Here is a 228,255-nt window from a genome sequence, read left to right on the forward strand (position 1 = left end):
TAATCCCGAAATATCCTCGGGGGGTGAGTTGGCCGCAGGCCAAGAGGGGGGCAGACAGCCCCCCTTTTTCCGCGATTGGGCTTGCCTCGCGCGGGTCCGCGCGCCAGCCTGTCGGGGCAACAGGAGAACGCCATGACCATCCCGCACCGCATTCAGGACTTCGCCGACGACCTGACGGCCATCCGCCGCGACCTGCACGAACATCCCGAACTCGGTTTCGAGGAAGTCCGCACGTCGGGCATTGTCGCGGCCCAGCTTGAAAAGCTGGGGATCGAGGTGACGACGGGTATCGCAAAGACCGGCGTGGTGGGCGTGCTCAGGGGCAACCGCCCCGGCCGCACCATCGGTCTGCGCGCGGATATGGATGCGTTGCCCATCGACGAGCAGACCAATCTGCCCTGGGCGTCGAAAACGCCGGGCGTGATGCATGCCTGCGGCCATGACGCGCATACCGCGATGCTGCTGGGCGCCGCGCGCTACCTGTCGGAAACCCGTGATTTCGCGGGCACGGCGGTGTTCATCTTCCAGCCCGCCGAGGAAGGTCTGGGCGGGGCTCGCCGGATGATCGCCGAGGGCCTGTTCGAGCGATTTCCCTGTGACGAGGTTTATGCGCTGCACAATTCCCCTTTCCACGCGCCGGGCGAGATTGGCCTCAAGCCCGGTCCGGCCATGGCGGGGGCGAATTTCTTCGACATCCGCGTCAACGGCAAGGGCGCCCATGCAGCGATGCCCGAAGCCTCGATCGACGCGCTGATGATTGCCGCCAGTCTGGTGGGCCAGATCCAGTCGGTCGTATCGCGCAACGTCCCGTCATCCGAGCGGATCGTCGTTTCGGTCACGCAGATCCATGCAGGCGCGGCCTATAACGTGATCCCCGAAAGCGCGCATCTGGCGGGCACGGTCCGCTATTTCAACCGCGACCTTGCGCAGTCGGTGACCGAGCGTCTGCAGGCGCTCTGCGACGGCGCGGCGGCGTCCTATGGCTGCACCGTCAGCCTTGAGATGCGCAATGTCTTCGACGTATTGGAAAACCACGCCGAGCAATCGCGCGCGATGCTAGAGGCCGCCGCCACGCTGGTGGGCGACAGGGCGGTCGAGCGGACAGAGGCAGTGATGGGATCCGAGGATTTCGCTGACATGCTGCAGGTCGTGCCGGGCGCCTATTGCACCGTGGGCCATGGCAGCGGTGTCGCCGTGCATAATCCGGGCTTCGTCTTCGACGACGCGACGCTGCCGCTGGGGGCCGCGCTGATGGCGCGAATGATCGAAACCCGGGGCACCGTGGAGTAAGGCGGGCCTTCGCCGCAGAACGCCTCCGCTGGCGGATGAGAGAGAAGGGGGGGCCGTCTGCCCCCCTCTTGGCCTGCGGCCAATTCACCCCCCGAGGATATTTCCGGATCAAAGATGCGGTGTGTGGGCGTGAAGAGCCCCCGGCAGGGCTTTCCACCGGGGGTGTTCCGAAGGGATATCCGGATCAGGCGGCGAACAGGACGCGGGCTTCGGCGCCCGACAGGACCGGGCGCGCGGCGTTGTAGGCGGCGCGGCCTTCCTCGGTCGCGAGTTCGGGGAACAGCGCAAGCAGCTCGGCGCGGATCTCGGCATCCATGGAATCGAGCACTGCTTCGGCGGGCTGGAAGCTTTCGGTCCACGAGCCTTCGGCGCGGATGATCTGATGGGTGTCGCACATCACGTGGACATAGCTGACCGGCCCCTTGCACATGCGGCTCACGCCGGGCAGGCCCAGCAGGTCCATGGCGCAGATCAGCACCTCGCTTTCGCCGAACATCAATTCGGCACGCGGGCCGCTGATCAGCATCCGGTGGCGCGGCGAGACGTAGAGGTCACGCTCGGGCAGGCCCTTGCCCAGCGCACCGGCTTCGATGCGGACCGGGACCACGCTGGGATGAGCCAGCGTTTCGGACATCGTGAAATCGTGGCGTCCCGTCCAGGCCAGCGGCTGGTAGCCGTGATCGCGGGTCAGGACCTTGTCGCCGGGCGTCAGGTCTTCGACCGCGACGCGGCCGCGCAGCGTGTCGATGCGGGTTCCGGGCATGAAGCAGATGATCTTCTCGAAGCTCTCGAAATCGAGCCGCGAGCCGTCGTCGAAGATCACGTATCCGTCCTGCGAGACGGTGCCGTCGGGATTGGTAACCGAATTGGTGATGAAGACTTCGGGGGCATCGTCGCCCTCGGGCAGGACCAGCTGGTCGAAGCCCGAGCCGCCATGGATATAGCCGGTGGTCGAGCTGATCACCTCGGCCTCGTCATCGCCCGAGCCCAGATTGATGCGCTCGATTTCTGTGAAGCTGGCGGTGTTGGCGCCTGACGCCATCGTGCCTTCTTCATCGCCGGTATAGGTGACCTTTGTGCTTTCGGTCATCAGCGTGGCGTCGATCTTGTCGCCCACGGTTTCACCGGCCTCGCCGCCGGTGATCTGGTGATTGCCGAACGTGTCGAAGACGCGGAAGGAATCGTCACCCGAGCCGCCATAGGCAGTGTCGTCGCCATTCCCCATGACCAGCGTGTCGTTGCCGAAGCCCGGTTCGGGCGAATCGCTCGGCGACCAGCCGCCGGTATCGCCGAAGGCGCTGTCGCCATACATCAGGTTGTCGCCTTCGCCGCCGATGATCAGGTCGTTGCCCTGACCGCCGATCAGCTTGTCGTCGCCTTCGTTGCCATAGAGCGTGTCGTCGCCCCGGTCGCCCCAGATCGAATCGGCGCCGTCATTGCCCGACAGCCAGTCGTTGCCGTCGCCGCCGAACAGCCAGTCATTGCCCGAGCCGCCCGAGATCGTGTCGTCGCCCAGTCCGCCATAAACCGTGTCGTCGCCGCCATTGGCCTCGATCACGTTACCCGAATCATCGACCGCGTCGCCGTCGCCATCGGTGTAGCCTGCCGACATCGATTCGGCGCCGTCGCTGCCATCGACGATGCCCGGCAGAGACAGCGACACCGTCTCGTCGCCCGAGACATTGTCGAAATCGATCTGCGTCAGCCCGGGATTGGTGTCGAGCGCGGTGATCTCGATCGCGCTGATATGGACGATATCGCCATTGGCATCGAGCGGCAGCAGCATGGTCGAGGTCGCGCCGCTGACATTGTCGGTGACTTCGACCATTACAAGCGTCATCGCCGCCGTGACATCGCTGCCCAGCGCGTTGGAATAGGTGACATTCGCCTGCAGCGTGCTGAGACCGGTGATGCTGCCGGTCGATGAGTTAAGATAGAGCGTGTCGCCCTCGGCCAGAACCGCGGGGTCCGTCTGCGCGGTGACCACGCCGGAATCCGAGACGCCCGTCAGGCCCGCACCATTCGTGAGCGTATCGCCGACAGAAAGGCTGGTGACATCTGTCAGGATCAGGTCGTTAAGCACGTTACTCATCAGAACAACTCCAGACGGGGGCATAGGACGCGTTTGCCCCGGTCTAGGACCGGATTGTGGGCATCAATGGTTCGAATCGGGGCAATTGTTGGGCGCGTGGAAACGGGGTGTTCCGGGGCGGCCCGCCGGTTTCAGGCCTGTTCGAGCGCGGCGCGGCAATGGCGCAGCATGAAGTCGATGAAGCGCTGAACCTTGGGGTCCTGCAGCTTGCGATGGGGATAGAGACAGCCCAGCATCGCGGCCTGTGGCGGCGTCTGGGGCAGGATCTCGACCAGCGCGCCGCTTGCCAGATGCGCGGCCACCTCGAAACGGGGTTTCATGACGATGCCCCAGCCGCCCAGCGCCCAGTCGAGGAGAACGTCGCCTTCATCGGTGTCGAACCGGCCCGAGACTTCAAGCTTCATCGGGCCGTCGGGGCCATCAAGCACCCAGAAATATTCAGGCGAGCGCGGGAATCTGAGCAGCAGGCAATTGTGGCCCAGCAGATCTCCGGGCGCTTTCGGCATCCCGGCCCGCGCAAGATAGTCGGGCGCGGCGCAGAGCACGCGCGGGCAATCGGCGATCTTGCGCAGCTTCAGCGTGGAATCCTGCGGCTGACCAAGGAAAAAGGCCACGTCCTGCTCGTCTTCGAACAGATCGACCCGCCGGTCCGACAGCCGCAGCCGAATCTCGACCTCGGGATGGGCCTCGCAAAACAGCGGCACCAGCGGCGCGACCAGCCGCCGGCCGACGCCCAGCGGCGCGGTCACCCGCACCGTGCCGCGCGGCTTCCCCTCAAGCCCCGCGATCGCTGCTTCGGCATCTTCAAGCGAGGCCAGCATGCCGCGCGCGTGATCGTAGAACAGACGCCCGGCCTCGGTTGTCACCAGCTTGCGCGTCGTGCGGTTCAGCAGCCGCGTGCCCAGCCGTTGCTCAAGCTCCTTGATGCGCTTCGAGGCCACCGCCGGCGTCAGCCGCAGGTCGCGCCCGCCCGAGGTGATCGAGCCCAGCTCAACCACCCGTACGAAGACCTTGATGCTTTCCAGATAGGGCAATTTTCGCTCCAATGCCCGGCGACTCGCCCGTTCCGTTGACAATCAAGCCCCGCGCAGCGCCCATTTTCAACAGAACGCGCAAACTCTGCCACGCTTTTCTGCGATTGCCCCCCAGCATGGCAGGGATAGGGTAAGGCGCGGCAAACAGGAGCGCGGGAATGACGGAACAGGTTTTGCGGGGTCGGGTTCTCAGTTTCCGCCGCCGTCCCGAGGGGCCTGCGGATCTTGCCGCCTGCGACTGGTTCGAAGACGGCGCGGTGCATATCCGGGACGGGATGATCGTCGCCACCGGCGATTTCGCCACCACCGCGCCCGCCGGGGTGAGTGTGACCGACCATCGCCCGCATCTGATCACGGCCGGTTTCATCGACGCGCATATCCATTTTCCGCAAGGCGAGATCGTGGCGAGTTGGGGCGCGCAGCTTATGGACTGGCTTGAAACCTATACCTTCCCGGCCGAGACCCGGTTCGCCGATCCGGGCCATGCCGGGCGCATTGCCACGGCCTTTTTCGACCTTCTCCTGATGAACGGCACCACCACGGCGTCGGCCTTCTGCTCGGTCCACCCCGCCTCGGTCGATGCCTATTTCACCGAAGCCGAGGCGCGTGGCCTGCGGATGCTGGGCGGCAAGGTGCTGATGGATCGCAACGCGCCCGTGGCCCTTCGGGACACGCCGCAATCGGCCTATGACGACAGCGCGGCGCTGATCGCGCGCTGGCACGGGCGGGGGCGGGCCTCGTATGTGATCTCGCCGCGCTTCGCGATCACCTCGACGCCCGAGCAGATGGCAGCCGCGCAGGCGCTGATCGCCGCCCATCCTGACCTGCATATCCAGACCCATCTGAGCGAAAACGACGCCGAAATCGCCTTTGCCTGCTCGCTCTATCCTCAGGCCAAGGGGTATCTCGATATCTACGACCGCTACGGGATGCTGGGCCCGAACGCGCTTCTGGGCCATGCGATCCATCTCTCGGATGCCGAGCGGGACCGCATTGCCGAGACCGGCGCGCATGCGGTCCATTGCCCGACCTCGAACCTGTTCCTCGGCTCGGGCCTCTTCGACGAGGCGGCGCTGGCGCAGCGCGGCGCGACATCCGGAATCGCCACCGATATCGGCGCGGGGATGAGCTGGTCGATGCTCCGCACCGGTGGCGCGGCCTATGCCATCGCCCAGCTTCAGAACCGCAAGCTCGACCCGCTGACAGGCTTCTGGTGGATCACGCGCGGCAATGCCGATGTGCTGGGCCTGACCGACCGGATCGGCACGCTCGAACCGGGGAGCGAGGCCGATCTCGTCGTCCTCGACAGCCACGCGACGCCGGAACTGGCGCTGAGGATGCAGGCGGCGCAGGATCTCAAGGACGAACTCTTCGCGCTTCTGATCCTCGGTGATGACCGGGCCGTGGTCGAAACCTATGCCAATGGCCGCGCCGTCAAACCGAAAGCGCCCCTCGCGGCCTGACCCTGACCCCCGGATCGGCTCAGGCAATGCTGCATTCCAAAGCAGGCCGCTTAACCCGTTGTTAACCCATCTTTAATCCGGAAATATCCTCGAGGGGTGAATTGGCCAAAGGCCAAGAGGGGGGGCAGACAGCCCCCCGGCCGTGCGGGCCCAGCGCAGGTCCTCAGTCGAAGCGCCGCAGGCCGTCCTCGGTGACGATCCCGTCAAGTCGCTGGTCATAGCCATCGATCGGCACCTCCGCGATTTCCTGCGCGCCATAGGCGAAGCCAAGCGCGGTGACCGGGCCCGCCTTGCGCAGCATGTCCAGCGTGCGATCATAGAAACCGCCGCCATAGCCCAGCCGGTAGCCGCGCGCGTCGAAGGCAAGAAGCGGCACGATCAGCACGCGGGGGATCATCGCGACGCCGTTCTCGGGCACGCGCGCACCGAACGGGCCGTCGACCAGCACCGCCTCGGGCGTCCACAGATGGAACAGAAGCGGCTGTGCCTGTCCCGGGATGACCGGCACGCCGACCGGCCCGTCATGGGCGGCCATGGGGGGGCGGGGGTCGATTTCGGTGCGGATCGGCAGATAGCCTGACACCGGCGCGCCGGGATACCCGGCCAGAGCCGCGCTCAGATGCGCCTGCGCCGCCGCGTCGAGACCCTTACCATGCGCGACCTTGCGCGCGGCGAAAGCGGCTTTGCGGGTTTCGGCCTTGATGTCGTCGATCATGGAAGCCTCGTGCGTTGGGCGGGTCAGAGCAGGATCGCTGAGGCGAGCCCGAGGAAGGCGAAGAAGCCCACGACATCGGTGACGGTGGTCACGAACGGCCCCGAGGCCAGCGCCGGGTCGACCTTGATCTTGTCCAGGATCACCGGCAGCACGATGCCGCTGAGCGCCGCCGCCGTCAGCGTGGCGACCATGGCCAGCGCGATGACCAGAGCCAACATCGGCACGCCGAACCAGACCCCGGCCACGCCGGCCATGATCAGCCCGAAGGCCGAGCCATTGATCAGCCCCACGATCAGTTCGCGCCAGATGACGCGGCGGGTATTCTGGCCGGTCAGCTCGCGTGTGGCGAGCGCGCGCACGGCGACTGTCATCGACTGGGTGCCCGCATTGCCCCCCATCGAGGCCACGATCGGCATCAGTACGGCCAGCGCGACCATGGCGTTGATCGCCTCTTCGAATTGCGCGATCACCGCCGAGGCGAAGATTGCCGTGATCAGGTTGATGAACAGCCACAGGAACCGGCTGCGCGCGGTGTCGATGATGCGGTCGCTGAGCGAGCTTTCCTCGTTCACACCGGCCATCCGCAGCATGTCTTCCTCGTGCTCTTCATCCAGCACGACCATGGCGTCGTCGATGGTGATCACGCCCACCAGCCTGCCCGCGTCATCGACCACCGGGGTCGAGATCAAATGGTATTTATTGAACATCAGCGCGACTTCGGTTTCGGATTCGCTGGCCTCGAATGTCCGGAAACTGTCTTCGGTGATGTCTTTCAGTGCCACGTCGCGTTTCGAGGCCAGCACCCGGCCCAGCGTCGCGTGGCCGGTCGGGCGGTGGCGTTCGTCCACAAGGATGACGTGGTAGAACTGGTCGGGCAGCCAGTCGATAGTGCGCAGATGGTCGATGGCTTCGCCCACCGTCCAGTCCTGCGGCGCGCTGACGGTTTCCGACTGCATCAGGCGACCGGCCGAGTATTCCGGCCAGGCGAGCGAGCTTTCGACCGCAGCCCGATCATCGCTTTCCAGCGAGCCGAGGATGAAGGCCTGATCGTCGTCTTCGAGATCCTCGATAATATCGACGACGTCGTCGGTATCGAGTTCGCGCATCGCCTCGGCCAGCGCCTCGCGCGGCAAGGCCTCGATGATTTCCTCGCGCAGGTTCTCGTCGAGTTCGGACAGAACCTCGCCATCGATCCCGGCAGGGTACAGGGTCAGAAGCGCGTGGCGCTGCTGGCTGCTGATCTGTTCCAGAAGGTCCGAAATATCGGCGGGGTGCAGGGGTTCCAGCGCTTCGGCCACCGCTCCGGCATCGCCCGCCTCGACGGCATCGAGGATCGTGTCGATGCGGTCGCTGTCGAGCTCGGAATGGCTCGATTCGTCGGACGGGTCTTCGGCACGCAGGAGGCGGAGTTCGTCGTCGGCGGGGTTTGTCATCGGCGCCTCGTTTGTGTCGTGCTTCTGGGTCGCGTTCTGTGCTCGTCCGGTGACGGACGCTGCCGCCCGTGCCCTTGGTTGTTATGCGCAAACGGCGTTTCGATAAAGGCCCGAGGCGCGGGTCTACGCGGTTGTGTCCGGGCTTATCTGTGGCGCGCGCAGCAGGTGGGCACCGAGGTGCTTACTCTGCCAGCAGGGCGAGCGCTTCGGCATGGATCGCCGGGTTCGCGGCGGCGATGACGCGGCCGCCGCGATGGGCGGGGCCGCCCGTCCAGTCGGTCACGATGCCGCCCGCCGCTTCGATCACCGCAAGCGGCGCCATAATGTCGTAGCTTTTCAGCCCGGCCTCGATCACCAGATCGATCTGCCCCGCTGCGAGCAGGGCATAGGCGTAGCAATCCATGCCATAGCGCGTGAGCCGGGCCCGGGACGAGACGCGCTCAAAGGCTTTGCGGTCCTCGGGGGTGCCGATCTCGGGGAAGGTGGTGAACAGGATGGACTGATCCAGAGGCCGCGCGGCGCGGGTGCCCAGCGTGTGGGTGCCGGTCGGGCCGGTGACGCGGGCGATGCCGAAGCCGCCGCAGAACCGCTCGCCGATAAAGGGCTGGTCAACGATGCCCAGCCGCGCGCCCTGATCGTCGGCCAGCCCGATCAGCACGCCCCAGGTCGGGGTGCCGGACAGGAAGCCGCGCGTGCCGTCGATCGGGTCAAGCACCCATGTCAGGCCCGACGTGCCGGGTTTGTCGGCTTGCTCCTCACCGAGGATCGCGTCCTGCGGGCGCATCTGCGCAAGGATCTCGCGCATTGCGGCCTCGCAGTCGCGGTCGGCCACGGTGACCGGGTCGAAGCCCTCGGCCTCTTTGTTGTCGGCGGTCAGGCCACGGGCGCGGAAGTGGCGAAGCGTCACGTCACGCGCGGCATCGGCCAGTGCGTGGGCCGTGCGCCAGAGTTCGGCGCGGGTTTCGGGCGAGAGATCGGCAGAGGGAGTCGTCGGGCGAGTCATCGGGCAAGTCCTCGGTCCAGGTCGGTGGTCGAGCTCGGCCGCCCAGATCGGCGGGGCTTGCCGAGGGTGTAGACGCGCCCGGCGTCAAAAGCCAGCGCCGCAAAGTATCAGCGCCGCCACACCCACGGCGGAAGCCGGGACATGGCGGCGCAGAGCACTCGTCACTACAACCGACGCAAGCATCCCGCGCCGGACGCGTCGCTTACAACGATGAACGGCTCACAGCAAGGCTGGATTTTGGGAAGGCTCGGTACGGGGTGAACGATCAGGCAACTGGTACTGTACGAGAAAAATACTGACTAAACTGGCTGTTACCGATCATGAACTGGTACAGATCACAGCGACGCAACCCCCCGTCAGGCGGCGTCGGAAAGAACCCGAGCGAGGTCGAACAAACGTTTTCGTTGCGCTTCGGGGATGGCGTAGTAAGCGCGGACAAGCTCCATCGCTTCCTTGTTTGCCAGAATGTCGGCTTCGACATCGGCGGCGTTTTCATCTTCGCTGAGGCCCTGAAAGAAGAACCCGATTTGCACACCGAGAGTCCGCGCGATGTCCCAAAGACGCGACGCGCTGACCCGGTTCATGCCGGTTTCGTATTTCTGGATCTGCTGGAACTTGATGCCGACAGAATCGGCCAGTTGCTGCTGCGTCATGCCGACCATCCAGCGTCTGTGCCGGATTCGCTTGCCGACATGCACGTCAACGGGGTGCTTCACGTCGATACTCCTTCGTATTCTGGCTGCCGAGCCCATGAGCGGACGTGCAGCCGACATCCGTCAAACAAGTACAAGCAATAACCGTGCCAAGTTTCGCGCACGGGAGATTTTTCTTCGACGCTCGAGTGAAATTCATCTTCTGGACGAAACATTTCCGCGGGTTCCCTCGCTGATCGTCTCTTCAAAGGTAAACATTCGTCCTTCACACGCGCTGAGGGAGTGTACCCCCCGGTTAGAGAAAGACCCGAAAACCCGGTTTCTAACATCGGAATATTTTAGCCGGTCGCTGCACGTCATCAAGTGTGATTTGCAAATTGCACCTCTTTTTGCATCAACCTTAACGTGTATTCGCATTTTGCGAAGGTATTCCCGGGTGATAAGGCCGCCACTTGACAGGGTTACAGGGCCTTCGCGGGTCCTATCTGGGTGCTTGTCCTTCGCGGCGGTCCTGTCCATTCTCGCCCCGGAGAGAGGAAATCCGCCCCATTTCGCAACCCATTGCCCCAGGAGCCCCCATGCGCGCCTTCGTTCTTGCGTCGACAGAGACACCGCCCGCCCTGACCGAACGTCCGGTCCCCGAGCCGCAGCCCGGCGAAATCCGGGTGCGTATCCGCGCCTGCGGTCTGAACTTCGCCGACCTGCTGATGGCCAAGGGCACCTATCAGGACATCCCGCCGATGCCCTTCGTCATGGGGATGGAGCTTGCGGGCGAGGTCGACGCGGTGGGCGAGGGGGTGTCGCGGCTCAGCCCCGGCCAGCGCGTCGCGGTCTTCGCAGGGCAGGGGGGGCTGGCGGAATACGGCTGTTTTCCCGCCGCGCGCTGCCTGCCGATCCCCGATTCCATGCCCTTTGACCACGCCGCCGGATTCATGGTGGCCTATGGCACCTCGCATATCGGGCTGAAGCACCGTGCGCGGCTGAAGGCGGGCGAGACGCTTCTGGTTCTGGGCGCGGCTGGCGGGGTCGGGCTCACGGCGGTCGAGATCGGCGCCAAGCTGGGTGCCCGCGTGGTCGCCGTGGCGCGCGGGGCGGAGAAGCTGAAAGTGGCCAAGGCCGCCGGGGCCTCCGTCCTGATCGACAGCGAGGGTGAAGACCTGAAAGCTGCGTTCAAAGCGCTGGGCGGCGTCGATGTGGTCTATGACGCGGTGGGCGAGCCCGCCGCCTCGGCCGCGCTGCGCGCGCTGCGGCCCGAGGGGCGCTACGTGGTGATCGGCTTTGCCGGGGGCACGGTGCCGCAATTCCCGGCCAATATCCTGCTGGTCAAGAATATCGACGTGATCGGCCTGTATTGGGGCGGCTATTCGGGCTTCGCACCCGAGGCGCTGACCGACTCGCTGGCCGAGCTGATGAAGATGTATGACGAGGGCGGCCTGCATCCCCATGTCAGCCACGCGTTGCCGCTCGAGAAAACGGCCGAGGCGATGGAGCTGATGCGCTCGCGCGCCTCGACCGGCAAGGTCGTCATCACGATGGGCGACTGAGTGCTTAACCGGCTGCGACGTCCGGCTGCGGGGCCGGGCGCTGCACGGGCTGGAGCGCGGGCTGCGCAAGCGGCTGAGGTTTGATCTCGCCGCCCCAGGCCTTGCGCAACAGTTCGGCCAGCGCGGTCACGCCGGGAATGGTGTTGCCGGGCCGCACATAGAGGTTGATCAGGAAGCTCGACAGATCCGGCAGCCCGCAACCGGCGGGGATGCGCTCGACATGCGGCGGTTCGGTGCCTGCCAGCAATGCATGGACCGCCATGTCGCAGCTCACTGCCGCTTCCAGCGTGCGGTCGGAATCGCTTTCGACCGCCGTTTCCCACGGCACCCCATCGCGGTCGAGCGCGGCGATGATGCCTGCACGGAACGCGCAGACCCGCCCCTGCGCCAGCCGCAGCGGTCGCTGGCGGAACGCCTGTCCGCCCGGAGCCCCGATCCAGACCAGCGGCAGATGCGCCAGCGTCTCGCCGCCCGCATCGCATTGCATCTCGGTCGTCAGGATCAGATCGCATTCGCCGCGCCCGAAAGCTTCCTTGGCGCGGATGGTGTTGAGCGTCTGAAGTTGCACATTCATGCGCGGAAACAGCGTGTTGAAATGACGCAGCACCTGCGGGATATGCGGATAGATGATGTCATGGGGCAGTGCGAAGCGGATCTCACCCTCGTATTCGCTGTCGGTCAGTCGCTCGACCGCCTCGTCATTAAGCGCAAGGATCCGCCGCGCATAGGACAGCAGTTGATCGCCCGCATTGGTCAGCGTCACGCCGCGCCCCGACCGGTCGAGCAGCGTCAGCCCGAGGCTTTCCTCGAGCCGCTTGATCTGCATCGAGACGGCGGATTGCGTGAGGTTCAGAAGCTGCGCCGCCTTGGTGACGCCGCCGAAATCGGCGATCGCGGCAAGGGCACGCAGGGCGGCAAGGTCGAGATTTCGGCGCATATCAAGATCCGTGAACATACCCATCAGAAACATTCGTTTCCCTTATACACCGGCTCTGGCTATCAGATCAACATCCGTGATGAACGGACGCCGACAGATCACGAAATGCGAGAGGATGTCCCGATGACCTGTGTCGATAGCCAAATGCAAGCGCCCGCCAGCCTGCACACCCAAGCCGCGCCGACGCGTCTGGGCCGGCTCGTCCGCATGGTTAAGGACGCGCCTGCGCTGGTGCGTCAGCGTGTCGCGCTGCGTCACCTCGACGACCGTCTGCTCAGGGATATTGGCCTGGACCGCGCCAGTGCCCGGGCCGAGGCTGAACGCCCTTTCTGGGATGGCCCGAACTGGTGGCGCTGAGCCGCCCGAACGCCGGTCGCCGACCCTTGTGACGGCCTCGCGCGCGTGCCCGGATACGGGCGCGCGCCGCTTGCCTGCGGGATGAATCGCGCGCGTACCCGACCACCGGATCTTGAAATGCGAGTCTTCCTTCCCGATATTGAAGGCAAGTCTGGTATCCGATGACGGGTGCCGTTCGTCCAACATCTTTACGGAGGGATACATGGCCAACTATCAGTCGGTGCGCACGTCCGACGCTGGCGCGCTTGGCGCACGGATCGACGAAGGCCTGCGCGCGCATATGAACAAGGTCTACGGCACGATGTCCGTAGGCATGCTGATCACCGCCGCGGGGGCCTGGGCCATTTCCGGTCTCGCCACGACCTCGGACCCGGCCGCGGCCGCGGCCCAGCTTCAGAACGGCCAGTACCTGTCGCAACTCGGCTATGCGCTCTATGCCTCGCCGCTGCGCTGGGTGGTGATGTTCGCCCCGCTCGCCTTCATCCTGTTCGGCTGGGGTGCGATGCTGCGCAATGCCTCGGCGGCGGCGATGCAGATCGCCTTCTATGTCTTCGCGGCGATGATCGGCGTTTCGCTCAGCTCGATCTTCCTGATCTATACTGATGCGTCGATCGTTCAGACCTTCCTTGTCACGGCCATCGCCTTCGCGGGTCTCAGTCTTTACGGCTACACCACGAAACGCGACCTTTCGGGCTTCGGCACCTTCCTTGTGATGGGGGTGATCGGGCTGATCGTGGCGATGGTGATCAACATCTTCCTGCAGTCGGCGGCGATGACCTTCGCGATCTCGGTGATCGGCGTGCTGCTCTTCGCGGGCCTGACCGCTTTCGACACGCAGTCGATCAAAGCCAATTACGTGGCCCATGCCCAGCAGGGTGACACCGAATGGCTGCAGAAATCGGCGATCGCCGGTGCGCTCAGCCTGTATCTGGACTTCCTCAACATGTTCCAGTTCCTGCTGATGTTCCTGGGCAACCGCGAATAAAGCGTTTCCATTCGTCTTCGAAAGGGCCGGTCGTAAGACCGGCCCTTTTTCGTTGCCGGCATCTTTGTTCCGAAAATATCCCGGGGGGTGCGGGGGGGCAGCGCCCCCCGCCCGGTCGTGCGAGACCTCGGCGCCGGAGGCGTCGCGGGCGAGGGCGAAATCCCTCACCCGGACGCTCATGGGCCTGAGGCGATGGTATTGTGGCGCACCAGCCTGTGTGCGTCTCAGGCGCTGTCATGGGCCCGCCGAGCGCTCCCAGCGGGAGCGCCAGGGCAGCGCGCCGCCGGGCCGGGCTCGTCACAAACGAAAAAGGCCACCCGCGCGGGGTGGCCCAATTCCGATACGGAGGACAGATCTTACTTGATCTTGCCTTCCTTGTACTCGACGTGCTGACGCACAACCGGATCGAACTTCCGGATGGTCATCTTTTCGGTCATCGTGCGGGCGTTCTTCTTGGTCACGTAGAAGTGGCCGGTGCCCGCCGTCGAGTTCAGACGGATCTTGATCGTCGTCGGCTTCGCCATGGGTGTCTCCTGCGCACGGCCGCCGCAGGCTGGCCGGTGAATTCCTTTGAAGCCCGCCTTTTACGCATCCCCGGGCCAGAGTCAACGCCCCAAACGCGGCAATTCGCTCAATAGGCGTTTTTCGTGGTCACAAGGCTGACCGGCGTCATCATCACGATCTTCAGATCCAGCCACAGCGACCAGTGTTCGATGTAATAAAGATCGTGTTCGATGCGCTGGGTGATCTTCTCCATCGAGTTCATCTCGCCGCGCCAGCCCTTGACCTGCGCCCAGCCGGTGACGCCCGGCTTGACCTTGTGGCGGGCCGAATAGGCCTGCTCGATCTGGTCATAGACGATGTCGCCGGTGCGCGCGGCGGTGGCGTGGGGGCGGGGGCCCACCATCGACAGATCGCCCATGATGACGTTGAAGAATTGCGGGAATTCGTCGATCGAGGCCCGGCGGATGAAGCGGCCCACCTTTGTCACGCGCGCATCGCCCTTGCGCACCGCCTTGACCGCCGTCGGATCGCACAGGTCGGTATACATCGAGCGGAATTTCAGCACAGCAATGGGCTTGTTGTTATAGCCGTGCCGCTTTTGTCGGAACAGGACCGGGCCGGGCGAGTCGAGCTTGATGGCGATGGCGGTGATCAGCATCACCGGCGACAGCAGCACGATGGCGAGCGAGGCGAAGAACAGGTCGAAGATCCGCTTTTCCACCGCCGCGAAACCGCCGATCGGGCGTTTGTAGATCTCGATCAGCCCGATCGGACCGATTTTCGAGCGCTTCTTGCGCGAATAATCGGGGATCTCGGTGCCCTCGGTCACTCGGATATCGACCGGCAGCACGAAGAGCCGCGCCAGCAATTCACGGATCCGCGCCTGCGAGGCGCCGGGGATCGCGATGATGACCGTATCGATTTTGGCCAGCCGGGCGAATTCGACCAGGTCGTCGACATCCCCGGTCTTGTGATAGCCCGCAAGCATCGCGGGCGAGCGCGGGTCCCTGCGCTCGTCGAAAAAGCCGCACATGCGCCGTCCGCGCCCGCGTTCGCGGTCGATCTCGCGGATCAGCGGTTCGATATCGGCGCCGCCGCCGACCAGCACGATCCGGTGTTCCAGAATGCCCGCCCGTACAAGGTGGTGGACCCGCGCCCGCATCGCCACGCGGCTCAGGCTCATCAGGCCGCCCGCAGCGAGTGTCCAGTACAGGCCCCATTCCTGCAGCGTGGTTATCGGCAGGCCCGCCCAGCCAAGGGCCACCAGCGTCAGCGCCAGCCCGCCCACGAGGCTGATCAGGCCGACTACGAGCCCCTTGCGCAACGAGCGCATGCGGCGAAATCCGTAGCCGCCCAGAAGCTTGGTCAGGAAGCTGACGATCAGCGCCCCCATCCATGCCGCGCCGACCGATTGCATCTGGCCCAGCATCGTATCCGTGACGAGGCTGTGCGCCAGCATCCCGGTCAGGCCGATGCAGAGCATGTCGGCGACGAACTGGATATAGCCCAGCACGCGCGGCTGCATGGTCGAGCGCGACAGCCGCTGCGCCGCCGCCAGCGCCTGTCCGCCCAGAAGCCGCGGGCGTGCGGTGCCGGTATGCGGACGGCGGCGATGGGTTTCCGTGAACAGGCGTTTTCGCGCGAAGGATTCATTCATGACTGTACCGACCGGCTTCCCAGATTACACGACCGGCGGTCTGGTGTGACGCGCCGGTTCGGGATCACTCTAGGGGCCGGGTCGGGCACAATTGTGGCACTTTGGGGCCAGACTGTCCCGTTTTCGGGATTTCCCCTATGCATTTTGCAATCAGCGCGTGTGCTGGGTGACTCGCGCCTCACACGCCGCGTGGCGTGGCGTGTTTCGGGCGCGTCGGCGGCTCGTTCTGATGGCGGGGGCAGGGGGTATTTGCGCGGATGGCCTGTAAGCCGGATTCTGTTCCGGGTTGCCCCGGCGACGACCATTCATCTGCCCCGTCCGTTACCGGCGGGGTCAAGCTGCCAACCCGGGCCTCTGGGCTGAGACGTCCCTGCGGCGATATCGGCCCGCCCGAAGACGAAACCGATCATGCCCGCGCGAGGCCCCTATTCGGCATTGCTCCCGGTGGGGCTTGCCATGCCGGTCCGGTTACCCGTCCCGCGGTGGGCTCTTACCCCACCGTTTCACCCTTGCCGCGGCCCATTGCCCTTGCGGGTGCCGGGCGGTGCGGCGGTCTGTTCTCTGTGGCGCTTTCCCTCGGGTTGCCCCGGCCGGGCGTTACCCGGCACCGTTGTCTCATGGAGTCCGGACTTTCCTCGGACCTTTCGGCCCGCGGCCGTCCGGCCATCCGCGCGACGGGTGTCCTACGCCGCGCATGGGCAGCCGTCAACGGGCGTCTATTCGGTGCACAGCGTCTCGCGGCGACCGCGGGCCGTGTAGACTTCCTGACAGCCGAAGATCGGCGTCAGCGGCGCGCAGGTGCCCGAGCGGGCAAGGCACAGCCCCTCGCAATCGCTGCCCTCGTCACAGGCCTGCCCGCCGTCGCGCGTGGTCTCGACACAGGCGAAAAGCCCGCTCGTGCCGCGCGCCATCAGTTGACCGCCCCGTTCTTGGCACAAAAGGCGCTGCTGGGCGAGGAAGGGGGGCTCGGGCGGCGGGGCGGGTTCCGCCTCTGGCGCGGGGGCTGGAATGGGGTCCTGAACGGCGGAAAGGTCGGGCTCAGGCGCGGCCGGACTGTCTGCCGGCCCATCGACCACGGCACCCGTATCTGTAGCCGCTTCCGCCAATGCGGCCCCGTCCCCTGCAGCAGGTCGATCCCCCGCGCCACAGGCGGCGAGGGTCAGGCAGAGCAGTAGGGCTAAGGCGCGCGTCATGTCGGTGCGGCGGCTCAATACGGCATCGGGTGTGCCTTGTGCACACCGTCGATGGCTTGCACCAGACCGTCGGGCAGCGTGGCCTCAAGCGCGGGAAGCTGTGCCTCGAGCTGCGCTGTATGGGTCGCACCGAGGATCGGGATCGAGGTGAAGGGCCGCGTGCGATGCCAGGCCAGCGCCATCACCACCGGGTCGATCGACCAGTCGCGCGCAAGGCCCAGATAGGCCGAGACGGCCTCGAAGACGCGCGGCGTGATCCGCCCGCCCAGATCGCCGGTGACCGAGCGACGCGAACCTTCGGGCGTGACATCGCCCGCGTATTTGCCGGTCAGAAGCCCCGCTGCGAGGGGCGAATAGGCCAGAAGGGGGATGTCCTCCTGCACGCTGGTTTCGGCCATGTCGGTGTCGAAGATCCGGCAAAGCAGCGAATATTCGTTCTGCACCGAGACAAGGCGCGGCAGGCCGCCTTCATCGGCCACCCGGCTCCATTGTGCGAGGCCCCAGGCGGTTTCGTTGGACATGCCCAGATGGCCGATCTTGCCTTCATCCATTAGCGCCTTCGCCTCGGTCAGGATCGCCCGCATATGCGCACGGGTGGCCTTGGCGTCGAAGGGCGCGTCGGATTTGGGCACGAAGCTCCAGTAGCGGCGGAAATGGTACGAGCCGCGATTGGGCCAGTGAAGCTGGAACAGGTCGATATGGTCGGTCTTCAGCCGGGTGAGCGATTCCTCGACCGCCGCGCGCAGGCGGGCGGGGTCGATCATCGGCGTGCCGCCCTCCATCGCGTGCGATCCTTCGCCGGTGACCTTGGTGGCAAGGATCATGCGCTCGCGCCCGCCATGCTTGGCGATCCAGTTGCCGATCACCGTCTCGGTCCCGCCGCGCTTGTCGGCCGAGACCGGGTTGGTGGGGTACATTTCGGCAGTGTCGAGGAAAACCAGACCGTGATCGAGCGCGAGGTCGATCTGGCGATGGGCGTCGTCCTCGGGCGTGTGGCGGCCCCAGGTCATCGTGCCGAGACAGATATCGGGAACGCGGGGGCCGTCGGGGCCGAGGGTCAGGGTTTTCATGCGAGGTCCTTTTTGCGCGGAAGGTAACGTCTCGGGACTGAAAGACAAGCCGCCAGACGGGTGGGAGGATTTGAGAACATAAAGAGAACATGATAGGCTGCGGGTATGAGCCGCAGCGTCGATTCCCCCCCGGTTTCCTTTGATTCCGATCCGGATCCCAATCCCGGCGCCGGGACTGGGGCGGCGCCGGATTCCGGGGCCGAGACGCCGCCGAGCCTCGATGCCCTGCGGCAGGCGCTGCAGAAGGCGCCGAGCCTTCTGGACGGGATTGACGGGGCCCCGCCCGAACCGCTCAGGCCGCTGCCGCAGATGGCCCTGTCGCGGGGCCGCGTGCACGAGGCGACGGGCCGGTCGCGGCGCCGTCTGGCGGCGCTGGCGGCGGGGGCGGCGCAGCCCGAAGGGCCGGTGATGTGGCTGCGCCCGGCCTGGCGGATCGAGTCGCTTTATCCCTACGGGATGCTGACCCTGATGCCCGATCCCGGCGCGCTGATCTTCGTCGCCTGCCCGAAGCCCGTCGATATCCTGTGGTGCATGGAAGAGGCGCTGCGTGCGGGCTGCGTGTCGCTGGTCGTGGCCGAGATCGTCGGGATGCCGGATCTGCGGCAGGTGCGCCGGTTGCATCTTGCTGCCGCCGAGGGGCTGGCGCGCAACCGCCGGGCCGGACGGATCAGCCCCGCGCCGCTGGGCCTGATGCTCGAGGCCGAGCGGGCCCAGAGCCGGGTGCCGGGGGTCGAGAGCCGCTGGGCGCTGCATCCGCTGCCGGGGCCCGAAGGGGTGACGCCGGTCGGACGCTGGCGGCTGGAGCGGCAGCTGGCGCGCGGCGAGCCGCCCCGCGACTGGGACATTCTGGAGACCCGGCTTCCCAGCGGCGCGCCGGGCCGAGAGCGGGCCTGAGTATTTGAGGCAGAATGAAGGGGCGCGGAGGCGCCCGGCGTCAGGGCTCCGCTATCGTCTGCGTGACGCCCCTTGGACGCGCGATGTGACAGGGCTGTCGCGGCCCTTGGCCATCCCGTCATTGGGAGGGGCGGGTTGATGCGCCGGACGGAAGAGGCGGCTCCTCAGACGCTTGCGCTGCAAGGGATGCAGAAGGGGATCGGTCGGTAGGGGAAACTCTGCCTGTGGCCCGCATGGACGCCGTCCGCGCGGAGGGCTTTCCTCAAGCGGAAATCCACGCCAGAGTGGCATGATCCAGGCTTATGGGAAGGGCGCGCATGGCGGGCTTTCGGCGCGAGGTTTCATCGCTGGGGGCGCTGGCCACCTTCGAGGCGGCGGCGCGGTTGCAGGGCTTTACCCGTGCCGCCGAAGAGTTGGGCGTGACGCAGGCGGCGGTTTCGCGCCAGATCAAGCTGCTCGAGGACGAGCTGAACATCGCGCTGTTCCTGCGCGGGCATCGCAAGGTCGCGCTGACGCCCGCCGGTCTGACGCTGTCGCGCGCGCTCACGGGCGCCTTCGATCAGGTATCCGAGGCGCTCGACACGATCCGCCGCCCCGCCGAGGGCAAGACGGTCACGGTGGCCGCGACGCTGGCCTTCACGCATTTCTGGCTGTTGCCGCGTCTGCCCGCCTTTCGCGCCGCGCATCCCGAGGTGCAGCTGAGACTGGTCTCGCAAGACAGCGGCTTTGACCTGCGGCGCGATGCGGTGGACGTGCTGGTGCATTATGGGCGCCCCCCGGTCGACGGCGCGCGCTGCCTTGCCACGCTGGCCGAACGGGTTTTTCCGGTCTGCGCGCCGGACCTTGCCGGGCAGCCGCTGGAAGCTCTGCCGCTGATCTCCTGTGAATGGACCGAGCCCACATGGATGGGCTGGCGCCGCTGGGCGCAGCGGGCGGGCATGGCGCCGGTGACGCGGCGCAGCGCGCTGCGGTTCAGCCAGTATTCCGACGCGATCTATGCCGCGATCGGCGGCGAGGGGGCGGCGCTGGGCTGGCAGGCGCTGGTGGGGATGCATCTGGAGGACGGGCGGCTGGTGCGGCTGGGCGAGGCCGAGGTCGTGCCAGACGAGGTGAACATGCTGCTGGTGCCGGTGACGCGACGGCCCGGCAAGCCCGCGCAGGTCTTCATCGATTGGCTGGTAGGGGCGTTTGAGCGCGCTCAGACATAAGCGCAGATTATTCAAACCCGGCTGATTTCTGGGCGTCACAGCGCCGGGGCGCGAGCGTAGCGTGGAAAGGTTCCACAGAGAGGTGCGCCATGAGCCTTGATGAATCCTTTCGTTCCGCCGCTGATTCCGGCCCCGCATCGGGCCCCGCCCGCCCGCGCGGCGGTCGCGCCGCGCGCAGGGCCGAGCGGGCGGCGCCTTCGGGCCCGCACACGCCTTTTATCGTCCGGGGCATCCCGACCTATGATGTCTTGTCCGACGAGGCGCTGTTGCGGATCGAAGAGGCCGCCGACCGCATTCTGGCCGAGACCGGGATCGAGTTTCGTGACGATCCCGAGGCGCTGGCGCTGTGGCGCCGGGCCGGGGCCGAGATGGACGGTGTGCGGGTGCGGTTTCCCAAGGGCATGCTGCGCGAGATCCTGAAAACCGCGCCGTCCGAGTTCACCCAGCACGCGCGCAACCCCGCCAACAGCGTTCAGATCGGCGGCAAGAACGTGGTCTTCGCGCCCGCCTATGGCAGCCCCTTCGTGATGGATCTGGACCGCGGGCGGCGTTTCGGCACGCTGGAGGATTTCGAGAATTTCGTGAAGCTCGCGCAGTCGAGCCCGTGGCTGCACCATTCCGGCGGCACGATCTGCGAACCGACCGATATCGCCGTCAACAAGCGGCATCTGGACATGGTCTATGCCCATATCCGCTATTCGGACCGGGCGTTTCTGGGCTCGGTCACGGCCGAGGAACGGGTCGAGGATTCGATCGACATGGCGCGGCTGGTCTTCGGGGCCGACTTTACCGACGCAAATTGCGTGATCATGGGGAATTTCAACGTCAATTCGCCGCTGGTCTGGGACGGGACGATGACGCGCGGCATGCGGGCCTATGCGCGGGCCAATCAGGGCGTGGTGCTGGTGCCCTTCATTCTGGGCGGGGCAATGGGGCCGGTGACGAGCGCCGGCGCCATCGCGCAGGCGCTGGCCGAGACGATGGCGGGCTGTGCGCTGACGCAGCTTGTCCGTCCGGGCGCGCCGGTCGTGTTCGGCAATTTCCTGTCGTCGATGTCGCTTAGATCCGGCTCGCCCACCTTCGGGACGCCCGAACCCGCCATCGGCTCGATGGTGATCGGCCAATTGGCGCGCAGGCTGGGCCTGCCGCTGCGCTGCTCGGGGAATTTCACCAATTCGAAACTGCCTGACGCGCAGGCGATGATGGAAGGCACGATGTCGATGCTGGCGGCGGTGCAATGCGGGGCGAATTACGTGCTGCATTCGGCCGGGTTCCTCGATGGGCTCCTGTCGATGTCGTACGAGAAATTCATGCTCGACTGCGACCTGTGCGGGGCGATGCATTCCTATCTGAAAGGCGTGGTCGTCGATGACGACCATCTGGCGGTCGATGCCTTTGCCGAGGTCGGGCCGGGCAACCATTTCTTCGGCTGCGCGCACACGCTGAAGCATTATGAAACCGCGTTCTGGGACAGTGAGCTGAGCGATAACGAGCCATTCGAGAAATGGGAGGCCAACGGATCCGAAGACGCGGCGTCGCGCGCAAACCGGCTGTGGAAGGCAAAGCTGGCGGCGTATAAGGCGCCCGCGCTCGATCCGGGGATCGACGAGGCGGTGCGCGACTTCATGGCCCGGCGCAAGGCGCAGGTCGCCGATCAATGGTACTGATCCGCGCCGTGTTCTTCGCCCTTGACCGGGCGGAGGCGCGCGCTTGATGGCCTCTTGGCGGCGGGTGCGATACGAGGCATCTTGCCCGCCAGCCAAGAGGGAGATCCGGCATGACAAGACCCTGGGCAGCGCCCGGGCAGGTGATCGGCTTGTTGGGCGGGTCATTCGACCCACCGCATGAGGGCCATGTGCACCTGACGCGCGAAGCGCTCAAGCGGCTGGGGCTGGACCGGGTGTGGTGGCTGGTCAGCCCCGGCAACCCGATCAAGGCGAACCCGCCCGCGCCGCTGGCCGACCGGGTTGCGGCCTCGCGCCGGATCATGCAGCACCCGGCGGTGACGATCACGGATCTGGAAGCCTCGTTCGGGACGCGCGCCACTGTCGACACGCTGGCCGCCCTTCAGCGCGCCTATCCGCTGGTGCGCTTCGTGTGGCTGATGGGGGCGGACAATCTGGCCGGGTTCCATCAATGGGACCGCTGGCCCGAAATCGTCGCCCGTGTGCCGATCGCCGTCTTCGCACGGCCCGGCCAGCGGATGCGGGCGCTGCATTCCCGTGCCGCACAGCGATTCGAAAATGCCCGGATCCGGGGGGGCGGGATCCGGCGATTGGGGCAGGCCGAGCCGCCGGCATGGGCCTATCTGGATATGCCGATGCGGCATATTTCCTCGACCCAGCTGCGCGCCGCGCGCAAAATCGCCCCCTGACCGACAGGAATCCGCCCAAGAATAATCGCTTTGAGCAGGCAGATTTGATGTAAGGTAAGACCGGATTAAGGTTGTGACCCAGCATTTGAATGAATCAGGTTTGACGATGGTTGGTAACGGTCGCGGTTTGAGCAGGCGCGGAATGCTGGCAGGTTTGCTGGCGGGCGCCGCATCGCCCGCCTTGGCCCGGGCGCCCAGCCGCTCCCCGCTCCCGCCCGCACGTCCGGAAAACAACCGGTTTGCCGCGCTGGCGCTCGATGAGCCCATTGCGCAGGCGCCGCTCAGTTCGCTGTCCTCGGTTCTGGAGGCCGCGAATATCAGCGGCGAGACGGCGGTGATCGCCGTCGATGCCCAGAGCGGCGCGGTGATCGAAGAGCATCGCTCGAACCTGCTGGTGCCGCCTGCGAGCACCGCCAAAGCCCTGACGACGATGTACGCCCTGCAGACGCTGGGCGCCGAGTATCGGTTCATCACCCGCGTTGAGGCGCGGGGCGGGCAGATCGAGGCGGGAGTGCTGAACGGCGATCTGGTGCTGCGCGGCGGTGGCGATCCGACGCTGCAGACCGCGCATCTGGCACAATTGGCCGACGAGTTGATCGACCGCGGGCTGCGCCGGGTCGAGGGGCGGTTCCTGCTCGATGACGGGGCGCTGCCGGTGCTCGAACAGATCGACCCGACACAGCCGGTCGCGGCGGGTTACAACCCGGCGGTGGGCGGTCTGAACCTGAATTTCAACCGCGTTTATTTCGGATGGGAGACGCTGAACGGTCGCGCCGCGCTGTCGATGGATGCGCGCTCGGGCTCGGAAGTGCCGCCGGTTTCGGTGATTGGCATCGAAGCGGTCTCGCGCGATTTCCCGGTCTACACCTATACCAGCCGGGGCGGGCGCGAGACGTGGACGGTCGCGGCCAGCGCTCTGGGCCGGTCAGGGTCGCGCTGGTTGCCGGTGCGGCATCCGACGGAATACGCGGGCGACGTGCTGCGTGTGATGCTGCAAGCGCGCGGCTGTATCGTTCCCGAGCCGCGTCGCGCAAGCGTGCCTGCCGGGGCCATTCTGGCCGAGTACCGCTCGTCCACCTTGCCGGGCGTGCTGCGGGAGATGCTGCGCTATTCGACCAACATCACCGCCGAATGCGCGGGGCTCAGCGCGTCGCTGCGGCGGGGCGGCTCGGTGCGGACGCTGTCGAATTCCGCCGATCGGATGAATGGCTGGCTGGCCGAGCGCTATGGCGCGCGCGGGCTGGCGCTGGTCGATCATTCGGGGCTGTCCGACGAATCGCGCGTCTCGGCGCGGGCGATGGCCGAGTACCTGGTCGCCGCAAGGCGCGAGAATATCCTGCCCGGTCTGCTGCGCGAGCATCCGATGCGGGATTCGAGCGGCGCGCCCATGGCCTCGCACCCGGTGCAGGTGCATGCCAAGACCGGCACGCTCAACTTCGTCTCTGCGCTGGCGGGCTATGCCCAACCGCGCGGCGGGCGCGAGATCGTGTTCGCCATCGTCAGCGCCGACATGGCGCGGCGGCGCGCCATCCGCGACGAAGATTCCGAGCGTCCGCCCGGAGCCCGGTCGTGGACCGCACGCGCCCGCAACCTGCAACAGACGCTGATCGAACGATGGTCGGCACTGCACGGGTGAGACGCCCGGTCACGCGCCGTCTCAGCGGGCTCGGGGTGCTGGCGCTGGGGCTTGCCGCGCTGGGCGCGATTGCATGGCGTGTGTATCTTCCCGGTATCGAAACCGAGATCCGAACGCGCGCGCAAATGGTTACCGCGCTCTCGCGGCAGGAGGCCGGGATCGAGGTTTCGGGCCGGGACATCCGTGTATCGGGCTCTGCCGACAGTGCCGAGGCGCGCGCGGCGCTGCTTGCCGCGCTGCATGCCGTGCCGGGGGGGCGGGTGGTGGGTGATACGCTTTCGGTCCTGCCGCACGCCGCGCCGTATATCCTGAACATCGCGCGCAGCGATCAGGGCCTGCATGCGCGCGGGGTGGTACCGTCGCGCGCAGCGCAGGATCGGCTGGCGGCGCGGGGGATAAGCGGCGTGACGCTGGCCTCGGGCGCGCCGGACGCAGCTTGGATCGACGCCGCGCTGGCGGCGGTGACGGGGGCCGAGGGGCTGCTGGCCGGGCAGGCCGAGCTGCGCGACCGCCAGCTGGTGGTGCTGGGCACGGTACTGACGCCGGTCGAAGGCGCGGCGCTGCAGCAGGCGGTACGCGCGGCCTTGCCCGAGGGCTACGCGCCGCGTTTCGAGCTGAGCTATCGCGACGACCTGACGCTGCCCGCCTACCGGCTGCATTACGATCCGGTCTCGGGGCCGTGGCTGGATGGCAAGCTGCCGGTGGGCGTCGGGCCGGGAGACGTGGCGGCGGCGCTGGGGCTTGAGGATATCGATACCGGCGCCGACCGCGCGCAGCTGGGCGAGCCTGAAGAGCTGACGCCGGTCATCGCCGCGCTGCGGCCTTGGCTGCCCCGGGTCGCGGTGCTGGATGTGCGGGTTGCCGCAGACAGCGTGCGGGTCGAGGCCGGGTTCGGGCCGGGTGCCGACTTGGCGCGCAGCGAGGCCGACTTGCATGCCGCGCTGGATGCCGTGGCACCGGGTGCCGAGCTGCGGGTGTTCCGCGTGGATGAGCAGGAGGAGACGCGATGATGCAGGGATGGGCCTATCTCTTGGGCGAGATCTGGCTGTTGCTGGCGCTGGCGGCCCTGCTGGGTCTGTTCGCGGGGTGGTTGATCTGGGGCCGCGCGCCCAAGGGTGATTGAGCGCGCGACGGAATTCCGGGCCGGCCTCGCCGGATCAGGGCTGCGCGAAACGGGCGCGCGCGCCGCGTTCGATCGCCGCCGCGTGCAGACGGTCGAGATCCAGCTCGAAGCGCATTTCCTCGAGCATCCGCAGCTCGGTCTGGCGCAACTGGCCGTCCGATGCCGCCACGTCGCACGAGAGCGCATAGGCGGTCTCGAACAGCCGTGGGGGCAGATTTTCACGGATCAGCCCGAACAGCGCGTCGAGCCCGTCCTCTTCTTCCATCAGGTCGAACACGGTCTGCGAGACGATCTTGATGCGGTCGGCGTCATAGCCCGAAAAGACCGGCAGATGCGCCACGATCTGTTCGATGGCCAGCAATTCCTCGGTGCGGATCGCACTGTCGGCGACAGAAGCCATGAGCATGACCGCCACAAGGCAGTCCTGCGGGGACAAGGAAGAGGGAATGTCGGTCATGGCGCGTCCTGTAGTGGTTCGGGTGCAGAATATTGACTGGAACCGGGCCGGGCAATAGGAAGCCCGGGTTCAGATGGGCCGCAGGTGCGCGCCCGACAACACGAAAGAGCGAGACATGACTTCTCTGCGCGATGCTGCGATGACTTCCAAGGCCTGGCCCTTCGAAGAGGCCCGCCGCCTGCTGAAACGCTACGAGAAGAAGGCGCCTGAAAAGGGCCATGTGCTGTTCGAGACGGGCTATGGCCCCTCGGGCCTGCCGCATATCGGCACGTTCGGCGAGGTTGCGCGCACGACGATGATCCGCCGTGCCTTCGAGGTGATCTCGGACATCCCCACCCGGCTGATCTGTTTCTCGGACGATATGGACGGGATGCGCAAAGTGCCGGAAAACGTGCCTCAGCAGGATCTGCTGAAGGCCAATATCCAGAAACCCCTGACCGCGGTCCCTGATCCGTTCGGCGAGTATGAGAGCTTCGGGCACCACAACAACGCCATGCTGCGGCGGTTCCTCGATACGTTCGGGTTCGAATACGAATTCTACTCGGCCACCGATTTCTACAAGACCGGCCAGTTCGACGCGGTTCTGCTGCGCGCCTGCGAGCGCTATGACGACATCATGGCCGTCATGCTGAAATCGCTGCGCGAAGAGCGTCAGCAGACCTATTCCTGCTTCCTGCCGATCCACCCCGAAACCGGACGGGTTCTCTACGTGCCGATGAAAGAGGTGAACGCCAAGGACGGCACCATCACCTTCGACGATGAGGACGGGCGCGAATGGACGCTGCCGGTCACGGGCGGTCAGGTGAAGCTGCAATGGAAGCCCGATTTCGGCGCGCGCTGGGCCGCGCTGGATGTCGATTTCGAGATGTACGGCAAGGATCATAGCACCAACACGCCGATCTACGACAAGATCTGCGAGATCCTCGGCGGCAAGAAGCCCGAGCATTTCACCTATGAGCTGTTCCTCGACGAGAATGGCGAGAAGATCTCGAAATCCAAGGGCAACGGCCTGACGATCGACGAATGGCTGACTTATGCCTCGTCGGAAAGCCTGTCGTATTTCATGTTCCAGAAACCCAAGACCGCCAAGCGGTTGTGGTGGGATGTGATCCCCAAGGCGATGGACGAATATCACCAGCAGCTGCGCGCCTATCCCGGCCAGAGCGTCGAGCAGCAGCTGGCCAACCCGGTCTGGCATATCCATGGCGGCGACGTGCCTGAATCGGACATGGTGGTGCCGTTCTCGATGCTGCTCAACCTTGCCTCGGTCGCCGGGGCTCAGGATGCGGCGGGCCTGTGGGGCTTCATCAAGCGCTATGCGCCCGAAGCCACGCCGCAGACGCATCCGCAGCTCGATCAGGCGGCCGGCTACGCGGTGCGGTATTTCAACGATTTCGTGGCGCCCAAGCGGGTGTTCCGCCTGCCCACCGACTCAGAGCGCGCGGCGATGGAAGATCTGGCGGCGCGGCTGCGGGTCTGGGATGGCGGTCTCGATGCCGAGGCGCTGCAATCCGAGGTCTTCGCCGTCGGCAAGGCGCATGGGTTCGAGAACCTGCGCCAATGGTTCCAAGCGCTCTACGAGGTGCTGCTGGGCCAGAGCCAGGGTCCGCGCTTTGGCGGGTTCATCGCGCTTTATGGCGTGTCCGAGACGGTAGCGCTGATCGACAAGGCTTTGTCGGGCGAGCTGGTGGCCTGAGGTCTGACTGTTTTTCACTGCAGCGCCCCCGCAGGTTTCTGCGGGGGCGTTTGCGTTTTACGCCGGACGCCTGCGTGCTAAGCCGCGTGCATGACAGATCAGCCCGCCTACGCCCCGCTCAACACCCTGAAACCCGTGGCCGACGATATCTGGATCGTCGACGGCCCGGTGATCCGGTTTTATGGCTTGCCGTTCACCACGCGGATGACGGTGATCCGGTTGCCCGATGGCGGGCTGTGGGTGCATTCGCCGGTGGCGATCGAAGCGGGGCTGATGGTCGAGATCGACGCGCTGGGGCCCGTGCGCCACCTGATCGCGCCGAACTGGATCCATTACGCCTATGTGTCGGACTGGCAGGCGCGCTATCCCGACGCGGTGACATGGGCCGCACCGGGTGTGCGCGAGCGGGCGCAGTCGCGGGGCAGGGCGTTGCGGATCGACCATCTGCTCGACAGCACGGCGCCGGATGACTGGGCCGGGGTGATCGATCAGGAACTGGTCGCGGGCAGCAGCATCCATCACGAGGTGGCGTTCTTCCACCGCCCCTCGCGCAGTCTGGTGCTGACCGATCTGATCGAGAATCTCGAGCGCCGGGCCGTGCCTGCCTGGCTGGTCCCGCTGCTGATGATGGCGGGCAATCTGGACCCCGACGGGAAGACCCCGCGCGATATGCAGAAGACCTTTCGCAAGGGCCGGGACGCAGCGCGGGCCTCGGTCCGGCGGATTGTCGGCTGGGCGCCCGAGCGGATCGTTCTGGCGCATGGCCGCTGGTACGCGCAGAATGGTGAGGCCGAGCTGAGGCGGGCGTTCCGCTGGATCCTATGACGGCGCAGGGCCGGGCAGGCTGAGCGTGCCGATCATCTGTTCCGACAGCTCGCGGATCAGTTTGCGGCGGAAGGTTTCGGCGAAATGCCGATGCGTGGGTGCGTATTCCACGAAAGCCCCCGGACCGTGGCGGACATACCGCTCGAACCACATGCGGATCGCGCTTTCATGCCCGCCGATGGCCAGCCCGTTGACGGTGATCTCGGAGAAATCCGTGTCGCGATAGACCACTTGCGGATGGGGACCGGCATTTGTCTGTCCGTCGCCCGACAGGTCCAGCGTTTGCCATGTGCATTCGGGCGCTGTCTCGAAGAGTGAATGCGCATAGGCCAGCGCCGGACCGACCGCAGTCAGGCTGTCATAGCGCCGCTCGCTCAGAACGATGCGCTGGGCGAGCCTGTCGATATCGGCGGCGCTTTCCAGCAGCGTCCAGTCCGCCAGCAGCCGCTGTTCGCGCAGCCCGGCCCATTCGAACACCGCCAGCGCCACCGGTTCGGGCGGATCGAGGATCAGGCGCCGGATCGTGGGATCGAACAGGGCGGCGACAATGCCGTCGATCTGGATCCGGTAATCCGCCGCGTCGACCGAGCGCGAGACGTCGAAACCCAGCGCCAGCGCGAGCCGACATGCCTGCGCGGGCAGGGGCAGGGTCAAAAGCGCGGCGATGATCGTGGCGCGGAACACACCCCGCCGCGCGCCGCCGGATCGAGGGATCAGCGAGCCAAGCGTCATGGCAGAAACTCTGCCACACAAGGGACGGGCTGTCGCGAATATTGGTTTTCTGTGATCCGGTCAGGCTGCCGCAGCGTAACCCATGTGACACAGGAGGTTGCCATGATCCGTTCCCGCCGACTTTCCCTGCTCATGCCGCTTGTGGCGCTTTGCTTGCTCGCCTTGCCCGTCGGCGCGCAGACCCGTACGCCGCCACAAGTGATTGACGCCCAGATCGACGCCTTTCGCGACGGTGATTTCGTCACCGCCTTCGGCTTCGCCTCGACCGAGTTGCGGGCGATCTTCGGCACGCCCGAGGTCTTCGGGCAGATGGTGCGGCAGGGTTATCCGATGGTGCTGGACCCTGCCGAGATCCGCTATCTCGATCAGGGAGAACGGGGCGGCGCATTGGTGCAACGCGTGCTGATCCTCGACCGCGACGGGCGCTCGTATTTGCTGGAATATCTGATGCGCGGCGCGGGCGAGGGGATGCGCATCGCGGGCGTCAGCATCCTGCCCGAAACCGGCACCGGGGTCTGACCGTCAGTATCGCCACAGCGTCCACCATTCGCCCCAGCGCGCGGCAAGTGCCTCGCCCGGCTCGGCCAGAAGCCGCCGGGCCAAGGGCGCGGCGCGATCCGTCAACGCGCGCGCCTGCTGTGTCGCCAGTGTGACGACCGGCGCGGCTTTCGGGTGGTCGGCCAGCCGTTCAGCCAACAACATCCGGTCGCGCGCATCGCCGAACAGCTCGCCCAGATCATCGGCGACCGCGCGATGCGGCGCGATCAGCCGTGGCCAGACGGGTTCCAGCAACGTGGCATGATACCAGTGGGTTTTCAGCCGCTTGCGGGCGGTGTGGAAGGCGTCCTCCCGTCCCGTTTCAAGCCATGCGTCCAGCGCCGCGCGCGCCTCATCGACACCGCGGGCAAGACCCGGCGCAACCAGGCCAAACCGGCGCGCGTCGAAGCGCCAGCCGGGCAGACGGGCGCGTATCTCTGCGATCAGCGCGCGGTGCCGGGCGAGGGCATCGTCGGGTGAAGGGCCCTCGGGCGTCAGTTGCCGCGCAAGGGCGTCGCGCAGCGCCTCGGCATGCGCGCGGGGCAGTGTGGCCTCGGCCGCGAGACGGTCGAAAAGCGCCAGCATCACGTCGCGGTCGCGCAGCGCCGAGACACTCTGCCCGGCCTTGCGCAGCGCGCGGTTCTCGCGCTTGTAGCCGCCGAAGCGGGGCCGGATCAGCCGCAGCAGCGCGCGGGTCTTCTTCGCATTTTTGCGCAGCTCGTGCAGACCCGCCGCGTCCACGTTCCCGGCATCGATCAGAGCCAGCGAGGCGTCGAGCCGCTTGCGCGCGATACGTTTGACGCCGCGCGCCGCATCGCGGTCGCTGCGTTTGAACCTGTAGGCCATACTTTCCTCTTTTGTGTCCGGCCGTCGCCTTCAATCTAGGCGGCTCGGCGTGGCGTGCAACGCGCGGTGGCCTCAAACCGGTTTAAGCGCGCCCTGATACCCCCCTGTCCCGGACAGGCCGTTTGCGCGGTCTGGCGTCGAGCATTTCTAGACAGGGGTCTGACATGAACAAGGCAGTGACCGAGGGGCTGATCCTGATGCCGCCTCCCTTCGCGGACGGACTGGGCGTGTGGTCGAGCGGCGACGGCACGCCCGGCTCGCCCACCTATGACGGTGCGGCGAACGCGGCCTTCGTGCCCTCGGACCCGGATTTCGAGGGCTGTCTGGAGCTGCTGAAGACCGACAGCACGCAAAAGCTGCGCTGGATGGGGCAGATGCCGGTGCTGAACGGGCTCTATCTACGCGTCACCGCGCGGGTGAAGGCGATGTCGGGGGCGCTGCCGAATGTGCGGATCGCGGGATTTGCGGCGAATGCCAATAACACGGCATATGGCGGCGTGGTGCTGAACGGGCCGGCCACCACGCTGACCACCTATGGCGAGATCGCCGAGGTCAGCGCGATCATCGCCACCGCCGCGCGCACCGGTGTCGACATGAACTGGCACGGCGTGCATCACGGCTTCGTCGGGCTGGATCTGACCGGGCCGAATGGCGGGATCGTGCGGGTCGACGACATCATCATCGAGGACGTCACCAGCTTCTGGCTACGCGAGATGATGGACTGGGTCGATGTGCGCGATTACGGCGCGGTAGGGAACGGCTCGACCGACGATTCCGCCGCTTTCGTCGCGGCGCGCAACGAAGCCGTTAATACCGGGCGCACGCTGCTGGTGTCCGAGGGGAACTTCTATATCGGCGACACGCTGACGCTGGAATGCCCGGTGCGGTTTCAGGGCACGCTGTCGATGCCCGCGGCGGCGCGGCTGCAGATGACGAAGAATTTTGACTTCCCCAGCTATGCCGCCGCTTTCGGCAGCGAGGGGCTGGGTCTGCGCAAGGGCTTGCAGGCGCTGTTCTGGTATACCGACCACGACACGTTTGATCTGAAGGGACGGCGGATCATCCTAGATGCGCCCATCGATCTGGCCGAGACCACGGGGCTGAATTACTACGCGATCCGCCGCGTGGTGCGCAACGGCCTGATCGAAGCCAACGACCTGTCGACATGGGACACGGTGACGGTCAATTCCCAGGCCACCTATTCGCCGGGACAGCCGACCACGCTGACCAATGTGGGCAACGTGGCCAACGTGCCGGTGGGCGCGCGGGTCTCGGGTTCGGGCGTCGGGCGCGAGGTCTATGTGCGCGCGCGCAATATCAGCGCGGGCACGCTGACGCTTAGCCAGCCGCTTTATGGCGCGGCGGGTACGCAATGGTACTCGTTCGAGCGGTTCCAGTACATTCTGGACATGTCGGGATTTGGCACGCTCGAACGCTTCGAACTGGCCGATATCGAGTTCCAGTGCAAGAACATCTGCTCGGCGCTGAACCTGTCGACGCAGGGGCCGATCTTCAGCCTGCGCAACTGCACCTTCAACCGCCCCAAGGACAAGGCGATCACCTCGATCGGGCGCGGCTGTCAGGGGATGCTGGTCGACAATTGCATCTTCCTGTCGTCGGAAGCCGCCGTGCGGTCGCAGGACCGGAACTCGGTCGCGATCAACGTCAATGCCAACGACGTCAAACTGCGCGCCAATCTGGTGCAGCGCTTCGGGCGTTTCGCGGTGATGGCGGGCACTTATCACCTGATCGAGAACAACCACTTCTATCACGGCGACAACGAGCAGAACGCGATCCGACAGGCCGGGATCGTTCTGACCTATCCCAATACCGTCACCTCGATCACGGGCAATTACGTCGATAACAGCTTCATCGAGCACACCAACGAATACGACCCGACGCCGAATTTCGGCAACGAGTACAGTTTCGGCGGGTTGTCGATCACCAACAACATCTTCCTCGTGTCGAACGTGATCTCTAGCTTCCGTTTCATCGTCATGAAGCCCTATGGCAGCGGCCATTTCGTCTCGGGGCAGGTGGTGACGGGCAACGTCTTCCGCACGGTCAACGCGACGCCGACACGCGCGGACGGGGTGAACACGACCCATGCCGATTTGAATTACGGGCTCTCTCGCAACGTGATCTGGCAGCACAACACCTATAACGGCATCCCGGTCCAGACCGAGAGCCCGATGACGATCCGCCACGATCAGAACTCGGCCGCGACCAACTGGACGATCTATACCGGCGGCAAGCTGCCCTATGGCGGTTATGCCCGCACGGTCAGCGCCCTTGTGATGGAGGGGCAGGCCAGAGGTCCGGCCAATGAGGTGCGCACCGGTATGCCCTATGTGAACGTCCAGCAGGGCGCCAACCGCAACGAGGTCCGGCTGATATGGCCCAGCACCACGCGCGGGCGGGCGGTGATCACCATTCGTGGCGATAACCCGCTCTGAGCAACCCGTGCAGCGCGAAGACCAAGGCCGGCACCCGAGGGGTGTCGGCCTTGTTTTGTTGGCGATAACGGCTGAGTCGGCAATGGCGCGAATCACGGGGCGCGCGGCTGACGTAACCTGTGGTTGTGTCGCGCGGGGACGGCATCGCGGTGAACGCTGCGTCAACCGGTCACGCACGCGTTGATCCGGGCACGCTTCACGGCTTTGTCAACGAGCGGCCTTGCTTTGACTTTTCCGCGATGCCCACGGTGCTGAAAAACATGGCGGAATTGCGGCCTGGTTTTTCGAAATTTACAAATTGCCACGTTCCGGGTTAACAAATTTACAAAAAATCCGTTGTTAAAAAAAGAGTTACCAAAAAATTGACCGATACGCTAAGATCCCGGCAGGAGTGAGGACGGCTGTTTCCGCGACGCATACCGCAGGGTCGGGTGCATCGGGGCGGCCCCAAGGCAGGAGGATCGCAGATGTCGGATCTGGCACAGGCGGGCGTGTACCCCGCGTCGGCGGATTTCACCCGGAAGGCGCATATTGACGCCGAGAAATACGAGGCGATGTATGCCGAGTCGGTCAGCAACCCCGAGGCCTTCTGGGCCGAGCACGGCAAGCGGATCGACTGGATCAAGCCCTATACCAAGGTGAAGAACACCACCTTCGATTTCGGCAAGGTCGATATCAAGTGGTTCGAGGACGGCGTGCTGAACGTTGCCTATAACTGCGTCGACCGCCATCTGGCGACGCGCGGCGATCAGACCGCGATTATCTTTGAACCCGACGATCCCAAGGATCCGGCGCAGCATATCACCTACAAAGAGCTGTCGGAAAACGTGAACCGGATGGCCAACGTTCTGCTGTCGCAGGGCGTGATGCGCGGCGACCGGGTGGTGATCTATCTGCCGATGATCCCGGAAGCTGCCTATGCGATGCTGGCCTGCGCTCGGATCGGCGCGATCCATTCGATCGTTTTCGCGGGCTTCTCGCCCGACGCGTTGGCCAACCGGATCAACGATTGCGGCGCCAAGCTGGTGATCACCGCCGATACCGCCCCGCGTGGCGGGCGCCGCACGGCGCTGAAATCGAATACCGACGCGGCGCTGCTGCACTGCTCGGACAAGGTGCGCTGCCTTGTCGTCAAACATACTGGCGATCAGACGAGCTGGATCGACGGCCGCGACGTGGACGTCAAATACCTGATGAAACACGCGTCGCCCGATTGTCCGCCGCGTCCGATGAATGCCGAGGATCCGCTGTTCATCCTGTACACCTCGGGCTCGACCGGCAAGCCGAAGGGCGTTGTGCATTCCTCGGGCGGGTATCTGGTCTATGCGGCGATGACGCATGAACTGACCTTCGATTACCACGAAGGCGACGTTTTCTGGTGCACCGCCGATGTGGGCTGGGTCACCGGCCACAGCTACATCATCTACGGGCCGCTGGCGAACGGGGCTACGACGCTGATGTTCGAAGGCGTGCCGACCTACCCGGATGCGGGCCGGTTCTGGGCCGTGTGTGAAAAGCACAAGGTCAACCAGTTCTACACCGCACCGACCGCGATCCGCGCGCTGATGGGGCAGGGGACGGAATGGGTCGAGAAATACGATCTGTCGTCGCTGAAACTGCTCGGCTCGGTCGGCGAGCCGATCAACCCCGAAGCGTGGAACTGGTACAACACCCATGTCGGCAAGGGGAATTGCCCGATCGTCGACACGTTCTGGCAGACCGAAACCGGCGGCCACATGCTGACGCCGCTTCCGGGCGCCATTCCGGCCAAACCCGGCTCGGCCACCAAGCCCTTCTTCGGTGTGAAGCCCGTGGTTCTGGATCCGACCAGCGCCGAGGAACAGAAGGACACCAAGGCCGAGGGCGTGCTGTGCATCGCCGATAGCTGGCCGGGCCAGATGCGCACCGTCTGGGGCGATCACGAGCGGTTCCAGGACACCTATTTCAGCCAGTACAAGGGTTATTACTTCACCGGCGACGGCTGCCAGCGCGACGAGGACGGTTATTACTGGATCACCGGGCGCGTCGACGACGTGATCAACGTCTCGGGCCACCGGATGGGCACGGCGGAAGTCGAAAGCGCGCTGGTCGCGCATGCCAAGGTCGCCGAGGCCGCGGTGGTGGGCTATCCGCACCCGGTCAAGGGGCAGGGCATCTACGCCTATGTCACGCTGATGAACGATATCGAGCCGTCGGAAGAGCTGCGCAAAGAGCTGGTGAAATGGGTCCGCACCGAGATCGGGCCGATCGCGTCGCCCGACCTGATCCAATGGGCGCCGGGTCTGCCGAAAACCCGCTCGGGCAAGATCATGCGCCGCATCCTGCGTAAGATCGCCGAGGACGATTTCGGCGCGCTGGGTGACACCTCGACGCTGGCCGATCCGTCGGTGGTCGAGGACCTGATCGACAACCGCATGAACAAGAGCTGACGGGGGCCGGGCGCATGAACGAGACGATGACCAAGACCGCCGTGCTGATCCTGCTGGGGCCTCCGGGCGCGGGCAAGGGCACGCAGGCCCGGATGCTGGAAGAGCGCTTCGGCCTCGTTCAGCTGTCGACGGGCGATCTGCTGCGCGCGGCGGTCGCCGCGGGCACCGAAGCGGGGCTGGCTGCCAAGTCGGTGATGGAGGCCGGCGGGCTTGTCTCGGACGAGATCGTGCTGGCGATCCTGAAGGACCGCATGGCCGAGCCCGACACCGCGCGGGGCGTGATCCTTGACGGTTTTCCCCGCACGCCGGGGCAGGCCGAGGCGCTGGACGCGCTGCTGGCCGAACAGGGCCTGAGCATCTCTGCCGCGATTTCGATGGAGGTCGATGACGCGGCGATGGTGACGCGGGTTTCGGGCCGCTACACCTGCGCCGCCTGCGGCGAGGGGTATCACGACAGCTTCAAGCAGCCGGCCAAGGCCGGGACCTGCGACAAATGCGGCAGCGGCGATTTCAAGCGCCGGGCCGATGACAATGCCGAGACGGTGGGGGCGCGTCTGACCGCCTATCACGCGTCCACGGCACCGCTGATCGCCTATTACGAGCAGCGCGGGGTTCTGCAACGCGTCGACGGCATGGGCGCCATCGACACGATCGCCGCCGATCTCGGCGCCATCGTGAAAGACGTCACGGACTGACCGCCGCCTTCCCCGCTCGCAAGCCGGGGACCGGAGGGACATTGACAGGCGGGCATCCCATGGCGGGGTGCCGGCAGGAGGAAAAACCGGGAGGACATCATGTCTGACAAATCGGCCAGTGCCTACTGGGCGGCGAATATTCGGCTGATCACCATCTGTCTGGTGATCTGGGCCGTCGCCTCCTTCGGGCTCGGTATTCTATTTCGCCCGCTGCTTTCGGGCATCGCCGTCGGGGGCACGGACCTCGGCTTCTGGTTTGCCCAGCAGGGCTCGATCCTGACCTTCCTGGTCCTGATCTTCTTCTATGCCGCGCGCATGAACAAGATCGACCGGGAATTCGGCGTCGACGAGCAGTAAGGGAGCGGGGGACATATGGATCAATTCACTCTCAACCTGATCGTGGTGGGGCTGTCATTCGCCCTCTACATCGGGATCGCGATCTGGGCCCGAGCCGGGTCCACGTCGGAATTCTACGCCGCCAACCGGGGCGTTCACCCGGTTCTCAACGGCATGGCCACCGCGGCCGACTGGATGTCGGCGGCCTCGTTCATCTCGATGGCCGGGATCATCGCCTTTGTCGGCTATGACAACTCGACCTACCTGATGGGCTGGACCGGCGGCTACGTGCTGCTGGCGCTGTTGCTCGCGCCTTACCTGCGCAAATTCGGCCGCTTCACGGTGCCGGATTTCATCGGCGACCGTTTCTACAGCCAGACCGCGCGTATCGTGTCGGTCATCGCGCTGCTCGTCATCTCGACCACCTACGTGATCGGCCAGATGGCCGGTGCCGGTGTCGCCTTCTCGCGCTTCCTCGAAGTGTCCAGCTCGACGGGTCTGTGGATCGCCTCGGCGGTGGTGTTCTGCTACGCCGTTCTCGGCGGCATGAAAGGCATCACCTATACGCAGGTCGCCCAGTATTGCGTGCTGATCGTCGCCTATACGATCCCGGCGATCTTTATCTCGCTGCAGCTGACCGGCACCTTCCTGCCGCAGATGGGCCTGTTCAGCGCCGATGCGTCCGGCACGCCGCTGCTGGCGCATCTTGACGGTCTGCTGACCGATCTGGGCTTCCGCGCCTATACCGAGCACCATTCGAACACGCTGGACATGGTGCTGTTCACCATGGCGCTGATGATCGGGACCGCGGGTCTGCCGCACGTCATCATCCGCTTCTTCACCGTGCCGAAAGTGTCGGATGCCCGTGCCTCGGCTGGCTGGGCGCTGGTGTTCATCGCGCTGCTCTACACCGTGGCTCCGGCTGTGGGGGCGATGGCGCGCTACAACATCACCACGCAGATGTGGCCCGATGGCGTGACCGGCGAGGCGGTGTCGCTCGAGACAATCGAGACCGGCGAGCAATACAACTGGATGCGCAACTGGCAGACCACCGGCCTGCTGGGCTGGGAAGACAAGAACGGCGACGGCCGGATCCAGTACTACAACGACGCCAGCGCGGACATGCAGGCGGTTGCCGCAGAGCGGGGCTGGAACGGCAACGAGCTGACCAACTTCAACCGCGATATCCTCGTGCTGGCCAACCCGGAAATCGCCGGTCTGCCGGGCTGGGTGATCGCGCTGATCGCGGCGGGCGGTCTGGCGGCGGCACTGTCCACGGCGGCGGGTCTGCTGTTGGCGATCTCGTCGGCGGTGTCGCATGACCTCATCAAGTCTGTGCTCAATCCGGGCATCAGCGAGAAAGGCGAAATGCTGGCCGCGCGGATCTCGATGGCGGTTGCCATCCTGATCGCGACGATCCTGGGCCTGAACCCTCCGGGCTTCGCGGCGCAGGTGGTTGCTATCGCCTTTGGTCTGGCAGCGGCCTCGCTGTTCCCGACGATCATGATGGGGATCTTCTCGAAGACCATGAACTCGGCCGGTGCGGTCGCGGGCATGCTGGTCGGCCTTGTCGTGGAGATGGTCTACATCTTCACCTATGTCGGCTGGTTCTTCATCCCGGGCACCAACATGCTGGCCAACAACGCCGATAACTGGCTGTTCGGTATCCAGCCGGCCTCGTTCGGTGTGGTCGCCGCGATCCTGAACTTCGTCGTGGCCTATGTCGTGCTTGCCATGACCAAGCCCGCCCCGGCAGAGATCCAGGATCTGGTGGAATCGATCCGCGTGCCGCGCGGCGCCGGTGTGGCCCAGTCGCACTGACCCCAGTCGCACTGAGCCAGACGGCAGGACACAATAGCGGGGGGCGCGGTCGTCGCGCCCCCTTTCCCCCCGCACCCCTTGCACCAGGTGTCACGATGGAACCGCAGATCGAGACGATCATCGCTTTCCTCGAAACGGTGCATCCTTATGACAGCCTGCCGCGCAACGAGCTGGTGCGAGTCGCCACTTCGTTCGGCCGCAGGGAATACCGCGCGGGCGACCCCATCTACGAAGCTGACGAGCCGCTGAAGGGCCTCTACCTGATCAAGCGCGGCTCGGTCGAAGTGACCGACCGCAACGGCGTGCTGGTCTCGATCCTGGGTCCGCGCAACACCTTCGGGGAGCGGGGCCTTCTGCGCGACGGTCTGGCGGTGACGACGGCGGCGGCGGTCGAGCCGTCGGTCGTGCTGCTGCTGCCCGAGGCCGAATGGCGCAGGCTGATCGCGGGCGTTCCGGCCTTCGAGAGGTTCTTCAACCGCTCGCGCCCGGCCGAGACGCGTGGCACCGATTTGTCGACGCTCAAGGTCTCGGACCTGATGGCGCGCATGCCCGTCACCCTGTCGCCCGAGGCCAATGTGACCGAGGCCGCGCGGATCATGCGCGACCAGCATATCAGCTCGATCGCTATCATGCGCGACGAGGCGCTGCTGGGTCTTGTCACCACGCGCGACCTGACCGAACGGGTGCTGGCCGCCGAATTGCCGGGCACGACGATGCTGGAACAGGTGATGACGCCCGATCCCATCACCCTGACGCCCGATGCGCTGGGCTCGGATATCCTGCACACGATGCTTGAGCGCGGGATCGGCCATGTGCCGGTGGTGCAGGACGGCAAGCTCAAGGGGATCATCACGCAGACCGACCTGACGCGGTTTCAGGCGGTCAGTTCGGCGCTGCTGGTCCGCGACGTGGCGGCCTGCGAAACCCCCGAGGAAATGGCCGAAGTCACCGCCCGCATCCCGCGCCTGCTGGTGCAGCTTGTGGCGGCGAACAACGCGCATGAAGTCGTCACCCGGCTGATCACCGACATCGCCGACACGGTGACGCGGCGGCTTCTGAAACTGGCCGAGGCGCAACTGGGCCCCGCGCCGGTGCCCTATCTGTGGCTCGCCTGCGGCAGTCAGGGACGGCAGGAACAGACCGGCGTTTCCGATCAGGACAATTGCCTGATCCTTGACGATGCCGTCACGCCCGGGGACCGGGACTATTTCAAGGCGCTCGCGCGCTTCGTCTGTGATGGGCTCAATACGGCGGGCTACGTCTATTGCCCCGGCGACATGATGGCCACGGCCGAGCGCTGGTGTCAGCCCAAATCCGTCTGGCGGCGCTATTTCCGCGGCTGGATCGACACGCCCAGCCCCGAGGCGCAGATGCTGGCCTCGGTCATGTTCGACCTGCGCCCGATCGGGGGCACTCCGGCGCTGTTTCGCGACCTGCAGGAAGAGACGCTGTCGCTGGCGTCAAAGAATTCGATCTTCGTGGCGCATATGATTTCCAACGCGCTGAAGCATCACCCGCCCTTGGGCCTGCTGCGCGGCTTCGCGACCGTGCGGTCGGGCGAGTACAAGAACCATATCGACATGAAGCATAACGGCGTCGTGCCGGTGACTGATATCGCCCGCGTCTATGCGCTGCGCGGCGAGCTGACCGAGGTCAACACCCGCGCGCGGATCGAAGCCGCCGAAGATGCGGGCGTCGTTTCGGTCTCGGGCGCGCGGGACCTGATCGAAGCCTATGACCTGATTGCCGCGCTGCGGCTGGAAAATCAGGCGGCTCTGGTCAAGGCGGGCAGAAAGCCCGACAATTACCTTGCGCCATCGGACCTGTCCGATTTCGAGCGCAGCCATCTGCGCGACGCGTTCGTCGTCGTGCGTACCATGCAATCGGCCCTGAGCCAGCGAAGCGGTGTGCTGGGGTGAGCGACGGAGACGCCTCATGCTGATCGACCTGATGGGAGCACTGGCGACGGGCTTCGGCCTGATGGGGCTGGTGCTGATGGTCAACCGGCTGGTCCTGCGCGGCGCGCTGGGGCGGTGGATCTATCCCGCCAGCGTCGCGGCGGGGATGATCCTGTACACGGTCTGGGCGGAATACACCTGGGCCGACCGCACGATCGACGCGCTGCCGCAGCTTACGCTGGTCTCCGAGGATGGCGACGCGGTGCCGTACCGGCCCTGGACCTATCTTTGGCCGCAAACCACGCGCATGGTTGCCATCGACCTGTCGCAGACGCGCACCCATCCGCAGCAGCCGGGGCTGGTGATGACCCGGATCGTGCTGATCGGGCGCTGGCAGCCGATGCGGGCGGTCACGGTGGTTTATGATTGCGCGGACCATCGCCGCGCCGATCTGCGCGAGGGCGTGGAACTGAATGCGGACGGGACGCTGGAAGGGGCGGACTGGACATCGCTTGATGCCGAAGATGCGGCCCTGCGCGCCGCCTGTTCGGTTGTGGAGGAGGAACCCGATGAGCAAGGCAGCGGAGCCTAAGCGAATCCTCGTCGTCGAGGACGAGGACAACATCGCCGTCGCGCTGGATTACCTGATGACGCGCGAAGGCTACAGCCAGCAGCGCATCGCCACCGGCGCCGGCGCCGTCGCGCTGATCCGCGAGACCCGGCCCGATCTGGTGCTTCTGGATGTGATGCTGCCCGAAGTGTCGGGCTACGAGATCTGTCAGGACGTACGCATGGACCCCTCGCTCAACGATGTGAAGATCCTGATGATGACCGCGCGCGGCTCGGCGATGGAGCGGCGCAAGGGGCTGGCGATGGGGGCCGATGGCTTCATCTCGAAACCCTTCGAGCTGAAGGCCCTGCGCGCCGAAGTGCGGCGCATCCTTGCCGGCGAGGCGCCCGGCGATCTGGAGGACGGCGCGCGCGGCGAGGCGCGCCATGCGTGACCGGCTGACGCTGCGGCTGCGGATCCTGTTGTTCTTCGCGCTGCTGGCGCTCGGTTCCATCGCGCTGGTCGCGGCGGGCCTGTGGGTCGCCGCGCGCGAGACGGGCTTTGGGGCGCTCGCCCCCGAAGTGGTGCAGGGCGCGCTGGTGGCGGGGTTTGGCATCGTCGGGCTGGTCGTCTGGGTCTGGTTCCTGTTCGACCACAATGTCGCACGCGCCATCGACGGGCTGGCCTCGGGGATCCGCGCGCGGGTCCATGCCGGGATCGAGCACGATCTTGCCGCCGAGGCCCGCGCCGCGCGCTATCTGGGCGATCTGGCCCCCGCCGCCGAGGCGGTGACGCGCTCGCTGATCGAGACGCGCAGCGCGCTGGCCGAAAGTGTCGCGCGCGAAACCACGCGGCTGGCGGCCGAGAAGTCGCGGCTGGAGACGCTTCTTGCCGATGTGCCGGTGGCGGTGCTGCTGTGCTCGGCCGAGCATCAGCTGGCTTTCTATAACGGGCAGGCGGTAGACATTCTGGGCGGCGGCACCGCGCCGGGGCTGGATCGAAAGCTGCTCGATTACCTGCGCGAGGGACCGATCCGCCATGCCTATGACCGGCTGGCGGGCGCGGGAGATCCCGACGCGGCCTCGGACCTGCTATGCGCGACGACCTCGGGCGGTCGGCTTCTGGCGGGGCGGATGCGGGTTCTTCGGCGGCGGGAAGAGGGTGTCGAGCCGGGCTACGTGCTGACCCTGCGCGATGTCACCGCCGATATCGCCGCGCATACCCGCCGAGACGCGCTGCTGAGCGAGATTTTCGACCGCGTACGGCGCCCGGCGGCCAATTTGCAGACGGTCATCGGCGTGTTGGCCGAGCTCGACAGCGCGGCGGAGATGCCCGACCTGTCTGCGGCCCTGCGCGCCGAGATCGAAACGCTGACGCGCGCGATCACCGAGCTGGGTGCGCGTTATGACGCGATCCAGTCGGATTGGCGGCCCTTGGTCAATACCCGCTCGGGCGATCTGCTCGACGGTCTGGCCGCACGGTTTCAGGCGCATGGCCTGCAGTTGGAAACCGAGAGCCTCGATCTGATCCTGCAGGTCGACGGATTCGAGATCATCGCCTTCTGGACATGGCTGGCCGATCATATCGCGGGCGAGGGGCTGGCGCGCCAGTTCCGCATCGTCATCGAAGAAGAGGACGGCCCGGGCGCGCTGATGCGGCTGTGCTGGCGGGGCGCGCCCTTGTCGGTGGGGCGGCTCGACGGCTGGCTGTCGGGCTCGCTGGGGCGCGATACCGGCGAGCTGACGGCGCGCGCGGTGCTGCAGACGCATGGCAGCGAGGCCTGGCCCGAAGCCTTCGACACCGGACATTCGGTGGTGATGCCGATCCGCTCGGTCCGGCGCGCGGGGCGACGGGTCGCACCGATCGCGCGCAAGGTGGTCTACGATTTCGAGCTGCTGGGCAAAGCACGCAACGCGGCGGTGGCCGAGACGCGGCTGGAAGACCTGACCTTCGTCGTCTTTGATACCGAGACCACGGGGCTCTCGCCGTCGAGCGACAGCATCGTCCAGATCGCGGCGGTGCGGGTGGTGAACGGTCGGCGGCTGGAGAACGAGGTGTTCGACACACTGGTCGATCCGAAACGCGCGATCCCGCCCTCGTCGACCGATGTGCACGGGATCACCGACAGCATGGTGGTGGGCGCGCCCGATATCGTCGAAGCCGGGCAGCGGTTTCACCATTTCGCCGAGGGCGCGGTGCTGATCGCGCATAATGCGCCGTTCGACATGGAATTCCTGCGCCGGCAGGAAGCCGAGATCGGGCGTGTCTTCGATCATCCGATCCTCGATACGGTGCTGTTGTCGGCGGTGCTGTTCGGCCAGCTTGAGCAGCATTCGCTGGATGCGCTGACCGCGCGGCTGGGGATCACCATCCCCGACGAGGCGCGCCATACCGCGCTGGGCGACGCGGTCGCCACCGCCGACGCTTTCCTGCGGCTGGTGCCGATGTTGAAGGCCCGGGGGCTGTCGACATTCGGGCAGGTCGTGGCCGAGATGCGCAAGCACGGGCGATTGCTGAAGGATCTGAACGGCTGACGGGTCGCCGTCGCGCAGGGGTGCGTGGAATCACGCACCCTACAGCCGCGCGCGGGGCGGGTTGCGTCCTGACTTGCCCGAAGCGGGGACAGGGCGGTAGCCTTTGCGGATGGATCACCACATCAATCCCGACCGCACCCGCTTTGCCCGTTTCAAGGACCTGCCACGCGATGCGCCGGTCGAGATGCTCAACCTTGTGCGGCTGCGCGACAGGGCGGTCTATGAGGACGGTGAAGATGCACCCGGCACCTTTACTGGCACCCTCACCGGCGCAGAGGCCTATGCCGCCTATGGCCGCGAGAGCGGACCTATCTTCAGGGCCTTGGGCGGGCGGATTCTCTGGAGCGGCGCGCCGCAGCTGATGCTCATCGGCCCCGAGGACGAGGCATGGGACATCGCCTTCATCGCAGCCTATCCCAGCGGGCAGGCCTTTATCGACATGATCCGCAACGCGGACTACCAGCGCGCGGCGCGTCATCGCACTGCGGCGGTCGTCGATTCGCGGCTGATCCGCATGGCGCCGGGGAAAAAGGGCGCGGGTTTTGGCTGAGGCGGATAAAACAAAGCCCCGCGCGGGCGGGGCTTTGTCGGCAAACTTGGGGCGCGCGCTCAGTCGTTCGACGCCGCCAGCGTGACGGCGGGCTTCGGCGCGGCCTTGTTCTTCCGCTCGGCATGGGTGTCCATGAAGCTGAACACCAGCGGGCGGATATTGTTGCGCCAGCTCGACCCCGCGAAGATGCCGTAATGGCCCGCGCCGGGTTCCAGATGCTGCGCCTTGTAGGCGTCGGGCAGGCCGGTCAGCAGGTCGAGCGCGGCAAGACACTGGCCGGGGGCCGAAATGTCGTCCTTGGCGCCCTCGACGATCATCGTCGCGACATTGGTGACCTTGCCGATATCGACGGTCTTTCCGTTCACCACGAATTCGTTCTTCGCGATTTCGCCGTTCTTGAAGATCCGCTCGACCGTCGAGAGGTAGAATTCGGCGGTCATGTCCATGACGGCGAGGTATTCATCGTAGAAGCGGTTGTGCTGGTCGCGCTCGCTGCCCTCGCCCCGGGCCTCGGTGGCGATCTTGTCCGAGAAGGCCTGCGCGTGGCGGTCGAGATTCATCGAAATGAAGCCCGCAAGCTGCAGAAGGCCGGGATAGACCTGACGGCCCACGCCCGCATATTTGAAGCCCACGCGCTGGATCGCCAGATGCTCGAGCTGACCCATCGTCACCCGGCGGCCGAAATCGGTGACTTCGGTCGCGGCGGCGTCGGGGTCGATCGGGCCGCCGATCAGCGTCAGGGTCAGGGGCTGCGCGTCGGGCTCTTCCTCAGCCAGCATGGCGGTGGCGGCCAGAGCCAGCGGCGCGGGTTGGCACACCGCGATCACATGCGTGTCGGGACCGAGGAATTTCATGAAATCGACGAGGTACTGGGTGTAATCCTCGATATCGAACTTGCCTTCCGAAACCGGGATGTCGCGCGCGTTATGCCAGTCGGTGATCCACAATTCCGCATCGGGCAGCAACGAGGCCACGGTCGAACGCAGCAGCGTCGCGTAATGGCCCGACATCGGCGCGCACAGCAGGATGCGGCGGCTTTTCTCGGGGCGGCCATTCACATTGAAACGGACGAGATCGCCGAACGGGCGCTTCATCTCGGTCTCAAGCTCGACAAGGTGGTCCTTGCCGTCTTCGCCGACCACGGTGCGGATGCCCCAGGCGGGCTTGGTAACCATGCGCGCAAAGCTGCGCTCGGTCACGCGGCCCCACGCTTCGACCATGTCGAACATCGGGTTCGACGTAAGGCCGAACACCGGATAGGATGCCATGGCACGGGCCGTTGCGCCGAGCCACTCGTTGGTGTTGCGCATCGTTTCCATGAGGTCGTACGTGGCCATTTGTCGCATGGGACTCTCCGTGATGTGACCGCTCACGCGCACAGATCGGCGGTTCCACCAAGGGCGCTGCCAGTCTATGCTGCAGTGCAGGAGTGTAGGGGGGAGGTTATTCAATGGCAACTTCTGAATGCGAAAATTCAGATAAACTGGACGCCTTGAATGAAAACTTGGCAAAGATTGAGACCCTGACACAACGTCTGATTGCTGCGTTTGCGAACAAGCAGCCGCAGCGTCCCGAGTTGCAGGCGCCGGATCCGTCGATCTATCTGCGCGCCGCGTCGGCCTATTGGAACGAGATGGTCAATCACCCCTCGAAGGTGATCGAGCAGCAGGTGGAATACTGGGGCAAGACGCTGAAGCATTTCGCCGAGGCGCAGGAAGCGCTCAAGCACGGTCAGCTTGTCGCGCCCGAGGATCATACGCCCGACGACAAGCGCTTCACCAACCCGCTGTGGAAGACGCATCCCTATTTTAACTACATCAAGCAGCAGTATTTGATGTCCTCGGATGCGATCGAGAAAGCGATCGAGGAGCTCGACACGCTGGATCCGCGCGAAAAGCGGCGGCTGGAATATTTCGGCAAGCAGATTATCGACATGATGGCGCCGACCAATTTCCTCGGCACCAACCCCGATGCGCTGATGCGCGCCGTCGAGACCGAGGGCGAGAGCCTTGTGAAAGGGCTTGAGAACCTCGTGCGCGATATCGAGGCCAATAACGGCGACCTGCTGGTGACGCTTGCCGACCGCGATGCGTTCAAGGTGGGCGGCAATATCGGCACCACCGAGGGCGAGGTCGTCTATCGCAACCGGATGTTCGAGCTGATCCAGTACAAGCCGACGACCGAGCAGGTGCACGAAACGCCGCTGATGATCTTCCCGCCCTGGATCAACAAGTTCTACATTCTGGATCTGAAGCCGCAAAACAGCCTGATCAAGTGGATCGTCGATCAGGGCTACACGCTGTTCGTGGTGAGCTGGGTCAATCCCGATGCCAATTATGCCGATGTCGGCATGGAGACCTATGTCGAAGAGGGCTATCTGGAAGCCGTCGCCAAGGTCAAAGAGATCTGCAAGGTCAAGCAGGTCAATGTCGTGGGCTATTGCATCGCCGGGACCACGCTGTCGCTGACCCTGTCGCTGATGCACAAGCGCAAGGACAAGTCGATCAAGTCGGCGACGTTCTTCACCACGCTCACCGATTTCTCGGATCAGGGCGAGGTCGGCGTGTTTCTCGAGAACGATTTCGTCGACGGGATCGAGGCCGAGGCGCAGGATAAGGGCTACCTGCCCAGCTATTACATGACGAAGACGTTCAGCTACCTGCGTTCGAACGATCTGATCTACGGACCGGCGATCCGCAGCTATATGATGGGCGAGGCACCGCCCGCCTTCGATCTGCTGTTCTGGAACGGTGACGGGACCAACCTGCCGGGCCGGATGGCGGTGGAATACCTGCGCGGGCTTTGCCAGCAGGACAAGCTGTGCACGAGCGGCTACGAGATGTTCGGCGAGACGCTGAAGATCGCGGATGTGAAAATTCCGCTCTGCGCCGTTGCCTGCGAAACCGACCATATCGCCGCGTGGCGGTCGAGCTTCCGGGGCGTGTCGAAGATGGGGTCGACCAACAAGACCTTCATCCTGTCGGAATCGGGCCATATCGCAGGGATCGTCAATCCGCCCTCGAAAAAGAAATACGGCCACTACACGTCGGAGCATCCGATCGACGGCGATCCCGACGCCTGGCGGGCCGACGCCGAGCGGCATGACGGCTCGTGGTGGCCGCGCTGGGAAGAGTGGCTGCGCAGCCGCTCGGGCAAGCTGATTTCCGCGCGTGAGGTGGCCGATTCGGGGCTTGGCGCCGCGCCGGGCAGCTATGTGCGCGCTAATCCGAACGCTACGTCAAGCACTTAGCAGAAAATGCTGCAGCGCAGCATATCACTCTTGATTTTCTGCGCTGCAGCATACATATTGTCTCTCAGATGCACGGGTCCGGTTGTTCGGGCCACGGACAAGGAGAGAACAAATGGCCAAGACCAACGATTTCAGCAAAGTCATGCAAGACATGATGGGCGCTTTCCCCGTCGACACCTCGGCGATGCAGGACGCGTTCAAGACCCAGGCTGCGATGGGCGAGAAAATGAGCAAGGTCGTGCTGGAAGCCGCCGAGAAATCGGCCGAAGTTTCGAGCAAGTGGACCAAGGACACCCTGGCGAAGATCGGCGAAGTGTCGACCGTCAAGGAAGAGCCCGCGGACTACGCCAAGGCCTATACCGATTTCGCCTCGGCTTCGGCTGAAATGGCTGCCGAGCACATGGCTGCCTTCGCCGATATCGCCAAGCGCGTGCAGATGGACACCGTCGAGCTGTGCCTCGCCGCTGGCAAGGACATGTCGGCCGACGCGACCGCTGCGATGCAGAAGGCGACCTCGGACATGACCGCCGCCGCGAAAAAAGCGTCGGAAGATGTCACCGCTGCCGCCAAGAAAGCCAGCGCGACCGCGAAATAATCCGTCTCGCGGGGATTGCCCCGCAGGAACGGCAGAATGTCCCCGGCTTTGTCGGGAACGGAAAAGGGCGGCCTTCGGGTCGCCCTTCTTCGTTTCCTGATGGAAATCCCTTCATTGATGCATGGAAATTCATCGAATTTCTGTCACGCAGCGAAGAAACCTGTTTTCCGAACGCGTTTCGGGGTCTAGGCTCGCTGCAATGCAATATCGACCCGAGGGAGCAACGGACGTGTCCGAGACTGATAAACCGCTTCTGATCAAGCGCTACGCGTCGCGTCGTCTCTACAACACCGAAAGCAGCGACTACGTCACACTGGAAGACATTGCCGGTTTCATCCGTGCCGGTCGCGAAGTGAAGATCGTGGACCTGAAGACCGGTGACGACCTGACGCGGCAATACCTGCTGCAGATCGTGGCCGAGCATGAGAGCCGGGGCGAAAATGTCCTGCCGCTCGATGTGCTGACCGATCTGGTGCGCAGCTATACCGCGCAGGCGCAAAGCGTCGTGCCGCAATTCCTGGCGATGTCGTTCGAGATGCTGAAAGACGGCCCGAAACTGGCCGAGCAGATGACCGCGATGAACCCGATGATGGCCCAGATGCAGAAGATGCCGGGCTTTGCCGAGATGCAGCGCCAGCAGCAGGCCTTCATGGAAAACATGATGGCGGGCTGGAAATCCATGCCCGGCGCGGCCCCGGGGGCCGAGGGCGAAAGCACCGGCGAAGCCGCCTCGGACGAAGAGGATCTGACCGCGATCCGCCGTCAGCTTGCCGCGCTGGAAGCCAAGCTGAGCAAGATGGGCAAGTAACGCCCGGGCGACGTGATACGAAAGGGGCCGGTCCGTGGGACCGGCCCTTTGCCGTTCAGCGCCGCCGCCGTCTGCCGCCTTCGCCCCCGCCGCCGGTATTGAAGCTGACATCGGGCAGCGTCACCACCGTGGACAGGTTGGGGAAGCTGTCGACGGCGTGCGGCATGGCCGAGGCATTGACGAAATGCTCTTGAAACCGGGGTTCGATGGCGGTTTCGACCTTGTGGATCCGCGTCACCTGCGTCTCGATCCCCGCCCGCGCGGCGATGTTGCACAAAGCGATCCGCGCGCCGGTGCCGGCGGCGTTGCCCGCGCTGGTGACCTTGTCCAGCGGGCAATCGGGGATCATTCCCAGCACCATCGCGTGTTTGGCGCTGATATGTGCACCGAAGGCCCCGGCCAGAACGATTTTCTCGACACGAACCGCGCCCATCTCGTCCATCAGCAGGCGCGCGCCCGCGTAAAGCGCCGATTTCGCAAGCTGAATCGCGCGGATATCGCTTTGCGTGACGGTGATGCGCGGCCCGTTCCGGGCGGTGCCGTCATGGATCAGGTAGCTATGCGTGCGGCCCTCGGGCTGGCAGCGGGCGGTGCCGGTCTGATCGGGCCCGCCGATCAGGCCCGCCGCGTCGACGATGCCTGCCATACGCATCTCGGCCACCGCCTCGATGATGCCCGAGCCGCAGATGCCGGTGATGCCCGTGCCCGCAATCGCCGTCTCGAAACCCTCATCGTCGGACCAAAGATCGCAGCCGATGACGCGGAAGCGGGGTTCCTTGGTTTCCGGGTTGATCTCGATCCGTTCGATGGCACCGGGCGCGGCGCGCTGGCCGCTGGAAATCTGCGCGCCTTCAAAGGCCGGGCCCGTCGGCGACGAGCAGGCCAGAACACGCGTCTTGTTGCCCAGCAGGATCTCGGCATTGGTGCCGACATCGACGATCAGTGTCAGGTCGTCTTGCTCCTGCGGGGCCTCCGACAGCGCGACGGCGGCGGCATCGGCGCCGACATGGCCGGCGATGCAGGGCAGGGTGTAAAGCCGGGCCTCGGGGTTGATGGCAGTCAGGTCCACGTCGCGTGCGGGCAGCGATAGCGACGACGAGGTCGCCAGCGCGAAGGGCGCCTGTCCCAGCTCGACCGGGTCGATGCCCAGAAACAGGTGGTGCATCACGGGATTGCAGACGACGACCGTCTCCATGATCGCTTGCGGCGGGACCTTGGCGTCTTCGGCCACCGAGACTGCCAGCGCGTTGATCGCGGCGCGCACGGCCTTCGTCATCTCGACATCGCCGCCGGGATTCATCATCGCGTAGGAAACCCGGCTCATCAGATCCTCGCCGAAGCGGATCTGCGGGTTCATCATCCCGCCCGAGGCCAGCACCTCGCCATTGCGCAGATCGCACAGATGCGCGGCGATCGTGGTCGATCCCAGATCAATCGCCAGTCCCGCCAGGGCGCCTTCGTAGAGGCCGGGGAAGATGTCGAGAATCCGCGTGGCGCCGCCATGGTGATCGCGGAAGGCGGCGATGGTTACGCCCCAGTTTCCCTTGCGCAGAACGACCTGCAGCTTGCGCAAAACGGCGGGGCCGGCCTCGATCCGGTCGATATCCCATTGCGCCTGCAGCGCCTGCGCCAGCCGTTCCAGATCGCCCGACGGCTCATGCATGTCGGGCTCGGCCACTTCGACGTAGAAGAGCCGCGTGGCAGGGTCCATTTTGACCGCGCGGATACTGGCCGCCTTGCGCACGACCTGACGGTGAAGCTGGCTCTCGGGCGGGACGTCGATCACCACGTCGCCCATGATCTTCGCCTGACAACCCAGACGACGGCCGTCGATCAGCCCGCGCTTGTCCTTGTAACGCTGCTCGACGGCGTTCCACTCGCTCAGCGCGTCGGCAGACACCGTCACGCCATGCTTGGGGAAGGACCCGACGCCCGGCGTGATCTGGCATTTCGAGCAGATGCCGCGCCCGCCGCAGACCGAATCCAGATCGACGCCCAGCTGGCGCGCGGCGGTCAGAACCGGCGTTCCGTGGGCGAAGCGGCCCCGCTTGCCCGAGGGCGTGAAAATCACCAGCGCGTCGCTTGTCATGGCTGTCCCGTCCTTTGCCGTCGCGCGCCACCATAACCTGCCCGCCTGCGGCGAAAAGAGAGAAGGCGACCAGCGGCTGCGGGAAAGCGACGAAGGGTCAGTCAGCGTCGACGCGATCCCCGGCAACGGCAAGCGGGGTCAGGGCGTGGCTGAGCATTCGCGCCTCGCAGATCAGGGCGATCAGCACATCGATATGACGCGCCGCGCGCCACGGATCGCCGACCTCGTGCGGCGGGCGGGTGCGCAGGGTGTCGATCTGTGCTTCGAGATCCAGGATCTGGCGCAGCGTGGCCGGTCCGGGCGGCGGCGTCGCGGGCAGCCGCAGGATGCGGCGCAGGTCGGTGTCGCGGTTGTAATCCGCAGTGCCGAAGCGTGCCGTTCTGAGCAACAGCGCCGGACGTCTGAGGGTGCTGATCTCGGCCAGCAGGCTCAGCAGGGTCGAAGATTTCTGGCAGGTCATGACGGTGTCCTTTCGCGTTCTTCGCGTCGTGGCGAAAGGATGGCACAACCCGGGCGGGCGTTGCGTGCGGCGCCGCACGCGGCGTACGGGCCCTTCAACGCTCGTTACGGTTTCTCAACCAGTCTGGTGGGCCGAACGATTAACAATCCCGTAACGAATGCACGCATAAGTTGGCGTTTGTTCACGAATTCGCAACAGACCGGTTGGGGGGCTGCGGACGAATCGGACCGTTCCCCCGTGCGCGCAAGAGGGATGACACCGGCATGGGGGAAACCAATGACTGCCAACATCTCGCCGCTTGACCGCCTTCCGGAATGGGTGCCTTCGGCCGTCCGCCTGTATCTGACGCATACCGAAGGCGGGCGTTCGCTGCGGGAGATCGCGCGCGAAGAGGGCGTGCATGCCTCGACCGTGATGCGGCAGGTGCGGCGTTTCGAGAACCGGCGCGACGATCCGCTGGTGGACGGGGCGCTGGGCTGGCTTTGTGGCGGTGTGCGAAGGGCGGCACAGGCGGCACAGACAAGGATGCGGCCCGAAGCGATAGCGGGCGACGAGATCGCCGGGATCTGCCCGATCGCCAATGACGCGCTCGAAGCCGAAGTGCGCCGCGTGCTGCCGCGTCTGGCCGAGCCGGGCGCGCTGCTGGCAGTGGCGCCGGATATGGACCGCGCGGTGGTGCTGCGCGAACAGGCGGGCAAGACGACGCGTCTGGCGGTGCTGGATCGCCCGGTGGCCGAGGCCTTCGCGCTGCGCGACTGGATCGAATGCGTGCAGCCCGGCCGGGTGCTGCGCTACGAGCTGACGATGTCGGGGCGCGCGGCGATCCGCCAGCTTCTGGGCGACGATGCGCTGCCCGACGCCATGCCCCGGCCCGACCTGCCCGACGAGGATACGCGCCGCACGCGGCCTGTGACCGTCGACAGCCCGGTTACCGCATTGGCGCGGCGGCGCACGCGCGATGGCGAACCCTTCCTGACGCCGGATCTGGTTTCGGCAGCCGAGCGCCTGCGCGAAGATTTCGAGGCCGCGCAGGCGGGTGCGCCGGTCGCGCAGAACTGGGACCGCTTCCTGACCGGCCCGTCGCAGGCCGCGCCCGGCTCAGGCCTGCCTCGCGGCGGTGCGGGGCCGCGCGAGCGGGTCGAGGCGGCTTTGCACGACCTCGGGCCCGGGCTGGCCGATATGGCGCTGCGCTGTTGCTGTTTCATGGAAGGGCTTGAGACCGCCGAGCGGGATCTGGGATGGTCCGCGCGCTCGGGCAAGATCGTGCTGCGCATCGCGTTATTGCGCCTGAGGCAGCATTATGACGCGCTGGGCGACGCGGGGAAGATGCTGGGATAGTCACGAAACCCATGAATGTCAGGCAAATCGCAGATGTTCGATTTATGACATTCACTGGCCGATTGACGCCGGTCTTCTGGTCCGAAACGTTGAATTTGTCCCGGTCTTCAGCCCTTCTTAACCGGCTGCAGCCGGGCGAGGTCACTGACCTTCTGAGCCGCAGCGCCGGATTCCAGCGCCGCCCGCGCGATCGCAACGCCGTCTTTCAGCGTCTCGGTTTTGCCCGCTACGACAAGCGCCGCCGCCGCGTTCAGAAGCACCGCGTCGCGATAGGCCGGGCGCCCGCCGCCGGTCAGCACCGCTTTCAGCTCGGCCGCGTTCTGGACCGGATCGCCGCCCAGAAGCTCGTCGAACGGATGCGAGGGCAGGCCCGCATCCTCGGCGCTGACGGTGAATTCCGTGAGCATTCCGTTGTCGAGGGCCACGACCTGCGAGGGTTCGGCAATCGACAGCTCGTCGGTGCCGTCGCCCCCATGCACAAGCCACGCTTTTTCGGATCCCAGCGCGCGCAGCACCTCGGCCATCGGGCGCAGCAGGGAGGACGAAAAGGCGCCGGTAAGCTGCCGCTTGACGCCCGCCGGGTTGGTCAGCGGTCCGAGGATGTTGAAGATCGTACGCGTGCCCAGCTCGGCACGGACGGGACCGACATGGCGCATCGCCGGGTGGTGCATCGGCGCCATCATGAAGCCCAGCCCGACCTCGGCCAGCGCGGTCTGCACCGCCTCGGCGCCAACCATCACGTCGATGCCCAGAGCCCCCAGCGCATCCGCCGCGCCGGATTTCGAGCTGAGATTGCGGTTGCCGTGTTTGGCCACCGGCACGCCCGCGCCCGCCACCACGAAAGCGGTCGCGGTCGAGATGTTCAGCGTGCCCTTGCCGTCGCCGCCAGTGCCGACGATGTCGATGGCGCCCGCAGGGGCCGTCACCGGCACGCAGCGCGCGCGCATCACCGCAGCGGCAGCGGCGTATTCGTCCACCGTCTCGCCGCGCGTGCGCAGCGTCATCAGCAGCCCGCCCATCTGCGCGGGTGTGGCGTCGCCCGCGAACAGGATGCCAAAGGCCTGCTCGGCCTCGGCGCGGGTTAGCGGGCGGTCTACGGCGGTTGCGATCAGTGGCTTCAGCGCGCTCATGCCGGCACCCCCTCGGTGATCCCCGAAACCCCGGCTTCGACAAGGAAATTACGCAGCATTGCGTGGCCGTGCTGCGAGGCGATGCTTTCCGGGTGGAACTGTACGCCCTCGATGGGCAGCGTTTTGTGGCGCAGACCCATGATGATCCCGTTGTCGAGCCACGCGGTGATCTGCAGGTCGTCGGGCAGCGTCTCGCGCTCGACGATCAGCGAGTGATAGCGCGTGGCTTCCAGGGGCGAGGGCAGGCCGGTGAAGACGCCCGCGCTTTCGTGATGCACGCGGCCCATCTTACCGTGCACGATCTCGCCCGCGCGCACGACCTTCCCGCCGAACGCCTGTCCGATCGTCTGGTGCCCGAGGCAGACACCCATCAGTGGTGTGCGAGTTTCGGCCGCAGCGGCGACCAGCGGTAGGCAGATGCCCGCCTGATCGGGATCGCAGGGGCCGGGGCTGAGAACGATGGCCTCGGCGCCCATGCTCATCGCTTCCTGCACATCGAGCGCATCGTTGCGCCGGACCACGACATCGGCGCCAAGTTCGCCGAAATAATGCACCAGATTGTAGGTGAAGCTGTCGTAATTATCGATCAAGAGCAACATGCGGCGCATCCTTCGCGTGATCCCGGGCGAAGGACCCGAGCAGGCGATCCCTACATGCATCCCCGCGCGGGAGATGGTCAAGCCCGCAGCCTTGCATCGCGCGCTGTCCTTGGGGTTCATGCGGGCTCACGGGGGTGTACCGTGTTAACCATCAAGGTATAGTGCCGGAAAACACGGGGGCACCGAGGGCAGATGACCGGATTCATCAAGGGAATCGTCGTGGGCGTGATCAGCTTCGTGCTGGGTTTCGCGGTGTTGTCGCTGGCCGTTCCGGTCGAGGCGCCGGAGGCCGGCAACACGCCCGAACCCGCTCAGGTGGCCGAGGCACCAGCGCCGGAAGCCCCCGCTGCTCAGCAGCCCGAAGCGCCGGTTGACGAGGAACCTGAGGGCGTAAGCCTGTCGGCATCCGAGGGCGACGTGTCCCCGGTCGAGCCGGAAGCGGTTGCCGACGAGATCGCGCCCGTTCAGGGCGAGGCGTTGCCCGACTCCGTCGAACTGGTGGGCGAGCCGTCACCCGGGACGGTGGCCGAGACAGAAACGCCCGTCGAGGGCGATCCGGTTGCGCCTGAGACGACGGGCGAGACCGCTGCCGCGCCTGCGACGGTTGCGGCGGATGAGCCCGCTGCGCCTGAGGTCAGTGCTGTGCCCGCTACGCCCGCTTCCGAAAACGTCGCGCCGGACGAGGCCGCTCCCGAGGCGCCCGCTATGGTTGAGGGGGAGGCTGACGCGCTTCCTTCCGAAGCGGCGGAAGACGCGGTTGTCGGGATCACGGATGAGACCGAGGGCACCACGGAGACTCCGGTAGTCGAAATTAGCGCGGTTGATGCTGAGGCGTCCGAGAGCGCCACGAATAGCGAAGTCGTCCCGGACGACGAACCCACGGAATACAGCGCGGAACAGCCGGTCCCGACTGACGCCGCCGCGACGGACGCAACGCCCGACGTCAACGCGTCCGATCTCGGCGTGCCTGAAGAGGCTCCGAGCGTCGGGGCCGAGGTCGCAAGCGCTGTCGACGATGGGGCGCCGGTTGCCGAGCGCGCGGCCGACGTGCAGGAACCCGAGGCCGAAGCCCCCGAACCGGCCCCGGCAGAAGAAACCCTTGGCGAAGATCCGGCACCCGGGACCGTGCCGTCGGACACCACCCCCCGCGAACCGGCGGACGACCTCGCGCCCGTGGCCGCCGAAAGCACGCCGGATAACGAGCCGCTGCTGGGCGACGAGACGCCCGCGACCGGCCTGCCGCGCGTGCGGGAGATGCCTTCGGGGACGCCCGATGTCACCGTGCGCCGCCCCGGCGCCGGGGACCCGGCGGTGCGGCGGCTGGGAAGCGGCGGCGGGCGGCTGCCGACGGTGGGCGAGACCATCGTTGTCTCGCCCGACGCGACCGACGGCGCGGCGCCAGAGGCCGATCCGAACGCCCCCGCGATCCTGCGCAATGCCGCCACGCCCGACATGCAGCCCGACCAGCGCCCGCTGGGTGTTGTGCTGATCGACAGCGCCGAGGCCGAAACCGGGGTGCTGGCGCTGCCGGTGCCGGTGACGATTGCGCTCGATCCCTTCGATTCCGATGCGCCGCGCCGTGCTCGCGCCTATCGCGCAGCGGGCCACGAGATCGCCCTGCGGGCCGCAAGGCTTCCGGCGCTGGCCAGCGATTCGGATATCGCGCTGACGCTCGATTTCTGGCAGCGCGAATTCCCGCAAACGGCGTTGTTCGTGGATGTGCCGATCAACGGGCTGGGGGCGAATGCACCGCTGGCGCGTGATTTCGCCGGGATGATCGCACCCTATGGCTATGGCGCGGTGTCGCTGCGCAACGGGCTCGATGCCTTCTTGCAGGCGGCGCGCGCCAACGGACTGCCCGCGACCTCGGTCTACCGCGCGCTCGACGACGAAGATCAGGGCGAATTCACCATCCGCCGCCTGATCGACCGCGCCGCCTTCGAGGCGCTGCGTCAGGACGGGATCGTCGTCATGGGCGACGCGGCCAACCGCGCGACGATGACCGAGCTTGCCGATTTCGCCGCCGGTTCCGGCCGCGCGGGTGTGGCCCTGACCCCGGTCAGCACGACGCTGATCGCCCCGCAATAAGGCCGCGCCATGCATGACGCTTCTCTCGCTCCGGTCTTTCTGGAGATCGCGCTGCTGGTGCTCATGGCGGCAGGGCTGGGCCTTGTGGGCCTTGCCCTGCGCCAGCCACTGGTCGTGGCCTTTATCGCGGCCGGGATCCTTGCCGGGCCCGAGGCGCTGGGGCTGGTGCAATCCGAGGATTTCATCGCCCTTCTGAGCCAGATCTCGATTGCGGTTTTGCTGTTTCTGGTCGGGCTGAAGCTGGATGTCGGGCTGATCCGCTCGCTGGGCGCTGTGGCCATCGTCGCGGGGCTGGGACAGGTGGCGCTCAGCACCGGGCTGGGCGCGGTGCTGGCGCGGCTCATGGGCTTTGACTGGACGACGGCAATCTACGTGGCGCTGGCGCTGGCGTTTTCCTCGACCATCATCGTGGTCAAGCTGCTGTCGGACAAGCGCGAGATCGACGCGTTGCACGGGCGCATCGCGCTGGGCATCCTGATCGTGCAGGACATCGTCGTCGTGGCGGCCATGGTCGTGGTGGCGGCCAGCGGTGCAAGCGGCGCGGGCGCGGACGGGCATGGCGTCAGTCCGCTGGCGATGGCGGCGGGCGCGCTGGCGATGATCGGTGTGGTCTGGGTCTTCGTGCGCTGGCTGGCCGCGCCGCTGCTGGCCCGGATCGCGAAGGCGCCCGAACTGGTGGTGATCTTTGCCGTGGGCTGGGCCGCGGGATTTGCCGCCGCCGCGGACATGGTCGGGCTGGGCAAGGAGCTGGGCGGGCTGGCCGCCGGGGTGTCGCTGGCCTCGACCCCGTTTCGCGACGCGATCGGCGCAAGGCTGGCGCCGCTGCGCGACTTCCTGCTGCTGTTCTTTTTCCTCAGCCTCGGCGCGGGGCTGGATCTGGACGGGCTGGCGGCGCAGGTGGCGCCCGCGCTGGTGTTGTCGGTCTTCGTCCTGCTGGGCAAGCCGGTGATCGTGCTGGGGCTGACCCATGCCATGGGCTACCGCACGCGCACCGGGTTTCTGGCCGGGGTGACACTGGGACAGATCTCAGAATTCGGGCTGATCTTCGTGGCGATGGGCGCGGGGCTGGGGCTGGTGAGCGACGAGGCGGCCTCGCTCGTGACGCTGATCGCGCTCATCACCATCGCCGTTTCGGTCTATGGCATCGCTTACGCGCACCGATTGCACCGTCTGGTCGAGCCGCTGCTCAGGCCGCTTGAGCGCCGGCACGAGACGCGCGAAGAGGCCGAGGACAGCCCCGACCGGCCCGGCGCGGGTTACGATATCCTCGTGCTGGGGCTGGGCCGCTATGGCTGCCGGATCGGCGAGGGGCTGAAGGCGCGCGGCTACCGGCTTCTGGGCGTCGATTTCGATCCCGAGGCGCTGCGCAACTGGCAATCCAAGGGGCTGGACGCGCATTTCGGCGATGCCACCGATCCGGAATTCGTGGCGCATCTGCCGCTGCGGGGGGTGAGGGCGGTGATCTCGGCCGTACCACCGGGGCGCGGGGGGCTGAGCGAGGCCTCGGCCCATCCCGCGCTGCTGCACGCGCTGCGTGAGGCAGGCTATGACGGGGAAATCGCCGTCACGGTGAACCATCGCGGCGAGGCCGACACGTTCCGCGTGCTGGGCGCCACGCTGGTTCTGTCGCCTTTCGAGGATGCGGCGGAACGGGCGGCGGAAAAGATTGCCGAGAGTTGCCGGTAGGCGCCCGAAGCCCGGCCTTGCGCCGGTTGTGAGCGCCGGGGGCTTTGCCCCCGGACCCCCAGGATATTTGGGGATTAAAGATGGGGCGCGGTTTCGGGGCGAAGGCTTGGGGCCCGTGTTCCGGGCGGTGGCGCTTACATCGAGAAGCTGATGCCGCAGCCGCAGCTTGAGCTGGCATTGGGGTTTTCGATCACGAAGCGCGCGCCGATGAGTTCCTCGGTGAAGTCGATGACCGCGTTTTCGAGGAAGGGCAGCGAGACGGGGTCGATCACCACCTGCTGACCCTTGCCTTTGAGCACGAGATCCTCGTCCTCGGGCGCGTCGAGCGTGATCTCGTATTGAAAGCCCGAACAGCCGCCGCCCGAGACGGCGACGCGCAGAACCTGCGGTCCGCCGGCGGTCTCGGCGATTTCGGCGAGGCGGTCGAAGGCGCGGTCGGTGACGCGGGGCGGAAGCTTGAGCATGGGCGGGGCCTTTTCGGCATGGGGAACGTCGTTACCGGGCAAGGTAGTCAGACTTGGCCCGGCTCTCAAGGGGAAGGGGCGATTGTCGCTTCCCATGGCCCCCCTCGTCTTGGCGCGCGCGCGCTGTTATAGGCGGGAAAAGGCGGCCGTCGCGCCGTCATCCATGTATCGTGACAGGAGCCGGGCACCCGCCCGTGGACATTGTGACCGCCCCATTCGCCGCCGACCCGGCCCAGAGCCGGGGCCGACTGTTCCCCGAGCGTATCTCGACCTTCCGCTCGCCGTTTCAGCGCGACCGCGACCGGATCATCCATGCCTCGGCCTTCCGGCGCCTCAAGCACAAGACGCAGGTCTTCATCGAACATGAGGGCGATTATTACCGCACGCGGCTGACCCATTCGATCGAGGTGGCGCAGGTGGCGCGCACGCTGGCGGGCGCGCTGGGGCTGAATACCGATCTGGCCGAGGCGATCGCGCTGGCGCATGATCTGGGCCACACGCCGTTCGGCCATACCGGCGAGGATGCGATGTCCGAGTTGATGGCGCCCTATGGCGGGTTCGATCACAACGCGCAGGCGCTGAGGATCGTCACCTCGCTGGAGCGGCATTACGCGGATTTCGACGGGCTTAACCTGACATGGGAGACGCTGGAAGGGATCGCCAAGCATAACGGGCCGATCCTTGCCGCCGATGGCAGCCCGCTGAAAGAGGCGCTGCCGGTCGCGCTGGCCGAGTATAACGCGCAGCACGATCTGTGGCTGCAGACCTATGCCAGCGCCGAGGCGCAGGTCGCGGCCATCGCCGATGACGTGGCCTATAACCATCACGACCTGCATGACGGGCTGCGCTCGGGGCTGTTCTCGGAAGAGGACCTGATGGCGCTTCCGATCACCGGGCCCGCTTTTGCCGAGGTGGACGCGCAATATCCGGGGCTCGACAAGATGCGGCGGCGCCACGAGGCCTTGCGGCGGGTCTTCGGCGTGATGGTCGAGGACGTGATCCTTGTGGCCAATACGCGCCTGCAGGCGGCAGAGCCCGCCGATGCGGATGCGGTGCGGCATCTGGGGACGAAGATCATCCGCTTTTCCGACCGGCTATTCCGGGAGCTGAAGGTGATCCGGCACTTCCTGTTCACCCGGATGTACCGCGCCGAGCGAGTGGTGGCGATGCGCGCCGAGGTGACGGAAGTGGTGCGCGATCTCTTCACGCTCTATATGAGCGATCCCGCGACGCTGCCCGAGGAATGGCGCGGCGATGTGGCCCGCGCGGGCGACGAGGCGGCGCTGGCGCGGATCGTGTGCGATTACGTGGCGGGCATGACCGACCGTTTCGCGCTGCAGGAACATGCCCGGTTGCTGGGCTCGGATTCGGCGCGCTTCACGCGGTATATCGTTTCGGGGTGACGGGCGGGTCGGGGTGACGGGTGTGGACTTCAATCCGCCGGTCGCGCCTGCGGGAACCGCCGGATGAGTATTTGCAGCAGAATGAAACGAGGAGCGCGCCGGGGGCGGGGCCGGGGCCCGTGTTGACCTTGGCGGTTTCCATGGTAGTGCAGAGCCAGCAAAGGACGCGACGATGAACCTCTTTACCGATATCCGTGAGCTGGTGCTGGACTGCCTGAAGGCGATGGTCGAGGCGGGCGATCTGCCTGCGGGGCTCGAGACCGCCAACGTGACCGTGGAGCCGCCGCGCGACGCGGCGCATGGCGATATGGCGACCAATGCGGCGATGGTGCTGGCCAAGCCTGCGGGCCGCAAGCCGCGTGACATTGCCGAGGCGCTGGCGGCAAGGCTGTCAGGCGATCCGCGCGTGGCCTCGGCCGAGGTCGCGGGGCCCGGGTTTCTGAACCTGCGGCTTGTGCCCGGCGCATGGCAGAAGGTCGTCGGCGCAGTGTTGTCGGATGGCAGGGATTTCGGTCGCGCGCAGCTGGGCGCGGGCATCAAGGTGAACGTGGAATTCGTCTCGGCCAACCCGACGGGGCCGATGCATGTGGGCCATACGCGTGGCGCCGTGGTGGGCGATGCGCTGGCTGCGCTGCTGGATTTCGCGGGCTACGCGGTCACGCGCGAATATTACATCAACGATGGCGGCGCGCAGGTCGACGTGCTGGCGCGCTCGGCGTTCGAGCGCTACCGCGAGGCGCATGGCCTGAGCCCCGAGATCGCCGAGGGCCTTTATCCCGGCGATTACCTGATCCGGGTGGGCGAGGAGCTGAAAGAGAAATTCGGCGACCGGTTCTTGCATATGCAAGAACACAATTGGCTGCCGGTGATCCGCGAATTCGCCACCGAAGCGATGATGGCGATGATCCGGGGCGATCTGGATGCGCTGGGCGTGAAGATGGACGTCTATTCCAGCGAGAAGGCGCTTTACGGCACCGGCAAGATCGAAGCGGCGATCGACCGGCTGCGCGGCATGGGCCTGATCTATGAGGGCGTGCTGGAGCCGCCCAAGGGCAAGACGCCCGAGGATTGGGAGCCGCGCGAGCAGACGCTGTTCAAATCGACCGCGCATGGCGACGACGTCGACCGCCCGGTGAAGAAATCGGACGGCGCCTGGACCTATTTCGCGCCCGACATCGCCTATCACGACGACAAGGTGCAGCGCGGCTTCGATATGCTGATTGACATTCTGGGCGCCGATCACGGCGGCTATGTCAAGCGCATGAAGGCGGCTGTGGCAGCGCTGTCGGATGGCCGTGTGCCGCTTGACGTCAAGCTGATCCAGTTGGTGAAGCTTTACAAGAACGGCGAGCCGTTCAAGATGTCGAAGCGCGCGGGCACCTTTGTCACGCTGCGCGACGTGGTTGACGAGGTGGGCGCCGATGTGACCCGTTTCGTGATGCTGACGCGCAAGAACGACGCGCCGCTGGACTTCGATTTCGACAAGGTGCTGGAACAGTCGCGCGACAACCCGGTCTGGTATGTGCAATACGCCCATGCTCGCGTGGCCTCGGTGCTGCGCAAGGCGGGCGAGGCGGGGCTCGATACCTCGGATGCCGCACTGGCCGGGGCGGATCTGTCCAAGCTGGATCATCCCGCCGAGATCGCGCTGATCCGCAAGCTCGCCGATTGGCCGCGTCAGGTGGAAATTGCCGCGCGCGCGCATGAGCCGCACCGCGTCGCGGGCTACCTGACCGAGCTGGCCGCAGACCTGCACGGACACTGGAACAAGGGCAATGACGAGCCCTCTCTGCGCTTCGTGCAGGACGATCGTGCCACAATGGCCGCCAAAATCGCTCTGGCACGCGCGACTGGCGTTGTTATTTCTGCCGGTCTTGCTATCCTTGGCGTCACTCCGGTCGAAGAAATGCGCTGAAAATACAGGCTGGCGCTCGGCTGGGGACCCCGGACAGGCACATCCGTGCAGGGGTTTTTCGAATGTAGGCCAAGACCGGGAAAATCCGGCGGGTTTGTGAGGCGAGCATGGCACATGGGTTTTACGAGGGGTATGCACCCCCCGGTCCGCAACCGAATCCGTATTCGGGTAACGGGGCAGGGGTGATGCGCACGCGCGATCCCGTGGCGGGCTATGCCCCGGCGCCGCCCGCGCAACCCGGCTATCAGGGACATCCCTATCCACCGGCCTATCCGGCCGCGCCGGCGCCTTCGGGCTATGCCCGCGCGCCGCACCCGGTCCCGCAGCACGCGCCTCAACACGCCCCGCAGCCGCAGGGCTATGCGCAGCCCTATCCGGCGGCGCAGCCGGTTGTGCATCCCCCCGCGCGTCCCATGGCCGCCTATCCGCCGCAGGGTATGCCCCCGGTCGAGCCGCCCTATGCCGGTCCGGGCGCGGGGTCTTCGATGCCGCCTTCGGGTCCGCGCCAGAACCGCGCGGTGAAAGCCGTCAACGTCATCGGCGCTTTGTTGTCGGTGGCGCTGGTCGCCGGGGTCGGGATCTGGTCCTACCGCCTGATGGTGCGCGATGTGACCGGCGTGCCGGTGATCCGCGCGCTGGCCGGGCCGATCCGGTCGTCGCCCGACGATCCGGGCGGACGGCAGGCGAATTATCAGGGCCTTGCGGTGAACGCCGTGGCCGCGCAATCCGACAGCGATGGCAGTGCCGAGAATATCGCGCTGGCGCCGCCCCCTGCGAGCCTGGCCGAGGAAGACCGCGCCGGGGAAGAAATGACCGCGCGGCGGGCCTCGTCCGGCGCATCGGCGCCGATCACCGCGCCCGATGCGGTCGGTGCAGCGGTTGCGGCGGCGATGAGCGACGCGGCGCCCGCCACCGTGCAGACCGCCGCTGCGCAGCCCGCCCCGCTGGATCTGGTGCCCGCCTCGGTGCCCGGCGTCTCACGCTCGCCTATGCCGCGTGCGCGCAACGCGCAGGCCGTGGCGCAGGCAGCAAGCCGCCCGGCGCAGCCCGTGGCGCCCGCCGCACCGACGCAGGTGGCGTCGAACACGGACGGATCGGGGGATCAGCAGGCCGAGGCGCTGCTGCAAGAGCTGGTGACACGGCTCAGCGCGCCCGATGTGACCGATATCGACCCCGATTCGCTGACCCCCGGCACACGGCTGGTGCAGCTCGGCATCTATCAGGACGAGGATTCGGCGCGCCGGGCCTGGGATACGATCAACCAGCGCTTCCCTGCGTTCCTTGAAGATCGCGGGCGCGTGGTCGAGGCGGCAACCTCGGGCGGGCGGGTGTTCTACCGGCTGCGCGCGGCGGGGTTCGCCGATGAGCCCGAGGCACGGCGGTTCTGCTCGATGCTGATCGCCGAGAATCTGGACTGCATTCCGACGCTGATCCGGTGACCGGCTGATGCGTCGGGCGGTCATTCTGGGGTTGGCCGGCACGAGCGTCCTGCCGGACGAGGCGGCGCTTTTCGGCGCGGCAGACCCGTGGGGCTTCATTCTGTTTCGCCGCAATATCGAGGACAGCGCGCAGCTTCGCGCGCTGACCGACCGCCTGCGCGAAATCGTCGGCTGGGACGCGCCCATCTTCGTCGATCAGGAGGGCGGCACGGTGCAGCGCCTGCGCCCGCCGCTGGCGCGCGACTGGCCCGACGCCTCGGCACAAACGGGGGGCATCGCGGCGGTACGGCTCAGACATCGGCTGATGGCCGATGAATTGCGGCGCCACGGTGTTGACGGCAATTGCGCCCCGGTGATCGACGTGGCGGGGCCTGAGACGCATCCCTTCCTGCAGCGCCGGATCTGGGCCGGGACGCCCGTGGCGGTGTCCGAGACGGCGCGCGCGGCGGCCGAGGGGATGCTGGCGGGCGGCGTTTTGCCGGTCATCAAGCATCTGCCCGGCCATGGCGCGGCGAATGCCGACAGCCATGTGGACCTGCCGCGCTGCCATGCCTCGCTGGCCGATCTGGACGCGCGGGATTTCGTACCCGTGCGCGCGCTGGCCGATCTTCCGCTGGGGATGTCTGCGCATGTGGTTTACGAGGCGCTCGATCCGGATGCGCCGGGGACGCATTCGCCGGTCGTTCTGCGCCATCTGCGCGACGTTCTGGGATTTGACGGGTTGTTGCTGACCGACGATCTGAACATGAACGCCCTGGGCGGCACGATCCCCGAGCGGGCCGCGCGCGCGATTGCGGCGGGCTGCGATATCGCGTTGCATTGTTCGGGCGATCTGGCCGAGATGGCGGGCGTCGTCGGGGCGGTCGGCCTGTTGGACGGGCAGGCGGCAAAGCGTGCCGAGCGGGCGCTCGCCGCGCGCCATGCGCCCGAGCCGATTGACATCGCAGCCGCCAATGCCGAATTTGAACGCCTGACCCGCACGGCCTGAGCATCAGGGCCCGAACACCGGAAGGCACCACGCCAGCATGACCGACGCCGCGCCGCAGACGGGCGATGCCATTGCCGCCCGGCTCGACGATGAGGCGCTCATCGTCGATGTCGATGGCTATGAGGGGCCACTCGACCTGTTGCTGACGCTGTCGCGCCGCCAGAAGGTCGATCTGCGCAAGATCTCGGTGCTGCAACTGGCTGAGCAGTATCTGCGTTTCGTCGAGGCCGCGCGCGCGCTTCGGATCGAACTGGCCGCCGACTACCTCGTGATGGCCGCGTGGCTCGCCTTCCTTAAATCGCGTCTGCTGCTGCCGCCTGATCCCACGGAAGAGGGCCCGAGTGCCGAGGATCTCGCCGCGCATCTGGCCTTCCAGCTGGAACGTCTGGAAGCGATGCGCGAAGCCTCGGGGCGGCTGATGGGGCGCGACCGGCTGGGGCGGGAATTCTTCGCGCGGGGTGCTCCTGAGACGCACGCAATCGAGAAACGCACCCAGCATACCGCGACCTTGCTGGAACTGGTTCAGGCCTATGCCCGGCTCAGGACGCGCGACGATTTCCGGCCCTATGCCTTTGACCGAACCGATATCTACCCGCTGGAAACCGCGCTGGAGCGCCTGCGTGGCATGATCGGCGAGGCGGTGAACTGGTCGGATCTGGCAGGCTTCCTGCCGCCGGGCTGGCGGCTGGCAGGATCGCGGCGGCGCTCAGCTCTGGCCTCGACCTTTGCTGCGTCGCTGGAACTGGCCAAGCAGGGGCGGCTCGATATCCAGCAATCCGAGACCTTCGCGCCGATCCGGGTGCGCGTCCGGCAGGACGGGCGCCGCGACGACCGGACACAGGATCCGTCATGACCGAAAACGACCCGACCGAAACCCAAGTCACGCCCGCCGAAAAGCGCGACCCCAACGACACGCCCGGCCTGTTCCCGGTGCCGCCCATCGCCGAGCAAGAGCGGATGATCGAGGCCGTGCTGTTCGCCTCGGCCGAGCCGGTAACCATGGCCGAACTGACCAAGCGCCTGCCCGAGGGCTGCGACGTGGCCGAAGCGCTGGTGCATCTGCGCAACCGCTATGCCGGGCGTGGCGTACATCTGGTGCGGGTGGGGGATGCCTGGGCCATGCGCACGGCGGCGGATCTGGGCTGGCTGATGCGCACCGAGCAGGTCGAGCAGCGCAAGCTGAGCCGCGCCGCCATCGAAACCCTCGCCATCATCGCTTATCATCAGCCCGTGACCCGTGCCGAGATCGAAGAGATCCGGGGCGTGTCGCTGTCGCGCGGCACGATCGACCTGTTGATGGAGATGGGCTGGATCCGCTTCGGTCGGCGGCGGATGACGCCGGGGCGGCCGCTGACCTTCGTGGTGACGGGCGATTTCCTCGACCATTTCGGGCTGGAAACGCCGCGCGATCTGCCGGGGCTGAAAGAACTGCGCGAGGCGGGGCTTCTGGACAGTCGCGGGATGCCCGGCGCGACGCTGTCGGATGACGACGACGAACCCGAAGATCCCGGCCAGACCGAGCTTTTCGAGGATTGATCGGGGCTATCGCCGCCCGCGACGCCGCGCAGCTGCGGCGAGCATCCGCCCGGCGCCAATCCGCCCATGCGGGCGCGTGTCGCGGCTTTGCGCTCGATAGTGTGATTGTTTCGTGGAACTTGTTGGATCAGCGCGCGTTTACGCCGTGTTCACGAATAGGAGACCATCTATGAAATCCATGATCCTCGCCACCGCCGCGATCGCCAGCCTCAGCCTGGGTGCTTGCACCATGTCGAACAACGAACGTACGGCTCTGGGCGGTCTGGCCGGCGCTGCGGGCGGGCTCGTGCTTGCCGACGCGCTGAACGCGAACCCGAACTGGACCATCGTCGCGGCCCTCGGCGGCGCTGCCGCCGGTGCGCTGGTCGCGCGTAACCAGAATACCGGACAGTGCGCCTATTCGAACGGCGACGGTACCTACTACACCGGCGCCTGCGTCTGATCGCAGGGCGGTTTGTTTGGACCGGACCGCGTGTCCGGTCAGAATAGGCTGAGTTGATCGCCCGCGCGCGGCGGCTTGCGGAATTGCCCGCAATCGAGGTCCGGCTGGATCTGGATATAGCCAAGCCGCGCGCGGGCTTTTCCTATCCGCTGGGCCAGCAGCTCGGCATAGGCGCCGCGCCCCCGGAACCGGGTGTGGAATTCCGGGTCGTAATCGCGACCGCCGCGCATTTCGCGCAAGAGTTTCATCACCTTGGCCGCGTGGTTCGGACGGTGCTCTTGCAGCCAGTCCTGAAACAGCGCGCTGACCTCGCCCGGCAGCCTCAGCAGCGCCCACCACGCCGAGCGTGCCCCGGCGTTGCGCGCGGCTTCAAGGATCGCTTCGGCTTCGTGATCGGTCAGTCCCGGGATGATCGGCCCCATCATCAGCCGCACGGGGATCCCCGCTTCGGCCAGCGCGCGGATGATGGCGAGCCTGCGCGCGGGGGTGGGCGCGCGGGGCTCCATCGCGCGGGCGAGGGCCGTGTCGAGCGTGGTCACCGTGATCCCCACATCGACCAGATTGCGCCGCGCCATGTCCGACAGCAGGTCGATGTCGCGTTCGATCAGCGCGCCGCGCGTGGTGATCGTCACCGGATGGTTCCAGTCGCTGAGCACCTGCAGAATTGACCGGGCGATGCGGTGCTGTGCCTCGATAGGCTGCCACAGATCGGTATTCGTCCCCAGCGCCATCGGCTGCACGCGGTAGCCCTTGCGCCCGATCTCGCGCGCCAGAACCTCGGCGGCGTTGGGCCGGGCGATAAGCCGGGTTTCGAAATCCAGCCCCGGCGACAGGCCGAGATAGGCATGGGTCGGGCGGGCATAGCAATAGATGCAGCCATGTTCACAGCCGCGATAGGCGTTGACCGCCCGATCGAAGCCCAGATCCGGCGACTGGTTCCACGAAATCGCGCTGCGCGGCTCTTCAAGGCGAACCTCGCGCGCGATGTCGGGGGCGTCGTCGGGCAGGTCCCAGCCGTCATCCTCATAGTGGCGGCTCTGCGCATCGAATCGCGGCGCGGGTTGCGCCAGCGTGCCCCGCGCCCGTGCGCGGCGGGTCGGATTCTTCATCAGATCGGTCTGCGACGCAGTTTTCGGCGATTGGGACATGAAAATCATCTGAACATAACATGAACAATTTTCAAGTCTTTGCCGCAAAGCACCTCTTGTTGTCGCCTTTCAGACGGCGCATGTCGTGAATGGCGCAGTGACGAGTCATGTTCTGCCGCAATCAGTGAGGAAAGACCTCTATTCAGGGAAGCATGCCATGGCCGAGGACGACGACATCATCCTGTCGGAACTCAGTGACGAAGACCTTGTCGCGCAGATGATGGACGACCTCTATGACGGCCTCAAGGACGAGATCGAAGAGGGCGTCAATATCCTTCTGGAACGCGGCTGGACGCCTTACGACGTGCTCACCAAGGCGCTCGTCGCCGGCATGACCATCGTCGGTCACGATTTCCGCGACGGTATCCTGTTCGTCCCCGAAGTGCTGCTGGCCGCCAACGCGATGAAGGCGGGCATGGCCATCCTGAAGCCGCTTCTGGCCGAGACCGGCGCGCCGCGCATGGGCAAGATGGTGATCGGCACCGTGAAGGGCGACATCCACGACATCGGCAAGAACCTTGTCGGCATGATGATGGAAGGCGCGGGCTTCGAGGTTGTCGATATCGGCATCAACAACCCGGTCGAGAAATACATCGAAGCGCTGGAATCCGAAGGGGCCGATATCCTCGGCATGTCGGCGCTGCTGACTACGACGATGCCCTACATGAAAGTCGTGATCGACACGATGAAGGAAAAGGGCATGCGCGACGATTTCATCATCCTCGTGGGTGGGGCGCCGCTGAACGACGAATTCGGCCGGGCCATCGGCGCGGATGCCTATTGCCGCGATGCCGCCGTCGCGGTCGAAACGGCGAAGACGCTGGTCGCGCGCAAGCATAACCAGGGCTCGGCGCATCCCTGATTGCGACGCTGCCCGGCAAAGGTGAAAGGCCCTCGCTTCGGCGCGGGCCTTTTCCTTTGGCGCCGCGCCCCCTGCAGGAACGGCAGGCCGGGGCAGGGACGCCGCGTCCTTGGGCGGGAAGGCGCCGCGCCCCCTTTCGCCCGGCCCTGAGCCTGCCTATCCTCGGCGCGCAATGAGATACCGGAGAGTCCCATGACCGATCTTTCTTCCGCCACCGAGATCCTCGCTTCCTGCGGGTTCGACGAGGCCGAGCTCAAGGGCGGCACGCTCGCCGTTACCAGCCCCATAGACGGCGCGGTGATCGCCGAGCTGACCGAGACGCCGGTCGGCGACATGCCCGCGATCATCGCGCGCGCAAGCACGGCCTTCGACGCGTGGCGCCGGGTGCCCGCTCCGCGCCGGGGCGAGCTGATCCGCCTGTTGGGTGAAGAACTGCGCGCCTCGAAAGACGCGCTGGGGGCGCTGGTCACGCTGGAAGCCGGCAAGATCGTGTCCGAGGGCCTTGGCGAAGTGCAGGAGATGATCGACATCTGCGACTTCGCCGTGGGCCTGTCGCGGCAGCTTTACGGGCTGACCATCGCCTCGGAACGTCCCGGCCACGTGATGCGCGAAACGTGGCATCCGCTGGGGCCGGCGGCGGTGATTACCGCTTTCAACTTCCCCGTCGCGGTGTGGTCGTGGAACACGGCGCTGGCGCTGGTTTGCGGCGATCCGGTGATCTGGAAACCGTCCGAAAAAGCGCCGCTGACCGCGCTGGCCTGCGCAAAGATCTTCGCCCGCGCGCTTGAGCGGTTTGGCGACGCGCCCGAGGACCTGTTGCAGGTGGTGATCGGCGGCGCCGATCTGGGCGCGGCTCTGACCGCCTCGCCCGATGTGCCGATCGTCTCTGCTACCGGCTCGACGCGGATGGGGCGGATCGTCGGGCCCGAAGTGGCCAAGCGGTTCGGCCGCTCGATTCTGGAGCTTGGCGGCAACAATGCGATGATCGTTGCGCCCTCGGCCGATCTGGACATGGCGGTGCGTGCTATCGTGTTCTCGGCGGTGGGGACGGCGGGCCAGCGTTGCACCTCGCTGCGGCGGCTGATCGTGCATAACTCGGTGCGCGAGGCCTTGGTGGACCGTCTGGTCGCCGCCTATGCGACGCTGCCCATCGGCGATCCGCGCAAGGCGGGCACGCTGGTCGGCCCGCTCATCGACGCCGAGGCGCGCGAGCGGATGCAGGCCGCGCTGGAGCGGGCGCGCAAGGATGGTGGCACGGTGCATGGGGGCACGGACGCCACCGATGCGCCCGAAGGCGGGGCCTATATCGCGCCCGCCGTGGTCGAGATGCCGGGCCAGACCGATGTGGTGCGCGAGGAAACCTTTGCGCCAATCCTGTATGTCATGGGCTATGACGATCTCGACGACGCGATCACGCTGCAGAACGCGGTGCCGCAAGGGCTGTCGTCGTGCATCTTCACGCTGGATCTGCGCGAGGCGGAAGAGTTCCTGCAACGCTCGGATTGCGGCATATCCAATGTGAATATCGGCCCGTCGGGGGCCGAGATCGGTGGCGCGTTCGGTGGCGAGAAAGAGACCGGCGGCGGGCGCGAAAGCGGTTCGGATGCGTGGAAAGGCTATATGCGGCGCGCGACCAACACGGTGAACTACTCGGCCGAGCTGCCGCTGGCGCAGGGCGTGAAGTTCGACGTCTGAGCGGCCTCAACAGCTTGATACGTCATGAAAAAAGGCGCCCCGAGGGGCGCCTTTTGCATTGGCGAGGGCCAGAGGTCAGTCCGCCGTCAGAAGCGGCGGCTTCGAGCCCGAAAGTCGGGGCTTGTCGGATTCCTCGATCTCGAGCGCGATCTTGTCGTCGCGCACGATCACCCGGACCAGACCGCCCTTGGTCAACCGGCCGAACAGCAATTCCTCGGCCAGCGGCTTCTTGACGTTCTCCTGGATCACGCGGGCAAGCGGGCGGGCGCCCATCTTGTCGTCGTAACCCTTTTCGCCCAGCCAGGCGGCGGCATCTTCCGACAGCTCGAAGGTGACGTTGCGGTCCATGAGCTGCGCTTCGAGTTGCAGCACGAACTTCTCGACGACCTTGAAGATGGTCTTCTTGCCCAGCGGGCCGAAGCTGATGACCGCGTCCAGACGGTTGCGGAACTCGGGCGTAAAGGTCCGCTCGATGGCGGCGGTATCCTCGCCCTCGCGCCGGTCGCGCCCGAAGCCGATCGCGGCCTTGGCCTGTTCGGCCGCCCCCGCGTTCGAGGTCATGATCAGGATCACGTTGCGGAAATCGACCTGACGACCGTTATGATCGGTCAGCTTCCCGTGGTCCATGACCTGCAGCAGGATGTTGTAGACATCCGGGTGGGCCTTTTCGATCTCGTCAAGCAGCAGCACGCAATGCGGATGCTGGTCGACGCCATCGGTCAGAAGCCCGCCCTGATCGAAGCCGACATAGCCCGGCGGCGCACCGATCAGGCGCGAGACCGCGTGTTTCTCCATGTATTCCGACATGTCGAAGCGCAGCAGTTCGACACCCAGCGTGTTCGCCAGCTGTTTCGCCACCTCGGTCTTGCCGACGCCGGTCGGACCCGCGAACAGGTAGTTGCCGATCGGCTTTTCGGGTTCGCGCAGACCTGCCCGGGCCAGCTTGATGGCCGAGCTGAGCTGTTCGATGGCCGAATCCTGACCGAAGACCACGCGTTTGAGCGTCGTTTCCAGATCGCGCAACATCTCGGTGTCGTTCTTGGACACGCTTTTCGGCGGGATGCGGGCAATCTTGGCGACTACGGCCTCGATCTCCTTGGGCGACACGGTTTTCCGGCGCTTGGTGGGGGCCAGAAGATGCTGCGCCGCGCCCGCTTCGTCGATCACGTCGATCGCCTTGTCGGGCAGTTTGCGGTCGTTGATATAGCGCGAAGCCAGTTCAACCGCAGTGCGGATCGCATCATTGGTGTAGCGCAGATCGTGGTGCTTTTCGAAATAGGGCTTCAGCCCCATCAGGATCTTCACCGAATCCTCGACCGAAGGTTCGTTCACGTCGATCTTCTGGAACCGGCGGCTGAGCGCGCGGTCTTTTTCGAAGTGCTGACGGAACTCCTTGTAGGTGGTCGAGCCCATGCAGCGCAGCTTGCCGCCCTGCAGCGCGGGCTTGAGCAGGTTCGAGGCATCCATCGCCCCGCCCGAGGTCGCGCCGGCGCCGATCACGGTGTGGATCTCGTCGATGAAAAGGACGGCGTCCTCATGCTCTTCTAGCTCTTTCACCACGGCTTTCAGCCGCTCTTCGAAATCGCCGCGATAGCGGGTGCCCGCCAGCAACGCGCCCATATCGAGCGAATAGATGGTCGAACCGGCAAGAATGTCGGGGGTTTCGCCATCGACGATCTTCTTGGCCAGACCTTCGGCAATCGCGGTCTTGCCCACGCCGGGATCGCCCACCAGAAGCGGGTTGTTCTTGCGGCGGCGGCAGAGCACCTGAATGCAGCGCTCGACTTCCGACGAGCGGCCGATCAGCGGATCGACATCGCCCTTGCGGGACTTGGCGTTCAGATCGACGCAATACTTGGCCAGCGCCGAATCCTTGGGATCGGTCTTGGCCTGTTGTGCTTCGCCCTGACCCTCTTCAGCGCCCGAAACGGGGCGCGCTTCGGAGAAGCCGGGATTCTTGGCCACGCCATGGGCGATGAAGTTGACCGCGTCGTAGCGGGTCATGTCCTGCTCTTGCAGGAAATAGGCGGCGTTCGATTCGCGTTCGGCAAAGATCGCGACCAGCACATTGGCGCCGGTCACTTCGTTGCGTCCCGAGCTTTGCACATGAATCGCCGCACGCTGGATCACGCGCTGGAACGCGGCGGTGGGCACCGCTTCCGAGCCTTCGACATTGGTGATCAGTGTCGAAAGGTCATCGTCGATAAAGTCGTCGAGCGTCTTGCGAAGCTCGTCGATATCTACGTTACAGGCCTGCATGACGCGGGCGGCTTCGGGTTCGTCGAGCAGCGCGAGCAGCAAGTGCTCGAGCGTGGCAAGCTCGTGCCGGCGGGTATTGGCCAGGGCCAGCGCGCCGTGGATCGCCTGTTCGAGGGTCGCGGAAAACGAGGGCACGGTCTTGCTCCTTCAGCTTGCGCGGCGTGTCAGCCGCAGGGGCGGATCGGTGGGTAGCGTTCCACCGGGTCCGGGCCACCACAAGGTGGGTCCATCTAATTAAACTTTGGTTTTCCCGGCGGCGCTTCAAGTGTTTTCTGCTACAGAAATGCGTCACGATTCAGTTTGATGCCTTTTGAGGCGTCATAATCGCTCCGGTCAGCGCCTGAATGTGCGGCAGTTTCCGACCATATCGCCCCGGGGCGCCAAGCGGGCGCCGCAGGGCTGAACTTATTGTGCGTTGACCGAATGCTCTGCCATTTCCGCCACCAAGGTCGCGCAGCACGGCGACCAGCAGTTACGCGTTGTCTTTCTGCCGCCGGATCGCGGCCAGAACTTCGCGTGCAGAGGCACCGGGAACGCCAGCCGCCTCGGCCACCTTTGAGAGGTGACAGCGCAAATATGGGTTCAGAAGCCGCTCACTTTCAAGGGTGGTGCCGGTTGTGGGCAGTTTTTTCTCGGCCAGAACGGGCAATTCGGCCTGCCGCGCGGCGAGCGCATCAGCATCGGGCGCGTATTTCGCGGCGAAGGTCAGATTCGCGGCGGCATAGTCGTGGCCCGACAGGATACGGGTCTGGTCGGGAAGCTGGTTGAAGCGCTCGATCGTGTCGAACATCTGGTCGGGCGTGCCCTCGAACAGCCGCCCGCAGCCATGGGTCATCAGGCTGTCGGCGCTGAACAGCGCGGCGCGGTCGGGATAGTGGAACGCGACATGCCCGATCGTGTGGCCGGGCGCGTCGAGGACCTCGGCCCCGCCGGGCAGGGTGTCGCCGGGGGCGAAGGCGTGGTCGAGCGGTGGCAGGCGATGGGCATCGGCCTGCGCCCCGTAGACCTTGGCGCCGGTTTTCTCGACCAGTTCGGGCACGGCGCCGATATGATCGTTGTGATGGTGGGTGATGTAAATTCGCACCAGCGACCAGCCGAGGCGGTCGAGCGCGGCAAGGATCGGCGCGGCTTCGGGGGCGTCGATCAGGGTGGTGTCACCCGAGGCCGCGTCGTGGACCAGATAGGCGTAATTGTCCTGAAGGCAGCGGACGATCTCGATTGTCATGGGAACTCCTGCGTCAATCGCGGCTTTGCAAAGTGGATGCGATGGGGCAGGGTGCAGTCTCGCACGCGCCCGTCAAGGGCCAAACACAGCGCAGATACCGAGGGCTATGCATCTCGACGTACACCAGTTGCGGGATTTCTACTATCGCAGTCAGCTCGGGCGCGCGGCTCAGAAAGGCGTGCGCGACCGGGTCGTGGCACGCTGGGGCGATGTCCGGGGGCTGAACGTCGCGGGCTATGGCTTTGCCGTGCCGCTTCTGCGCCCGTTTCTGGGCGTGGCCGAGCGGGTGATCGGGCTGATGCCCGCGCCGCAGGGGGTCATGCACTGGCCCGCCGAGGGGCCCAATCACTCCGTTCTGTGTGACGAGGCGCGCTGGCCGCTTGCCAATGACAGCATCGACCGGCTGGTCCTGATGCACGGGCTGGAAACCTGCGATACGCCGCTGGCGCTGCTGGACGAGATGCACCGCGTGCTTGCGCCGCAGGGCAGGGCGCTGATCGTGGTGCCCAGCCGGGGCGGGTTGTGGGCGCGCTCGGATCTGACGCCGTTCGGCTTCGGGCGGCCCTATTCGCGCGGACAGATCGAGCGGCTGATGCGCGAGGCGGATTTCGTCTGTTCGGCGCATACCTCGGCGCTGTTCTTCCCGCCGTCGTCACGGCGTTTCTGGCTGCGTTCGGCGCGGGCGCTGGAGCGCGCAGGCGGGCGCTGGGGGCCGGACCGCTTGGGTGGCGTGCTGATGGTCGAGATCATGCGCCGCGACACAGCCGCTCCGCGGGGGCTGCGCATGGCCGAACGTCCCCCGCTCCGGGTGCTCGAAGGCATTCCGGTGAGCGGCGCGCAGCCCGCGTGGCGACGGCCGCAGGACACTGACCCGGGGCGGTGACGCAGGGTCGCGGCGGGGCCGGGGCAAGACCGAATCTGTTGCGAATCTTTAACGCGCGAAATCAATGTGCCGGAGGGTGATAATAAACATGGACAGTATGGATTAGGCGTTGACATGCGGGGCTTTCTGCGCCGCGGCGCCGTTCTTGCCCGGGAAAGGGTCCGGGCTGCGACAATCTGACTTACCGCCCCCGCGCTAAGCGCTAACAAGGCGGCCATTCACGTCTCGTTGATGGTTGCTAGACCGGGAATGCTCTGCTACATCCGCACCGAATTTGAGGTGCCGCGCACTATCTTCGAGCACCCAGACCACGCCCCGGCCTAGCGCGAGGCCAAAGGGCGTACAAACTCGAAAGGGTGGACGTGTCCGAACCTGCTTCGATTTCCACCGGCATCGCTGTGCGCTATGCCACCGCCGTCTTCGAACTGGCGAAAGAGAACTCGGCACTTGCCGGGCTCGAAACCGATCTCGACACGCTCGAAGCCGCTCTGAATGACAGTGCCGACCTGCGCGCGGCCCTGTCGTCGCCGGTCTACAGCCGTGACGATCTGCGCAGCGCGATCACCGCGCTGGCGTCCAAGATGAACCTGTCGCAGATCATGGCAGGGACGCTGGGCATGATGGCCCAGAACCGCCGCCTGTTCGCGCTGCCGGCCCTGATTGCCGAGCTGCGCCGCATGGTCGCCGAGGAAAAAGGCGAAGTGACCGCCGATGTGACCTCGGCCAGCGTGCTGACCAAGGCGCAGGCGGATCAGCTGGCCGAGACGCTCAAAGCGCGCGTCGGCAAGAATGTGAAACTGAATGTCGCCGTCGATGAAAGCCTTATCGGTGGTCTGATTGTCAAAGTGGGCTCGAAGATGATCGACACGTCGATCAAGTCAAAGCTCGCGGCCCTCCAGAACAGCATGAAAGAGGTCGGATAATGGGTATCCAAGCAGCTGAGATCTCTGCGATCCTCAAGGAGCAGATCAAGAACTTCGGCCAGGAAGTCGAAGTGGCCGAAGTCGGCCGCGTTCTCTCGGTCGGCGACGGTATCGCCCGTGTCCATGGTCTGGACAACGTCCAGGCTGGTGAGATGGTGGAATTCCCCGGTGGGATCCGCGGCATGGCGCTGAACCTCGAAAGCGACAACGTCGGCGTCGTTATCTTCGGTTCGGACCGCGACATCAAAGAAGGCGACACCGTCAAGCGCACGCAGTCCATCGTGGACGTGCCCGCCGGTGAAGCCCTGCTCGGCCGCGTCGTCGACGCTCTGGGCAACCCGATCGACGGCAAAGGCCCGATCGACGCCTCCGAGCGCCGCATCGCCGACGTCAAGGCGCCGGGCATCATCCCCCGGAAATCGGTGCACGAGCCGATGGCCACCGGCCTGAAATCGGTCGACGCCATGATCCCGGTCGGCCGTGGCCAGCGCGAGCTGATCATTGGCGACCGTCAGACCGGCAAGACCGCGATCGCGCTCGACTCGATCCTGAACCAGAAGACCTATAACGATGCCGCCGGCGACGACGAGAGCAAGAAGCTCTACTGCGTCTATGTCGCTGTAGGTCAGAAGCGTTCGACCGTTGCCCAGCTGGTCAAGAAGCTGGAAGAAAACGGCGCGCTGGAATACTCGATCATCGTCGCCGCGACCGCTTCGGATCCCGCGCCGATGCAGTACCTCGCGCCCTATACCGCGACCGCGATGGCGGAATTCTTCCGCGACAACGGCCGCCACGCGCTGATCATCTACGATGACCTTTCCAAGCAGGCCGTGGCTTATCGCCAGATGTCGCTGCTGCTGCGCCGTCCGCCGGGGCGTGAAGCCTATCCGGGCGACGTGTTCTATCTGCACTCGCGCCTGCTGGAGCGTTCGGCGAAGCTGAACGAAGACAACGGCTCGGGCTCGCTGACGGCGCTGCCGATCATCGAAACGCAGGGTGGCGACGTGTCGGCCTTTATTCCGACCAACGTGATCTCGATCACCGACGGCCAGATCTTCCTGGAAACCGACCTGTTCTACCAAGGTGTCCGCCCGGCCGTGAACACCGGTCTGTCGGTGTCGCGTGTGGGCTCGTCGGCTCAGACCAACGCGATGAAATCGGTCGCCGGTCCGGTCAAGCTCGAGCTTGCCCAGTACCGCGAAATGGCCGCCTTCGCGCAGTTCGGTTCGGACCTCGACGCCGCGACGCAAAAGCTGCTGAACCGGGGTGCCCGTCTGACCGAGCTGATGAAGCAGCCGCAATACTCGCCGCTGACCAACGCCGAGATCGTCTGCGTCATCTATGCCGGCACCAACGGCTATCTCGATCCGATCAAGGTGTCGGATGTGAGCCGTTTCGAGAAGGGTCTGCTGGCCCATCTGCGCGGTAACCATGCCGATCTTCTGGCCGATATCACCAACAACGACCGTAAGGTGAAGGGCGAGCTGGAAGACAAGATCAAGGCTGCGCTGGACGAATACGCGAAAGACTTCGCCTGAGGGCGGGGGAGAGGACAAGGTAGATGCCAAGCCTCAAGGACCTGAAAAACCGGATCACGAGTGTCAAGAACACTCGGAAGATCACGAAGGCGATGCAGATGGTCGCGGCGGCTAAACTCCGCCGCGCCCAGGAAGCCGTGGAAGCCGCGCGTCCTTATGCCGAGCGCATGGATGCGGTGGTGAGCGGGCTTGCAAGCTCGGTCGCCGGGTCGGACAGCGCGCCGCGCTTGCTGGCCGGCACGGGTGACGACAAGGTTCAGCTTCTGGTCGTGATGACCGGCGAGCGCGGCCTTGCCGGCGGGTTCAACTCGTCGATCGTCAAGCTCGCGCGCAACAAGATCATGGAGCTGCGGGCTCAGGGCAAGACCGTCAAGATCCTGACGGTCGGCAAGAAGGGCCGCGAACAGCTTCGCCGCGATTACGCCGACCTGCTGATCGGCCATGTCGATCTCAGCGAAGTGCGCCGGATCGGCTATGACAATGCGCGTTCGATCGCTCAGGAATTGCTGAGCCGCTTCGATGCGGGCGAGTTCGACGTCGCGACGATCTTCTTCAACCGCTTCCAGTCGGTGATCAGCCAGATCCCGACGGCGCAGCAGATCATCCCGACGATGGTTGAAAGCGCGGACGAGGATGCGGACAGCACGATCTATGATTACGAACCGTCGGAAGAGGCGATCCTCGCCGATCTTCTGCCGCGTTCGGTCGCCACGCAGATCTTTGCCGCGCTGCTCGAGAACAACGCTTCGTTCAACGGCGCGCAGATGTCCGCGATGGACAACGCAACGCGGAACGCGGGTGACATGATCGACAAGCTGACCATCGAATTCAACCGTTCGCGTCAGGCCGTCATCACCAACGAACTGATCGAGATCATTTCGGGCGCCGAGGCGCTCTGAGGAACCGGAGAAACACACAATGGCCAATGAAAAAGCCACCGGCAAGGTCACCCAGGTGATCGGCGCCGTCGTCGACGTGCAGTTCGACGGGACCCTGCCCGCGATTCTGAACGCCCTGACGACCACCAACGACAACAAGACGCTGGTTCTGGAAGTCGCCCAGCACCTCGGCGAGAACACTGTTCGCGCCATCGCCATGGACGCGACCGAAGGTCTCGTGCGCGGTCAGGCCGTGACCGATACCGGCGCGCCGATCCAGGTGCCCGTGGGCACCGCCACGCTGGGCCGCATCCTGAACGTCGTGGGCGAGCCCGTCGACGAAAAGGGCCCGGTCGAAGCCGACGAGTACCGCCCGATCCACGCCGTGGCGCCCAGCATGGCCGACCAGGCGACCGAGGCCGAGATCCTCGTCACCGGCATCAAGGTCATCGACCTGCTGGCGCCCTATTCGAAGGGCGGCAAGATCGGCCTGTTCGGCGGCGCCGGTGTGGGCAAGACGGTTCTCATTCAGGAACTGATCAACAACATCGCCAAGGTGCACTCGGGCCTCTCCGTGTTCGCCGGTGTGGGCGAGCGGACCCGTGAAGGGAACGACCTCTACCACGAGATGATCGAATCGGGCGTTCTGACGCCGGACAACCTGACGGATTCGAAAATCGCTCTGGTCTTCGGCCAGATGAACGAGCCGCCGGGGGCCCGTGCCCGCGTTGCGCTGACCGGCCTGACGCTGGCCGAGCAGTTCCGCGATGCCACCGGTACCGACGTTCTGTTCTTCGTCGACAACATCTTCCGCTTCACGCAGGCGGGTTCGGAAATGTCGGCGCTTCTGGGTCGTATCCCCTCGGCCGTGGGCTACCAGCCGACGCTGGCCACCGACATGGGCGCGATGCAGGAACGCATCACCTCGACGAAAAACGGCTCGATCACCTCGATCCAGGCCGTCTACGTTCCGGCCGATGACCTTACCGACCCGGCGCCTGCCACGACCTTCGCCCACCTCGACGCGACGACCGTGCTTAACCGCGCGATCTCGGAACTCGGCATCTACCCCGCCGTGGACCCGCTCGACTCGACCTCGCGTCTCATGGACCCGCAGATCATCGGCGAAGAGCATTATCAGGTTGCCCGCGACGTGCAGGGGATCCTGCAGCGCTACAAGTCGCTTCAGGACATCATCGCCATTCTCGGGATGGACGAACTGTCGGAAGAGGACAAGCTGACCGTGGCCCGCGCCCGGAAGATCCAGCGCTTCCTGTCGCAGCCCTTCGACGTGGCGAAAGTGTTCACCGGCTCGGACGGTGTGCAGGTCCCGCTCGAGAAAACCATCGCGTCCTTCAAGGCCGTTGTCGCGGGTGAATACGACCACCTGCCGGAAGCCGCCTTCTACATGGTCGGCGATATCGACGACGTGGTCGCGAAGGCGCAGCGCCTGGCCGCCGCGGCCTGATCCGACCATAGGAGGGCCTCATGGCCGATACGATGCAGTTCGACCTCGTCTCGCCTGAGCGGAAGCTGATGTCCGCCCAGGCCTCCGAGGTCCGGATCCCCGGCGCGGACGGGGACATGACGGCGATGCCGGGGCATTCGGCGACGATCACGACGCTGCGTCCCGGTGTGCTGGCGGTAACGGCGGACGGTCAGACGACCGAATTCGCCGTGACCGGCGGCTTCGCCGAGATCACGCCCGAGGGCATCTCGGTGCTTGCCGAGCGTTCGCTGCCCAAGGGCGAAGTCACCCAGTCCGTCATGGACGAATGGGTCGCCGAAGCGCACAAGGCGCATCAGGAAGCCCATCACACGGTGGTCGACGATGCGGCAAAGCTGCTGTCGGACATGGTGGCGATGGGGTCGCATATCGGGCTCGACCCGAACATGCCGAGCCTCTGATCGCCGATCCGGAGAAATCGCAAGGGCCCCGCCGATAAAGCGGGGCCCTTTGCTTTGGCCCGACCGACTGTTCACGGCGAGCCGGGCAGGGGCGCGTTGCCCCCCTCGGCGCTTGCGCGCCTCACCCCCCAGGATATTTGGAGAACAAAGATGGGCAAATTTGAATAAAATTGTCCGCGCTTCCCGGGGGGAAGGAGGCTGCTGTTTCACTTTGCCAGAAATACTCACGCATCGCTTGCCACGCCGCGCAGGTAGCCGGGGGCAGAGCTGCGCAAAACAAAAGGCGCCCGAAACGGGGCGCCTTTCGATCTTGCCTTGCAGGACCGGGGCTCAGCGCGAATAGAGCCCTTCGTAGATCGGCGTCAGCGTTTCCATGTCGAAGAGCGACGAGACCGACGTGCCGTTCCAGGTATTCAGGATCGCCTGAGCGAACATCGGCGCCGTGGGGACGATGCGGATATTCGGCGTGGCCTTGACCGCGTCGGTGGCCTCGATCGAATCCGTGATCACCAGCGATTTCATCACCGAGGTCTTGATCCGCTCGACCGCCGGGCCCGACAGGACGCCGTGGGTAATGTAGCTGTGCACTTCGGTGGCGCCGGCATCCATCAGTACTTCGGCCGCCTTGCACAGCGTGCCCGCGGTGTCGCAGATGTCGTCGACGATGATGCAGCTCTTGCCGGTCACGTCACCGATCACGGTCATCTCGGCGATCTCGCCCGGTTTCTCGCGGCGCTTGTCGACGATCGACAGCGGCGCGTTGATGCGTTTGGCGAGTTCGCGGGCGCGGGCCACGCCGCCGACATCGGGCGAGACCACCATCACGTCCGACAGCCGCTCGCGGAAGGTGTGGAGCACGTCGAGTGCGAAGACCGGTGCGGCGTATAGGTTGTCGACGGGGATATCGAAAAAGCCCTGGATCTGGGTCGCGTGCAGATCCAGCGTCAGGACGCGGTCGATACCCGCTTCGGAAATCAGGTTCGAGACCAGCTTGGCCGAAATGGGCGTGCGCGCCTTGGTGCGGCGATCCTGCCGTGCATAACCGAAATAGGGGATGACGGCGGTGATGCGGGCGGCTGACGAGCGTTTGAGCGCGTCGGCGATGATCAGCAGCTCCATCAGGTTGTCATTGGCCGGGTTCGAGGTCGGCTGGATGATGAACATATCCTCGCCGCGCACATTCTCGTAAACCTCGACGAAGATCTCCTGATCGTTGAAGCGCTCGACGCGGGCTTCGACCAGATTAACGCTCATGCCGCGGTGCAGAGACATGCGCCTTGCGATGGCCTTGGCCAGCGGCTGGTTCGCATTGCCGGCAATCAGTTTCGGTTCGGTCATGGCGGGCATCGGGACCTCGGTTGGGCGGGGAATCGCGCGGTTGACACCGCTTAGCACCCCGCTAGGGTCTTGCAAAGTCGCAGGCCCGGGGGATGTGCTCATATGCAACAGATTGATTACTACCTGACAATCATCTCTCCCTGGACCTATCTGGCGGGCACCCGGCCTGCCGAGATCGCCCGCAAACACGGGGCGAAACTGCGCTACAAGCCGGTGGATCCGGGCGCACTGTTCCAGAGGACAGGCGGCCAGCCGTTGCCTGAGCGGCATGAAAGCCGCCGTGCGTATCGCCTGCAGGAGCTCCGCCGCCAGTCGAAGAAAGCGGGCGTGCCGCTGACCTTGCAGCCGGCCTTCGCGCCGACCAATCCCGCACCCGCCGCCTATGCGATCATTGCCGCGCAGGAGGCCTGCGACAAAGGCGCGGAGGGCGATCTGGACGGGCTGGTTCAGGCGCTGCTGAAGGCCTGCTGGGTCGAGGATCGCAACGTCGCCGAGGACGAGGTGATCACCGGCGCGCTGAAGGCTGCGGGCTTCGATCCGATGCTGTCGATGAGCGGGATGCTGATCGGTGCCGAGCTGTATGGCCGGTATCTGGAAGAGGCGGTCGCGGCAGGCGTGTTCGGCTTCCCGTTCTTCGTTGTCGACGGCAGCGAGCATTTCTGGGGACAGGACCGGCTGGACGATCTGGATCTGTATCTGTCGGGCGCGCTATAATGAAGATGACGGACAGGCGGCTGGGGTCCGGTGACGGTTTGCCCGCGCTTTTCGCGCATTGCTTCTTGGGCCATGGCGGAAGCTGGAAGGCACTGGTCGAGGCGTTGCCGGTGCCGCTGGACGTGATGGCGCCCGATCTGCCGGGCCATGGGCGCAGCCCGATGCCAGCCGATCCCGGCGATTTTCATGCCGGTGTTGCACGGGCGCTGGGGGCCGTTATCCGCCGCCCGTCGCTGCTGGTCGGGCATTCCTTTGGCGCGGCCTCGCTTTTGCGCCATGCGTTGCACCACAAACAGGATGTGGCCGGTCTGGTTCTGATCGAGCCGGTCTTCTTTGCCGCCGCTGCCGGGTCCGACGCCTTTGCCCAATATCGGCGCGAGACCGAAGAGATGGAGGCCGCCCTGCAGCGGGGCCGCCCGGACCAGGCCGCACGGCTGTTTCTGGCGGGCAATCCCGGCTCGCCCGATTTCGACGCGCTGCCCGCCCCGGCGCAGTCGGTCATGGCCGCGCAGATGCAGCTGGTCAAAGCCACGGATGCGGGGCTGTTCGAGGATAGTGGCAACCTGCTGGCGCCGGGGCTCATGGAGAGCTTCGACAGGCCCGTGCTGATCATCGTGGGCAGCGAGACCGCGCCGATCTTCCCGGCCATCCAGCGCGGGCTCATGGCGCGTCTGGCGCAGGCCGAGACGGCCGAGATCGCCGGGGCGGGCCATATGGCGCCGCTGTCCCATCCGGGCGCGGTGGCGGCGGCCATCCATGACTGGATGCAGCGTCACGGGCTGGCCCGCCCGGCACAGAAGGCTCTGGCACAGAAAGCCGGGGCCGGACTGCAGGACTTTGCCTGAAACGACCCTGAAATGACTGAAAGCCCCTCGTACCATGGGGTACGAGGGGCTTTCAGGCTGGCCCGGCTGAAGCGCCGGACGGGCAGGGGATCAGGCCGCTTCGGCGTCCTGAAGCGCGGCCATGCGGCGCTCGCTTTCCTCGCGCGACAGCGCGACCGAGGTGCGCACACCGGCGGCGACGAATTGCATCAGACCCGAAACGACACGTTCGTTGGGGTCGATACCTGCACAGCTCAGAACTTCGCGACCATCACGCGAACGCGCCCAGCGGGCGATCTGTTCGGGACCGTTGCCGTATTTCTTGTCGTCGGCGATCGCATCGTCCAGCGCGGCCAGCACCACGGCCGCGAACAGCTTGCGCGCGCGCTGGCCCTGCTCGTGGTTGTAAGCCGTGCCATCCACGGAGTCGAACATGTTACCGTCCTTATTCTTGGTCTTGCATTTTCTGGCGTCCGCCTCTTTACCGATAACGGCGTGCGATTCGCTACCGATCTTTTGCATGACCGTCATGCAAATTTTGCATAACGGACTTATCATTGTGCCTTTGTTTGGTTTGCTTGCACGGCCGGACCCTGCAAGATATAGGCAGGCACAAGACGATCTCAACGCTTTCTGAAGAGTTTTCTCCATGCCCAAGATCAACGGCAACGAAATCAAGCCCGGCAACGTGCTGGAACACGACAACGGCCTGTGGGTTGCCGTGAAGGTCGGCCATGTGAAGCCCGGCAAGGGCGGCGCCTTTGCTCAGGTCGAGATGAAGAACCTGCGCGACGGTCGCAAGCTGAACGAGCGTTTCCGGTCGGAAGACAAGGTCGAGCGCGTGCGTCTGGAGCAGAAGGACCAGCAATTCCTGTTCGAAGCCGACGACATGCTGACCTTCATGGACAACGAGACCTTCGAGCAGATCGAACTGCCCGCGGACCTTCTGGGCGACCGCCGTCCGTTCTTGCAAGATGGCATGACCGTCACCATCGAATATTACGGCGACGAGGCGCTCAACGTGTCGCTGCCGCAGAAAGTCACCTGCAAGGTCGTCGAGACCGAGCCAGTGGTGAAGGGCCAGACCGCCGCCAACAGCTACAAGCCCGCCGTTCTGGATAACGGCGTGCGCATCATGGTGCCGCCGTTCATCGCGCAGGACGAGGATATCATCGTCCACACCGAGTCCTTCGAATATTCCGAGCGCGCCTGAACCATGCGTCGCACAGCCCGAGCCTTCGCCGTCGCGACGGGCTTTGGCCTGACCACGCTTTGTCACGCTGCCTTTTTGGGGGCCGTCCTTTCGGGGGCGGCCTTTGCACAACAGGGGGATGCCATGACGCCGCCACCCCGGCCTGACGGGCAGTGGAGCGTGCGGCTGCTCGACGGTATCGCGGTCAGCGCCGACGACGACGTGACGCTTACCTTCGAAGAGGGGCGGGTCAGTGGCTCGACCGGGTGCAACCGCGTCTTCGGCGGCTACAGCCTGATGCCGGGCTTCGCCTTCGAGGGGCTGGGCATGACGCGGCGGGGATGCTTCGGGCGCATGGCCGAGCTTGAGAGCGCTTTCAACCGCGCGGTCGAGAGTGTCAACGACTGGCGTATCGATGCCGAGGGGCGGCTTGAGCTTCTCAACGGCGAGCAGCCGCTTTTGCGCGCCGTGCGGCTGCCCTGACATGGCCCGCCGTCGGGATGCTTGACCGTTACCTGCGCCCGCTGATCGACCCGCCGCTCAACCGGGCGGGACGCGGCCTTGCGCGGATGGGCGTTCGCGCGAACACGGTCACCGCTCTTGGTCTCGTGCTGGGGCTGGGGGCCGCCGGGGCTTTGGCGCTGGGGGCCTATGGCTGGGCGCTGGCGCTGATCCTTGCCTCGCGGCTGGCGGACGGGCTGGACGGCGCCGTCGCGCGCGCGGGCTCGATCAGCGATATCGGCGGCTATCTGGATATCGTGGCCGATTTCGTCTTCTACGCGGCGATCCCGCTGGCCTTCGTCTGGGCCGACCCGGCGGGCAATGGCTGGGCCGGAGCGGCGCTGCTGGCGGCTTTCTATGTCAACGGCGCGTCGTTTCTGGGTTACGCAATCCTTGCCGCCAAGCACCGGCTCGAGACCGAGGCGCGCGGACGCAAGTCGTGGTATCACGCGGGCGGGCTTCTGGAAGGCAGCGAGACCATCGCCTTCTTCGTGGCCTTCTGCCTGTGGCCCGGTGCCTTTCCTGCGCTGGCGCTGGTTTTCGCGGGGCTCTGCGTGCTGACGGCGGTAATCCGGGTGGCGATGGCGGCGGATCAGTTCCGCAAGGACTGAGCGCTCAGCGGTCCGATTGCTGTAGTAACGGCCGCACGATGCCAAGCGTCCAGATCAGCGCGTAGGTGGCAAGCGCCGGGATCGCCACGCCGGTCGCGGTCAGAAGCCAGACATTGTCGATCCCGATAGAGAGCATGGTCAGGATGACGATGTAATGCAGGAAATAGACGAACATCGAAATCATGCCCAGCGGCGCGCGCGGCGCGGGCAGGGGGGTGCGCATCATCGCCAGCAGCAGCGTGGCGCAGAAGGCAACGGCAAGGGGTGGCAATTCGGGTGGCGCGGCGGGGCTGAGTCCCGCGTAGTGCAGCGAGAACGCCGCTTCGATCAGCCGCAGCACGGCCAGCCCGGCAAGGATAAGCCAGAGCACCCGGGCGCGCGGTAGCCAGTCGAGCCCCTTCTGGCGGATCAGTCCCGCCAGCAGGTAGCCCATGGCGACGAACGGATATTCGACGAAGGCGCCGTTGCGATAGCTGTTCAGCGGCATGTCGATGCTGGTATAGAAATCCACCGACTGGATTGCGCTCCCGGTAAGCAGAAGCACCACGGCGGACCCGGCCAGCCAGTATTGCGCCACTCTCTCGGACGAGGCGAGCCGCAGGACGGCCATGACCATCGCCACGGCGACGACAAGGGCCGCCATGTACCAAAGGTGAAGCGGCCCGAAGATCAGCTGATAGATCAGGTCGCGCATCGACATGTGGCTGTCGTCCAGCCAGATCGGCAGGTAGACGAGACACCAGAACAGATAGGCGCAGCCCAGCACGGTCAGCCAGCGCGCGGTGCGGCCCTTGCGGTGGGTCGCGTGCAGCAGGAAGCCCGAGATCATCGCGAAGACCGGCACGGCATTGCGCACCAGCCCCTGACCGAACAGGTAGGTGGGCACGTGGAAATGGCCGCTCAACAGGACCGCATGCGCCCAGACCACGCAGCTCGCGATCAGGAATTTCAGATAATCTATCGAGTGTATCCGTGTCATACGCCCGATTCTTGCGGCGAATTCGGGCGGAAATATGCTCGGGGCGCGGAAATTGCCGCGCGAAATCGGACGAAATACCCAGCATTCTGGCGTTTTCGTGGGCGCCTGCTTCGGCCTGCCGAGCACAGGCGGCGGGGCTCAGCTGGCGGGGCACAGGCGGCGGGGCCGTTTAGCGGCCCCGCCCTGTCGCGATCAGGCTTCGCCCCAGATCGCCTCGGCGGTTTGCACCACCAGTTCCAGCTTGCGGCGCTGGTCGTCCTCGGTCAAGTCGTTGCCTTCCTCGGTCGAGGCAAAGCCGCATTGCGGTGCGATGCCCAGCTGGTCCATGTCGACGAATTTCGACGCCGCGTCGAACTGGCGCTTCAGATCGTCGATGCTTTCCAGCTGCGGGGTCTTGGTGGTGATGAAGCCGGGCAGCACCCGCTTCTTGCCCTTGGGCAGCAGGCCCAGAGGTTCCAGCCCCCCGGCGCGATCGGTGTCGTATTCCATGAAATACACATCGACGCTGGTCTGGTTGAAGATCGCGTCCGCCGCCGCGTCGTACCCGCCCGTCGCCACGAAGGTCGAGCGGAAATTGCCCCGGCACATATGCATCCCGATCAGCATATCGGCCGGACGGTCCTTGATCGCCTCTTCCAGCATCCACGCGTATTTCTTGATCAGGCGGTCGGGGTCCTGACCCATCTGGCGGCGGATCTCGCGCTGGTTTTCGTCCCCGAGATAGGCAAAGAAGATATCGTCCAGCTGCAGGTAACGGCAGCCCGCATCATAGAAGGCCTGAACGGCTTTCTTGTAGGTCTTGGCGATGTCGGCCATGAACAGGTCCTGGTCGGCATAGGGCGCGTGCTTGTTGGTCGCGGGCGTCACGCGGAAATGCACCGCCGAAGGCCCGGGGATCGAGATCTTCGGGCAGACCTTCGTGTTCTTCGCGACGAAGCGGAAATGCTCGAGCATCGGGTGATCGGCGGGGAAGTCGAGCGGGCCGTTCACTTCGGCGATCTGCTTGATCGTCGCGCCCTTGAAGCCCAGCGTGTCCTCGGCCAGTTCGACGATGTCGAGCCCGTCAAGCATCCCCATGAAGTCGAAATGCCAGAAGGCGCGGCGCGCCTCGCCATCGGTGACGACCTTGAGACCAACCTCTTCCTGCATCCGGATCAGGGCGGGGATTTCCTGATCCTCGATCTCGCGCAGCGCGTCGCCGGTCAGCCCGGCCTTGCGGGCCTCGGCGATCTTGCGGGGGCGCAGAAGGCTGCCGACATGATCGGCGCGGAACGGGGGGGTAAGGTTCGTCATGGTTTGTCCTGCAGGGTCATGCGGCGCGGCGGCCGCGAATAAAGGGAGAGGTCCGCAACCGCGCCTGTCCGGCGCCATGCCCGGGGACCGTACGGGCCGGTCGGCAACGCGGCAGGGCGGGTGCCGCGCGGGCGGACCGGCTGTTGGGGCACACGGTTGGTCATGCGCATGGACTTACCCCATGGGCAGGGCACATGGAAGGCACCGCCGGGGAGGGCGCGCGCCGTGGTCCCGGCAATCCTGTGGTTCAATTCGTCGCGAAAGATGGGCTATCACCGGGCGACAACGAAAAAACGAGGATGCGGATGAGCGGGCAGGACAACAGAACAGCGACGGAATGCCAGTGGGAGGTGGACGGGCTGCGTCTGACCGGGCTGGCCTGGGGCCCCGAAGACGGGCTGCCGGTGCTGGCGCTGCATGGCTGGATGGATCACGCCGCCAGCTTTCAGGAACTGGCCCCGCGACTGACCGGCTGCCGGGTGGTGGCGCTGGATCTCAGCGGGCAGGGGCTGAGCGCGCATCGGGCGGCCCATGCGACCTATAACATCTGGGACGACCTGCCGCAGATTGCCGGTCTGCTGGACCTGCTGGGCTGGCGCGATTGCGTGCTGATGGGCCATTCGCGCGGGGCCAATATCGCTGCGCTTTTCACAGCCGCCCAGCCCGAGCGGGTGCGCGCGCTGATCGCGCTCGATTCGCTGGTGCCGGTCCCGTCGGACGCCGGCATCGTCGCGACGCTGAGCGCTTTCGTGAACGATACCCGCGCGCAGCAGAAGCGCCCGCCAAGGACCTTTGCCACCCGCGCCGACTATATCGAGCGCCGCCGCGCACAGGGCAACGCCCCGCAGGTCTCCGAGGCCTTGGCCGACCGCGCGCTCGAACCGGGGCCCGATGGCTACCGGATGCGCGGCGACCGGCGTCTGTTCGCCAGCTCGGCGGTCAAGCTATCGCGCGCGGATGTCGAGGCGGTCCTGCGCGCGATCCGCTGCCCGGTGCTGAACATCTGGGCCGAGACCGGCATCGCCGCCACCCGTCGCGAAACGGCTGTCCTGCCGGAACTGGGCCCGCTGATCGCGGATTACGAAAGCCTTGAGCTGCCGGGCGATCACCATTTCCATCTCGACCCCGCCGTTGCCGCGCAGATGGCCGGTGTGATCGGGGACTTCCTGTCGCGGCGTCTCGCGCAATAGGTTCCGGGTCTTCCGACTGGCATCCCCGCGATCGGTTCTGATCGAACCGATCGCGCAGGGCTCCACGCTGTCGCAAAGGTCGAATAATCAGAACTTATAAGACCAATACTATTCATTCATTTGACATATAATGCACCGCGCCCCTACGGTCCGCCCGTCTGGGAGGCACGAGATGTTGGAAACCACCGGTATCGACGCAACGGAAAACGCGGCTGAAGACGTCCTGCACGTCGATGCCGCCTCGGTCCGTTATGGCGCGACGACGATCCTCGATCAGGTCGATCTGACCTTGGAAAAGGGTGAATTCGTCTGCGTGATCGGCCCCTCGGGCAGTGGCAAGACAACCTTCCTGCGCCTTCTCGCGGGGCTGGTCGCGCCGGTGCAGGGCCGCGTTCTGTTCCGCGGCACCGAGCACCGCGCGCCGTCGCGCGAAATCGCCATCGTGTTTCAGGATTACGCCAACGCGCTGCTGCCGTGGCGCGATGCCGAGGGCAACGTGTCGCTGGCGCTGGAAGCCGCGGGCGTCCCCCGGTCCGAACGCAGCGACCGCATTCACACTCTGCTGCGCACCGTCGGGCTGGCCGGCAGCGAGAAGAAATTCCCCTCGGAAATGTCGGGCGGGATGCAGCAGCGCCTGCAGATCGCGCGCTGCCTTGCGCAAGACCCCGATGTGCTTTTGATGGACGAACCTTTCGGCGCGCTGGACGCGATGACGCGCCAGAAGCTGCAGGACGAGTTGCTGGGCATCGTGCGCGAAAGCAATGTCACCGCGTTCTTCGTCACCCACGATCTGGAAGAGGCGATCTACCTGTCCGACCGCATCATCGCGCTCGAACCCAATCCGGGTCGGGTGAGCCAGATCTTCGACGTCGATCTGCCCAAGCCGCGCAACCAGCTGACCACGCGCGAGATGCCGGAATTTCTGCGTCTGCGCCGTGAGCTTTTCGACTTCATCGAGCGTTTCGAGCAATGACAGCGCTCAAGGGTCTGGCCCTTCCCGCAGCCTTGCTGTTGGCGTGGCAACTGGCGGTCATGCTGACCGGGCTGCAAAGCGACACCATCGCCGCGCCGGACGCGATTTTCGCGGCCCTCGGGCGCGGACTGACCGAGCCCGCCTTCTGGGCCGATACCGGCGATACGCTGGCGGCAGGCGGCATGGGGCTGGCGCTGGGTTTCGTGCTGGGGACGATGTCGGGCGTTCTGTTCGGGCTGATCCCGCCGGTTGGCCGCGTGATGCGTGTGACGGTGGAATTGCTGCGCCCGCTGCCCGCCATCGCCATCCTGCCCATCGCGCTGCTGATCTTCGGCTTCGGCTATCGGCTCGAGGTCGCCATCGTGGCCTTCGGCACCTGTTTCCCCGTCCTCGTGCTGACCGAAGCGGCGGTGCGCCAGATCGAGCCCCGGCTGTCCGAGGTCGCGCGGGCGCTGGCGCTGAGCCCCGGAGCGCGGGTGCGCAAGATCGTCCTGCCCGCCGTGCTGCCGCGCCTTTTCGTGGCGCTGCGGCTGGCTGCCGGGATCGGGCTGATCATCGCCATCACCGTCGAGATTGCCGCCAACCCGATCGGGCTGGGCGCGCGGCTGATGCAGGCGTCGAACTCGCTGCGGCCCGCCGATATGTACGCGACGTTGTTCTGGATCGGCGCCATCGGCTGGGCGCTGAACTGGGGGATGCTGCGGCTGCAGCTCTGGCTGTTCCCGGCCACGAAAGGAGCCGCGCAATGAGATATCTGCATCGCGGTCTGTGGTTTCTGGCCTCGCTGGCGCTGCTGGTCGGGCTGATCTGGGTCTGGCAGCTTCTGGCCGATGCGCGCATCCTGCCGCGCGCCTTCTTTCCCGGCCCCGACCGGACGTGGCGCGCGCTGAGCCGTGGCTTTGCCTCGGGCACGCTGGTGGCCGATACGCTGACCACCCTGCGCCGTCTCGCACTGGGCTGGGCGCTGGCCTCGCTGCTGGGGGTGGGGCTGGGCGCGCTGGTGGGCACGTCGAAATGGGCGCAGGCCTGGATCGCGCCGATCTTCGAGGTGCTGCGCCCGCTGCCTGCCTCGGCCATCGCGCCGGTTCTGCTGCTGTTTCTGGGCCTGACCGACAGCATGATCCTGACGCTGATCGCCTTCGGCGCGCTCTGGCCGATGCTGCTGACCACGGTGCACGGCTTTTCCAACATCCATCCGCGCCGCAAAGAGGTCGCGCGTTCGCTGGGCATGGGGCGCGGCGCTTTCATCGCCAAGATCGCCCTGCCGGGCGCGCTGCCCGACATCATGGGCGGTCTGCGGCTGGGCCTGACGGTGGCGCTGATCCTTGTCGTGGTGGGCGAGATGATCACCGTGCAGGGCGGGCTCGGGGCCCGGATCCTGCTGGCTGCGCGGGCCTTCAATGCCGCCGAGATCTTTGCCGGGGTCGCCCTTCTGGGCGTCATCGGTCTGGTGACCAATGCCCTGCTGGGGCTGGTCGAAACACGGGCATTGCGCTGGCAGCGACGCTGAGCGCGCTGCCCGCAGAAATGCTAACCATGTCGGGAGGACCTGGAATGAACCGCAGAACCTTGATGATGGGCACCGCTGCCCTGATGATGACCGCCCTGCCGCTGCAGGCGCAAGAGCGCACCCAGGTGACGCTGCTTTACACCGCGACCACCGGTTTCATGACCGCCTGGGTCGCGGCGGATCAGGGCTTCTTTGCTGATCACGGCGTCGATGTCGAACTGCAACTGGCGCAGAACGGCTCGATCATCGTCGCGGGCGTGGTCTCGGGCTCGGCGCAGGTCGGGCTGCCCACGCCGACGGTCGCGCTGCAGGCCATCGAGAACGGTCTGGACCTGCGCACCTTCGCATCGACCAACATCTTCCCCGAGACGTCGAATGCCGGCGTCGTGGTCGGGGCCGAGAGCGGGATCGAGGGCGCGGCGGATCTGGTCGGCAAGACCGTTGGCGTGCCGGGAATCGGCGGGCTTCTGGACGTGACCATGCGTCAGTGGCTGATCTCGCAGGGCGTTGATGTGGGCGATGTGAACATCGTCGAAATCGCGCTGCCGCAAACGGGCGACGCGATCCGTGCCGGGCAGGTCGATGCCGTGGCCAGCGTCGATCCGTTTTCGAGCCGCGCGGTCGATATGGGCGTGGGGCGCCTGATCGGCAACTATCTTGACGTCATCCCCGATGGCTCGGCTGCCGGGATCTTCGTCACCACCGCCGACTGGGCCGAAGAACATCCCGAGGCGATCACCGGCATGCAGCTTGCGCTGGACGAGGCCGCCGATTTCATCCGCGAGCACGACGCCGAAGCGCGCGAGAGCATCACGCGCTACACGACGCTTCCCGCGCCGGTCGTGGCGCATGTGCCCTTCCCGAATCTGGGCGGTGCGCTTGAGCCGGAAACGAGCCTCGGCTTCTGGAACGAACTGGCGGTCGAACAGGGTCTGATCTACGAACCGGTTGACCTCGAGACGTTCGTGATCCCCTTCCCGACCGAATAACCGGACGGGGCACGCGATATCCGGCGGCGGGGCCCGGTCCCGCCGCTTTCTTTGACGGGAGACCAAGCATGAAACTCGCAACCCTCGACAACGCGACGCCGGACGGGCGCCTGCATGTCGTCAGCCGCGACCTGTCGCGCTCTGCCCCGGCTCAGGCCGTGACGACGATGCAGGCCCTGATCGAAAGCTGGGACACCTACGCCCCGGCGCTTCAGGCCGAGTATGAGGCGCTCGACGCGGTGGGCGGCCAGCCCTTCAACCCCGCCAAGGCTCTCGCGCCGCTGCCGCGCGCGTGGCAATGGCTGGACGGGTCGGCCTATGAAAGCCACGGTACCCTGATGGCCAAGGTGTTTGGCATCGACAACCACGCCGACAAGGAACGGCCGCTGATGTATCAGGGCCTGTCGGATCATTTCCTTGCCCCGAGCGCCGATGTCCCGCTGCCGACCGAGGATGACGGCATCGATTTCGAGGGCGAGTTCGGCGTGATCTGCGACGCGGTGCCGATGGGCACCGATGCGGCCACTGCGCGCGGGCATATCCGGCTGCTGGTACAGATCAACGACTGGTCGCTGCGCGCGGTCGCCCCCATCGAGATGCGCACGGGCTTCGGCTGGGTGCAGGCGAAACCGGCCTGCTCGATGGCCCCCGTGGCTGTCACGCCCGACGAACTGGGCGATGCATGGCGCGACGCGCGCATCGACCTGCCGCTGGTGGTCGACTGGAACGACGAGCGTTTCGGCGCGGCGGGCGGCTATGACATGGGCTTCGGATTCGATCAGCTTGTCGCCCACGCCGCGCGCACCCGCAAGCTGGTGGCGGGGACGGTGATCGGCTCGGGCACCGTGTCGAATGAGAATTACCGCGAGATCGGCTCGTCTTGCATCGCCGAGCGGCGCGGTATCGAGATGCTGGACGAAGGGGCCGCGCGCACCGGGTTCATGCGTTTCGGCGACCGCGTGCGGATGGAATGCCGCATGGCCGATGGCACGCCCCTGTTCGGTGCCATCGACCAGCAGGTCGTCAAAGGCTGAACAGCGCCTCGGCATTGCCCCCCATGATCGCCGCGCGGTCATGGGCGGGCAGGGCCTCGGCCAGCGTGTCGGGGCGGCAATCCGCCATGTCGAACGGGTAATCCGTGCCGAACAGGATCCGTCCCGCCCCCATCCGCGCCACAAGGCTACGCAACTGCTCGGGGTCGAAAACGACGGTATCGACCCAGATCCGCGACAGGTAATCGGACGGCCGCTCACGGCACTGACGCGCCTCGGGCCGCACGCGCCATGTGTGATCGAGCCGCCCGATATAAGCCGGCAGATACCCGCCCCCATGCGCGCCGATCAGCTTCAGGCCGGGGAAGCGATCCAGTACGCCCGAGATGATCAGCGAAGACAGCGCGATGGTGGTTTCCAGCGGCTGACCGATCGTGTTTGACAGATAGAACGACGACAGCCGCGACCCTAGCGAGGTGCCGAGCGGATGGATGAAGACCGGCAATCCGGTTTCTTCGGCCGCGTGCCAGACCGGATCGAAATCCGGGTCCGACAATTCCCGCGCGCCGACCGAGGCCGAGATCTCGATGCCCTTGAGCCCCGTCGCCCTGGCCTGCCGGATCTGATCGGCGGCCAGGTCGGGATGCTGCATCGCCACCATGCCCATCCCCGCCAGTCGCTCGGGCGCCCGCGCGACCAGCGCGGCAACGGCGGCGTTGGTGGCGGCGACCAGATCATTGGCCAGCGCGGGATCGGCCCAATAGGCGTAGAGATGCGGCGAGGGCGAGACGACCTGCAGGTCGATGCCCATCAGGTCCAGATCGGCCAGCCGCTTGTCCAGTGACGCCATCCGCGCCCCGGCGGCAGGCAGCATCACCGCGCGGTTATGCGCCATCGAGGCGGCGCCGGTGCCCGCCGCCTGCGCCTGAAACTCGGCCAGCCGTTCGGGGCGTCCGTCGAGCAGGGCCTCGGCATCGGGGGCGCCGCAATGGCCGTGCATGTCGATCACGCGCGGAACCGCGACGCGGGGCAGGGCGGTGTCGGGCAGCGGGTTGAGCGCGCTCATTCGTCGAAGATCGCGACGGCGCGCACCCAGCCGGCCGAGCCTTTCTCGACCTTCACTGGAAAGGCGCAGACGGTGTAGCCCGTGGCCGGCAGCGTTTCGAGATTGGACAGTTTTTCCATGTGGCAATAGGCGGCTTCGGCCCCGGCCTTGTGGCCTTCCCAGGCGAGCGCCTTGTTGCCGGTCTCGGCGATCTGGCGCTTTTGATGGACCAGCGGGGTGTCCCAGCTCCAGGCGTCGGTGCCGCAGACCCGCATCCCGCGTTCGGTCATCCACAAGGTCGCCTCGCGTCCGATGCCGCAGCCCTTGGACAGGTAATCGTCATGGCCATAGCGCAACCCGGCCGAGGTATTTACCAGCACGATATCGCCCGGTTGCAGGTCGTGGCCGATGCGTTTGAACTCGGCCTCGATTTCGGCGGCGGTGACCACATGGCCATCGGGCAGGGCGCGGAAATCCAGCTTCACGCCCGGCCCCATGCACCAGTCCAGCGGCACCTCGTCGATGGTGATCGCTCGCTCGCCGTTATTCATCGTCGGGTGGTAATGCCACGGCGCGTCCAGATGCGTGCCGACATGCGTGGTGACTTCCAGCTCTTCCGAGGCCGGGCCCGCGCCGCCCAGCATTTCCGACGGCTCAATACCCAGCATCGCCGCGAAATCCGTCGCCCCGTGCGCGTGATCGAGATAACGGATCTTCGGGACCAGAGGCGGCGGGTCCGACTTGATGCCCGCCTTCAGCGTTACAGACAGATCGACAATACGACGCGGCATGCTCATTCCCCCCGGCATCATTCTTTGCGGGGACCGTATTTTTCGGCTAGGCATATGTCTAATGAATACAGTCAATGACTTTCATAAGGCAGGTGCATAGTGCGTCTGAACCGTCTCGACATGAACCTGATCATCGCGCTTGAGGCGATCTTGCGGCTGCGCTCGGTCACGGCGGCTGCGGGTGAGCTGAACCTGACCCAGCCCGCCGTCAGTCAGGCGCTGCGCCGCCTGCGCGAGCATTTCGACGACCCCATCGTCAGCCTTGCCGGGCGGCGGATGCGCCCGACCGAGTTCGGCGAGCAATTGTTCGTCGCGGCCACGCAGCTTCTGAACGAGACACGCCATTTCTCGCAGATGCGCCCCGGCTTCGATCCGGCCTCGACCGAGCGGAAGTTCTCGATCATCGCGTCGGATTTCGTTCTGAAGGTGCTCTTTGCGCCGCTTCTGCCGGTGCTGGCGCGCGAAGCGCCGGGCGTGACCCTGCAGATGGTGCCTATCGACGCGCCCTCGGACGCACGGTTCCAGCGTGGCGAGGTGGATTTCGCGGTGATCCCGGATCGCTTTCTGTATGACGGCCATCCCCACAGGTTGCTCTTCACCGACGATTTTGTCTGCGTCCTGAGCGAGGACCATCCCGACATCGCCGACAGCATGAGCGCCGAGACCTATCTGTCGCTGCGCCATGTCATCACCGAGTTCGGCGGCACGTGGCGCGGCAGCCATTTCGAGCAATGGGCGCTCGATACCGCGATCGAGCTGAACGTCGCCTGCAGCGTGCCCAGCTTCGCGATGCTGGCCGATTGTCTGGTCGGCACGCCCTATGTGGCCACCATGCATCGCAGCCTGTGGAACAGCCTGCCGCCGGGAACGGGGTTGCGCGCGGTGCCGCATCCTTTGCCGGTCCCGCGGATTTCCGAGAACCTGCAATGGCACGAGATCCGGGAATTCGACAGCTCGGTCCGCTGGTTTCGCGACCTCGTGATCCGCGTCGCGCGCGAGCAGTTTCCGGATACCGAAGCAGAGCCGGTCAGTGGGCCCTAGTTCGCGGCGCCCGCGATCTGCCCCGAGGCAAAGGCCAGAAGCGCTGCCGATGACCGCGCCGTGCGCTGCGCCTCGACGCGCGAGATCTGCGCGTCATAGAGCATCCGCAAAGCGGTATCGACCTCACCCACCGTGGCCAGCCCCCGTTCGGACATCGAACGCGCCGCGTCATAGGTCGTCTGCGCGGTCGACACCATCTCGCCCGCTGCGGCATTGGCGGCGAGCGAGGCGCGCAACGCCTCGTAGGCGGCGATAATCTCGCCTTCGGCCATGGCGCGCAGGTTCTCGGCCTCGGCCAGCGCGGCTTCGTGTCCCGCCTGCGCCTCGGCCAGTTGCAATTGCCGGGCATTGCCGTCCCAGATCGGGATCGAGACACCCAGATACAGGCCCGCGACCTGTTGCGACCGGTCGTAGCTGATGCCGCCCGCGCCGGTATCCAGCGCGCCCGACAACATCCGCCGTCCCAGCGTTGCCGAGGCGACGATGCGGGGCCGGAACGAAGCCTCGACCGCGTGCACATTCGCCTCGCTCGCGCGGGCACGGGCGAAGGCGGCCTGCAGATCGGGGCGGCGTTGCAGCGCGTCATTGAGGAACGCATCGACCGCCTGAGGCGGACGTGACGGCAGGCGCAGGGTGCTGGACAGATCCACGCGGATCGGCTGACGCGGCGACAGACCGCACAACGTGGCCAGCCGGACCGAGGCGGCGCTGGTTTCCGACCGTGCCCGCGTCAGGTCGAACCGCGCCTGCGCCAGCACCTGCTCGGCCTGCGCCAGTTCGGTCACGGTGGCCAGCTGCTGGCCGCGCCGGGCGCGGGCCATCGAGGCGATCTCGTCAGCGGCGGCAAGGCGGCGGCGCTGGATATCCTCGCGCTGGATGGCGGCCTGAAGGTCGTAGAACGCCTGCGTCACATCGTGGATCAGCGTCTGATGCGCGCCGATGAAATTGACGTTGCTGGCGAAAGACAACTCTTGCGCGCCCTCTCTGAGCGCCGAGCGCCGCCCGAAATCGAAAAGCAGCCATTGCACCGACAGGACCGCCGCATCGACCCCGGTGCCCGCCCGCACATCGCCGCCGGGCAGCACGCCCAGCGGGTCAGAGACCGGCGCGCTGTCCGAGGTATGGCGGCCCGCGAGGATCTCGGCGCTTAGCCGGGGCAGATAGGCCGCCTCCACCATTCCCACCGCCAGCGCCGCCTGCCGCGCGCGCAGCCACGCGGCGCGGGTGACGGGGTTGTTGGTCTGCGCGATGTCGATCAGCGTCGTCAGGTCATAGCGTTGTCCGGGCACCGGCGCGCGGCTGGCGGTGCCGCCGGGCACGCGGGCATCGGCGGCCAGCGTGAAGCCATTCATCCCCGCCATCGGCGCCGACGGATCGGCAGGCGCCAGCGCGGCGCTGTCGAGATTGGCGCAGGCAGCAAGCAGAACGAGCAGGGGAAGGGCGTTAGGCCGGGGCATGGCGGCTCCGATGCAGGAAGTCGTGATAGCGGGTTTCCGCAAGGGCGATGTCGGCCGAAAGATCGGCCTCGCGTTCGTACCGGGCCATGTCGGCCAGACGCCGGGCGCGGGCAAGGGGCGCGCGCAGCCGGGCCATTGCGCGACCGCTGTCGGGGGGCGGGGCTGTGGACAGAGCGGTATCCATCTCGGCAATGGCGTCGCGCGCGTCGTCGCGGGCCGATTCCGGCCACAGCGCTGCGAACACGGCCCAGATCACCGCGCTGCCGAACAGGATGCCGATGATCCGGCTGGTCGCCGCCGAGATCCCCGAGGGCGGGCCGAAGCCGGACAGTACCACAAGGAAGTAACACAGCGCCAGTTGCCAGCCCGCATAGGCGATCCGCTCGCTGCCCAGCCCGATCCATGCGGCGATGAACGTAGGGGGCGCGAGCAGCAAGAGCAACCCGCCGATGTCATCCGCGCGCGGCATCAGCCAGAGCATAACCGCCATGCCGATCGCGGCCCCGATCAGCGCGCCGGTAAAGCGCAGGACGATGCGGTGATGCGTCTCGCCCCGTGTCCCCAGCGCGACGTAGAAGCAGGTGATCATCGCCGTGTGGATCTGGAACAGGCCGAAAGCGGTGTAGAATCCATAGGTGATCATCACCGCCGCCAGAACCTTGAGCGCGAACCTTACCGGGCGCGGATCGCTGAAGGCGCCGGGCAGCAGAAAGGGCTCGCGCTCGGGCGGTGGGGCGGCGCGGGTCGGGGCGGGGATCAGGCGGGCCTCGGCCAGCGCCAGCCGGTGATAGGCATCGTCCGCGCGCCGCAGAAGGCGGGCGGCCTCTTCGCCCCGCGCCTCGCCCAGCATCCGGGCGAATTTGCGGTATTCGTCGAGCGGATGCAGTCCTTCGTCCAGCAGCGCCTTCGCTTCTTCGCCATGCGGGTCCAGCAGCGCGTGATTGAGGGCCGCGATATGCTCTTCGGCGCGGGCGAGGGGGCGCGGCCCGGCCAGCGCCGACCAGAACGCCATCAGGCCCAGCGGCAGGACCAGCACCACCCAGATCCATTCGAAGGCGCGGTTGATGAGTTCGGGTTCGGGGATCACATCGACCAGCGTCAGCATGAAAGCGAAGACGAAACCCGCTGTGCCCGCCAGCGGCCCCAGCTTGGACGCCTGCGACAGGAACATGCCGACAAAGGTAAATCCCCCCAGAGCGGCAAGGCGCAGCATCGGGTCTTCCAGCACGCCGCGCAGCAACAGCACCCCCAGCCCCACCGCCAGCGAGGCCGCCGCGATCAGCTTGATCGCGGTGAAGATCGTGTCGCCCGCATTGTCGCGAAACGCAAAGAAGATCAGGTAGCACGACAGCGCCGCCTCGGGCACTCGCAGGGCCATGGCCAGCGTCGTGGTGACCAGAACAAGCCCGGTGATGGTGAGCGCGTCGCGCATACGCCCCGGTTGCGGGGCCAGCTCGGCCAGCAGAGAGGGCGCGGCGAGCGGGGTCATGGATGCCCGGCACTCTCGGTCTCAGGGCCAAGGATGCGCACCGAGGCCGACGCGCCCAGCCGCAACAGCCCTGCCGGCGCGTCGTCTAGCTCGATTTCCACCGGGAAGCGCCGCGCGGCGCGCACCCAATCGAGCTTGTTGGCGACCAGCGGCAGGCCCAGAAGCTCGGCCTCGTCACTCGCGCGAACCCCCCAGCCGATGCCGGTCACATGCCCCTCAAGCGGTTGGTCGGGCGCGGCCAGCAGGAAGACGCGGACGCGGTCGCCCTCGGCGATCCGGCGCAGTTCGGTTTCGCGAAAAAGCGCGCTCACCCGCCATGCGCTGTCGTCGATCAGCGAAAAAAGCGGCGCGGCAGTGACGACGAATTCACCCTCGGTCAGTGTCAGCCCGGCGATATAGCCCGCGCGGGGCGCGAAGACTTCGGTGTTGCGGCGGTTGCGCTCGGCCAGCGCGACGGCGGCGCGGGCGCTGTCGACCTGCGCGCGGCGGGTATCGAGCGTGCCGACAAAGGCGTCGGTGCCGCTGGCATGGCTTTGCGCCTGTTCCAGCGTGACCTCGGCGTCGCGTACGGCGGTGCGGGCGCTGTCGACTTCCTGCGCGGTGACATAGCCCTGTTCCAGCAAGGGTTCGAGCCGCTCCAGCGTCTGCCGGGCCAGCGCCAGATTGGCCTCGGCCCGGTCGATCTGGCCCGAGGCGACATCGGCATTCGAGCGTTCGAGCGCGCGGTTGCCTTCACCCTGACGCAGTTCCGATTCGGCCGAGGCCAGCGCCGCCTGCGCTTGTGCGAGGGCGAGGTCATAGGCTTCGGGGTCGATGCGGAACAGAAGATCGCCCGCTTCGACATGCTGGTTGTTCTCGATTGCGACCTCGATCACCAGTCCCGGCACGATGGCCGAGATCTCGACCACGGGCGCGTCGATCGTCGCGGCATCGGTCGTCGGGTGGCTGTCGGATTGCGACCACGCCCAGCCGGCCAGAGCGATGGCGGCAAGCGCCAATACGGCCACGACGATCCGCAAGATTGCGCGCGTGTTCATTGGTAGCCCCCGATCCACAGCACATAAAGCCCGACACCGGCAAGCACGGCGACCGAGAGGTGAAACACCGCCGGCGCGGGCAGATGCCGCGCAAGGCCGGTGACGATCAGCACTTCGCGCAGGATCAGGGCCAGAACAAGCCCCGCCAGAGCGGCGAACAGCCAGACCGGGAAGGACGAGCCATAGATGACGATGACCGGGGATCTCGGGGTCATGGGGCCTCGGGGGAATGGCGGGCACCGGGCCCGTGATGGGGCGATTTTCGGCGCATCGCCGCGCGGCTGCAAGGCATTACGTTCCGGCAGGGGAATGCACGACGCGGCGTAGCGCGGGGGCAACGGGACCGGGGCCGGGCGCAGTTGCGGGACTTGCGTCATGGGGCGGGATAAGCGCGCCTGCATCGCTTTCGTCAATGCATGGAATTTAAACTATCAATTAGACTGATGACATGTCGCCCCTTAGCGTGGCTCCGCGCGCAGGGGCCGTCAGGGCGGTCCCGGTTCAGCGTGCGCGGGGGAGGGACATGCCGCAGATTATCGGTGACCGGACCATGACGCGGGCCTCGGACGGGGCCTCGCGGCTGATCGCGGCGATCATTTTGGCGATCATTTTAGGCGGTCGACAGGGCCGCGTCGCCCCAATCATTCACCATAAGAACAAGCGGGCCGATGCGGACCCGCTTTTCGCTGCCGGACGTCGCCTGATCGGGATGCGTAACGGCTGACGGGCGCGAGGATCGGCTCGGAGGGAGGAGCCTTGGATGCAGAGCGAAACGAATAACCCCGAGCCTTTGGCACGGGCGATGGAGCAGATCACCGGCCTTGTGGCGGTGATCGCGGTGACGGGGATTCTGGCCGGGGCGGTCATCGTGGTCGGCGACGTGCTGGCGCGCTGGCTGTTCGGCACCGCCATCGTCGCCCTCAACGAAATCATGTCGAGCGTCTTTGCCGTCGCGGTGGCCGCGACGCTGCCTGCTGGGGCGGCACGCAGGGTCAATCTGCGCATCGACCTGCTGGGTGCGCAGACCGGGCCCCGGATGACTGCGTGGCTGACGCTGATCGGCTCGCTGATGCTGGCGGGGTTCTTCGCTCTGCTGGCGTGGCGGCTGTCGGTGCTGGGGCTGCGCTATCATGTGCAGGGCCGCTCGACTTCGATCTGGAACTGGCCGCTGGCGCCCACCTATTTCGCGATGGCGGGGTTCATGGCGCTGGCGGGTCTGGTGCAATTGGTCAATGCCGCGCAGGATCTGCGCCGGGCGCTGAGCACCCGGCGTGGGGCAGGGACGCGCCCGGTCGTGATCGTGCTGGCCGTGGCCTTGGCGATCCTTGCAGGCGGCGGGCTGATCTGGGGCTGGACCGATTTTACCGGGCTTTCCTCATGGGCCGGTGCCAATCCGGGGGCGGCGGTGGCTGCCGCGTTTGTCGTGCTGTGGCTCGGCGTGTTGCTGCAATTGCCGCTCGCCACAGTGACGGCGGCGATCGGGCTGGCGGGAACGATGCTGTATCTCGGCGGCGCGACGGCGGGGAATGTGTTTGCCGGGGACAGCGCCGATTTCCTGCGCGATCCGCAGGTGGCGACGCTGCCGCTGTTCCTGATCATGGGCGCCTTCGCGGTGGCTGCCGGTGTGTCGGATGACCTGTTCCGCGTGGCGCAGGCCTTTCTGGGCGGGGTGCGCGGCGGGCTGGCCTATGCCACCGTCGCGGGATGCGCGGGCTTCGGCGCGGTGAGCGGCAATTCGGTCGCGACCTCGGCCACGTTCGGGCGGCTGGCCTTGCCCGAGATGACGCGGCGCGGCTATGCACCCTCGCTCTCGACCGCGACGGTCGCGGCGGGGGGAACGCTGGGCGCGCTGGTGCCGCCCTCGGGGGTGATTATCCTGTTCGCGCTCTTGACCGAGGAATCCATCGCGGCCCTGTTCGTCGCGGCGATGATCCCGGCGCTCGTGGCGCTGCTTTTATACTTCGCGACGATCTGGCTGACGATCCGGCTGACCCCCGGTCTGGTCCCCCATGTCGAAACGGGTGCGCGCAGCGACCTGATCCCGGCGCTGATTGGCGCGTTTCCGGTGATCGTGCTGTTCGCCGTCGTGATCGGCGGGCTTTACGGCGGGGTGTTTACCGCGACCGAAAGCGCCGCGGTGGGCGCGGTGGGCGCGTTTCTGCTGGCGCTGGGGCGCGGTCGGCTGAACCGCCACGCCCTGCTGCGGGTGTTTTCCGAGACGACGGCCTCGACCGCGATGATCTACGCGCTGATCTTCGGCGCGCTGATCTTCTCGTTCTTCATCAATCTGGGCGGGACGCCGCAGATGGTCACCGATTGGATCGGCGGGCTCGACGCGCGACCGCTGGTCATTCTGGGCGTGCTCATCGTGTTTTACCTGCTGCTGGGCTCGGTCATGGACAGTTTCGCGGTGATGGTGATTACCGTGCCGGTGGTCACGCCGCTGGTGCTGGATCTGGGCTATGACATCCTGTTCTGGGGCGTGCTGATGCTGGTGGTGGTCGAAACCGGCATGATCACGCCGCCTTTCGGCATGAACCTGTTCGTTCTGAAAGCGCTGCAGAAGGATGTGAAACTGGCGACGGTGATGCGCGGCGTGGTGCCGTTCATTCTGGCCGATCTGGTGAAGATCGCGCTGCTGGTCGCGGTCCCGGCGTTGTCGCTGTGGTTGCCATCGACCATGAACTAACACCAGGCCGGAGACCTGACACGAAAAAGGGCCCCGCGAGGGGCCCTTTGCTGTTGCTCTGCCGAAGGGATTACTCGGCCAGCGTTGCCGAGGCGTCGTCGAGCGCCTGACGGTAGATTTCAAGCGCCTCGGCGCCGCCGGGCGTGCGTTCGATATAGGACGCCTCGATCGGGCCGCCGACGCGGTCGACCAACTCGGCCACCTGTTCCTCGGTCATCGTGTGGAAGCGCCGTTCGCCGTCGCTTTGGACGAAGGCCAGCGCCTCGGCTTCCCACGCGTCGATCGCCGCGCCGGTTTCGCGCGAGGTCTCGCAGGTCGAGTGCCGTTCCAGAATCTCCTGCGCCGCTTCGGGCAGGGCGTCGAACCGGTCGCGCATCATGAAGACCAGACCCAGACCGCCGCCCAGCGGGGCGATCAGGTGGTCGGTCGTAACCTCGTTCAGACGGAAGCCGGGGAAGGCGGTGAAGTTCATCACCAGCCCCTCGGCGGTGCCGCGCTGCAGGGCCTGATACATCTCGGGCACGTTGATCGACAGCGGTGTGCCGCCATAGGCCTGGATCAGCCCCGAGACGACCGGGCTGCCGGTCATCACCTTCATGCCCGCCATATCCTCCATCGAGGTGGCGGGATGGTCCTGAAAATGCAGGCTGGCTTGCGGAAACTGCACGAAGAGCAGCGGCACGATATCGGCGGTTTCCTCGCCGAAACCACCGGCTTCGTAGAACAGGCAGGCCGCCAGCGCGCCCTGTTCGGCGCTCTGGACCATGAAGGGCAGGGTGGTGACCAGCGAGCGCGGGAAGCGGCCCGGATCAAAGGCGGTGATGCCGAACACCATCTGCACCACGTCGTCCTGCACACGGTCGAAGAAATTCGTGTGGTTGACGATCATCGGCCCGTTGCGAAGCTGGATCTCCAGCACCGAGGGATCCTCGGCGTTGATCGCCTCGGCCCAGGGGGTCAGGATGCGGGTGACGAGCGGGTGCTGTTCCGGGTTCGCGGTGCCGAAGCTCAGCGTTTCCTGCGCGATGGCGGGTCCGGTTGCGAAAAGGGCCGCGCTGGACAAGAGCGCGGCGAGAGTGCGGCGGATCATGGGTTCCTCCCCTAATAACTTTGCAGACCCCGACGGGCGGGGGCCGTGAAAGACCGTAGCTGCGGCTCATGTTTTTGAAAATTTGATTGGTTCAATGGAAGGTATTGATGGAATTCATACCTCAGCGGCCACCGAGTCCAGCAATCGCGTCCGCAGCCAGACCAACGCCGGGTCGGTGTCTCGCATGCTGTGCCACTGGATCACCTGTTCAAGCGGCGCCAGCGTGAGAGGCGGCTCGACCACTGCCAGCCCGGGATCCTGTTCCGCCATCCGCCGGGCCAGCCGCTGCTGAACCAGCGCGATGCGGTTCGAGCCGCGCACCAGATCGCCCAGCGACGAAAAGGAAAAGGTCGTCACCGCCACGCTGACCGCGACCCCGGCGTCACGCAAGAGATGCGCGGCATAGCTCTGCCCGCCGACAGGCGGCTCCATCGCGACATGTTCGAGCGCGGCGAATGTGTCCAGATCGAGATGGCGCGCCGCCGGGTTGGCCGCGTCGAGAATGCAGACCATCGCGTCCTTGAGCAGCGTCTGCGACGGATGATCGGGCGAGGAATAGACGCGCGGTGCGATCAGCAGATCGGTATCGCCGCGCTCAAGCTGCAGGCCGGGATAGGTGCGCTGCGGCTTGATCGTCAGCCGCATGGACGGGGCCTCGCGCGCGACCTGCTGCACGAAAGGCGGCACCACGGTGGCAAGGCTGTAATCGGACACCATCAGCGCCACGTTGCGGGTGCTGGTGGTCGGATCGAACGCGGGCGGCGTGGCAACGGCCGCCTCGATCCGCACCAGAATGTCGCGCACGGGGCCCGCCAGCGCCTCGGCGCGGGGTGTCAGTTCCATGCGCCGTCCGACCTGCACCAGAAGCGGATCCTCGAAATACATCCGCAGCCGGTTCAGCGCGTTCGACATCGCCGACTGGGTGATCGACAGCTCTTCCGCCGCGCGGCTCACGCTTTGCAGGCGGATCAGCTTGTCGAGCGCCGCAAGCAGGTTGAGGTCGAGATTTTGAAAACGCATCGCCGGATTTCCAGTAATCAGGTGAATACCATACATTGATACTTACAATTTCATCAATGTTATTTCCCTCGCTATTGTCGCCCCGAACGAACGGCTAAGGAGGGTGCGCGTGTTCCGCTATTTCCCCACGAATTACGTCTGGGACCTGTCGATCAACCTGTCGATCGAGATGGGGGGCCGTCTGGGCGAGATCGACGCGATGTGCGCGCCGCTGAAGGAAGCGGCGCTGACGCCCGAAGACGGCGGCACGTTGGCCTTCCGCAAGGTCTGGTCCGAAGGCGCCGACAACCTGATCGACCTTGCGCAGGACGATCTGGCCCGGGGCCGCAGCCTGTCGGCCTCGAACAAGCTGATGCGCGCGGCGAATTACCTGATCACCGCAGAACGCCTGCAGGCGCATGGCTCGGAGGGGCGCATGGCGCTTTACCGCAAGCATCTCGCGACCTTCTATCAGGCGCTGGGGCTGGGCGCGACCGGCGCGTACCGCGTCACGATCCCCTACGAGGGCAAGCATCTGTCGGGCATCTTCATGCCGGCCGAGGGCGTCACCGGCCCGCAGCCGGTGCTGGTGCAGGTCAACGGTTTCGACAGCACCAAGGAAATGCGCTTCATGGCGCAGCTGCCGGGGATGCTGGCCAAACGCGGGATTGCGTCGCTGGTGCTGGACCAGCCGGGAACGGGCGAGGCGCTGCGTCTGCAAGAGCTGACCGCGCGCCATGACAGCGAGCATTGGGCGACGCCTGTCTATGAATGGCTCGCTGCGCGCGCTGATGTTGACGAAAAGCGCATCGGCATGGAGGGGGTCAGCCTTGGCGGTTATTACGCGCCGCGCGCCGTGGCGTTCGAGCCGCGCTATGCCTGCGGTGTCAGCTGGGGCGCCAACCACGACTGGCGCGACGTGCAGAAACGCCGGCTTGAGCGTGAGGGCGAGTTCCCCGTGCCGCATTACTGGTCCCATGCCGCCTGGGTGTTCGGCGCCAAGGATACCGACGATTTCATGCAAAAGGCTGAAGGAATGCATCTGGACGGCGTTCTGGACCGCATCCGCGTGCCGTATCTCGTCATGCATGGCAAACACGACAGCCAGATCCCGCTGAAATGGGCCTATCGCAGCTATGAGCAGCTGGTGAACAGCCCGCGCCGCGAGCTTGTCATCTTCGACGAACGAACCGGCGGCGTGCAGCATTCCAGCATCGACAATTCGGGCCCCGCGCTCGACTGCATCTGCGATTTCGTGGCCGAGTCGCTCGGCGGCCGGATCGCCTGAGGAGGACGCAGACATGCAGATCATCGGACCCGATCTTCTGATCTTCGGCGTGGACGACGTGCCCGCCTGCCACGAATTCCTCACCGCCTATGGGCTCGAGACCACGGATTACACGCCCGAGAAGGGCGGCACCTTTCTGGCGCTCGACGGTACCGGGCTGGTGATCCGCGCGCGCAACGATCCCTCATTGCCGCCCGCGCTGAAAACCGGCAGCACCTTGCGTCTGCAGGTGCTGGGCGTGGTGGACGAGGACGCGCTGAACGCGGTCGAGGCCGAGCTGTCGCGTGACCGTCAGGTGCTTCGGCTGGCCGATGGCAGCCTGCGCACGCAGGACGATCAGGGCTTCGAGCTGGCCTTCCGGGTCACCACCCGCAAGCCGCTCGACCTGCCGGGCGAGAAGGTGAACGCGCCCTATGCGCCCGCCCGTGCGGCCAATGCGCTGGGCGTCACGCAGGATATGCCCGCCAAGCCTCGCACCCTGTCGCATCTCGTGCTGTTCGTGCCCGATATCGAGGGCGCGGTGGGTTTCTACCGCGACCGGCTGGGCTTTCGCATCACCGACACGCTGACCGGCGCGGGGCCGTTCCTACGTCCGCAGGCGAATGCCGATCATCACACGCATTTCTTCATTCGCACGCCCCCTTACATGCAGGGGATCGAGCATCTGGCCTTCCATCTGGGCGGCCCGACCGAGCTGATGCTCGCGGGCAGCCGGATGATGGAGCAGGGCTATGAAAGCTTCTGGGGGCCGGGTCGCCACAAATTTGGCTCGAACTGGTTCTGGTATTTCAAGAGCCCGCTGGCCTGCAATGTCGAGTTCGACGCCGACATGGACACCCATGACGACGACTGGGCGCCCCGCGAAGCCCCGATGGGCCCCGAGGCCAGTCAGGCCTTTTTGCTGCAATGGCGCGCGAAATGGGCGCCCGGCGGCGGACCTGGCGGTCCCGGCGGGCCGAAGGACTGAGCCGCGCCTGAGGGGAGGAGAGGCTCATGTCCGAGGTCACGGATAGCGGCTTCCTATGCCGGCTGGACGATCTGGCTGAGGGCGAGGCGCGTGGTTTCGACGTGCCGGGCCTGCGCGCCAAGGTGATCGTGGTGCGCCGGGGCGGCGGCGTTCACGGCTGGCGCGACCTGTGCCCGCATTACGCGGGCGGCACGCCGATGGCGTGGAAGCGCGACGCCTATCTGAACGGCGCGCGCACCCATCTGGCCTGTCACGCGCATGGTGCGTGGTTCGAAATCGAGACGGGGGTCTGCGTGCAGGGGCCCTGTCTGGGCAAGCGGCTGACCCGCGTGCCGCTGAGACTTGACGACAAGGGCGGGATCCATCTGGAGCGGCCGCCAAAGGGGAGAGAGATATGACGGACAAACGGCGCATTCTGGTGGTCGGCGGCGGCTTCTCGGGCATGAGCGCGGCGATCCTGCTGGCTGAAGCCGGTAACGCGGTGGATCTGGTCGAAATCGACGCGGGCTGGCGCAGCTACGGGGCGGGGATCAGTCTGAACGGCGCGATCTTCCGGGTGTTTCACCGGCTCGGCATCCTTGAGCCGTTCAAGGACGTGGGCGCGATGACCGACGGGGTCGAAATGCGCAACCCCGCCGATGCAGTCGTGGCCCAACTGCCGACGCCTGCGCTGCAAGAGGGCGCGACCGGCAATGGCGGCGTGATGCGCCCGGTTCTGGGCAAGCTTCTGTCCGACAAGGTGCGTGCGACCGCGACCAATGTGCGTCTGGGGATCAGCGCCACGGGCTTCGACAACCGCGAAGACGGCGTGACCGTCAGCTTCAGCGACGGCACGACGGGCGAGTATGACCTCGTGATCGGCGCCGACGGGCTCTATTCCAGCACCCGCGCCGCGATCTTCCCCGACGCGCCCGCGCCGCGCTATATCGGTCAGGCCGTCTGGCGCGCCGTGCTGCCGCTGCCCGAAGGGGTGAACACCGTCACGATGTGGATCGGCTCGAAGCTGAAATACGGGGTGAACGCGGTCTCGGACGGGCAGGCCTATCTCTTCGTTACCGAGGATCGTCCGACCAATGAGCGCATCCCCGAAGAGGCGCAGCTTGGCATGCTGAAGGAACTGCTCGAGCGGTTCCCTGCCAAGACCGTGCAGGACATCGCAGCAGGCCTTAACGAACACAGCCACGTCATCTATCGCCCGCTCGAACAGATGCTGATGCCGCGCCCGTGGCACAAGGGGCGCGTGGTGCTTATCGGCGACGCGGTTCATGCCACGACCCCGCATATGGCGGCAGGCGCGATGATCGGCATGGAAGACGCCGTCGTGCTGGCCGACGAGCTGGCCTCGGGCGATATCGAAACCGCGCTTTCAGCGTTCCAGGACCGGCGGTGGGAACGCTGCCGCATGGTCGTCGAGAATTCGGGCCGTTTGGCCGAAATCGAGCAAGGCCACGGCACGCATGAAGAGCACACGCGCCTGATGGGTCAAACGCTGGGCGCGCTGGCCGCGCCGATCTGAGGAGCAGAGACATGGATTTTCCCGCGATCACCCGCGTTGTCACCGGCCATGATGCAGAAGGCCGCGCGGTGGTGTCCGAAGTCGGTCCGCTGCCCCATGTCGCGCAGATCGAAGCCATTCCCGGCACTGTGTTTCATGAGATCTGGGCGACCGAGGGCGCGCCCGCCGCAGTCGGCAACACGCCCGACCCGACGCGCGGCCCCCTCATGCTGCCGCCACCCCGGAACGGGACGCGCATCCGCATCGTCGACATCCCCCCGGATACCGAGGATTTCCTGCAGCAGGGCGCAAGCCGGATGCAGGACGCGTTCACTCAGATCGGCGATGCCGCCGCTTCGACCGTGGCCGCGGACAGCCCGCATCCGCTGATGCACCGCACCGAGAGCGTCGATTATGGCGTTGTGCTGGCGGGGGAATGCACGCTGGTGCTGGATCGCGGCGAGGTCGTGCTGAAACCCGGCCATGTTGTCGTCCAGCGCGGCACCAATCACGCCTGGGCCAACCGCTCGGGCGCGATGTGCCGGATGCTCTTCGTGCTGGTCGATGGTGCGTATGATCCCGACATTCCGCCCGCGCCGTAACCGCGCGCCCGGCCTTCTCTTTCTGATCTGTCTTTCGTCTTAACACTCAAGGACCGCGCCCCATGTCCGAAGCGTCCCAGTCCCAAGCGGCCAAATCCCCGGCGTCCATGCCCCGCCCGTCGAGCTTCACCACCCTTGGCACCGGCGGCGGGCCGATGCAGAACCCGCTTGCCTCGCAGCCCGCGCATCTGGTTATGAACGGCGAGCGCCCGGTGCTGGTCGATTGCGGCGAGGGGGCGATGGGTCAGCTCAAACGCGCGGGCGTCGAGTTTCGCGACGTGCAGCAGATCTTCCTGACGCATCACCATTTCGACCATATCGGCAGTCTTTTCGCCTGCCTCGGGCTGAACATGATGACGATGCGCCCCACGCCGCTGACGATCTACGGCCCGCCGGGCACCAAGGCGATCCTCGACAACCTGATCGCCGCCTGTGACGTGCCGCAGGCGATCGGATTCGGCGTGAAGGGTCAGACCATGCCGCATCCGCGCGATTTCGTCCGGGTCGAGGAAATGACCGACGGGGCACGGATCGAACTGGGCGAGATGGTCGTCACCGCCTGCGAGAACACCCATTACCGCCCGGAGCACGAACTGCTTGAGCCCGGCCCTGTCTCGCTGTCGCTGCGCTTCGATCTGCCGGGGCGCAGCCTGTTCTTCACCGGCGATACCGGCCCTTGCCTGGCGGTCGAGACGCTGGCGCAGGGCGTCGATTTGCTGGTCAGCGAAATGATGGATCTCGACATGACGATGGGCCGCGTGCGCGCCAGCAACCCGCATATGCCCGACGCCGCCATCGAGAAGATCCGCACGCATCTTGCCCTGCACCATCTCAGCCCCGAGGATGTCGGCGATCTGGCCAGCCGGGTTGGCGCGGGCCATGTCGTCGCCACGCATTTCGCCCCCGGCTGCGCCACGCCCGACACCGCCGACAGCTATGCCGCCCGCATCGCCGCGCGGTTCGGCGGTCAGGTCTCGATTGGCCGCGACCTGCAAAGCTACTGACGCCTGCCGAGGCGCGCGCCGGAGAGAGACCGGCGCGTAACCCCGGTCCCGAGTGTCGAGCGCGCGCCATCATTGTGAAACCAAGCGGTATCGGTCACTTTGCTGGAATGTCTCGAATGGGAAACGATGGCGAGTCGACTGATATATGAAAGCGAACACGTCCGGATAAAGCACGATGTGCTGGACGGCGCGTCCAGCGTCATCGTGTTTTTCTCGAATTTCAAGGAAGCGGATTGGCAAGCCGTTGCCTCGCGCGAGGACAATATCCGGTTCCGCGGGCATTCGGCGGTTTTCGTGTTCTCCAAGTACAACCATTGGTGGCAGATCCCCGAGCTTGACGAGATGTGCGCCTGTATCCGCGCGGCGACGGAAGGCTACGCGCAGCGGATCGCCTATGGCTCAAGCAAGGGCGGCTTCGGAGCGCTGCTGTTGGGGGCGGACATCGACAGCACGCGAATAGTCGCTATCGCCCCGCAAACCACGATATCGGATCCGGCGATCCCGCTTCGGTCTGTGTGGAAAGAAGAAATCGCCAAGCGGCCCATCCTTCGCGACAATGTCGCAGACAGCCTGAAAATCCTGCCCGAGGTTTTGTACGATCCGTACAAAGAAACCGATCTGCCTCATGTGAACCATCTGAAAGCGCGGGCCGAAATCGAAGAACTCCGATTTCCGCACGGCGGGCATAAATTGCTCAAGACGTTCAAGGAATGTGGCATTCTCGGCGATGTAATGGGCAGACTTTTCCGCGAGAAAACATCCGAATCCGAGCTTCTGGAGATCTTCGACCCAGTGAAACGGCGCTCGTCGAGCTACATGCTCAATCTGGTTCAGTGGCTCGCGCTAACCGGCGCCTATGCCCAGGCGACGCTTGAATTCGAAGCGCTTGAGGCGCTCGATCCGTCTTCGGTGGCGTCGTTTCGTGAAGGGGCGGCGGTTCGTCTCCAAACGCGTGACGACCTTGCCCCGACTTTGGTCGCTTGGCTCGAGGGCGTCGTCATGCACCGCCAGACAAAGGTATAGCTGGCACTGTCAAAGCCGGGGGGCGGCGCGGCGGAGAAAACGCAGGGGCTGCAACGATGTGAAACACATCGGCCCAAATCCAACAGCTCCTGCAAACCCTTGTTTTTCGAAGAAATGAAAGGGATGGTGATCCCGAGAGGAAGCGGGAAAGCACTACGGATCAATTCGTTGGTCTGTAAAACAAGTGCGATGGCCCTCAAGCAATATCAATGGCTTGCATATCGGCATGTAAAACCGATCGTCGGCAGTAGACGACGTCAAAGCCCGCAAGTGAACCCGTGCATGTCACTGCGCAGATAAGCCAAGAGCAGCACCGAGAAACCGTCAGCTCGACCAGAATACAGTTTCAGCCGGAGATCCGAGCCAGAGCATACCAGGTCGCACAGGGTGCGCCCAAGGGCGAACCGGATCGCCAGGTGTCCTTGGGCAACTCTCTGAAAAACGTTTATTAAGGCGCCGGGGCAGATGCTCCGGCGCCTTTTTGCGTATGGAAGGGGATGCGCGGTTCGTGGCATGAAGCCGCGGATCTGGCGAATGGCCGTTGCGCCCTCTCTTTATGAGCCTGAGCATGGCGCAGTGGGGCTGGCTTGCGACGGTGAGACCCTGGATACGAGGTCGCTTGGAAGCGGTGGGAACTCCGATGAAGACCATGAAGCCGACGCAAGCTGTGCCAGACGAAAGGCGGCTTTGGAGAACGCGGCGAAGCTGAATCCTTAAGAGACGTTCGTCGGCTGAGGGTCGTTCGTGCTCCCCGACACAAAGGGCGGAAAGCGGACATCTATCTCGGCCTCGACGAAAGCAACGCAAACGTATTTCGCAACCACGACTGCTGGTACACCCCAGCAAACAGAAAAGCCTTGTCTGCCACACACTGCGCAGCGTGAAGCCGGAGGCGTCCATGATGACTTAGGCCGGCCCCTCGAACGGGCCGGCCATTTCTTTGCGGCACTTCAGTTCTCGCCCGGACTTATGCTGCCACGCGCCGGCGGTTAACACTCATGACACCGACGGTGCCGGCGATGATCACGAGGAAGACAAGGCTCGTCACCACGGTGCCCAGTCCCAACCCACCGAACTCGGCCGGTTGCGCCAGCAAGTCCCCGAATGACGCACCCAGCGGACGGGTGAAGATGTAGCACAGCCAGAAGGCCCAGATCCCGTCCAGTCCCAGCGCGAAGTATCCCAGCGCCAGCGAGGCGATGATCAGCCCAAACAACACGCCCGTCCCGGCGAAGCCGACGCTGAAGGCTTCCGAAATCAGGTCACCCGCCGCCGTCCCCAGCGCGAAGGTGAACAGAATCGCCAGCCAGTAGAAGGCTTCGCGGCGGAAGGTGTAGACTTCGTGGATCGACAGCGTGCGCTCGGCGGCGAACCACAGGGCGAAGGTGCCGGCCAGCAGGGCCGAGAAACCGAGCGTCGAATACAGCAGCGGGATACCGAGCGCGTCGGTCATGTTGTCGGTGATCAGCGTGCCCACGACCGAGATCAGCACCACGTTCAGCCAGTAGACCATCGGGACATAGGCTTTCTGGCGGAACTGCCAGAGCATCGTCGCAACAAGGATCGCCGACATCATCACCGTCGTCGCGCCCAGTCCCAGCCCGAGGTTGACGGCAAGGAAGTCGGCGGCGGTCTCGCCCATGGTCACGGCAGTGAGCTTAATCAGCCAGAAGCCGGGCGTCACCTCGGGCACGCGGTTCACGGCGCCGTCGAGCAAGGGACGTTCGGGGAAATCGGCAAGGGATGCGGTGGTCATGGTCTTATCCTCTCAGCTGAGCCAGAGCCTGCGCGGCGAAGGCATCGGAATGGGCATCGTCATCGGCATTGCAGCGTTCCAGCGCGCGGGCCTGCAAATCGGCGACACCGCTCGGCGCGGCACGGCCGGCCAGCTCGGTGCGCAACTGGCCGATCAGCGTCTCGCAGGGCAGCGCGCGGCCCGAGGCGTCGGTGACGGCGATGCCGGAAACCATCTGCACCACGCCCCCTTGGGCTCCGGGCGAAACGGGATTGGCCAGCGCCTCCTGCAACGCCGTGAGCGTCGACGTGACGCGGGCGGCGTCCGGCGTCCGGGCCCGCAGTGCCGCGAAGGCGTCATCCGCCGCGCCGTCGATCGTGCCCCAGGCATTGGCATCCATGGCGCGCAGGGCGCTGGCATTCTGGTCCCAGAGCGCCTCGAGATCGGTGAGCCGGGTCTCGGCGGCGGTCAGGTCGCCGGTGGCGGCGATCCTCTGGGTGTCGGTGACGATGGTCTGATAGGCGCTCATGTCGCCCAACGGGGCGGCGCTGGCAGTGGCGGCAGCCGGGGCCGAGGCCGGCGCGATCCAGGCTTCGGCGAGCGCGAAGCCACCGGCCGGGACGGCAATCAGCGCCAGCGACAGCGCGAGGTTTCTGAGGGGCGATGTCATCGGGTTCTTCCTGTTCCTACTGTCATCGGGGCCATTGCGGCCTCATGAGCAGGGGAATGACGGTCAGATCCCGGATCGGTCTGGCGGGGTTCTTACAAGCGTGTAAGAACCCCGCTTTCTTGCTCAGCGGGTGACGAGGGTCACCGGCGTCAGGGTCACATCGCCGCGCGTGACCGGGGCATTCGCGGTCCCATTGGCGTCGAGCGCCTGCACAAGGGCGGCCTGAGACCCGTCAATCGCTTGCGGGGTTCCCGGCTCGGGCGTGGTATCGGAGCCCACGCTGGCCATGAACAGCCGCAAGCCGTCTGTGGTGACGAACTCGGTCCGCCAGAACCGGGCGTGGACCGCAGGTGCCGACGGCGCCGCAAGGGTCACCGAGGGTGTCATGCCGCGCCAGAAATGCGGGGCGATCTCGACCGTGGGGTCGGCATCGGCCTCGACGGCGGCGTTCAAGGCTCCGATCAAGGCGCGCGGTCCCTGCAACCCAGTCACGACCCAACCCTGCACCGAGAGGGCGCTTTCGATGCTGGCGGCGTCCGGGGCGAGAACGGCAATGCTTAATTGCCGGACCTCTGTTCCCAGGAGCGAGAGGGTCCGAAAGTCGATGCCCGGCCTAGACAGGACCTCCTCGACACTGATGATCTGTTGGTCCGCAAGCGTTTCTACGGGCGTATTGCGCGGCGGGGCGTATTGGCTGACCTCGAAGGCGGCGAGCAGGAGCAGCGCGACGACAAGCCCCTGTCCGACCCAGTTCCGCCAACCGAGGACCGGCCCGCGAGGCGCCGGCTGGCGGTCGATCAGCCATTCGCTGACCGCGATCGCACTGACCAGCGCCAAGGCGCCGACCAGCCAGCCGCTGAAGACGTCACTGGCGTAATGCTCGATCAGGTAGATGCGGCTGCCGCCGATGGACAGCGCCACCAGCCCCGCGCCCAGAAGCGCGGTCTCGACCCGGATCTTGCCGGTACGCCAGAGCACGTAGAACATCATCCCGAAGGCCCCGATGGAGCTGCCGGCATGGCCCGAGGGGAAGGAGTTCGAACTCTCGGCAAAATAACCCAAAGGCGAGCGCGGACGCTGGAACACCAGCTTAAGCGCGGCAACCGCGGCGGCGCTGCTGGCAACCGAAACCGCCAATCCGATGGCCAAGGCGATCTGGCGGCGCAGAAGCAGCCAGACCAGCAGCGCAGCGCTCAGCGGGATCACGACATGCTTGCCGCCGATGGCCGAGAGCAAGGTCGCCACACGCAACGGTATCGGCGATTGCAGTGTATGAATCCATTGCGCGAGGCGGGCGTCGATCTGCAGGACGGGATCTCCGGCGACGAAATCGACCGCCGTATCCAGCCAGACCACGCCGATATAAACGAAGATCAGCGACAGCAGGGTCAGCGGCAGGCCGGTGAACTGGTGGCGATCAAGCCGCGCCTCGACCCAGCGGGTGGGGCGGGGATGGGCCGCGATCAGCCGGGCGACCGGAGGCATCGCCGCGAGGGCGCGCCCGACGACGCCGAGGATCACCAACGCCAGCGGCAAGAGCTTCAGCGCCGCGTAGAGCAGAAGCCACAACACCGCCAGAACCGCCGCCGCGAGCCCGGCGACCAGCGCGGAATGGCCCAGCGAGCCGCCCAGCCAGCTGGCCGCATCGCCCATGACATAGCCGAAGGCGACATGCCCCAGCGCATAGGGGACGCTGCCGATCACGTTCCAGATCAGGAACCGGCGACGCGCCATCCCCGACATCGCGGCGGCGAGCGGCACCAGACCCGCGACCGGCCCGAGGAACCGCCCCATCACTAGTGCCAAGCCGCCGCGACGCTCGAACAGCGCCTGCGCGCGGCGGAAGACGGTGGAGCCTTCGATCTTCTGGCGTCCGGGGATGCGGTGCAGGGCCAGCCGTCCGGTCCAATAGCTAAGCTCGGATCCGAGGATCGAGCCGATGGCAACGAACCAGCACAGGTCGAAGAAATCCATCAGCCCCTGTTGGACCAGGAGCCCGCCCGCATCGACGACCAGCGTGCCGGGAATGACGACGCCGGTGAGGAAGAAGGCCTCGAGGGCCGAGGCGAGCCCGATCAGCCAATAGCCGAGGACTCCGAGCGCCTGAAGCGAGGGCAGGATCTGGTCAATCGAGGGGAACATCGGAGGTCTTTCCACGGCTGGCGGGTTGATCGAAGGCGCTGCGGAAGGGCAGCAGAAGCAGGGCGCCGAGACCGAGGAACAGGGCGTTCTCGACATCGAAGCCATCGACCAGCGCGAGGCCCGAGCCCCAAAGCAACAGGCCGACGCTGGTAAGGAAGGCCGCGCGCAACCGGCGCACCAGCCCGAAGGACAAAGCAATCAGCGCAAGGCCCGTCAGACCCGAGGTCAGCGCGCCGCCCTCGGACAGGATCATCCCCGCAAGATCGCCCTCGGCCAGCGCGGACGAGCGTAGCGCCGGGACCAGCGAGACCAGCCCCAGATAGAGGCCGAAGCCGCAGGCGACGGCGGCAACCAGCGCCGGGGCCAGCCCGTGCAGCGCAGAAAGAGCGGGCTGCATCGGCTCGGGCGCGCGGGGGAGCAGGCGGCGGGCGATGCGGTTGATCGCGCGGGCCTCGGTCAATGCGACGAGGACGAAGCCCAAGACGAAGGGCACGAGGTAATAGATCAGCCGGAACAGCAACAGCGCCGCCGCCGCATCGCTGACCGCGACCGAGGCGGGCATGACGCCCAGCACCACGGTCTCGAACACGCCGACGCCGCCGGGTACGTGGCTGAGCACGCCGATCATGATCGCGGCGGAATAGACCGCGAGGAAGGTCGCGAAATCGGGCTTGCCGGCTGGCAGCAAGATCCACAGCGCGAAGGAAGCCATGGCGATGTCGATCAGCGTGACGAAGACCTGGCCCGCCAGATCGCGCGGCGGGGGCATGTGCAGGGTGACGCGGAACAGGCGCAGGTTGCTCTGCCGGATCGAGGCCGCGAGGATCGCGCCGAGCGACAGCAGCAACAGCCCGCCGGCGACCATCCGCACGGTCTCGGGCGCATAGGGGAGGTAGGCGGCAATGGCATGCGGATGGATCGCCAAGGCAGCCAGCCCGACCAGGGTGAGCCCGGTGCCGAGCGCCACGGCGACATAGGCCGATACCGCCGCGACCTCGATCCCGGTGAGGCCCATCGCGGAATAGAGCCGGTAACGCACCGCACCGCCGGATATGGCGCTGACGCCGATGGTGTTGCCGAAGGCAAAGGCGAGGAAGCCGCCAAGCGCGATCACCCCGCCCGGCAGGCGCCGCCGGATGAAGCGCATCCCATACCAGTCGTAGCAGACCAGCGCCGCATAGCCGATTGCGGTCGCACCCAGAGCCAGCGCCAGCGTCGACAACGGCATGGCCTTGATCTGCGCCATGATGTCAGCGGGATTGACCGGGCGCAGCAGATGCACCAGCGCATAGATCCCCATCGCGAACAGCACGGCGGCCAGCACGATCGGGCCGTAGCGTTTGAGGGCGGAGAGGATCGGTCTTGGCACGGGGCATTCCTGACGGCAGGCAAACGCGAGGCGAATGGGGCTTTCGGGGGCTCGATACCCCAGCCCGGGCGGATGGCAAAACCGTTTCCGCCCGGAAATCCGCTTCTTACGGATTTGTAAGACCCTCCCAAGACGATCCCGGAAGGCGGTCCCCATTTCTGTTTGGCAGGCAACGGGCCTGTATCCAGAAAGGAAAGACCGATGACCAAGACCAAGATGATCCTGATTCCCGCCGCGCTGATCGCCTCGCTCCCGCTGGCCGCGATGGCCGCCGAACGTCTCAGCCCCGCCGAGGTCACCCAGTTCCAAAGCGCCGCCGTCAGCCTCGATCAGGCCGGCGCCACCGCGCTGCAGGACCACCCCGGCGCGCTGGCCTCGGTGACCTATGGCGACGAGGACGGGCGCATGGGCTACGAAGTGGTCGTGATCAGCGCGGATGGCCAGCCCTGGACGGTGCTGGTGGATGCGCAGACCGGCGATGTCTTCGCCTCGGCCGCCTCTTCGGCTATGAATGATCACGAAGATCAGGCCCATGGGCAGGACGATCACGAGGATGGCGAGGAAGACGACGACTGATCTGACACCTGAACGATCCTCGAACAGCCTCGGCCCCCTCGCGGGCCGGGGCTCAATGCCGAAAGAGCGACGCTGAGACATGAAGATCCTGCTGGCCGAAGACGACCACGATACCGCCGAGTACATCGTCAAGGGATTGACCGGCGAGGGCCATGTGGTCGATGCGCTCGACAGCGGGCGCGAGGCGCTGACGCAGGCGATGAGCGGCAGCTACGAGTTGGTGATCCTCGACCGGATGCTGCCGGGGCTGGACGGTCTGTCGATCCTCAAGGCCCTGCGCGCGGCCAAGATCGGCACGCCGGTGATCCTGCTGACGGCGATGGGCAGCGTCGATGACCGCGTGGCCGGGCTGCGGGCCGGGGCAGATGACTACATGGTCAAGCCCTTCGCCTTTGTCGAACTCCTCGCCCGCATTGACACCCTGCGCCGCCGGCCGGCGCTGAAGGATGAGGTGCTGGAACTGGTGGTCGGTGACCTGCGGCTGGACCTGCTGACCCGCGACGTCACCCGCGAGGGGCAGCGCATTGACCTGCAGCCGCGCGAATTCCTGCTGCTCAAGCATTTCATGGAGCGCCCCGGCCGTGTGCAGACCCGCACGGTCCTGCTGGAAGCGGTCTGGGGCCTGCATTTCGACCCCAAGACCAGCGTCGTCGAGACCCATATCAGCCGGTTGCGGACCAAGATCGACAAACCTTTCGAGCGCCAGCACCTGCAGACCCTGCACGGCGTCGGCTACGTCCTGCAACCATGAGCGCGCCGATCTCCTGGTCCATGCGTTTCGCGCTGGCGCTGTCGGCGGTCTTCGCCATCGGCGCACTGTCGGCGGGCGGGTTGTCCTATGTCTTTCTGTCGCATGAGATGGCCCAACGCCTCGCCGCCGATACGCGGGCCAGTGCCGAAAGCCTCGGCCGGATCGCCGCAGCGGGTGACCGCATCGATTTGATCGAGCAGATCGACGCCCATGTCGTCTCGAACACCGACCATGCGAGCCTTTATGCCTTCTTCGATGCGCAGACGGGCGAGCGGATCGGGTCGCTGATGCTAAGCGCGCCCTTCGAAGGCGCGCGACGGCTGATCGTGGGTGACGATCTGCCGTCGATGCCCGAGCCTGCCGACATGGCCGACGCCTATCAGGCCTATGGGGTCCGCACCGACCTCGGCTGGGTAATCGCCGCACGCGATGAGGCTTGGGTGGCCGAGAGCGGCGAGCTCCTGATCCAGACGACGGCATGGGCCCTGGCCCTCGCGCTGGCCTTGTCGGTCGCGCTGGCCTTCGTCGTGGCCCGGCGCAATGAACGGCGGATTGCCTCAATGGAAGCGGTGCTTGATCGCGTCGGCGCCGGCCGTCTGGACGAGCGGATCGCCGATCATGGCCGGGATGACCTCGCACGGCTGGGGCTGCAGATCGACCGGATGCTCGGCCGGCTCGAAGCGGGTGTGGCGGCAATCACGCAGGTCTCCACCGACGTCGCCCATGACCTGCGCGCACCGCTGTCGCGGCTTAGGATCCGGCTGGAACCCTTGGCGCTGGATACCGATCTGCCGGAACGGGCCCGGCACGAAGCCGGCTCGGCGCTTGAGGAGATCGACGCAATCTCGGGGATCTTCGACGCGATCTTGCGCCTGTCGCGACTGCAATCGGGTAGTGTCGAGCTGCGTCGGGATGTCGTCGATCTGACGCGCCTCGCGCGAGATGTGGTCGAGCTTCTGGAACCTGCTGCCGAGGATGCCGGGCACCGCCTGACCCTCGTCGAACCGAAGTCAATCGTGACCATGACCGGCGACGCCGAACTGCTGATGCAGGCGATGGTGAATCTCGTCGACAACGCCTTCCGCCATTGTCCCGCACCCGCCGAGATCACATTGGCCATCAGCGGCATCGAGGGTCGGGCACAGATCACCGTAAGCGACAACGGTCCCGGCATTCCCGCGCCCGATCGACAGCGCGTGCTGGAGCGTTTCGTGCGCCTCGATACCAGCCGCAGCGTTGCCGGATCAGGATTGGGCCTAAGCCTCGTCGCCGCCATCGCCGAGCGGCACGGGATGGAGATCGCGCTGGAAGACAACGCCCCGGGCCTTCGGGTTTCGCTTTTCCAGTTCGCATAAGCCATAAGGATCTCAACGTCGCGAGTTGTTCGCGCCTTTTCTACCTAGGGTCCGCTTTGGGCCGGAAACTGCCGCGATTTTCCGCCTGCATAGCCCTGCGTGGCCATCTTCAGGTCGCGCCACGGGCATTCTTTCGTGTATGGCGCGGAAGCATTTGAGGCGGTCGAAACAGAATATACTGGCCCTGTTGCGCAAAGCCTCTGATGTCCAAGGTTCTCCTTTCCCTGGACGGATTCATCCCATGGCTTCTGTGACGGGGATGCGGAGCGCGGTGTAGCCGTTCAGAACGGCGATACGGACCTGAAGCTCGGCGACCTGTCGGTCGAAGTCCCGTGCCATGAGGCGCTGCCCCAGCAGTTACACACAGTGCATCTTCGTTTCAACGCGGCTTCGGGGGTGGTATCCGCTCCATCGCCGCCAGAGGGCACGACCGAGGTATTTCGATGCCCACAGGGCTTTGTTTGGTGCGACAGCGCCGGCGGTGACGGTCTTCCACGGTTTGGCGTTCTTGCCGGGCGGAATGACAGCGTGGGCGCCGCGGTCAGCGATGGCATCGTGGCATTTGCGGGTGTCGTAGGCACCGTCGGCGGTGACGCTGCCGATCTTCTCCTGCGCCGGGATCTGTTTGAGCAGGTCGGGTAACACTGGCGCATCGCCGATCTGGCTCCCAGTGATCTCTACGGCCCGAACCTCCAGCGTTTCCTCATCAATCCTCAGGTGGATCTTGCGCCAGACCCGCCGTTTCGGGCCGCCATGCTTGCGGGCGTGCCACTAGCCTTCGCCCTCGACCTTGATGCCAGTGCTGTCGATCAGCAGGTGCAGCGGCCCCTTTGACCCGCGATATGGTAAGTTCACATCCAGGGTCTTCTGGCGGCGGGACAAGGTGCTGAAGTCAGGCACCGTCCAATCGAGGCCAACCAGCTGCAGCAGGCTCTCGACGAACCCGGTCATCTGCCTGAGCGCCATGCCGAATAGCACCTTCATCGAAAGGCACGTCTGAATGGCGGCATCGCTGTAGGTCTGCTGGCGGCCAAGCCTGCCTGACGGCGCGGCATACCAGCTCATCTCGGGGTCGAACCAGATCGTCAGCGAGCCTCGGCGCTTGAGCGTTTCGTTATAGGCTGGCCAGTTCCTGGTCCTGTAGGTCGGGGATGTGGGTCTGCTCATGCACGCCAGCTACCGCACTGGTTTCACGAGATGAATCTCTCACAGGATTTGTGCAACAGAGCCCTTCTGGACCTCAACAGAGCCCGCCATGGGCGGCAGCATTCGACTTGCACTGATGAGACGACGTTCAGCCGAGGACCATGATCGTCGGGAATGAGATCAACAGGACGATCACCACCATATCGGCGAATAGGAACGGAAGAATGCCCCGGAATACCCCGTTTAGCGTCGTCAGGTTCCCAACCACGCCCTTGATGACATATACGTTCATGCCGACCGGCGGCGTGATCATCCCGATCTCTAGCATTTTCACCAAGAAGACGCCGAAGAACACCATGTCGATACCGTAGGCGTGCAGGATCGGCGTGAAGATCGGCAGTGTGATCAGCATCGCGCCGAAGGCGTCGAGGAACATCCCTAGGATTAGATAGATCAGCACTATGATCGCCATAAGCTGCCAATAGCTCAGCTCGAGCCCGTCGACGAGGGCAGAGATCTGACTGCCTAGGCCGGTGAGCGACAGAAGCCGGGTCAGCATCGTCGCACCGACCCCGATCAGGAATATCGAGCCGCAGGTCGTGATTGTGTCTGCGAGGCTGCGGAGAAGGATCTCGCGTGTTAAAACCCGCTTGCCGGCAGCATAGATCAACGACAATAGCGCACCGACTGCTCCTGCCTCGGTCGCAGTGAAGATGCCACCGAATAGGCCTCCGAACACACCGGCGAGGATGAGCAAGATCGGCGCCGTCTCAAGTAGCGCGGGTTTTAACTGCGGGACGAAAGACGGGTCCAGCTGGCGCGGGACCGAGCCAGGGCGCAACCATGCGCCGATCAGGATCACCAAGATATAGCTCGCGGCGGTAGCAAGCCCGATGCCGATCCCGGCAAGGAACAACCTGATGATCGAGACCTGCGCGAAGACGCCGTAGACGATCATGATAATCGACGGCGGGATCAGAGCGCCGATCGTGCCTCCTGCCGCGATCGCGCCGCAGGCGAAGTTGCGATTGTAGCCCACCTTCACCATCTCAGGGATGGCGATGCGGCCCATCGCGGCGGCGGTGGCAATCGACGAGCCGCACATCGCGGCGAAGCCTGTACAGGCCAGCGTCGACGAAATTGCCAAGCTGCCAGGCAAGCGGCCGAACAGCGCCTTGGCCAAGTTAAACAGACCAGTCGTAATGCCTGCGTGATAGGACACGTAGCCCATGAGCAAAAACATCGGCACCGAGGATAGTGTCCACGAGGCGGCGAATTCGAAGGGAGCGGATTTCAGCGTGCCCCATGCGGGTGCCCAGCCGAACGAAGTCCAGAGCCCGACAAAAGACACAAGCACCAACGCGATGGCAACGGGCAGCCGCCAGGCAAGCAGCGCAAGCAACACAAGAATGGCGAGTGCCCCGATCCAGATCATCGACATGGGTTAGTCTCCTTCGCCAACCGCGGCCATATCCTTCGTCGAGGGGCGGACAGCCGAGGGACCGAATATCGTACGCAAAAGGGTGGTCAGCGTGGCCAGCGCGAAGGCCACGGGCGGCAGGAAATATGCGGGCCAGCTGATCAGCGCATAGGTCGACGTCAGCACATAGGCGCCGTCGTGCATCTTGCCCCACGCGAATTCCCAAGTGGCAACGGTCAGCACAGCATAGACCAGCACACTGGTCAGCCCGTTCGACCAATTCATCGCGCTATTGACGCGGCGGCCCGCGATAGCGCTGAAAACATCCATCGCGATCATGTCGCCACGCTGCTCGATCTGACCCAGCGGCAGATAGGCGATTCCAACGATCAGATAATAGGTGATGATCTCGACGCTGCCGGGAATATAGCTGCCAAACAGCCGGAAGATGATCTCGCCCGAGACCAGAAACATCGCGGCGAGGACGGACAAACCCGCAAGCCAGGTCGAGGCCAGTTCAAGTGTACGCACGACAGGGCCCCTTGTATTAAAAGGTGAATCGAAGCTGCGTGCGGGATTGCAATCCCAGCCCGCACGCAGCCATGGCTGGCATCAACACGTCGCGGTCACTGACCGAACGTGGCGAAATCGATATTCGCCCAAAGCTGGTCGTAGATCGCGGTTCCGACTGTTTCGGCGTCATGGCCATGTTCGTCGAAATAGGCGGTCCATTTCTCGACCAGCGACAGGAAATAAGCGATCCGGTCTTCGGGATCGGCGATGCCGTAGCGCTCGCGCCCGATCTGCGCCACGGTTTCCAGCTCGCTTTCCAAAAAAGCCTCATGCGCGGCGAGCAACTCGGCCGAGGGGGTGACGACCTCCAGCCCGTATTCCGCACCCGCGTCAATTACCGCCTGCGCACCATCGGCTACGGCCAGCGGATGGTAACTCGCCTCTGCCACCGAGGCCACGCGCACGAATTCGCGGCGCTGCTCAGGCGTCAGCTCGGCCCATGTCTGGGCGCGCATTGGGAAAGGCATAGCCGCGTGGAACGTCCCGATCGGCAGATCGGTGACGTAGCGCACAACCTCGCCAAGCCGGTAGCCCACCAGCGAGCTGTCGGGATTCAGCGTTCCGTCGAGCAGACCATTCGAGATCGCCTCGTATTGGTCGTTCGAGGACATCTGCACCGGAACCGCGCCCATCGCCGTCGCCCATCGCGAGAAGGGCGAACCGCCCGAACGCAGGCGCAGGCCTGACAGGTCCTCAGGCGCAACGACGGGCGAGGTCGACAAAATATGGTAAGTCGGCGTCGCCACATGGCCGGTATAGACCAGCCCCAGATCGCCGAGCTCGGACAGGCATTCTGGGCAGTTGAGCATATATTCGGTGACGGCGGCGGCCATCACCTGACCGTTTTCGCCAAAGCCCGCCAATTCGGACACAAAAACGGCGTTCGGGAAATCGGCCGGCGAGTAGAGCGTCAGTACGTGAGCCGCGTCGATAATGCCGCTTTGCAGGGAATCGATCGAGTTGGACAAGTTCACCACTTCAACACCGATGTCGCGGGTCGTCAGCGCGCCGCCGGTCGCCTCGGGCAGATGCTCGTGCAGATAGCGATAGGGTTCGTAGGTTTCGGCGCTCGGCGGCACGCCCGGACCCATGCGCAATTCGCGCGCCCCGACGGCCGTGATGCCGATCCCCAGCGCCAGCGGCGCGATCAGGGCAATTCTGGTGACAGTGTTCATATTATCTTCCTCCCTCGACAAATGAGACCATGAAACTCTGCGCGTCCCCCCTCCTCCGGGGTCCGTACACTCGGATCAAACCGGCTGTTGTTCTGCTAGCGCCTTAGTGCGCAGCGTGACCTTGTCGACCTTGCCTGACCCCAACGTGGGCAGGCTGCGCTCGACGAGGAAGCGCTTGGGCACTTTGTAGTTGGCCATCCGTTCGCGGCACCACGCGCGCAGCTCCTCCGGGCTGGGCGGGGTCGCGGTTTCGGATTCGGGCAGCACATAAGCCAGCCCGACCTCGGAATAGAGCGCGTGCGGCAGCGCGATCACCGCGGCGAGGCCGACCTTTGGGTGCTGTTCCAGCACTGCCTCAATCTCACGCGGGTAGATGTTGTATCCGCCCGACTTGAACATCTCGGACTTGCGGGTGCGGAACTGCAGATATCCGCGTTCGACCACCTCGGCCACGTCGCCGGTGCGAAAAAAGCCATCCTCGGTAAAGGCCGCGGCAGTCGCTTCGGGGCGGTTGAAATACTCAAGCATGCAGCGCGAGCGTTCGATCTGGATTTCGCCCAGCTCGCCCGGACCCGCGAGCGTGCCGCTCTCAGTCACGACCCGCACCTCTCCCTCGTTAAGCGACAACCCCATCGTGCGCGCGAGCAACGCCACGCTGTCCTGACCATCCGCATGGCTGAAGGTCAGGCCGCCGCAGGCCTCGGTCAGGCCGTAGGTTGGGCTGAAGCGCATGCCAAGATCGGCGATCTTTTGCAGCAAGTCTTCGGACATTGCCGCGCCGGAATACAGCAGCCATTCGACCGACGCATAATCCGTCGGATCGAATTCGGCCCGCGACAGCAGCATCTGATACAGCATCGGCGGCCCCTGCAGAGCGGTGATGCGTTCTTCGCGGATCGTGTCGCCATAAGTCTCGATGTCGAAGCGCGGCGCAAAATAAGTCGTGCCGCCGCCAACGAGACCATAGCCGAGCACCCAGCCCAGGCCACCAACATGATTGAGCGGGTAGAAATCGAAAACGCGGGGATAATCAGGCGCAGGCCAGTTGCGGTTGTAAGCGCGGCCACGCTCCATCAGCCCGTGATTTGGCAGCACCGCCCCCTTGGGGTTGCCGGTCGACCCCGAAGTGTAGACGATCGCTGCCGGATCGAAGCGGCGATCACGACCTGTTTCCATCTTGAACGGCGCGCGGGGCTCGGCTGCAAGATCGCTCAGTTTCAGACCCAGATCGCCTTCACCTTCCAGGCAGACCGCGTGTTTCAGACAGGGGTTTTCGGTCAACAATTGCCGAAGGTCAGGGTGATAATCGCGTCCCTCGAACTCGGCGATGTAGAACAGGATTGAGGGCTGGGCATCTTCGATCGTGTACTGGAATTCACGCAAGCGGTATTGCGGGTTCAGACAGATCCAGATTGCACCGACCATGTTCATGGCGATGAACAGCATCGCAGATTCAGCGCGCGGCGTGGTCAGGACCGCCACCCGATCGCCCCTTTTTACTCCCAGATCGCGCAGGATAGCTGCGTGGCGCAGAGCTTCAGCCGCCAAATCAGAATACGTGTAGCAGACGCTTGCAGACTTAAAGGCGATCCGGTCGGGCGCCGTGCCTGACAGATCAAGAACGCATTCTGCGTAGCTGTTCGTCTCGGAAATCAAATCATCCTCCCCAGGATCATTTCCAATGCTTGGCCGGCGTTGCGGGCTCTCCGGCGCGCTCCCCCGCGTGCGGATTACACCCGGGCGTTTGCCTCCATCAGAATCGAAATGTCGTTGGCCGCCGCGTGAAGCGGCGCGACGTAGGTGTCCGCCACGTCCTTGGTCAGGCGCTCGGACGGCGCCGAAATTGTCAGCGACGCAGCAAAGTGCCGCCCTACGAACACCGGAACCGAAACAGCCGATAGGCCAAACCGCCATTCATCGCGGGCATAGACCTTGCCAGTGGCGCGAATGCTCTCGAGCCGGGCGTAGAGCGCTTCGGGAGTCGCCAGCGAAAAGGGCGTAGCCTGGACCAGGTTGCCCGCGAATTCGGCGATCACCTCTTCAGGCTGGTAGGCCAACTGCACCTGCCCCGCCGAAGAACAGGTAGGGGCTGTGCGCAGCATTGGCTGCGAGAACAGCAGGTTCGGGTGATTGCGCGAGGTTTCGACGCTGCGGATGATCAAGGGAGCGTTGTCCTGCCAGATCGACAGCGAACAGAATTCATGCGTGCTCGCGTTGAGGCGTTGCAGGAACGGCATGCCGATATTGCCGATCTCCAGCCGATCGATGACGAAACGGCCGATCCCGTAAAGCCGCGGTGTAGCGGAATACTGCCCACGCGGACCTTCCTGATGGACATAGTTCAACGCCATCAGACTCTGCAGCAGACGGTGAACGTTGCTCTGCGTCAGGCCCGTTTCCTGAGCGAGGTCCTTGACCCCCCGCGGCTTGGGCGATGCGGCGATCGTCTCCAGCAATTGCAGGCCTTTCGTAAGTGTCTTGTCCATGATTCTCGATCTTCTTGACTGAATGCGTAGCGCACCTTACCACCGTAGTCTACCATTATTTGGAATTCAATTCCATATTTTGGAATTTATGATTTTTGTCCGACCTCGACCTCGGGCAAAGACCAAGGCAATGGGTTTGGGAGGACCTTGCATGTTCGCGCTCAGCAATCTCGTCGTTGTCGATGCCTCGGAAACCATTGCCGGTCAGTATTGTGGCCGGCTTCTTGCGATGTTCGGCGCCGATGTGCGGCTTATCGAACCCGAGGGCGGTTCTGCCCTGCGCTGCGCGCATCCACGCAGCGAAGTCTGGGGCGACTCATGGTTGTTCTTCCACCTCAATCTGGACAAAACGCCCGAGGTGCTGGACTGGCGCACGCAAGACGGCTGGGAGGCATTCTGCACCCGCGCAGCGGCGGCGCAGATCGTCTTGATCCCTCAGGGGATGGACACCGACACCCTGCGCACGCGCGCACCGCACACGGTCTTTTGCGAGATCGGCGATTTTGACGAACGCGGTCCCTATGCCGGGTGGAAGGGTAGCGAAATCGTCTTTCAGGCGCTCGCCGGCACGATGTACCGAAACGGCGCCGTCGGGCGCGAGCCCCTGTTCGGGGTCGGCCACCGCACGTCCTACATGACCGGAATCGCAACCTATTGTGCGGCACTTGCAGCGCTGAATCGGGCGGGGGGTGACCTGATAAAGATATCGGTCCACACCACGGCGGCTGCGTCGAGTTATCAGGTTGCCAACCAGTTTCTGCAAAACGGCTCATGGGACCTGCGCGACGGCCCGTTGCAGGTGGCTGAGCTAGTGCTGCCCTGCAATAACGGCTGGGTCGTTGTCTTCATCCATGCTCTGAAATGGTCGGAATACTGCGGCTATTTCAGCCTTGAGGCGATCGAAACCGACCCACGGTTCGCCACTGATCACGTCGCCCGGATCCAGCATCTTGATGAAGTAATTGCCGCCACCGCCCGTGTTTCGCGGCTGCGCGACGCAAAGCAAGTGATGGCGGATCTTCAGGCCATGGGCATCCCAGCGATGCTGGCCTTCAAGCCCGGTGACCTTGATCGGTCCGAGCATTTTCGGCAGCGAGACTATTGGCAGCAGGTTGATACCGATGAGGGACCCCGACGCGCCATGGGGCCGGTCTGGCGCATGGGGACCTCGCAATGGCGTTGCGGGACACCGCGCAGCACCGAAGACCAGCCGCCTGCGCCAAAAGGCGATGGCAAGGATGCACCGCTTACGGGGATTCGCATCCTCGATCTGACGACGGCTTGGGCCGGACCGATGTCATCGCGCATACTGACTGCTCTGGGGGCCGATGTGGTCCATGTCGAATCTGCCGGGCGGCTCGATATGGCGCGGGGCAATCCGCTGGGCGACCACCCCGCCCGCTACGTCGATGCGGAGCCGGGCGCACACCCGTATGAGCGTACCGTCTTTTTCAACGCCCAAAACTTGCACAAGAAATCGTTGGCAATCGACATCAAGCGGCCCGGCGGACGCGAGGCTTTGCGGGCGGTCGCAGCCGAATGCGACGTGGTGCTGGGGAATTTCTCGCCCGGTGCTTTGGCTCGGATGGGACTCGCCTATGAAGACCTCAAAACGCTCAATCCGCGCTTGAACTATCTTGAAATGCCCGCATGCGGCACTTGGGGCCCGATGGCGCCCTTCACCGGGTTGGGGCCGAACATGGAGTTCGCGGCCGGCATGTCGGCGTTTATCGGTTATGACGATGACCGACCTTATTCGACGGGCCCCGCCTATATGGACCCCATTGGCGGCCTGAACGGCGCGGCGGCTATTCTGACCGCTTTGCACCAGCGCCGCGTGACCGGGCAAGGCCAGTATATCGAGCTGTCCCAGGTCGAAGGCGGGATGTCGGTGATCGGCGAGCTGATCCTCGACTCGCTTGAGCGCGGCGAAGATCCGGTGCCAACGGGCAACGACCTGCCCGGCGTGCCTCTGCACGACGCGTTCCGGTGCAGGGGGCACGAGTCATGGCTGGCCATCGTTTGCCGCAATGCCGAGGATCTGGATATCCTGACGCAACAAATGGCGTCCGACGGCTTTTCACTTGATCGGGACGCACTGAAACACTCCGTCGCCGAATGGACCGCGACACGCGAAAAGCATGGGCTTGCTGCGCGGCTGCAGGCAGCGGGCGTTGCCGCAGCGCCCGTGATGCATGGCAAGGATGTCGCGCTCGATGCACATCTGCACGCCATTGGATTCTTCGATCGTATCAGTCATCCGGATTTTGGGCCGCAGTACTATCAAGGCTTGCCGTTTCGCTTTCAGGACGCGCCTCTGCCGAACCTGAGCCATGCGCCGCTTCTCGGTCAGCACAGTGCCGAGATCCTGTCGGAATGGGCGGGGCTGACCACTGAAGAAATCCAGAGCCTGCACGACGTCGGCGCGGTCGGTTTTTCAACCGACGAACCCTTCGCCGCGATGCGCGGCTGATGCCATTATTCAAGGAGAAAGAACATGACTTACCAGCTGATTGAGGTGACCTCCGCGGGTGGCATCACCACCATCGCGCTCAACCGGACAGACAAGCGAAACGCCATGTCGATCCAGATGTTCGAAGAACTGGGCGATGCGTTCCGACGCTTCGATGCCGGCGACGACCGGGCTGCGGTGCTGTGTTCGAACGATCCCAAGATATTCTGCGCAGGTGCGGATCTGCACGCGCCGCCCGAACTGGCGTGGCAAGCGTTGCCGGGCGTAGGCGTCTCCACCGACAAGCCAATCATCGCCGCCGTCAACAAGCGGGTTATCGGCATCGGCGTCGTGCTGGTGGCGCTGTGTGATTTCGTTGTGGTCAGCGAAGAATCGGTGCTGGACTACCCCGAGGCAAGACTCGGCTTTTCTGGCAGCCTGATCACAGCCCTCGTCAAGCGGATGCCGCTCAGGGTGGCGATGGAGATGATCATGCTGGGTGAGCCGGTTGGCGGTAAGCGTGCCTACGATCTGGGCTTCGCCAATCGTCTGGTGGAGCCGGGCCAGGAACGCGCCGAAGCGATGGCTATGGCCGAGCGTCTTGCCGCCAACGCACCGCTTGTGGTCACGGGCTCGAAGCGGATGTGCCTTGAGGCAGCAGGGCGCACCCCGATGGAGATACAGTATTCCATGATGGCCCAGGCCGACCAGATGATGAACTCCGAAGATGCAAAACGCGGAATGGAAGCGTGGGCTCGCAGGGAAACCCCTGTTTTCAAAGGACGATAGAGTGAGTGGGCATTGCCAACTTGTCGTCGCCTTCGGTGAAGTTTTGGCGGTCGCCATGAAAATACCAGCTGAGATGCCCCGCCTGAAAGGTTACCGGTTGAGACTGCGAGTGCTCGCTGATGTGTGCCGGTAGCCGGAGCGTCCATTGCAAACTGCAACCACTGGTCTGACAGCACGGCGAGGCATGGACAGAATCCCACTCCAGCGATATCAGGTGGGGCATAGGAGTTCGTGATCGATTGCAAGAACTCCCCCGCTATCTTCCGACAGTGCAACCGTAAGGGTGAATATCCAAGAGGATGTCGAGGTAACCAAGGGGTCCAGATGGGCCCCTTCGCATTTAACCCCAGGGATAAACCTAGTCGTGAGGACAAACCTCTCTCCAAAGGTGGATGAAGCCTTGATGGGCCCTGACCTGCCATACATGCCAAGCGCTGGTTGCGCCTGGTGTCGGCCCTCTCCGGCCATTCGAGCTTAGCGAACTCCGCCTTTCAGAGTTCTTGGAGGCTGCCGTTGGTATGGGGCGCAGCATTTTGACATACTCGGTGTCCGCTGCGCGGATCAAGCGAGCTTTCGCTGCGGCTAGGTCAGTCGCTGCGTTCGAGAGCCTTGAAGCAGGACGGTCGCTTCTGACTATGACACACATAATTGAATTTCGACCGATGAACCACGACCGGCAGACCGTCACTGGATGGAAAAGTCCGGTCGCTTTCAGCCGCGATGTTGCTAAAAATCCAGTTGGTGAGCAACGGCTACGAGCCGCAGTTGCCGACTCAGCGAATGGCGTGCGCGGCAACCACCTAAATAAACGAATTCAGGAATTGAAGAACCATGTTTGAAACGCTTTTTTCCCCGTTTTGCTTGGGCTCTTTGCGGGTGGCGAACCGGATTGTCTCGACCGGCCATGACACGGTGCTGCCCACCGATGGAACCGTGAACGAAGCCCTCATCGCATACCACGAAGCACGTGCCAAAGGCGGCGTCGGGCTCATTATTTCTCAGGTGACAGGGGTCCATGAAACCGCCCGCTACACAAATCATGTTTTGATGGCGACGGATGACGGCTGCATCGAGGGCTTCCGGAAATTGGCGGAAAAGGTTCACAAACACGGATCGAAGTTGATCGTGCAGCTTTTCCACCCGGGCCGGGAAATGACGGAATCCTTCGATGGCTCTGCACCGGTTGCCTACGCCCCCTCCGTCTCGCCAAGCGAACGCCATCATGTCATCCCCCGCGCTATGACATTGGCCATGATCCGAGAGATCATCGAAGGGTATGGCGCGGCGGCAAAGCGGCTTGAGAAAGCAGGGGTCGACGGCGTCGAGTTTGTCGCCAGTCATGGCTATTTACCCGCTCAATTTCTAAGTGAAACAGTGAATCGCCGAACGGACGATTATGGGGGATCGTTCGAGAAGAGGCTGCGTTTCTCGGTCGATGCCATTGCGGCCATCAGGGACGCGACGTCAGATGATTTTTGCGTGGGGCTACGGATTTCCAGTGATGAAAAGTACGACGAGGGGATGGACGAAGACGTCACGACCCAGGCAATTACCGCGCTCCAGGACCAACTCGACTACGTGAGTGTGGTAGCCGGCACCTCTGCAACCATCGGGGGTGCGATTCATATCGTTCCCCCGATGTACGAGAAAAGCGGTTATCTTGCGCCCTTCGCGGCGCGGATCAAAACTGCGACAAACCTGCCGGTAATCGTGACAGGACGCATCAATCAACCGCAGGAAGCGGAAGCCATCGTCGCCGCTCGGGAAGCGGATCTATGTGGGATGACGCGCGCGCTGATCTGTGACCCTGAAATGCCCAACAAGGCGCGAATAGCCCGGCCCGACGACATCCGCGCCTGCATCGGGTGTAACCAAGCCTGCATCGGTCATTTCCAGAAGGGACATCCCATCTCCTGCATCCAACACCCCGAAACCGGGCGGGAATTGCAGTATTCTGAACTGAAGCCCGTGGACCGGTCCAAGACCATCATGGTTGTCGGAGGCGGCCCTGCCGGTATGAAGGCCGCGGCAGTCGCCGCAGCGCGCGGCCACAAGGTCGTGCTTCACGAAGCCGACGCACAGCTTGGCGGGCAAGCAAGGCTGGCGCAGCTATTGCCGAACCGCGCGGAATTCGGCGGCATCATCACGAACCTCACGCACGAAATGGAACTGGCGGGTGTCGAAGTCAAAACGAACAGCCGCGTCGACCTCGCCACTATTTCCGCCGAAAAACCCGACGCCGTCATCTTTGCCACCGGCAGCACCCCGCGTTGGCCCGCAAGCTTTGAGCATGACGGAAGCGGACAGGTCGTGGACGCAACGGCGGTTTTGAAGAAGGAAGTCAACGTCGGCGCATCCGTTGTCGTTTCGGATTGGACCTGCAATTGGGTCGGATCCGGTATTGCGGAGCACTTAGCGGAACAAGGGTGCCGGGTCCGTCTGGCTGTGAACGGCCTGTCACCAAGCGAGGTATTGCAGTCATATGTCCGCGATGCCAATGCAGCCCGCCTGCATGCATTGGGCGTCGAGATTATTCCATATGCCCGTCTCTATGGTCAGGACGAAGACACCGTTTACCTGCAACACCTTGCGAGTGGGGAGCCTATCCTGGTGGAGGGTGTCGATACCCTCGTGCTTGCACAAGGCAGCGTGCCAAATACTGAATTGGCCGAGGGGGCCGCCGACCTTGGCATCGTATTTATGTCCATCGGCGATTGTCAAATGGCGCGAACCTGCGAAGAGGCAGTGCTCGAAGGATTGATCGCAGGCAACACTGTCTGAATGTCACCTGAAGGAATCGGGCGTCGAAGTTGCTAATATTGCCACATTGATGGGAACTTTAATGAACGGAGCAATACTCAGCAACGTAGCAACGGTATAGTGTTGCCGCGAACGGCCGATTGTCTTGAGAAAATCAGTCGATCTGTGTCGGTGGGCGCTGGACCAGAATTTTTTTCTGCCGAAGATCAAATTTTACACTCGAACGGAGTGCTATCCTCTTTGGCGAAAACAAGCGTTCTGAAGGCTCAGGCTGTTTTTGTGCGCGTCCATGTTTTTCAACACAATCGGCCCATAACCGTCGTTCGATTTCGCCTTCTCAAAAGTGAGATCGGTTTCAAAGCGTCACGACGACCTTTGCTGCCGAGACCCCCTGTTTCTGCCGCTCAAAAGCCGGCTGGATCGCGTTCAGCCCGTGGCCTGCGACCAAGGGCGGCGGGGCGGCGACGATCTGACCCGAGGCCAGCGCCTGCGGCAAGAAGCTCTCGAAGATGGCCGGGCCGAGGTCGGTGTCCATCAGCGCGGCCCCCCAGATGGTCGAGCGCGCCACGCCCCGGCGCTTTGCCGCGACAGAGAGCCCGGCCATGCCCGCGAGCATGCGGGGCAGCATCCGGGTCATGAGCGTCCAGGGGCCCGGCCTGTCCGGCAGGGCATCAATATCCACCGGGGGGAACGTCGCCATGGCAACCTTGCGCGTGCCCGCACTGGCGCCAAGCACCTCGATGCACGCGCGCGCGGATCCGGCGCCCATCGCGATCGCCCCCGCAACTTCATGGCCCCGCAGCGCTTGCGCCACGCGAGCCGCGGCGTCAGCACCCGCGTAGTCGAGCACATCGTCCGCACCAAGGCCTTCCAGATAGTCGAAATTTCCCGGGGAGGCGGTGGCAACGACCCGATAGCCCGCCGCCTTGGCCAGCTGGATCGCGCAGCATCCGACGCTGGTCGACCCGCCCCAGACAAGGACCGTCTGTCCCTGATCCTCGGGAGCGGCACTGGGCCGGGAGAGGCCGAGCTGATCCTCGGCGAACAGACCGCAGGCTGCCGTCGACAGGGCCAGCGGCAGGACGACAGCGGCCTCATGGCTCATGTCATCCGGGATCGGCGCAGACAGGTCCGCCCGCACATTTGGGAAAAGCTGAAAGGCCGCTTCTGAGTCGCGGTTGCGGGACTTTTCCATGCCGGTCGCGAGAGCGACGACCCGGTCGCCGGGCGCAAACCTCGTAACACCGGGGCCGACCGCATCGACCTCTCCGGCCACGTCGAAGCCCAGGATCATCGGATAGGCGCGCCAGCCGTAGAGGGGTTTGCCCATCTTCTGCTTGAAACGGTCGATCGGGTTGATCGCGACCGCCCGGGCCCGCAGCCGGATCTGACCGGGCTCAGGCGGAACGATCGGGGCATCGGCGACGGTCAGTGGGGCATGTGGGGCGGCAAGCCAGGCGGCTGCATTCGACGACATGAGCGTTTTCCTATCATTGATAGGCTGAAGCTATCGCTGATAGGGAGGCTTTCAAGGTCCAACAGGCAAGGTTAAGTTAGAAAGCTCAGGATGAAGGAGGGACCGCCGATCATGCCGCCCGAGGACAGGACACCGAGGCGCCGCAACCGCAGGGACGATATCCTGGATGCCGCCGGCGCGCTCTTCGCCCGCCACGGCGTGGACGCGGTGACGACGCGGCGCATCGCACAGGCAGTCGGGATCTCGCAGCCCTCGCTCTATGCGCATTTCGCCTCGCTCCAGCAGATCCAGGACGAGGTCGCGGCCGAGGCCTTCGCTCGTCTGGAACAGGCGATCTCCTCGGCAGACGGCGAGAGCCCTGAAACACAGCTCGCAAACGCGGTGCGCGGCTATTTCGATTTCGGTCTCTCTTACCCGCACGCCTATCGGATCGCCTTCATGCTGGAGCATCCGGAGGACACGCCAAATCCGCCCGACCCAGGCCTGTCCGGGTTCCATCAGACCGATCATCCCGGCCCTCGGGCCTTCGGGCATCTGGTCCGGATCGTCGGGCTGAACCGTCCGGACCTCTCTGCCGAAACGGTCGTGATGCGAAGTCAGAGCCTGTGGGCCTCCCTCCACGGCCTCGTCTCGCTCCTGCTTGCGCGACCGGCATTCCCGTGGGGCGACATGCAGGAGCTTGTCGACGAGCACTGTCGCCTGGCTTGCAAGATGGTCTTCGTATGAAACAGTCGATCTCAGGGGAAGGGTCGAAGGGTTGGCATGCCCCCTTTGGGCCTATCTGAATCGAATGCGACCTGCGCCGACGCGGCTGCATGCTTCAAGTTCTCATCCAGAAGGTCGCCGCTTGCGGCCCTTAGCAGACCTTTGTGTTTGCGGCAGCGAATTACGTGTTCGGGCCGAAGGGAGCCTTTCCATGCGGCTCAAGACGGTCACCCGAGTTTATTCGACGACCGCTAGTCGCAAGCCATTCACCTGCTGTTGGGTGATACCTAGACGTCCTGACTGATGTGTGCCGTTGCCAGCGACATGCGGGCAGAAAAAGGGGCCATGCACCTGACATGCATGGCCCCCGGATTTCGTGACACGTCGCTCCCGCGCTTATTCGCTTCCGCGCAGACCCGGGATCAGTGTTTCGAGCAGCGGCCCACCGAGCGAGACGCAAGCCCCATTCAGCGTAAGGCCGGACCGGCAGGGCTCATCCGGGGTGTCGCGCGGCGGGGTCGGTCTCGGGGTAGGCACCGGCGCAGGTGCCGCGACACGGATACAGCCTTCGCCGCCCACCAGTTCGGTCCCGCGCGGGCATGAACAACTGGTGGCGTTGCGACGGGTCATGCCGTCATAGCGACAGGCACAACTCTCGCCCTGTGCCACGGTCGTCGCGCGGTTGCACTGCAAGGGCGGCGCGGGCATGCGCGGCAGCGAGAGCTGCGTGCAAGCCGGTTCGGTTGCCGGCGCCATCCCCAGCGCGCTCAGCAGCGCCGGTTCAAGCTCGCGGCTCAGCGGCACGCCCAGTTGCGCCTGCACCTGTGCCAGAGCGCCATAGGTCCGGCGTCCCGTGAACCCGTCCACCGGTCCCGCGTCATAGCCGCGCTGGTTCAGGCTGTTTTGTACCATCGCGACGCGCTGGCGCTGATTGTCGGGCGCGCCAAGCTGCGCGCAGACCTGCAACTGACCGCCATTGGGCCGACCGGGCACCACCAGCGACAGGTCGATCCGGTAAACGTTACGCGGCTCCCACGATACCTGAGGGATCGAACAGGTCACCGCGTTGTCGACGGGACCAGCGCAGGCTGCACCTTCGCCCGAGACCAGATGTGCGGCGTTGATACCCGGTGCTCCGAACGTTTCAAGCAGAGCGATCGGGCCGCTGTAGGGTTGAGTGTCTGTGTTTTCGATCCGCACTCCGACCACACAATCATAGACCTGACGATCCCGGTCCGCGTGGCAGCTGCCGATCTGCTCGGGCGTCAGCAGCAGCTCGGCGGCAGTGGGCAGCGCCTCGGGCTCGTGCAAGACGTCGATTTCGGCGCAAGCCGACAGTGCATCGACGTAATTGCTCAGGCTGTCGAGGCGGACGGTGGCGCAGTTGCGCAAGGTGCGACCGGCGGCAAGCGGGCCAAGCTCAGCCGTCCACTCGAAGGTCATGGTGCCACCGGCGGCATTCATCACATCGCCGGAAACCGAGCAGATACCAGCGCCATGGGCAAGACCATAGGGATAGTCATTGCAGTCCCAGCCGTCCGCGCCGGTGACATTGCTGAACGGGCCGACGATTGGCACCACCGGATCATTTGCCGCCCAAGGCGAATAGCCCAACTGATCGATCAGATGCAGGCTGTTGGTCGAGGTCAGGTTGCGCGCCGTCACCGAGATGGTGCATCGCATCTGCGAGGTTTGCGCCCCGGCAACGACGACGATGGGGTCGCATGTTTTCGATACCTCGATCTGCGGGGTCGGCGGAACGACCAAGCCTCCGCCGCCCAGAGCGCCGATGTTACCGCCAAAAACCGGATCCGAGGGGTCAACCGGGTCAACAATGACGGGGTTGGCGACGCTGCCGGTGGTGCCGCCGGGGGCGACAATCGGGCCCGTCGGATCGACCACCACGGCGGGGTCGTTCAGGATCGGGTCCAGCGGTGAGTGGTTGAACAGAATGGGCACGCATTGGCGGTTATTCGCGCCCGCAGGTGCATGCAGGCCGGGGCTCGACAGATCCGCATACACACAGTTCTGCGCGCGCGGCCCGTCCACCGGCCGCCCGGCTGGCCCGGTGAAATCAGCGCTGTACGGGATCGTTACGCTACCCCCTTGGGCCGTGATGAAATCGGTGGTCAACGTGCAAGCGCTGCCGATCCCATTGGCGACGCCGTACCCGCCACAGCTCAGGTTCCATGAGGCTGAGGGGGTAAAAGCGCCCTGCCAGACGGATTGGGTGGTAGAAGAGGTGACTTCATCGCGCACTTGCACCAGCTCTCCGCCGGGCAGATTGGTGCCCGATACGGTGATCGCGCAGGCGACATGCCACGCCCCGGGCGTGCCCTGCACCGCAGGCTCGCATGTCTTGATGATCGACAGCTCGGGGTCAAGAACCACCGGCGCGGGCAAGATTTCCACGCAATCCGACGCTTGCGCAGCGCCGATGTCGGTCACCGGCGCGTCGCCCAAGGTAACACCAACGCAGTTTTCCGCCCCGCTGATGCTTGCCGGTCCGCCATAGAGTACAAAATCGACGAACACCGTCGAGCTGCCCGCCGCATGCGGGAATTGTGCGCCTGAAATCGCGCAAACGGGAAGATTGGTTTGCGGCTGACCCGGCGCCGTATAGGGCGCCTGCGTGCATTGCCACGGGTCAGTCGAGGACAGCGTTGCAAGCGTGCCGTTCATCGAGTTGGGACCATAGCTCAGCTCTTCGGTCAGCCACAGCGGCGCGGTAAACGGCACGCCGTTTGTGGTGACGGTCAGCGCGCAGCGCATTTGCTGCGTCCACATCGTCTGCGACAGAATTTGCCGTTCGCCGATAGCCTCACAGGTCTTGGTGACATCAATCACCGGAACGCGCGGGGTGTCACCGGGCTTGATCTCGGTCTGCACGCAGTAGTCACCGGTCTCGATCTGACGTCCCGTCCCGGCGCTGACACCGCTGACGCAATTGGTCCAAAGGATGCTGCGATTGGCGTTGGTCGCGGTGGCAAACATTTGCACCGACATCGATTCCGCGCTGGAGGCTGTTGCCCCATCGATCTGACACTGCAGCACATCGGTGCCGATCCCGGTACAGGGTCGCGACGCCGACACGAAAGACGCGGTGCCATTGGTGATCTGACTGGCATTCTCGGTCAGGGTAAAGCTGCCGTCGAAGGGCGCGGGGTTCAGGACGACATTGACCTCACAATCCCACAGGAAGCCGTTGACACCCGCAACCTGACCCGCACGCGGGGCATCGCAGGTTTTCCAGGTGTAGGCATCTTCCAGAACCGGCAAAGGCGGTGTGGGCGCGGGCACATCGATGAACACGCAGCCGTCGGGCAACCCGGCGGGCCATCCAGTGCCATCGGGGTTGCGCATCGTACCGGAAGCGCTGCGCTGGTCGCCGGGCATCAGTGTGTCTTCAATGCTCAGGATCGGGCAATTCATCACCTGCGTCGGTGCCTGATCGGTGGTGAAATCGAAGGTCATGTCGATGACCGAGCTGCCACCCGCGTTGAACAGGTCCAGCGTGCTCAGTTGGCACACACCCATTGTTCCCGTCCCGCCGGTGTTGGCGATGTCCTGACAGCTCCACGGCTGCGCCGAGGTGATCGTGGTCATCGGACCGACGACGGTCGCCACGGCGGGCGGCTGCGCGGCGAACACATCGATCAGCGAGACATAGCCGTTCGCAGGCAGGTTGCTGCCGGTCACAGTGATTTGGCACGTCAGTGACATCACGCCGGAGTCGGTCGCAACCACCGGATCGCAGGTTTTCACCACGTCATGACGGCCCGACCAGCTGGCCTGAACGCAATTTCCCGGGACCGACACGGTCGAATCGTTCAATACGTAGCTGCCGCTGGTGCAGTTTTGCAGTGACTCTGAACGCTCAGCCGTTTCGCTGGTGACAAATACCTCGAACAGCAGGGTCTCCGTACCCGTTGGGTCGAATTGAGCACCGTCAATTGTGCAAGAACTCACCGCCGAGCAATCGAAATTGCCCGATTGCGCGCTGCTCGAGAGGATCTCTCCAGTGACCGTGGCAGGCAGGGTCAATAGATCATTCACCGTCAAGCTGCCGGCAAACGGCGCTTGGGGCACGGTGACGTCGACTGAGCAGCTCCAAGTTTGTCCTAAAACGCCGTTCCGGACATTTGCCTCAAGCGCTTCGCAGGATTTTGTCAGGGAGATATCGCTGGGCACCAAGGGCGCCACGGGCGGCACAAACGGGGCAAGATCAGGGATCATTACCTCTCCGATATTCGCCTCTGGCCCACAATCATCCGTCGAAACAAACGTCACCGAGGCATTATCGACGTTGCCGTCGCCCGAAACACGCGCGGCAAAAGCATAGGTCTGCCCTGCGACGACGCTCGCTGAATTGGTAGGCAAGATCACCCAGGTATGGGTGCGTGACGGTGCGCTGGGGAGCATTTCATATGTGGAGACCGCGTTGAACGCGGTACTGAACGCTATGAAATCCTGCACAACGGCGCCTTCTTCGGGGAAATACTCCCCCCGCACCGGGGCTGTGAGCGGGTTCGAAATAGGACCAACGATCCCCAGCGCCACCGGCACACTGCGGTTTGCTCGGTTCGAAAACGCTGCCGACCCCTGAATCGAGCCTGAGCATTCTGGTGTGAAATACTGCCACAAAAGCATATTGATGCCACCGCCAGCGTCGTCGACATAATGCATGGTCGATCCGGCCGGGCCACCGTCGGCATCGCTCTCGGGACCTTGGATGCCGTAATCCCCACCCCCTGGTCCATCGACCTGAACAAGATTACCCGAGTTCCAGGCGACAAAATCACCGAACCAATCGCCACCCGATTCCCACGCTGGAATATCAAAGGACAGATGATCGCCAAATCCGATATCGCCTGAGGCTTCAAAATCACCGTTGGACAGCAAATTTTGCGAAAACGCTGGGACCGCAGCCAACGAAGTGGCCGCCGCCAAAAGGGGCAAAAAACGCACAGCATATCCTTAAATTATGTTTGCAGAACGCCCCATTCCTGCGATGGACATTCTCTGTCAGGCAATAACAGCCCGCTGATAGGCCGCGACACTAACGCACAAAGCGTCAATGGAAAGCAGAAAGTGGAAAAAAGGTCTTTCCGGGTTCAGAGGCGATTGATGTGAGGATGACCAAGCGTCGCAAAGGAACCGTTCATTCGCATCGCTGCCGTTGACGTCAAGTGCAGCGAACGGCCGCTCTCCGCCCTTCACGTCGGTAGCCTCCCTATCGGTCCCCGGCTTTGCACATGTCTCATCCGCGTTTGCGGCGAATGGCGACTTCGCTTCCGGTCCCGAGACGGCTACGGAGCCACGCACCCAAACACGTGGGGCGTTTGAGCACACAGGAAGATGTATTGCTGCGGAAACTTGCCCTTACAGTAGAGCCCGTTGACCGAGAGACGCTCCCGTCGCTGTTTTCGCGCATGGCAATCCTGAATGGGACGGACGTTGTCAACTTCGCCCTCGATCTTGGTATCACCTTTCGGCGTATCCTGGAACAGGACGAAGAGGCAGTCGCGATTTTTGCAGAACGCGCAGGGGGTGTCGGCCACGCAGCTGGCCGAGCAGCTCTGTTGGACAGGTGAGCGCATCGGAGACGTCCGGATGCGGTTTCGGAAGGAGGTCTTCGTCTCGTGGGTCCTGCGAAACCCGATCAGCCCCATCCATTGCGGCACATTGCCTTGCGGGGCGACTGGCTCTGCAGAGGTGTTGATATCTGCCACCAGCACCACCATCCGCTGGTTCCCTTGTGGTCTAGCTCGCGCCCCATCGAACGGGATGATATTGGAGCGCGATTGGCGGAAATCCTGCCAGACCTGCAAGCATGATCATTCGACTGCGCGCGCATCGATCCTACCGACTATGACCTTTGGCTTGATAGGCGTCTATCGCAGGGTACCGCTGCGGACAAAACATGGCTGGCCTCACAGCCGGTGTTTCCGGCGATCACGATCCGCGAGTTCATCGGTGCAGCTTTGCTGCGCAAACTGGGCGAGGCCCCGGACGATCGGCGTGCCAAGGCCACCGGCTTTGCCTTTGTCTCGCAAGGCCCTGATGGAATCCGAGCGGCTCTGGACATCCTTATGCGATCACAGGACGGCGGCCACATCGCGACGCAGGGCGAATTGGGGCCGCTCTTCAAGCTCCTTAAGAGTGTCTAACTCGATGACGATGCCTTTGCGGTCTTTCACGGGATCCTTCGTGACTATTTTCTGGAAATATGGCCGTTGGCGCCAGGGGATGACCTTCTCGGGCAGGCCGTGACAGGGCGGCGCCTCCACTCCCTCACGTCAGCACCCAGGAAACCGGCATCGGCCCGGCTGTTCTGGATGATCTCCTGACAGAGGCGGGCGCGTTTGCGCCCAGTGACGCGCGTGCCGATACCCGCCAGACCTTTGATGCGAAGGCTTGGCAGCACGTCCTTGATGAAATCCCGACACTGGTTGGTCCCATTGCGCTGCGAAAGGCAATCGGCGCAACCCTGGCCGAATTGAACGGGTTGAAGGCAGGCGGTGTCCTCGTCCCCAGGACCAACGTCGCGACGATCAAATCGCCTTGGCGGATTGCGGATGGCCAGCTCTTCTTGAGGAGTTGGAGGCCTATGCGCAGCCGGTTGCCCCAGAGGAGCCAGGGTGGGAGACGATCCAAATCGTTCACAAGCGGCTGGACCTTCCTGTTGGCGCGATCATTGCGGCTATCAGGGCTGGTTTTCTGCGCCTCGGCCAGCGTTCTGATGTGTCCGGCTACCACGGGCTCGTGGTGGGAAACACTGAGGTTGCTGCGTTCAAGGCGAAGGCCGCGCCGGAGCGCAAGCCATCGACCAACCAGGGAGAGGTGACCGCGCGGCCTTCGCCCGGTCGGCGGGTATTCGGGGGAAAGGTCAATTCCTGGCTCTGATCGAAGGTGGTTACACGCCTGCGATGTTGGTTTTGAATCCCACGACCAGGCGTCGGGAGTGGCGAATGAGCCGGGACGACATCGCTGCGTTTGAGGCCAGCTATACGACACCAACGATTCTGTCGGCCGAAACCGGTGCGCATTGGAACACGATCCGAGCCGTTCTGCAGAGCGAGGGGGGCAGCCGTTCCGACCGAATGGCTTGGATGTCGGACCGGTCTATCTTCGGAAGGCTGTTGAGCCGGTTGTGGCACTCTTGAAAACTCAGGGAGAAAAATGACTGCTAGCCACGGGGTATGCTGAAACATCGTTATGTTTCAGTGTGCTAGAATAAACCTTCAACATGGCACCCCATGCCTTTTGACAGGGGGTGTGCATGAAAATCGCCAAAACGTGCAAGCTTATGCTTCATTGGCAGAAATGAAAGGGGTGGCGATCCCGAGAGGAAGCAGAAAAGCGTTACGGATCAAACCTTTGATCTGTAAAACTGGTGCTGTGCCCCTCAAGCAATATCAATGGCTTGCATCGCGGCATGTAAAACGGATTGCCGACAGTAGACAACGTCAAAGTCCGACCCAACATCCCGCTCCATGCCAGAGGGCGAGATCATTATCGGGACCGAATGCGCGTGCGGTCATTTGGTCGTGCTGACTGCTTAGAAGCTGCGCGGGAATCTGGCGCGCTTAACGGGCTTCAGCCGCTGCGGGTAGATCAGTCCCTGGTTGCGCAGACGGTTTCTTCGGAACTAGGCTGGCCTGTGCGTCCGTTACCTGAGGCAAACTGTGTCACAAGTTCATCGAGTCCAGACGGATTCTGAGTGCTATTCCCTGTCGTTCGATGACGGTCCGGACCCGAACCTTACGCCCAGGCTGCTCGATCACCTGAGACTGTTCCAGGCGAGAGCAACATTCTTTGTGATTGGCGAGAAAGCCATTCGGCACCCTGATCTGATCAAGCGTATCGTTGAGCAGGGTCACGAGATTGGAAACCACTCGTACTCCCACCCCTACATGCTCAAACTGAGCGATGGCGAGTTGCTGAGGCAGATCGATCGCACCCAATACGCTGTCTTCGACGCCTGCGGTCGTTGGCCAACTTTGTTCAGGGCCCCGCACGGCCGAATGAGAAAGCACCAGCGGGCAATGCTCGAGTTCAATCGGCAAATCAAATGCTGCTACTGGTCCCTGGACCCCAAAGACTGGCGCGATCAAGACGCTGCAATCATCGTATCTCGAATAGCTGGAGAAGTTCGACGGGGAGACATCGTCCTGACGCATGATGCCCTTGAGACAAGCGTCAATGGCGTGCCGGACGCTCTCCAAGCGATCGCAGCAAGCGGCCTTCAGTCCATCCCGATCTCTGAACTCATGCAGCTTGGAGAAGTCATCACAGAGCCTGAAGACGGCCGCTCCGATTTCGAACCACTATAGCCGAACAGAGCCGGCACTTCTGTCTGAGCGCCCGCGTGTTGGGCAAATATCTGGCTACTGCCGCCCCCCGTGCGGCCCATACCAGCCGCTTTCAAGGGGGCCATCGCTGCGGTGCAGCCTCCTCGAACCAGTCAAACAATGCCACGTCCAGCATGGACTGGCGGCCCAAGGTCTGCAGTTCGGTGATCCGGGCATTGCTGTGCGCAACCAGGTTTTTTCTCACAAAGATGCGGACAGGGGTCGACGATCTGACGCCAGCGGGGTTTCATTCGGCAGAGCAATTTCAAGGAAAACCTTTTCGGAGGGCGCGTTAGCAAGGAACGAACCGAGATGGAAAAGCTTGCGCGCGATTTCTATCGCATGCATCGCAAAGCGCGCGATTTCATCTGGGTCGCTCGCCCTTAGTTTGCCGTTGGAGGTCGTTATGCTGGTTCTCTTCGTCTGTACGGCCAACAAGTTGCGCAGCCCCACTGCGGAGGATGTCTTCAAGAGCCTTCCGGGGATCGACGTCCTTTCTGCCGGCACCGATCCGTCTGCACCACGGGTGATGAGCAGGGAACTGGTCGCTAGGGCGGCGTTAATCTTCGTCATGGAGCAGCACCACCGGGAACGCATCCGAAAGAAGTTCAAGGCGCGCCCACCGGACAACCGGATCATCACGCTTCACATCCCCGACGAATTCGAACGCGGCGACCCGGCCCTGATCGACCTGCTGCGCCAGCGTGTGACCCCGCATCTGGACGCTTTCCAGGGGCCGGATGAATCTTCGACGACCTAAGTTCAAGTTGCCCGACCCGGGGAAGTTGGCGAAAGTCGGTCTCGTGTAACGAGGAATTCCTTATGCCAGATTGGATTGACCCCAACCGACAAACGTCCATTGGCCGATTGCGGGAAACCCAGCAACGCCAGGCCGCTCGACAGCAGCGGCTGGCGACCGGGCTCAACGCTGCGGCAGCCGCAAAGGACAAGGCCAGACGGACACAAACGTCACAGTCGGAGCCTGCGGCTTCGTCCCCCGCGATTGGTCCGAACGCCCTAAAGGTCTCGAGCCTCTATTCCAGCCGCAGTATGTGGAAGCGCCTGACCGGCAGGGTTCATTGCATGCTCGACCCGGACGGCTCCCTCAGCTTCATCGATTTCCCGGCATCCAAGGCCAGTTGGGTGAGCAAGGCCGAACGTCGCCGCCGCATGAGCCTATCCTATCGCCAATACTGGCAGAGCGTGCTGAAGCTGGGCGAGCAGCGCGCGGATGAAAAGCTCATTTCAATGGCGCGTCTGCGGTTGCAAAAGCACGAGCAGGGGCTCTACCTCTCACCGAGAATCAGAAAGAGCTTCTGCGACACGCTGTCCGGGACGATCAAGGCTACGGGAAAGCAGGGGCAGCTTGATCTTGCGTCTCGGCACAGGTTTGTCAGTGTCGATCGATACGAGAAAGAGGTCAGGTCCTTCGTCGCCGCGTTCCTCGTGAATGACACTCGGTACTGGAGTAACCCACTGAAGTGGGACAGGTCGGCCCTTAAGGGCTGCGATCAGGCCTGGGCTGCCCTTAAGCGCCGCGGCCTCCGCGAATACCAGGCCTTCTACCATTTCATGTCTTGCCCCAAGCCCTGACCGGGCGACGGACGGGCGGGCGGATCTCCCGTGACGGGCCCGCATGCGGCGGACAACCTTCCGGCTGACTTAAGCCCCGGACGGAACGGTGCCTATCTGCTGCGCCGCTCCGCCGGCGGGTTTAGAGCGTTTCGAAGTTCCGCTTTCGGCCCTGAGCGGACCTTCGCGACAGCAGTCGGCATCGTCAGGTACTTGTCCAAACAGTAGGGATGACCTGTCGTGAGGGTTGAGTAAACTCACGGGCGATCAGTCGTCGATTTTCTCGGAGCGTGACCTTGCTTTTCTGATGACACAAAAATACCGTCCTAGGAGTTCTTACATGAGGGTTGACCATTGAGCGTTCGTATAAAAAGAGGGTTCATTTCAGATGCAATTGCAGCAAGCTCTGATGAACTCGGCATCGGAGAAGATGACGCGTTTATGTATTGGTTTTACTCAATACTTTTCGATGTGGAGCTGGAGGACGTCCCTGACGATGAAGTTGTAGACGGTGCCGGAGAACGCCAAATTGACATGTTTCGCTTGGAAATTGATGATAGCACCCAAGCAGTTGACATACACCTCATACAAGTAAAGAACACCAGCGGATTTTCCGCCAACACAGTATCCCTCATGAAGGCGGGACTTGAGTTCATATTCTTCTCTCCGAGGGAAACTTATCGCGCAACGAAAAATGAAAAGCTTTTGGAGAAAATCGAGAATGCGCGGCAGGCCATACGACAATATGGGAACAATAGTGTAAACGTAAGTTGCTATTTTGTCACATTGGGTGATGAGGGTGATATATCCACGGAAGCCATCGGCGTTGTTGCAGAAAGTCGGCCTGAGTTGTGAGTGCCCCTTTCCCATTCAGTTTCATGCCACGCGGACGACGTGGGCGGTGCCGAGCGCGTTGAAGCGATTGACAAGGGCGACCCGGATGTGGATTTCGGCGGTTTGGCGATCTGGATCCCGCGCGGCGATGCGCTCACCGAAGGCCTTCAGGCATCGCATCTTGGCCTCCACTCGGCTACGGGCGTGGTATCCGGTCCACCGCTTCCAGAATGCCCGACCGTAGTGACGCGTGGCGCGCAGGGTTTCGTTGCGCGCCTTGGCAGCCGGGCAGTCCTCTTTCCAAGCTCGACCGTTCCTTCGGGTCGGTATGATTGCCGTGCCACCGCGTGCGATGACGGCGCCGTGGCAGCGGCGGGTATCGTAGGCACCATCCGCGGTCACGGTGCCGATGTCCTCGTCCTCGGGGATCTGGCCCAACAGGTCCGGCAGGACTGGGCTGTCGCCTTCCCGGCTAGGGGTGAACTCGACGGCCCGGATATCCGAGGTGGCGATATCCATCGCCAGATGCACCTTGCGCCATTGGCGGCGGCCCTGAACGCCATGCTTGCGGGCCTGCCATTCGCCGTCGCCAAGAAACTTGATGCCGGTGCTGTCCACCAGAAGATTCAGCGGCCCTTCGGCACGGCGATAGGGGATCTGCACCTTGAGGGTCTTCTGTCTGCGGCACAGCGTCGAGTAGTCCGGAACGGGCCAGTCTAGCCCTGCCAGGCGCAGGAGGCTCGCGACCATTCCGGCTGTCTGCCTGAGCGGTAGCTTGAACAGAACCTTGAGCGACAGGCAAAACTGGATCGCGGCATTCGAAAAGACCGGCGGGCGCCCTGGGCGTCCCTCATGCGGCGCGTGCCAGGTCATCTCCTTGTCCAGCCAGATCAGCAGCGATCCGCGCTTCCTGAGCGCATCGTTGTAGCTGGACCAGTTCGTCGTGCGGTAGCGGGCGGGCTTGGGCTTGCTCATGCAGATCGTCTAACCGCATGGATTCCCGATGTGAATCCTTCACCGACTGAGTTCTGCAACAACGCCCAGTGCATCACCCAAAAAAAGGGAAACGACGCCAGACCGAGAAGCCTGACGCCGCGCTAGAAAAAAACCCCTGAACACGGTTCTTCTAGCGCAGTGTCCGAACCCCTGCAACCAGCAAAGTGTTTTTGCTGGCAAGAATGTTGTTTGCTCTCGACATGGCATCGTCTCTCTCAGGAGATACGACCATGGAACCAACGACTGGCCTGATCCTAAGGCGGATCACGCAGACAGACCTCTCTGTTTCGGCGCACAAACTGGCCACGCTCATCCTCGACGGAATTGCGTGGAAGGACGGGTATAACGGCCTGCCCCGCGGCACGGCTGCCTTCACCCTGTCCTCTCTGGCAGCGAAGATGGGCGTCTCGCGCCAGTACCTGAGCGTTCTGCTGAGTGAGCTTGAAACTTCTGAACTGAAGCTTGAGCGCGAGAAGTCGAACGGCAAGTTCGCCCCCTGGCTCTTCCGCTTCGCGGCCTTTGACGACGGCGAACAGACCCACGATCTCGTGTCAGACGGAGACGACACATCACTATCTAGAGAAGAATCTAACAAAACTATATTCACAGGACAGATCAACATTGACGGTTGCTCGAACGTGTTCCGAACATGCTGGGCCGAGCTGATCAAGGCCGCGAAGAGCGCCCTACCCTGCTGGAACGTCGATACGCAAGTGATCTGGGAACGCTTCCTTGCCTTCAACCGGGCCCGTGGGAACAGCAAGGTTCCGGCCGGTTTCCTGCTCGGCTTCATGCGCCGGTGGCGCACCTCGCTTGGAGAAGCGACGCGCCCACCGGCTCTCCCCGCACCACAGCCGGTTCAAGAGCCACGAGAGCGCGAGCTGCACGAACAGATCAAGGCTGCGCCAAGCTCGAACCGCCAGTTTCACGCGTCAGACCTGTGTCGCGTCATAGGGCAAGCGGCGTACGATGCGCGCATTGTCGCCGTGATCCGGCAGTTCGGTTGCCCGAGGTTCACTGCTACGCTTGCAGTCCACGGGCGTGCAGTCCTGGCGGGCGAAATCTCGCGGTGATGATGGATCGGGTGCCACAACTCTGGCCAGAACGTATTCAGTCAGGGCAGTTCTGGGATCAAAGCAGGTCGGCGAATTGCTCCAGGTCGGCAACCGTGGCGACCAACCCCTGCTGTGTCAGGATCGCGAGATACTCGTCGACGCTTTTGAGCGGATTCTTGAGGCGCGCGCGAACTTTCCGCAGCGCGGAACAGACCAGACCGGGCGCGAGAGACAGTTGGTTCCGGAAAAAGTCGTCAGGGTGTTGGGTCTCGATGCCAAAGGGCGCAAGTGCCGCTGGTGGGAAGTCCTTCAGGTTCTGCGTGACGATCGCGTCACAGCGCCCAACGATTGCCGCCGCCAGAACGTGCCGATCGTCAGGGTCCGGCAGTGTTAGGGCCGGCACCAATGCCTCGTAGCCGGTGACCAGACAGTCGCGTGTGGCCCTGTCCATCAAGTCGCGAGTTCGTTCCAGCGCGGCGCGCTCCCGATGAGGTTCATTGCGCAGAAGCGCATCAATCCACTCCCGATGGATATCGGCCGTCCACTTGGCCTTGAAAAGGTCTGTGACCGCCAACTGCATCAGTGCATCGCGCATCGGCGCGGGATAAAGGACGTTCGCATCGAACAGGACCGTGTACTGGCTCATTTCGAGCGGTAGCCCATGTCCTGCTCTTGAGCGTCGGCGGCCAGTTGATCGAGCGCAGCTTCACGCTCGGTATCGATCGCGGCCTTGTAGGACATCACGTCTTCCATGCGGACGCGGCGATGCTTGCCGACCTTCCGATGCGGTATGGCACCATCCTCGAGCAGCTTGATCAGGAACGGACGCGAGACGTTCAGAACCTCAGCGGCCTGTACGGTCGAGAGTTCGGCGTTCTCGGGGATGATGGTGACCCCCCGCCCCGCTGCCATCGCCTCGAGGATCTCCATGAGCAGCGATACGGCGCCCGCAGGAAGCTCGATCGGCTCCATCTGCTCGGAGTCCGTCACACGAAGTTTCAACGGCGCGCGCGCCTGGGCGAAGCGTGACAATGCCTGGCCAGAGACGCGCGCAATCGCTGCGTCCTGCGGCGTGGGCGGAAGATGTCGGTGTGCCAGCATGTTCATGGTGGTCTCCTCTCCGGTTTCTGTTCTCTACCACCATATATGAAATAAGTGCAACAAATGCATTAAGTGTTGGTGAGTTTCTGCGCGCCCTGCCGCGTGCTCGCGGTTATCGCTGCTGTCGAGTGAGCGGGTGAGACCCACGCTAACCTTCAGTTTGTCGCCTTCCACATCCTGAACCGCCCCTGTCCTGTCACCTCGCGGATCAGACCCCGCTCTTGCATCCATGCAAGGTTGCGCTGAACAGCGGCGCGACTGGCACTCGTCAGGGCCTGGGCCATTGGCGCAGAGACGAGCGGCCATTCGGTCAGCACTGCGCGCAAGGCCGGCGGCGTCCTGCCCGAGAGCAATGTCATTTCGGCTTCCGCCCGCGCCGACCATGCCTCGATATCGTCAAGGTGCCGCACCGCGGTCAGGCACGCGGCTTCCATCCCGTATAGCCAGCGTTCCAGACGTTCGAACGGTGAACCACCGGCTCGTAGTCCCCCTGCCCCGCCCATGGCCAGAGGCGTGAAGACTGCGCCTCTTCCATCGCTGGCCGCGATCCGCGCAGCTGCGACAGCCGCTTCCATACGGTCGTCGTGCTGCCCGAGCCCCGCGAGGCGCCAGAGGTGAAAGCCCGCGCAAGCGCGAGTGATCGGGTGCAGGTCCGTGGCCTGCCCCATCAGATCCAGCCAACCGCTCGCGCGATCCACGAACGGCTCGGTCTCATCACTGATGTTCTCGGGGTCGCGACGGTCGAGGAAGGCGGAAAGGTCCTGCTCCGGTCCCGGTCCACCCGTCAGTCGCCGAATCGCCCATCCGACTCGCGCCAGCGCCGCCGTGTCGTCCTGGACACCGGACAGGCGCAGCGAGATCCAGAGCGCCAGCCGGTCTTGGCTGATGCGGTCACCGGTGTGCCAGCTCAAATCTGCGGCCTCCATCAGCGCAAGCCGATGCCGCCATCCTTCCGGTCCGCGCTTCAACCGGTCGTCCAGCGCGCCGACGCGACCGGCCACACGGGCAAGACGCGCGGCCTGCCCGCCCTCTGCCTTCCGCCATTCGTCGAGGACCTCGGTTTCACGCGGTTCGGCCCGTGGTCCCGGCGGCAAATAGTCCGGCTCGTCGTCCATCGTACCGGGCAGAAACCACAGGTCGTCCTCAGACGCCTGTTCGACCTCCTCAGCATAAATGCCGAGCGCGTCGGATTCATCATACAATGCGGGGGTTCCAGGCCTCATATGCGCAAAATACAGCTATTTTGAGCTTTACCCAAGGGTTTTATCAGAGTGCGTTTGTACACCTTACATAGCACGCGCGCGCGATGGTCCGCGAGACCTCCCTGATCGCGCTCTGCGTATGGAAACCAAGGGCTTTCTGATGAACAGCGCCACAGAGCGCGCCCTTGCATTCATTTACAAACGGTCGTTTAGTGGCGTTATATGAAACTGCAAAAGACTGTTTTGATGTCCCTGATAGGTTATGCCCGGGTCTCGACCGAGGATCAGACCCCCCTGCCCCAGTCGCAGGCCCTGAAATCAGCAGGCTGCGCCGAGATCCATGAGGAGCAGGCCTCTGGCGGCAATCGTGCGCGGCCGGTGTTGGCGCGCGTGCTGGAACGCGTCGCCAAGGGCGACACGCTGGTGGTCGTGCGGATCGACCGGCTGGCGCGGTCGCTTTCGCATCTCCTCGAGGTGATCGAACGGCTTGAGGCAAAGGGCGCATTCTTCCGCTCGATCGAGGATCCGATCGACACCTCATCCCCGCAGGGCAAGTTCACGTTGCAAGTACTGGGGGCTGCGGCCGAGTTCGAACGCGCCCTGATCCGGGAACGCACCAAGGCCGGCCTTGCCAGCGCACGCACAAAGGGCCGCGTTGGCGGGAACCCTGGGCTGCGGGCCAAAGACCCTGCCGCTCTTCGCAAAGTGCGGCTGGCGCGACAGGACGGCTACATGGAGCGCCTGAACGAGACGGCACAAGACTGGGTGCCCCATGTGCGCCGGTTGCGCCCCGACTTGGCTTGGGAGGACGTGTTGCACATCATCAACGGCCCCTTGCCCGAAGCGCGTAGCTGGACCCAAAGCCGCCTGCAACGCGCTGTGAAGGCCTATGTCCGCGACGGCTTCCTGCCTGTCGAGGTGCTGGCCCGCGCCGGGCGCCGCGAAACGGACGACCGCCTGCCCGCCATTGTCGCAGGCATCAAGGGCGCCAAACCCGACATGACCCTACAGGCCATCTGTGATCGGCTGGAGTCTATGCGTGAGCGGACACCACGCGGAAGGTCCAAGTGGCAACCGTCATCGGTGAAAATGCTTCTGGAACGCGCTGAGAAACTTGGGTTGCTTGACTGAATTGAGTAGTGCCTGCGCTTGTGTCTGTGTGGTTGAACCACACCATATCTAGAAAGAGCTTGCACGAATCTGATAGCTCGGGCAATAGTCTCGATAAATAACGCGCGGTCACATAAAAAACGCGCCCACGAATCGAGGCAGAGATGAGCGAAGCTGAGCAGGACCTGGACATTGCCATCGGGCACTACGCAGAGCTTCTCGCGTCAAACCTTCATGCGCAACGTGCGGCCCACTTCCCTCCCGACGCCAAGAAAGTCATGCGCAGCCTGACTAGCGGCGAGGCGGCAGAGTTGCTTGGCGTCGATCATACCTACCTTCGCAAGCTTCATCGAGAAGGAAAGATCGCTGACGTCGAAACCACCGCGGGCAGCCACCGTCGGTATACACTCGATGATATCTGGGAGATCCGCCACGCCCTAGAGGCAAACGCGAAGAAACCTGGGACCTACGTGCCGGGGCGTCGTGCCGGTGACGAGCTTCAGATTGTCTCCGTTGTGAACTTCAAAGGCGGCTCGGGGAAAACAACAACATCAGCTCACCTTGCGCAGCGCTTGGCTCTCAAGGGATATCGTGTCCTTGCGATCGATCTGGACCCCCAAGCATCCTTTTCCGCGCTGCATGGCATCCAGCCTGAGCTGGACCTGATGGAGGGTGGAACGCTGTATGACGCAGTTCGCTATGATGAACCGGTCCCGATCTCGGAAGTAATCCGTAAAACCTACATCCGAGGCCTTGACCTTATCCCCGGGAACCTAGAGCTCATGGAATTCGAACATGAGACGCCGGCTGCCATCCAGCGAGGCGGCGCCCGCGCGTTCTTTGCCCGTGTGCGTGATGCGCTCGATAGTGTTGAAGAAGACTATGACGTCGTCGTCATCGACTGTCCGCCGCAGCTTGGCTTCCTGACCATGTCTGCCTTGTCGGCATCCTCCGGGGTGCTTGTCACCGTTCACCCACAGATGCTTGATCTCATGTCTATGTCGCAGTTTTTGCGCATGACCGCTGATCTGCTTGGCGTCATCCGGGACGCCGGCGCAAACCTTCGCTTTGACTGGCTGCGTTTCCTGCCAACCCGCTACAAGGTGGGTGATGCACCGCAAACTGAGGTCATTGCCTTCATTCGGGGTCTTTTCGGCAGGTCCGTTCTGACCAATCACATGGTCGAATCGACTGCGATTTCGGATGCGGGGCTCACAAAGCAGACGCTCTATGAGGCCGACAAGAAGGAATTCACGCGCCAGACTTTCGATCGCGCGATCGATTCTATGAACGGCGTCAACGACGAGATCGCTGCGATCATTCAGAACACGTGGGGACGCAATGGCAAGAAAGCCTAAACTTGGTCTGCCCTTGCAGACCCTGCGCAACGCGCCCGACGCTCTTGAGGGGCGCAGGCTCCGAGGTGGTGTTTTCGAAATCGACCCCGGTCATATCGAGACTGCAGGTCGGTTAGATGACCGACTTCAGATCGAGATCGAGGGTCTGAGGGCATCGATTTTCAAGAACGGCCAACGTGTTCCGATCCTAGTGCGCCCACTTGAGAGTGATCGCTACAGCCTGATCTATGGCCGCCGTCGCCTTGAGGCTTGCAGAGAACTTGGGATCAAGGTCCGCGCAATTGTCACGGAAATGGAGGGCGATCAGGCGCTTCGCGATCAGTTGCTGGAAAACCAGGAGCGGCGAGATCTGAGCTTTATCGAACGCGCGCTCGTAGCCGCTGCCTTGCTTGATGGAGACCACCTGGGCGAGACAGAGCGCACCAACAAGGGCGTTGCCGAGGTTCTCAATTTGACCGAGGCTGGGGTTTCGCAGTTGTTAAGCGTTGTCCGCACCGTAGGAGAAGATCTTGTCCTGGCCATTGGTGCGGCACCTGGGATCGGCCGACCCCGATGGGAGGAACTCAAGAAGTGTATTGGGGCTGCAGATGTGGACCACGAGCGACTCGCAGCCTTGGCCAATGAAACCAAATCAATCCATTCGGGTGGAATTGATGAGAAGTCCGACCGGGCATTTTTGGCAGTCCTTTCTGCGGCAGGGAAAACCGAGCACTCCACTTCCTCGATTCGCTCGCGCAGCCAGCCTGAAATGGTCATTCCGGGGGTCGGTGCTGCAACCGTCACGACCGGACGCCGTGGCAAGCAACTCAAGCTCGAGTTGAAGTCCGAGGATACTGAATTTGTCAGCTGGCTTGAGGGCAATGCCCCGCAGCTGCTTACCGAGCTTCATGAGCGCTGGAAGCGCTCAGAAGACTGAGGAAGAGCAACCAACAAAAAGGAGGCACGATACAGGCAAGAATGAAAAAGGCCCCGAGAAGCTAGCTTCACGAGACCTTAATTAGGTTTCGAACGGGACCAGCCCGCTACAAAACTTCAGTTTTCGCACCTCTGAATGTAGCGATCTGGCCCCTCTCCCGCAAGCGCAAAGCGATTCGCGGGCCACTCAAATTTTGCCTTCGTGAATATTTTCATGGAGTACACACCAATTTCGCCGTTTATGCGGCCAATATCGCACGCCCATCTGCGCGTGATCGAGCGGCCCGAGGCATCTGTTCCAGGCAAGCCCGTCAACAAGTGGGAGCTCCTCCGCGAGTTGTCCAAGGCGCAGGCAGCCTTTGGGGTTTCCGAGCGCGATCTGACCGTTCTTCAGGGACTTCTCAGCTTCTTTCCGGACGATGCGCTTGGCGGGAACACCGAAATGGTCGTCTTCCCATCCAACAAGGCGATCTGCGAGCGGCTGAACGGCATGCCTTGCTCGACGATGCGCCGTCACCTCGCCCGGTTGGTAGACGCAGGCTTGCTCATGCGGCGCGATAGCCCCAACGGGAAGCGGTATGTGCGCAAGCGTGGCGAAGATCGCGTGGCCTTCGGCTTTGATCTCTCCCCGCTCTATTGCCGGGCAGAGGAGATTGCACGGGCCGCAGAGGCTGTGCGTGAGGCTGAGGACCGTGTGCGGCGACTGAGGGAGGTGGTGAGCCTCATGCGTCGCGACCTAGCCGCTCTGGCGGAGTTCGGCGAGGAGATCCAGCCCGGGCTTGGCCTATGGGACCAGCTCAGCGATACGGCCGCCCTCACAGCCCGCGCTCTTCGCCGCAAGCTTTCGCTTGAGGATCTGTCGGCATTTAGGACTGAACTGGAGACTCTCCTTGACCAGGCGCGTAATGTCATTGACGGCCCTGAAACAGAAGAAATGAACACCAATGATGCCCATTTTGAGCGTCACCATCATAATTCAAATAAAGAATCTATAGATCTTGAACCTGCCTTAGAAAAAGGCGGGGCGACGGCGGGCAGCGCGCTTGATGTTGAAACGGGTGAGCCTGTGGCTAACGTTGAAGAGCCTGACACGAGGCGGGTGCCGAAAATCCCACTTCACCTGGTGATTGCTAGCTGTCCCTCGCTCAAGACTTTCTATCAGGGCGACGTTCGACATTGGCACCAGCTTTTCGACGCTGCTTGTCATGTACGGCCGGCCATGGGGATCAGTGTTTCCGCTTGGGAAGAAGCGCAGCGCTGTATGGGACCAGAGCAAGCCTCGATCGTCGTCGTGGCCATGCTGGAACGTTTTTCCGACATCAGATCACCGGGTGGATACTTGCGGGCGCTGACGTCCAAGGCTGCGGCTGGCGAGTTTTCCTGCGGGCCGATGGTCATGGCGCTGATCGGACGGCGAAGTGCGGCTTAACAGCTGTTAAGTTTCGACGTCGTCGGTGCTCAGTTGGCCTGACTTAACAGCTGTTAAGTCGCCTCTTGGCAACCATCCGATCATCGAGAGGGAAAGGAGTGTTGGTTTGAGGGTGACGGGAAGTGCGATCGGGAGAGTGGCTTCCGGCGCCCGTCGTGGAGAAAATCTGATGACGAAAGCCGTCCAGAAAATCACCTTGTCCCCTTCGCGGGATATCCCTTTCGACAAGCTGGTGCTGAGCCAGTCCAACGTGCGGCGCATCAAGGCTGGCGTGTCCGTCGAGGAACTGGCCGAAGACATCGCCCGCCGCGGCCTCTTGCAGAGTTTGAACGTGCGGCCCGTCTTGGCTGACGATGGTACCGAGACCAGCAAGTTCGAGATCCCAGCCGGGGGCCGACGGTTCCAAGCATTGTCATTGCTCGTGAAGCAAAAGCGTTTGGCGAAGACGACGCCCATTCCCTGCATCGTACGGGATGCAGCGTCCGCGATCCTCGCCGAGGACGATTCCCTTGCAAAGCATGCAGCGCGTCGCCCTGCACCTGCTTGATCAGTTCCACGCGTTTGTAGCGCTACGGGACAAGGGTCAGACCCATGCGGAGATTGCCGCCACCTTCTTAGTGACGCCGCAGATCGTGAAGTAGCGCCTGAAACTCGCTTCCGTCGCCCCTGCCCTGCTTGAGGTCTATGCCGAGGCTGGCTGGAGCAGCTCATGGCCTTCACCGTGAACCCCGATCACGCGCGTCAGGTCCAGGTCTTGGATGTGATCCATTCATCCTGGAATAAGGAGCCATTCCAGATCCGGCGCATGCTGACCAAAACCTCGGTCCGGACGTCTTACCGACGCGCGGTCTTTGTGGGCGTTGAGGCCTATGAAGCAGCGGGCCGCACGATGCTGCATGGACCTGTTCCAAGGCGATGACGGTGGCTGGCTCGAGGACCCTGCCCTGCTCGATCGGCTGGTGACGGAATAACTCAAGGCCGAGGCTGAGACGGTTGCGGTTGAGGGCTGGAAGTGGATCGAGGTCGCGCTTGACCTGCCCTACGGCTACAGCCACGGCCTGCGGTCCCTGTCCGGTGATCCGGCGCCAACGACGGATGATGAAGGAGCGGCCCATGCCAAACTGCTCGCCGAGTATCGGGCGCTGGAAGAGGAATGCGCGGGACAGCATGAAATACCCGACGAGATCGACACGCGGCTTGGCGTGTTGGAAACGGAGATGGAAAAGATCGAGACCCGGCCGTTGATCTTCGATCCGTTGGAAATCGGACGGGCAGGGGCGTTCGTCACGCTCGATCGCTAAGGCGCGCTCGCAGTCTATCGCGGGTATGTGCGTCCAGAGGATGAGCCCGTTGAGGAGACCGCGGTCCAGGACGGTGTTGATCCTGCGCTGGCGGGGCAGGGGGATGAACATGATCTCGCTGATGCCTATGCCAGTGCCGCTCATGTCGGAACTATCATCATGTCGGGTGGCCAGCAGATTGGTGCGGACCTGCCGGAGGATGAGGATGACGGAGCGCTCAAGCCGCTGCCCGAGCGGCTTGTCATGGAGTTGACGGCCCACCGGACGCTGGCGCTGCGTGACGCGATCGGTCGTTCGCCGGATGTCGCGCTGACGCTTTTGCTTCTTAAGCTCGTCACCGACACCTTCCGCACCTCTGGGGCGTCGGTCAGCTACCTCGAAGCCTCCGTGCGTCAGGTCTACATGTCGGCGCAGGCGAATACATCATGTCCGTGGATGTCACACGCGACAGCGCGACATGGCAGCCGCCAACCAAGAACGCCAAAGAGATCGTCACTGAAGCACTTCGCGATCTTGCACGCCGGCTCTACCGCCAGCTTGAGATCGAATACGATCACCTCACCTTCGACGAGGTCATCGAGGAAGGGATCATCGTCAACCAATATACCTTCACCGAAGGAGGGCGGCGATTCGGGTGAGCTGCCACGCTATCTTGCTGGTCGGAGGGGACGGTTACCTTGCGAGTGACCGCACGAGTGCCACCAAGGGCTCGAAGTCGTGCTGATCGGCGGCTCTGAGTGCTGTGATGTAGGCTGACCGGTGCGCATTTTCGGCGTTCAGCGTTCCACCATCAGACCAGTCGAGCAAGATATCCGGATCGATCTTCGCCAAGTAGGCGTCCGCCATGATCCGCGCCCAGCGTCCATTACCGTTCGTGAAGGGGTGGATCCAGACAAGGCGGTGGTGAAGGCGCGCCGTCGCTTCCAGCGCATCGAAGCTCTTATGGTCACGCCAGTACCGCGCGTCATCGAGACAAGTGCGCAACTCGGTAGAGATGTGCCAGACCGACACCCCGATGTTCTTGTCGGTCAGACGGAAAACGCCGGCCCAGTCCCAGACTTCCCCGAACAGGCGTTTGTGAATTTCGCGCACTGTGGCATCTGTCAGGACGTCAAACGATTTTGGGCGTCGGTCGAGCCAGGTAAGGCCTGAGATGATGTTCTCCCCTTCGAGTTCGTTCAGCTCGCTGCGCGTCGCAATGTGCTTGGCCTTGAGGCCAAGCAACTCGTCGGGCGTCAGGGGGGTGGCGCCGTAAGGTTCGTGAAGCTCGAGCGTCATTGCCAGAAATCCCGCCGACCTTCACGGATGATGTCGGCGGCGAGTTCCTCGATCATCTCGGCTTCGCTGCGCAAACCTTCTGTCTGCTCTTCGAGAGCCATATGCGCCCGCGTGCGCTGGATAATGCGTCGTGCCTTTGCACGGGCTTGGGCCAGAACGATCTCTTCAACGGGGCCTTCGCGCGGGATGATTGCATACACAAGGCGGCCGCCCATGGCTTCGGCGATCTTCTCCAGTTGGTTCACGGAGATGGTTCCGGCCTGTTCGTTCTGGATCGCGGCATAGATGTTGTTTCGTGAAATCCCGAGGCGTTCAGCAAGGGCCGGGGCATTCATCCCAATCGCTTGCTGAAAGGTGGCGATCCAGCCGCCGATCGGCTTTGCAGGCGACTTCGCCAGGCTGGCAGCCTGGTTGATCCTCTCTTGGGCCTGTCTTTGCTTCGCTCGAGTAACTGACATCTGCCAACCTCTGATCTTGCATTTGCGGTCATACCGCCATGCCAGAGTATGGCGTTAAGACAATTTATGCAATGCTATAGACTTGCATATATATTGCTTATGATAGGCCTCAACATGGCGGATTGTCCATGCTTGCAACGCTACCGGATTGCAAATCTGCTGATCCAGCACAGGCCTCAGCTAGAAACGCATCCCCAACTACGCTCCACAGGACGCAACCCTGCACGGCATCGCCGACCGGCTGCAGACTATCGAGCGGCGGAACTTCTATCAGCTCTGCGCCGAAGCCAGCCACCGTGGCTGCTACGCCCACGAGTATACCATGTCCGTGGAGGTCACACGCTATAGCACAACCTGGCAGCCACCAGCGGATGACGCAGAGGAGATCGTGACCGAGGCGCTGCGCGACCTAGCCCGGTGGCTTTACCGCCAGCTTCAGGTTGAATATGACCACCTCACCTCCGACAAAGTCATCGAGGAGGAGATCATCGTTAACGAATACACCTTTACTGAAACTGGGCGACGGCTTGGGTAACTGGGTTAATCATGCGGCGGAAGATACAATCTCTCCGTATCTCGAGGCGGGTTTGAATATTCGCTCTATCAAACCGCCTGAACGGGATCAGCGCCAAATTATTGTAAACGGCATCGTGTCTTGCGGAAAACCCCGGTAAGTCCTAGAAAGTCGCTGACTTTATGCAGAATTGGTTAATGCCGAGATATCTCTTTTCTCTCTTGCTTGCGATTGCCGTCGCATTTTTCGGCGTACTTCCGCATGCGGCAATGGCTGGCGAGATGCAGAAAACGTCGGTGTCTTGTCACAATGAACAAACTGTGGTGAGTGGGCACTCCGATGCGATGGAGCATTGCGGCGGTCCGGATCATGCAATGCCCGGAGCCTGTGCAATCGCCTGCCTCGGGTCAATTGCAATCTGGTTTACTTCATCGGACGCGGTGCCTATCGCATTTCGCCCGATTTCGCATCGGGCTGCGGTGTCCCTCGTTTTACGCGGGCGCCCCGGCGATCCGGCCGACCGCCCTCCCAAATCCATTTGAACGGTTGACACGCGGAGCCGTGCTGCGGCTTCTGACCGATGCGCCCCTTTGGGGGCATGATGGATTTATTCAAAATGAGACATGAACTGACACGCCGCGGCTTTCTGGCTGCATCCGCAGCCTTGTCTGCCACCACCGCCTTACCGCGTTTGGCCTTCGCGCAAACCACACCCCTTACCTTGACTGCACAGACGCGGGTGATCGACGTCCGTGGTCGCGCCGCCACCGTCATGGGCCTGACCGATGGAATGGGCAGGCAAGGACTGTTCCTCGACCCCGGTAAAAGATTCCGCGTGGATCTGACCAATGCTCTGGACGAGGAGACGATCATCCACTGGCATGGTCAGATCCCGCCCAACGCACAGGACGGCGTGCCTAACTTGCCGATGCCGCTTTTGCAGCCGGGCGAGACGCGCAGCTACGACTATGCGCCGATGCCCGGCACGCACTGGATGCACAGTCATGTGCCGGTGCAGGAGATGAGCCTGCTCGCCGCCCCGCTGATCGTGCGGCGGCCCGAGGATCTGACTGCTGATAGGCAGGAGGTCGTGATGTTCCTGCACGACTTCGCGTTCCGCCCCGCAGCCGAGGTGCTGGCCGAGATCACGCAAGGCGCTGCCCATCATGACATGAGCAGCATGGACGCACCGGCACAGAACCTGAGCGGGATGTCGGGCAAGGATCATTCCGGCATCTCCATGCCCGGAATGACTATGGGCGGGATGGGCGCAGGCGGAATGGTCATGGACCTCAACGACTTTGACTTCGACGCCTATCTCGCCAATGACCGCACGCTCGCCGACCCAGAGGTGATTGCGGTCGAACGTGGGGGTCGTGTTCTGTTGCGGGTGATCAATGCCGCTGCAGCAACGTCCTTCTGGATCGACACAGACGGGGTCTCTGCGCGTCTGGTGGCGGTGGACGGTCACGGTGTTGAGCCGGTGGCGGGCACACGCTTCGGTCTTGCCATGGCGCAGCGTCTTGATCTGGAAATCGACTTGCCGGACGCGGGCGCCTTCCCGATCCTCGCCCTGCGCGAAGGAGCGAGGGAGCGTACCGGCATCATTCTCGCCACTGCAGGTGCCGAAGTGCGCCGGATCGACGATCTGGCCGAAACGGAAAGCAGCGCGTTTGATATCGATCTCGCGCAAGAGGGGCTGCTGCGAGCAGCACGGGCGCAAGGCGCGCCTTCGCTGGCACCGCACCCGGTGGACCGTTCGCACATGATCATGCTCGGCGGCGCGATGCAGCCTTACCTCTGGACCATCAACGGGCAGACTTGGGGCAGCCACACGCCGATCACCGCCAAAACGGGCGAACGGGTGCATCTGACGTTCCACAACATGTCGATGATGGGGCATCCGATGCACCTGCACGGGCATGTGTTCCAGGTGGTGAACGTCAACGGACGCAGCCTGGACGGTGCGATCCGCGATACGGTCTATGTGCCACCGATGACGATGGTGACGGTCGCACTTGATGTGGGCGAGGCAGCACGCTGGATGCTGCATTGTCATCACATGCCACATCTGTTCACCGGCATGATGACAGAGTTCGCCGTCTCAGCCTGAGACGCCCGCTATCGGAGGAGAATGTCCCCCGGTGGCGAAACAATTTCACAGGCGCGCTTTATCCCGATGGCCAAGTGCCGGAGGCAAGAGTGCTGCACTCACGCCGCAAAGGTCGGCGAAGACAGATTGGAGATCGTATCATGAACAAGGGACTTATAGGCGCACTCGTTGTCGTCATCATGGCCGTGGCCGGCTGGTATTGGACACAAGGCCAGACCACCGAAGAACCAGTTTCCGCCTCTGCCCCGGACGGCGCGCAGATCGCAGGAGCACCTTTGGCGGATGTCGTCGTGCCCGAGGGGCTTTCGGCCATGGCGCAGCAAGGCGAAACTTATTTCAACGCGGTCTGCGCGTCCTGCCATGGCACGAATGCCGCCGGGCAAGACGGCGTCGCACCGCCGCTGGTTCATCAGATCTATGAGCCCGGCCACCACGGGGACATGGCGTTCGTTCTGGCGGCGCGGAACGGGGTACGAGCACATCACTGGCCGTTCGGCGACATGCCACCGGTAGAAGAACGGCTTGCGGATGGTGAACTGGGTGCAATCGTTGCCTATGTGCGCGAGTTGCAGCGCGCCAACGGGATCAACTGATGGGGCGGAATTCCGGTTCGGCCCATGTTCGCGCATTCGGCGAACCAGCTTGAGGCCCGGCATCCTCATTCCGGCAGGGATCGTCCTTTTGGGGACTGCCTGGGTCGCGATCCATCTGTTTGCGCGCGACGGTGCCGCGGTGGCGCGCGGCCGCGTCCTTTACGACACGAACTGCGCCGCCTGCCACGGCCGAAATCTGGAGGGTCAGCCGGACTGGCAAAGCGCGGGGTCTGACGGGCGTCTCCCCGCGCCGCCCCATGACGCCACCGGCCATACCTGGCATCATTCCGACGCCGATCTGACCGCCTATATCGCCCTTGGTGGCGCGGAGGCGCTGGCGCAGATGGGTGTGACCTTCGATAGTGCCATGCCGGGTTTCGGAGACGTGCTGAGCTCCCAAGAAATCGCGGACATCCTGGCCTATATCAAATCGCACTGGCCCGCGCGCGAGCGCCAGGTCCAAGCGGAGCGTAGCGCGTCCGACGGCAGATGACTGGACGACGCACCATGGGGCGGCTCAGACCGAAGCCGCAGGATATCCGGCCTCTGCCAGCGACGTCTTGACACGCGCCGCGTCAGTGCTGCTCTCGACCGATATGCGTCGCGCCGCCATATCGAACTCGATGCGTGCCGCCGGGTCGAGGGCGTGGATCGTTTTTTCGACCGTCGCCTTGCAATGGCCGCAGCTCATGTCGGGAATGTGGAACGTTATCATGCTTATCTCCTTCTTTGGTTTGTCTATAGATCAACGCGCCGCAACCGCAGTGCATTCGTAATAACCGAGACCGAAGACAAGCTCATCGCCGCCGCCGCGATCATCGGCGACAGCAACAAGCCTGTGACGGGATATAGCAGCCCTGCCGCGATCGGCACGCCGACGGCGTTGTAGGCGAAGGCGAAGAACAGGTTCTGCTTGATGTTGCGCAGTGTAGCGCGGGCCAGTTTGCGTGCCCGGACGATGCCCATGAGGTCTCCACCGAGCAAGGTGATGCCTGCGCTTTCCATCGCGACATCGGCACCCGTGCCCATGGCGATGCCAACGTCCGCGGCTGCCAAGGCGGGGGCGTCATTCACCCCGTCGCCAGCCATCGCGATCTTGTGGCCATCCTTGCGCAACTGGTCGATCAGCTTTTTCTTGTCTTCCGGCAGGACGCCCGCGCGCACCTCGTCGATGCCCAAGGTCGCTGCTACCGCTTGCGCTGTGCGCTCATTGTCGCCGGTCGCCATGATCACACGCAGCCCTTGGGAGTGTAGTTCCTTGATCGCCTGTGCGGTTGAGTCCTTGATTGGATCGGCTACCGCCACGATGCCCGCAAGGGCGCCATCAACCGCGACGAACATCGCCGTCTTGCCCTCTGCACGCAGCGCATCAGCCTTTTCCTCGGCCTGCGTCGTCTCAAGGCCCATCTCTTGCATCATAGCGGTATTGCCGAGGGCGACGGTGTGCCCGCCGACGTTGCCGCGCACGCCTTTGCCGGTAATAGCTTCAAAATCCGCAGCCTCCTGCCGTGCAGCGCCTTGCGCTTCGGCCCCTTCGACAATGGCTTCGGCCAGAGGATGTTCCGAGCCACGTTCAAGCGCAGCGGCCAGCGAAAGAATATCAGTCTCAGTGACATCGCCAAGGGTAACGGTATCGGTCAGCTTTGGCTTTCCCATGGTCAGGGTGCCCGTCTTGTCGACGATCAGCGTATCGACGCCTGCCATGCGTTCCAGCGCCTCGGCATCCTTGATCAGCACACCCGCCTGTGCTCCGCGCCCGGCCGCTGTGGTGATCGAGATCGGGGTGGCGAGGCCAAGTGCGCAGGGGCAGGCAATGATCAGAACCGAGACAGAAGAGGCGATGGCAAAGACCAGCACCGGTGCTGGCCCGAAGATCATCCACATCACAAAAGCGAAGATCGCCACCCCGACCACGGTCGGCACGAAGATCGCCGAGACACGGTCGGCCATGCCTTGAATCGGCGCACGCGAGCGGCGCGCGTTCGATACCATGGCCACGATCTGCGCCAGCACTGTATCAGCGCCGACCTTGCCCGCTTCGATCACCAAAGAGCCGTTCTTGTTGATCGTGGCACCGGTCACCGCATCGCCCGGGCCTTTCTCAACAGGCATTGACTCGCCGGTCAGCATGCTTTCGTCCAATGAGGATCGCCCGTCGACCACCACGCCATCGACCGGAACCGCATCACCCGGCCGCACCCGAAGTCGGTCGGCCTCCATGATGTTTTCCAATGGTGCGTCGTATTCAGTGCCGTCTGGCAGAATACGCCGTGCGGTCTTTGGGGCGAGGTCGAGAAGTGCGCGGATCGCGTCACCGGTGCGTTCCCGCGCTCGCAGTTCCAGCACCTGGCCTACGAACACCAGCGCGATGATCACGACCGCCGCCTCGAAATATGTGCCGACACCTTGGCCCATCCGGTAGACTTCAGGGAAGACGCCCGGCAGGAACGTCGCCACAATGGAGTAAAGATAGGCCGCCGCCACGCCGAGGCTGATCAGCGTCCACATATTGGGCGCGCGGTTGATCACCGAATCCCAGCCGCGTTTGAAGAATGGCAAGGCCGCCCAAAGCACGATGGGCGTTGCGATCACGAACTCCAGATAGCTGGCGGTCTGATGGCCGATCCAGTCCCGCACAGGCAGGCCAACGAGCTCGCCCATCGTCAGCACGATGAGCGGGACCGCTGCGGCCGCCGAGATCCACATCCGGCGCGTGAAGTCGGTTAGTTCTTCGCTGGGCTCGTCCGACGGCAGCATCGGCTCCAGCGCCATGCCGCAGATCGGGCAAGGCCCCGGCGCGTCGCGGACGATCTCGGGATGCATCGGGCAGGTGTATTGCACGTTAGCGGGTGCGGCCTTCTTGCGCCCTTCGGCGCGGCCCGAGGCGTAGAACCACGGATCGCCTTCAAACTTCGTCTGGCATTTTTCAGAGCAGAAATGGAAGGTCTTGTCCTCGAACTCTGCGTGCCGCGTATCGGACCCGACCGCGACCGTCATCCCGCAGACAGGATCCTTTGCCGTTTCAGCGCCTTCGGGAATGTTTGACTTTGCGTGCTGATGATCGTGGTCCATATCGTGCCGACTTTCTTTTGATTTGATTCAGCGTGAGGCATCCAGTCACTGGAACATCAAGCTATTTTTTATGCTGATCGTGATCGGTCTCGCCTACGGGATTGCGAGCGAGAAAGACGCCCACGAACGCGAACACCAGTGCCATGCCGATGACGCCAAGTATGACGATCAGCGGGTCGGATTGCCATTTCATCGTCGCGAAGGCGGTCAGGACCACGGCGTCCAGTGCGATCGCGGTCAACATGACCCAGCCGCGTGCCCCGATCTCGTGGCATAGGTTTCGGTAAACGCCCGCGTGAATGATCATGTCCATCACGAGAAAGAAGAAAGCCCCAAGCGAGGCGATGCGGCTAAGGTCGAAGAAAACCGTCAGGACACCTGCAATCACGACGGTGTATACCAGAGTGTGATCCTTGATCGTTCCGGGCATCCCGAAATGGCTGTGCGGGATCATCTTCATCTCGGTCAGCATGGCCAGCATCCGCGTGACGGCAAAGACGCTCGCGATCAAGCCCGAGGCGGTGGCGACAAGCGCCAGCGCCGCCGTCAGATAGAAGCCGGTCTGCCCGAGTGCTGGCCTAGCCGCCTCTGCCAAGGCATAGTCCTTGGCCGCTACGATGCGGTCGAGTGTCAGGCTGGAGCCGACTGCGAAGGCGACAAGCAGATAGACGATCACGCAGATTGCGATGGATAGAACGATGGCCCGGCCAACGTTGCGGTGAGGTTCGGTGATCTCGGCCCCGCTGTTGGTGATGGTAGTGAAGCCCTTGAACGCCAGGATCGACAGGGCAACAGAGGCCACAAAGCCGCTAGCACCCGTATCCCCACCGGTCGCCTCGAAGTTGAAGCCGCTCGCCCAGAGGCCTGCGACTCCGAACAGCGCAATGCCGCCGACTTTGATAACGGCCATGATGATGGACAGAAGTCCGACCGAGCGGCTGCCTGATATATTGATAATATATGCAACGATGATCAACCCGACGCCAATGATCGGGACGAGGACACTTTCCGGGTCGCCGCCAAAGGCGCGCAGCGTGTAGGTGCCGAAGGTCCGTGCGACGAGACTTTCGGCGATGACCATCGACAGTGCCATCAGGAGCGCTGCCCCCGCTGCGACCGTTGTCGGGCCGTAGGCTTTCTTCAGAACCATCCCGATGCCGCCCGCCGACGGAAAGGCGTTCGACATCTTGATGTAAGTGTAGGCACTGAACGCGGTCACGATCGCACCGGCGACGAACGAGAGAGGAAAAAATGGCCCCGCAAGCTCAGCAATCTGTCCGGTCAGCGCGAAGATGCCCGCACCGATCATCACACCTGTGCCCATGGCAACCGCGCCTGGCAGGGTGATGCTGTTCTCTTTATAGCCTTCCGCCATCAGGTTTCCTTTCCAGAGTGTTGCCTGGTTGCGATCCAGAGAAGGGGCAATCCGGTGATCAGGCCGAGCCCCAGCACCGCCCATGTGGTCCGACCAATATCACCGCTGACAGCTTCACCGCCAAAATGCGCGAGGACAAAACTCGCCGGAATGATGCCCGCCAGCGTCGCCAGTGCGAAACGCCAGGCGTGCAGGCGGCTGAGCCCCGCTGCGTAGCTGATGATGTCGAAGGACACGAAGGGCATCAGGCGGCTGGCAAATACGGTTCCTGTCAGCGCGTTCTGCGATCCGAGCAGTCCGGCATCAACTCGATCACCGAACACTCGCCGCAAGACATCATGCCCCAAAACCCGTGCCAGACCGAAGGCAATCAGCGCCCCCAGTTCGGCTCCGATCACCACCTGCACGGTGCCCCAGACATGCCCATAGGCAGCACCTGCGGCCAGGGCTATCGGTGCGCTCGGAATGGGACTGGCGACCACCGCAACGGTCATGAGGCTGATGATCAACAGAGGGCCCCAGAGGCCCGCGCGCGCCACCAATGTCTCAAGCGCTTTGCGGTCCAGCAGCTGCTGGGCATCAACCAGCAGCGACGGCGCAAACCACCACACCCCGAGAGCGACCAGCCCGAGGAATGCAATCGTCGCCAGGATGCCGGTGCGCAAGCGCATCTCAGATCGCCTCGACCGCCTTCTTCAGGAGATCGCGCACCTGACCGGCAACGGCATGCAGTTCGGTATTGTCTATCGCTTGCATAGACGCCACCGGGTCGATGGCGCTGACCTCCACACCGCCCTCGACCTCGCGCAGGATGACGTTGCAGGGCAGCATCGCGCCGACACGCGGTTCAATTCCAATGGCCTCGTGGGCCATTTTTGGATTGCAGGCACCGAGGATGCGATAGGCAGGCATCTCGACATCCAGCTTCTTTTTCATCGTCGCCTTGACGTCGATCTCGGTCAGGACGCCGAATCCCTTGTCGGTCAATGCCGCGCGAGTGCGAGCGTCGACGGCGTCAAATTCAGCGTCCGCTATCACGCGGTTGATCGTGTAGTCCATTGTCGTTCCTTTCGATTCATGACTGCGATTCCAGCCGCGACATCTACTTTCCATCCGGCTTCGGCGTCATTCTAGTTCGGCGCGGGGTGTGCCTGCAGGTGCCTCGCCGTTCGCCTCGATGTCAGCGATATATCGCTTCATTTCAGCGATTTCGCTGAGCTGCGCTTCGATGATTGCATCTGCCAGTGCCCGGACCCTCGGGTCCGAGATATCGGCCCGCTCGCTGGTCAGGATGGCGATGGAATGGTGCGGGATCATCGCCCGCATCCAAGCGAGGTCGTCGATCGTCTCCTGGCTTCGAACGAGCCAGAGTGATAAGGCGAAGGTTACTGCGGCGCCTGCGAAAATCGCAAGATTGACCCTCTTGTTGGAATACATACCCAGCATGAAAGCGAGCATGATGATCGCCATCACCGCACCCATATAGATCGCCATCCACATGCGCGTTTGCGAGAAGAAGATGTGGTCGAGCGCGTAGGTGTTGAGATACATCAATCCAAACATCACGACCGTCGAAGTCGCGATCATTGCAAAGAAACGTACGTAGTTCATTTCTTACCTCCGATTAATTGTCGCACTTATCTCAACTTTATCCGGGCGCCCAACGTTCCCAAATCGAAAATGCCTGGGGCTTTGCAAGGTAGTGCGGCCACTATTTGCGCAGGTATTTGATCAACGCCGCAATTGCGAGACCGGCCAGCACAAGGATGACGATCATCCAGAGCCAGCCAAAGCCCATTCCCAAACCCATACCATATCCGTTCATCATCGTTCCCTCCTGATCCGTAATCGGATTGCCCCGCCACACGCGGAGTCGCGCGACTGGCGGGGAAAATAGTGTGTCAGTCATTGCCCATCATGCCGTGTCCCGCGCCCGGCATATCGCCCTGCCGTCCACTCATGTGGTCTTGCATCATCGCAGCCATTGCCGCCATTTCAGCGTCCGTCACCTGCGCGTCGCCGTCCGCATCATGCATCTGGAAGGCGCGCACAGTCATCGGTCGGGTATGAGCCGCGTGCATCACCGCAAACTCCTCCAGCGAAAGTGTGCCGTTGGCGTCGGTATCATAGGTCGAGAGTTCGGCCTGAATGCCCGCTGTCATTTCTTCGGGGCTGAGCGTGCCATCGCTGTCGGTGTCAAACGTGGCCATCGCGTAGCTCCCGGACCCAGCCATCATCATGCCCATTGCGCGCCCCATCGAGTTGTCATGGCCGCCCATCATGCCCATTCCGCCGTGCTGCATTTGGGTCTGCTGGGCAATTACCGGCACCGCGACGGCGCCAAGGCCGAGGGCAGCAACAGCGGCGAAGGCGAATTTGGTTGAACGTTTCATTCTGTTTTTCCTCTATTGGATTGTGATGAACCCAATTTGGGGCGCAGGTGTCCCATAAGTTTGTCAGCCGGGACGGTCTTTTGTATCAAACTGTCACAAACAGCAGCGCAGAGAGGATTTGCGACAATCTTCTGTGCGCGCTGTCAGCAGCTTCGGCTAAGGATGTCATCAGGAGACATTATGACGCCCCATCCGCCCAACATTCTGATTGTCGATGACCACCGCGAGATTCGCGATGCGCTGGTGAGGTATCTTGAAAAGAATGGCATGCGGGCGACTTCGGCCGCAGACGCCGTGGCTATGGACGCGGCGATGAAAGTCGGACAGTTCGACCTGATCGTGCTCGATGTGATGATGCCGGGCGAAGATGGTCTGTCGGTCTGTCGCCGCCTGCGCGCGCAGGGCGGAATCCCGATCCTGATGCTGACCGCCTTGGGTGATGAAACTGACCGCATCGTTGGGCTGGAGGTCGGCGCCGATGACTATCTGCCAAAGCCGTTCAACCCGCGCGAGTTGCTGGCCCGGATCAAGGCAATCCTGCGCCGGTCCGACCGGGCCGAAGTCGTGGGCGGCAGTCTGGCCGGCCGCCGGCTGGCATTCGATCGGTGGGTGCTGGATACCGACCGCCGGACCCTTTCGGAAGCCGATGGCACCGAAGTGGCGCTCACCACCGCCGAGTTCCGCTTGCTCACGGTGTTTCTGGAGCGCCCGCGCTTTGTGCTAAGCCGGGAACAACTGCTCGACCTGACCTCGGGTCGCGCGTCGCAAGTGTTTGATCGAACCATCGACAACCAGATCAGTCGCCTGCGTCGCAAGATCGAGGCCGACCCCGCCAAGCCCGCATTGATCGCGACTGTATGGGGGGGTGGCTACAGTCTGGCCGCCGATGTGAGGGCGCTTCCATGAAACAGCGGCTCTCCTTTCTACGCCAGATCTTCCCGCATTCTCTGGGGGGTCAGTTGCTCGCCATGCTGTTGCTGGCATTGGCCGTCACGCAGGGACTGGGCCTTTTGTTGCTAACGGACGAGCGCAACCGGGCCGTGCGCGCGGCGCTGGGGTTGGAGGCGGCAGGACGTGCGGCGAATGTGGTATTGTTGCTGGACGATGCCCCCGCCGATCTGCGCCCTTCCATCTTGCGGGCCGCAGATTCACCACTGGTCAGGTTCGAACTGGGGGCCGATCCGGAGGCGCCGCACACTAGCAGCGATGCGGATGTCGTTCTGCGCCAAATCCGGCAGATCCTCGGCGAACCGGAGCGGGAGGTCCGGGCCGATGTCCATGCCCTTGCAGTTGATCCATTTCCCACGCCCGACGGCATGCCTGAAGCAATGCGCCCGATGCACGAAGCAATGATGGCGGGACGAACCGACCCTGTCGAGATGACACTGTCGATCCGTCTGGCGGGGGGCGAATGGTTGAACGTGCGGACGATGTTTCATCGGCCTGGCCTGCAGTTTTTACCGCAAGCCTTGTTGCCACTGCTGCTGATGGCGGTAGCCGTCGCTTTGGTTGCATGGTGGACTGCGCGTCGGGTGGTTGGCCCGATGCGCGTCCTTTCGGTTGGCGCCGACCGGCTGGGCCGAGGGCTTGAAACGGACCCGCTGCCGATAACGGGCCCGGCCGAGGTGCGTGATACCACGCAGGCCTTCAACCGGATGAAAGACCGCCTGACCCGTTTCGTGAGCGAGCGTACCCATATGCTTGCGGCCCTGAGCCATGACCTGCGTTCTCCCCTGACCGCGATGCGGCTCAGGATCGAAATGCTGGACGAAACCGAAGACAGTAACCGGCTGAAGGCATTGGTCGAGGAAATGCAAGCGATGGTCGAGGCCACGCTGGAGTTCGCGCGCGGTGTCGCCAAGGCAGAGCCCACTGCCACGGTCGACCTTACCTCGATGCTGACGGATCTGGTGAACGATGTTGGGGGCGACCGCGCAACCCTCGCACCCATCGATCCGCTGTTCGCGACCATCCGTCCCCACGCTCTTAACCGCGCCCTGCGCAATCTGATCGATAACGCGGTCCGCTACGGTGGCGTCGCCAAGGTGACCCTGACGCAGGAACCGGGGACGGTTATCATATCCATCGCTGACAAGGGTCCAGGATTACCCGATGATCAGCTTGAGGCTGTGTTTGAACCCTTCGTGCGGTTTGAAAGTTCGCGAAGCCGCGACACAGGAGGCGTCGGCCTGGGACTCGCGATTGCCCGGACCATCATTCAGGCACATGGTGGTTCCGTCTTGCTACGCAACTTGCCAGACCACGGACTGCAGGCAGTCGTGCACCTGCCGCTCGGAGAGGCGTGATCAAACCGGACTGCACTCCGAATCTGGCTCGAACCATGTGCCCAGGTCATACGGAGGCACAGCAATTCATCGAAGCAGGACTTTTTCGGATGTGCCGTTAACCGGTCGGTTGACGCAACCGAACCGATGCGCGGGTTACTGTTACGTTGCAATCGCGCGGAGACTGCAACGAAATGCGGGTGCCTTGATACCAGGTGGCTCCGTTCACCTGTTCCCGTCGATCCACTTCGACATGAGCCCCTTGTCGCGAAAGCACTCATCCGGCACGGCGCGCCGTTTGATGCGCGCGAGACGCTCGGCGAAGGCGACTTGCTTCGAGGTTGGGCGGTCGTCCTGCGCGACAGGGTTCAGCTTGGCCTGCGCCTCGATCCAGGCGCTGAGGGATCGGCGATCCTGCTGAACATCCCACGGCAGTAGGGTCTGATTGCGCAGTGCCAGTGATCGCGCATAGGCGATCTGCTTTGGCGTCGCGGGCAGGGCATAAATGGTGTTTTCCATCTGGGAATTCCCTTTCTGGCTTGTTTCTAGATTTAGAACATAACAGGAACAAAAACAAGCTGGCTGTCGAGATCAAGGCGTTTGAGAGAAAGAGGAGGGCCGGGGAAGGTTAGGCTTAAGGGTGCCCGAAAGAGGGTGTCCGGGCCTGATCCTGTCCCTCATCCCGGAGTTTCCAAATGACCCACCTCGCCCCCGTTGCGCCTGCGCGCGCGCTTACGCCCGTCGCCTCAATCCCTTCCCCAGATACTGCCGCAGCGATCATTGCCGTTGCTGAATCGCTGCAACCCGACCTGGCACAGGGCTTCCAAATCGATGGGCTGCGCCTGCGCCTTGAGATGGAGCACGCCTTTGGCGGCTCAGATGCGACAGGCGCCTGGGACTGGAAGCTGGCCTATGAGGCTTGCGAGGTGGCGCTGGTCCTCTTCTTGCGGAAATTCGGTCGCGCGCTGTTGGCCCGGGCTGGATCGCCTACAGCCTTGCTGCCGATCCTTGCCAAGGTATCAAACCTGCTGCCAACCCATACCCGGCGGTCGGAAGAGATGGAGCGCTTCCAGCAATTCAGCACCCCGCTGCCAATGGGGTTCGCGGCACTTACGGCCGCGCAGATATCCGCGCGCGATCTGGTCTTGGAGCCTTCAGCCGGGACTGGACTTCTGGCCATCTTGGCCATGATCGCAGGCGGCAGCCTCGCGCTCAACGAACTTGCCGAGACCCGCGCCGATCTGCTGCGCCTTCTGTTTCCGGAATCCCATGTCACCTGCTTTGACGCCGCTCAGATCGACGATTACCTCAACGCGCACCTCCGCCCGAGTGTGATCCTGATGAATCCGCCGTTTTCCGCTCTGGCCAATGTCAATGGCCGCACGACAACGGCGACGGCCCGGCACATCCGTTCAGCTTTGGCGCGGCTTGCCCCAGGTGGGCGACTCGTGGCCATCACTGGCGCAAGTTTCGCGCCCGATGTGCCAGCCTGGGTAGAGACCTTTGCAAGCCTGACCGAGTCCGCGCATCTGGTCTTTACCGGCGCGTTGGCCGGTGCTGCCTTCGCCAAGCACGGCACCAGCTTCGAGACGCGGATTTCGGTCTTCGACAAATGCCTCGGTGGCGAGGCGGGCGGCATCACAGCCGATCTGGCGCGCCCGATTTCGCCTGATGTCGCCAACCTGCTGTCGCTGATCACTACCCATGTCCCCCCGCGCCTCGAACTGGCGCAGGTCGCACCAGCCGGGCAGGGCCCTTCTTCCCCCTTTCCGGGAAATCCTGCCCGCACCACGCGCACAGGCATCAGCTCGTCGCGCGCCACGCCTGCAACAGCCCCCACCAACACCGCGGTGCAGATCGAGGCCGCAGACCTCGCCTATACCCTGCGCGACGCGACCGAGGACAGTGCCAGCGTGCGCCTATCGGATGCAATTTATGAGACCTTCCGCCTGCAGGCGATCGACATTCCTGGGGCGGAACCGCACCCAACCAAGCTCGTCCAGTCGGCAGCAATGGCGTCGGTCGTGCCGCCGAAACCCACATACCTCCCCAAACTGCCCGCCGCAGTCCTGCGTGATGGCCTCCTGTCAGACGCGCAGCTTGAGACGGTGATCTACGCCGGCGAGGCGCATGGCACGCATCTCGCCGGGTCGTGGTGCGTCGATGAGACCGGCGATATGGTCTCTGCCGCCAAGGACGATGATCCCGACGCCATCCGTTTCCGGCGCGGCTTCTTCCTCGGTGATGGCACTGGTGCGGGCAAGGGCCGCCAGTCAGCCGGGATCGTGCTCGACAATTGGGCGCAAGGACGGCGCAAGGCGCTCTGGATCTCGAAGAGCGACAAGCTGCTGGAGGATGCGCAGCGCGACTGGTCCGCACTTGGGCAGGAGCGCTTGCTGGTGACACCGCTGTCGCGCTTTGCGCAAGGCAAAGATATCCCGCTGACCGAGGGCATCCTGTTCACCACCTATGCGACGCTGCGCTCCGAAGAGCGTGGCGCCAAGAAATCCCGCGTCGACCAGATCGTTGACTGGCTGGGGGCAGATTTCGACGGGGTGATTTTGTTTGACGAAAGCCATGCCATGGCCAACGCCGCCGGATCGAAAGGCGAGCGTGGCGATGTCACTGCCTCGCAGCAGGGCAGGGCGGGTCTGCGCCTGCAGCACAAACTGCCCAATGCCCGCGTGGTCTATGTCTCGGCCACGGGCGCGACCTCTGTGCATAACCTCGCCTATGCGCAGCGCCTCGGTCTTTGGGGCGGGGAGGACTTCCCATTTGCCACCCGTGCGGAGTTCGTTGAGGCGATCGAGGCCGGTGGCGTGGCGGCCATGGAGGTGCTGGCGCGCGACCTGCGCTCGCTTGGTCTCTATACCGCCCGGTCGCTCTCTTATGACGGCGTCGAATACGAGATGCTGGTTCATGCGCTGACGCCTGAGCAGCGCGGCATCTACGATGCCTATGCCGGGGCCTTCGCCATCATCCACAACAACCTGGCCGCGGCGATGGAGGCCGCGAACATCACTGGTGAATCCGGCGGCACGCTGAACCGCCAGGCCAAGTCTGCCGCGCGCTCGGCGTTTGAATCCGCCAAGCAGCGCTTCTTCGGCCATCTGCTCACCTCCATGAAAACCCCGACGCTGATCGCCGCCATCGAGGCCGATCTGGCAGCGGATCATTCCTCCGTCATCCAGATCGTCTCCACCGGCGAGGCGCTGATGGAACGCCGCCTGTCGGAGGTCCCGACCGAGGAGTGGAACGACATTCGCGTCGACATCACCCCGCGCGAGTACGTAATGGATTACCTCGCCCACTCCTTCCCGGTGCAGCTCTACGAGCCCTTCACCGATAGCGAGGGCAACCTGTCCTCGCGGCCTGTCACGCGCGACGGCCAGCCGGTGGAATGCCGCGAGGCCGCGCGCAGGCGCGACGCGCTGATCGAGCATCTGGCCTCGCTGCCGCCGGTGCCTGGGGCGCTGGATCAGATCGTGCAGCGCTTCGGCACCGATCTGGTGGCGGAAGTGACGGGCCGCTCGCGCCGGATCGTGCGTAAGGGCGAGGGCCATGCCGCGCGCCTCGTGGTCGAATCCCGGGCGGGATCTGCCAATCTCGCGGAAACCGCCGCCTTCATGGATGACCAGAAGCGCATCCTGATCTTCTCGGACGCGGGTGGCACGGGGCGCAGCTATCACGCCGATCTCGGAGCAAAGAACCAGCGCCTGCGGGTGCATTATCTCTTGGAGCCGGGTTGGAAGGCCGATGCCGCCATCCAGGGCTTGGGCCGCACCAACCGTACCAATCAGGCGCAACCACCGCTGTTCCGCCCCGTCGCCACCGATGTGAAAGCAGAAAAGCGGTTCCTCTCAACCATCGCGCGCCGCCTCGACACGCTCGGTGCCATCACACGCGGCCAGCGCCAGACCGGTGGGCAGGGGCTGTTCCGGCCCGAGGACAACCTCGAGTCGCCCTTTGCCCGCGACGCGCTGCGCCAGCTTTACCGCCGCATTTATCGCGGCGATGTGGCGGGCTGCTCACTCGGGGCCTTCGAGGATGCCACCGGCCTCAGCCTGACCGATGACAACGGGCTTAAAGACGACCTGCCGCCGATCACGACCTTCCTCAACCGTCTGCTGGCGCTGACGATACATATGCAGGGCATTCTGTTCACCGCTTTCGAGGAGCTTCTGGCGCAGCGGATCGAGGGCGCCATCGCAGCCGGGGTCTACGATCTTGGGCTTGAGACCCTGCGTGCCGAGAGCTTTCGCGTGACGGACGCACGGGTGATCTACACCCATCCAGGCTCTGGCGCGGAAACCCAGTTGCTGAGCATCGCGCAAAAGCAGCGCAACACGCCGTTGTCACTGGCGGATGCGCTGGATTGGCTCGAAGACCCCAAAGCGCGCCTGCTGGTCAACAGCCGCTCTGGGCGTGCGGCAGTGCAGGTGCCCGCCACCAGCCTGATGCTGGACGACGGCACGATCGAGCCGCGCCTGCGGCTGATCCGCCCCACCGAGGCAAGCACGGTCCCCGCCAAGATTATGGATGACACGCATTGGCTCGAGGCGGATCGCGCGGCCTTAACCGCAGCCTGGACTGCCGAACTGGCCGAGGTGCCGGAGTTCACGGAAACCACGCTCCACATCGTGGCGGGGCTGCTGCTGCCGATCTGGAAGCAACTGCCGCAGGATGAAACCCGCGTCTACCGGCTGCAAACCGATGACGGCCAGCGCATCATCGGCCGCCGCGTATCGCCCGCCTGGGTCGCGACGACGCTGGCGGCCGACGCGCCAAAGCTGACGGCGGCGCAGGTCCATGCCCTCGTTCTGGAGGGCAAGACCGTGGTGCGGCTGGCCGAGGGGATGGAGTTGCACCGGTCCCGCGTCATGGGGGTGAACCGGATCGAGCTGTCGGGCTTTTTGGGTGCCGCCAAGGACCGGCTGAAGGCAGATGGGTTCTTTTCGGAGATCATCGCCTGGAAGCTGCGGCTCTTCTGCCCAGCAGACTCCAGCGGCATCGCAGTGCTTGATCGTCTGCTTGCACGTTGTCCCGTGACAGGACTACATGCGCGCGGAGGGTGCTGAGCCATGTATTCCGAGACTGAAGATGTGATCCGCGCTCTGGCGGAGAACGCAGAGATCGTGTGTCGCGCCTACCTTCCCGCCGGACGGCGGGAAGGGTCCTACTGGATCGTCGGCGATCTGCAGAACAACCCCGGCCGGTCGCTCTTCGTGCGGCTGACCGGGCCTGCGTCAGGGCCGGGTGCGCGCGGAAAGTGGCAGGATGCGGCGGTCGGACTGCATGGCGATCTCCTGGACATCATCCGCGAGCGAACCGGGATCTCGCGCTTTCCCGATCTTCTGGCCGAGGCCCGGGCGCATCTTGGCCGTCCCCAGCCGGTCCTCCCGGATAGGCCAGTGCCGAAGAAGGCCCAGGCCCCCGGCGGCACACCAGCGGCGGCGGCGCGTTTGTTTGCAGCCTCTATGCCAGTCGCAGGCACGCTTGCCGACACCTACCTCCGCGCCCGGGGCCTGACCCAAGGCGGCATGACGAGTGCGCTGCGCTTCCACCCGAAGTGCTGGCATCGGGATGAGGGCCAGACCCGGAGCATCCCCAGACCGGCGCTGATCGCTGCGGTCACCGATGGGGCAGGGGCCTTGCAGGGTGTGCATCGCACTTGGTTGGCGCCTGACGGTCTGGGAAAGGCGGCGCTCAAAGCGCAGCGGCGTGCCATGGGTCACCTCCTTGGCAATGCCGTCAGGCTGACCCCGTCTGACGACATCCTCGTGGTCGGCGAAGGCATCGAGACCATGCTGTCCCTGTCCGAGGCGGCCCCCGGCCTTCCCGTCTGGGCGGCGCTCTCGTCGGGTCACCTCGGGGCCGTCCTGCTGCCAGAGGGATTGCAGCGCCTCTACATCGCGATCGACCGCGATCCGGCGGGTCGCGGCGCGGCAGAGAGGTTGAGCGCCAGAGCCACAGAGGTCGGGATTGGGTGCCATGTGCTCGAGCCACAACTCGGGGATTTCAACGATGATCTCCGGGCGAACGGCAAGGAGGCGCTGCGCCAACATCTGGCAGGTCAGATCGGGCCCGAGGATCAGCATCGCCTGTTGGCGTGAGCTGCATCGCGCAGGGGGCTGCCTGGGGAAGTGCGGGGCAGGGGTCACGGATCCCTGTCATGGCTGTGGATCGTCGCTTTGCCTCTTCCCGGGTAAATCTCATCCACCCGACACCCGCGCGGCCTTCAAGAGATGGGCGTGCTGCCGTCAAAGGGTCCGCCCCCTCAAGGGCGGCAGGCAAGCTATTTCCGCCGCGGGGGACGAGCCCCCGCTTTGCATCGCGAAACAAATAGCCTGCCTGCCGCCCTCCTCCACATGCGTTTCGGCCCCGAAGAGGGGGTGAAGGGGCGTCCGCCATGACGGCTCAGAGCTGCCCATGAAGGCCGCGCGGGTTGTCGCGCGGACCAGACAGGCCCGGAGGCAAGAACCGATGACGATCCACACCCACGACGACGCGTATGAACCCGCCCACACCGCATCCCAGACCGCCCATGCGCTCGACGAGCTGCAGCTCTACGGATACCGCCCCTTCGACGAGCCCGATCCGCGCCCGATGCCCGATGGGCAGCGCCTTGCGATCGCCGTCGCCGACATCTTCGATGCCCTCGTTGCGACCCTCGAAGACACCCGCATGGAACCCGACCTCGAAGAGGTGCTCTGGGGCCAGGTCAACCTCTTCCACCGCGCCACTGCCCGGATCGAGCGGTCGCTCGACGAGAACGAGCAGGCGCAGCGCCGCCTCCAGCGCGAGCAGGACGGCTCCGAGGTGAAATCCGTCGAGCTTGAGCGCCTGACGGCCGAAGGTCTGACGCTGATCGAACGGCGCAACTGCATGGACATGATGCGCGATCACGCCGCCACCGAGTTCGTCCATCACACGGGCTCGACCTGGCGCCCCCGCACCGGCTCGATGGTGAACCGCCAGCACATGACCGCAGCACTGATCGACAGCCGCGATTTCCTCGCCGCCAAGCGCTGCGCGGAGGCCGAGGTGATGCTCCCCGCAGGCCCCAAGGTTGCCCTCACCGGCGGGACCGACTTCAACGATCACCGCCTGATCTGGGGCAAGCTCGATCAGGTCCGGACCAAGTATCCCGATATGGTGCTCTTGCACGGCGGAAGTCCCAAGGGCGCTGAACTCATCGCCGCCAAATGGGCTGAGGCCCGGGGCGTGACGCAGGTGGCCTTCAAGCCCGACTGGACGAAACACGCCAAGGCCGCGCCGTTCAAGCGCAACGACGCGATGCTGGACGTGCTACCCGTGGGTGTTCTGGTGTTCCCAGGCACGGGTATCCAGGAGAACCTTGCCGACAAGGCCAAAAAGCTCGGCATTCCGGTCATGAAGTTCGAGAAGGGGGCGTGAGCCCCCTTTTCCCCTCGTGGGGAAATCGAGGTGGAAGCGCACACTTCCACCTGATATTGTGTAGGAAACCTCAATTGATCACTACATGTACCACAGTCCGATCCAGCTCGATGTCTTCCCGACCGACGTGCAGATGCGCCGGATTGATCTGGCGCGCAACATGCGTCGCTTCTATCGGATGAGCGTGCAGCGCGATCTGTTCGGCCGTGCCAGCCTTGTGCGCGAATGGGGCCGGATCGGCTTCCGAGGCCAGATGATGGTCGAGAGCCACCCCGATGAAGGCAAGGCCATCACCGCGTTGATGAAGCTCGCCGCGGCGAAGAAGCGGCGGGGCTATGAGGCCCTTCACTCCAGCAATAAGTCTTGATCGCATTGATTGCGATGATTACACTCCCCTAAGGAGGACATCATGGCAAGTATCACCATCCGTAACCTTGACGATGACGTGAAGCGCCGCCTTCGCATCCGCGCGGCTGAGCACGGCCGTTCGATGGAGGAGGAGGCGCGCGAGATCCTGCGTCACGTCGTTGGCGAAGCAAAGCCCACACACGATCTTGCTGCCGCCATCCGTGCACGTGTCGCGCCTCTGGGCGGCGTTGATCTCGACCTTCCGCAGCGTGAAGCCATGCGTGAGCCGCCCGCATTCGACCGGGCCTGACGCATGATCATCCTCGACACGAATGTCATCTCTGAGCTGTTGCGCCCGGCCCCGGAGCCCAAGGTTGAACACTGGTTGTCGGCTCAGGACGGGCTCAACGTCTACTTGACCTCGATATCGGAGGCAGAGCTGCGCTACGGCCTCGCGATCATGGGGAACGGCAAGCGGCGCGCCGCGCTGGTTGATGCAGTGGACAGCATCCTGCGTGAGGACCTTGCGGGGCGCATTCTGCCTTTCGACAGCGCCGCCGCGCAGTCCTATGCCGCCATCTCCGCCGCACGACGGTCCGCCGGGCGACCGATCGCCCAAGCCGATTGCCAGATCGCATCCATTGCCCACGCCTGCGGCGCCACGGTCGCCACGCGAAATACGCCTGACTTCGAGGGCTGCGAGATCGACCTGATCAACCCCTGGACAGCCGCATGAACGCCGTTGAAATCGAACAAGCCGTTTCCGAACTTGCCGAGCAGCCCTTTGACGCGGCCGAGTTCCCCTATGCCTTCCTCATGGCTTTCGGCAACAAGGACACGACCATCAAGCGGCTGCGCACCGGCGCGTCGAACAAGTCCGACTTTGATGGTCCTTGGGGCGGCGTCCTGCAGACCAACAACATCCACCTTGCCACCTGCGCGCCGGGCGACATCGCGGCGACCCTGACTGCCCTTCGCGACAGCCCCGCCACCACCCGCGCCAAGGCGAAGTTCATCCTCGCCACCGACGGCATCGACCTCGAGGCCGAGGATATCACCACAGGCGAAACCATCGCCTGCCGCTACACCGATTTCCCCGACCATTTCGGCTTCTTCCTGCCGCTCGCCGGCATCTCCACCGTCAAGCAGATCCGCGAAAGTGCATTTGACATCCGCGCGACCAGCCGCCTCAACCGGCTCTATGTTGAGCTGATCAAGGACAACCCCGACTGGGGCAGCGCCGAAAAACGCCATGACATGAACCACTTCATGGCGCGGCTGATCTTCTGCTTCTTCGCCGAAGACACCGACATCTTCGTCAGCGACAACCTGTTCACCGCGACCATCGACCAGATGGCCAACCGCGACGGGTCGAATACGCACGAAGTCATTGGCGAGATTTTCCGCGCGATGAACAGCGCCATCCCCAAACGGGCCGAGGCCAAGCTGCCCCGTTGGGCCGACACCTTTCCCTATGTGAACGGCGGGCTCTTCTCGGGGTCCACCGATGTGCCGCGCTTTTCAAAGATCGCGCAGCGCTACCTGTCGCATATCGGCAGCCTCGACTGGACGCAGATCAACCCCGACATTTTCGGCTCCATGATCCAGGCCGTCGCGGATGAAGAGGAACGCTCGGTCCTCGGCATGCACTACACCTCGGTGCCGAACATCCTGAAGGTGCTGAACCCGCTCTTCCTTGATGACCTGCGGGCAGAGCTGGAGGCGGCGGGCGACAACGCGCGCAAGCTGGCCAATCTGCGCGCCCGCATGGCCAAGATCCGCGTCTTCGATCCCGCCTGCGGGTCGGGCAACTTCCTTGTCATCGCCTACAAGGAAATGCGCAGCATCGAGTATGAGATCAACAAGCGCCGGGGCGAGCCGCAGCGCCGCACCGACATTCCCCTGACCAACTATCGCGGGATCGAGCTGCGGGATTTCTCGGCCGAGATCGCGCGGCTGGCGTTGATCATCGCGGAATACCAATGTGACGTGACCTATCGCGGCCAGAAAGAGGCGCTGGCGGAATTCCTGCCGCTGGATGCGCAGAACTGGATCACCTGTGGCAACGCCCTGCGGCTGGACTGGCTGTCTGTCTGCCCGCCCACGGGGACGGGGGTGAAGTTTCAGGCCGATGACCTGTTCATGTCGCCGCTGGATCAGGCACAGATCGACTTCGCGAACGAGGGGGGCGAGACCTATATCTGCGGGAACCCGCCTTATCTCGGGTCAACGTGGCAAAGTATCGAACAGAAAGAGGACTTGCAGCGCATATTCGAAGGGCGCACGAAAAGCTGGAAGTCGCTCGACTATGTCGCGGGCTGGTTCATGAAGGCCGCCGATTACGGGCTGCACACGCCCACCGTGTCGGCCTTTGTGTCCACCAATTCGATCTGTCAGGGCCAGCAGGTGCCGATCCTCTGGCCGCTGATCTTCCAGACAGGGCACGAGATTGCCTTTGCCCATACTAACTTCAAATGGGCAAACTTGGCCAGCCATAATGCTGGAGTGACCGTGGTCATAATCGGAATATCAAACCGCGCTGGTCAAAACAGAAAGCTGTTTTCGTTAAACTCGGACGATGAAACCGAAGTCAGAGAGTCCGGATTCCTGAACGCCTATTTGATCAATGGTGCAAATGTGATCGTAGAAAAGCGGTCAAGGCCCCTTTCCTCGCTGGCCGAAATGACATTCGGTAGTAAGCCTGTTGACGGAGGAAATTTGCTGTTTAGTTCAGACGAAGTTTCAAGCTTGGCTCTTACCCCGGAACAGCGGCGAAAATTTATTCGCCCTATTCTTGGTTCTGAAGAGTTTATTGCAGGGAAGCAGCGATACTGTCTTTGGATAAAGGATGCCGAGGCAGAACAGGCCAAAGAAATCCCTGCAATTGGGAAGCGACTTGAGGCTGTGCGCGCAATGCGCCTCGCCAGTACAAAGGCGGCAACACAGCAAGGGGCTAAGTGGCCCCATAGATTCGACGAACGTCGCCAAACGGGCGATGAGAAAGTGATCGCGATCGCAGCGATTAGTTCCGAGAACCGCGACTATCTCCCATGTGGGCCTCTCCCTGATGGAACCATCATTTCCAACAAACTCTTCGCCCTCTACGACGCCCCGCTCTGGAACATGGCGCTGATTGCCTCGCGCCTGCATTGGGTCTGGATCGGCACCGTCTGCGTGCGGATGCGAACCGATTTCAGCTATTCCAATACCCTCGGCTGGAACACCTTCCCCGTCCCCAAACTGACAGAAAAGAACCGCGCCGACCTGACAGCGGCGACCGAAGGCATCCTTCTGGCCCGCGAGGCGCATTTCCCCGCCACCATCGCCGACCTCTACGACCCCGAAAAAATGCCCGCCAACCTGCGCGCCGCCCATGACCACAACGACGAGGTGCTGGAACGCATCTACATCGGCCGCCGCTTCCGCAACGACACCGAACGGCTGGAAAAGCTGTTCGAGATGTACACGAAGATGACGACGAAGGTGATTGCATGAGCGGTCACCTGGCAGATCGGAAGCTGTTCGAGGGCATTGACGAGCGGTGGCAGCGCGCTGATGAGTGGTCTTTCCCGAAATCCATTTCGATAGGCTGGCCCATAGATGGAACACCCAAGGCCGAGGATTTTCGGCGCTTCAGTATTCAGTATTACCAGGCTTCGCGATCCATCTGCGAAATGGTGTCTGGCAACAAGATCGAGGATTATGTTGCCAGTTATCCGGTCATCTACTTGTTTCGACACTCAGTCGAACTGGCACTAAAGGCGGTCGTCCTGCATCAGACTGGATCAAGCAAAGGTGGACATGACCTTGCGACGCTTGCAGGTATGGTCAAAGGGCTGCCAGAATGGGCGGAAAGCTGGATTGCCGAACTGCACCGATTGGACGAGAGGTCGACCGGGTTGCGTTACCCGGACACTGACGTCGCATTTTTTGAGGCGGGCTCATTGCTTCCTGACTGGCTGGAGAAGACTGAGAGACTTTATTCGGCTTTGCTCGCGCTGAGTCAGACCCGAGTTTGATGGGAGTTATTGTATGACCAAAGGTGTTCCCTCCGTCTCGGTCAAATACGCCGCCAATGGCAGCTCGACCAAGTCGAACGAGCTGGGCATGCGCGCGATGCAGGAACGCGCCTATGAGAAGCGGGGCGAACAATACCTGCTGATCAAGTCGCCCCCGGCCTCGGGCAAATCTCGCGCGCTGATGTTCATCGCGCTCGACAAGCTGCACAATCAGGGCCTGCGTCAGGCCATCGTCGTGGTGCCAGAGAAGTCCATCGGGTCCAGCTTCAACGACGAGCCGCTCAGCAAATATGGCTTCTGGGCCGATTGGACCGTCCAGCCGCAATGGAACCTGTGCAATGCGCCCGGTGGCGATGACGGCAAGGTTGGCGCCGTCGGCAAGTTCCTGGCCAGCGACGACAAGGTACTGGTCTGCACCCACGCGACCTTCCGTTTCGCCGTCGACAAGTTCGGCATCGAGGCCTTTGATGATCGCCTGATCGCGGTGGACGAATTCCACCACGTCTCGGCCAACCCCGACAACAAGCTGGGCGCGCATCTGGGCGCGCTGGTCGCCCGCGACAGGGTGCATCTGGTGGCGATGACCGGATCGTACTTCCGCGGCGATGCCGAGGCCGTTCTGTCGCCCGAGGACGAGGCGCGGTTCGACACGGTCACCTACACCTATTACGAGCAGCTGAACGGCTACAAATACCTCAAGTCGCTCGACATCGGGTATTTCTTCTATTCCGGGTCCTATGCGGATGACATCCTCAAGGTGCTCGACCCGACCGAGAAGACGATCCTGCATATCCCGAACGTGAACTCACGCGAGAGCACCAAGGACAAGCACCGCGAGGTCGAACACATCATCGACGCCTTGGGAGAGTGGCAAGGCGCCGACCCCGCCACCGGGTTTCAGTTGGTCAAGACGCCGGAAGGGCGTGTGCTGCGCATCGCCGATCTGGTGGATGATGAACCCGCCAAGCGGGACAAGGTTTCAGCCGCGCTGAAGGACCCGGCGCAGAAGAACAACCGCGACCATGTCGACATCATCATCGCCCTGGGGATGGCGAAGGAAGGGTTCGACTGGATCTGGTGCGAACACGCCCTGACGGTCGGCTACCGCGCCAGCCTGACCGAGATCGTGCAGATCATCGGCCGTGCCACCCGCGATGCCGAGGGCAAGACGCGCGCGCGCTTCACCAACCTGATCGCTGAACCGGACGCCGCAGCCGAGGCTGTGACCGAGGCGGTCAACGACACGTTGAAAGCGATCGCCGCGAGCCTGCTGATGGAGCAGGTGCTGGCCCCGCGTTTCAACTTCACGCCCAAGACTGTGAACAGCGGCCCTGTCGAGGGGTTCGATTATGGCGCGGGCGGCTATGATCCGAACAAGGAAAACGTCGGCTTCAACGAGGCGAGCGGGCAGTTCCAGATCGAGATCAAGGGTCTGGTCGCACCGAAGAGCAAGGAAGCCAAGCGCATCTGCCAGGAGGACCTGAACGAGGTGATCACTGCATTCGTGCAGGACAAGACCACGATCGAACGCGGCCTCTTCGATGAGGAATTGGTGCCCGAGGAACTGACGCAGGTTCGCATGGGCAAGATCGTCGGAGCAAAGTTCCCGGAGCTTGATGCCGAGGATCAGGAAGCCGTGCGCCAGCATGCGGTGGCCGCGCTGAACCTGACCCAGAAGGCGAAAGAGATCGCTTTGTCGAACGGCGATGACACGCAGACCACGGGGAACACCGCGCTGATCGACGGGGTGCGCAAATTCGCCATGGATGTGCGTGAGCTGGACATCGACTTGATCGACCGGATCAACCCTTTCGGCGAAGCCTATTCGATATTGGCAAAGACGATGAGCGAGGAGAGCCTTCGGCAGGTTCAGGCCGTGATCTCGGCGAAAAAGGTGCAACTGTCACCGGATGAGGCGCGAGATCTGGCGAAGCGCGCTGTCAAGTTCAAGCAGGAGCGGGGCCGTCTGCCTTCCATCACATCGCCTGATCCATGGGAGAAGAAAATGGCCGAAGGCGTGGCCTATCTCGCCCGCATGAAGCAGGAGGCTGCCAATGGCTAAGGGTTTCACCGACGAAGATGATGCTCTCCTTGCCGAGCTTGGCGTCGAGGTCGAGGTCAAGAAGCAGCTCAGCCGCACACCACGCGAAGAACGCATCATCGCAGGCTTTGAAGAGATCCTTCGGTTCGCCGATAAATTCGGTCGCCCGCCACAGCACGGTGAAGACCGAGATATCTTCGAACGTCTCTATGCAGTGCGTCTCGATCGGATCCGCGACTTACAGGAATGCCACGATCTCGTCGCGCCCTTTGACAAACACGAACTTCTGTCAGAGGGCCTGACGCTCGTAGCGACGGACACGGATGAGCTCGATGATGACGCGCTTCTGGCGGAACTGGGTGTGGCGGTTGATGCATCCCCACTTACCGAATTGAAGCATGTCCGCTCGACCGCTGAGAAAAAGGCCGCCGACGAGGTCGCCAACCGTGAAAAATGCGAAGATTTCTCAAAGTTCAAGCCATTGTTCGAGATGGTCCAAAAGGAACTGGACACCGGCTTGCGCGAAACGCGCCCTTTCGAGATGAAAGCGGAGATCGAGAAGGGCCGCTTTTTCATCGTCGGCGGTCAGAAAGCCTATGTTGCTGAAAAGGGTGAGACCATCACGAACGAGCAAGGTCGTACCGATGCCCGCCTTCGGGTCATTTTTGACAACAGCACCGAGAGCAACATGCTGATGCGCTCGCTCCAGCGCGCGTTGAACAAGGACGACGCCGGACGCCGGATCACTGACCCATCGGCAGGCCCGCTTTTTTCAGACCAGACAATCGATGGGGATGAAGCGAGCGGGATCATCTATGTGCTTCGCAGCAAATCCGATCATCCACTTGTCACAGAAAACCGGGAACTGGTGCACAAGATCGGTGTCACCAATATGAGCGTCGAAAAGCGGATCGCTGGCGCGCATCTGCAGCCGACGTTTCTGATGTCGAATGTCGAGGTGGTTGCGACATATGAACTCTTCAACATCAACCGGTCCAAGCTGGAAAACCTGATCCACCGGATTTTCGAACCCGCACGGCTCGAAATCGAGATCATGGATCGCTTTGGACGGCCTGTGGTCCCGCGAGAATGGTTCCTCGTACCTCTCTTTGTCATAAACGACGCTGTGGAAAAGATCAGGGACGGCACAATAACCAGCTATCGCTATGATCCCCACGCTGCCGAACTCAAACAGATTTCGGGGTAGGTTGGGCGATGGATCGGGACAGTCACACGCGTCGAGGAAAATGGTCAGAGGCAGGCGTCCCGAAAAAAGGCTGGACCTGTGTCGGCGTCGAAGACTTGGAAGAGCCCAGCCAACTCTGCGAGATGTGTGACAGCGCCGAAATCCGGTATGCCCATATTATGGAGCATCCAGACTATCCCGGTTCGCTTCAGGTCGGCTGTGTTTGTGCTGAGCACATGGAAGAGGACTACAAGCGGCCCCGGGAGCGGGAGAAGCGTCTCAGAAATTCCGCACGCCGCCGCGCTGCTTGGCCTTCTCGAAAATGGCGCAAGTCCAGACAAGGCAACCTCTACATCAACACGGACGGGTTCAATCTCACAGTTTATCGGGCCGGAGCCGGATGGTCGGTGCGTGTCCTGAGACGGGCATCGGGAGCTGTGCAGGCAGGTAGCAAGGTCTATTCAGCCGAAACCGATGCAAAGCTTGCCGCGTTCAATGCGCTTCTTTGGGCGAAGGATCACCTATAGCCATGCCCTTCCCGCTATCGCCCCAGAGCATCGACGCCATCGCCGACACTATCAGCGGCGGCGGGGGCCATGACACGACGCCTCCCATCGGCATCTATCGCAGCGGGCCGAAGATCGAGAAGTTCATGCGCGCCTGCAATTTGGCCTTCACGGTGAATGGCTCCCGCGTACCGTCGCTGGTGCAGTGCCTTATCAATCTCAACAATGGCTTCGAAGCCGATCAAGCGCTCCCGAGGATCATTGAGGCTGCCGCTGACCCCCGCGACTTTATCCATGAGCCCGAGCGCCATATCGCCGTGCTCGATCATCTTAACCGCGCGCTGCGCTTCGACGGCTTCGAGGTTCAGCAGCAGGGCGGGCGGATGCGGCTTGTCGAGGCGGGCAAGAATGTCCCTGTCCTGGCTGAGCTGGCGGGGCTGTCCGAGGTGATCGACTTCGACACGGTGAGCCGCGATCTCGACCGCGCTCTCGCCAGCAGCCAGACCGACCCCGAAGATGCCGTCACCGCCGCGTGCAGCACGGTCGAGAGCGTGTGCCGGTCTATCCTCATCGAGCTGGGGCAGCCGCTCCCTGCCAAGAAGGACGTACAGGGGCTCTACAATGCCGTGAAGCAGCCGCTTGGTCTGTCCCCTGACCGCTCAGACATCGACCCCTTGATAGCGAATGACGTGCGGCAAATCCTTTCCGGCCTTGCCACGGTCATCGGAGGGGTAGGGGCTCTGCGCACTCACGGCGGCGACGCCCACGGCCGCGAGAAGGGCTTTGCCCGTGTTGACGCGCGGATTGCCCGTTTGTCGATCCATGCCGCGAGCACGGCAGCGCTGTTTCTCATCGAGACATGGCAACGGAAATTTCCTGCCCGCCCGCTTCCCAAAGCAGACGATCCGGCAGGGTAACGGCTAGTTTCATCCTGTCAGCAGCGCCGGTCTTGACCGGCCATCTCTCCTTCGTCTTTGAAGGGGGCTGAAACTCCCCGCGCCCATGCCCAACCTTTAGCCCCAAGCGATGGCGGCCGAATAGGCCGCCTCCTTACCCCACTTCCCGGCGCGGGGAGGGGGTTTTCGCCCCGATCACAGCGAGCACCGCGAGGACGCGCGAGAACCGTGATGACGCCGAGCACCGCCAAAACCGCCTATCACGTTGGTTTTCAGGCGATTTCTTGATAGGCTTGCGCCAACTCAAATGTCGAGCTTGCGCAAAGTCTTCCATCCGCGCCTTCCAGATTGGCTGGAGGAGCGGCTTCAAATGCCAAGGAGCGCGAACTAAATCTTTGAAAACAAACACATTTCTAGGCATATTAGCCCTGTTGCCGATGAGAGGATGAACATCGGAGCGAGCGTCCAAACCTCGCGCCGCCGCACTCACCGTCGACAGGGCTGAAGGTCCATACTTCAGCCCGTCCCCTCTAACACATGAGGCTCCCATGGTCAGGACACCGAAGAAGAAAATCGCCAAAAAAATTACAGACCTTCGCACGAAGCTCTGGCCTGATCTGTCTTCTGACGATCTTTGGCATCGCAACGTCTATGACGGCTTCACGTCCGTGCCGCGCACGATGCCGCTGATCATGAACATCATCGACGACCTGGCACCGGGCAGCAAACGTACCTCGACGACCTATCTTGCCCTCTGGACGCAGGCGTTCGACGAGATGTATGTCAGTTTGCAGAACGCTGATGAGCTGGCTTTCTACTCGGGCTACACTGGCCAGCGAGCAGTACGCTCCTGGAAGGAGCGGATGAGGGAGCTTGCCAATCTCGGCTTCATCCGCATCGCATCGGGCACGGCAGGGGAATTTTCTCATGCCGTCATCCTCAACCCGCATTTTGCCATTCGCCGCCTTCATGCGGCCAAGACGCCGGGGCTGACCGTTCCCGCATATAACGCACTTGTCGAGCGTGCCATCGCCATCGGTGCCGAGGACATGAATGTACCTCTGCCCGAGGAGAAGGAGTAAGAGGCGGCGAAATAAGCCTAGCGCGGCACGCCCAGAGAGCTTTGCACCCGGCGGCGATCGATCACGCCAAGAATGAGGCGCTGATTGGCGAGCGCGATGCCGCGCTGCCAGCAGCCGCAGGGCAGCTCTTCGAGCGGTGGCTTGGGTTTCATCAAATAGCGCCCAGAGGGCTTCGTCGGATAGGTTGTGCGGGTTGTCTAGGGTTATGGCGTGGGTAATGCCAAGTCTCCTTCTCCTGGGGGGTTGAATTCACGGGAAGAAGGGCAGGCCAGACTTCATGCGGCGCTTAAGGCACCGCGCGCCACAGGCTTCGCCTGAGCAAGGCCGCAATCAGCATGGCAGGAGGCGCACCGCAAGCGCTTTACCTTCAGCGTCCGGTGATCTGGCAGACGGTAGGATCAGGAATTGAACACCAGGGGCAAGGGAAGAGCCCCGTCCAATGGAAGACTCCAAATTGCCCTGCAATCATGCTATATATGGTGCTTAAGCGAACGGTACGCTACAAGATGTTCTGAGGTTGCGAGATGTTTGAAGAGACACAACGATTTTTGCGGAGCCTCGAAGGCGGCGGCGAAGTCTTGATCCTCATTGAGGACGACGAGGAAGGCTACTTCGACCGTGAATGCCCATCGGATGAATGCCTTTTCCAGTTCAAGATGCTCAGCGAAGATTGGCATAAGGCCAAGGAAGCAGAGCGGCTTCACTGTCCTGCCTGCGGCCATACCGATCACAGCGACCGATGGTGGACACAGCAACAGGTCGAGCACATGCACGCGGCTGCCGTGGCGCAGCTTCAAGGCGGCCTCAATCAAGCACTGAAAACCGATGCTGCCCGGTTCAACCGGAGCAGGCCGCGCGGCGGCTTCATTTCGATGACGATGAAGGTGGATTCCCGGCCGCAGCATGTCATGCTGCCCCCGGCCGCCACCGACCCGATGGCGCTGAAGATCACCTGCCCGTCCTGCGCCTGCCGCTATGCCGTGATCGGGGCCGCCTATTTCTGTCCCGCTTGCGGCCACAGTGCCGCCGAACAGGTCTTCGAGCAGACCATCGCAGGAATCAAGGCTACCCTCCGTGCGCTCGACGAGGTGCGCGCCGCGATGCCGGATCGCGACACCGCCGAAACCACCGTGCGCGTCGTGATCGAGAACGGCTTGCAGAACGCTGTCACCGCCTTTCAGCGTGTGGTCGAAGCTCTGTTTGTGGAGCTTCCCGCGCCGCCGAAGGCAAGGCGGAACGCTTTCCAGAGCCTTGCAGAGGGCAGTACCCTTTGGCAGCAGGCGACGGGGCAGGGCTATGGCGCCCATCTCGACGCCCCCTCCCTCGACCAACTCGTGCGGGCGTTCCAGCAGCGCCATCTGCTTGCCCACCGGCAGGGGCTTGTCGATGAGGAGTATATCGCCAAGAGCGGCGACACCCGCTATCGGCCCGGCCAGCGGCTTGTACTTCGCGCCGAAGGCGTCACCGAGGCCGTCGAGCTTGTCGAGAAGCTCGTTGCGGGGCTTAGGGATGATGCAAGCAGTGCCCGTTCAGGGCAGAGTTCTTCACTATAAAGATCGGCAAGGGCGCAGCGCCACCATCTGTGAAGGCCACCGGCTTCCAGTCCGCCCGTGCGCTTGCACTCGTGGGGTTTGGCCGTTTCATAAACGGGGCTTCGTCTCCCGCTACCGCATCTGTCTTCTAGTCTAGTCCGCTGTTCTGAAAGGGCGCGCCCTTGTCGCAAGGGGTGCCCGCACCACTCGGGGCTTGCCCCGACCGTGTTACCCCTGTGCGCCTTCTGGCTCTTACGCCCTGTCTGCCTCTTTCGTGTCCGAGAGGACGAGAACTCGAAACGAAAGAGGAGACGATCCCTATGAAACTGTTCCCACAACCCATCATCGAGAAGCTTGCCGAATAGCTACGCCTTCAAAGGAGTCGCAGGTACCGCAGCTCGGTAGGTCGGACAGGGGCGATGAAAGAAAATAAATTGGGCCTGTCGGATCGGGTTCGGTGCCGACGTATGAGGTATAGAATTCCATTCTATACCTCATGATGCGCAGAATTCGGCGCGGCCTGCTGTGGGCCCGCACTCCGCACCGCCCTTGATCGCCTCGCCCGCAATCAGATCACGTGTGTCAGGCGGCGTCGCTTATTGGTTCGTAGCGAACCTCGGCCAAAGCATCGTCCAGCCACGCGGGCTGTAGATCGCCATTGTTCCATTGGTAGAGGAAACCCACCAGATTGTCGGTCTTCTTGCAGAGGATGCGCATGATCGGTTCGCCGGTGAGGCGGGGTTTTGGGGTCATGACGCGCTCCTGCTATCTGGACCTCATAACTGGTTAAAGGGAGGTCAAAAATTTCTTGTCGGCGGTGTTAACGACAGGTTTCTGCAACTGCAAGGTGTGGGCGGTAGCTTCGGCAAAAACCCACCGACAAAAGGACAAGTTGTCTTTATAGTCAGGTTGTTGACGTATCATTTTCTGTATTCTGCGCCGCAGCGCGAACGGCAATCTCGTCCAGAAGTATGTCGATCTCCGCCCAGACGCGCGGCTCGATCTGCCCGCGGATCAAGGCCCACTTGCTGAGCACATCGAGGGGGTCATGGGCGTGCAGGATGGAAGTCAGCGCATTGGCATCGACGGCCAATGAAGTGCGCGCGCGCCATTCGGTGATCCGCGTTCTCTGCTCTTCGGAAGGTGGGACGAACTCTGGCCCGAGCTGCCAGGTCTTCACGGCACGGCGCAGAGCTGCCCGGATGACATGGGCGGGATCGACGCCGCAATCGATGAGGGCTTCTTCCTGCCGTTCCAGCGCGTTCACCCGGATATCGATCTTGCGGGTGGCCGGAATGCGTCGGACCCTGGGCTGCGACGCTGTGGGCGCCGTTATGATCTCTGATGTTGTCTCCGGGCTTGGTTGCGGCGAATGCACGGAAGGCCTGCTTGGCACCGGCGCTTGATCTTCATCCGCCACGTCTGCCGTCATGCTCATCGGCATCAGGACGGTCTCTTCCCGATCCGCCTCTTCCCTTCCCGGGTCTTTCTCCTCCTCCGGCCGAAGGGACGCGGCATAGGCTGGGTCGGGCCGGGTGATGGTTGGAATCTTCTTTCTCAACGCCCTGTCCTCACGCGGCCAAGATGTTGTTGAGGATGTCGGTGGCCTCCTCAAGGGCCTCGACGACATGACGGACATGCGGGCGCATGAGTGGGTTTGGGTCGGCCTGCTTTTGCAGCGCGATGGCGTGGAGCAGGCCTTTCTCGTCCATCTCCTTGTAGACGTTGCGGCGCATCATCACCGTCTCGATCACCGGAAACCGGGCGATCGCCACTTCGATCAAGCCGGCATCCGCGCGCGTGGCTTTCGGGTCAACCATGTTCAGAACGACATGGTGGCGCGGCAAGCTCGCCGGGTCATCGACGCGCGCGCGCAACCGTTCGAACCAGTCGGCGGTCTGCGCACCCACATCAAGATCCGAGGTCGAGAGCATGACCGGCGTTACAATGTGATCGACGAGAACCGCGATCCCGTCCGACCATTCCGCGCCGACGCCTGCCGTGTCGATGAAGACGAAATCCGCCGAGTCCGCATCATAGACCTGCTCGATCTTGCGATCGACGGCCCCTACACTCTCGACCGAGATTGACCGCAGCAGAGGCGACCCGAGACCCGCCGCTTCAGCTCGTTCGTGCCAGGCGCCAAGCACTCCGGTGCTGTCAGTGTCGATCAGCAGAACCCGACGCCCGGCAGCCACGGCAGCGCTGATCAGGGCGCGCGAGAGCGTGGTTTTGCCACTCCCCCCTTTCCGGGCCATCGCGGCGATGACCACGAGATTGTCGTTGGGCATGGGGCGCAGCCTCCTGCAAAAATAGTGTAATGCCACAAAGATGCAATAATGTCGCTAACCTCTTGGTGCATCGGCGTCAAGCGGAAGGCGGGATGCACGATGCGGTGGGCAGGATGCATTCGCCGTTACGCATTTTGCAGCAACCTGACAGCGGGGCGCAGGGGGCAGACGCCGCGATCCAGGTTGCGCGATGCTTTTGCCAAAAGACGTGCTGCATTCGGCATCCACCAAAGCACGTGAAGCGCGGAACGCGACGCGAGGTGCACGTGACGCCGGGCATTGTGCGGGGTGCGCGATGCGGGCTGCAATGGACACGTCCCACTTGCCCGAAGACGCGCTGCAGAGCGCAAAAGACACCGTGCTTAAGACGTGATGCACGGTGCAGGGAACGCGGGACGCGTTACATTGAGCGCGATGCGCGCTGCATTTGACAAAGGACGTCAAATCGGCCCGTCTGGCCGATTTTCTACATTGAGTACAAGCCCTTGAAGCCTTCTCCGCTTGTGCTGGGAGAAGGCGGGCTTGTACGAAGGTGGCAAGAAATAGGAACGTATACTTCACATGGGGCACAGTCGCAGACTGACCGATCAGGAGCGCCGTCAGATCGTCCGGGAACGGGCGAAAGGCGTTTCGGCCCGTGCGATCAGCGCGGCGCTGAAGGTCTCCCCCAAGACTGTCTACAACGTGCTGAGCCGGGGTCGTTCCGCCGTCTCCGCCAACGTCAGCCGCACCCGTGTGCTGACCATGCGTGTGACAGACCGTGACCTTCGCGGCTTCGATGCCGCCCTTGCGCGGCGCGGGATTGCGCATCGTTCGGATGCGATGCGCTGCCTGATGCTGGCCGCTGACGATCTTCTGCGCCCGGATGAAGGTATGACGGACGAGCTTCGGGGGCTGAGCGCGGCGCTGAACCGGGTCGGCAACAACGTCAACCAGATCGCGCGACGCCTGAACGAGGCAAAGCTCAAGGGCGAGCGTCTGCCCTACACGCCCGCCAGCCATGCCGAGATCCGTGACCTCGCAGCGCTCGTTTTTGAGCTGGCCGACCAGATCCAGGAGATGTTCCGCGCGCGGCGTCGCGTGCTCGACCTCGAGGTGACCAAGGCCCTCGCCGGTCTGGCGCGGCAGGAAGCGGAGCAGGGGGCTGAGCATGGCGCGGAGTGAGGCGCGCGGTGTCGGGCCCGCTCTCTTCAATCGCGACTGGAGCCGGGTCTCCGGCAGCTGGCAGGGACTCGCCAGGAACGCGCAGATGGTGCGCGCGGCGCGGGGCTATTCCCCGGCCATATTCAAACCGATCTCGAAGGGCGGGTGCCACACCGGCGCGCAGCTCAAGGCTCAGCTGACTTACCTCACCACCAAGTCGAGCCACATCCTCGACAGCCGTGGTACCCATGATGGCAAGAAGATCCTGACTGGGGCAGAGATCGACCGGGTCGTGCGGCGCTTTGAGAACCAGTGGGGCGAGAGGCACAGCCCCAAACTCGGCCATACCTCGCATCTTCTCATGGCCTTCCCCATCGGCACCAGCGGCGAAGAGGTGCGCGCGATCACCGAAGCCGTCTGCGAGCGGTTCTTTCAAGGGGAGGGATCGCAATTCGACTATATTGCTGCAATACACCAGGATCGCGCGCATCCACATGCGCATATCGTTCTGAACCGCCGCAGCAAGGATGGCGAAATGTTCTTTCTCGGGAGGGATCACCACTTCAACTACGACGCCTTCCGGGTGGCGATGGTCGAGGCGGCACAAGTCCACGGGATCCGGCTCGAGGCGACACGGCGCCTTGACCGCGGGGTCACGACCTATCGCGCTGAGATAGACGAGGTCTACAAGGCCCGTGATGAAGGCCGTCCGCCAGTCGAGCGCCAGCGCACCGGGGCCGACTTGGCCGCGGCCCTTGAGACGGTGGCACGCAACGCGCTGACCTACCGGGGCCTGGCCGCCGAGGCGTCCCGGTCGAACTTCGATGACGTGGCCGAGGCGCTCGAGCGGGCCAGTACCATCCTTGCCAGTGGCGGTCAGATCCACTCTGACGGAGCCATCACCATGTCCCAAGACGAAACAGTGTTTGATACGCTGATCACCGAGTTTTCCCAGAACATCCGTCAGATCGAAGCCGCGATCGACCGGGCGCCCGCGGCCGAGCGACCGGAGATCGAGCGCAAGCTCGCCGATGTTTTGGCCTCGGTCGCGCATCTGAACCCTCTCGGGGATCGCTCGGACGCGCTGCTTGATGCGCCGTCCCGCGACGGCGTCTACGCGCGGGCGAATATGCGCGAAGACCAGCTCGAACGCCTCGACGACGAGGCGGTCAAGGCACGCCTGAGTGAGGCGCTGCAGGGCACCGGTATCGATTCCGAGGCCGTCGCCGCCCGCATGCGCGAGGGTGCCAGCAATGCCGCGCTCGAACGGCAATGGCTGGCGCAGGATCTGCGGGCCATCGCCAAGGCAGGCGATCTCGATCTTGAGAAGGGCGAGGATCGTGAGGAAGCGCTGGACCGGCTGGAAGCCGTTCACGTCCGCCTGGGCGATACACTTACCGATGCGCGCATCTTGCGGGCGGTCGACGATGTCGATGAGGAGGAGGATGCCGAGGTCTCGCTCGCCGAGCGTCTGACGCCACTGGGCCGCGATCTCGACGACGCGGGACCGGACGCCTTCGCCCCGTCCGAGCGGCAGGACTTCCAGCAGCTGGTTGCCCAGTTCCGACGGACAGATTTCACCTACCCGTTCTCAGACGACCCTTCCGTCTACAAAGCAGGCGTCATCGAGGTTGAAGAGGCCCGCGCCGCCTTCAACGCCTATGCACAGCGGTCGCCTGATCATGCCGAATTGGCCTCGATGGCATGGGACAAAATCACCGACAGCCGCAAGCCGCAGGAGTTCGCCGTCGAGGAGAAGGATCGCCGGCTCCACGCGGGCGACATGGACCTGGCTCTGCGCGATCCTTCGCAACATCTCGGTCCGATCACCGAGGATGAGCGCACCCTCGCGCTTTACCGCGCCGAGATGCCGGACGAGGAGTTCGGGGCGGCAGTACAGGAGGAAATCAACCGCCTCCGCGCCATGGGTGCATCGCGCGCCTATATCAGCGAGCGGAGTTTCGACATCGAGGATCAAGCGCGGCAAGACTATGCCGAGCGGCGCTTCATGGCTGAGACCGCCCCTGATGTGATGACGTTCCTCCAGTGGGCCGAGGCCGAGGATGGCACAGCTCTCTCCGAAACAGCTGGGCAGCGCCTGATCGAGCAGGTCGACAGAAACCTCACACCAAACGCGGTCACCGCCCTGCGCGCGGGCCATGCTGATGTGCTGGAGAAGTTCACCGAGCATCCGCTGCGGCAGCTGGAACTCGCGAAGGCCTATCTGGAGAGCAGCGAGGTGACCGCCCACGGGCCGGCCATGGAGCGGGTGCTGGATGCGCTCGCCGAGGAACAGATCGAGGCGCAGCGCGCGCGTCACGCCGCGGCCCATGGCGAAAAAGGGATCACCCATGGATAAGGGCAAGATCGCGGGCGGCATCCTGAGCCTGACTCTGGTCGGCCTCGCCATCGGCTATGTCGTGGCCACAGCCTATCTGATCCTGCGTTATGGGCTGTCGACCGAGCGCATCGATTTCACATTGCTCGCGCGGGAATACCGCGCGCTTGTAGCCACGGCCCCGAAGGACTTCCTTTGGGTGAACCTGATCCTGGGCGGCTTTGGCGTCGCAGCACTGCTGCTCAGCGTCACGCTTCTGGGCGAGGCGCTGACCCGGTTCGGCACGACACATTGGCAGACCAAGGCCGAGATGAAGCGCAACGGCTTCTTCGCCAAGCCGGGCGGCGGGTTCCTGTTGGGCAAGCTTGGCCGCCCGAAATCGAAGCGCCCGTTTCTCGTGTCCAAGACCTTCCCGCATGCGCTGATCGTGGCACCGACGGGCCGAGGCAAGGGCGTGGGCTTCGTGATCCCGAACCTGCTGACCTACAAAGGCTCGGCCGTGGTGCTCGACGTAAAGGGCGAGAACTTCCGCGAGACCTCGCGCTTCCGCGCCAGCATGGGCGACAAGGTGTTCCGGTTCGCGCCGACCGACTGGGATCGGCCGACCCACCGCTACAATCCGCTGGCGCGCATCGCGGCCATGACCAATCCTGACCGGCAGCAGATGGAGTTGAAGCTGACCGCCAAGCTCTTCCTGCAGACCGACAACGAAAAGCTGAGTGGGCTCTTGGCCGGAGGCATCGACCTCTTCGTCGCGGCCGGTCTTCTGGCCTTCGAGCGCGGCGTTCCGACCATCGGCGAGATCTACCGGATCACCGCCTCGGGCGGTGACAAGCAAAAGGAATACCTCAAGCGCGCACAGGAGGTGAAGAACAAGTCGGCCAAGCTGATCTTCGAGCGCATGGCCTCGACCAACAACGACACCCTGACCTCTTACCTGTCGCTCCTGATGACTTCGGGTCTCGACACCTGGGACAACCGTGCGATCGACGCGGCCACCGCGACCTCGGATTTCTCCTTCCGGGACATCCGGCGTCGCCCCCACGCGATCTATCTCGTGGTCGAGTCCGAGATGATCCGCCCCCTCGCCCCGCTGATCCGGCTGTTCTTCTCGGACCTGATCGCCTCGCTGCAGGCGCAGGAGCCGGGCGATGATGAGCCTTGGCCGGTGATGATCATGCTCGACGAGTTCGATCGGCTCGGGAAGATGCCGATCGTCGCCGAAAGCATCAAGACGCTGCGCTCCTTTGGCGGCAACCTCGCCATCGTCACCCAGACCATCCCGGCGCTGGACGAGATCTACGGCGAAAACACGCGCCGGTCGCTCCAGGGTGGCGCGGGCGTTAAACTCTACCTCACCCCGTCCGAGCAGAAGACCATCGAGGAGCTGAGCCAGGCTGTTGGCAAGACCACCAAGCGCGTGGTCACCCGGTCGCGTGCGGTCGGGCGCAACCCATTCGAGGGGCGCAGTGTTTCCGAGCGGACCGAGGATACGCCGCTGCTGACCGAGGACCAGGCCCGCCGCATGGATCTGGACGAGGTGATCCTCGTGATCGACGCGCAGATGCCGATCCGGGCGCGGCGGATCAAATACTTCGAAGACCCCGCGCTGAAGGTGCTGCATGACGGTCAGGCAGGGAGTTTCCCGTACCCAGATGAGGACGGGCTGAGGCGCGATCGGCAGATGACTGAGACCCGCGAGACCGTGGAGAAGCTGAAGCTGGAACTGCAGGAGGTGCGGGCGGCTGCAGGGGCGCAGGGGTCTGGGTCTGGGACTGCGTCCTCGTCGCTGACGGTTGAGGCACCTGCAACGGAGACGAAAGATCCGCAGCCAGCGCTATCAGATCGGGCGCGCGGCCGAGCAGCACGCGCTGCGGCGGGTGGCGGTGGGTCAGGTCAACTGTCGCTCGATCTGGGGGGGCTGGGGCTTAATGGGGTAGACAGGACCGAGCTGGCTGCAGCGGTTCAGACGACGCGGGCGATCATCGCGGAGTATGCGTGATCGGATCCATGAAGGCCTTCCTACAAGGATCACCATTTACTCCAAAGAATGAGTCTGATACCCAAACTTGTGTCACAATTCGGGATTGAGGCTCGAAAAATCGGAGGAATGATGCAGCTTATTCCCACTCGCCAGGCGCTAAAACTGACGGGCCTTTCGGCTCCGACGCTGCGCGAGTGGACAAGCCGACGTGCCTTGATCCCAGCCGACATTCCGCCGAAGAAGCAGGGCTCGCCTGCCCAGTATAGCTGGCAGACGATCCTTGTGCTGCGCCTCGCGGTTACGCTCCGCGACAGGTTCCACCTTGAACTTCAGGCGCATAGCTCGCTCTTCGTCGATCTACGACGAGGCTTCGGCGGCAGATCTTTCATTGCTTTGTGGGATAAAGCAGTCGCGCTTCACGGTGACGACGAGTGGACTTTTGTCGAAGCTGGTGTTGAGCAGCTCAGACAAGATGCCATCGTCATTCGGCTCAATCCACACCTTCTTGTCCTTTCGGAAGGCTTCGCACTGCCGAAACCGGTTGGTATGGTCGGCCAGCTCGACCTCTTCCCGGTCTCTACTGTCGGGCACGAGGTCTGTGAGCCTGCGCACCATTCGAGAGGCGTTGGTGCAGAACGACGGCGGAGGTCAGCTTGAGAAGCGCGGCCTTTGAGAAGGTTCTTCAAGCTACCGGCTATCTAGGGCCCAATGGCCAGCCAGCTCCCGGCCTAACCCTCGCGGGTGAGTCCGTTGCTGCAAACTTGCGGACGGTTCTTAAAGACGACCGTGTTGGGCTGAATGCGGACGCCGTCTTTTCAGCGCATAGCGCCGCGACAAGCATATTTAAGGATGCGGGCAACGAGCACCCTGACGAAACTGATATCCGCGCTTGGCACGAGGCGGCCTGGAACATCGGCGTAGCCCCGCTTCTATGGATTGTCACACCCACAGATGTGCGGCTTTACGATTGCTATTCGTCACCGCCGAGTGGCGACGGGACAGCTAATACGCCTCTAGTGCTCGACCGGTTTGTCATCGACGCGGCTGACCGCCTACGCGCCCTCGACGCCACCTGTGGGCGATTAGCTACCGAAACAGGTGCTTTCTGGTCGAGCCCGATCGGCTCAAAGATTAACCGAACGCACCGCGTTGATCGCGAACTCTTGTCCGAAATCAGCGCCTTGGAGCAGCGTTTAGTCGAACTAACGCCGGACGACGGCGAGCCACGCACCCGTGCGCTCGCGCGCGATCTGGCGCAGCGATTCATTGGACGCTGCATCTTCACTTGGTATCTTCTCGACAGGGGCTTGGCTCAGCCCTTCTTGCCGCCGAACCTGCGTCCCGATCTCAGCATTATGTTTGTCAATCCGGAGAGCGCGTTCCAGCTCTTTGACTGGCTGAGGTCGACGTTTAACGGCGACCTTTTCCCGATGGACGACCCCGGCGCTGAACGCGAACACCTCACGCCCGCGCATTTGTCGTACCTGCGCGACTTTATTGAAGGCCGAAGCCTCATCCCGGAAAGACATGGCCAAGGACGGCTCTTCAGGTTCCGCTTCAATGCGATTCCGGTCGATCTCGTTAGCTCGATCTATCAGCAGTTTGCGCGGTCGAGCGCAGCTGAGGAGGCAGCCTCGCAAGGCCTTCATTACACGCCTGTCGAGCTCGTCCACCTGACGCTAGATCCTGTTTTCGAAGCATTGCCCGAAAAGGCTCGCATAATTGACCCTGCGTGCGGTTCCGGCGCTTTCCTCGTCGAAGCGTTCCGGAGGCTCGTCTGGCGAGCTAGCGGAGGAAAGCCAGCTTCTCGCAAGCTCGTCCGTGAGATCCTGTACAACCAGCTTTTCGGGATAGACATCAACCGGTCAGCCCTCGGAATTACTGCGTTCAGCCTATACCTCGCAGCACTTGAGCTAGATGAGGAGCCAGTGTGCGATGTCAAGGATCTTAAGTTCGACCATCTGATCGGCGAGACCCTCTTTGAAGCCGATTCCTTGGCCGAGCCCCTTCCCGACGCGCTCCTTACCCAGCCTTTCGAGGCAGTCGTGGGCAACCCGCCTTGGACCTTTGTCGGGCAGCGGGGCGCGTCACCTAAACGTGCCAAAGGCGACCTGGGGACGGCCCGGCCCCGTCGCAGCCCGGACCAAGCATTCCTTTCCTTGGCTGCAAAGCTCGCCGGGGAAGCGGGGCGGATCGGGATGATCATGAAGGCGACACCATTCTTCTCAAAGGACGTCCACGCCGTCGAATCCAAAAAGGCGCTGTTAAAGCGCTTGGCACCTACTGCTCTGATTAACCTGTCCTATCTCCGGCGAGAGGAACTGTTCCCTGATGCTCTCGGGCCAGCGCTGCTGTTCTTCTCCAGATGCGCGCTTGCGCCAGACCCAACTCGCGTTCTGGTCGGCTCAATTCCTTGGACTCCGGACTTTCGGCGCACGGGCGTGTTTCACGTCGGACCTGGAGAAATCCGCTCAGTTCCACTTGACCGGGTCTTGGCCATTCCGACTTTCCTGAAAGCGGCAACGTTCGGCACCGTTCGAGATGGTTGGTTGATCGAGAAACTTGAACGGGGTTTCCCGACGCTCGGTTCCGTGCTCGAAGCGCTTGGCCGCAGCGAAACGGATCACCGCGGTCAAGGCTTTCAAGTTCAGGGAGACTCAAATGAGCCTCCTGAGCATTATTTCCGTTTAAGAGTAGTCACGCCTGACGCTTTCACTGCCTTTCGTGTCAATGAAAACGCGCTTCCCCACTTCAACCACAAGACTTTGCATCGCCCCCGTCGGGAGGGAATCTTTCTTGGTCCGTTGCTGCTCTGCTCGAAAGTAGGGAACAGCTCAGGGGCTGAGCGCGGCCGTTACAGCGCGGCGGTGTACGAAGGTGATGTTCTCTACACACAGAACTTCTACGGTGTGTCCTTTCGAAACGTTGATCCCGCCTACGCGCACGCGCTTTCGGGAATCCTGAACTCGAGCATCACGGCCTTCCAATTCGCTTTTGGCGGGCCCACTTGGGGCCTCGAACGCCCGACGGTGGAACCGCACGATTTGCTCTCATTGCGAGTGCCGTCCCTGCGCACGGTCAGCCGCTCGCAACTTGACGCCCTTGTCCGCGCGGAACGCGCAGCGGCCGCGGCGCCTGAGGACGCCGATCGGCTAGCTCAGCTCGATCAGGCTGTGTTTGAACTCTACGATCTAGAGAACGAAGAACGTGTGGTCGCTACGGACAGCGTGGATCGCGCACGCTATCTGATCTTCGAGAATCGCAAAGAGCGTATCGGATTGGTGCAGCCGCCGGCCCCCGAAGACCTGCGGGCTTACGCGCGTCAAGTAACGCACACCGTGAATGCCTATCTCAGGGCGCGAGGCGAGCGGCATCTCGAAGCGATCGTGTATCAGAAGCGACTCAAGCAAGCTGACTGGTCGTCCGGTGTACCGGGGGTGACCGCGGTTCGCTTCGTCATGGAACCGGGCGGCCCAAGTGCGGAAGCAACGATCCGCGACGGTGACCCAACGGAACTTGACGCTCTCGCAGCAATGCTGCGCGGTCAGTTCGAAAGCGATGTTCCGCCCTACTTGAATGAGCGCCGACAACTGCGCCTTTACGGCGATGGCGATCTCTTCATCCTTAAGCCGACAGAGGCTCGTTATTGGACGCGTACGGCCGGTTTGAATGATGCCGACGTCATTCTCGCCGATCATTGGTTGCGGAGGCTGGATGTCGCTACTGACGCCTGACATCCCGTACGGCAGCCCAGCGTTTGCGTTGTCCGACGATCAGATCGCCACCGTGCTCGACCTAGTCTGTCGTGGCGCGGCCGATGCTCGCGCCGACATCATGCCCGGAATGCTCGAAGTGCCTACAACCATGGTTGTAAGGAAAGCCATGAGGCGGCTGAAGAAAGCGCTCGGCTTCACCAATCTGCAGATTCGGGGCGAGCACGAGCTTGAAGACATGTCCACGTCCGATCCATCCATCCTCGGCAGGATCGATATCACCCTCCAATTCCTGCACCAGTTCGGCGACGAGGACGCCTACGTTGCGGTGGAGTGCAAGCGCGTTCGCGCTGGCGACGCCACGTTGAACGGGAGCTACGTGACAAACGGCGTGCATCGCTTCGTTACCGGACAATATGCTGCGGGCCACGAGTGGGGCTTTATGCTTGGTTATGTCCTCGGCGTGCCTATCGAGGACGTGGTTTCCTTCGTTGACGCACGTTTGCGCAAGGCATATGGTGACCCAGCCGCTTTGGGTCTCGACACTCCTCACCCGGCGTCCCTAGCAGTTTTCAATAGTGCAGTGGTCCAAAGCGGACAACACACCATCCGATTGAAGCACGTGTTTGTAGACATGCTCGGCGCGGCCTAACGGTACCAATCAATATATAAAAATACCTGTTCGAAGCTCTAGCCACATCTTCGACAAACTGAAGTACTTGCGTTCGGGGCACCTCACTGCCGCAACCGCTTCGCCCTCTCCGCCATCCTGATCACTTGCGCGCTAGCGGCCGTTGCTGCGCTCCGCACAGCTGCGGGGGCCTGCACAGCACCCCGCCCGATCGCTTCGCCTGTCGTGAGTGCACCGATCCTCGCCCGGCCCTTGACGCCGTCCGTATTGAAGACTCCCCGCATGATCCCGGCCGAGCCAGAGACCACAGCGGGCGCCGCAGCCACCATCAGGTTCCCCGAGATCCCCCGCACAATCAGGGGCGTTGCCGCGACGAACCCTTTGGCCAGGAATACCATCACGAAGAACGGCACCAGCGAGCCGATATTGGTCGCGGAGTTTGGGTCACCGAGTTGCGCGAGAAGCGAATTCGCCATGCCGACCACGGTCGAGAACATGGCGGCGATGACGATGGGGTAGAAGGCGTAGCTGATCGTCGTCGAGACCCACCTGTGGAAGAAATCCTTGGTCGCATCGAACAGCGACAAAGCGATCATGATCGGAGCGAGGCCGAGCATGAGTGTCAGCATCATCTTGGCGAAGATGAGGACGATGCCAGTCATGAAGCCGAGCAGGCTCAACATGACAAGGCCTATTCCGCCAAGGATGGCGCCGGTCATCCAGTTCAGATTGTTGCCGATCGCGTTCAGGTATTGGCTGAACTCAGTGATCAGATCATCGAACTCTGCTGCGAAGTAGGTGGCCCCGGCACCGCCGCCGCCAACAGAGGAGATCAGAGCCCCGGCGATGTAGTCGAGCCCGCCGATCACGGCATTGGCCACAGCGTTGAAGTTGGCCCAGTTGAAGGCAAAGAGCCCTATCAGCATCAGCTTTATCAGGTACCAGAAGAAGCTGGCCCCATCCATGCTTCGGAACTGGAAGGCCATGTTGATACAAACGCCGATCAGCGAAAGCGTGACCATCAGCAGGACGATCGTGCCGGTATTGCTCGCCACAGCCCCGAACTGGGACTCGGCGGCATCGGCAAGGAAGCCGTCGGCAGTTCCGACCATCCAGCTGACGATGCTCATTACCAGTTGCCTTGCGCTTCGCAGATATCCTGGACGTCGCGGGCGATCTGGTTCTGCTCGTTGCGAATGGCCAGCCGCGCTTGAGTATGCTCGGCCTGCGTGCTTGTTGCGAACCGTTCCTCGTACTCGGCGGAGGCTGCATCCCATGACGGGAAGCGGACATCACAGCCGCAATCGCCGGTTTCCTGGATCGCCTCCCATGACCGCAGCTCGTAGAGACGCATCAACGTCAGCGCCTTGTAGGCCTCACGCGGGTGGACCTCATCCATCCATGTTGGGCGCGCAGGCCGGTCGTTGCAGATCCGGTATTGCTGGGGCGCGATGGTCACGGTGAGATCGTTCGTGACCTGAGGCGAGGTCTGGGCCGCGAGCGGCGCGGCCAGCAGGGTGACAACTGCGGCGAGGATGGTATGGCGCATGGGGATTTCCTTTCGGTTCATTCGGCCGCGACCGTGGGGCGCTCGGCACCCCCGGCTGGACCCGTGTTCTGGTCTGGATGTCTCGCCTGCCCCGGCAGGAAGAACTCGGTGATGCCGCGGGCGCCGTCATGACGGCCGGCCTGAATGATCACGTCGATGGAGCCCTCGATGTAGTCCACCATATCGGCATAGGTCATCGGCACATCGGTCTTGAGCGCCGCGATGGCGAGGCGGCGGACAGCGAGTTGCGGGGTCTCGGCGTGCAAGGTGGTCAGCGAGCCGCCATGCCCGGTGTTGATCGCTTCGAGGAAAGTCATGGCCTCGCGGCCCCGGACCTCGCCCAGCACGATCCGGTCGGGCCGCATGCGCAGGGTCGAGGCCAGAAGCACATCGGCGCTGCGGGCCTCGGTATCCCGATCTGCAATCAGCGTCACGGCATTCGGCTGCTCGGGGCGCAGTTCCGCCGCCTCCTCGATGGTGATGATCCGCTCCTCGGGCACGATCAGCGAGAGGATTTTTCGCGCCGCGACCGTCTTGCCGGTCGAGGTGCCCCCCGAGACGATCATGTTGAGCTTGTTTTCGACACAGAAGCGCAGGGCGGCATCAATGTCGCCGGAGGCCACGACATCGCGCAGCGCAGCGTTTCGCTCAAAGCGCAGGCCCTCAAGGCTGCGTTCTTTGCCATAGAGGAAACCAAGCTTGATGGCTTCCAGCGGCAGGGAGGAAAAGAACCGCAGAGAGATGGAGAACCCACCCTCGACGGCGGGCGGCTGGATCACCTGCGCCCGGATCGGACGATCCCGATAGAGGATCGAGACCGAGACGATGGGCTTCTTGGTGCTGAGCGTCGTCGAGGCGGCCGAGGCGATCTGATTGCCGAGGTCCTTGATCTCGGTCTGGGTCAACGGCGTGCCGAGACCGCGCATGAAATGATCGCCCTGGAACTCGCCCCAGACCTGCCCATCGGGGTTGATGCAGATCTCGATCGTGTCGTCCCGTTGCACGGGCGCGCCGAGGCGATCCAGTGAGGCTTCGAGATAGCTCGCCGCCATGTCAGAAGATCTCCAGGTCGCGGTCGACCATGACCGTGATCCGCGTGCCCTGATCGACATGGATCACTGGCCGGATCGCCAGATAGTCCTGCATGACGCTTTGGGTGCTGTCGCGCAGGTCCGTGCCGACGTCGCTCGCGATGTCGGCCGCGGCCTCATCATCGATCTGTCCAGCGGCGGCTGCGGGCAAAGCCCCGATCAGCGAGATCAGCGCGGCCGAACCGAAGCGCTGCGCAAAGCGGGTGTCGACGAAGCCGGTGGTGCCGGTGCGGCCGAGCTCGTCGCCACCAAAGGCGCTGATCTCGACTGTCTGGTTGTCGGGCAGGATGATGCGATCCCAGGCCACCATGACTCGCGACTGCGCGAGCGCCACATCGGAGCGGTAACGCCCCACAAGACGCGCACCGCGAGGGATCAGGACGCGCGTGCCGTCGAATGAATGAACGTCCTCGGAGACGATGGCGCGGATCGCGCCGGGCAGCGTGCTGTCCAGCGCCGTCTCGGTCACGGCCTGGATCATCGTGCCCTGCACGACGGTGTTGCCGGGGTTCACGATCACTTCCGCCCGCGTCACCGGAGCGGGCCTTGCGCCTGCCCGCACGAAGGCTTCGTCCTCATTCAGGCGCGCGGCCTCGAGGCTGTTCTCGCGGTCGGTCCCCGCCCCCATCCCGGAAAACGCGATCATGGGCGATGCGATGCGTTCGGCCCGGGCCTCCGCTTCAGCGATGCGGCGGCGCTCAAGTTCGGCGAGCCGCAAATCCTCCTCGTTCGGCCCGAGGTCCGTCGGCGCAGGCGGGGTCAGCCGGGCGACCTCGAGGTCCATGCGCAATTGGTCAAGCTCGCGGTCGCGTTCGGTCAGTTGCCGTTCGAGCGCGCGCTGCGCCTCAGTGGAGTCCTCCTGCAGCGCCGTGATCTGGGCCGTGAGATCGGCGATGGCCTGCTCCGCGCCGCTGTCAGACGCCTCGACGGGCCGCGCGCGCAGGTCTTCGAGTTCCGCCCGAAGCGTCGCGAGGCTTTCCATCAGCGCCAGTTCCGACGCAGAGGGACCGGTCTCGGCCGGTGGCGGCGGCGCAGGCTCGGCGATGGGCATGGGGGCCAGGTCGCCGAAGCCCGATCCAGCTGTCTGGAACTCTTCCGGGGCTGCGGTCGGCAGGGGTGCTTCCGGCGATGGCTGCAGGGCGGCCCAGGCCAGGCCGCCTGCGGCCACGATCCCGGCCACGCCGAGGATGGCGGCCAGCGGGGAAGGCCGCGCGGTGCCGCGCTTCTTGTCGCCTGTCGCTTCAAGAGCCGCGAGACGCGCGGCGAGGTCCTCGGTGTCCTGGCTCATGACGTGGGCCCACCCATATCCTGAACACAGACCTCGTCTTCCCCGAGGCGAAGCACCCATTGGCGGTTCACGCCCGAGACACGGATGACGCCGTCCTCGAGTGCCGTGCTGTTCACCGCCCGCTCGCCGCCATTGGCATAGCGGAAGATCGCCGGGACCGGCGCGTTCCGCGCGAAGCGGAAGTAAGTGAAGGTGCCATCATCCCAGATAGCCGTCGGTGTGAACTCCTCGCTTGCGCTGACGGCATAGTTGGCATTCGGCGCATCAGCCGCGACCGCGCGGGCCGGTTGAACGCGGCTTTCGGGATAGCGGAACTGCACGACGTAATGCGGGGTCTCGCGCGCCTCGACCACGTGGAAATAGTAGGAACGGCGGTTCGTGTAGACCGTGATGTTGGTGGCGACACCCGAGGCGGCTGGCTTGATCGCGAAGGCGCGTCCGCCCGGCACGCCGTCGAACTGGAAGCCCACCGTGTCGCCCGCGATGATCGAGCGGATGGTCTCGCCCTCACCGAACTCGACTGTGGTGACCCGGGTCAGGGTTGTGACAACGCGGTAGACCTGCCCCTCGGTCCAGGTCGCGATCCGGACGCGGTTGTCATGGGGGCCGGGGCGTGGCGTGGTTTCGGCGAGGGCTGCGGGCGCCATGAACGCCAGCGCGCTGGCGACCAGCAGAGCGTGAACGGATGTGAAAACTGGAACAGAGGTCATTCGGAACGGTCCGATCGGATGGCATATTGGGTGACAGTGAAGCCGAAAGGGTTTTGCCAGACATCGTCAATCGAGCGGGTCCTTTCGGGTTGGAATGCAAACATCAATGTTGCGGTGAATGACCCGTCCTGCGCCCCTTGCGGGCTGGTCAGGCGCTTTCTGAGACGCACCTGCGCGCGGTTCTCGCCGATCAGCGTGATCGAGGCGATCTCGACAGCCATCTCTGCGGCGGGACCGTAGCGAGACGGCGGATAGCTCTCCTGCCCCGAGGTCCACATGGTGCGCATGCTGGCCTCGGCCGCCCCGGTGGATTGCGCCAGCACGCGGCGCACGCGCAGATCGTTGTCGAGCTGGTTGTAGGCCTCGCGATCCAGGATGTAGCGGTAGATCTGCGCCTCGATGATGGCGGGCCGCTCGGCAAGCGAGACCGTTTCGACCGTGGCGTTCGGCAGAGCGAGACCGGTCGCGGGGTCATAGGGCACGACGACGGGCGGAGGCGTCTCGACCATCAGGGCGACAGCAGCGGCCGCAAGGCAGCCAAAAACGCCAAAGCCTGCCCCGCCAAGGCCGATCATCCGCCAGAGCTGCTCCCGGCGCAGTGCGCCGTGGATCAGTTCCTCCTCGACCAGTTCGCGCGCGCTCATGCCCGCCGTCATGTCGGGACCCTTGCTCATGGCCGCAGGCTCGGCAGAGTGAAGTCCATGTAGCGGCGCTCTTCGGCGATGGTGGCGGCATCGACCACCCCGGCATTGCCGGCGCCGAGGGTCTGGATTGCCTCAAGCTCCCACATCCGCGTCATGGCGATGGCGAGTTCCGCCGTGACGCGGGTATTGTGATCCATCGACTCCTTGAGGTCCTCCATGTCGGGGATCATCGAGACGAGTTGTTCGACACGTTCGAGCGATTGCGCCGCCTCGGCGTGGCTGTTCTGGGCTGCGGCCGACATCACGGCGCCGGTCGTGGCGCGGGTCGCGACTCCTTCGGCGCCTGGATTGCCGCTGGTGGCGATCTCGCGCAGCGAGTCCTCGTCGAAGCCTGCACTCGCCAACGCCTGTTCCATCTGCGTACGCAAGGGCCCTGCGTTGGGGCCGATCAGGCTCGACCAATCCCCGGCTTGAATGCCCCTGATCAGGCCCGGGATGTCTTCAAAACTCGCCTGTAGGAGGTTGTCGAGATCGCCGCCCATGGCGAGACCGAGGATACTGCGCGGCCCGGTGAGCGAGGCATACATTTCGTTCAGCTGATCGAGCTGGCCTTGCAGCGTCTCCAGTTGTTCGAGCGCATTGTCCAGAAGATCGGTCTGGATCCCGAAATCCTGCAGCATCTGCTGAAGCTGGCGGATTTCCTGGGCGATGTTCTGGGTATCGACCGTGGGCACGCCCTGAGCGGTGACGGGCCCCGTGAGGGCGGTGGTCAGCGCGAGGGTCGCGGCGGTGGTGGTGAAGGAACGGTAAAAGCGCCGGATCATCGCAATGTCTCCTGGGTGAAATCCATGAACTGCCGCTCGGCCGCTTGCGCGGCTGCCATGGCGATTTGTTCATCGCTCAGCGGCTGAGTGTGGGCGGCCTTGATCCGGGTCCGGATCGCGACCAATCGGGCAAGCTCGGCACGCGCATAGGTGTTGAGCGCGATGGCCTCGTGCAGATCTTCGGTCTCGCCGATGCGGGTGATGATGTCTTGGACCCGCAGGGCCGCCGCGCGGACCGAGACTAGCGAATAATCGCCATAGACACCCGCCCCATGGGCCGAGAGGCTGAAGCTCGCGTTGGCGAGGAGCACAGGGTCGATGGTGCCAAGCGCATCGATCCCGCCGACGGCGGCGAGGTAGCTATTGTACTGCTGCGGGATGACAACGACGTAATGCTGGGTTTCCGCGAAGGGCGGCACGCCACCGTAGTTCTGCACATTGCCAGGGCCTGCGTTATAGGCCGCGAGCGCGTGGATGATGTTGCCATCGAACATGTTCAGCATCTGCGCGAGGTACCGCGCGCCGCCCGTGACCTGCAGCCAGGGATCGTCATAATAGGCCGGGTAGATCCCGAGATCGCCCGCCGTGCCGGGCATGATCTGGGTGAGCCCGAAGGCCCCCACGGGGGAGCGCGCGCCGATCTGGAACCGGCTTTCCTGCCAGATCAGCGCCTGAAGAAGGCAGCGCCACTGGACGAGCGACAGGCCAGCGCGGCTCACCCCGGGCAGGCTATGGGTGTGGCGCGCCGCACGGATGATCAACTCCTCGATCCCTTCCCGGGCATCGCCGAACATCCGGGCGGCGGCCGGGTTGTTGTCCTCCGGCGCATAGAGGCTGGCGGCCGCGCTTTCGACGTCACCGGCAGATCCTCGCACCGCCCCCTGCCCCGCCTCGAGCCCCGCAACGGTTCCCGCGACATCGCCGGAGCCGACGGACATGGCATCCATCAGCCCCTCTAGCGAGGCGAGTTGCTGGCGTTCGATCTCGGCCAGCTCCTCCTCGCGTGTCAGCCGGTCCTGCTGCAGCGCCAGGTCGCGATCGGTCTGCTTGAGGATTGCCTGCCGCTCTGCGAAAAGGCGTAGATCAAAAGTCGGCACGCCCTGGGCAACCGCTGGCCCGACGCTGGGACCTGCCAGCGCAAGGCTGACCATCGAGAGAGGAAGCCAGGTCCGCATTTGCTCAGCCGCCCGCCCCCAAGAGGACGAAATCGCAAGCCGTGTCGCGGCGCGTGACGGCGGCCCCCATCGTCGAGATCGTGGTCGTGGCGGTTGCGCCTTGTGCGGGCGCCTCGCGGAAGTTGAAGCAGTTGGCCTGCGCAGGGTTATGCTGCGCGCAGGCCGTCAGGCTCAGGCCAAGGCCAAGCAGCACGACGCTGCGGATGATGGTACGGGTCATGTCACTCTCCAGAAATCGGGACGGTCACGGTAGTCGGGGCCAACGAGGGCCTCGCCCTTCTCCATGCCGCCAAGGATGGTCACGAGCGGGCCGAGGGCGCTGAGATCGGCGTCGATCACGACCGAACCCCGGTCATCGCGCACGAGCGCCAGCCGCGAGGCGGAGCCGACGCCCAAAAGCACGTCGAGTTCTTTCTCGCTGAGGCCAAGCATCGCGTAGTCAGCGGCCGAGGCGCGGATGTTGGGCAGAAGCACCTGGGTCGGCACCGCTTCCACGATGGTCTTGCCGGTCCGGGTGCGTTCGAGCTGGCTGGCATATTGCGTCATCATCACGACGACGGCGTTCTGCTTGCGCGCGGTCACCAGCCAGTTCGAGAGCCGCTCCGCGAAATACGCGTTGTCCAGCGCCTTCCAGGCCTCGTCGATCACGATGATCGTGGGCTTGCGGTCCTCGATCACGCGCTCGACCCGGCGGAAAAGGTAGGACAGGACCGCCATGCGTTCCCGCTCGCTCTCGGAATCGAGGATGCCGGTCAGATCAAAGCCCGCGACGTCAGCGTCGGTGCTGCCCCCGATTTGGAATGTGTCGTCTGTGTTCGCCCCAAAGATCCAGCCGTAGCGGCCCTCAGCCGTCCATTCCTGCATCCGCTCAAACAGATCGCCCTCATCATCGGTCGAGACGAGGAGCGAGGCAAAGTCCGACCAGTTCCTGAGCCCCGCATTCCCGGCACTCGCGTTCTGGCGCACGACCTCCTGCAGGCGGTTGGTCTGCACTGGGGTCAGTGGTCGGTCGCGGCGCTCGAGGAGACTTGCGAGCCAGTCGGCCAGCCATGCCTGACCGCGGGCGTCGATTTCCGTCTGCAGCGGGTTCAGGCCCGTGGGACGTCCGGCCCGCACGGTCGAATAGCTACCCCCAAGCGCGCGGACGGCCATTTCCATGCCGGCGCGGTAGTCGAAAACGAAAAGCCGTGCGCCTGCGCGCCGGGCCATGGTCATCAGGAAAGCCGCCAGCACGGATTTGCCCGAGCCGGGGCGGCCGAGGATCAGCGTGTGGCCTCCCGTGGGTTCGCGATCCGGCGCGCCCTGTTCATGGAAGTTGAAGCGAAACCCGCTGCGCTCTGGCGTCGGGAAAAGCGTGATCGGCACGCCCCAGGGCACTTGCGCGGCCGTCTTGCCGAGCGGGGTGCGGTGGAAGGTGGCGAGATCGGCGAAGTTGTGGTTCGTGATCGCGGCCTTGCGGCTGCGCGCCCCGGTATTGCCGGGATGCTGTGCCATGAAATGCGCCCGCGCCCCGAAGGCTTCCGAGATCAGGTTGATGCCGGAGGTGGCGGAGATGTTGCGGATTTCGGCTGCGATGTCGTCGAGGGCGGCCTGAGATCGCGCATAGACCGCCACTGTCATGTGATGCTCGCCGAAGATCAGGCGTTTGGATTCCAGATCGTCCTGGGCCAGTTCCAGTTCCTGCGCCAGGCTGACAGCCCCGTCATTGGCGGCCTGCATCAGGCGAAGCTGCCGCTTGATCCGGCCTGCCATGATGTTGGCGTTGATCGGCACAAAGGAATGGGTGACTACCATATCGACGGGCAGGTTCAGCTCGTCGAGGATCAGGCTGTCGGTCTTGGCGGGGTAGTTCTTCACCGCGAAGATCGCGCCGAGCTTGTCGCCGACCGCGCCATCGGAAAGTGCGATGGTCGTGCCTCGGAAGGTGACGCGAGTATTGGCGACATCCTCGGCGATCACCCCGAGGCGCGATCGCGGGAAGAGCGGATGCTCCTCGCCGGTGTTCAGAGATCCGAGAAAGCCCAGAAGCTCGCCGCTGCTGGCGGCAAGCAGGCGCGGCTTCAGCTCATCGAAAGACGACAGCAGAAACCCAACGACCTCGTCGAGCTTGCGCAAGCGTCGGGTCGTGTCCGCTGCATGCAGGGCACGAGACGCGCCCAAGCCGAAGGGCAAACGGCTGCCGGTCTCGGGACGTTTCAGCACGGTCAGGGTCAGCGTCTTGTCGCGCAGGCCTGCCCGACCCAGATGCGCATGCCAGCGTTGGTCCACGGCGGCCGCGAACCCCTCACCCGGGATGGGCGGCAGGGTCACATCGACCGCTTTCGACACCTTGTGCAGGTAGAAGGAGAACTCGGTCCCTACCTGCGCCACGATGCCAGCCAGCAACCCTCCGATCCGGTCGAGATGCCCGTCCTCGCTCGTGGTGCTGTTCACCCCCTCGAGCCGGATGCATTGCATCAGCTCGTTGCCGCGGGTCCGGATCGTCCGGTCGGTGACAAGGCTGACGTAAGGCAGCATCATTGAGAGCCGCTTCTCGCCCTTGACCCATGCAGGCAGCGCGGTCAGCGGATCGAGCGCGTCCATCGCCTCATCGGCACCTCCATCACGGGGCATAGCTGTCGCCCCCGTGCAGCTTGCGGTTTGCCGTCGGCGGGGTTTCCTGCAAGGTGATCACCAGGACATCGAGAAAGTTCGGATCCCAGTCTGCGGCTTTCCAAAGCGCCGGCCACGCCAGCCCCGCGAACACAGCCACCACCCAGCTCTGCACCCAGAGGAACAGAAGGGTCGAGCCGAAGAGCCAGACCATGGCGTACATGATCGGCAAGCCCATCAGCTTGGGTGGCCTGAGAAGACCGATGAACACGCGGGACTGGTCAGCCATGGATAGAGCTCAGGTGGTCCAGATGGCGGCGACGATGGTGGGTGCTGCGGCGATGCCGGCGATTGCAACCACGACCCAGAGCGCCTGACGAAAGTCGAGGATGCCAAAGAGCCAGGAAAGGAACACCCCGATCAGTGCGAGCGTGCCAATCACGATCCCCAAGGGACCGGTGATCGCATCGACAATTCCTTGAAGCAGGGTCTGTACCGGCGAGAGGTCGATGCTCTGTGCAAGCGCTGGACCCGCCAGCACGATAAGGGCCATCGCGCCGAGCGCGACGATCGAAGGTCTCGATGTCATGAAAGATCTCCTCTGAGCCGCTCAAGCACGGCAGTCACACGGGCCACATGCCCTTGGGTTTCTCGAAAAGGGGGGATGCCGCCGTGGCGTGTGACCGCCTCCGGACCAGCGTTGTAGGCCGCAAGGGCCAGAGAGCCCTCGCCGAACTGGTCGAGCATCATCAGCAGGTAGCGGGCTGATCCGTCGAGGTTCTGCGCAATGTCATGTGGGTCGACGCCGAGGTCGCGGGCGGTGTCCGGCATAAGCTGGCCAAGGCCTATGGCACCGACAGGGCTACGTGCTGCGGGATTGTATGCGCTCTCGACTTCGATATTGGCCCGGTAAAGGAGCGCCCAATCAGTGACTGAAAGCCCTGCGCGACGCAGCGCACCATGCCCGGCATACCGCAGAGCCGTGGTCTCGATCGCATGGAGGATTTCGGGGGAGGCGCGGACGGCGCGCGGGGCGACCGCTGCTGCAGCCGTCACATCGCTCAGGGGATCATCACCCCCGCGGGACTGCGGCGCTGCAAAAAGAAAGAGGCGATCTGGAAGGGGCCCATTCCGGGCATCGTCGTCGCCGGTGAACGAGCGCAGGCTGCTCGTGGTCTCGGCCATGTCGATCAGTCGGCCATCAGGGCTGAACTGGAAGATGAAACCGTCGGCAAGGGCCGGGGGTGCTGAACAAACACCTGTACCCAATGCAACGACGAGCGCAAACGCGCGGTCAGTTGTCCTTGACCAGAACCGGTCCGGTCCGCGGCTCGGACGTGCGTCCGGGTGCTGCGTGGCGCTCGCGGGCACCCTCGACAAGCGGGATGCTGGCGGTCGTGCAGCCCATGTCGGCAAGGAAGCTGACAAGGCCGACGATGGTCTTGAAATCGCGCAGCTTGAGGACGCTGCGGCTGGTGACGAGCATCTTGTCGTCCCCTCCATCCGGGGCAACCGCCCGGATGACCCAGGTGCCGTACCAGCTGTTGTGGCGCTTCTCGGCGCCTTCCTTGCAGACCACCTCGATGAGATAGCCTTGGGCCAAGAGGCCGCGCAGCCCGTCTTCTGTAACCACATTCGGTGCTTCTTCTATCATGGCCTTCCCTTGGGTCCTTCTTCTGCCTGGGTGCAGTCTCGGGCCCACGGGGTCGCAACACCGCGGGCGATACAAGACAACATGAACGATAGCAAGACAATAATAACGTGTTGACGAAGTTCGCCTTGCTCCGATAACGGTGATAGCCGACAGAATGATAATCTTAAAGGCGGCAAAGGAGTTTTGCCCTGCGGTTGTTTATTGCGCGCAACGCACCGTTGCTGTTCGCGCTCCTGCTTGGAAGCATGCCGGTAGCCGCGGCTGCGGATTGCGTACCTCCCGAACGACCGTTCTTGCCTCAGTCGCGAGAAGACATTCGTGCCTATGCCGATCTGCTGCGTTCTGATTTCGAGGGCTACATCGCCGACATTCAGGAGTATTTCCGCTGTCTTGATGCCGAGCGCGCCCGCGCGTTTCAGGAGGCGCGCGAGGTCAGTGAAGACTATGGAAGACTGGTCGAGCTATTGGACTGAGCAAACGCATGGGCTTAACCGCCGTCGAGATCCTCGTAGTAGACGAGCGCGGGCATGTTGCGGCGCTGATGCACGATGCGCAGGATGACTGCCGCGCCATCCGCCGCATGGAGCCGCTTGTAGAAGATCACGTGTCGCTGGCAATTGACGGACCGCATCCCCGGGACAAAGAGACTCCTGTCCCGGCCCGCGTCGGGATCCCCGGTGATCCGCTCGAAGGCGGTGACCAACTGGCGGTAATAGACGAGCCATTGGTCCCTGCCCCATGTCTCGACGGTGTAGGTGCGTATCTCTTCGAGGTCGGACTTGGCCTGTCCGGAAAGCCGAATCGTCATGCGGGTCAGCGATCAAACGCATCCGGTTCGAAGGCTTGGGCATCGAACTCGGCGAAGTCCCCATTTTCGGCCAGGGTGGCTGCCATCTCGAGATCGGCTTTGAGGGCGTAGAACTGCCTTGCGCCATCCTTCTCCATCAGCATCCTTACGCCGGCGCGCACGACTTCGCTCAGATTGGCGTAGGCGCCAGACTCGATCTGCGCCTGCACATATTTCTGCATCGGTTCGGTCAGGTGGACGTTCGGCATCAGACTCTCCTCATTATGCTCAATCGTATCAGATACTGACATAACTATTCAAGCTCATGTTCGATCCCAACTTAGTCCCCAAAATAGGCTCGCAGCCCCCTCCCGTCCTTCTGCCCCGGATTCCAGCCGGAGCGCCGGGCCCTACAGTTTTCCGACACTGCCCTTCCCGGGACCATGAGCGCTGCGACACGCCGTTTGACGGGCTCATGCGCTCTGTTCTTCCGTGACCGCTTTCGTGGCCGCATTGGAACGCTACATTTACATTTGGTAACAAGTGTTTGTTCGGTAAATGACGTGAAAGGGGGCCGCAATTTTGGCCGCATTCAAGACGCCACAAGAGCCCAAACCGGCGTCAGATCTTGGAAGCCGGCACGCGACACAAGCGAACAATCGCAGGTCACTATCAATCAAATTCCCTTGCTATCGGTAATGTTGTTTCGTATCGATGCACCATTATAGATGGAGTCGGCATCATGAAGCTCGTGATCCACAGCGTGGCAACAGCCACGGCACTAAGCATATCCGGACTAATGGCCTCGTCAGGTCCGGCTCAGGCCTATCAGGTGGACTGTGCAATCCTCCTCTGCCTTGCGGGCGGCTGGCCTGCCTCCGCGCCCTGCGCACATGCTAGAGCGGTCTTCATTCGGCGGATCACACCATGGCCGATCGAGCCACCCTTACAAATCTGGCGGTGTCCGATGGGTGTGTCGTTCAACGATCCCAGCCCCATGTCGCCCATGGGACGCCTTTATGACATCACGTTCCGCGATCCGCCCGAACCGCAGGAATCGACTCCGATACCCCTTGTTCGCGTCCAAGCGGACGAACAAGCCGACATCGACATCTCGGGCGACGCCTTTGACTTCGTTCGGAGCATTCGCGTGTATCACATCCAGTACCGCCAGCACGAAAACCGAGATGGCGACTGCAATCGCAGCGACTCGACGCGATTGGGGTCCTACGGCGTGCAGGGCGACTACCGATGGACAAGATCCACCGTGGGCCAGGTGCCAGCCGCATCAGGCCTGAGCATCCCAAATGGATGTGGCAGCTACTTTTACCGTTCCGTCTTCGTCGACTGGCGTGATCACGCCGGGAACTATGGTTCTGAAGAAGTTCGCTACTGACAATATCTGCGCGCGGTTTTGCCGCGCGCGCCATCTCAACCCCGCACGGGAGGCTGTGCAAAACCCCTGAAAAGGAGACGACGCCAGACCGTGAAGCCTGACGCCGTGCTAGAAAACTCCGTGAACAAGAGTTTCCTAGCGCACCGCCAAAACACCCGCAACCAGCAAAGTTGTTTTGCTGGCGAGAATGTTGTTGTCTCACGACATGGCGTCGGATCTCCAAGGAGACCTCGACCATGGAACCTACGACCGGCCTGATCCTGCGACGGATCACGCAGACAAATCTCTCTATTGCAGCGCACAAGCTGGCCACCCTCATCCTTGATGCCATCGCCTGGAAGGATGGCTACAACGGTTTGTCGCGCGGAACGGCAGCCTTCACCCTCTCTGCCCTGGCGGAGAAGATGGGTGTCTCACGACAATATCTTTCGGTTCTTTTGAGCGAACTTGAGACGTCGGAGTTGCAGCTCGAGCGGGCGAAGCCTAACGGCAAATTCGCGCCCTGGATCTTTCGGTTTTCAGCCTTCGACGAGGAGAGTGAAACCCATGATCTCGTGTCAGGTGAAGGCGACACATCACTATCTAGAGATAATAATAACAAAACTATCTTCTCAGGGCTGATCGAAATCACCGCGAGTTCGAACGTTTTCCAGACCAGTTGGGCAGAGCTAATCAAAGCAGCGAAGGCCACGTTGCCCTGCTGGAACATCGACACCCAGATCATCTGGGATCGCTTCCTCGCCTTCAACCGGTCCCGAGGCAACGGAAAGGTGCCAGCCGGCTTCCTGCTTGGCTTCATGCGCCGATGGCGAAATTCGTCGGGAACTCCAACTCGTCCCGCGGTCAAGCCGCCCGCGAGACCAATAACGGACCCCAAAGAGCGCGAATTGCTGAGACAGATGCAAGCCGCACCAACTGCGAACCGCCAGTTCCACGCGTCCGACTTGTGTCGCTTGATCGGACACGCTGCCTACGAAGCGCGTGTACTCGATGTGATCCACAAGTTTGGGTGTCAGAGGTTTTCAGCAACTTTGGCGGTGCACGGAAGAGCGGTGTTGGCAGGGGAAATATCCAGATGATCCGCTAGCGGCAGCACCTGTAGGGAGTAAGAGCCAGCGTACTCGCTCCCGCAATGGATTAGTGCCTATCTCGCTCTGCTATACGGGTGGTCAGGTCCCAGCAGGTATGGGAGGCTGGTTTTTCAAATGTTTAGGGGGGTGTCTGCAAATCGTGTTGGGATGTTGCGGGGCCTCTCGAAGTGGCAGCTACCCATTCTCACCGTCGCTGATCGGGGCGGTGCGCGGCTACGTCAGCGACTTCTGAACCGCTAGAGCGCAACGCTGGAGCGTGCGATAGTGCCCCTCATGCCGAAGGATGCCGTGCTGTGCTCGGACGGCGCTAAGGGTTACGCCACTGCGGCATCGAACACGTCTTGGTCGGCACCAAGCCCGGCACGCGCGTCACGGCGGGCTGCTATCACATCCAGAACGTGAACTCGCTTCACGCCCGCTACGACAAATTCATCAAGCCCCTCTGCGGACCGGCCACCAAGAACCTGAACCTTTACATCAGGTGGCTGGAAGCGCGGTGGGCATGGATCGGCCCAACGGACGTGTTACGAGCCTCGTAACGGGTCAGCACGGCCGGCAGATGTCCGCATCGAGCCCAAAGTACCAGTTACTGCACTATGCGCGAATGTCGGCCATCAATGAGACTACGCCTACACACGCGCAATCTCACGGATCAGATCATTTGTCTCTGGTCTCGTCGTTTGGTGCCGATAACGAAGAGCAGAAACAGTTCGCGAAATTTCAAGGCCGTCGATGAGTATCGAAACGAGGCCCCTATCTGCTGGAATTGCCGTGGTTGGCAAAATCACCGCGCCTAATCCCTGCCGCGCGAGTTCGACTAACCAATCCACGCGATTTGACCGATAGGCCGCGTAGAGTTCGTGACCTTGGTCTGCACATGCCCGATGCAACGCATCGCGCATTTCGCAATTGGGTCGATCGAGCATGTCAGTTTCAGCGAGTGTCGAAAGAGAAATAGCGTCTCGTCCAGACAACGGGTGCGACTTGGACACCACAACTTTGTAGGACTCGTCATAGAGCTGGTCTATTCGATAGAGGTCTTCACTGACCGTCGCCGCTGTGACAACGACGTCAAATTCACCCTCTCGCAATCCGGACAGAAGCTTGGAGGCAGACGCCACGATCAACTCTATTTCGGCTTGCGGCAATCGTGTACGGAAGCGTTCCACGGCGGCTGAAATCCGGTTGTGACCAATCGTTTCGCCAACACCGACAGAAATAGGAACCCGCTCTAGTCGCGTGTGGCGGACGGCTTCTGCCTTAGCTGCCTGCGTTTCGTCATGCGCTTTCTGTAGCCTTGGCTGCATGAGTTTTCCGAGTGCCGTCAACCTGCATCCCGCGCGGTCCCTGACAAACAGATCACCCCCGAGCTCGTGTTCAAGTTTCTTGATCGCGGTCGTCAAGGACGGTTGGGAAACATTTGAGGCGCTAGCGGCATGGGTGAAGTTGCGATGCTGGCAGACAGCCAAAAAATACCTGATCTGGTTCATCTCCACTGCCACAGTCTCCGTCACTTTCCGCCATGAGGTTCACCATAGCACATGTCTATCAAAGAATAGAAGTTCGGGATTGGTGCCTGAGGCATTCGGCATGAGAAAAGGGTGCATCGAATCCAAACAAAACAACTTCTCAATCAGGAGGCGACCATGAAAGCCCAAATTCTCAAGACACTCGCCGCTTTGGCCTTGATCACGACATCTGCAGCCGCACAGGAAACCCCAATGGAAAATCACACTGCCAGCTACATCGCCATGCCCGCCGCTGAAGGCCAGACCGAAGCATTCGCCGAATTTCTGGCCGGAGCCGCCCCGATTGTCGCGGACACCGAACCAGGCACCGTGCTTTGGTTTGCCTTGCAAGACGACGATACGCTCGCGATCTTTGATATCTTCGTGGATGAAGAAGCGCGCAATGCGCATTTCTCCGGCGCTGTGGCCGCGGCTTTGAACCAAAATGCCGACGCGCTGGTCGCCGGGGGCTGGGACGATGGTGTTGTCGCGAATATCAACAATTCCGATGTCCTGTCGGTGAGGGAACCGGTTGATCTCTACTCGGCGACGACAGCCACGTATATCACGCTCGAAGCAGCACCCGGCAAAGGGCCGGAACTGGCAGCCTTGCTGACCGCAGCTGGTCCCATCGTCGGAGAAACCGAACCTGGCACATTGTTCTGGGCGGCGCTGCAGATTGACGAAACATCCTTCGCAATCTTCGACATCTTCACCAACAATGCTGGCCGTGAAGCACACTTTGCCGGTCAAGTCGCCGGGCTGCTGAACGAACGGGCAGCGGAGTTGGTCGCTGGCGGGTGGGACGACGGTGTGGTCGCTAACGTCCACAACTTCGACATCCTCGCCATCAAGTAACGCGATGTGACAGGAACAAGAGGCGCCTGGTGCAACGCATCAGGCGCTTTGCCGAACGAATTTAGATTCACCGTGAAGCGGTCGTTCGAGTAACTGCAGCGAATTAGCGCTTTGTTCGCAAAGCCTACCAACACGATTTGTGGATACCCCCAATGTTTAAACCACGCCGAATGGCGTGAGCCGGCCGGCCGGAGACGTACTTATTCCGCCCTCATCAGGGCCGTGTCAAAATGCCCCTCGACCGGAAGGCAGTCGTCAGTGTCCGCTTCGGCAAAGAAGCTGTCCTTGCGGCACAAATGCGCAGAAAAGCTGCCTTTGATCGTCGAACCCTCTTCTTCGAGGGAGAGGGTGTAGATTGAGATACTCAGGTCCTCCCCGATCTCCTCGTTCATGTAGAATGGGGCATTCATCCCCTCTGGCCACCACGACACAGAGGCATCCATCATCGCGCCCGAGGCGTCTGTGCCCATAAGGGATATCTCGATCGTCAGGATGCCCTGCATGATGCTCTCAGCATCCGGGTCATGTGCCTGGATGCTCAGGGAGGACACCGGACCGAAGGTGCGCCATTCCGCGGTTGAGGTTCCTTCGGAAGGAACGTCGAGGGTTTCACCATCGTAGGCCGCCTCGCCGATGGTGGCGGTTACCGTGCCGACCGGGACCGTCTCGATCTGGGCTGTCGCCGTCTGGGAAACCATCATCAGACCGGTCACAAGGACCGAAAGAAGTTTGGTGTTCATAATCCTCTCCATAGGTCTCGCGCCACTTACGGGAATGTCCAGCCGTCATGTTCGACGCGAAAGATGCGCAACGGCGCGCCGGGCCGGATCGAGCGGGTCCGGCCCACCCATCCTTGCCAGGCGCACGCTATCGTATAGGGCGCGGACGATTTCAAGACGACACTCGAAACCTTCGCGATCGGAGCAATGTTCGACCAGGTTCTCGAGGCGGCGAATATGAGGCTCGACCCTATGACACGTGGTCGCTACCGGCTAACGCGTGGGCTCGAAATCGAGGTCTTCGACATCAACACCGGCAAGGCGCGCCCGACAGCAACGCTGTCAGGCGGCGAAACCTTTTGTCGCGTTGCCCTTAAATCTGAGACGAGACGCTTTCGGCATCGAGTTTTGCCCTTAATTGCGAGATTCGGCTGCCATCGCGCCTGTGCTTCTCGCGCGCCGTTGCGCAATGTGATCAACCGCAGCCAGCAAGCGTGGCTCCTTCTCGAAGGCGCGCAAGAGAGCAACCCTTGCATAGTCGTCAATGCTATGGCTGACGAAGGCTGCTTTAGCCAAGGGACGAGATCGAGCGGCTGCGATCGCGGCGAGGCAGAACAGCCTTAATTCCGATCTGGGGCTCTGGACAGCGAACGACGGCTCCCCGCGGAAGGTCTTAAGCGACATGGCAAAGGTGACTGCACGCATTGCTCGCCGAAGTTGCTTGGGACTGTGTAATCGCGCAGCGCACTCGAGCATCCCTGCCCCGCGTCGCGCTCGGCCTATCAGCTTTTCGGATATTTGCTCGTCACCGGTTTTGCCAAGGGTTTGCACAAGTCTCGTCCCGCAAACCTGACAGTCAAATGCCCAGGCCCGCCTCCAATGCCTGAGTGAAAGGCCCTCCCTGGAGCATCGCAGGCAATGCTGGAATGGCATCTGGGCCGTCAGCAAGGCTTCTCCTGGCGTCATTGCCGGAAAGGTCAAAGACCGCACGACATCTGGGTCGACACGCGCGGCGTTGGCAATTTTCTCCGCCGCAGCCGCGTCGACGTTGAAATCCAAGGCGGTGCCATGCGCGGTATCGATTTTGATATGAACCAGCAGTTCCGCGTCATCACAATAGTTGGCCGTAGCCAGCCGAGACAACCAACCTGACAACAACTCGTCTGGCAGCGGTGCGACAGTCTTCGGCAGCGGGCGTGGCTTCACACTCCGGACTTCTCGAGCCGCCGATGGGCGTTCGCATGGCGCGACCAAACCGGCGTCCAGTTTGCGATTGCGTCATCGGTGATGCATTCATCACCTGTGACAATGGCGTCGATGGAAAGATCCTTGATCAGGGCGAAGATGCGCGAGGTCACCCCACCGGTCAGCGCAAGTATCTGCTTGAGTGACTTGATCTTCAGATTGGATTTCTTCTCGAGGGGCATTGCCGCGATGAGTGTTTGGATCATGTCCGAGAACTCGGCATCGTCGCGCCAGTTTGGCAGGTGATGTTCGTCCAGCCGCCTCGCAAGCTGGATATCACCACGGATGGCATCAACGGCCTCGCTGACCCCGAGGCAGACCAGCGACACTTCGAGTTCATTGCTGAGATACCGCAGAACATTGAGAAAGCGGCGCTGTTCGCGGTGGGTCCCGGCCAAGAGGTTGTGAACCTCGTCGATCATGATCATCCGAAGGCCAAGGTCGCGCAGGAGCGCGATGACGCGGACTTCGAGGGAAGCCACATTTTGAGCGCGGGCGCTCAGTGCCGTCGCCGGGGCGCCGACGGCGGCCAAGATGTGCAGGTAGAACCGCCGTTCGTCTGGTGCGGGCGGCGCTTGCAAGAGCAGCAGCGGTGTGTGGGTGATGCCTGAAGCCGGATCGTATTCTGGTGCGTATTCGCGCGACAGGTTTCGAGCGATCATCGTCTTTCCGATCCCCGACGCGCCATGCACAAGCAGGCCAGGCATACGGGTTTGCCGTGGCGCTTCGATCATACCCTGCAAGCGGTCCAACACCTGTTCGGCCCGCGGAAAGCCGATCCAGATATCCGATTGAATGAGGGCGATCCGACCGTCTGCCTCAGTTGTCCGTGCCCTCAATTCACCATCTCTCTACCTTGAACAATGGGCGCGATGTATCACCCGTATCGACCGGACGCAGCCCTTCGGTTGTCGAGACAGCCGAGTTGGCGCCCTCCAATGCCCCTTTTCTTTCACGGGATCGGCGTTCGGCCTTCGTCAGGCCCCGGCTCTCTGCCTCGATCTGGCGTTGCTGGCGGATCAACTCAGCCAGAACCAACTCATTGGACCCTGACTTGCCAAGGGCGCGGGCCTTCCTCATGGCTTCGCGATATTCCCAGAGGGACGCGGGCGGAATTTCCAGGTTTCGGTATCGAGCTTCGACGTATCGGCCATCTTCCAGTTCAACCCAGATCTTTGAGATATCGCGAGGATCATAGCGAACAACCACCTTTCCATCGCCGCGCCCAATACGGCCTGCAAGGGCATCGGACCAGTACCGTATCTGGAACAGATGGATGCCGTCCCGCCTGACCTTGCGCAGTTCACTTGGCAGAAAGCTCACCCGAAAGGCTTCAGTCTCGAAGGGGATATCGCCCATCATTTGCTCTGAGAGCGCCTCCCATTTAGCGACGGGCGTACAGCCAAGACTTGAATGAATGCTGTTGTTGTATCGGCAAATTTCCAGAGCAAACCAATGATCGAATTCGTTCAAGGTCATCGCGGCCTGGCCTTCGGCGTCATAGTCGCCCTTGTCCGCGATTGAGGCTTGCGTTGTTCCCGGCAACAGGTGAACGGCCCCCATCATCGTCCCGATCAACCGCTCGATGTGACCCCCGAAGTGAGGACTTCCCGGCGGCCGATAGACCAGATCGATCCCCCATTCCGCACATGCCGACCGAAAGGCCCGCGACCGGAAATCGCGGCCATTGTCGACATGAATGCTCTGCGGTTTGCCTTGTGCAGGCCAAGGTATATTGCACGCCAATTCCGCCAGAAGTTCCACCTTGGGGGCTACCGCCTGTGTCAGGCAAAGCGCCACTGACAGACGCGAAGGTGCCTCGAGAGAGGTGTAATATCCGGTCACCAACCGCGTTGCGACGTCGATCGCCAGCGTGACCCACGGTCGGCCAATTGGTTGGCGCTCAAAACTGTCGACAAGAATGATGTCCGCGGGCGTATGATCAATTTGCACGAGCTCCAGTGGCTGACCGCCCTTGTTCTCGCCTGTGACCGGTGCAAATTTCTGGCGGGCCACCTTTGCCCCTTCTCGTGCCTTTGCAACTTCGCGGGCATCAATTGCATCCAGACGGCGCTGAACCGTCCGCCGTGTCGGCGGTTGCAAGCCCTGCTGCCAGCACGCACTGCGGATCTCAGTAACGACGCGCGAGAGGCTCGAACGCTCCCGGCGCAAGAAATGACGGCGAAGATGCTCTTCGATCACCGATTCAACTTTTCCGGATATCAGAGTTGTACCGGCCGGACGGCCCCGTTTCCGCGGAGTCAGCGCGCTGGTGCGCCCACCCTTTTCCGCCAGCCGCTTTATCCAACGCCAGACCGTCGCCCTGCTGACACCAAGCTCCCAAACGGCGTCATTGATGCCACTTTCCAGGCTGCCAGTCCGATTGAGATATGCCTGAGCAAGAGGGCGCAGCACGGCAGCCCTGCGCGCCTCCTCAGCACCAGCGGCAACGGAGTCTTCGCGATCATCATCCATCAATATTTGCCACTGCGAACCCTGTCTCAGGTTTAAGGGCAAAAATATCGGAATTAAAGGCAAAATCTCATATTTAAGGGCACAGGACAGCCGTTGATTTCGTTGGATTTCTCATCTCACAATTATGGGCTACGCGACAGAAGGGGCTTTCCGGTATGGCGGATCGTATTGGCCTCCAGTGTTCTATATTGTAGAAAATGCGTACCGGAATTAGAGAATAATCTTTCACATTTCTTTCCGTCGAGTGAGGCGTGCAGCATGACCGACGAAAGCCCCGATCTGCCCTACAATAAGGCAGGTCTTGACAAGTCCTTCTCGAAGGGGCTGATCCTGTTGCGGCACCTGGCAACCTGCGAGGCGCCGGCGGGCATCAGCGACCTGTCGGCGGCTCTCGGCATGACCAAGAGCAACGTGCACCGCCTGTTGCAAACCCTTGCGGCGTATGGATTCGTTCACAAGAACGCCAAGTCCCGCTACAGCCCTTCGCTGCGCTACTGGGAGATGGGCTACGAGGTCTGGCTGCACTCGCGCGCGGGGCAAGTTGCGCTGAACGACGCGGACGGGCTCGCGCTCAAGGCGAACTGCCTCGTGCACATCACTTTGGCAGCCGAGGAAAGCCAGGAACTGATTCTCTATGATCGGATCGGTACGCCGATCGCCCATCCCATGCGCAGGCTTTGGCCCACGGGCACCCGCGTGCCGATCTGGCGAATCATCAACGGCTGGTCCGATTTCGTGGCCTTCCAGATCGCCTATATCGCCGCCAAGCCCGAGGTCGAGCTGACCTCGCGCCGCGATGAGATCAGCCGCCACCTGGAAGACAGCGGCCTGACCTACGAGGGTCTGGCCGAGCACGTCACCGCCGCCCGCGACCTGGGTTACGCCGAGAACCTCGGCAGCGGGCTGGAGAATATCGAGGGCACAGCATGCGCCTTCCGCGACGAGACCGGTGCGCCGGTGGGCGTGCTCAGCACGATCTACGACCGTGACGGCAGCCGCGACGGCCGGCGCGAGGATACCGGGCGGCTCAACCGCCTCTATGCCCATTCCATATCCCGATCCCTGGGCTTCCGGGATCCAAACTGAGAGAAACTTCATGGACGAACAAGCCTTCAAGGCCCGTGGATTCGGGCAGACCATCGGTTTCGGCCGCCGCTCGGCGCTGGTGGTGATCGATGTCATCAAGGGTTTCACCAATCCCGACCTGCCGCTGGGCGCGGACCTGTCGTCGCAGATCGTGGCGATCAACGCACTGATCGCCGATTTCGCGGCCCGCCGCGAGCCGGTGTTCTTCACCACCGTGCGCTACGACGAGCCGGATCTGTCTGACGCCGGGATCTGGCCACTGAAACAGGGCGGGCTGAAGACTCTGGCCGCCAGCGGCGATGGGGCCGAGCTGGACCCGAGGCTGAGCCTCGCGGCCGGAGAACGCACGCTGGTGAAGAAATACGCCTCGTCCTTCTTCGGCACCGACCTGTCGAGCCGGCTGGTGGCCGAGGGTGTCGACACGCTCGTGATCACCGGGTGCACGACCTCGGGCTGCGTGCGCGCGACGGCGGTGGACTCGCTGCAGAACGGCTTCCGTCCGATCGTCGTGCGCGAGGCGGTGGGCGACCGCAGCCAGCCCGCACATGAGCAGAGCCTGCTGGACCTGCAGGCGAAATATGCCGACGTGGTCTCGCTCGACGCGGCGCTGATGCGCGAGATGGCGGGCGCCTGAACGGCGCCCTGCCCCACCAACCCGCCTGCGACCCGGTCAGAAGCTCGACCGGGTCGCGGGCACCTTGATCCCCTGCTCGGCGGCGGCGTTCTCATCGGCCTCGAGATTCGTGATGATCGCCAGGAGACCCTTGCGCAGCACGCGCACCTCGTCCTCCTCCAGCCCCTTCAGCGAGATCAGGTTGACGTCATGCGCCATCGGCTCCAGCCGGTCGCGCAATTCCCAGCCCTTGGGCGTCAGGAATATCCGCAAAGTCCGCTTGTTGCCGTCCATCTTCTGCCGCGTGATCACGCCCTGCTTCTCCAGCTTGGTCAGCGCGGCATGCGCGGTGGGTTCGGTCAGATGCGCGCGCTGGCTCAGCTCGCGCTGCGACAACCCGTCATTGTACCAAAGGATGCGCAGGAAGATCCATTGGCCGAAGGTGATCCCCTCGTCCTGAAGGCGCATCTGCAGCGAACGGTTGAAAGCCCTGGCGGCGAGACGAACGAGACGCGCGAGGCGCTCTTTGGTCAGCTTGGGATCGAAGTCTTCATGCCCCGAGGGCGCGGTTTCATCCATGTGGAACGGTCTCAATCGGCCAGAAACGAAAGCCCCGTCGCCAGCGCGATGCCGGCGGCGGGTCGCTTCCATTTGTGCTGATTTCCCGTGCAGGACGCAAGGGTTAGATGTCTTTTCAACCGTTTCGTGTCACCCGTTGCCCATCCACGACGCCCCGCATAGCCATTCTGTTCAGCCGTCCTGTTCCGCGGTCATGCCTTCGGCCATCTCCTTGACGTAGCCGCGCAGGATGCGGGCGTCGATCACCACCGACTTGCCCGCGCGCACCTGCGCCACGGCATCGGCCAGCGCGGCCTCGAAGGCGGCCACCGTCGCGACCGGGCCGATGCCCACCGCGCCCTGCGCCCGCGCGAGGCCGGCGATGTCGATATCCGGCTCGTCGATCGCCTGGCCGATATGCTTGTTCTCGACCGGGCGGTCGCGGTCGCGGGCGACGCGTTCCTGGTGGATCTCGTCGTTGAAGAACGAGCGGTTGTTGGCCACCACGATCAGCATCGGCACGCTCTGATGCGTCCCGGTCCACAGCGCGGTCGCGCCCATGATGAAATCGCCGTCGCCCAAAACCGCGACCGGCATGCGGCCCGTGTCCTTCAGTGCCAGCGCCGCGCCCACGACCATGCCGGGGCCCGAGCTGATGCCTGCGCCGCCGTCATAGCCCAGATAATCGAGCGGCCCGGTGAAATCGCAATGGCGACCGTCCCAACCCAGGGGCAGACGCACCAGCGTGTGCGGATCCTCGGCCAGCCCCGCGCGCAGCACATGCGAGAGCGCGTCGAGCGACAGCACGGCATCGGGCTCCTGCCCGTGCGGCGCGGGTGCCGTGCGGGGCGCGGGTGCGGCGGGTTCCAGCCCCAGCCGTTCGCACAGCGCCGCGACCAGCGCATCGGCCTCGGTCAGGATGGTGAGATCGCTCGCCACCACGTCCTGATGATCCATCGACCAGCCGTTCGTCAGCATCGGCTCGAGCGTGGCGTTGACCACCTTGGCCCCGGCGCCCAGCTTGCCCTGCGCCAGCGTGCCGGCCGGGTCCACCCAATCGAGGCACAGCACCAGATCCGCGCCCGACAGCGCCTCGACCGATTCAGCCGACAGGAAGAACCCGGGCGCGCCCGCGTGCAGTTTGTGGCGCGTCGGGAAGGCGGCGCCGGTCTTGATGTCGGTGATGACGCGGGCGCCGAAATACTCGGCCAGCGCCACGCGCCGCGCCCAGTCCCCTTCATCGCGCGAGACGCGGCCCATCAGGATCACCGGCGATTGCGCCTCGGCCAGCATGTCGGCCAGGGCCGAGACCTGCGCGGCACTCGCACCCGGGGCCTGAGGGGCTGCGAAACGCGCGGGATCGGGCAGCGCGGGCATGGCTTCGATGGCGGTTTCCTGCACCGTCACGTCGAAGCAGACATAGGTGGGCGCCATCGGGGCCGAGGTGGTAATCTGCATCGCCCGCATCAGCGACGACAGCGAGGCGGCCAGCGACGCCGGTTGATCATCCCATTTCACATAGGGCCGCACCACCGCCGCCTGATCGCGCGAGGTATGCAGCCAGTCGATCCAGGGCCGACGCTTGGCCGCGTCGACCGGGCCGGTCGCGCCGAGGATCAGCATCGGCACGCGGTCGCACCAGGCGTTGTAGATGGCCATCGCGGCGTGCATCAGGCCCACATTCGCGTGCAGCACCACGGTCATCGGCTTGCCGGTGATCTTGGCCCAGCCATGGGCGATGGAAACCGCGTGTTCCTCATGCAGGCACAGCAGCATGTGCGGATCCTGGTTGCCGAGGTAGTTGACCATGCTGTCATGAAGGCCCCGGAAGCTCGAGCCGGGGTTGAGCGCGACGTAGGGCGTGTCGAGCCGGCGCAGCATCTCGGCGATGGCGTCGCTGCCGTAGAGCGTCTTCACCTCGCAGGGTGTGGGGCGGTCGGTTTCCCTGGTCATCTGTCTCTCTCCCGTTTCGGAATTCTTGTGTTATTTCAGGTGCGCACCAGCGCCAGCACGATCACGCCTGCCATCGCCATCAGCGAAGCCAGCGCGAAGATCGGGCCGGGGCGATCCTCGGTGCGCAGGACCCAGGCGGCCAGCCAGGCCGCGAGGAACATCTCGATCGTGCCGATGATCGCCACGGCGGTGACGGTAGTGAAACTGAGCGCCACGAATTGCGCGGTCTGGCCCAGCGATACGAAGGCGGCCGCCACCAGCTGCCAGCCGGTCGGGCGGCGGAACAGTTCGCTCAGGTGGCGGCGATAGGCGGCGCTGAACAGGGCTGCGACGGCGAACCACACGAAGGCGGCTACCGCGCCAATGAAGGCGCCGATCAGCGGATCGGGCAGCCAGCGCATGGCGAACTTGCGCGCCACGTAGGATCCGCCATAGCTCGCCGCCGACATCAGCGCCAGGACACGGCCGGTGTTGCGCTCGCCGGCCGCTCGCCGGGCGTCCTCGTCATCGGCGACGATCTGGCCCCTGTTCGACAACACCACCAGCGCCACGGCGGCGAAGACCAGCACGAAGGCCAGCGCGCTGGCGATGGTCAGGCTCTCGCCCAGGAACAGGATCGCCAGCACGGCGGCGAACACCGGGATCAGCCGGCGGATGAGCCCGGTCTCGATGGCGCCGGCCAGCTCGATGGAGCGGAAGAAGAAGATCCGCCCCAGCACCGTGGCCAGCATGCCGGCGACGACGAAGATCGCCACGCCGATCCAGAAGCCTGTGTCAATCGGCGGCAGCGACGGCCCCATGATCAGCCACAACCCGCCCGAGAACAGCGCCGTCAACACGATCGACAGCAGCACGGCATTGCCCCGCCCGCCCTTTTCGCGCGCGTTCTTGGTCGCGGCGACCGAGCCGAAGGCATAGCAAAAGGCGGCGAGGATGGCGAAGATCTCGCCGATAAAGGGGATCATGGGGACCTGTCGTGTTTCGTGCTCAGGCCGGGGCCTGCAATTCCTGCAGCAACCTGGCTGAGGACATCACCTCGCGCAGCGGCAGGCTGTCCTGGATCGCGTCCAGCTCGACCGAATAGCTCAGCCCTTGCCCGTCCCAGAACCACCAATAGACAATCTCGCCCTGCTTGTCGCGGATCGGCATGCGGAAGGTGGGGAACTTGCGCTCGTCCTCGGGCAGCGCGGCGCTGCCCGCCTTTTCATGCGCCAGCCCCAGCCGGTCCAGCGCCTGTTCCAGCGGGATCATCGCCGTCAGGCGCGGAGCCTGCGCGACATGCGCCTCCAGATCGGAGGGGCGGCTGTCGCTCAGCCCCCGGAACAGGCGCACGACGGGCGGGTAGCTTTCGTGCTCATGGGTCAGCTGGGCATAGGCGAGGCCCTGCTCCAGCCGGATCTCGACGATATCGCCGGGTTGGTAACGGCTCATGGGGCCTCCTTGCTCACAGGCTGTAGGCTTCGAGGGTCGAGGGGTGGAACAGCTCGTCGACCTGCACCCGGCGCGGCGAGAGGCCCTGCGCGAAATGGTAGTCGAGGAATTTGTCGAGCACATGCGCATTGGCGCCGACGCCATAGCTCCAGGGATCGGGGCCCATCAGCGCGCGGGCACGGTTCAGCGTGTCCTCGACGAAGGGCATCGTCACCTTGGTGGCCGAGGTGTCGTTCAAGGCCTCTTCGGCCAGCTTCTTCGACTCCGAGAACGCCTTGAGCAGCGCTGCGGGCAGAAAGGGGTATTCCTCGACCAAGGTCCGGCGCACGCCCAGAACGTGCATCACCGGGAAGATGCGGGTCTGGCGGAAATACTCCTCGGCCGCGCCGATGCTGTCGCGGAACAGGCGGCCGACATGGGGATGGCCCTCGGCAAAGCAGCGCGGCCAGCGCGGGCCGATGAAGCCGTCGATCTCGCCCGCCGCCAGCATGCCGTTCAGCGTGGCACCCTCGGGCGCCTGCTCGATGGTGATGTCGTCGGGCAGCGTCAGCGCGATCTTTTCCGGGCGGCCCGGCGTGTCCATGCCGCCGCGCACCCAGGTCACGTCCGAGGGTTTCACGCCGAAATGCTCTTCCAGGATGCCGCGCACCCAGACGTTGGCCGACAGCTGGTACTCGGCGATGCCGATGCGCTTGCCCTTCAGATCCTCGGGCCGGTCGATGCCGCGGTCGGTGCGGATATAGACCGAGGTATGACGGAACGCGCGGCTCAGGAACACCGGGATCGCGACGTAA

Annotated in this window: 206 protein-coding genes, 1 other RNA gene and 5 pseudogenes (1 of these 212 only partly in view); 119 read left to right on the forward strand and 93 right to left on the reverse strand. The window is 63.8% G+C overall.

What is annotated here, in order from left to right; translation table 11 throughout:
• Positions 1–132: 132 nt before the first annotated feature.
• Positions 133–1,290 (forward strand): M20 aminoacylase family protein, encoded by a 1,158-nt coding sequence (locus JI664_RS10230; protein WP_207013659.1) that lies wholly within the window; start codon positions 133–135, stop codon positions 1,288–1,290.
• Positions 1,291–1,474: 184 nt separating this feature from the next.
• Here JI664_RS10230 and JI664_RS10235 read toward each other — a convergent pair whose 3' ends face one another.
• Both JI664_RS10235 and JI664_RS10240 read right to left on the reverse strand, forming a co-directional pair.
• Positions 1,475–3,382, reverse strand: a complete 1,908-nt coding sequence (locus JI664_RS10235; protein ID WP_207013660.1) for a Hint domain-containing protein — start codon at positions 3,380–3,382, stop codon at positions 1,475–1,477.
• 131 nt (positions 3,383–3,513) lie between these two features.
• On the reverse strand, positions 3,514–4,416 hold the full coding sequence (locus tag JI664_RS10240) for a LysR family transcriptional regulator (protein ID WP_207013661.1): 903 nt from the start codon (positions 4,414–4,416) through the stop codon (positions 3,514–3,516).
• A gap of 158 nt (positions 4,417–4,574) precedes the next feature.
• Here JI664_RS10240 and guaD point away from each other — a divergent pair, with 158 nt between their 5' ends.
• Complete coding sequence (gene guaD / locus JI664_RS10245; protein ID WP_207013662.1) at positions 4,575–5,879, forward strand: guanine deaminase; 1,305 nt, start codon at positions 4,575–4,577, stop codon at positions 5,877–5,879.
• Positions 5,880–6,042: 163 nt separating this feature from the next.
• Here guaD and JI664_RS10250 read toward each other — a convergent pair whose 3' ends face one another.
• From JI664_RS10250 to JI664_RS10265, 4 genes are all read right to left on the reverse strand, one after another.
• Positions 6,043–6,594, reverse strand: a complete 552-nt coding sequence (locus tag JI664_RS10250) for a 5-formyltetrahydrofolate cyclo-ligase (protein WP_207013663.1) — start codon at positions 6,592–6,594, stop codon at positions 6,043–6,045.
• A 23-nt stretch (positions 6,595–6,617) separates the two neighbouring features.
• A complete protein-coding gene (mgtE, locus tag JI664_RS10255) occupies positions 6,618–8,027 on the reverse strand; it encodes a magnesium transporter (RefSeq protein WP_207013664.1) in 1,410 nt (469 codons plus the stop codon).
• Between the two features lie 181 nt (positions 8,028–8,208).
• Positions 8,209–9,030, reverse strand: coding sequence for an inositol monophosphatase family protein (locus tag JI664_RS10260; protein WP_207013665.1), 822 nt, complete (start codon positions 9,028–9,030; stop codon positions 8,209–8,211).
• A 356-nt stretch (positions 9,031–9,386) separates the two neighbouring features.
• Positions 9,387–9,746, reverse strand: coding sequence for a helix-turn-helix domain-containing protein (locus JI664_RS10265; protein ID WP_207013834.1), 360 nt, complete (start codon positions 9,744–9,746; stop codon positions 9,387–9,389).
• Positions 9,747–10,261: 515 nt separating this feature from the next.
• Between JI664_RS10265 and JI664_RS10270 the strand changes: the two genes are divergently transcribed.
• Entirely contained in the window at positions 10,262–11,227 is a 966-nt protein-coding gene (locus tag JI664_RS10270) for an NADPH:quinone oxidoreductase family protein (RefSeq protein WP_207013666.1), read from the forward strand.
• Positions 11,228–11,231: 4 nt separating this feature from the next.
• Here the strand turns inward: JI664_RS10270 and JI664_RS10275 are convergent, their stop codons facing one another.
• Complete coding sequence (locus tag JI664_RS10275; protein WP_207013835.1) at positions 11,232–12,164, reverse strand: LysR family transcriptional regulator; 933 nt, start codon at positions 12,162–12,164, stop codon at positions 11,232–11,234.
• 123 nt (positions 12,165–12,287) lie between these two features.
• Between JI664_RS10275 and JI664_RS10280 the strand changes: the two genes are divergently transcribed.
• The gene (locus JI664_RS10280) at positions 12,288–12,521 is read left to right on the forward strand and encodes a DUF1127 domain-containing protein (protein WP_286174016.1); all 234 of its coding nucleotides are present in this window, start codon (positions 12,288–12,290) and stop codon (positions 12,519–12,521) included.
• Between the two features lie 202 nt (positions 12,522–12,723).
• Positions 12,724–13,506: a Bax inhibitor-1/YccA family protein gene (locus tag JI664_RS10285; protein ID WP_207013667.1), complete on the forward strand. Its 783-nt coding sequence runs from the start codon at positions 12,724–12,726 to the stop codon at positions 13,504–13,506.
• A 356-nt stretch (positions 13,507–13,862) separates the two neighbouring features.
• On the opposite strand, the gene rpmG is transcribed toward JI664_RS10285, so the two are convergent.
• The 5 genes from rpmG to JI664_RS10310 form a co-directional block, all read right to left on the reverse strand.
• Positions 13,863–14,030, reverse strand: a complete 168-nt coding sequence (rpmG, locus tag JI664_RS10290) for a 50S ribosomal protein L33 (protein ID WP_068303983.1) — start codon at positions 14,028–14,030, stop codon at positions 13,863–13,865.
• 107 nt (positions 14,031–14,137) lie between these two features.
• A complete protein-coding gene (locus JI664_RS10295; protein WP_207013668.1) occupies positions 14,138–15,667 on the reverse strand; it encodes an undecaprenyl-phosphate glucose phosphotransferase in 1,530 nt (509 codons plus the stop codon).
• 249 nt (positions 15,668–15,916) lie between these two features.
• Positions 15,917–16,338: RNase P RNA component class A (gene rnpB, locus JI664_RS10300), an RNA gene on the reverse strand.
• Between the two features lie 45 nt (positions 16,339–16,383).
• Positions 16,384–16,578 (reverse strand): hypothetical protein, encoded by a 195-nt coding sequence (locus JI664_RS10305; RefSeq protein WP_207013669.1) that lies wholly within the window; start codon positions 16,576–16,578, stop codon positions 16,384–16,386.
• Positions 16,579–16,874: 296 nt separating this feature from the next.
• Complete coding sequence (locus JI664_RS10310; protein ID WP_207013670.1) at positions 16,875–17,930, reverse strand: aldo/keto reductase; 1,056 nt, start codon at positions 17,928–17,930, stop codon at positions 16,875–16,877.
• A gap of 105 nt (positions 17,931–18,035) precedes the next feature.
• Here JI664_RS10310 and JI664_RS10315 point away from each other — a divergent pair, with 105 nt between their 5' ends.
• The 6 genes from JI664_RS10315 to JI664_RS10340 all read left to right on the forward strand — a co-directional run bounded on the left by JI664_RS10315 (position 18,036) and on the right by JI664_RS10340 (position 25,052).
• A complete protein-coding gene (locus tag JI664_RS10315) occupies positions 18,036–18,824 on the forward strand; it encodes an ImuA family protein (protein ID WP_207013671.1) in 789 nt (262 codons plus the stop codon).
• A gap of 317 nt (positions 18,825–19,141) precedes the next feature.
• On the forward strand, positions 19,142–20,032 hold the full coding sequence (locus JI664_RS10320) for a LysR substrate-binding domain-containing protein (RefSeq protein ID WP_207013672.1): 891 nt from the start codon (positions 19,142–19,144) through the stop codon (positions 20,030–20,032).
• Positions 20,033–20,121: 89 nt separating this feature from the next.
• Positions 20,122–21,699 (forward strand): trimethylamine methyltransferase family protein, encoded by a 1,578-nt coding sequence (locus JI664_RS10325; protein ID WP_207013673.1) that lies wholly within the window; start codon positions 20,122–20,124, stop codon positions 21,697–21,699.
• 110 nt (positions 21,700–21,809) lie between these two features.
• Positions 21,810–22,406, forward strand: coding sequence for a nicotinate-nucleotide adenylyltransferase (locus JI664_RS10330; protein ID WP_207013674.1), 597 nt, complete (start codon positions 21,810–21,812; stop codon positions 22,404–22,406).
• 142 nt (positions 22,407–22,548) lie between these two features.
• On the forward strand, positions 22,549–24,042 hold the full coding sequence (dacB, locus tag JI664_RS10335) for a D-alanyl-D-alanine carboxypeptidase/D-alanyl-D-alanine endopeptidase (RefSeq protein WP_286174020.1): 1,494 nt from the start codon (positions 22,549–22,551) through the stop codon (positions 24,040–24,042).
• Positions 24,021–25,052, forward strand: coding sequence for a hypothetical protein (locus tag JI664_RS10340; RefSeq protein ID WP_207013675.1), 1,032 nt, complete (start codon positions 24,021–24,023; stop codon positions 25,050–25,052). Before dacB ends, JI664_RS10340 begins: the two co-directional genes overlap by 22 nt.
• 147 nt (positions 25,053–25,199) lie before the next feature.
• Here the strand turns inward: JI664_RS10340 and JI664_RS10345 are convergent, their stop codons facing one another.
• Complete coding sequence (locus JI664_RS10345; RefSeq protein WP_207013676.1) at positions 25,200–25,622, reverse strand: tellurite resistance TerB family protein; 423 nt, start codon at positions 25,620–25,622, stop codon at positions 25,200–25,202.
• 115 nt (positions 25,623–25,737) lie between these two features.
• Here JI664_RS10345 and JI664_RS10350 point away from each other — a divergent pair, with 115 nt between their 5' ends.
• A complete protein-coding gene (locus JI664_RS10350; protein ID WP_207013677.1) occupies positions 25,738–27,318 on the forward strand; it encodes a lysine--tRNA ligase in 1,581 nt (526 codons plus the stop codon).
• Positions 27,319–27,408: 90 nt separating this feature from the next.
• Positions 27,409–28,143: a DUF4336 domain-containing protein gene (locus JI664_RS10355; protein WP_207013678.1), complete on the forward strand. Its 735-nt coding sequence runs from the start codon at positions 27,409–27,411 to the stop codon at positions 28,141–28,143.
• Here JI664_RS10355 and JI664_RS10360 read toward each other — a convergent pair.
• Positions 28,138–28,875 (reverse strand): DUF1194 domain-containing protein, encoded by a 738-nt coding sequence (locus tag JI664_RS10360; RefSeq protein ID WP_207013679.1) that lies wholly within the window; start codon positions 28,873–28,875, stop codon positions 28,138–28,140. The two genes, JI664_RS10355 and JI664_RS10360, sit on opposite strands and share 6 nt — an antisense overlap.
• A gap of 102 nt (positions 28,876–28,977) precedes the next feature.
• Here JI664_RS10360 and JI664_RS10365 point away from each other — a divergent pair, with 102 nt between their 5' ends.
• Positions 28,978–29,394, forward strand: coding sequence for a DUF4864 domain-containing protein (locus JI664_RS10365; protein ID WP_207013680.1), 417 nt, complete (start codon positions 28,978–28,980; stop codon positions 29,392–29,394).
• A 3-nt stretch (positions 29,395–29,397) separates the two neighbouring features.
• Here the strand turns inward: JI664_RS10365 and JI664_RS10370 are convergent, their stop codons facing one another.
• On the reverse strand, positions 29,398–30,258 hold the full coding sequence (locus tag JI664_RS10370) for a CHAD domain-containing protein (protein WP_207013681.1): 861 nt from the start codon (positions 30,256–30,258) through the stop codon (positions 29,398–29,400).
• Between the two features lie 164 nt (positions 30,259–30,422).
• On the opposite strand from JI664_RS10370, the gene JI664_RS10375 reads away from it, so the two are divergent.
• The 10 genes from JI664_RS10375 (at position 30,423) to JI664_RS10420 (ending at position 43,527) form a co-directional block, all read left to right on the forward strand.
• Positions 30,423–32,714: a glycosyl hydrolase family 28-related protein gene (locus JI664_RS10375; protein ID WP_207013682.1), complete on the forward strand. Its 2,292-nt coding sequence runs from the start codon at positions 30,423–30,425 to the stop codon at positions 32,712–32,714.
• A gap of 467 nt (positions 32,715–33,181) precedes the next feature.
• On the forward strand, positions 33,182–35,143 hold the full coding sequence (gene acs, locus JI664_RS10380) for an acetate--CoA ligase (RefSeq protein WP_207013683.1): 1,962 nt from the start codon (positions 33,182–33,184) through the stop codon (positions 35,141–35,143).
• Between the two features lie 14 nt (positions 35,144–35,157).
• On the forward strand, positions 35,158–35,838 hold the full coding sequence (locus tag JI664_RS10385; protein WP_207013684.1) for an adenylate kinase: 681 nt from the start codon (positions 35,158–35,160) through the stop codon (positions 35,836–35,838).
• Between the two features lie 99 nt (positions 35,839–35,937).
• Positions 35,938–36,195: a DUF4212 domain-containing protein gene (locus JI664_RS10390; RefSeq protein WP_207013685.1), complete on the forward strand. Its 258-nt coding sequence runs from the start codon at positions 35,938–35,940 to the stop codon at positions 36,193–36,195.
• A gap of 15 nt (positions 36,196–36,210) precedes the next feature.
• Complete coding sequence (locus tag JI664_RS10395) at positions 36,211–37,995, forward strand: sodium:solute symporter family protein (protein WP_207013686.1); 1,785 nt, start codon at positions 36,211–36,213, stop codon at positions 37,993–37,995.
• Between the two features lie 95 nt (positions 37,996–38,090).
• Positions 38,091–39,914, forward strand: coding sequence for a putative nucleotidyltransferase substrate binding domain-containing protein (locus JI664_RS10400; protein ID WP_207013687.1), 1,824 nt, complete (start codon positions 38,091–38,093; stop codon positions 39,912–39,914).
• 16 nt (positions 39,915–39,930) lie between these two features.
• A complete protein-coding gene (locus JI664_RS10405; RefSeq protein WP_207013688.1) occupies positions 39,931–40,485 on the forward strand; it encodes a hypothetical protein in 555 nt (184 codons plus the stop codon).
• Positions 40,463–40,897: a response regulator transcription factor gene (locus JI664_RS10410; protein ID WP_207013689.1), complete on the forward strand. Its 435-nt coding sequence runs from the start codon at positions 40,463–40,465 to the stop codon at positions 40,895–40,897. The genes JI664_RS10405 and JI664_RS10410 overlap by 23 nt, the downstream gene beginning before the upstream one ends.
• Positions 40,890–42,977: a 3'-5' exonuclease gene (locus tag JI664_RS10415; RefSeq protein WP_207013690.1), complete on the forward strand. Its 2,088-nt coding sequence runs from the start codon at positions 40,890–40,892 to the stop codon at positions 42,975–42,977. The genes JI664_RS10410 and JI664_RS10415 overlap by 8 nt, the downstream gene beginning before the upstream one ends.
• 109 nt (positions 42,978–43,086) lie before the next feature.
• On the forward strand, positions 43,087–43,527 hold the full coding sequence (locus tag JI664_RS10420; RefSeq protein ID WP_207013691.1) for a DUF1330 domain-containing protein: 441 nt from the start codon (positions 43,087–43,089) through the stop codon (positions 43,525–43,527).
• Positions 43,528–43,586: 59 nt separating this feature from the next.
• Here JI664_RS10420 and phaZ read toward each other — a convergent pair whose 3' ends face one another.
• Complete coding sequence (gene phaZ, locus JI664_RS10425; RefSeq protein ID WP_207013692.1) at positions 43,587–44,873, reverse strand: polyhydroxyalkanoate depolymerase; 1,287 nt, start codon at positions 44,871–44,873, stop codon at positions 43,587–43,589.
• A 104-nt stretch (positions 44,874–44,977) separates the two neighbouring features.
• Between phaZ and JI664_RS10430 the strand changes: the two genes are divergently transcribed.
• From JI664_RS10430 to phaR, 3 genes are all read left to right on the forward strand, one after another.
• Positions 44,978–46,777, forward strand: a complete 1,800-nt coding sequence (locus JI664_RS10430; protein ID WP_207013693.1) for a PHA/PHB synthase family protein — start codon at positions 44,978–44,980, stop codon at positions 46,775–46,777.
• A 112-nt stretch (positions 46,778–46,889) separates the two neighbouring features.
• On the forward strand, positions 46,890–47,372 hold the full coding sequence (locus tag JI664_RS10435) for a phasin family protein (protein WP_207013694.1): 483 nt from the start codon (positions 46,890–46,892) through the stop codon (positions 47,370–47,372).
• A 229-nt stretch (positions 47,373–47,601) separates the two neighbouring features.
• Positions 47,602–48,180, forward strand: coding sequence for a polyhydroxyalkanoate synthesis repressor PhaR (gene phaR / locus JI664_RS10440; protein WP_207013695.1), 579 nt, complete (start codon positions 47,602–47,604; stop codon positions 48,178–48,180).
• 55 nt (positions 48,181–48,235) lie between these two features.
• Here phaR and JI664_RS10445 read toward each other — a convergent pair whose 3' ends face one another.
• Entirely contained in the window at positions 48,236–50,269 is a 2,034-nt protein-coding gene (locus JI664_RS10445; protein ID WP_207013696.1) for an ASKHA domain-containing protein, read from the reverse strand.
• Between the two features lie 97 nt (positions 50,270–50,366).
• Positions 50,367–50,729 (reverse strand): DUF6477 family protein, encoded by a 363-nt coding sequence (locus JI664_RS10450; protein ID WP_207013697.1) that lies wholly within the window; start codon positions 50,727–50,729, stop codon positions 50,367–50,369.
• Positions 50,730–51,005: 276 nt separating this feature from the next.
• Here JI664_RS10450 and JI664_RS10455 point away from each other — a divergent pair, with 276 nt between their 5' ends.
• Complete coding sequence (locus JI664_RS10455; RefSeq protein WP_207013698.1) at positions 51,006–52,067, forward strand: DUF6456 domain-containing protein; 1,062 nt, start codon at positions 51,006–51,008, stop codon at positions 52,065–52,067.
• Between the two features lie 107 nt (positions 52,068–52,174).
• Here the strand turns inward: JI664_RS10455 and trpD are convergent, their stop codons facing one another.
• Together trpD and JI664_RS10465 are read right to left on the reverse strand one after the other, a co-directional pair.
• Positions 52,175–53,197, reverse strand: coding sequence for an anthranilate phosphoribosyltransferase (gene trpD / locus JI664_RS10460; protein ID WP_207013699.1), 1,023 nt, complete (start codon positions 53,195–53,197; stop codon positions 52,175–52,177).
• The gene (locus tag JI664_RS10465) at positions 53,194–53,796 is read right to left on the reverse strand and encodes an anthranilate synthase component II (RefSeq protein WP_207013700.1); all 603 of its coding nucleotides are present in this window, start codon (positions 53,794–53,796) and stop codon (positions 53,194–53,196) included. The genes trpD and JI664_RS10465 overlap by 4 nt, the downstream gene beginning before the upstream one ends.
• A gap of 192 nt (positions 53,797–53,988) precedes the next feature.
• On the opposite strand from JI664_RS10465, the gene JI664_RS10470 reads away from it, so the two are divergent.
• Positions 53,989–55,884 (forward strand): divergent polysaccharide deacetylase family protein, encoded by a 1,896-nt coding sequence (locus JI664_RS10470; RefSeq protein WP_207013701.1) that lies wholly within the window; start codon positions 53,989–53,991, stop codon positions 55,882–55,884.
• 9 nt (positions 55,885–55,893) lie between these two features.
• Positions 55,894–57,570 carry a cation:proton antiporter gene (locus JI664_RS10475; protein WP_207013702.1) on the forward strand — a complete coding sequence of 559 codons (1,677 nt, stop codon included), beginning with the start codon at positions 55,894–55,896 and terminating at the stop codon, positions 57,568–57,570.
• A 134-nt stretch (positions 57,571–57,704) separates the two neighbouring features.
• On the opposite strand, the gene JI664_RS10480 is transcribed toward JI664_RS10475, so the two are convergent.
• Complete coding sequence (locus JI664_RS10480) at positions 57,705–58,034, reverse strand: HesB/IscA family protein (RefSeq protein ID WP_207013703.1); 330 nt, start codon at positions 58,032–58,034, stop codon at positions 57,705–57,707.
• Between the two features lie 203 nt (positions 58,035–58,237).
• Here JI664_RS10480 and JI664_RS10485 point away from each other — a divergent pair, with 203 nt between their 5' ends.
• From JI664_RS10485 to JI664_RS10515, 7 genes are all read left to right on the forward strand, one after another.
• The gene (locus JI664_RS10485) at positions 58,238–59,437 is read left to right on the forward strand and encodes a deoxyguanosinetriphosphate triphosphohydrolase (protein ID WP_207013704.1); all 1,200 of its coding nucleotides are present in this window, start codon (positions 58,238–58,240) and stop codon (positions 59,435–59,437) included.
• A gap of 172 nt (positions 59,438–59,609) precedes the next feature.
• On the forward strand, positions 59,610–61,352 hold the full coding sequence (argS, locus tag JI664_RS10490) for an arginine--tRNA ligase (protein WP_207013705.1): 1,743 nt from the start codon (positions 59,610–59,612) through the stop codon (positions 61,350–61,352).
• A 185-nt stretch (positions 61,353–61,537) separates the two neighbouring features.
• A complete protein-coding gene (locus tag JI664_RS10495; protein ID WP_207013706.1) occupies positions 61,538–62,791 on the forward strand; it encodes an SPOR domain-containing protein in 1,254 nt (417 codons plus the stop codon).
• 7 nt (positions 62,792–62,798) lie between these two features.
• Positions 62,799–63,779 (forward strand): glycoside hydrolase family 3 N-terminal domain-containing protein, encoded by a 981-nt coding sequence (locus JI664_RS10500; protein WP_207013707.1) that lies wholly within the window; start codon positions 62,799–62,801, stop codon positions 63,777–63,779.
• A gap of 37 nt (positions 63,780–63,816) precedes the next feature.
• Complete coding sequence (locus JI664_RS10505; RefSeq protein WP_207013708.1) at positions 63,817–64,632, forward strand: segregation and condensation protein A; 816 nt, start codon at positions 63,817–63,819, stop codon at positions 64,630–64,632.
• Positions 64,633–64,736: 104 nt separating this feature from the next.
• Entirely contained in the window at positions 64,737–65,315 is a 579-nt protein-coding gene (scpB, locus tag JI664_RS10510) for an SMC-Scp complex subunit ScpB (protein WP_286174052.1), read from the forward strand.
• A 169-nt stretch (positions 65,316–65,484) separates the two neighbouring features.
• Positions 65,485–65,757 carry a glycine zipper 2TM domain-containing protein gene (locus JI664_RS10515; protein WP_207013710.1) on the forward strand — a complete coding sequence of 91 codons (273 nt, stop codon included), beginning with the start codon at positions 65,485–65,487 and terminating at the stop codon, positions 65,755–65,757.
• 38 nt (positions 65,758–65,795) lie between these two features.
• On the opposite strand, the gene JI664_RS10520 is transcribed toward JI664_RS10515, so the two are convergent.
• Positions 65,796–66,866, reverse strand: a complete 1,071-nt coding sequence (locus tag JI664_RS10520) for a PA0069 family radical SAM protein (protein ID WP_207013711.1) — start codon at positions 66,864–66,866, stop codon at positions 65,796–65,798.
• Positions 66,867–67,062: 196 nt separating this feature from the next.
• On the opposite strand from JI664_RS10520, the gene JI664_RS10525 reads away from it, so the two are divergent.
• Positions 67,063–67,767 (forward strand): corrinoid protein, encoded by a 705-nt coding sequence (locus tag JI664_RS10525; protein ID WP_207013712.1) that lies wholly within the window; start codon positions 67,063–67,065, stop codon positions 67,765–67,767.
• 192 nt (positions 67,768–67,959) lie between these two features.
• Entirely contained in the window at positions 67,960–69,462 is a 1,503-nt protein-coding gene (locus JI664_RS10530; protein ID WP_207013713.1) for an aldehyde dehydrogenase family protein, read from the forward strand.
• Between the two features lie 75 nt (positions 69,463–69,537).
• Here the strand turns inward: JI664_RS10530 and clpA are convergent, their stop codons facing one another.
• Positions 69,538–71,856 carry an ATP-dependent Clp protease ATP-binding subunit ClpA gene (clpA, locus tag JI664_RS10535; protein ID WP_207013714.1) on the reverse strand — a complete coding sequence of 773 codons (2,319 nt, stop codon included), beginning with the start codon at positions 71,854–71,856 and terminating at the stop codon, positions 69,538–69,540.
• A gap of 337 nt (positions 71,857–72,193) precedes the next feature.
• Positions 72,194–72,946 carry a hydroxyacylglutathione hydrolase gene (gloB, locus tag JI664_RS10540; RefSeq protein ID WP_207013715.1) on the reverse strand — a complete coding sequence of 251 codons (753 nt, stop codon included), beginning with the start codon at positions 72,944–72,946 and terminating at the stop codon, positions 72,194–72,196.
• Between the two features lie 106 nt (positions 72,947–73,052).
• Here gloB and JI664_RS10545 point away from each other — a divergent pair, with 106 nt between their 5' ends.
• From JI664_RS10545 to JI664_RS10570, 6 genes are all read left to right on the forward strand, one after another.
• Entirely contained in the window at positions 73,053–73,829 is a 777-nt protein-coding gene (locus JI664_RS10545) for a class I SAM-dependent methyltransferase (RefSeq protein ID WP_207013716.1), read from the forward strand.
• Positions 73,830–74,191: 362 nt separating this feature from the next.
• Positions 74,192–74,752 carry a F0F1 ATP synthase subunit delta gene (locus tag JI664_RS10550; protein ID WP_207013717.1) on the forward strand — a complete coding sequence of 187 codons (561 nt, stop codon included), beginning with the start codon at positions 74,192–74,194 and terminating at the stop codon, positions 74,750–74,752.
• Positions 74,752–76,290 (forward strand): F0F1 ATP synthase subunit alpha, encoded by a 1,539-nt coding sequence (gene atpA, locus JI664_RS10555; RefSeq protein WP_207013718.1) that lies wholly within the window; start codon positions 74,752–74,754, stop codon positions 76,288–76,290. The genes JI664_RS10550 and atpA overlap by 1 nt, the downstream gene beginning before the upstream one ends.
• 23 nt (positions 76,291–76,313) lie before the next feature.
• Positions 76,314–77,189, forward strand: a complete 876-nt coding sequence (locus JI664_RS10560) for a F0F1 ATP synthase subunit gamma (RefSeq protein ID WP_207013719.1) — start codon at positions 76,314–76,316, stop codon at positions 77,187–77,189.
• Between the two features lie 19 nt (positions 77,190–77,208).
• On the forward strand, positions 77,209–78,636 hold the full coding sequence (gene atpD / locus JI664_RS10565) for a F0F1 ATP synthase subunit beta (RefSeq protein ID WP_207013720.1): 1,428 nt from the start codon (positions 77,209–77,211) through the stop codon (positions 78,634–78,636).
• Positions 78,637–78,656: 20 nt separating this feature from the next.
• Complete coding sequence (locus JI664_RS10570) at positions 78,657–79,076, forward strand: F0F1 ATP synthase subunit epsilon (RefSeq protein WP_207013721.1); 420 nt, start codon at positions 78,657–78,659, stop codon at positions 79,074–79,076.
• 330 nt (positions 79,077–79,406) lie between these two features.
• On the opposite strand, the gene JI664_RS10575 is transcribed toward JI664_RS10570, so the two are convergent.
• Entirely contained in the window at positions 79,407–80,423 is a 1,017-nt protein-coding gene (locus tag JI664_RS10575; protein ID WP_207013722.1) for a ribose-phosphate pyrophosphokinase, read from the reverse strand.
• A gap of 93 nt (positions 80,424–80,516) precedes the next feature.
• Between JI664_RS10575 and JI664_RS10580 the strand changes: the two genes are divergently transcribed.
• Complete coding sequence (locus JI664_RS10580) at positions 80,517–81,128, forward strand: 2-hydroxychromene-2-carboxylate isomerase (RefSeq protein WP_207013723.1); 612 nt, start codon at positions 80,517–80,519, stop codon at positions 81,126–81,128.
• Positions 81,128–81,973: an alpha/beta fold hydrolase gene (locus tag JI664_RS10585; protein ID WP_207013724.1), complete on the forward strand. Its 846-nt coding sequence runs from the start codon at positions 81,128–81,130 to the stop codon at positions 81,971–81,973. The genes JI664_RS10580 and JI664_RS10585 overlap by 1 nt, the downstream gene beginning before the upstream one ends.
• A 90-nt stretch (positions 81,974–82,063) precedes the next feature.
• On the opposite strand, the gene JI664_RS10590 is transcribed toward JI664_RS10585, so the two are convergent.
• The gene (locus JI664_RS10590; protein WP_109533416.1) at positions 82,064–82,387 is read right to left on the reverse strand and encodes a DUF6280 family protein; all 324 of its coding nucleotides are present in this window, start codon (positions 82,385–82,387) and stop codon (positions 82,064–82,066) included.
• Between the two features lie 214 nt (positions 82,388–82,601).
• Between JI664_RS10590 and efp the strand changes: the two genes are divergently transcribed.
• The 3 genes from efp to JI664_RS10605 all read left to right on the forward strand — a co-directional run bounded on the left by efp (position 82,602) and on the right by JI664_RS10605 (position 84,256).
• A complete protein-coding gene (efp, locus tag JI664_RS10595) occupies positions 82,602–83,165 on the forward strand; it encodes an elongation factor P (protein WP_207013725.1) in 564 nt (187 codons plus the stop codon).
• A gap of 123 nt (positions 83,166–83,288) precedes the next feature.
• A complete protein-coding gene (locus JI664_RS10600) occupies positions 83,289–83,627 on the forward strand; it encodes an META domain-containing protein (RefSeq protein WP_207013726.1) in 339 nt (112 codons plus the stop codon).
• Between the two features lie 17 nt (positions 83,628–83,644).
• A complete protein-coding gene (locus tag JI664_RS10605) occupies positions 83,645–84,256 on the forward strand; it encodes a CDP-alcohol phosphatidyltransferase family protein (RefSeq protein ID WP_207013727.1) in 612 nt (203 codons plus the stop codon).
• A 4-nt stretch (positions 84,257–84,260) separates the two neighbouring features.
• Here the strand turns inward: JI664_RS10605 and JI664_RS10610 are convergent, their stop codons facing one another.
• Together JI664_RS10610 and JI664_RS10615 are read right to left on the reverse strand one after the other, a co-directional pair.
• Entirely contained in the window at positions 84,261–85,235 is a 975-nt protein-coding gene (locus tag JI664_RS10610) for an acyltransferase family protein (RefSeq protein WP_207013728.1), read from the reverse strand.
• A gap of 192 nt (positions 85,236–85,427) precedes the next feature.
• Positions 85,428–86,528: a 5-methyltetrahydropteroyltriglutamate--homocysteine S-methyltransferase gene (locus JI664_RS10615; protein WP_207013729.1), complete on the reverse strand. Its 1,101-nt coding sequence runs from the start codon at positions 86,526–86,528 to the stop codon at positions 85,428–85,430.
• A gap of 305 nt (positions 86,529–86,833) precedes the next feature.
• On the opposite strand from JI664_RS10615, the gene JI664_RS10620 reads away from it, so the two are divergent.
• From JI664_RS10620 to JI664_RS10645, 6 genes are all read left to right on the forward strand, one after another.
• Complete coding sequence (locus tag JI664_RS10620; protein ID WP_207013730.1) at positions 86,834–87,718, forward strand: alpha/beta fold hydrolase; 885 nt, start codon at positions 86,834–86,836, stop codon at positions 87,716–87,718.
• A gap of 172 nt (positions 87,719–87,890) precedes the next feature.
• Positions 87,891–88,691 carry an ABC transporter ATP-binding protein gene (locus tag JI664_RS10625; RefSeq protein ID WP_207013731.1) on the forward strand — a complete coding sequence of 267 codons (801 nt, stop codon included), beginning with the start codon at positions 87,891–87,893 and terminating at the stop codon, positions 88,689–88,691.
• Positions 88,688–89,440, forward strand: a complete 753-nt coding sequence (locus JI664_RS10630; RefSeq protein WP_207013732.1) for an ABC transporter permease — start codon at positions 88,688–88,690, stop codon at positions 89,438–89,440. The genes JI664_RS10625 and JI664_RS10630 overlap by 4 nt, the downstream gene beginning before the upstream one ends.
• Positions 89,437–90,201 (forward strand): ABC transporter permease, encoded by a 765-nt coding sequence (locus tag JI664_RS10635; protein WP_207013733.1) that lies wholly within the window; start codon positions 89,437–89,439, stop codon positions 90,199–90,201. The genes JI664_RS10630 and JI664_RS10635 overlap by 4 nt, the downstream gene beginning before the upstream one ends.
• 44 nt (positions 90,202–90,245) lie before the next feature.
• Complete coding sequence (locus JI664_RS10640; protein ID WP_207013734.1) at positions 90,246–91,190, forward strand: ABC transporter substrate-binding protein; 945 nt, start codon at positions 90,246–90,248, stop codon at positions 91,188–91,190.
• 68 nt (positions 91,191–91,258) lie between these two features.
• Positions 91,259–92,224, forward strand: a complete 966-nt coding sequence (locus JI664_RS10645) for a fumarylacetoacetate hydrolase family protein (protein WP_207013735.1) — start codon at positions 91,259–91,261, stop codon at positions 92,222–92,224.
• Here JI664_RS10645 and JI664_RS10650 read toward each other — a convergent pair.
• Together JI664_RS10650 and JI664_RS10655 are read right to left on the reverse strand one after the other, a co-directional pair.
• Entirely contained in the window at positions 92,214–93,248 is a 1,035-nt protein-coding gene (locus JI664_RS10650; protein ID WP_207013736.1) for an amidohydrolase family protein, read from the reverse strand. The genes JI664_RS10645 and JI664_RS10650 overlap by 11 nt on opposite strands.
• A complete protein-coding gene (locus tag JI664_RS10655; RefSeq protein ID WP_207013737.1) occupies positions 93,245–94,018 on the reverse strand; it encodes a cyclase family protein in 774 nt (257 codons plus the stop codon). The genes JI664_RS10650 and JI664_RS10655 overlap by 4 nt, the downstream gene beginning before the upstream one ends.
• A gap of 99 nt (positions 94,019–94,117) precedes the next feature.
• Here JI664_RS10655 and JI664_RS10660 point away from each other — a divergent pair, with 99 nt between their 5' ends.
• The gene (locus JI664_RS10660; RefSeq protein ID WP_207013738.1) at positions 94,118–95,059 is read left to right on the forward strand and encodes a LysR family transcriptional regulator; all 942 of its coding nucleotides are present in this window, start codon (positions 94,118–94,120) and stop codon (positions 95,057–95,059) included.
• On the opposite strand, the gene JI664_RS10665 is transcribed toward JI664_RS10660, so the two are convergent.
• The 4 genes from JI664_RS10665 to JI664_RS10680 are packed head-to-tail and all read right to left on the reverse strand — an operon-like array spanning position 95,056 to position 99,257.
• Positions 95,056–96,516: a TolC family protein gene (locus JI664_RS10665; RefSeq protein ID WP_207013739.1), complete on the reverse strand. Its 1,461-nt coding sequence runs from the start codon at positions 96,514–96,516 to the stop codon at positions 95,056–95,058. The two genes, JI664_RS10660 and JI664_RS10665, sit on opposite strands and share 4 nt — an antisense overlap.
• Positions 96,503–98,005: an FUSC family protein gene (locus tag JI664_RS10670; RefSeq protein ID WP_207013740.1), complete on the reverse strand. Its 1,503-nt coding sequence runs from the start codon at positions 98,003–98,005 to the stop codon at positions 96,503–96,505. Before JI664_RS10670 ends, JI664_RS10665 begins: the two co-directional genes overlap by 14 nt.
• The gene (locus JI664_RS10675; protein WP_207013741.1) at positions 98,002–99,042 is read right to left on the reverse strand and encodes an HlyD family efflux transporter periplasmic adaptor subunit; all 1,041 of its coding nucleotides are present in this window, start codon (positions 99,040–99,042) and stop codon (positions 98,002–98,004) included. The genes JI664_RS10670 and JI664_RS10675 overlap by 4 nt, the downstream gene beginning before the upstream one ends.
• On the reverse strand, positions 99,039–99,257 hold the full coding sequence (locus JI664_RS10680; RefSeq protein ID WP_207013742.1) for a DUF1656 domain-containing protein: 219 nt from the start codon (positions 99,255–99,257) through the stop codon (positions 99,039–99,041). Before JI664_RS10680 ends, JI664_RS10675 begins: the two co-directional genes overlap by 4 nt.
• Before the next feature lie 308 nt (positions 99,258–99,565).
• On the opposite strand from JI664_RS10680, the gene JI664_RS10685 reads away from it, so the two are divergent.
• Entirely contained in the window at positions 99,566–99,766 is a 201-nt protein-coding gene (locus JI664_RS10685; RefSeq protein WP_207013743.1) for a hypothetical protein, read from the forward strand.
• Positions 99,767–99,802: 36 nt separating this feature from the next.
• Positions 99,803–101,731 carry a TRAP transporter large permease subunit gene (locus tag JI664_RS10690; RefSeq protein ID WP_207013744.1) on the forward strand — a complete coding sequence of 643 codons (1,929 nt, stop codon included), beginning with the start codon at positions 99,803–99,805 and terminating at the stop codon, positions 101,729–101,731.
• A 70-nt stretch (positions 101,732–101,801) separates the two neighbouring features.
• Here the strand turns inward: JI664_RS10690 and JI664_RS10695 are convergent, their stop codons facing one another.
• Positions 101,802–102,821: a TRAP transporter substrate-binding protein gene (locus tag JI664_RS10695; RefSeq protein ID WP_207013745.1), complete on the reverse strand. Its 1,020-nt coding sequence runs from the start codon at positions 102,819–102,821 to the stop codon at positions 101,802–101,804.
• Positions 102,822–102,935: 114 nt separating this feature from the next.
• Complete coding sequence (locus tag JI664_RS10700; protein WP_207013746.1) at positions 102,936–103,841, reverse strand: LysR family transcriptional regulator; 906 nt, start codon at positions 103,839–103,841, stop codon at positions 102,936–102,938.
• A 109-nt stretch (positions 103,842–103,950) separates the two neighbouring features.
• On the opposite strand from JI664_RS10700, the gene JI664_RS10705 reads away from it, so the two are divergent.
• The 7 genes from JI664_RS10705 (at position 103,951) to JI664_RS10735 (ending at position 110,199) form a co-directional block, all read left to right on the forward strand.
• Positions 103,951–105,108, forward strand: coding sequence for an alpha/beta hydrolase family protein (locus tag JI664_RS10705; protein ID WP_349768713.1), 1,158 nt, complete (start codon positions 103,951–103,953; stop codon positions 105,106–105,108).
• A 13-nt stretch (positions 105,109–105,121) separates the two neighbouring features.
• The gene (locus JI664_RS10710) at positions 105,122–106,075 is read left to right on the forward strand and encodes a VOC family protein (RefSeq protein ID WP_207013748.1); all 954 of its coding nucleotides are present in this window, start codon (positions 105,122–105,124) and stop codon (positions 106,073–106,075) included.
• 26 nt (positions 106,076–106,101) lie between these two features.
• Entirely contained in the window at positions 106,102–106,473 is a 372-nt protein-coding gene (locus JI664_RS10715) for a Rieske (2Fe-2S) protein (protein ID WP_207013749.1), read from the forward strand.
• Positions 106,470–107,591, forward strand: coding sequence for an FAD-dependent oxidoreductase (locus tag JI664_RS10720; RefSeq protein ID WP_207013750.1), 1,122 nt, complete (start codon positions 106,470–106,472; stop codon positions 107,589–107,591). The genes JI664_RS10715 and JI664_RS10720 overlap by 4 nt, the downstream gene beginning before the upstream one ends.
• 11 nt (positions 107,592–107,602) lie before the next feature.
• Positions 107,603–108,172, forward strand: a complete 570-nt coding sequence (locus tag JI664_RS10725; protein WP_207013751.1) for a cupin domain-containing protein — start codon at positions 107,603–107,605, stop codon at positions 108,170–108,172.
• A 62-nt stretch (positions 108,173–108,234) separates the two neighbouring features.
• Positions 108,235–109,176: an MBL fold metallo-hydrolase gene (locus tag JI664_RS10730; protein WP_286174028.1), complete on the forward strand. Its 942-nt coding sequence runs from the start codon at positions 108,235–108,237 to the stop codon at positions 109,174–109,176.
• Between the two features lie 177 nt (positions 109,177–109,353).
• A complete protein-coding gene (locus tag JI664_RS10735) occupies positions 109,354–110,199 on the forward strand; it encodes a hypothetical protein (protein ID WP_207013752.1) in 846 nt (281 codons plus the stop codon).
• Between the two features lie 967 nt (positions 110,200–111,166).
• Here JI664_RS10735 and JI664_RS10740 read toward each other — a convergent pair.
• The 4 genes from JI664_RS10740 to JI664_RS10755 form a co-directional block, all read right to left on the reverse strand.
• The gene (locus JI664_RS10740; RefSeq protein WP_207013753.1) at positions 111,167–111,955 is read right to left on the reverse strand and encodes a hypothetical protein; all 789 of its coding nucleotides are present in this window, start codon (positions 111,953–111,955) and stop codon (positions 111,167–111,169) included.
• Positions 111,956–111,959: 4 nt separating this feature from the next.
• Positions 111,960–112,604: a hypothetical protein gene (locus JI664_RS10745; protein ID WP_207013754.1), complete on the reverse strand. Its 645-nt coding sequence runs from the start codon at positions 112,602–112,604 to the stop codon at positions 111,960–111,962.
• Positions 112,605–112,727: 123 nt separating this feature from the next.
• Positions 112,728–114,746 (reverse strand): bifunctional DedA family/phosphatase PAP2 family protein, encoded by a 2,019-nt coding sequence (locus JI664_RS10750; protein ID WP_207013755.1) that lies wholly within the window; start codon positions 114,744–114,746, stop codon positions 112,728–112,730.
• Positions 114,730–116,115 (reverse strand): lysylphosphatidylglycerol synthase domain-containing protein, encoded by a 1,386-nt coding sequence (locus JI664_RS10755; protein WP_207013756.1) that lies wholly within the window; start codon positions 116,113–116,115, stop codon positions 114,730–114,732. Before JI664_RS10755 ends, JI664_RS10750 begins: the two co-directional genes overlap by 17 nt.
• A gap of 201 nt (positions 116,116–116,316) precedes the next feature.
• Here JI664_RS10755 and JI664_RS10760 point away from each other — a divergent pair, with 201 nt between their 5' ends.
• From JI664_RS10760 to JI664_RS10770, 3 genes are all read left to right on the forward strand, one after another.
• On the forward strand, positions 116,317–116,691 hold the full coding sequence (locus JI664_RS10760) for a PepSY domain-containing protein (RefSeq protein ID WP_207013757.1): 375 nt from the start codon (positions 116,317–116,319) through the stop codon (positions 116,689–116,691).
• 79 nt (positions 116,692–116,770) lie between these two features.
• Positions 116,771–117,442: a response regulator transcription factor gene (locus tag JI664_RS10765; RefSeq protein WP_207013758.1), complete on the forward strand. Its 672-nt coding sequence runs from the start codon at positions 116,771–116,773 to the stop codon at positions 117,440–117,442.
• Positions 117,439–118,797 carry a sensor histidine kinase gene (locus tag JI664_RS10770; protein ID WP_207013759.1) on the forward strand — a complete coding sequence of 453 codons (1,359 nt, stop codon included), beginning with the start codon at positions 117,439–117,441 and terminating at the stop codon, positions 118,795–118,797. Before JI664_RS10765 ends, JI664_RS10770 begins: the two co-directional genes overlap by 4 nt.
• 234 nt (positions 118,798–119,031) lie before the next feature.
• Here the strand turns inward: JI664_RS10770 and JI664_RS10775 are convergent.
• The 6 genes and pseudogenes from JI664_RS10775 to JI664_RS10800 form a co-directional block, all read right to left on the reverse strand.
• Positions 119,032–119,964, reverse strand: a pseudogene (locus JI664_RS10775) (IS5 family transposase).
• Between the two features lie 127 nt (positions 119,965–120,091).
• Positions 120,092–121,384: a TRAP transporter large permease gene (locus JI664_RS10780; protein ID WP_207013760.1), complete on the reverse strand. Its 1,293-nt coding sequence runs from the start codon at positions 121,382–121,384 to the stop codon at positions 120,092–120,094.
• Between the two features lie 3 nt (positions 121,385–121,387).
• Positions 121,388–121,894, reverse strand: coding sequence for a TRAP transporter small permease (locus tag JI664_RS10785; RefSeq protein ID WP_207013761.1), 507 nt, complete (start codon positions 121,892–121,894; stop codon positions 121,388–121,390).
• A 95-nt stretch (positions 121,895–121,989) separates the two neighbouring features.
• On the reverse strand, positions 121,990–123,111 hold the full coding sequence (locus JI664_RS10790; protein WP_207013762.1) for a C4-dicarboxylate TRAP transporter substrate-binding protein: 1,122 nt from the start codon (positions 123,109–123,111) through the stop codon (positions 121,990–121,992).
• Between the two features lie 75 nt (positions 123,112–123,186).
• Entirely contained in the window at positions 123,187–124,767 is a 1,581-nt protein-coding gene (locus JI664_RS10795; protein ID WP_207013763.1) for a class I adenylate-forming enzyme family protein, read from the reverse strand.
• A gap of 74 nt (positions 124,768–124,841) precedes the next feature.
• A complete protein-coding gene (locus JI664_RS10800; protein ID WP_207013764.1) occupies positions 124,842–125,597 on the reverse strand; it encodes an IclR family transcriptional regulator in 756 nt (251 codons plus the stop codon).
• 151 nt (positions 125,598–125,748) lie between these two features.
• On the opposite strand from JI664_RS10800, the gene JI664_RS10805 reads away from it, so the two are divergent.
• The 3 genes from JI664_RS10805 to JI664_RS10815 all read left to right on the forward strand — a co-directional run bounded on the left by JI664_RS10805 (position 125,749) and on the right by JI664_RS10815 (position 131,619).
• Positions 125,749–128,070: a CaiB/BaiF CoA-transferase family protein gene (locus tag JI664_RS10805; protein WP_207013765.1), complete on the forward strand. Its 2,322-nt coding sequence runs from the start codon at positions 125,749–125,751 to the stop codon at positions 128,068–128,070.
• 24 nt (positions 128,071–128,094) lie between these two features.
• Positions 128,095–128,838, forward strand: a complete 744-nt coding sequence (locus JI664_RS10810; RefSeq protein WP_207013766.1) for an enoyl-CoA hydratase/isomerase family protein — start codon at positions 128,095–128,097, stop codon at positions 128,836–128,838.
• Between the two features lie 831 nt (positions 128,839–129,669).
• Positions 129,670–131,619, forward strand: coding sequence for an FAD-dependent oxidoreductase (locus JI664_RS10815; RefSeq protein ID WP_207013767.1), 1,950 nt, complete (start codon positions 129,670–129,672; stop codon positions 131,617–131,619).
• A 334-nt stretch (positions 131,620–131,953) separates the two neighbouring features.
• Here the strand turns inward: JI664_RS10815 and JI664_RS10820 are convergent, their stop codons facing one another.
• Positions 131,954–133,075: a zinc-binding alcohol dehydrogenase family protein gene (locus tag JI664_RS10820; RefSeq protein WP_207013768.1), complete on the reverse strand. Its 1,122-nt coding sequence runs from the start codon at positions 133,073–133,075 to the stop codon at positions 131,954–131,956.
• A gap of 90 nt (positions 133,076–133,165) precedes the next feature.
• Between JI664_RS10820 and JI664_RS10825 the strand changes: the two genes are divergently transcribed.
• Positions 133,166–133,801 (forward strand): TetR/AcrR family transcriptional regulator, encoded by a 636-nt coding sequence (locus tag JI664_RS10825; protein WP_207013769.1) that lies wholly within the window; start codon positions 133,166–133,168, stop codon positions 133,799–133,801.
• A 375-nt stretch (positions 133,802–134,176) separates the two neighbouring features.
• On the opposite strand, the gene JI664_RS10830 is transcribed toward JI664_RS10825, so the two are convergent.
• Complete coding sequence (locus tag JI664_RS10830; RefSeq protein ID WP_207013770.1) at positions 134,177–138,748, reverse strand: peptidoglycan-binding domain-containing protein; 4,572 nt, start codon at positions 138,746–138,748, stop codon at positions 134,177–134,179.
• Positions 138,749–139,089: 341 nt separating this feature from the next.
• Positions 139,090–139,524, reverse strand: coding sequence for a hypothetical protein (locus JI664_RS10835; protein WP_207013771.1), 435 nt, complete (start codon positions 139,522–139,524; stop codon positions 139,090–139,092).
• Between the two features lie 198 nt (positions 139,525–139,722).
• On the opposite strand from JI664_RS10835, the gene JI664_RS10840 reads away from it, so the two are divergent.
• The 6 genes from JI664_RS10840 to JI664_RS10865 all read left to right on the forward strand — a co-directional run bounded on the left by JI664_RS10840 (position 139,723) and on the right by JI664_RS10865 (position 144,561).
• Positions 139,723–139,950: a hypothetical protein gene (locus JI664_RS10840; RefSeq protein ID WP_207013772.1), complete on the forward strand. Its 228-nt coding sequence runs from the start codon at positions 139,723–139,725 to the stop codon at positions 139,948–139,950.
• 430 nt (positions 139,951–140,380) lie between these two features.
• Positions 140,381–140,686 (forward strand): hypothetical protein, encoded by a 306-nt coding sequence (locus JI664_RS10845; RefSeq protein ID WP_207013773.1) that lies wholly within the window; start codon positions 140,381–140,383, stop codon positions 140,684–140,686.
• A gap of 782 nt (positions 140,687–141,468) precedes the next feature.
• Positions 141,469–142,116, forward strand: a complete 648-nt coding sequence (locus JI664_RS24245) for a polysaccharide deacetylase family protein (protein WP_207013774.1) — start codon at positions 141,469–141,471, stop codon at positions 142,114–142,116.
• A 424-nt stretch (positions 142,117–142,540) separates the two neighbouring features.
• Entirely contained in the window at positions 142,541–142,894 is a 354-nt protein-coding gene (locus JI664_RS10855) for a hypothetical protein (RefSeq protein WP_207013776.1), read from the forward strand.
• A 62-nt stretch (positions 142,895–142,956) separates the two neighbouring features.
• A complete protein-coding gene (locus JI664_RS10860) occupies positions 142,957–143,727 on the forward strand; it encodes a hypothetical protein (RefSeq protein WP_207013777.1) in 771 nt (256 codons plus the stop codon).
• Between the two features lie 333 nt (positions 143,728–144,060).
• Positions 144,061–144,561 carry a hypothetical protein gene (locus JI664_RS10865; RefSeq protein ID WP_207013778.1) on the forward strand — a complete coding sequence of 167 codons (501 nt, stop codon included), beginning with the start codon at positions 144,061–144,063 and terminating at the stop codon, positions 144,559–144,561.
• Positions 144,562–144,582: 21 nt separating this feature from the next.
• On the opposite strand, the gene JI664_RS10870 is transcribed toward JI664_RS10865, so the two are convergent.
• A complete protein-coding gene (locus JI664_RS10870) occupies positions 144,583–145,515 on the reverse strand; it encodes an IS5-like element ISRhba5 family transposase (RefSeq protein WP_007803217.1) in 933 nt (310 codons plus the stop codon).
• A 251-nt stretch (positions 145,516–145,766) separates the two neighbouring features.
• Between JI664_RS10870 and JI664_RS10875 the strand changes: the two genes are divergently transcribed.
• A complete protein-coding gene (locus tag JI664_RS10875) occupies positions 145,767–146,609 on the forward strand; it encodes a hypothetical protein (protein ID WP_007803218.1) in 843 nt (280 codons plus the stop codon).
• Positions 146,610–146,667: 58 nt separating this feature from the next.
• Here JI664_RS10875 and JI664_RS10880 read toward each other — a convergent pair whose 3' ends face one another.
• The 3 genes from JI664_RS10880 to JI664_RS10890 all read right to left on the reverse strand — a co-directional run bounded on the left by JI664_RS10880 (position 146,668) and on the right by JI664_RS10890 (position 148,915).
• Positions 146,668–147,237 carry a PIN domain-containing protein gene (locus JI664_RS10880; RefSeq protein ID WP_007803220.1) on the reverse strand — a complete coding sequence of 190 codons (570 nt, stop codon included), beginning with the start codon at positions 147,235–147,237 and terminating at the stop codon, positions 146,668–146,670.
• Entirely contained in the window at positions 147,234–147,698 is a 465-nt protein-coding gene (locus tag JI664_RS10885) for an excisionase family DNA-binding protein (protein WP_007803221.1), read from the reverse strand. The genes JI664_RS10880 and JI664_RS10885 overlap by 4 nt, the downstream gene beginning before the upstream one ends.
• A 149-nt stretch (positions 147,699–147,847) precedes the next feature.
• Entirely contained in the window at positions 147,848–148,915 is a 1,068-nt protein-coding gene (locus JI664_RS10890; RefSeq protein ID WP_207013779.1) for a helix-turn-helix domain-containing protein, read from the reverse strand.
• A 225-nt stretch (positions 148,916–149,140) separates the two neighbouring features.
• On the opposite strand from JI664_RS10890, the gene JI664_RS10895 reads away from it, so the two are divergent.
• The 6 genes and pseudogenes from JI664_RS10895 to JI664_RS10920 all read left to right on the forward strand — a co-directional run.
• On the forward strand, positions 149,141–150,025 hold the full coding sequence (locus JI664_RS10895) for a recombinase family protein (RefSeq protein ID WP_207013780.1): 885 nt from the start codon (positions 149,141–149,143) through the stop codon (positions 150,023–150,025).
• A gap of 143 nt (positions 150,026–150,168) precedes the next feature.
• Positions 150,169–151,362, forward strand: a complete 1,194-nt coding sequence (gene repA / locus JI664_RS10900; RefSeq protein WP_207013782.1) for a plasmid partitioning protein RepA — start codon at positions 150,169–150,171, stop codon at positions 151,360–151,362.
• Positions 151,346–152,278, forward strand: coding sequence for a plasmid partitioning protein RepB (gene repB, locus JI664_RS10905; RefSeq protein ID WP_207013783.1), 933 nt, complete (start codon positions 151,346–151,348; stop codon positions 152,276–152,278). Before repA ends, repB begins: the two co-directional genes overlap by 17 nt.
• Before the next feature lie 213 nt (positions 152,279–152,491).
• Positions 152,492–153,706 (forward strand): plasmid replication protein RepC, encoded by a 1,215-nt coding sequence (gene repC, locus JI664_RS10910; RefSeq protein ID WP_207013784.1) that lies wholly within the window; start codon positions 152,492–152,494, stop codon positions 153,704–153,706.
• 169 nt (positions 153,707–153,875) lie between these two features.
• Positions 153,876–155,424 (forward strand): annotated as a pseudogene (locus tag JI664_RS10915) (ParB/RepB/Spo0J family partition protein); the annotation flags it as partial.
• Positions 155,424–155,645 (forward strand): annotated as a pseudogene (locus tag JI664_RS10920) (antitoxin of toxin-antitoxin stability system); the annotation flags it as partial. The pseudogenes JI664_RS10915 and JI664_RS10920, both read left to right, overlap by 1 nt.
• Before the next feature lie 34 nt (positions 155,646–155,679).
• Here the strand turns inward: JI664_RS10920 and JI664_RS10925 are convergent.
• Together JI664_RS10925 and JI664_RS10930 are read right to left on the reverse strand one after the other, a co-directional pair.
• Positions 155,680–156,285 (reverse strand): mobile mystery protein B, encoded by a 606-nt coding sequence (locus JI664_RS10925; RefSeq protein ID WP_207013786.1) that lies wholly within the window; start codon positions 156,283–156,285, stop codon positions 155,680–155,682.
• On the reverse strand, positions 156,282–156,743 hold the full coding sequence (locus JI664_RS10930) for a helix-turn-helix domain-containing protein (protein WP_207013787.1): 462 nt from the start codon (positions 156,741–156,743) through the stop codon (positions 156,282–156,284). Before JI664_RS10930 ends, JI664_RS10925 begins: the two co-directional genes overlap by 4 nt.
• Before the next feature lie 187 nt (positions 156,744–156,930).
• On the opposite strand from JI664_RS10930, the pseudogene JI664_RS10935 reads away from it, so the two are divergent.
• The 4 genes and pseudogenes from JI664_RS10935 to JI664_RS10950 all read left to right on the forward strand — a co-directional run.
• Positions 156,931–157,278 (forward strand): annotated as a pseudogene (locus JI664_RS10935) (antitoxin of toxin-antitoxin stability system); the annotation flags it as partial.
• Between the two features lie 595 nt (positions 157,279–157,873).
• Positions 157,874–159,370, forward strand: coding sequence for a multicopper oxidase family protein (locus JI664_RS10940; RefSeq protein ID WP_207013788.1), 1,497 nt, complete (start codon positions 157,874–157,876; stop codon positions 159,368–159,370).
• A 140-nt stretch (positions 159,371–159,510) separates the two neighbouring features.
• On the forward strand, positions 159,511–159,963 hold the full coding sequence (locus JI664_RS10945) for a c-type cytochrome (RefSeq protein ID WP_207013789.1): 453 nt from the start codon (positions 159,511–159,513) through the stop codon (positions 159,961–159,963).
• An 88-nt stretch (positions 159,964–160,051) separates the two neighbouring features.
• Complete coding sequence (locus JI664_RS10950) at positions 160,052–160,456, forward strand: c-type cytochrome (RefSeq protein ID WP_286174056.1); 405 nt, start codon at positions 160,052–160,054, stop codon at positions 160,454–160,456.
• Between the two features lie 24 nt (positions 160,457–160,480).
• Here the strand turns inward: JI664_RS10950 and JI664_RS10955 are convergent, their stop codons facing one another.
• From JI664_RS10955 to JI664_RS10985, 7 genes are all read right to left on the reverse strand, one after another.
• Positions 160,481–160,678 (reverse strand): heavy-metal-associated domain-containing protein, encoded by a 198-nt coding sequence (locus tag JI664_RS10955; protein WP_207013790.1) that lies wholly within the window; start codon positions 160,676–160,678, stop codon positions 160,481–160,483.
• A 23-nt stretch (positions 160,679–160,701) separates the two neighbouring features.
• Positions 160,702–163,035 carry a heavy metal translocating P-type ATPase gene (locus JI664_RS10960; RefSeq protein WP_207013791.1) on the reverse strand — a complete coding sequence of 778 codons (2,334 nt, stop codon included), beginning with the start codon at positions 163,033–163,035 and terminating at the stop codon, positions 160,702–160,704.
• A gap of 61 nt (positions 163,036–163,096) precedes the next feature.
• Positions 163,097–164,410 carry an APC family permease gene (locus JI664_RS10965; protein ID WP_207013792.1) on the reverse strand — a complete coding sequence of 438 codons (1,314 nt, stop codon included), beginning with the start codon at positions 164,408–164,410 and terminating at the stop codon, positions 163,097–163,099.
• Positions 164,410–165,081 (reverse strand): TVP38/TMEM64 family protein, encoded by a 672-nt coding sequence (locus JI664_RS10970; RefSeq protein WP_207013793.1) that lies wholly within the window; start codon positions 165,079–165,081, stop codon positions 164,410–164,412. The genes JI664_RS10965 and JI664_RS10970 overlap by 1 nt, the downstream gene beginning before the upstream one ends.
• Before the next feature lies 1 nt (position 165,082).
• Positions 165,083–165,469 carry a DUF302 domain-containing protein gene (locus JI664_RS10975; RefSeq protein ID WP_207013794.1) on the reverse strand — a complete coding sequence of 129 codons (387 nt, stop codon included), beginning with the start codon at positions 165,467–165,469 and terminating at the stop codon, positions 165,083–165,085.
• Between the two features lie 66 nt (positions 165,470–165,535).
• The gene (locus tag JI664_RS10980; protein ID WP_207013795.1) at positions 165,536–166,021 is read right to left on the reverse strand and encodes a DUF305 domain-containing protein; all 486 of its coding nucleotides are present in this window, start codon (positions 166,019–166,021) and stop codon (positions 165,536–165,538) included.
• Between the two features lie 290 nt (positions 166,022–166,311).
• Complete coding sequence (locus tag JI664_RS10985; RefSeq protein WP_207013798.1) at positions 166,312–166,803, reverse strand: calcium-binding protein; 492 nt, start codon at positions 166,801–166,803, stop codon at positions 166,312–166,314.
• 180 nt (positions 166,804–166,983) lie between these two features.
• Between JI664_RS10985 and JI664_RS10990 the strand changes: the two genes are divergently transcribed.
• Together JI664_RS10990 and JI664_RS10995 are read left to right on the forward strand one after the other, a co-directional pair.
• On the forward strand, positions 166,984–167,709 hold the full coding sequence (locus JI664_RS10990; protein WP_207013799.1) for a response regulator: 726 nt from the start codon (positions 166,984–166,986) through the stop codon (positions 167,707–167,709).
• A complete protein-coding gene (locus JI664_RS10995; RefSeq protein WP_207013800.1) occupies positions 167,706–169,109 on the forward strand; it encodes an ATP-binding protein in 1,404 nt (467 codons plus the stop codon). Before JI664_RS10990 ends, JI664_RS10995 begins: the two co-directional genes overlap by 4 nt.
• Before the next feature lie 204 nt (positions 169,110–169,313).
• Here the strand turns inward: JI664_RS10995 and JI664_RS11000 are convergent, their stop codons facing one another.
• A complete protein-coding gene (locus tag JI664_RS11000) occupies positions 169,314–169,607 on the reverse strand; it encodes a hypothetical protein (RefSeq protein WP_207013801.1) in 294 nt (97 codons plus the stop codon).
• A 176-nt stretch (positions 169,608–169,783) separates the two neighbouring features.
• Between JI664_RS11000 and JI664_RS11005 the strand changes: the two genes are divergently transcribed.
• The 13 genes from JI664_RS11005 (at position 169,784) to JI664_RS11065 (ending at position 186,582) form a co-directional block, all read left to right on the forward strand.
• Positions 169,784–174,166: a strawberry notch family protein gene (locus tag JI664_RS11005; protein WP_207013802.1), complete on the forward strand. Its 4,383-nt coding sequence runs from the start codon at positions 169,784–169,786 to the stop codon at positions 174,164–174,166.
• Between the two features lie 3 nt (positions 174,167–174,169).
• Positions 174,170–175,201: a DUF7146 domain-containing protein gene (locus tag JI664_RS11010; protein ID WP_207013803.1), complete on the forward strand. Its 1,032-nt coding sequence runs from the start codon at positions 174,170–174,172 to the stop codon at positions 175,199–175,201.
• Between the two features lie 370 nt (positions 175,202–175,571).
• The gene (locus JI664_RS11015; RefSeq protein WP_207013804.1) at positions 175,572–176,504 is read left to right on the forward strand and encodes a DUF2493 domain-containing protein; all 933 of its coding nucleotides are present in this window, start codon (positions 175,572–175,574) and stop codon (positions 176,502–176,504) included.
• Between the two features lie 85 nt (positions 176,505–176,589).
• The gene (locus JI664_RS11020; RefSeq protein WP_207013805.1) at positions 176,590–176,871 is read left to right on the forward strand and encodes a WGR domain-containing protein; all 282 of its coding nucleotides are present in this window, start codon (positions 176,590–176,592) and stop codon (positions 176,869–176,871) included.
• A gap of 42 nt (positions 176,872–176,913) precedes the next feature.
• Positions 176,914–177,162, forward strand: coding sequence for a FitA-like ribbon-helix-helix domain-containing protein (locus tag JI664_RS11025; protein ID WP_207013806.1), 249 nt, complete (start codon positions 176,914–176,916; stop codon positions 177,160–177,162).
• A gap of 3 nt (positions 177,163–177,165) precedes the next feature.
• Positions 177,166–177,588 carry a type II toxin-antitoxin system VapC family toxin gene (locus JI664_RS11030; RefSeq protein WP_207013807.1) on the forward strand — a complete coding sequence of 141 codons (423 nt, stop codon included), beginning with the start codon at positions 177,166–177,168 and terminating at the stop codon, positions 177,586–177,588.
• Positions 177,585–180,347: a class I SAM-dependent DNA methyltransferase gene (locus tag JI664_RS11035; RefSeq protein WP_207013808.1), complete on the forward strand. Its 2,763-nt coding sequence runs from the start codon at positions 177,585–177,587 to the stop codon at positions 180,345–180,347. The genes JI664_RS11030 and JI664_RS11035 overlap by 4 nt, the downstream gene beginning before the upstream one ends.
• Positions 180,344–180,871, forward strand: a complete 528-nt coding sequence (locus tag JI664_RS11040; protein ID WP_207013809.1) for a HEPN domain-containing protein — start codon at positions 180,344–180,346, stop codon at positions 180,869–180,871. The genes JI664_RS11035 and JI664_RS11040 overlap by 4 nt, the downstream gene beginning before the upstream one ends.
• A 13-nt stretch (positions 180,872–180,884) precedes the next feature.
• Positions 180,885–182,933, forward strand: coding sequence for a pseudomurein-binding repeat-containing protein (locus JI664_RS11045; RefSeq protein WP_207013810.1), 2,049 nt, complete (start codon positions 180,885–180,887; stop codon positions 182,931–182,933).
• A complete protein-coding gene (locus JI664_RS11050; RefSeq protein WP_207013811.1) occupies positions 182,926–184,119 on the forward strand; it encodes a GIY-YIG nuclease family protein in 1,194 nt (397 codons plus the stop codon). Before JI664_RS11045 ends, JI664_RS11050 begins: the two co-directional genes overlap by 8 nt.
• Positions 184,120–184,127: 8 nt before the next feature.
• Positions 184,128–184,625 (forward strand): hypothetical protein, encoded by a 498-nt coding sequence (locus tag JI664_RS11055; RefSeq protein WP_207013812.1) that lies wholly within the window; start codon positions 184,128–184,130, stop codon positions 184,623–184,625.
• A 2-nt stretch (positions 184,626–184,627) separates the two neighbouring features.
• Positions 184,628–185,521: an abortive infection family protein gene (locus JI664_RS11060; RefSeq protein ID WP_207013813.1), complete on the forward strand. Its 894-nt coding sequence runs from the start codon at positions 184,628–184,630 to the stop codon at positions 185,519–185,521.
• Positions 185,522–186,048: 527 nt separating this feature from the next.
• On the forward strand, positions 186,049–186,582 hold the full coding sequence (locus JI664_RS11065; RefSeq protein ID WP_207013814.1) for a hypothetical protein: 534 nt from the start codon (positions 186,049–186,051) through the stop codon (positions 186,580–186,582).
• A 17-nt stretch (positions 186,583–186,599) separates the two neighbouring features.
• Here the strand turns inward: JI664_RS11065 and JI664_RS23995 are convergent, their stop codons facing one another.
• Positions 186,600–186,734, reverse strand: coding sequence for a hypothetical protein (locus JI664_RS23995; protein ID WP_286174041.1), 135 nt, complete (start codon positions 186,732–186,734; stop codon positions 186,600–186,602).
• 372 nt (positions 186,735–187,106) lie between these two features.
• Here JI664_RS23995 and JI664_RS11070 point away from each other — a divergent pair, with 372 nt between their 5' ends.
• Positions 187,107–188,135 carry a hypothetical protein gene (locus JI664_RS11070; protein ID WP_207013815.1) on the forward strand — a complete coding sequence of 343 codons (1,029 nt, stop codon included), beginning with the start codon at positions 187,107–187,109 and terminating at the stop codon, positions 188,133–188,135.
• A 561-nt stretch (positions 188,136–188,696) separates the two neighbouring features.
• Here the strand turns inward: JI664_RS11070 and JI664_RS11075 are convergent.
• The 3 genes from JI664_RS11075 to JI664_RS11085 form a co-directional block, all read right to left on the reverse strand.
• Entirely contained in the window at positions 188,697–188,867 is a 171-nt protein-coding gene (locus JI664_RS11075) for a hypothetical protein (RefSeq protein ID WP_156178428.1), read from the reverse strand.
• Between the two features lie 151 nt (positions 188,868–189,018).
• Positions 189,019–189,675, reverse strand: coding sequence for a hypothetical protein (locus tag JI664_RS11080; protein WP_207013816.1), 657 nt, complete (start codon positions 189,673–189,675; stop codon positions 189,019–189,021).
• A gap of 10 nt (positions 189,676–189,685) precedes the next feature.
• Positions 189,686–190,405, reverse strand: a complete 720-nt coding sequence (locus JI664_RS11085) for a ParA family protein (RefSeq protein WP_207013817.1) — start codon at positions 190,403–190,405, stop codon at positions 189,686–189,688.
• A gap of 561 nt (positions 190,406–190,966) precedes the next feature.
• Here JI664_RS11085 and JI664_RS11090 point away from each other — a divergent pair.
• The 6 genes from JI664_RS11090 to JI664_RS11115 all read left to right on the forward strand — a co-directional run bounded on the left by JI664_RS11090 (position 190,967) and on the right by JI664_RS11115 (position 200,235).
• Positions 190,967–191,569: a helix-turn-helix domain-containing protein gene (locus JI664_RS11090; RefSeq protein WP_207013818.1), complete on the forward strand. Its 603-nt coding sequence runs from the start codon at positions 190,967–190,969 to the stop codon at positions 191,567–191,569.
• The gene (locus JI664_RS11095) at positions 191,556–193,907 is read left to right on the forward strand and encodes a relaxase/mobilization nuclease domain-containing protein (protein ID WP_207013819.1); all 2,352 of its coding nucleotides are present in this window, start codon (positions 191,556–191,558) and stop codon (positions 193,905–193,907) included. Before JI664_RS11090 ends, JI664_RS11095 begins: the two co-directional genes overlap by 14 nt.
• Entirely contained in the window at positions 193,900–195,888 is a 1,989-nt protein-coding gene (locus tag JI664_RS11100; RefSeq protein WP_207013820.1) for a type IV secretory system conjugative DNA transfer family protein, read from the forward strand. The genes JI664_RS11095 and JI664_RS11100 overlap by 8 nt, the downstream gene beginning before the upstream one ends.
• 111 nt (positions 195,889–195,999) lie before the next feature.
• Positions 196,000–196,527 (forward strand): hypothetical protein, encoded by a 528-nt coding sequence (locus tag JI664_RS11105; protein WP_207013821.1) that lies wholly within the window; start codon positions 196,000–196,002, stop codon positions 196,525–196,527.
• Positions 196,524–199,604 carry an HsdM family class I SAM-dependent methyltransferase gene (locus JI664_RS11110; protein WP_207013822.1) on the forward strand — a complete coding sequence of 1,027 codons (3,081 nt, stop codon included), beginning with the start codon at positions 196,524–196,526 and terminating at the stop codon, positions 199,602–199,604. The genes JI664_RS11105 and JI664_RS11110 overlap by 4 nt, the downstream gene beginning before the upstream one ends.
• Positions 199,585–200,235: a hypothetical protein gene (locus JI664_RS11115; protein WP_149884473.1), complete on the forward strand. Its 651-nt coding sequence runs from the start codon at positions 199,585–199,587 to the stop codon at positions 200,233–200,235. The genes JI664_RS11110 and JI664_RS11115 overlap by 20 nt, the downstream gene beginning before the upstream one ends.
• Before the next feature lie 83 nt (positions 200,236–200,318).
• Here JI664_RS11115 and JI664_RS11120 read toward each other — a convergent pair whose 3' ends face one another.
• From JI664_RS11120 to JI664_RS11185, 14 genes are all read right to left on the reverse strand, one after another.
• The gene (locus JI664_RS11120; RefSeq protein WP_149884471.1) at positions 200,319–201,344 is read right to left on the reverse strand and encodes a type IV secretion system protein; all 1,026 of its coding nucleotides are present in this window, start codon (positions 201,342–201,344) and stop codon (positions 200,319–200,321) included.
• Positions 201,344–201,763 carry a hypothetical protein gene (locus JI664_RS11125; protein WP_149884470.1) on the reverse strand — a complete coding sequence of 140 codons (420 nt, stop codon included), beginning with the start codon at positions 201,761–201,763 and terminating at the stop codon, positions 201,344–201,346. Before JI664_RS11125 ends, JI664_RS11120 begins: the two co-directional genes overlap by 1 nt.
• Before the next feature lie 17 nt (positions 201,764–201,780).
• Positions 201,781–202,815, reverse strand: a complete 1,035-nt coding sequence (locus JI664_RS11130) for an ATPase, T2SS/T4P/T4SS family (RefSeq protein WP_207013823.1) — start codon at positions 202,813–202,815, stop codon at positions 201,781–201,783.
• 1 nt (position 202,816) lies between these two features.
• Positions 202,817–204,142 carry a TrbI/VirB10 family protein gene (locus tag JI664_RS11135; protein WP_207013824.1) on the reverse strand — a complete coding sequence of 442 codons (1,326 nt, stop codon included), beginning with the start codon at positions 204,140–204,142 and terminating at the stop codon, positions 202,817–202,819.
• Positions 204,139–204,789, reverse strand: coding sequence for a TrbG/VirB9 family P-type conjugative transfer protein (locus tag JI664_RS11140; protein ID WP_127561486.1), 651 nt, complete (start codon positions 204,787–204,789; stop codon positions 204,139–204,141). Before JI664_RS11140 ends, JI664_RS11135 begins: the two co-directional genes overlap by 4 nt.
• A gap of 59 nt (positions 204,790–204,848) precedes the next feature.
• The gene (locus JI664_RS11145; RefSeq protein WP_207013841.1) at positions 204,849–205,496 is read right to left on the reverse strand and encodes a virB8 family protein; all 648 of its coding nucleotides are present in this window, start codon (positions 205,494–205,496) and stop codon (positions 204,849–204,851) included.
• A gap of 26 nt (positions 205,497–205,522) precedes the next feature.
• Positions 205,523–206,320, reverse strand: a complete 798-nt coding sequence (locus JI664_RS11150; protein WP_286174046.1) for a type IV secretion system protein — start codon at positions 206,318–206,320, stop codon at positions 205,523–205,525.
• Complete coding sequence (locus JI664_RS11155; protein ID WP_207013825.1) at positions 206,317–207,495, reverse strand: lytic transglycosylase domain-containing protein; 1,179 nt, start codon at positions 207,493–207,495, stop codon at positions 206,317–206,319. The genes JI664_RS11150 and JI664_RS11155 overlap by 4 nt, the downstream gene beginning before the upstream one ends.
• 4 nt (positions 207,496–207,499) lie before the next feature.
• Positions 207,500–207,715 (reverse strand): hypothetical protein, encoded by a 216-nt coding sequence (locus JI664_RS11160; RefSeq protein ID WP_149884464.1) that lies wholly within the window; start codon positions 207,713–207,715, stop codon positions 207,500–207,502.
• Complete coding sequence (locus tag JI664_RS11165) at positions 207,712–210,108, reverse strand: type IV secretion system protein B4 (protein ID WP_207013826.1); 2,397 nt, start codon at positions 210,106–210,108, stop codon at positions 207,712–207,714. The genes JI664_RS11160 and JI664_RS11165 overlap by 4 nt, the downstream gene beginning before the upstream one ends.
• Positions 210,098–210,376, reverse strand: coding sequence for a type IV secretion system protein VirB3 (locus tag JI664_RS11170; protein ID WP_071676063.1), 279 nt, complete (start codon positions 210,374–210,376; stop codon positions 210,098–210,100). Before JI664_RS11170 ends, JI664_RS11165 begins: the two co-directional genes overlap by 11 nt.
• A 9-nt stretch (positions 210,377–210,385) precedes the next feature.
• Positions 210,386–210,676, reverse strand: coding sequence for a TrbC/VirB2 family protein (locus tag JI664_RS11175; RefSeq protein WP_054540759.1), 291 nt, complete (start codon positions 210,674–210,676; stop codon positions 210,386–210,388).
• Positions 210,673–211,272, reverse strand: a complete 600-nt coding sequence (locus JI664_RS11180; RefSeq protein ID WP_286174050.1) for a lytic transglycosylase domain-containing protein — start codon at positions 211,270–211,272, stop codon at positions 210,673–210,675. Before JI664_RS11180 ends, JI664_RS11175 begins: the two co-directional genes overlap by 4 nt.
• Before the next feature lie 109 nt (positions 211,273–211,381).
• Positions 211,382–211,741: a hypothetical protein gene (locus tag JI664_RS11185; RefSeq protein ID WP_132952059.1), complete on the reverse strand. Its 360-nt coding sequence runs from the start codon at positions 211,739–211,741 to the stop codon at positions 211,382–211,384.
• A gap of 245 nt (positions 211,742–211,986) precedes the next feature.
• On the opposite strand from JI664_RS11185, the gene JI664_RS11190 reads away from it, so the two are divergent.
• On the forward strand, positions 211,987–212,214 hold the full coding sequence (locus JI664_RS11190) for a hypothetical protein (protein ID WP_149884511.1): 228 nt from the start codon (positions 211,987–211,989) through the stop codon (positions 212,212–212,214).
• A gap of 14 nt (positions 212,215–212,228) precedes the next feature.
• On the opposite strand, the gene JI664_RS11195 is transcribed toward JI664_RS11190, so the two are convergent.
• The gene (locus JI664_RS11195; protein ID WP_149884507.1) at positions 212,229–212,549 is read right to left on the reverse strand and encodes a type II toxin-antitoxin system RelE/ParE family toxin; all 321 of its coding nucleotides are present in this window, start codon (positions 212,547–212,549) and stop codon (positions 212,229–212,231) included.
• A 5-nt stretch (positions 212,550–212,554) separates the two neighbouring features.
• Positions 212,555–212,797 carry a type II toxin-antitoxin system ParD family antitoxin gene (locus JI664_RS11200; RefSeq protein ID WP_008336111.1) on the reverse strand — a complete coding sequence of 81 codons (243 nt, stop codon included), beginning with the start codon at positions 212,795–212,797 and terminating at the stop codon, positions 212,555–212,557.
• A 698-nt stretch (positions 212,798–213,495) separates the two neighbouring features.
• Between JI664_RS11200 and JI664_RS11205 the strand changes: the two genes are divergently transcribed.
• Both JI664_RS11205 and JI664_RS11210 read left to right on the forward strand, forming a co-directional pair.
• The gene (locus JI664_RS11205; RefSeq protein ID WP_149884510.1) at positions 213,496–213,924 is read left to right on the forward strand and encodes a hypothetical protein; all 429 of its coding nucleotides are present in this window, start codon (positions 213,496–213,498) and stop codon (positions 213,922–213,924) included.
• A gap of 236 nt (positions 213,925–214,160) precedes the next feature.
• Complete coding sequence (locus tag JI664_RS11210) at positions 214,161–215,003, forward strand: hypothetical protein (protein ID WP_149884505.1); 843 nt, start codon at positions 214,161–214,163, stop codon at positions 215,001–215,003.
• Between the two features lie 641 nt (positions 215,004–215,644).
• Here the strand turns inward: JI664_RS11210 and JI664_RS11215 are convergent.
• On the reverse strand, positions 215,645–216,505 hold the full coding sequence (locus tag JI664_RS11215; protein WP_207013843.1) for a LysR family transcriptional regulator: 861 nt from the start codon (positions 216,503–216,505) through the stop codon (positions 215,645–215,647).
• Positions 216,506–216,661: 156 nt separating this feature from the next.
• Between JI664_RS11215 and JI664_RS11220 the strand changes: the two genes are divergently transcribed.
• On the forward strand, positions 216,662–217,381 hold the full coding sequence (locus JI664_RS11220; protein WP_047998196.1) for a putative quinol monooxygenase: 720 nt from the start codon (positions 216,662–216,664) through the stop codon (positions 217,379–217,381).
• Positions 217,382–217,581: 200 nt separating this feature from the next.
• On the opposite strand, the gene JI664_RS11225 is transcribed toward JI664_RS11220, so the two are convergent.
• Positions 217,582–218,121, reverse strand: a complete 540-nt coding sequence (locus JI664_RS11225; protein WP_207013828.1) for a hypothetical protein — start codon at positions 218,119–218,121, stop codon at positions 217,582–217,584.
• A gap of 186 nt (positions 218,122–218,307) precedes the next feature.
• Here JI664_RS11225 and JI664_RS24000 point away from each other — a divergent pair, with 186 nt between their 5' ends.
• Positions 218,308–218,724 carry a hypothetical protein gene (locus JI664_RS24000; protein WP_286174059.1) on the forward strand — a complete coding sequence of 139 codons (417 nt, stop codon included), beginning with the start codon at positions 218,308–218,310 and terminating at the stop codon, positions 218,722–218,724.
• 279 nt (positions 218,725–219,003) lie between these two features.
• Here JI664_RS24000 and JI664_RS24005 read toward each other — a convergent pair.
• From JI664_RS24005 to JI664_RS11240, 3 genes and pseudogenes are all read right to left on the reverse strand, one after another.
• Positions 219,004–219,306, reverse strand: a pseudogene (locus JI664_RS24005) (TniQ family protein); the annotation flags it as partial.
• Complete coding sequence (locus JI664_RS11235) at positions 219,303–220,184, reverse strand: TniB family NTP-binding protein (protein ID WP_127109465.1); 882 nt, start codon at positions 220,182–220,184, stop codon at positions 219,303–219,305. The pseudogene JI664_RS24005 and the gene JI664_RS11235, both read right to left, overlap by 4 nt.
• A gap of 1 nt (position 220,185) precedes the next feature.
• Entirely contained in the window at positions 220,186–221,820 is a 1,635-nt protein-coding gene (locus tag JI664_RS11240; protein WP_164736711.1) for a Mu transposase C-terminal domain-containing protein, read from the reverse strand.
• Positions 221,821–222,078: 258 nt separating this feature from the next.
• On the opposite strand from JI664_RS11240, the gene JI664_RS11245 reads away from it, so the two are divergent.
• Positions 222,079–222,906, forward strand: coding sequence for an IclR family transcriptional regulator (locus JI664_RS11245; protein WP_111772988.1), 828 nt, complete (start codon positions 222,079–222,081; stop codon positions 222,904–222,906).
• A gap of 10 nt (positions 222,907–222,916) precedes the next feature.
• Entirely contained in the window at positions 222,917–223,540 is a 624-nt protein-coding gene (locus JI664_RS11250; protein WP_018065867.1) for an isochorismatase family protein, read from the forward strand.
• Between the two features lie 36 nt (positions 223,541–223,576).
• Here the strand turns inward: JI664_RS11250 and JI664_RS11255 are convergent, their stop codons facing one another.
• The 5 genes from JI664_RS11255 to JI664_RS11275 form a co-directional block, all read right to left on the reverse strand.
• A complete protein-coding gene (locus JI664_RS11255; protein WP_127109467.1) occupies positions 223,577–224,098 on the reverse strand; it encodes a MarR family winged helix-turn-helix transcriptional regulator in 522 nt (173 codons plus the stop codon).
• 171 nt (positions 224,099–224,269) lie between these two features.
• Positions 224,270–226,030 carry a thiamine pyrophosphate-binding protein gene (locus JI664_RS11260; protein WP_018065869.1) on the reverse strand — a complete coding sequence of 587 codons (1,761 nt, stop codon included), beginning with the start codon at positions 226,028–226,030 and terminating at the stop codon, positions 224,270–224,272.
• Between the two features lie 35 nt (positions 226,031–226,065).
• Complete coding sequence (locus tag JI664_RS11265) at positions 226,066–226,995, reverse strand: DMT family transporter (RefSeq protein WP_018065870.1); 930 nt, start codon at positions 226,993–226,995, stop codon at positions 226,066–226,068.
• Between the two features lie 22 nt (positions 226,996–227,017).
• The gene (locus JI664_RS11270; protein ID WP_018065871.1) at positions 227,018–227,461 is read right to left on the reverse strand and encodes a hypothetical protein; all 444 of its coding nucleotides are present in this window, start codon (positions 227,459–227,461) and stop codon (positions 227,018–227,020) included.
• A gap of 13 nt (positions 227,462–227,474) precedes the next feature.
• On the reverse strand, positions 227,475–228,255 hold the 3' portion of the coding sequence (locus JI664_RS11275) for an ABC transporter substrate-binding protein (protein ID WP_018065872.1). 212 nt of this gene lie beyond the right edge of the window; 781 of the gene's 993 nt are visible here — the last part of the coding sequence; the start codon falls outside the window, past its right edge; its stop codon occupies positions 227,475–227,477.

Origin of the sequence: Rhodobacter sp. NTK016B, from assembly GCF_017303295.1 — a bacterium.
Lineage (GTDB): Bacteria > Pseudomonadota > Alphaproteobacteria > Rhodobacterales > Rhodobacteraceae > Pararhodobacter.

Excerpts from the sequence above, each read along its gene's own strand:
- JI664_RS10230 (WP_207013659.1), top strand. The coding sequence starts at position 133 with ATGACCATCCCGCACCGCATTCAGGACTTCGCCGACGACCTGACGGCC.
- JI664_RS10235 (WP_207013660.1), bottom strand. The coding sequence starts at position 3,382 with ATGAGTAACGTGCTTAACGACCTGATCCTGACAGATGTCACCAGCCTT.
- guaD (WP_207013662.1), top strand. The coding sequence starts at position 4,575 with ATGACGGAACAGGTTTTGCGGGGTCGGGTTCTCAGTTTCCGCCGCCGT.
- JI664_RS10250 (WP_207013663.1), bottom strand. The coding sequence starts at position 6,594 with ATGATCGACGACATCAAGGCCGAAACCCGCAAAGCCGCTTTCGCCGCG.
- mgtE (WP_207013664.1), bottom strand. The coding sequence starts at position 8,027 with ATGACAAACCCCGCCGACGACGAACTCCGCCTCCTGCGTGCCGAAGAC.
- JI664_RS10260 (WP_207013665.1), bottom strand. The coding sequence starts at position 9,030 with ATGACTCGCCCGACGACTCCCTCTGCCGATCTCTCGCCCGAAACCCGC.
- JI664_RS10270 (WP_207013666.1), top strand. The coding sequence starts at position 10,262 with ATGCGCGCCTTCGTTCTTGCGTCGACAGAGACACCGCCCGCCCTGACC.
- JI664_RS10275 (WP_207013835.1), bottom strand. The coding sequence starts at position 12,164 with ATGCGCCGAAATCTCGACCTTGCCGCCCTGCGTGCCCTTGCCGCGATC.
- JI664_RS10280 (WP_286174016.1), top strand. The coding sequence starts at position 12,288 with ATGACCTGTGTCGATAGCCAAATGCAAGCGCCCGCCAGCCTGCACACC.
- JI664_RS10285 (WP_207013667.1), top strand. The coding sequence starts at position 12,724 with ATGGCCAACTATCAGTCGGTGCGCACGTCCGACGCTGGCGCGCTTGGC.
- rpmG (WP_068303983.1), bottom strand. The coding sequence starts at position 14,030 with ATGGCGAAGCCGACGACGATCAAGATCCGTCTGAACTCGACGGCGGGC.
- JI664_RS10295 (WP_207013668.1), bottom strand. The coding sequence starts at position 15,667 with ATGAATGAATCCTTCGCGCGAAAACGCCTGTTCACGGAAACCCATCGC.
- JI664_RS10305 (WP_207013669.1), bottom strand. The coding sequence starts at position 16,578 with ATGGCGCGCGGCACGAGCGGGCTTTTCGCCTGTGTCGAGACCACGCGC.
- JI664_RS10310 (WP_207013670.1), bottom strand. The coding sequence starts at position 17,930 with ATGAAAACCCTGACCCTCGGCCCCGACGGCCCCCGCGTTCCCGATATC.
- JI664_RS10315 (WP_207013671.1), top strand. The coding sequence starts at position 18,036 with ATGAGCCGCAGCGTCGATTCCCCCCCGGTTTCCTTTGATTCCGATCCG.
- JI664_RS10320 (WP_207013672.1), top strand. The coding sequence starts at position 19,142 with ATGGCGGGCTTTCGGCGCGAGGTTTCATCGCTGGGGGCGCTGGCCACC.
- JI664_RS10325 (WP_207013673.1), top strand. The coding sequence starts at position 20,122 with ATGAGCCTTGATGAATCCTTTCGTTCCGCCGCTGATTCCGGCCCCGCA.
- JI664_RS10330 (WP_207013674.1), top strand. The coding sequence starts at position 21,810 with ATGACAAGACCCTGGGCAGCGCCCGGGCAGGTGATCGGCTTGTTGGGC.
- dacB (WP_286174020.1), top strand. The coding sequence starts at position 22,549 with ATGCTGGCAGGTTTGCTGGCGGGCGCCGCATCGCCCGCCTTGGCCCGG.
- JI664_RS10340 (WP_207013675.1), top strand. The coding sequence starts at position 24,021 with ATGGTCGGCACTGCACGGGTGAGACGCCCGGTCACGCGCCGTCTCAGC.
- JI664_RS10345 (WP_207013676.1), bottom strand. The coding sequence starts at position 25,622 with ATGACCGACATTCCCTCTTCCTTGTCCCCGCAGGACTGCCTTGTGGCG.
- JI664_RS10350 (WP_207013677.1), top strand. The coding sequence starts at position 25,738 with ATGACTTCTCTGCGCGATGCTGCGATGACTTCCAAGGCCTGGCCCTTC.
- JI664_RS10355 (WP_207013678.1), top strand. The coding sequence starts at position 27,409 with ATGACAGATCAGCCCGCCTACGCCCCGCTCAACACCCTGAAACCCGTG.
- JI664_RS10360 (WP_207013679.1), bottom strand. The coding sequence starts at position 28,875 with ATGACGCTTGGCTCGCTGATCCCTCGATCCGGCGGCGCGCGGCGGGGT.
- JI664_RS10365 (WP_207013680.1), top strand. The coding sequence starts at position 28,978 with ATGATCCGTTCCCGCCGACTTTCCCTGCTCATGCCGCTTGTGGCGCTT.
- JI664_RS10370 (WP_207013681.1), bottom strand. The coding sequence starts at position 30,258 with ATGGCCTACAGGTTCAAACGCAGCGACCGCGATGCGGCGCGCGGCGTC.
- JI664_RS10375 (WP_207013682.1), top strand. The coding sequence starts at position 30,423 with ATGAACAAGGCAGTGACCGAGGGGCTGATCCTGATGCCGCCTCCCTTC.
- acs (WP_207013683.1), top strand. The coding sequence starts at position 33,182 with ATGTCGGATCTGGCACAGGCGGGCGTGTACCCCGCGTCGGCGGATTTC.
- JI664_RS10385 (WP_207013684.1), top strand. The coding sequence starts at position 35,158 with ATGAACGAGACGATGACCAAGACCGCCGTGCTGATCCTGCTGGGGCCT.
- JI664_RS10390 (WP_207013685.1), top strand. The coding sequence starts at position 35,938 with ATGTCTGACAAATCGGCCAGTGCCTACTGGGCGGCGAATATTCGGCTG.
- JI664_RS10395 (WP_207013686.1), top strand. The coding sequence starts at position 36,211 with ATGGATCAATTCACTCTCAACCTGATCGTGGTGGGGCTGTCATTCGCC.
- JI664_RS10400 (WP_207013687.1), top strand. The coding sequence starts at position 38,091 with ATGGAACCGCAGATCGAGACGATCATCGCTTTCCTCGAAACGGTGCAT.
- JI664_RS10405 (WP_207013688.1), top strand. The coding sequence starts at position 39,931 with ATGCTGATCGACCTGATGGGAGCACTGGCGACGGGCTTCGGCCTGATG.
- JI664_RS10410 (WP_207013689.1), top strand. The coding sequence starts at position 40,463 with ATGAGCAAGGCAGCGGAGCCTAAGCGAATCCTCGTCGTCGAGGACGAG.
- JI664_RS10415 (WP_207013690.1), top strand. The coding sequence starts at position 40,890 with ATGCGTGACCGGCTGACGCTGCGGCTGCGGATCCTGTTGTTCTTCGCG.
- JI664_RS10420 (WP_207013691.1), top strand. The coding sequence starts at position 43,087 with ATGGATCACCACATCAATCCCGACCGCACCCGCTTTGCCCGTTTCAAG.
- phaZ (WP_207013692.1), bottom strand. The coding sequence starts at position 44,873 with ATGCGACAAATGGCCACGTACGACCTCATGGAAACGATGCGCAACACC.
- JI664_RS10430 (WP_207013693.1), top strand. The coding sequence starts at position 44,978 with ATGGCAACTTCTGAATGCGAAAATTCAGATAAACTGGACGCCTTGAAT.
- JI664_RS10435 (WP_207013694.1), top strand. The coding sequence starts at position 46,890 with ATGGCCAAGACCAACGATTTCAGCAAAGTCATGCAAGACATGATGGGC.
- JI664_RS10445 (WP_207013696.1), bottom strand. The coding sequence starts at position 50,269 with ATGACAAGCGACGCGCTGGTGATTTTCACGCCCTCGGGCAAGCGGGGC.
- JI664_RS10450 (WP_207013697.1), bottom strand. The coding sequence starts at position 50,729 with ATGACCTGCCAGAAATCTTCGACCCTGCTGAGCCTGCTGGCCGAGATC.
- JI664_RS10455 (WP_207013698.1), top strand. The coding sequence starts at position 51,006 with ATGACTGCCAACATCTCGCCGCTTGACCGCCTTCCGGAATGGGTGCCT.
- trpD (WP_207013699.1), bottom strand. The coding sequence starts at position 53,197 with ATGAGCGCGCTGAAGCCACTGATCGCAACCGCCGTAGACCGCCCGCTA.
- JI664_RS10465 (WP_207013700.1), bottom strand. The coding sequence starts at position 53,796 with ATGTTGCTCTTGATCGATAATTACGACAGCTTCACCTACAATCTGGTG.
- JI664_RS10470 (WP_207013701.1), top strand. The coding sequence starts at position 53,989 with ATGACCGGATTCATCAAGGGAATCGTCGTGGGCGTGATCAGCTTCGTG.
- JI664_RS10475 (WP_207013702.1), top strand. The coding sequence starts at position 55,894 with ATGCATGACGCTTCTCTCGCTCCGGTCTTTCTGGAGATCGCGCTGCTG.
- JI664_RS10480 (WP_207013703.1), bottom strand. The coding sequence starts at position 58,034 with ATGCTCAAGCTTCCGCCCCGCGTCACCGACCGCGCCTTCGACCGCCTC.
- argS (WP_207013705.1), top strand. The coding sequence starts at position 59,610 with ATGAACCTCTTTACCGATATCCGTGAGCTGGTGCTGGACTGCCTGAAG.
- JI664_RS10495 (WP_207013706.1), top strand. The coding sequence starts at position 61,538 with ATGCGCACGCGCGATCCCGTGGCGGGCTATGCCCCGGCGCCGCCCGCG.
- JI664_RS10500 (WP_207013707.1), top strand. The coding sequence starts at position 62,799 with ATGCGTCGGGCGGTCATTCTGGGGTTGGCCGGCACGAGCGTCCTGCCG.
- JI664_RS10505 (WP_207013708.1), top strand. The coding sequence starts at position 63,817 with ATGACCGACGCCGCGCCGCAGACGGGCGATGCCATTGCCGCCCGGCTC.
- scpB (WP_286174052.1), top strand. The coding sequence starts at position 64,737 with ATGATCGAGGCCGTGCTGTTCGCCTCGGCCGAGCCGGTAACCATGGCC.
- JI664_RS10515 (WP_207013710.1), top strand. The coding sequence starts at position 65,485 with ATGAAATCCATGATCCTCGCCACCGCCGCGATCGCCAGCCTCAGCCTG.
- JI664_RS10520 (WP_207013711.1), bottom strand. The coding sequence starts at position 66,866 with ATGAAGAATCCGACCCGCCGCGCACGGGCGCGGGGCACGCTGGCGCAA.
- JI664_RS10525 (WP_207013712.1), top strand. The coding sequence starts at position 67,063 with ATGGCCGAGGACGACGACATCATCCTGTCGGAACTCAGTGACGAAGAC.
- JI664_RS10530 (WP_207013713.1), top strand. The coding sequence starts at position 67,960 with ATGACCGATCTTTCTTCCGCCACCGAGATCCTCGCTTCCTGCGGGTTC.
- gloB (WP_207013715.1), bottom strand. The coding sequence starts at position 72,946 with ATGACAATCGAGATCGTCCGCTGCCTTCAGGACAATTACGCCTATCTG.
- JI664_RS10545 (WP_207013716.1), top strand. The coding sequence starts at position 73,053 with ATGCATCTCGACGTACACCAGTTGCGGGATTTCTACTATCGCAGTCAG.
- atpA (WP_207013718.1), top strand. The coding sequence starts at position 74,752 with ATGGGTATCCAAGCAGCTGAGATCTCTGCGATCCTCAAGGAGCAGATC.
- JI664_RS10560 (WP_207013719.1), top strand. The coding sequence starts at position 76,314 with ATGCCAAGCCTCAAGGACCTGAAAAACCGGATCACGAGTGTCAAGAAC.
- atpD (WP_207013720.1), top strand. The coding sequence starts at position 77,209 with ATGGCCAATGAAAAAGCCACCGGCAAGGTCACCCAGGTGATCGGCGCC.
- JI664_RS10570 (WP_207013721.1), top strand. The coding sequence starts at position 78,657 with ATGGCCGATACGATGCAGTTCGACCTCGTCTCGCCTGAGCGGAAGCTG.
- JI664_RS10575 (WP_207013722.1), bottom strand. The coding sequence starts at position 80,423 with ATGCCCGCCATGACCGAACCGAAACTGATTGCCGGCAATGCGAACCAG.
- JI664_RS10580 (WP_207013723.1), top strand. The coding sequence starts at position 80,517 with ATGCAACAGATTGATTACTACCTGACAATCATCTCTCCCTGGACCTAT.
- JI664_RS10585 (WP_207013724.1), top strand. The coding sequence starts at position 81,128 with ATGAAGATGACGGACAGGCGGCTGGGGTCCGGTGACGGTTTGCCCGCG.
- JI664_RS10590 (WP_109533416.1), bottom strand. The coding sequence starts at position 82,387 with ATGTTCGACTCCGTGGATGGCACGGCTTACAACCACGAGCAGGGCCAG.
- efp (WP_207013725.1), top strand. The coding sequence starts at position 82,602 with ATGCCCAAGATCAACGGCAACGAAATCAAGCCCGGCAACGTGCTGGAA.
- JI664_RS10600 (WP_207013726.1), top strand. The coding sequence starts at position 83,289 with ATGACGCCGCCACCCCGGCCTGACGGGCAGTGGAGCGTGCGGCTGCTC.
- JI664_RS10605 (WP_207013727.1), top strand. The coding sequence starts at position 83,645 with ATGCTTGACCGTTACCTGCGCCCGCTGATCGACCCGCCGCTCAACCGG.
- JI664_RS10610 (WP_207013728.1), bottom strand. The coding sequence starts at position 85,235 with ATGACACGGATACACTCGATAGATTATCTGAAATTCCTGATCGCGAGC.
- JI664_RS10615 (WP_207013729.1), bottom strand. The coding sequence starts at position 86,528 with ATGACGAACCTTACCCCCCCGTTCCGCGCCGATCATGTCGGCAGCCTT.
- JI664_RS10620 (WP_207013730.1), top strand. The coding sequence starts at position 86,834 with ATGAGCGGGCAGGACAACAGAACAGCGACGGAATGCCAGTGGGAGGTG.
- JI664_RS10625 (WP_207013731.1), top strand. The coding sequence starts at position 87,891 with ATGTTGGAAACCACCGGTATCGACGCAACGGAAAACGCGGCTGAAGAC.
- JI664_RS10630 (WP_207013732.1), top strand. The coding sequence starts at position 88,688 with ATGACAGCGCTCAAGGGTCTGGCCCTTCCCGCAGCCTTGCTGTTGGCG.
- JI664_RS10635 (WP_207013733.1), top strand. The coding sequence starts at position 89,437 with ATGAGATATCTGCATCGCGGTCTGTGGTTTCTGGCCTCGCTGGCGCTG.
- JI664_RS10640 (WP_207013734.1), top strand. The coding sequence starts at position 90,246 with ATGAACCGCAGAACCTTGATGATGGGCACCGCTGCCCTGATGATGACC.
- JI664_RS10645 (WP_207013735.1), top strand. The coding sequence starts at position 91,259 with ATGAAACTCGCAACCCTCGACAACGCGACGCCGGACGGGCGCCTGCAT.
- JI664_RS10650 (WP_207013736.1), bottom strand. The coding sequence starts at position 93,248 with ATGAGCGCGCTCAACCCGCTGCCCGACACCGCCCTGCCCCGCGTCGCG.
- JI664_RS10655 (WP_207013737.1), bottom strand. The coding sequence starts at position 94,018 with ATGCCGCGTCGTATTGTCGATCTGTCTGTAACGCTGAAGGCGGGCATC.
- JI664_RS10665 (WP_207013739.1), bottom strand. The coding sequence starts at position 96,516 with ATGCCCCGGCCTAACGCCCTTCCCCTGCTCGTTCTGCTTGCTGCCTGC.
- JI664_RS10670 (WP_207013740.1), bottom strand. The coding sequence starts at position 98,005 with ATGACCCCGCTCGCCGCGCCCTCTCTGCTGGCCGAGCTGGCCCCGCAA.
- JI664_RS10675 (WP_207013741.1), bottom strand. The coding sequence starts at position 99,042 with ATGAACACGCGCGCAATCTTGCGGATCGTCGTGGCCGTATTGGCGCTT.
- JI664_RS10680 (WP_207013742.1), bottom strand. The coding sequence starts at position 99,257 with ATGACCCCGAGATCCCCGGTCATCGTCATCTATGGCTCGTCCTTCCCG.
- JI664_RS10685 (WP_207013743.1), top strand. The coding sequence starts at position 99,566 with ATGCCGCAGATTATCGGTGACCGGACCATGACGCGGGCCTCGGACGGG.
- JI664_RS10690 (WP_207013744.1), top strand. The coding sequence starts at position 99,803 with ATGCAGAGCGAAACGAATAACCCCGAGCCTTTGGCACGGGCGATGGAG.
- JI664_RS10695 (WP_207013745.1), bottom strand. The coding sequence starts at position 102,821 with ATGATCCGCCGCACTCTCGCCGCGCTCTTGTCCAGCGCGGCCCTTTTC.
- JI664_RS10700 (WP_207013746.1), bottom strand. The coding sequence starts at position 103,841 with ATGCGTTTTCAAAATCTCGACCTCAACCTGCTTGCGGCGCTCGACAAG.
- JI664_RS10710 (WP_207013748.1), top strand. The coding sequence starts at position 105,122 with ATGCAGATCATCGGACCCGATCTTCTGATCTTCGGCGTGGACGACGTG.
- JI664_RS10715 (WP_207013749.1), top strand. The coding sequence starts at position 106,102 with ATGTCCGAGGTCACGGATAGCGGCTTCCTATGCCGGCTGGACGATCTG.
- JI664_RS10720 (WP_207013750.1), top strand. The coding sequence starts at position 106,470 with ATGACGGACAAACGGCGCATTCTGGTGGTCGGCGGCGGCTTCTCGGGC.
- JI664_RS10725 (WP_207013751.1), top strand. The coding sequence starts at position 107,603 with ATGGATTTTCCCGCGATCACCCGCGTTGTCACCGGCCATGATGCAGAA.
- JI664_RS10730 (WP_286174028.1), top strand. The coding sequence starts at position 108,235 with ATGTCCGAAGCGTCCCAGTCCCAAGCGGCCAAATCCCCGGCGTCCATG.
- JI664_RS10740 (WP_207013753.1), bottom strand. The coding sequence starts at position 111,955 with ATGACCACCGCATCCCTTGCCGATTTCCCCGAACGTCCCTTGCTCGAC.
- JI664_RS10745 (WP_207013754.1), bottom strand. The coding sequence starts at position 112,604 with ATGACATCGCCCCTCAGAAACCTCGCGCTGTCGCTGGCGCTGATTGCC.
- JI664_RS10750 (WP_207013755.1), bottom strand. The coding sequence starts at position 114,746 with ATGTTCCCCTCGATTGACCAGATCCTGCCCTCGCTTCAGGCGCTCGGA.
- JI664_RS10760 (WP_207013757.1), top strand. The coding sequence starts at position 116,317 with ATGACCAAGACCAAGATGATCCTGATTCCCGCCGCGCTGATCGCCTCG.
- JI664_RS10765 (WP_207013758.1), top strand. The coding sequence starts at position 116,771 with ATGAAGATCCTGCTGGCCGAAGACGACCACGATACCGCCGAGTACATC.
- JI664_RS10770 (WP_207013759.1), top strand. The coding sequence starts at position 117,439 with ATGAGCGCGCCGATCTCCTGGTCCATGCGTTTCGCGCTGGCGCTGTCG.
- JI664_RS10780 (WP_207013760.1), bottom strand. The coding sequence starts at position 121,384 with ATGTCGATGATCTGGATCGGGGCACTCGCCATTCTTGTGTTGCTTGCG.
- JI664_RS10790 (WP_207013762.1), bottom strand. The coding sequence starts at position 123,111 with ATGAACACTGTCACCAGAATTGCCCTGATCGCGCCGCTGGCGCTGGGG.
- JI664_RS10800 (WP_207013764.1), bottom strand. The coding sequence starts at position 125,597 with ATGGACAAGACACTTACGAAAGGCCTGCAATTGCTGGAGACGATCGCC.
- JI664_RS10805 (WP_207013765.1), top strand. The coding sequence starts at position 125,749 with ATGTTCGCGCTCAGCAATCTCGTCGTTGTCGATGCCTCGGAAACCATT.
- JI664_RS10810 (WP_207013766.1), top strand. The coding sequence starts at position 128,095 with ATGACTTACCAGCTGATTGAGGTGACCTCCGCGGGTGGCATCACCACC.
- JI664_RS10815 (WP_207013767.1), top strand. The coding sequence starts at position 129,670 with ATGTTTGAAACGCTTTTTTCCCCGTTTTGCTTGGGCTCTTTGCGGGTG.
- JI664_RS10820 (WP_207013768.1), bottom strand. The coding sequence starts at position 133,075 with ATGTCGTCGAATGCAGCCGCCTGGCTTGCCGCCCCACATGCCCCACTG.
- JI664_RS10825 (WP_207013769.1), top strand. The coding sequence starts at position 133,166 with ATGAAGGAGGGACCGCCGATCATGCCGCCCGAGGACAGGACACCGAGG.
- JI664_RS10835 (WP_207013771.1), bottom strand. The coding sequence starts at position 139,524 with ATGGTGGTGCTGGTGGCAGATATCAACACCTCTGCAGAGCCAGTCGCC.
- JI664_RS10855 (WP_207013776.1), top strand. The coding sequence starts at position 142,541 with ATGCTGGTTCTCTTCGTCTGTACGGCCAACAAGTTGCGCAGCCCCACT.
- JI664_RS10860 (WP_207013777.1), top strand. The coding sequence starts at position 142,957 with ATGCCAGATTGGATTGACCCCAACCGACAAACGTCCATTGGCCGATTG.
- JI664_RS10870 (WP_007803217.1), bottom strand. The coding sequence starts at position 145,515 with ATGAGCAAGCCCAAGCCCGCCCGCTACCGCACGACGAACTGGTCCAGC.
- JI664_RS10875 (WP_007803218.1), top strand. The coding sequence starts at position 145,767 with ATGGAACCAACGACTGGCCTGATCCTAAGGCGGATCACGCAGACAGAC.
- JI664_RS10880 (WP_007803220.1), bottom strand. The coding sequence starts at position 147,237 with ATGAGCCAGTACACGGTCCTGTTCGATGCGAACGTCCTTTATCCCGCG.
- JI664_RS10885 (WP_007803221.1), bottom strand. The coding sequence starts at position 147,698 with ATGAACATGCTGGCACACCGACATCTTCCGCCCACGCCGCAGGACGCA.
- JI664_RS10890 (WP_207013779.1), bottom strand. The coding sequence starts at position 148,915 with ATGAGGCCTGGAACCCCCGCATTGTATGATGAATCCGACGCGCTCGGC.
- JI664_RS10895 (WP_207013780.1), top strand. The coding sequence starts at position 149,141 with ATGTCCCTGATAGGTTATGCCCGGGTCTCGACCGAGGATCAGACCCCC.
- repA (WP_207013782.1), top strand. The coding sequence starts at position 150,169 with ATGAGCGAAGCTGAGCAGGACCTGGACATTGCCATCGGGCACTACGCA.
- repB (WP_207013783.1), top strand. The coding sequence starts at position 151,346 with ATGGCAAGAAAGCCTAAACTTGGTCTGCCCTTGCAGACCCTGCGCAAC.
- repC (WP_207013784.1), top strand. The coding sequence starts at position 152,492 with ATGGAGTACACACCAATTTCGCCGTTTATGCGGCCAATATCGCACGCC.
- JI664_RS10925 (WP_207013786.1), bottom strand. The coding sequence starts at position 156,285 with ATGACGCTCGAGCTTCACGAACCTTACGGCGCCACCCCCCTGACGCCC.
- JI664_RS10930 (WP_207013787.1), bottom strand. The coding sequence starts at position 156,743 with ATGTCAGTTACTCGAGCGAAGCAAAGACAGGCCCAAGAGAGGATCAAC.
- JI664_RS10940 (WP_207013788.1), top strand. The coding sequence starts at position 157,874 with ATGAGACATGAACTGACACGCCGCGGCTTTCTGGCTGCATCCGCAGCC.
- JI664_RS10945 (WP_207013789.1), top strand. The coding sequence starts at position 159,511 with ATGAACAAGGGACTTATAGGCGCACTCGTTGTCGTCATCATGGCCGTG.
- JI664_RS10955 (WP_207013790.1), bottom strand. The coding sequence starts at position 160,678 with ATGATAACGTTCCACATTCCCGACATGAGCTGCGGCCATTGCAAGGCG.
- JI664_RS10960 (WP_207013791.1), bottom strand. The coding sequence starts at position 163,035 with ATGGACCACGATCATCAGCACGCAAAGTCAAACATTCCCGAAGGCGCT.
- JI664_RS10965 (WP_207013792.1), bottom strand. The coding sequence starts at position 164,410 with ATGGCGGAAGGCTATAAAGAGAACAGCATCACCCTGCCAGGCGCGGTT.
- JI664_RS10970 (WP_207013793.1), bottom strand. The coding sequence starts at position 165,081 with ATGCGCTTGCGCACCGGCATCCTGGCGACGATTGCATTCCTCGGGCTG.
- JI664_RS10975 (WP_207013794.1), bottom strand. The coding sequence starts at position 165,469 with ATGGACTACACGATCAACCGCGTGATAGCGGACGCTGAATTTGACGCC.
- JI664_RS10980 (WP_207013795.1), bottom strand. The coding sequence starts at position 166,021 with ATGAACTACGTACGTTTCTTTGCAATGATCGCGACTTCGACGGTCGTG.
- JI664_RS10985 (WP_207013798.1), bottom strand. The coding sequence starts at position 166,803 with ATGAAACGTTCAACCAAATTCGCCTTCGCCGCTGTTGCTGCCCTCGGC.
- JI664_RS10990 (WP_207013799.1), top strand. The coding sequence starts at position 166,984 with ATGACGCCCCATCCGCCCAACATTCTGATTGTCGATGACCACCGCGAG.
- JI664_RS10995 (WP_207013800.1), top strand. The coding sequence starts at position 167,706 with ATGAAACAGCGGCTCTCCTTTCTACGCCAGATCTTCCCGCATTCTCTG.
- JI664_RS11000 (WP_207013801.1), bottom strand. The coding sequence starts at position 169,607 with ATGGAAAACACCATTTATGCCCTGCCCGCGACGCCAAAGCAGATCGCC.
- JI664_RS11005 (WP_207013802.1), top strand. The coding sequence starts at position 169,784 with ATGACCCACCTCGCCCCCGTTGCGCCTGCGCGCGCGCTTACGCCCGTC.
- JI664_RS11010 (WP_207013803.1), top strand. The coding sequence starts at position 174,170 with ATGTATTCCGAGACTGAAGATGTGATCCGCGCTCTGGCGGAGAACGCA.
- JI664_RS11015 (WP_207013804.1), top strand. The coding sequence starts at position 175,572 with ATGACGATCCACACCCACGACGACGCGTATGAACCCGCCCACACCGCA.
- JI664_RS11020 (WP_207013805.1), top strand. The coding sequence starts at position 176,590 with ATGTACCACAGTCCGATCCAGCTCGATGTCTTCCCGACCGACGTGCAG.
- JI664_RS11025 (WP_207013806.1), top strand. The coding sequence starts at position 176,914 with ATGGCAAGTATCACCATCCGTAACCTTGACGATGACGTGAAGCGCCGC.
- JI664_RS11030 (WP_207013807.1), top strand. The coding sequence starts at position 177,166 with ATGATCATCCTCGACACGAATGTCATCTCTGAGCTGTTGCGCCCGGCC.
- JI664_RS11035 (WP_207013808.1), top strand. The coding sequence starts at position 177,585 with ATGAACGCCGTTGAAATCGAACAAGCCGTTTCCGAACTTGCCGAGCAG.
- JI664_RS11040 (WP_207013809.1), top strand. The coding sequence starts at position 180,344 with ATGAGCGGTCACCTGGCAGATCGGAAGCTGTTCGAGGGCATTGACGAG.
- JI664_RS11045 (WP_207013810.1), top strand. The coding sequence starts at position 180,885 with ATGACCAAAGGTGTTCCCTCCGTCTCGGTCAAATACGCCGCCAATGGC.
- JI664_RS11050 (WP_207013811.1), top strand. The coding sequence starts at position 182,926 with ATGGCTAAGGGTTTCACCGACGAAGATGATGCTCTCCTTGCCGAGCTT.
- JI664_RS11055 (WP_207013812.1), top strand. The coding sequence starts at position 184,128 with ATGGATCGGGACAGTCACACGCGTCGAGGAAAATGGTCAGAGGCAGGC.
- JI664_RS11060 (WP_207013813.1), top strand. The coding sequence starts at position 184,628 with ATGCCCTTCCCGCTATCGCCCCAGAGCATCGACGCCATCGCCGACACT.
- JI664_RS11065 (WP_207013814.1), top strand. The coding sequence starts at position 186,049 with ATGGTCAGGACACCGAAGAAGAAAATCGCCAAAAAAATTACAGACCTT.
- JI664_RS23995 (WP_286174041.1), bottom strand. The coding sequence starts at position 186,734 with ATGAAACCCAAGCCACCGCTCGAAGAGCTGCCCTGCGGCTGCTGGCAG.
- JI664_RS11070 (WP_207013815.1), top strand. The coding sequence starts at position 187,107 with ATGTTTGAAGAGACACAACGATTTTTGCGGAGCCTCGAAGGCGGCGGC.
- JI664_RS11075 (WP_156178428.1), bottom strand. The coding sequence starts at position 188,867 with ATGACCCCAAAACCCCGCCTCACCGGCGAACCGATCATGCGCATCCTC.
- JI664_RS11085 (WP_207013817.1), bottom strand. The coding sequence starts at position 190,405 with ATGCCCAACGACAATCTCGTGGTCATCGCCGCGATGGCCCGGAAAGGG.
- JI664_RS11090 (WP_207013818.1), top strand. The coding sequence starts at position 190,967 with ATGGGGCACAGTCGCAGACTGACCGATCAGGAGCGCCGTCAGATCGTC.
- JI664_RS11095 (WP_207013819.1), top strand. The coding sequence starts at position 191,556 with ATGGCGCGGAGTGAGGCGCGCGGTGTCGGGCCCGCTCTCTTCAATCGC.
- JI664_RS11100 (WP_207013820.1), top strand. The coding sequence starts at position 193,900 with ATGGATAAGGGCAAGATCGCGGGCGGCATCCTGAGCCTGACTCTGGTC.
- JI664_RS11105 (WP_207013821.1), top strand. The coding sequence starts at position 196,000 with ATGCAGCTTATTCCCACTCGCCAGGCGCTAAAACTGACGGGCCTTTCG.
- JI664_RS11115 (WP_149884473.1), top strand. The coding sequence starts at position 199,585 with ATGTCGCTACTGACGCCTGACATCCCGTACGGCAGCCCAGCGTTTGCG.
- JI664_RS11120 (WP_149884471.1), bottom strand. The coding sequence starts at position 201,344 with ATGAGCATCGTCAGCTGGATGGTCGGAACTGCCGACGGCTTCCTTGCC.
- JI664_RS11125 (WP_149884470.1), bottom strand. The coding sequence starts at position 201,763 with ATGCGCCATACCATCCTCGCCGCAGTTGTCACCCTGCTGGCCGCGCCG.
- JI664_RS11130 (WP_207013823.1), bottom strand. The coding sequence starts at position 202,815 with ATGGCGGCGAGCTATCTCGAAGCCTCACTGGATCGCCTCGGCGCGCCC.
- JI664_RS11135 (WP_207013824.1), bottom strand. The coding sequence starts at position 204,142 with ATGAGCCAGGACACCGAGGACCTCGCCGCGCGTCTCGCGGCTCTTGAA.
- JI664_RS11140 (WP_127561486.1), bottom strand. The coding sequence starts at position 204,789 with ATGGCGCCCGCAGCCCTCGCCGAAACCACGCCACGCCCCGGCCCCCAT.
- JI664_RS11145 (WP_207013841.1), bottom strand. The coding sequence starts at position 205,496 with ATGAGCGCGCGCGAACTGGTCGAGGAGGAACTGATCCACGGCGCACTG.
- JI664_RS11150 (WP_286174046.1), bottom strand. The coding sequence starts at position 206,320 with ATGATCCGGCGCTTTTACCGTTCCTTCACCACCACCGCCGCGACCCTC.
- JI664_RS11155 (WP_207013825.1), bottom strand. The coding sequence starts at position 207,495 with ATGCGGACCTGGCTTCCTCTCTCGATGGTCAGCCTTGCGCTGGCAGGT.
- JI664_RS11160 (WP_149884464.1), bottom strand. The coding sequence starts at position 207,715 with ATGACCCGTACCATCATCCGCAGCGTCGTGCTGCTTGGCCTTGGCCTG.
- JI664_RS11165 (WP_207013826.1), bottom strand. The coding sequence starts at position 210,108 with ATGCCCCGTGATGGAGGTGCCGATGAGGCGATGGACGCGCTCGATCCG.
- JI664_RS11170 (WP_071676063.1), bottom strand. The coding sequence starts at position 210,376 with ATGGCTGACCAGTCCCGCGTGTTCATCGGTCTTCTCAGGCCACCCAAG.
- JI664_RS11175 (WP_054540759.1), bottom strand. The coding sequence starts at position 210,676 with ATGACATCGAGACCTTCGATCGTCGCGCTCGGCGCGATGGCCCTTATC.
- JI664_RS11180 (WP_286174050.1), bottom strand. The coding sequence starts at position 211,272 with ATGGCCGAGACCACGAGCAGCCTGCGCTCGTTCACCGGCGACGACGAT.
- JI664_RS11185 (WP_132952059.1), bottom strand. The coding sequence starts at position 211,741 with ATGATAGAAGAAGCACCGAATGTGGTTACAGAAGACGGGCTGCGCGGC.
- JI664_RS11190 (WP_149884511.1), top strand. The coding sequence starts at position 211,987 with ATGCCGGTAGCCGCGGCTGCGGATTGCGTACCTCCCGAACGACCGTTC.
- JI664_RS11195 (WP_149884507.1), bottom strand. The coding sequence starts at position 212,549 with ATGACGATTCGGCTTTCCGGACAGGCCAAGTCCGACCTCGAAGAGATA.
- JI664_RS11200 (WP_008336111.1), bottom strand. The coding sequence starts at position 212,797 with ATGCCGAACGTCCACCTGACCGAACCGATGCAGAAATATGTGCAGGCG.
- JI664_RS11205 (WP_149884510.1), top strand. The coding sequence starts at position 213,496 with ATGGGTGTGTCGTTCAACGATCCCAGCCCCATGTCGCCCATGGGACGC.
- JI664_RS11210 (WP_149884505.1), top strand. The coding sequence starts at position 214,161 with ATGGAACCTACGACCGGCCTGATCCTGCGACGGATCACGCAGACAAAT.
- JI664_RS11215 (WP_207013843.1), bottom strand. The coding sequence starts at position 216,505 with ATGAACCAGATCAGGTATTTTTTGGCTGTCTGCCAGCATCGCAACTTC.
- JI664_RS11220 (WP_047998196.1), top strand. The coding sequence starts at position 216,662 with ATGAAAGCCCAAATTCTCAAGACACTCGCCGCTTTGGCCTTGATCACG.
- JI664_RS11225 (WP_207013828.1), bottom strand. The coding sequence starts at position 218,121 with ATGAACACCAAACTTCTTTCGGTCCTTGTGACCGGTCTGATGATGGTT.
- JI664_RS24000 (WP_286174059.1), top strand. The coding sequence starts at position 218,308 with ATGTTCGACCAGGTTCTCGAGGCGGCGAATATGAGGCTCGACCCTATG.
- JI664_RS11240 (WP_164736711.1), bottom strand. The coding sequence starts at position 221,820 with ATGGATGATGATCGCGAAGACTCCGTTGCCGCTGGTGCTGAGGAGGCG.
- JI664_RS11245 (WP_111772988.1), top strand. The coding sequence starts at position 222,079 with ATGACCGACGAAAGCCCCGATCTGCCCTACAATAAGGCAGGTCTTGAC.
- JI664_RS11250 (WP_018065867.1), top strand. The coding sequence starts at position 222,917 with ATGGACGAACAAGCCTTCAAGGCCCGTGGATTCGGGCAGACCATCGGT.
- JI664_RS11255 (WP_127109467.1), bottom strand. The coding sequence starts at position 224,098 with ATGGATGAAACCGCGCCCTCGGGGCATGAAGACTTCGATCCCAAGCTG.
- JI664_RS11260 (WP_018065869.1), bottom strand. The coding sequence starts at position 226,030 with ATGACCAGGGAAACCGACCGCCCCACACCCTGCGAGGTGAAGACGCTC.
- JI664_RS11265 (WP_018065870.1), bottom strand. The coding sequence starts at position 226,995 with ATGATCCCCTTTATCGGCGAGATCTTCGCCATCCTCGCCGCCTTTTGC.
- JI664_RS11270 (WP_018065871.1), bottom strand. The coding sequence starts at position 227,461 with ATGAGCCGTTACCAACCCGGCGATATCGTCGAGATCCGGCTGGAGCAG.